Annotated in this window: 181 protein-coding genes, 2 pseudogenes and 2 riboswitches; of the genes and pseudogenes, 95 read left to right on the top strand and 88 right to left on the bottom strand. The window is 61.1% G+C overall.

Annotated features, from left to right (window positions below; translation table 11 throughout):
* From V6M90_RS17000 to V6M90_RS16990, 3 genes are all read left to right on the top strand, one after another.
* On the top strand, positions 1-2,009 hold a 2,009-nt coding region (locus V6M90_RS17000; protein WP_332846813.1), incomplete at its 5' end, for an RHS repeat domain-containing protein.
* A 1-nt stretch (position 2,010) separates the two neighbouring features.
* Positions 2,011-2,361 carry a hypothetical protein gene (locus V6M90_RS16995; protein ID WP_332846812.1) on the top strand — a complete coding sequence of 117 codons (351 nt, stop codon included), beginning with the start codon at positions 2,011-2,013 and terminating at the stop codon, positions 2,359-2,361.
* Between the two features lie 335 nt (positions 2,362-2,696).
* A complete protein-coding gene (locus tag V6M90_RS16990) occupies positions 2,697-3,113 on the top strand; it encodes a hypothetical protein (RefSeq protein WP_078824488.1) in 417 nt (138 codons plus the stop codon).
* A gap of 214 nt (positions 3,114-3,327) precedes the next feature.
* Here the strand turns inward: V6M90_RS16990 and V6M90_RS16985 are convergent, their stop codons facing one another.
* The 3 genes from V6M90_RS16985 to V6M90_RS16975 form a co-directional block, all read right to left on the bottom strand.
* Positions 3,328-4,557 (bottom strand): M20/M25/M40 family metallo-hydrolase, encoded by a 1,230-nt coding sequence (locus V6M90_RS16985; RefSeq protein WP_332846811.1) that lies wholly within the window; start codon positions 4,555-4,557, stop codon positions 3,328-3,330.
* Between the two features lie 44 nt (positions 4,558-4,601).
* On the bottom strand, positions 4,602-5,660 hold the full coding sequence (locus tag V6M90_RS16980; RefSeq protein ID WP_003173718.1) for a diguanylate cyclase: 1,059 nt from the start codon (positions 5,658-5,660) through the stop codon (positions 4,602-4,604).
* 90 nt (positions 5,661-5,750) lie between these two features.
* Positions 5,751-6,383 carry a LysE family translocator gene (locus tag V6M90_RS16975; protein ID WP_003173717.1) on the bottom strand — a complete coding sequence of 211 codons (633 nt, stop codon included), beginning with the start codon at positions 6,381-6,383 and terminating at the stop codon, positions 5,751-5,753.
* Positions 6,384-6,506: 123 nt separating this feature from the next.
* On the opposite strand from V6M90_RS16975, the gene V6M90_RS16970 reads away from it, so the two are divergent.
* Entirely contained in the window at positions 6,507-7,946 is a 1,440-nt protein-coding gene (locus V6M90_RS16970; protein WP_332846810.1) for an aminotransferase-like domain-containing protein, read from the top strand.
* Here V6M90_RS16970 and V6M90_RS16965 read toward each other — a convergent pair.
* The 4 genes from V6M90_RS16965 to V6M90_RS16950 are packed head-to-tail and all read right to left on the bottom strand — an operon-like array spanning position 7,926 to position 11,177.
* Positions 7,926-8,591 carry a methionine ABC transporter permease gene (locus tag V6M90_RS16965; protein WP_141063850.1) on the bottom strand — a complete coding sequence of 222 codons (666 nt, stop codon included), beginning with the start codon at positions 8,589-8,591 and terminating at the stop codon, positions 7,926-7,928. The two genes, V6M90_RS16970 and V6M90_RS16965, sit on opposite strands and share 21 nt — an antisense overlap.
* Positions 8,588-9,334, bottom strand: coding sequence for a methionine ABC transporter ATP-binding protein (locus V6M90_RS16960; protein ID WP_141063851.1), 747 nt, complete (start codon positions 9,332-9,334; stop codon positions 8,588-8,590). Before V6M90_RS16960 ends, V6M90_RS16965 begins: the two co-directional genes overlap by 4 nt.
* Positions 9,331-10,125: a MetQ/NlpA family ABC transporter substrate-binding protein gene (locus tag V6M90_RS16955; RefSeq protein ID WP_003173713.1), complete on the bottom strand. Its 795-nt coding sequence runs from the start codon at positions 10,123-10,125 to the stop codon at positions 9,331-9,333. Before V6M90_RS16955 ends, V6M90_RS16960 begins: the two co-directional genes overlap by 4 nt.
* Positions 10,126-10,139: 14 nt before the next feature.
* Positions 10,140-11,177: an isopenicillin N synthase family dioxygenase gene (locus V6M90_RS16950; RefSeq protein WP_305429477.1), complete on the bottom strand. Its 1,038-nt coding sequence runs from the start codon at positions 11,175-11,177 to the stop codon at positions 10,140-10,142.
* Positions 11,178-11,511: 334 nt separating this feature from the next.
* Here V6M90_RS16950 and V6M90_RS16945 point away from each other — a divergent pair, with 334 nt between their 5' ends.
* From V6M90_RS16945 to V6M90_RS16925, 5 genes are all read left to right on the top strand, one after another.
* The gene (locus V6M90_RS16945) at positions 11,512-12,762 is read left to right on the top strand and encodes a ribonucleotide-diphosphate reductase subunit beta (protein ID WP_003173711.1); all 1,251 of its coding nucleotides are present in this window, start codon (positions 11,512-11,514) and stop codon (positions 12,760-12,762) included.
* A 61-nt stretch (positions 12,763-12,823) separates the two neighbouring features.
* On the top strand, positions 12,824-13,312 hold the full coding sequence (locus tag V6M90_RS16940; protein ID WP_042944623.1) for a DUF1289 domain-containing protein: 489 nt from the start codon (positions 12,824-12,826) through the stop codon (positions 13,310-13,312).
* 59 nt (positions 13,313-13,371) lie between these two features.
* On the top strand, positions 13,372-14,292 hold the full coding sequence (locus V6M90_RS16935) for a class I SAM-dependent methyltransferase (RefSeq protein ID WP_141063853.1): 921 nt from the start codon (positions 13,372-13,374) through the stop codon (positions 14,290-14,292).
* A 148-nt stretch (positions 14,293-14,440) separates the two neighbouring features.
* Positions 14,441-15,157, top strand: coding sequence for a phosphatidylcholine synthase (gene pcsA, locus V6M90_RS16930; RefSeq protein ID WP_003173708.1), 717 nt, complete (start codon positions 14,441-14,443; stop codon positions 15,155-15,157).
* Between the two features lie 132 nt (positions 15,158-15,289).
* Positions 15,290-16,069 (top strand): TSUP family transporter, encoded by a 780-nt coding sequence (locus tag V6M90_RS16925; protein WP_003173707.1) that lies wholly within the window; start codon positions 15,290-15,292, stop codon positions 16,067-16,069.
* On the opposite strand, the gene nudC is transcribed toward V6M90_RS16925, so the two are convergent.
* On the bottom strand, positions 16,037-16,870 hold the full coding sequence (gene nudC / locus V6M90_RS16920; protein ID WP_042944619.1) for an NAD(+) diphosphatase: 834 nt from the start codon (positions 16,868-16,870) through the stop codon (positions 16,037-16,039). The genes V6M90_RS16925 and nudC overlap by 33 nt on opposite strands.
* Before the next feature lie 5 nt (positions 16,871-16,875).
* On the bottom strand, positions 16,876-17,688 hold the full coding sequence (locus V6M90_RS16915) for a crotonase/enoyl-CoA hydratase family protein (protein ID WP_003173706.1): 813 nt from the start codon (positions 17,686-17,688) through the stop codon (positions 16,876-16,878).
* 160 nt (positions 17,689-17,848) lie between these two features.
* Between V6M90_RS16915 and V6M90_RS16910 the strand changes: the two genes are divergently transcribed.
* The 3 genes from V6M90_RS16910 (at position 17,849) to V6M90_RS16900 (ending at position 20,172) form a co-directional block, all read left to right on the top strand.
* Complete coding sequence (locus V6M90_RS16910) at positions 17,849-18,403, top strand: UPF0149 family protein (protein ID WP_003173705.1); 555 nt, start codon at positions 17,849-17,851, stop codon at positions 18,401-18,403.
* A 90-nt stretch (positions 18,404-18,493) separates the two neighbouring features.
* Complete coding sequence (gene aroA / locus V6M90_RS16905) at positions 18,494-19,750, top strand: 3-phosphoshikimate 1-carboxyvinyltransferase (RefSeq protein ID WP_332846809.1); 1,257 nt, start codon at positions 18,494-18,496, stop codon at positions 19,748-19,750.
* A 32-nt stretch (positions 19,751-19,782) separates the two neighbouring features.
* Positions 19,783-20,172: a hypothetical protein gene (locus V6M90_RS16900; RefSeq protein ID WP_141063855.1), complete on the top strand. Its 390-nt coding sequence runs from the start codon at positions 19,783-19,785 to the stop codon at positions 20,170-20,172.
* 1 nt (position 20,173) lies between these two features.
* Here V6M90_RS16900 and V6M90_RS16895 read toward each other — a convergent pair whose 3' ends face one another.
* On the bottom strand, positions 20,174-20,773 hold the full coding sequence (locus V6M90_RS16895; RefSeq protein WP_003173702.1) for an NAD(P)H-dependent oxidoreductase: 600 nt from the start codon (positions 20,771-20,773) through the stop codon (positions 20,174-20,176).
* A 69-nt stretch (positions 20,774-20,842) separates the two neighbouring features.
* Here V6M90_RS16895 and V6M90_RS16890 point away from each other — a divergent pair, with 69 nt between their 5' ends.
* A complete protein-coding gene (locus V6M90_RS16890) occupies positions 20,843-21,454 on the top strand; it encodes a TetR/AcrR family transcriptional regulator (protein ID WP_141063857.1) in 612 nt (203 codons plus the stop codon).
* Positions 21,455-21,537: 83 nt separating this feature from the next.
* On the opposite strand, the gene V6M90_RS16885 is transcribed toward V6M90_RS16890, so the two are convergent.
* Both V6M90_RS16885 and V6M90_RS16880 read right to left on the bottom strand, forming a co-directional pair.
* A complete protein-coding gene (locus V6M90_RS16885) occupies positions 21,538-22,215 on the bottom strand; it encodes a GNAT family N-acetyltransferase (protein ID WP_305429468.1) in 678 nt (225 codons plus the stop codon).
* A 21-nt stretch (positions 22,216-22,236) separates the two neighbouring features.
* Positions 22,237-23,139: a LysR family transcriptional regulator gene (locus V6M90_RS16880; protein WP_305429466.1), complete on the bottom strand. Its 903-nt coding sequence runs from the start codon at positions 23,137-23,139 to the stop codon at positions 22,237-22,239.
* A 114-nt stretch (positions 23,140-23,253) separates the two neighbouring features.
* Between V6M90_RS16880 and V6M90_RS16875 the strand changes: the two genes are divergently transcribed.
* From V6M90_RS16875 to V6M90_RS16865, 3 genes are all read left to right on the top strand, one after another.
* Entirely contained in the window at positions 23,254-24,468 is a 1,215-nt protein-coding gene (locus tag V6M90_RS16875; protein WP_141063859.1) for an MFS transporter, read from the top strand.
* A gap of 81 nt (positions 24,469-24,549) precedes the next feature.
* Complete coding sequence (locus tag V6M90_RS16870) at positions 24,550-25,401, top strand: CAP domain-containing protein (protein WP_003173697.1); 852 nt, start codon at positions 24,550-24,552, stop codon at positions 25,399-25,401.
* Positions 25,402-25,570: 169 nt separating this feature from the next.
* Positions 25,571-27,757: a GAF domain-containing hybrid sensor histidine kinase/response regulator gene (locus V6M90_RS16865; protein ID WP_332846808.1), complete on the top strand. Its 2,187-nt coding sequence runs from the start codon at positions 25,571-25,573 to the stop codon at positions 27,755-27,757.
* A 94-nt stretch (positions 27,758-27,851) separates the two neighbouring features.
* On the opposite strand, the gene V6M90_RS16860 is transcribed toward V6M90_RS16865, so the two are convergent.
* From V6M90_RS16860 to V6M90_RS16845, 4 genes are all read right to left on the bottom strand, one after another.
* Positions 27,852-29,018, bottom strand: coding sequence for a GGDEF domain-containing protein (locus V6M90_RS16860; RefSeq protein ID WP_141063861.1), 1,167 nt, complete (start codon positions 29,016-29,018; stop codon positions 27,852-27,854).
* A gap of 51 nt (positions 29,019-29,069) precedes the next feature.
* Positions 29,070-31,307: a 1,4-alpha-glucan branching protein GlgB gene (glgB, locus tag V6M90_RS16855; RefSeq protein WP_003173693.1), complete on the bottom strand. Its 2,238-nt coding sequence runs from the start codon at positions 31,305-31,307 to the stop codon at positions 29,070-29,072.
* Entirely contained in the window at positions 31,304-34,651 is a 3,348-nt protein-coding gene (treS, locus tag V6M90_RS16850) for a maltose alpha-D-glucosyltransferase (protein ID WP_332846807.1), read from the bottom strand. The genes glgB and treS overlap by 4 nt, the downstream gene beginning before the upstream one ends.
* A 188-nt stretch (positions 34,652-34,839) precedes the next feature.
* Positions 34,840-36,828 carry an alpha-1,4-glucan--maltose-1-phosphate maltosyltransferase gene (locus V6M90_RS16845; protein WP_141063863.1) on the bottom strand — a complete coding sequence of 663 codons (1,989 nt, stop codon included), beginning with the start codon at positions 36,826-36,828 and terminating at the stop codon, positions 34,840-34,842.
* A gap of 203 nt (positions 36,829-37,031) precedes the next feature.
* Between V6M90_RS16845 and V6M90_RS16840 the strand changes: the two genes are divergently transcribed.
* On the top strand, positions 37,032-37,208 hold the full coding sequence (locus V6M90_RS16840) for a hypothetical protein (protein ID WP_003173690.1): 177 nt from the start codon (positions 37,032-37,034) through the stop codon (positions 37,206-37,208).
* On the opposite strand, the gene V6M90_RS16835 is transcribed toward V6M90_RS16840, so the two are convergent.
* On the bottom strand, positions 37,186-37,680 hold the full coding sequence (locus V6M90_RS16835; protein ID WP_332846806.1) for an MgtC/SapB family protein: 495 nt from the start codon (positions 37,678-37,680) through the stop codon (positions 37,186-37,188). The genes V6M90_RS16840 and V6M90_RS16835 overlap by 23 nt on opposite strands.
* Positions 37,681-37,799: 119 nt before the next feature.
* Here V6M90_RS16835 and V6M90_RS16830 point away from each other — a divergent pair, with 119 nt between their 5' ends.
* The 4 genes from V6M90_RS16830 to V6M90_RS16815 all read left to right on the top strand — a co-directional run bounded on the left by V6M90_RS16830 (position 37,800) and on the right by V6M90_RS16815 (position 41,656).
* Positions 37,800-38,039 (top strand): DUF3203 family protein, encoded by a 240-nt coding sequence (locus tag V6M90_RS16830; RefSeq protein ID WP_078824462.1) that lies wholly within the window; start codon positions 37,800-37,802, stop codon positions 38,037-38,039.
* A 184-nt stretch (positions 38,040-38,223) separates the two neighbouring features.
* On the top strand, positions 38,224-39,633 hold the full coding sequence (gene ccoG / locus V6M90_RS16825; protein WP_332846805.1) for a cytochrome c oxidase accessory protein CcoG: 1,410 nt from the start codon (positions 38,224-38,226) through the stop codon (positions 39,631-39,633).
* Between the two features lie 52 nt (positions 39,634-39,685).
* Entirely contained in the window at positions 39,686-41,095 is a 1,410-nt protein-coding gene (gene mapR, locus V6M90_RS16820) for a GntR family transcriptional regulator MpaR (protein ID WP_003173686.1), read from the top strand.
* Between the two features lie 255 nt (positions 41,096-41,350).
* On the top strand, positions 41,351-41,656 hold the full coding sequence (locus tag V6M90_RS16815; protein ID WP_003173685.1) for a hypothetical protein: 306 nt from the start codon (positions 41,351-41,353) through the stop codon (positions 41,654-41,656).
* Between the two features lie 11 nt (positions 41,657-41,667).
* Here V6M90_RS16815 and V6M90_RS16810 read toward each other — a convergent pair whose 3' ends face one another.
* The 7 genes from V6M90_RS16810 to tpx all read right to left on the bottom strand — a co-directional run bounded on the left by V6M90_RS16810 (position 41,668) and on the right by tpx (position 54,713).
* On the bottom strand, positions 41,668-42,414 hold the full coding sequence (locus tag V6M90_RS16810; protein WP_003173684.1) for an SDR family oxidoreductase: 747 nt from the start codon (positions 42,412-42,414) through the stop codon (positions 41,668-41,670).
* A 55-nt stretch (positions 42,415-42,469) separates the two neighbouring features.
* A complete protein-coding gene (locus V6M90_RS16805; RefSeq protein WP_305429453.1) occupies positions 42,470-44,566 on the bottom strand; it encodes a putative bifunctional diguanylate cyclase/phosphodiesterase in 2,097 nt (698 codons plus the stop codon).
* A 327-nt stretch (positions 44,567-44,893) separates the two neighbouring features.
* Positions 44,894-46,483, bottom strand: coding sequence for an efflux transporter outer membrane subunit (locus V6M90_RS16800; RefSeq protein WP_408637317.1), 1,590 nt, complete (start codon positions 46,481-46,483; stop codon positions 44,894-44,896).
* A complete protein-coding gene (locus V6M90_RS16795) occupies positions 46,480-49,587 on the bottom strand; it encodes an efflux RND transporter permease subunit (RefSeq protein ID WP_003173681.1) in 3,108 nt (1,035 codons plus the stop codon). The genes V6M90_RS16800 and V6M90_RS16795 overlap by 4 nt, the downstream gene beginning before the upstream one ends.
* Positions 49,584-52,685: an MdtB/MuxB family multidrug efflux RND transporter permease subunit gene (locus V6M90_RS16790; RefSeq protein ID WP_141063868.1), complete on the bottom strand. Its 3,102-nt coding sequence runs from the start codon at positions 52,683-52,685 to the stop codon at positions 49,584-49,586. The genes V6M90_RS16795 and V6M90_RS16790 overlap by 4 nt, the downstream gene beginning before the upstream one ends.
* Positions 52,682-53,980 (bottom strand): MdtA/MuxA family multidrug efflux RND transporter periplasmic adaptor subunit, encoded by a 1,299-nt coding sequence (locus tag V6M90_RS16785; protein WP_332846804.1) that lies wholly within the window; start codon positions 53,978-53,980, stop codon positions 52,682-52,684. Before V6M90_RS16785 ends, V6M90_RS16790 begins: the two co-directional genes overlap by 4 nt.
* 232 nt (positions 53,981-54,212) lie before the next feature.
* Positions 54,213-54,713, bottom strand: coding sequence for a thiol peroxidase (gene tpx / locus V6M90_RS16780; protein ID WP_332846803.1), 501 nt, complete (start codon positions 54,711-54,713; stop codon positions 54,213-54,215).
* Between the two features lie 160 nt (positions 54,714-54,873).
* Here tpx and V6M90_RS16775 point away from each other — a divergent pair, with 160 nt between their 5' ends.
* The 12 genes from V6M90_RS16775 (at position 54,874) to V6M90_RS16720 (ending at position 66,815) form a co-directional block, all read left to right on the top strand.
* Entirely contained in the window at positions 54,874-56,163 is a 1,290-nt protein-coding gene (locus V6M90_RS16775) for a glycosyltransferase (RefSeq protein WP_332846802.1), read from the top strand.
* A gap of 72 nt (positions 56,164-56,235) precedes the next feature.
* Positions 56,236-57,141: an AraC family transcriptional regulator gene (locus tag V6M90_RS16770; protein WP_003173676.1), complete on the top strand. Its 906-nt coding sequence runs from the start codon at positions 56,236-56,238 to the stop codon at positions 57,139-57,141.
* Between the two features lie 168 nt (positions 57,142-57,309).
* Positions 57,310-57,558, top strand: coding sequence for a DUF6124 family protein (locus V6M90_RS16765; protein WP_003173675.1), 249 nt, complete (start codon positions 57,310-57,312; stop codon positions 57,556-57,558).
* A gap of 240 nt (positions 57,559-57,798) precedes the next feature.
* Positions 57,799-59,082 carry an ABC transporter substrate-binding protein gene (locus V6M90_RS16760; protein WP_408637318.1) on the top strand — a complete coding sequence of 428 codons (1,284 nt, stop codon included), beginning with the start codon at positions 57,799-57,801 and terminating at the stop codon, positions 59,080-59,082.
* 91 nt (positions 59,083-59,173) lie between these two features.
* On the top strand, positions 59,174-60,064 hold the full coding sequence (locus V6M90_RS16755) for a carbohydrate ABC transporter permease (RefSeq protein ID WP_050784857.1): 891 nt from the start codon (positions 59,174-59,176) through the stop codon (positions 60,062-60,064).
* Positions 60,065-60,074: 10 nt separating this feature from the next.
* On the top strand, positions 60,075-60,905 hold the full coding sequence (locus V6M90_RS16750; RefSeq protein ID WP_003173672.1) for a carbohydrate ABC transporter permease: 831 nt from the start codon (positions 60,075-60,077) through the stop codon (positions 60,903-60,905).
* A gap of 23 nt (positions 60,906-60,928) precedes the next feature.
* The gene (locus V6M90_RS16745) at positions 60,929-62,032 is read left to right on the top strand and encodes an ABC transporter ATP-binding protein (RefSeq protein WP_003173671.1); all 1,104 of its coding nucleotides are present in this window, start codon (positions 60,929-60,931) and stop codon (positions 62,030-62,032) included.
* Positions 62,033-62,050: 18 nt separating this feature from the next.
* On the top strand, positions 62,051-63,526 hold the full coding sequence (locus V6M90_RS16740; protein WP_141063870.1) for a mannitol dehydrogenase family protein: 1,476 nt from the start codon (positions 62,051-62,053) through the stop codon (positions 63,524-63,526).
* Positions 63,527-63,545: 19 nt separating this feature from the next.
* Entirely contained in the window at positions 63,546-65,027 is a 1,482-nt protein-coding gene (gene xylB, locus V6M90_RS16735) for a xylulokinase (protein WP_332846801.1), read from the top strand.
* Between the two features lie 12 nt (positions 65,028-65,039).
* A complete protein-coding gene (locus V6M90_RS16730; protein ID WP_332846800.1) occupies positions 65,040-65,978 on the top strand; it encodes a carbohydrate kinase family protein in 939 nt (312 codons plus the stop codon).
* A gap of 103 nt (positions 65,979-66,081) precedes the next feature.
* Positions 66,082-66,339, top strand: a complete 258-nt coding sequence (locus V6M90_RS16725; RefSeq protein ID WP_042944607.1) for a DUF2790 domain-containing protein — start codon at positions 66,082-66,084, stop codon at positions 66,337-66,339.
* A gap of 77 nt (positions 66,340-66,416) precedes the next feature.
* Positions 66,417-66,815 (top strand): hypothetical protein, encoded by a 399-nt coding sequence (locus V6M90_RS16720; protein ID WP_003173666.1) that lies wholly within the window; start codon positions 66,417-66,419, stop codon positions 66,813-66,815.
* On the opposite strand, the gene V6M90_RS16715 is transcribed toward V6M90_RS16720, so the two are convergent.
* Positions 66,812-67,081: a DUF1652 domain-containing protein gene (locus V6M90_RS16715; protein WP_042945719.1), complete on the bottom strand. Its 270-nt coding sequence runs from the start codon at positions 67,079-67,081 to the stop codon at positions 66,812-66,814. The two genes, V6M90_RS16720 and V6M90_RS16715, sit on opposite strands and share 4 nt — an antisense overlap.
* A gap of 381 nt (positions 67,082-67,462) precedes the next feature.
* On the opposite strand from V6M90_RS16715, the gene V6M90_RS16710 reads away from it, so the two are divergent.
* Complete coding sequence (locus V6M90_RS16710) at positions 67,463-67,663, top strand: ParD-like family protein (RefSeq protein WP_078733055.1); 201 nt, start codon at positions 67,463-67,465, stop codon at positions 67,661-67,663.
* Positions 67,663-68,424 carry a type I methionyl aminopeptidase gene (gene map, locus V6M90_RS16705; RefSeq protein WP_003173663.1) on the top strand — a complete coding sequence of 254 codons (762 nt, stop codon included), beginning with the start codon at positions 67,663-67,665 and terminating at the stop codon, positions 68,422-68,424. Before V6M90_RS16710 ends, map begins: the two co-directional genes overlap by 1 nt.
* Before the next feature lie 105 nt (positions 68,425-68,529).
* On the opposite strand, the gene sfnG is transcribed toward map, so the two are convergent.
* Positions 68,530-69,615, bottom strand: a complete 1,086-nt coding sequence (sfnG, locus tag V6M90_RS16700; protein WP_332846799.1) for a dimethylsulfone monooxygenase SfnG — start codon at positions 69,613-69,615, stop codon at positions 68,530-68,532.
* A gap of 266 nt (positions 69,616-69,881) precedes the next feature.
* Between sfnG and V6M90_RS16695 the strand changes: the two genes are divergently transcribed.
* Positions 69,882-71,120, top strand: a complete 1,239-nt coding sequence (locus tag V6M90_RS16695; RefSeq protein ID WP_332846798.1) for an acyl-CoA dehydrogenase family protein — start codon at positions 69,882-69,884, stop codon at positions 71,118-71,120.
* A gap of 85 nt (positions 71,121-71,205) precedes the next feature.
* On the opposite strand, the gene V6M90_RS16690 is transcribed toward V6M90_RS16695, so the two are convergent.
* The 4 genes from V6M90_RS16690 to V6M90_RS16675 form a co-directional block, all read right to left on the bottom strand.
* Entirely contained in the window at positions 71,206-71,991 is a 786-nt protein-coding gene (locus V6M90_RS16690) for a sulfite exporter TauE/SafE family protein (protein ID WP_003173660.1), read from the bottom strand.
* 91 nt (positions 71,992-72,082) lie between these two features.
* Positions 72,083-72,853, bottom strand: coding sequence for a class I SAM-dependent methyltransferase (locus tag V6M90_RS16685; RefSeq protein WP_332846797.1), 771 nt, complete (start codon positions 72,851-72,853; stop codon positions 72,083-72,085).
* 57 nt (positions 72,854-72,910) lie between these two features.
* Entirely contained in the window at positions 72,911-74,215 is a 1,305-nt protein-coding gene (locus V6M90_RS16680; protein ID WP_003173658.1) for an ATP-binding protein, read from the bottom strand.
* Between the two features lie 3 nt (positions 74,216-74,218).
* Positions 74,219-74,920: a response regulator transcription factor gene (locus V6M90_RS16675; protein ID WP_003173657.1), complete on the bottom strand. Its 702-nt coding sequence runs from the start codon at positions 74,918-74,920 to the stop codon at positions 74,219-74,221.
* A 205-nt stretch (positions 74,921-75,125) separates the two neighbouring features.
* On the opposite strand from V6M90_RS16675, the gene V6M90_RS16670 reads away from it, so the two are divergent.
* The 6 genes from V6M90_RS16670 to V6M90_RS16645 all read left to right on the top strand — a co-directional run bounded on the left by V6M90_RS16670 (position 75,126) and on the right by V6M90_RS16645 (position 82,455).
* The gene (locus tag V6M90_RS16670; protein ID WP_003173656.1) at positions 75,126-76,280 is read left to right on the top strand and encodes an efflux RND transporter periplasmic adaptor subunit; all 1,155 of its coding nucleotides are present in this window, start codon (positions 75,126-75,128) and stop codon (positions 76,278-76,280) included.
* Between the two features lie 6 nt (positions 76,281-76,286).
* Entirely contained in the window at positions 76,287-79,385 is a 3,099-nt protein-coding gene (locus tag V6M90_RS16665) for an efflux RND transporter permease subunit (RefSeq protein ID WP_332846796.1), read from the top strand.
* A gap of 110 nt (positions 79,386-79,495) precedes the next feature.
* Positions 79,496-80,137, top strand: a complete 642-nt coding sequence (locus V6M90_RS16660; protein WP_141063874.1) for a DUF1345 domain-containing protein — start codon at positions 79,496-79,498, stop codon at positions 80,135-80,137.
* 74 nt (positions 80,138-80,211) lie between these two features.
* The gene (locus tag V6M90_RS16655) at positions 80,212-81,051 is read left to right on the top strand and encodes an AraC family transcriptional regulator (protein ID WP_332846795.1); all 840 of its coding nucleotides are present in this window, start codon (positions 80,212-80,214) and stop codon (positions 81,049-81,051) included.
* Positions 81,052-81,104: 53 nt separating this feature from the next.
* A complete protein-coding gene (locus V6M90_RS16650) occupies positions 81,105-81,704 on the top strand; it encodes a LysE family translocator (protein WP_332846794.1) in 600 nt (199 codons plus the stop codon).
* 277 nt (positions 81,705-81,981) lie between these two features.
* Positions 81,982-82,455, top strand: a complete 474-nt coding sequence (locus V6M90_RS16645; RefSeq protein ID WP_042944603.1) for a hypothetical protein — start codon at positions 81,982-81,984, stop codon at positions 82,453-82,455.
* Positions 82,456-82,508: 53 nt separating this feature from the next.
* Here the strand turns inward: V6M90_RS16645 and V6M90_RS16640 are convergent, their stop codons facing one another.
* From V6M90_RS16640 to V6M90_RS16630, 3 genes are all read right to left on the bottom strand, one after another.
* Positions 82,509-84,776: an autotransporter outer membrane beta-barrel domain-containing protein gene (locus V6M90_RS16640; RefSeq protein ID WP_003173651.1), complete on the bottom strand. Its 2,268-nt coding sequence runs from the start codon at positions 84,774-84,776 to the stop codon at positions 82,509-82,511.
* A 214-nt stretch (positions 84,777-84,990) separates the two neighbouring features.
* Positions 84,991-86,991 (bottom strand): hypothetical protein, encoded by a 2,001-nt coding sequence (locus V6M90_RS16635; protein WP_332846793.1) that lies wholly within the window; start codon positions 86,989-86,991, stop codon positions 84,991-84,993.
* Between the two features lie 194 nt (positions 86,992-87,185).
* The gene (locus V6M90_RS16630; protein ID WP_332846792.1) at positions 87,186-88,454 is read right to left on the bottom strand and encodes a hypothetical protein; all 1,269 of its coding nucleotides are present in this window, start codon (positions 88,452-88,454) and stop codon (positions 87,186-87,188) included.
* Between the two features lie 224 nt (positions 88,455-88,678).
* Between V6M90_RS16630 and V6M90_RS16625 the strand changes: the two genes are divergently transcribed.
* From V6M90_RS16625 to V6M90_RS16605, 5 genes are all read left to right on the top strand, one after another.
* Complete coding sequence (locus tag V6M90_RS16625; protein ID WP_332846791.1) at positions 88,679-89,713, top strand: LacI family DNA-binding transcriptional regulator; 1,035 nt, start codon at positions 88,679-88,681, stop codon at positions 89,711-89,713.
* A 161-nt stretch (positions 89,714-89,874) separates the two neighbouring features.
* Positions 89,875-90,657 (top strand): sugar phosphate isomerase/epimerase family protein, encoded by a 783-nt coding sequence (locus V6M90_RS16620; protein ID WP_003173647.1) that lies wholly within the window; start codon positions 89,875-89,877, stop codon positions 90,655-90,657.
* The gene (locus V6M90_RS16615) at positions 90,650-91,591 is read left to right on the top strand and encodes a sugar kinase (RefSeq protein WP_141063880.1); all 942 of its coding nucleotides are present in this window, start codon (positions 90,650-90,652) and stop codon (positions 91,589-91,591) included. Before V6M90_RS16620 ends, V6M90_RS16615 begins: the two co-directional genes overlap by 8 nt.
* A 46-nt stretch (positions 91,592-91,637) precedes the next feature.
* On the top strand, positions 91,638-92,930 hold the full coding sequence (locus V6M90_RS16610) for an MFS transporter (RefSeq protein ID WP_305429422.1): 1,293 nt from the start codon (positions 91,638-91,640) through the stop codon (positions 92,928-92,930).
* A complete protein-coding gene (locus V6M90_RS16605) occupies positions 92,927-93,904 on the top strand; it encodes a bifunctional glyoxylate/hydroxypyruvate reductase B (RefSeq protein WP_003173644.1) in 978 nt (325 codons plus the stop codon). Before V6M90_RS16610 ends, V6M90_RS16605 begins: the two co-directional genes overlap by 4 nt.
* A gap of 88 nt (positions 93,905-93,992) precedes the next feature.
* Here the strand turns inward: V6M90_RS16605 and V6M90_RS16600 are convergent, their stop codons facing one another.
* Entirely contained in the window at positions 93,993-95,618 is a 1,626-nt protein-coding gene (locus V6M90_RS16600) for a methyl-accepting chemotaxis protein (RefSeq protein ID WP_042944600.1), read from the bottom strand.
* Positions 95,619-95,851: 233 nt separating this feature from the next.
* Between V6M90_RS16600 and V6M90_RS16595 the strand changes: the two genes are divergently transcribed.
* The 3 genes from V6M90_RS16595 to V6M90_RS16585 are packed head-to-tail and all read left to right on the top strand — an operon-like array spanning position 95,852 to position 98,311.
* Entirely contained in the window at positions 95,852-97,279 is a 1,428-nt protein-coding gene (locus tag V6M90_RS16595; RefSeq protein ID WP_003173641.1) for a nucleobase:cation symporter-2 family protein, read from the top strand.
* Between the two features lie 13 nt (positions 97,280-97,292).
* Entirely contained in the window at positions 97,293-97,754 is a 462-nt protein-coding gene (locus V6M90_RS16590) for an LEA type 2 family protein (RefSeq protein WP_078732972.1), read from the top strand.
* A 5-nt stretch (positions 97,755-97,759) separates the two neighbouring features.
* Positions 97,760-98,311, top strand: a complete 552-nt coding sequence (locus V6M90_RS16585) for a GNAT family N-acetyltransferase (protein WP_332846790.1) — start codon at positions 97,760-97,762, stop codon at positions 98,309-98,311.
* A 169-nt stretch (positions 98,312-98,480) separates the two neighbouring features.
* On the opposite strand, the gene V6M90_RS16580 is transcribed toward V6M90_RS16585, so the two are convergent.
* Positions 98,481-99,428 (bottom strand): carbon-nitrogen hydrolase family protein, encoded by a 948-nt coding sequence (locus V6M90_RS16580; protein ID WP_141065041.1) that lies wholly within the window; start codon positions 99,426-99,428, stop codon positions 98,481-98,483.
* A 91-nt stretch (positions 99,429-99,519) separates the two neighbouring features.
* Between V6M90_RS16580 and V6M90_RS16575 the strand changes: the two genes are divergently transcribed.
* A complete protein-coding gene (locus tag V6M90_RS16575; protein ID WP_332846789.1) occupies positions 99,520-100,440 on the top strand; it encodes a LysR family transcriptional regulator in 921 nt (306 codons plus the stop codon).
* Here V6M90_RS16575 and V6M90_RS16570 read toward each other — a convergent pair.
* Positions 100,412-100,666, bottom strand: a complete 255-nt coding sequence (locus V6M90_RS16570) for a hypothetical protein (protein WP_003173636.1) — start codon at positions 100,664-100,666, stop codon at positions 100,412-100,414. The genes V6M90_RS16575 and V6M90_RS16570 overlap by 29 nt on opposite strands.
* Positions 100,667-100,829: 163 nt before the next feature.
* On the opposite strand from V6M90_RS16570, the gene V6M90_RS16565 reads away from it, so the two are divergent.
* A complete protein-coding gene (locus V6M90_RS16565) occupies positions 100,830-101,150 on the top strand; it encodes a DUF883 family protein (protein WP_305429416.1) in 321 nt (106 codons plus the stop codon).
* Between the two features lie 59 nt (positions 101,151-101,209).
* Here the strand turns inward: V6M90_RS16565 and V6M90_RS16560 are convergent, their stop codons facing one another.
* The gene (locus V6M90_RS16560; RefSeq protein WP_305429414.1) at positions 101,210-102,244 is read right to left on the bottom strand and encodes an Ldh family oxidoreductase; all 1,035 of its coding nucleotides are present in this window, start codon (positions 102,242-102,244) and stop codon (positions 101,210-101,212) included.
* A gap of 180 nt (positions 102,245-102,424) precedes the next feature.
* On the opposite strand from V6M90_RS16560, the gene V6M90_RS16555 reads away from it, so the two are divergent.
* The 8 genes from V6M90_RS16555 (at position 102,425) to V6M90_RS16520 (ending at position 113,729) form a co-directional block, all read left to right on the top strand.
* A complete protein-coding gene (locus tag V6M90_RS16555; protein WP_332846788.1) occupies positions 102,425-107,587 on the top strand; it encodes a dermonecrotic toxin domain-containing protein in 5,163 nt (1,720 codons plus the stop codon).
* A 115-nt stretch (positions 107,588-107,702) separates the two neighbouring features.
* On the top strand, positions 107,703-108,698 hold the full coding sequence (locus tag V6M90_RS16550; protein WP_332846787.1) for a FecR family protein: 996 nt from the start codon (positions 107,703-107,705) through the stop codon (positions 108,696-108,698).
* 351 nt (positions 108,699-109,049) lie between these two features.
* The gene (locus V6M90_RS16545) at positions 109,050-109,478 is read left to right on the top strand and encodes a hypothetical protein (RefSeq protein WP_042945716.1); all 429 of its coding nucleotides are present in this window, start codon (positions 109,050-109,052) and stop codon (positions 109,476-109,478) included.
* A complete protein-coding gene (locus tag V6M90_RS16540; RefSeq protein ID WP_003173629.1) occupies positions 109,475-110,023 on the top strand; it encodes a hypothetical protein in 549 nt (182 codons plus the stop codon). Before V6M90_RS16545 ends, V6M90_RS16540 begins: the two co-directional genes overlap by 4 nt.
* Before the next feature lie 67 nt (positions 110,024-110,090).
* Positions 110,091-110,837 (top strand): hypothetical protein, encoded by a 747-nt coding sequence (locus V6M90_RS16535; RefSeq protein WP_003173628.1) that lies wholly within the window; start codon positions 110,091-110,093, stop codon positions 110,835-110,837.
* 73 nt (positions 110,838-110,910) lie between these two features.
* Positions 110,911-111,591 carry a C39 family peptidase gene (locus V6M90_RS16530; protein WP_003173627.1) on the top strand — a complete coding sequence of 227 codons (681 nt, stop codon included), beginning with the start codon at positions 110,911-110,913 and terminating at the stop codon, positions 111,589-111,591.
* Positions 111,592-111,631: 40 nt separating this feature from the next.
* Positions 111,632-112,375, top strand: coding sequence for a hypothetical protein (locus tag V6M90_RS16525; protein ID WP_332846786.1), 744 nt, complete (start codon positions 111,632-111,634; stop codon positions 112,373-112,375).
* Positions 112,376-112,424: 49 nt separating this feature from the next.
* Positions 112,425-113,729: a hypothetical protein gene (locus tag V6M90_RS16520; protein ID WP_003173625.1), complete on the top strand. Its 1,305-nt coding sequence runs from the start codon at positions 112,425-112,427 to the stop codon at positions 113,727-113,729.
* A gap of 78 nt (positions 113,730-113,807) precedes the next feature.
* On the opposite strand, the gene V6M90_RS16515 is transcribed toward V6M90_RS16520, so the two are convergent.
* A complete protein-coding gene (locus V6M90_RS16515; RefSeq protein ID WP_003173624.1) occupies positions 113,808-115,127 on the bottom strand; it encodes a sigma-54 dependent transcriptional regulator in 1,320 nt (439 codons plus the stop codon).
* Between the two features lie 343 nt (positions 115,128-115,470).
* Here V6M90_RS16515 and V6M90_RS16510 point away from each other — a divergent pair, with 343 nt between their 5' ends.
* Positions 115,471-115,731, top strand: a complete 261-nt coding sequence (locus V6M90_RS16510; RefSeq protein WP_003173622.1) for a hypothetical protein — start codon at positions 115,471-115,473, stop codon at positions 115,729-115,731.
* A gap of 82 nt (positions 115,732-115,813) precedes the next feature.
* Here V6M90_RS16510 and V6M90_RS16505 read toward each other — a convergent pair whose 3' ends face one another.
* Genes V6M90_RS16505 through gnd form a run of 3 tightly spaced genes read right to left on the bottom strand, consistent with a single transcriptional unit; the run spans position 115,814 to position 119,138 of the window.
* Positions 115,814-116,638 carry an HAD family hydrolase gene (locus V6M90_RS16505; protein ID WP_332846785.1) on the bottom strand — a complete coding sequence of 275 codons (825 nt, stop codon included), beginning with the start codon at positions 116,636-116,638 and terminating at the stop codon, positions 115,814-115,816.
* Positions 116,635-118,158 (bottom strand): glucose-6-phosphate dehydrogenase, encoded by a 1,524-nt coding sequence (gene zwf, locus V6M90_RS16500; RefSeq protein WP_003173620.1) that lies wholly within the window; start codon positions 118,156-118,158, stop codon positions 116,635-116,637. Before zwf ends, V6M90_RS16505 begins: the two co-directional genes overlap by 4 nt.
* Complete coding sequence (gene gnd, locus V6M90_RS16495; RefSeq protein ID WP_003173619.1) at positions 118,155-119,138, bottom strand: phosphogluconate dehydrogenase (NAD(+)-dependent, decarboxylating); 984 nt, start codon at positions 119,136-119,138, stop codon at positions 118,155-118,157. Before gnd ends, zwf begins: the two co-directional genes overlap by 4 nt.
* A 270-nt stretch (positions 119,139-119,408) precedes the next feature.
* On the opposite strand from gnd, the gene V6M90_RS16490 reads away from it, so the two are divergent.
* From V6M90_RS16490 to V6M90_RS16480, 3 genes are all read left to right on the top strand, one after another.
* Positions 119,409-119,588, top strand: a complete 180-nt coding sequence (locus V6M90_RS16490) for a DUF6026 family protein (protein WP_003173618.1) — start codon at positions 119,409-119,411, stop codon at positions 119,586-119,588.
* A gap of 161 nt (positions 119,589-119,749) precedes the next feature.
* Positions 119,750-121,507, top strand: a complete 1,758-nt coding sequence (locus V6M90_RS16485) for a phosphoethanolamine transferase CptA (protein WP_305429407.1) — start codon at positions 119,750-119,752, stop codon at positions 121,505-121,507.
* A gap of 232 nt (positions 121,508-121,739) precedes the next feature.
* Positions 121,740-121,949: a hypothetical protein gene (locus V6M90_RS16480; RefSeq protein ID WP_003173616.1), complete on the top strand. Its 210-nt coding sequence runs from the start codon at positions 121,740-121,742 to the stop codon at positions 121,947-121,949.
* Positions 121,950-122,052: 103 nt separating this feature from the next.
* Here the strand turns inward: V6M90_RS16480 and V6M90_RS16475 are convergent, their stop codons facing one another.
* The 10 genes from V6M90_RS16475 to V6M90_RS16430 form a co-directional block, all read right to left on the bottom strand.
* Positions 122,053-122,550 (bottom strand): GNAT family N-acetyltransferase, encoded by a 498-nt coding sequence (locus V6M90_RS16475; RefSeq protein ID WP_003173615.1) that lies wholly within the window; start codon positions 122,548-122,550, stop codon positions 122,053-122,055.
* A gap of 174 nt (positions 122,551-122,724) precedes the next feature.
* A complete protein-coding gene (zapE, locus tag V6M90_RS16470) occupies positions 122,725-123,828 on the bottom strand; it encodes a cell division protein ZapE (RefSeq protein ID WP_141065049.1) in 1,104 nt (367 codons plus the stop codon).
* Between the two features lie 15 nt (positions 123,829-123,843).
* Entirely contained in the window at positions 123,844-124,179 is a 336-nt protein-coding gene (locus V6M90_RS16465; protein WP_003173613.1) for a nuclear transport factor 2 family protein, read from the bottom strand.
* 51 nt (positions 124,180-124,230) lie between these two features.
* Positions 124,231-124,947, bottom strand: a complete 717-nt coding sequence (locus tag V6M90_RS16460; RefSeq protein WP_003173612.1) for a helix-turn-helix transcriptional regulator — start codon at positions 124,945-124,947, stop codon at positions 124,231-124,233.
* 232 nt (positions 124,948-125,179) lie between these two features.
* Entirely contained in the window at positions 125,180-127,837 is a 2,658-nt protein-coding gene (gene pepN / locus V6M90_RS16455) for an aminopeptidase N (RefSeq protein ID WP_141065050.1), read from the bottom strand.
* A gap of 13 nt (positions 127,838-127,850) precedes the next feature.
* Positions 127,851-128,681: a DUF2797 domain-containing protein gene (locus V6M90_RS16450; RefSeq protein ID WP_332846784.1), complete on the bottom strand. Its 831-nt coding sequence runs from the start codon at positions 128,679-128,681 to the stop codon at positions 127,851-127,853.
* Complete coding sequence (locus tag V6M90_RS16445) at positions 128,678-128,938, bottom strand: YeaC family protein (RefSeq protein ID WP_003173608.1); 261 nt, start codon at positions 128,936-128,938, stop codon at positions 128,678-128,680. Before V6M90_RS16445 ends, V6M90_RS16450 begins: the two co-directional genes overlap by 4 nt.
* 11 nt (positions 128,939-128,949) lie before the next feature.
* Positions 128,950-129,822, bottom strand: coding sequence for a rhomboid family intramembrane serine protease (locus V6M90_RS16440; protein ID WP_003173607.1), 873 nt, complete (start codon positions 129,820-129,822; stop codon positions 128,950-128,952).
* The gene (locus V6M90_RS16435; RefSeq protein WP_370694852.1) at positions 129,819-130,793 is read right to left on the bottom strand and encodes a metallophosphoesterase; all 975 of its coding nucleotides are present in this window, start codon (positions 130,791-130,793) and stop codon (positions 129,819-129,821) included. The genes V6M90_RS16440 and V6M90_RS16435 overlap by 4 nt, the downstream gene beginning before the upstream one ends.
* Positions 130,790-131,680 carry an NAD(+) kinase gene (locus V6M90_RS16430; protein WP_003217892.1) on the bottom strand — a complete coding sequence of 297 codons (891 nt, stop codon included), beginning with the start codon at positions 131,678-131,680 and terminating at the stop codon, positions 130,790-130,792. The genes V6M90_RS16435 and V6M90_RS16430 overlap by 4 nt, the downstream gene beginning before the upstream one ends.
* A 157-nt stretch (positions 131,681-131,837) precedes the next feature.
* Between V6M90_RS16430 and V6M90_RS16425 the strand changes: the two genes are divergently transcribed.
* The gene (locus V6M90_RS16425; RefSeq protein WP_003173604.1) at positions 131,838-132,785 is read left to right on the top strand and encodes a DUF1853 family protein; all 948 of its coding nucleotides are present in this window, start codon (positions 131,838-131,840) and stop codon (positions 132,783-132,785) included.
* Positions 132,786-132,825: 40 nt separating this feature from the next.
* Here the strand turns inward: V6M90_RS16425 and V6M90_RS16420 are convergent, their stop codons facing one another.
* The 4 genes from V6M90_RS16420 to cobW are packed head-to-tail and all read right to left on the bottom strand — an operon-like array spanning position 132,826 to position 139,306.
* Entirely contained in the window at positions 132,826-133,428 is a 603-nt protein-coding gene (locus V6M90_RS16420) for a vWA domain-containing protein (RefSeq protein ID WP_003173603.1), read from the bottom strand.
* 53 nt (positions 133,429-133,481) lie between these two features.
* Positions 133,482-134,480: an ATP-binding protein gene (locus V6M90_RS16415; RefSeq protein WP_332846783.1), complete on the bottom strand. Its 999-nt coding sequence runs from the start codon at positions 134,478-134,480 to the stop codon at positions 133,482-133,484.
* The gene (gene cobN / locus V6M90_RS16410) at positions 134,480-138,241 is read right to left on the bottom strand and encodes a cobaltochelatase subunit CobN (protein WP_332846782.1); all 3,762 of its coding nucleotides are present in this window, start codon (positions 138,239-138,241) and stop codon (positions 134,480-134,482) included. The genes V6M90_RS16415 and cobN overlap by 1 nt, the downstream gene beginning before the upstream one ends.
* Positions 138,242-138,244: 3 nt before the next feature.
* Entirely contained in the window at positions 138,245-139,306 is a 1,062-nt protein-coding gene (cobW, locus tag V6M90_RS16405) for a cobalamin biosynthesis protein CobW (RefSeq protein ID WP_141065054.1), read from the bottom strand.
* A gap of 93 nt (positions 139,307-139,399) precedes the next feature.
* Positions 139,400-139,598, bottom strand: a riboswitch (cobalamin riboswitch).
* 42 nt (positions 139,599-139,640) lie between these two features.
* Positions 139,641-139,845, top strand: a riboswitch (cobalamin riboswitch).
* Positions 139,846-139,941: 96 nt separating this feature from the next.
* Here cobW and V6M90_RS16400 point away from each other — a divergent pair.
* The 4 genes from V6M90_RS16400 (at position 139,942) to cobM (ending at position 142,050) form a co-directional block, all read left to right on the top strand.
* A complete protein-coding gene (locus tag V6M90_RS16400; RefSeq protein ID WP_003173598.1) occupies positions 139,942-140,130 on the top strand; it encodes a CbtB domain-containing protein in 189 nt (62 codons plus the stop codon).
* An 11-nt stretch (positions 140,131-140,141) separates the two neighbouring features.
* Complete coding sequence (locus tag V6M90_RS16395) at positions 140,142-140,846, top strand: CbtA family protein (RefSeq protein WP_332846781.1); 705 nt, start codon at positions 140,142-140,144, stop codon at positions 140,844-140,846.
* Complete coding sequence (locus tag V6M90_RS16390; protein WP_003173596.1) at positions 140,843-141,235, top strand: cobalamin biosynthesis protein; 393 nt, start codon at positions 140,843-140,845, stop codon at positions 141,233-141,235. The genes V6M90_RS16395 and V6M90_RS16390 overlap by 4 nt, the downstream gene beginning before the upstream one ends.
* Positions 141,236-141,303: 68 nt before the next feature.
* Positions 141,304-142,050 (top strand): precorrin-4 C(11)-methyltransferase, encoded by a 747-nt coding sequence (gene cobM / locus V6M90_RS16385; protein ID WP_003173595.1) that lies wholly within the window; start codon positions 141,304-141,306, stop codon positions 142,048-142,050.
* 368 nt (positions 142,051-142,418) lie between these two features.
* Here the strand turns inward: cobM and nfuA are convergent, their stop codons facing one another.
* Entirely contained in the window at positions 142,419-143,003 is a 585-nt protein-coding gene (nfuA, locus tag V6M90_RS16380; RefSeq protein WP_003173594.1) for a Fe-S biogenesis protein NfuA, read from the bottom strand.
* A gap of 157 nt (positions 143,004-143,160) precedes the next feature.
* On the opposite strand from nfuA, the gene V6M90_RS16375 reads away from it, so the two are divergent.
* On the top strand, positions 143,161-147,012 hold the full coding sequence (locus V6M90_RS16375) for a membrane-targeted effector domain-containing toxin (protein WP_332846780.1): 3,852 nt from the start codon (positions 143,161-143,163) through the stop codon (positions 147,010-147,012).
* Here the strand turns inward: V6M90_RS16375 and V6M90_RS16370 are convergent.
* Positions 147,009-149,300, bottom strand: a complete 2,292-nt coding sequence (locus V6M90_RS16370; protein WP_003173592.1) for a fatty acid cis/trans isomerase — start codon at positions 149,298-149,300, stop codon at positions 147,009-147,011. The genes V6M90_RS16375 and V6M90_RS16370 overlap by 4 nt on opposite strands.
* A 164-nt stretch (positions 149,301-149,464) precedes the next feature.
* Between V6M90_RS16370 and metH the strand changes: the two genes are divergently transcribed.
* Positions 149,465-153,175, top strand: coding sequence for a methionine synthase (metH, locus tag V6M90_RS16365; RefSeq protein ID WP_141064433.1), 3,711 nt, complete (start codon positions 149,465-149,467; stop codon positions 153,173-153,175).
* 51 nt (positions 153,176-153,226) lie between these two features.
* Here the strand turns inward: metH and V6M90_RS16360 are convergent, their stop codons facing one another.
* The 3 genes from V6M90_RS16360 to V6M90_RS16350 form a co-directional block, all read right to left on the bottom strand.
* Positions 153,227-155,566: an NEL-type E3 ubiquitin ligase domain-containing protein gene (locus V6M90_RS16360; RefSeq protein WP_332846779.1), complete on the bottom strand. Its 2,340-nt coding sequence runs from the start codon at positions 155,564-155,566 to the stop codon at positions 153,227-153,229.
* Positions 155,563-160,242 carry a dermonecrotic toxin domain-containing protein gene (locus tag V6M90_RS16355; RefSeq protein WP_332846778.1) on the bottom strand — a complete coding sequence of 1,560 codons (4,680 nt, stop codon included), beginning with the start codon at positions 160,240-160,242 and terminating at the stop codon, positions 155,563-155,565. The genes V6M90_RS16360 and V6M90_RS16355 overlap by 4 nt, the downstream gene beginning before the upstream one ends.
* Positions 160,243-160,341: 99 nt before the next feature.
* The gene (locus V6M90_RS16350; RefSeq protein ID WP_332846777.1) at positions 160,342-167,361 is read right to left on the bottom strand and encodes an NEL-type E3 ubiquitin ligase domain-containing protein; all 7,020 of its coding nucleotides are present in this window, start codon (positions 167,359-167,361) and stop codon (positions 160,342-160,344) included.
* A gap of 147 nt (positions 167,362-167,508) precedes the next feature.
* Here V6M90_RS16350 and V6M90_RS16345 point away from each other — a divergent pair, with 147 nt between their 5' ends.
* Positions 167,509-167,724 (top strand): DUF2970 domain-containing protein, encoded by a 216-nt coding sequence (locus V6M90_RS16345; protein ID WP_003173587.1) that lies wholly within the window; start codon positions 167,509-167,511, stop codon positions 167,722-167,724.
* Between the two features lie 52 nt (positions 167,725-167,776).
* Here the strand turns inward: V6M90_RS16345 and V6M90_RS16340 are convergent, their stop codons facing one another.
* On the bottom strand, positions 167,777-170,179 hold the full coding sequence (locus tag V6M90_RS16340) for a S8 family peptidase (protein ID WP_332846776.1): 2,403 nt from the start codon (positions 170,177-170,179) through the stop codon (positions 167,777-167,779).
* A 659-nt stretch (positions 170,180-170,838) separates the two neighbouring features.
* On the opposite strand from V6M90_RS16340, the gene V6M90_RS16335 reads away from it, so the two are divergent.
* Together V6M90_RS16335 and V6M90_RS16330 are read left to right on the top strand one after the other, a co-directional pair.
* Positions 170,839-172,497, top strand: coding sequence for a nitrite/sulfite reductase (locus V6M90_RS16335; protein WP_027606484.1), 1,659 nt, complete (start codon positions 170,839-170,841; stop codon positions 172,495-172,497).
* The gene (locus V6M90_RS16330; protein WP_078732930.1) at positions 172,481-172,975 is read left to right on the top strand and encodes a DUF934 domain-containing protein; all 495 of its coding nucleotides are present in this window, start codon (positions 172,481-172,483) and stop codon (positions 172,973-172,975) included. Before V6M90_RS16335 ends, V6M90_RS16330 begins: the two co-directional genes overlap by 17 nt.
* Positions 172,976-173,103: 128 nt before the next feature.
* On the opposite strand, the gene V6M90_RS16325 is transcribed toward V6M90_RS16330, so the two are convergent.
* Positions 173,104-173,514: a MerR family transcriptional regulator gene (locus V6M90_RS16325; RefSeq protein ID WP_003173582.1), complete on the bottom strand. Its 411-nt coding sequence runs from the start codon at positions 173,512-173,514 to the stop codon at positions 173,104-173,106.
* Positions 173,515-173,585: 71 nt separating this feature from the next.
* On the opposite strand from V6M90_RS16325, the gene V6M90_RS16320 reads away from it, so the two are divergent.
* Both V6M90_RS16320 and poxB read left to right on the top strand, forming a co-directional pair.
* Entirely contained in the window at positions 173,586-174,818 is a 1,233-nt protein-coding gene (locus V6M90_RS16320; protein WP_332846775.1) for an NADH:flavin oxidoreductase/NADH oxidase family protein, read from the top strand.
* A 77-nt stretch (positions 174,819-174,895) separates the two neighbouring features.
* On the top strand, positions 174,896-176,620 hold the full coding sequence (gene poxB, locus V6M90_RS16315; RefSeq protein ID WP_141064438.1) for a ubiquinone-dependent pyruvate dehydrogenase: 1,725 nt from the start codon (positions 174,896-174,898) through the stop codon (positions 176,618-176,620).
* Between the two features lie 51 nt (positions 176,621-176,671).
* Here the strand turns inward: poxB and V6M90_RS16310 are convergent, their stop codons facing one another.
* On the bottom strand, positions 176,672-177,229 hold the full coding sequence (locus V6M90_RS16310) for an NADPH-dependent FMN reductase (RefSeq protein ID WP_003173579.1): 558 nt from the start codon (positions 177,227-177,229) through the stop codon (positions 176,672-176,674).
* Between the two features lie 229 nt (positions 177,230-177,458).
* On the opposite strand from V6M90_RS16310, the gene V6M90_RS16305 reads away from it, so the two are divergent.
* Entirely contained in the window at positions 177,459-177,695 is a 237-nt protein-coding gene (locus V6M90_RS16305) for a hypothetical protein (protein WP_042944582.1), read from the top strand.
* Positions 177,696-177,756: 61 nt separating this feature from the next.
* On the opposite strand, the gene V6M90_RS16300 is transcribed toward V6M90_RS16305, so the two are convergent.
* A complete protein-coding gene (locus tag V6M90_RS16300; protein WP_003173577.1) occupies positions 177,757-178,095 on the bottom strand; it encodes a hypothetical protein in 339 nt (112 codons plus the stop codon).
* 181 nt (positions 178,096-178,276) lie between these two features.
* Here V6M90_RS16300 and V6M90_RS16295 point away from each other — a divergent pair, with 181 nt between their 5' ends.
* Positions 178,277-179,170 carry a LysR substrate-binding domain-containing protein gene (locus V6M90_RS16295; RefSeq protein ID WP_332846774.1) on the top strand — a complete coding sequence of 298 codons (894 nt, stop codon included), beginning with the start codon at positions 178,277-178,279 and terminating at the stop codon, positions 179,168-179,170.
* On the opposite strand, the gene V6M90_RS16290 is transcribed toward V6M90_RS16295, so the two are convergent.
* The 5 genes from V6M90_RS16290 to V6M90_RS16270 all read right to left on the bottom strand — a co-directional run bounded on the left by V6M90_RS16290 (position 179,167) and on the right by V6M90_RS16270 (position 184,232).
* Positions 179,167-179,736, bottom strand: a complete 570-nt coding sequence (locus V6M90_RS16290; RefSeq protein ID WP_042944580.1) for a GNAT family N-acetyltransferase — start codon at positions 179,734-179,736, stop codon at positions 179,167-179,169. The two genes, V6M90_RS16295 and V6M90_RS16290, sit on opposite strands and share 4 nt — an antisense overlap.
* 20 nt (positions 179,737-179,756) lie before the next feature.
* Positions 179,757-182,012, bottom strand: coding sequence for an Orn/Lys/Arg family decarboxylase (locus tag V6M90_RS16285; protein WP_332846773.1), 2,256 nt, complete (start codon positions 182,010-182,012; stop codon positions 179,757-179,759).
* A 156-nt stretch (positions 182,013-182,168) separates the two neighbouring features.
* Positions 182,169-182,909 carry a DNA polymerase III subunit epsilon gene (dnaQ, locus tag V6M90_RS16280; RefSeq protein WP_176156633.1) on the bottom strand — a complete coding sequence of 247 codons (741 nt, stop codon included), beginning with the start codon at positions 182,907-182,909 and terminating at the stop codon, positions 182,169-182,171.
* A 65-nt stretch (positions 182,910-182,974) separates the two neighbouring features.
* On the bottom strand, positions 182,975-183,427 hold the full coding sequence (gene rnhA, locus V6M90_RS16275) for a ribonuclease HI (protein WP_003173571.1): 453 nt from the start codon (positions 183,425-183,427) through the stop codon (positions 182,975-182,977).
* A gap of 46 nt (positions 183,428-183,473) precedes the next feature.
* Positions 183,474-184,232, bottom strand: coding sequence for a class I SAM-dependent methyltransferase (locus tag V6M90_RS16270; RefSeq protein WP_003173570.1), 759 nt, complete (start codon positions 184,230-184,232; stop codon positions 183,474-183,476).
* Positions 184,233-184,297: 65 nt separating this feature from the next.
* On the opposite strand from V6M90_RS16270, the gene gloB reads away from it, so the two are divergent.
* From gloB to V6M90_RS16230, 8 genes are all read left to right on the top strand, one after another.
* Positions 184,298-185,065: a hydroxyacylglutathione hydrolase gene (gene gloB / locus V6M90_RS16265; protein ID WP_003173569.1), complete on the top strand. Its 768-nt coding sequence runs from the start codon at positions 184,298-184,300 to the stop codon at positions 185,063-185,065.
* 98 nt (positions 185,066-185,163) lie between these two features.
* Entirely contained in the window at positions 185,164-186,564 is a 1,401-nt protein-coding gene (locus tag V6M90_RS16260; protein WP_332846772.1) for a lytic transglycosylase domain-containing protein, read from the top strand.
* 268 nt (positions 186,565-186,832) lie between these two features.
* Complete coding sequence (locus tag V6M90_RS16255; RefSeq protein WP_332846771.1) at positions 186,833-188,662, top strand: extracellular solute-binding protein; 1,830 nt, start codon at positions 186,833-186,835, stop codon at positions 188,660-188,662.
* Positions 188,659-190,497 carry an extracellular solute-binding protein gene (locus V6M90_RS16250; RefSeq protein WP_305429386.1) on the top strand — a complete coding sequence of 613 codons (1,839 nt, stop codon included), beginning with the start codon at positions 188,659-188,661 and terminating at the stop codon, positions 190,495-190,497. The genes V6M90_RS16255 and V6M90_RS16250 overlap by 4 nt, the downstream gene beginning before the upstream one ends.
* Positions 190,498-191,571: a microcin C ABC transporter permease YejB gene (locus V6M90_RS16245; protein ID WP_078824380.1), complete on the top strand. Its 1,074-nt coding sequence runs from the start codon at positions 190,498-190,500 to the stop codon at positions 191,569-191,571.
* Position 191,572: 1 nt separating this feature from the next.
* A complete protein-coding gene (locus tag V6M90_RS16240; RefSeq protein WP_003173563.1) occupies positions 191,573-192,592 on the top strand; it encodes an ABC transporter permease in 1,020 nt (339 codons plus the stop codon).
* Between the two features lies 1 nt (position 192,593).
* On the top strand, positions 192,594-194,195 hold the full coding sequence (locus V6M90_RS16235; protein ID WP_078824379.1) for an ABC transporter ATP-binding protein: 1,602 nt from the start codon (positions 192,594-192,596) through the stop codon (positions 194,193-194,195).
* A gap of 120 nt (positions 194,196-194,315) precedes the next feature.
* Complete coding sequence (locus tag V6M90_RS16230; RefSeq protein WP_003173560.1) at positions 194,316-195,191, top strand: AraC family transcriptional regulator; 876 nt, start codon at positions 194,316-194,318, stop codon at positions 195,189-195,191.
* Here the strand turns inward: V6M90_RS16230 and V6M90_RS16225 are convergent.
* A complete protein-coding gene (locus V6M90_RS16225) occupies positions 195,133-195,720 on the bottom strand; it encodes a LysE family translocator (RefSeq protein WP_042944578.1) in 588 nt (195 codons plus the stop codon). The two genes, V6M90_RS16230 and V6M90_RS16225, sit on opposite strands and share 59 nt — an antisense overlap.
* Before the next feature lie 74 nt (positions 195,721-195,794).
* A pseudogene (locus V6M90_RS16220) lies at positions 195,795-196,684 on the bottom strand (NAD(P)/FAD-dependent oxidoreductase).
* Between the two features lie 145 nt (positions 196,685-196,829).
* Here V6M90_RS16220 and V6M90_RS16215 point away from each other — a divergent pair.
* Entirely contained in the window at positions 196,830-197,267 is a 438-nt protein-coding gene (locus tag V6M90_RS16215; protein WP_003173558.1) for an Rrf2 family transcriptional regulator, read from the top strand.
* 32 nt (positions 197,268-197,299) lie between these two features.
* Here V6M90_RS16215 and V6M90_RS16210 read toward each other — a convergent pair whose 3' ends face one another.
* Positions 197,300-198,280 carry a Gfo/Idh/MocA family protein gene (locus tag V6M90_RS16210; RefSeq protein WP_003173557.1) on the bottom strand — a complete coding sequence of 327 codons (981 nt, stop codon included), beginning with the start codon at positions 198,278-198,280 and terminating at the stop codon, positions 197,300-197,302.
* 127 nt (positions 198,281-198,407) lie between these two features.
* On the opposite strand from V6M90_RS16210, the gene V6M90_RS16205 reads away from it, so the two are divergent.
* On the top strand, positions 198,408-198,770 hold the full coding sequence (locus V6M90_RS16205; protein ID WP_003173556.1) for an NUDIX hydrolase: 363 nt from the start codon (positions 198,408-198,410) through the stop codon (positions 198,768-198,770).
* A 58-nt stretch (positions 198,771-198,828) separates the two neighbouring features.
* Here V6M90_RS16205 and V6M90_RS16200 read toward each other — a convergent pair whose 3' ends face one another.
* From V6M90_RS16200 to V6M90_RS16185, 4 genes are read right to left on the bottom strand one after another with little or no spacing between them, the layout of a single operon-like run.
* Positions 198,829-199,299 carry a periplasmic heavy metal sensor gene (locus tag V6M90_RS16200; RefSeq protein ID WP_078732908.1) on the bottom strand — a complete coding sequence of 157 codons (471 nt, stop codon included), beginning with the start codon at positions 199,297-199,299 and terminating at the stop codon, positions 198,829-198,831.
* Positions 199,296-199,724 carry a hypothetical protein gene (locus tag V6M90_RS16195; RefSeq protein WP_003173554.1) on the bottom strand — a complete coding sequence of 143 codons (429 nt, stop codon included), beginning with the start codon at positions 199,722-199,724 and terminating at the stop codon, positions 199,296-199,298. Before V6M90_RS16195 ends, V6M90_RS16200 begins: the two co-directional genes overlap by 4 nt.
* Positions 199,721-200,299, bottom strand: coding sequence for an RNA polymerase sigma factor (locus V6M90_RS16190; protein ID WP_003173553.1), 579 nt, complete (start codon positions 200,297-200,299; stop codon positions 199,721-199,723). Before V6M90_RS16190 ends, V6M90_RS16195 begins: the two co-directional genes overlap by 4 nt.
* 18 nt (positions 200,300-200,317) lie before the next feature.
* Positions 200,318-200,629 (bottom strand): YXWGXW repeat-containing protein, encoded by a 312-nt coding sequence (locus V6M90_RS16185; RefSeq protein WP_042944575.1) that lies wholly within the window; start codon positions 200,627-200,629, stop codon positions 200,318-200,320.
* Positions 200,630-200,850: 221 nt separating this feature from the next.
* On the opposite strand from V6M90_RS16185, the gene V6M90_RS16180 reads away from it, so the two are divergent.
* Entirely contained in the window at positions 200,851-200,997 is a 147-nt protein-coding gene (locus V6M90_RS16180) for a hypothetical protein (protein ID WP_003173551.1), read from the top strand.
* Positions 200,998-201,303: 306 nt separating this feature from the next.
* Here the strand turns inward: V6M90_RS16180 and V6M90_RS16175 are convergent, their stop codons facing one another.
* Positions 201,304-201,633 (bottom strand): hypothetical protein, encoded by a 330-nt coding sequence (locus V6M90_RS16175; RefSeq protein ID WP_026136677.1) that lies wholly within the window; start codon positions 201,631-201,633, stop codon positions 201,304-201,306.
* A 319-nt stretch (positions 201,634-201,952) separates the two neighbouring features.
* Here V6M90_RS16175 and V6M90_RS16170 point away from each other — a divergent pair, with 319 nt between their 5' ends.
* The 4 genes and pseudogenes from V6M90_RS16170 (at position 201,953) to V6M90_RS16155 (ending at position 203,762) form a co-directional block, all read left to right on the top strand.
* Positions 201,953-202,096 (top strand): hypothetical protein, encoded by a 144-nt coding sequence (locus V6M90_RS16170; RefSeq protein WP_332846770.1) that lies wholly within the window; start codon positions 201,953-201,955, stop codon positions 202,094-202,096.
* A gap of 168 nt (positions 202,097-202,264) precedes the next feature.
* A pseudogene (locus tag V6M90_RS16165) lies at positions 202,265-202,478 on the top strand (RHS repeat-associated core domain-containing protein); the annotation flags it as partial.
* 98 nt (positions 202,479-202,576) lie between these two features.
* Positions 202,577-203,086 carry a hypothetical protein gene (locus tag V6M90_RS16160; protein WP_332846769.1) on the top strand — a complete coding sequence of 170 codons (510 nt, stop codon included), beginning with the start codon at positions 202,577-202,579 and terminating at the stop codon, positions 203,084-203,086.
* 292 nt (positions 203,087-203,378) lie between these two features.
* Positions 203,379-203,762, top strand: a complete 384-nt coding sequence (locus tag V6M90_RS16155) for a hypothetical protein (RefSeq protein WP_332846768.1) — start codon at positions 203,379-203,381, stop codon at positions 203,760-203,762.
* 7 nt (positions 203,763-203,769) lie between these two features.
* Here the strand turns inward: V6M90_RS16155 and V6M90_RS16150 are convergent, their stop codons facing one another.
* The 3 genes from V6M90_RS16150 to V6M90_RS16140 all read right to left on the bottom strand — a co-directional run bounded on the left by V6M90_RS16150 (position 203,770) and on the right by V6M90_RS16140 (position 206,028).
* Positions 203,770-204,207, bottom strand: a complete 438-nt coding sequence (locus V6M90_RS16150) for a DUF3995 domain-containing protein (protein ID WP_003173547.1) — start codon at positions 204,205-204,207, stop codon at positions 203,770-203,772.
* 222 nt (positions 204,208-204,429) lie between these two features.
* Complete coding sequence (locus V6M90_RS16145) at positions 204,430-205,446, bottom strand: ABC transporter substrate-binding protein (protein ID WP_141064450.1); 1,017 nt, start codon at positions 205,444-205,446, stop codon at positions 204,430-204,432.
* A 132-nt stretch (positions 205,447-205,578) separates the two neighbouring features.
* Positions 205,579-206,028, bottom strand: coding sequence for a hypothetical protein (locus tag V6M90_RS16140; RefSeq protein ID WP_042944565.1), 450 nt, complete (start codon positions 206,026-206,028; stop codon positions 205,579-205,581).
* Positions 206,029-206,771: 743 nt separating this feature from the next.
* On the opposite strand from V6M90_RS16140, the gene V6M90_RS16130 reads away from it, so the two are divergent.
* Together V6M90_RS16130 and V6M90_RS16125 are read left to right on the top strand one after the other, a co-directional pair.
* Positions 206,772-207,002: a hypothetical protein gene (locus V6M90_RS16130; protein WP_332846767.1), complete on the top strand. Its 231-nt coding sequence runs from the start codon at positions 206,772-206,774 to the stop codon at positions 207,000-207,002.
* Positions 207,003-207,073: 71 nt separating this feature from the next.
* Positions 207,074-207,316, top strand: a complete 243-nt coding sequence (locus V6M90_RS16125) for a DUF2789 domain-containing protein (protein ID WP_332846766.1) — start codon at positions 207,074-207,076, stop codon at positions 207,314-207,316.
* Here the strand turns inward: V6M90_RS16125 and V6M90_RS16120 are convergent.
* The 8 genes from V6M90_RS16120 to V6M90_RS16085 form a co-directional block, all read right to left on the bottom strand.
* A complete protein-coding gene (locus V6M90_RS16120; protein ID WP_370694851.1) occupies positions 207,282-208,541 on the bottom strand; it encodes a methyl-accepting chemotaxis protein in 1,260 nt (419 codons plus the stop codon). The two genes, V6M90_RS16125 and V6M90_RS16120, sit on opposite strands and share 35 nt — an antisense overlap.
* Before the next feature lie 550 nt (positions 208,542-209,091).
* Entirely contained in the window at positions 209,092-209,496 is a 405-nt protein-coding gene (locus V6M90_RS16115; RefSeq protein WP_003191666.1) for a TraR/DksA family transcriptional regulator, read from the bottom strand.
* A gap of 325 nt (positions 209,497-209,821) precedes the next feature.
* Positions 209,822-210,844: an ABC transporter permease gene (locus V6M90_RS16110; protein ID WP_003173541.1), complete on the bottom strand. Its 1,023-nt coding sequence runs from the start codon at positions 210,842-210,844 to the stop codon at positions 209,822-209,824.
* Between the two features lie 58 nt (positions 210,845-210,902).
* On the bottom strand, positions 210,903-212,456 hold the full coding sequence (locus V6M90_RS16105) for a sugar ABC transporter ATP-binding protein (protein WP_003173540.1): 1,554 nt from the start codon (positions 212,454-212,456) through the stop codon (positions 210,903-210,905).
* A gap of 79 nt (positions 212,457-212,535) precedes the next feature.
* The gene (locus V6M90_RS16100) at positions 212,536-213,465 is read right to left on the bottom strand and encodes a sugar ABC transporter substrate-binding protein (RefSeq protein WP_003173539.1); all 930 of its coding nucleotides are present in this window, start codon (positions 213,463-213,465) and stop codon (positions 212,536-212,538) included.
* A gap of 64 nt (positions 213,466-213,529) precedes the next feature.
* A complete protein-coding gene (locus V6M90_RS16095; protein WP_176156632.1) occupies positions 213,530-213,706 on the bottom strand; it encodes a hypothetical protein in 177 nt (58 codons plus the stop codon).
* Positions 213,707-213,834: 128 nt separating this feature from the next.
* Positions 213,835-214,863, bottom strand: a complete 1,029-nt coding sequence (locus tag V6M90_RS16090) for a Gfo/Idh/MocA family protein (protein ID WP_078732889.1) — start codon at positions 214,861-214,863, stop codon at positions 213,835-213,837.
* A 158-nt stretch (positions 214,864-215,021) separates the two neighbouring features.
* The coding region (locus V6M90_RS16085) for a Gfo/Idh/MocA family oxidoreductase (protein ID WP_332846765.1) at positions 215,022-215,846 on the bottom strand (825 nt) is incomplete at its 5' end.

Below are 215,846 nucleotides of genomic sequence, written 5' to 3'. Positions count from 1 at the left end.
AAAACGAAATCGGCGAAACCTACCGACTGGACTACCACCCCAACGGCCTGATCCAGCAGGAAATCGGCTTCGACGGCCAACGCACCGCCTACGTTTACGACCTCAACGGCAACCTGCAGGAAAAAACCGAACACGGCGACGACGGCCGTCAGCTAATCACCCGTTACGAACGCGACCACGCCGGCCGCCTCGTACGAAAAAACCTGCCCGACGGCAACAAGGTCGATTACACCTACGACTGCCAAGGCAACCTCCTCAGCGTCGACGATGGCCACTGGGCGCTGGCCTACGAGTATGACGCTCAAAATCGTCTCATCGCCGAGCATCAAGGCTGGGGCACCTTGCGCTACGGCTATGACGCCTGCGGCCAGCTGAAAAATCTGCGCCTTCCGGACAACAACCGCCTCACCTTCAACCATGCCAAAGGCGGCCACCTCGCCACCGTCGAGTTAAACGGCACACTGCTCACCTCGCACCTCTTCAAAGCCGGCCAGGAACACCAACGCCAACAAGGCCAACTGCTCAGCCACTACCACTACGACGACCAGCACCGCCTGCACGCTCACACCATCACCCAGCAGGAAAACTACTTCTACCAACGCCACTACGACTACGACCCATCCGGCAACCTCACCCGCCTCAACGACACCCGCAAAGGCGAACACCACTACCGCTACGACCCACTCAACCGCCTGACCCACGCCAACCACTCGCAAGACCAGCAAGAACACTTCGCCCACACCCCGGCCGGCAACCTGCTCATGCAAGACCGCCCCGGCCCCGACATCGTCGCCGGCAACCGCCTTATGATCCAGGGCGACCGGCATTACGATTACGACGCCTTCGGTAACCTGATCCGCGAACGGCGTGGCAAGGGCCACGCCTTAGTGACCGAATACCGATACGACTGTCAGCATCGGTTGATCGGTATTACGCAGCCCAACGGCCAAACGGCGAGTTACCGTTATGACCCGTTCGGGCGGCGTATCAGCAAAACCGTGGACGGCATCACCACCGAGTTCTTTTGGCAGGGCGACAAACTCATCGCCGAACACCATGCGGACCGCCATCGCAGCTATCTCTATAAACCGGACAGTTTCCGGCCCTTGGCCCTGTTGGAAGGATTTGATCCACAGGAAACAAAACCCTACCACTACCAACTCGACCACCTCGGCACACCCCAGGAGCTGACCGCCCCAGACGGAGAAATGGTCTGGTCCGCCCACTACCGCGCCTACGGTCAAATCAGCCGCCTCGATATCGGAAAAGTCGACAACCCGCTGCGCTTCCAAGGCCAATACTTCGACCCGGAAAGCGGACTGCACTACAACCGCCATCGCTACTACAATCCAGACATTGGTCGTTACCTGACCCCGGACCCGGTGAAGCTGGCGGGTGGGATCAACACGTATCAATACGTGCCCAATCCTACTGGATGGGTAGATCCGCTAGGGTTAAATTCCTGTCCAGGTGGGGATGGGTGCAAACCTGGAAAAACCGCTCCCCCCACAACGCCAAGCGTTGATCATGGAGAACCCGCTTTACCGCAACTGACACGTGCGGAGCGACAGACAAGGATTGATGAGCTTGCAGAGGCAAACGCTTACAGACGCTTGGAAGAGATTGAACAGGTAATCCCAAGAGCACACTTTTTGGAAAAACACGGGGCACAGACAACTCGTCAATCCCAACTTGAGAGGGTGCAGACAGCCAAGAATCCAACCACTGGAGAAATTGAAAGATACGTTGGAGGGCGTAGAGCTGGACAGCTAAAGATACCTAGTGCGGCCACTCGATATCTAAGCCACAGGGACCAGCTAAACGCCATCTATCGTGCCAAGCTTATATTTCGACGCACCAACCTTGAAACATCTCGCGAACCGATGGATATGGGAAAAATAATCGGAGAAGGCTATAAAAAAGACACGCTGGTATATGGAAAACAAAGAAAAGCCATAGTAATACTAGATACAGACGGAAACCCGATTACCGCCTATACGGAATTTTGACATGAAATACCAACCTAAACTTTCAATCCTCCGCAGCCTATTATTCACCTATAGCATTGAAAATCTTGACGACCCCGAAAGAGAGATTTTCATCGCATCCAAAAATGTAAACAACGACAAAGAACTCGTCGAGTTATTTAACAAACTTACTAAGCCAGAATTTATCTCATACGGGCACGATGAGCGCCAGTGGCATATCGACACCATCCGTCATTTTCTAGAAACCGATGAAGATTTTGAATCTGTCTTCTATCTTTTCGACACTTACTTTGACGACGAAATCATTGACAAAAGACGCTTCATGAAAGTGCTTTTAGATTGTCTTAAGCTTTACGAAATTGAGGCGAATTAAGCCCAAAAATAAAACACCACAGCATTCAGAATCTCTATAAATAACATAGGAAAACCTATGCAGCTCAGCACAAAATTCAAATCCCATAGAGCGCAACTCGCCGTATTGAACGAGGTCACAACTAGAACCTCCCGCAACCTGCCCCCTTTCACCGGAGAGGATTACTATGGCAACCCCATAGTCAGAGTAGTAAAGCAAGGCTGTGGAGTAGGCTATATACCCAACCCGAAGGACCTGAACAATCCCATACTCGATGAGAACATGGACGCCGCAATCGCGAAATTTGATCGCGAAACTAAAAAACTCTATACCGTATTTCCAGTGAGCAACGACCAATGCTAAAGCACCCATTCCTAGACGTACCCTACGAACCCAAGCTTCGGTATTTTCTCGGCCCGTTCGACATCTATGACCGTGAAGAAACTTTGGGCGAAGAGTTTGCAGGCTACGACATCAACAATGATGCCGACAGAGAGCAGTTAATCAAGAAATATATAATTGATAAAAGCGCAGACTTAAATTATCGGCATCGAAAATCTCTATTCGATATTCTGGACGCCGCGCTTAATGACGAGAATTATGACTTCTCCCAAGTACTAGTCCAAGCTCCCGGCTATTACTGCACTCTGCCTTGGGGATGGGGTGATATGGATAATCCAAGAGGCTTTTTCGAAGAAATTTACAGACTGACACAGGCGGGCTGGAAAGAAGATTTCCAAAAAGCCAGCCTCGAAGATCCAGCAACGTGGTAGCAACACACCCACACCCACAACCCCCTGTAGTGAGCGAGCTTGCTCGCGCTGGGCCGAGAAGCGGCCCCCCGTCAGGGCGATACGGTGTATCGGTTCAATCAGCGATGTCAGGTTTGGGGCTGCTTCGCAGCCCAGCGCAGGGCAAGCCTGCTCACCACAGGGCCTGCTCACCACAAAGGCTCACCCATCAGCGTGAGCCCGGCGCAACTTCAAATCACCGCGTCGAAAGCTCCATGATCATCCGACTAAGCAGGTAAACCCGCGGCACCACGCTCTCCACCTCCGCATACTCTTCGGACGTGTGAATATTCCCGCCAACAATCCCAAATCCATCCAACGTCGGCGTTCCCACCCCGGCCGACAAGCTCGCGTCCGCCGCGCCGCCGCTGCCTTCAATGGTCAACGTCTTACCCAACTCCCCATAAATCCCTTGGGCAATCGCCACCAACTTGTCCGATTCCGGCGTTTGCGGCATCGGCGGCAGGCCGCGTTTGAGGCTGGTGGTCACTTCGGTGTCCGGGATCAGCTTGTTGGCTGACACGCGCACTAGGTCCTTCTCGATGCGATCGAACTCTTCGGGCAACGCCGCGCGTACATCCGCCTTGGCGGTGGCCTGGTCGGGGATGACGTTGGTGCGGTCGCCGGCCTTGATCACGGTGAAGTTGATGGTGGTTTTCTTCTCTTCATCGCCCAGCTTGCCCAGTTGCAGGATCTGGTGCGCGGCTTCCATGGCGGCGTTGCGCCCCAGTTCCGGGGCGACGCCGGCGTGGGCGGCCTTGCCTTTGACTTCGACCACCGCGGTGGCGCTGCCTTTGCGCCACACCACCAGGCCGTCGGCGGGGCGGCCGGGTTCGAGGTTGAGGGTGACGTCGTGGGCCTTGGCGGTGTTGCGGATCAGTTCGGAGGCAATGTCGGAGCCGGTTTCTTCGCTGGCGTCGAGCAGGAAGGTGATCTGCGCATAGTCCTTGAAACCCTGGTTTTTAAGGACTCTGAGCGCGTAGATGCCGGCCACGATGCCGCCCTTGTCATCCATCACGCCTGGGCCATAGGCGCGGCCATCCTTGATGTGGAACGGGCGCTCGGCGGCCGAGCCTTCCTTGAACACGGTGTCCATATGGGCCATCAGCAAAATCTTCGCTTTGCCGCTGCCCTTGAGGGTGGCGATCACATGGCTGCTGTTGGCGGCGGCATCCGGTACCCGTTCGATATTGAAGCCCAGCTGTTTCAGTTCCTCGATGGCGATGTCGCTGACCTGAGTCAGGCCCGGTCCGTAACCGGAGCCCGAATCGATATTCACCAGGCGTTCCAGCAGTTTCAGGGCCTCGGCCTTGTACTGCTCGGCGTCCGCCTGCACCTGTTTATGGGGTTCGGCGCTGTAGGCCGGGAGGGCGCAGGACAAGGCCAGGGTGGTGGCCAGAAGGGTACGCGGGAAGATAAAGCGCATAAACCGATCCTTGTTTTGTGTAGGGACCGCCACACCCTACCCCACTAGACCGACCGCAACCAACTGCCCTGCACCGCGCTGACCCGGTTGCGCCCGCTGCTTTTGGCTTCATACAACGCCAGGTCGGCATCGTTGAGCCAACTGGTGGAATCGGCATGCCCGGGTTGATACGGCGCCAGGCCGATGCTCAAGCTGGCGCGCAGCGCCGGGTCCTGGGCGTAGGCCAACGCGTTGAAGCGATCGCGCAACGCCTCCATCACGTCGGTGGCGTGGTTGAGCGGCATTCCCGGCAGGATCACGCAGAATTCATCGCCGCCGTAGCGCCCGGCCAGGTCGGTGGCGCGCAGGTTCTGGCGCAGTACTTTACCCAGTTGACGCAGGACGATGTCACCGGTGACGTGGCCGTAGGTGTCGTTGATCAACTTGAAATGGTCAATGTCGATCAGCGCAATCACCGCGCCCTGCTGATCGCGACGGCAGCGTTGGAATTCGATTTCCAGGTGATCTTTCCACGCGCCATGGTTGAGCAGGCCGGACAAACTGTCGGTGCGACTCAGGGTCATCAATTCGCGTTTGTGCCGGGCCAGGTTTACAGCCTGGCGATAGCAGATCCAACCGAGCGCCAACGGGTACAGCAGCAGAATCGGCAGGCAGGCATACAGCTGGGCCTGGGTGGTCACGGCCATGAACGCCGGGGCGAAGATCAGCAGCGCCGTGCCGATGCCCAGCGTCTGCGCCATTAAGCCGGCAAACATGAAGCGCGGTCCGCCGATGGCGACGTTGTTCATGGTCATCATCGACAAGGTGGTGACGCTCGGCAGCGGGTTGAAATGCATGGCGCCCACCCAGAACCCGCCGCAAAACGAATCGAACAACAGGTTGCGACGCTCACTGCGCAGTGCCTGGGTTGTGCGCAAAGACAGTTGGAAGGCCAGGTGAGGCCAGACAAAGGCGTTGATCAGCATCCAGCCCCATACCCACACGGGAGGGTCCAGCGGGTACATGCCGAACACCACGCACACAAAACCGAGCGTCAGCCCCAGGGTGCGGGATTTGTAGAGGCGCAAAGCGAGCGGAAGTCCTTTTCCTCCGGCGGCTGGCATGGTGGGGTGTCATCCAGGGAGAATGCCTGGAGTCTATCAGGGCACCGGCAAATAGCCACTATTCCTCATCCGGCCACCCGTCCAAAGCGCTTAGTGGGAAAACCCGCGCGCGAGCATCAATGCCACCCCCAACAGCAGCACCGCCGTGATCCGCTGCAACAGTACCCGGTGCCCGGGGTTTTCCAGCACATGCTTGATACGCTGGCCAAAGTAGCCATACAGGCAGCCGCTGGCAAACTGCAACAACAGAAAAGTCGCCCCGAGGATGGCGATATCCGCCGCCGAACTGTGCTCCCCTGCCCCGGCGAACTGTGGGAACACAGCGCTGAACATGATGAAGGTCTTGGGGTTGGAAAACCCGGTCAGCAAACCCTTGCCGAACAGGCTGCGCGACCCTTGCGCGGCAGCGGCGTTGTCGATCGACACGCCGCTGCCGGTCCATTGCTTGTAGGCCAGGTACAGGATGTAGGCCACGCCGACAAATTGGATGCCCTGGGTAATGGCAACGTTACCTTTGATCAATTCCGAAAAGCCCAGGGCAAAGATCAGGATTGAAATCAGGTACGACACACTGGCGCCGATCTGCGCCGGGATCGAACTGCGCAAGCCGTCCTTCAAACCCAGGCTCAACAGCAGCAGGGTCATGGGGCCGGGACTGAAGGTCATGGTCGCGCAAAACAGCAGGAAATAGAGAAACGAAGACAGCGTTAACGCACTGGTCATGGCCTGGAACCTGGGGAGCGGAGTACGCAGTCTAGGCAGGCGGCGTTGCACAAGGCAGGTAAAGTAATGCCTAATTCGGCCTGACTTTACCGGTAAAAACACCGGCAAACACAAGGAAGGTTTATGTTTGTACGTGCAATTGCCTTTGTGGAAGGCACGCCGAAAGTGCAGCAGATCGTCGAAGCGTTCAGCCAGGCCATCGAGCACGGCGAATGGGCACCCGGCAGCAAGTTGCCCTCGGTGCGTGAACTGACCCAGACCCTGGGCGTCAGCAAGTTCACCCTCAACGAAGCCCTGGACCGCCTGCGTGGGCGCAACCTGCTCACCTCAAGCCAGGGCCGTGGGCACTTTGTGACGATGGACAGCCCACGCCCGGCGTCGGTGGCGTGGGTCGACCTGCTGCCCCAAGACCTGCTCAGCGTCTTGCGCCGCCCATTGGTGACCGCCGACGGCGACCTGCGCCCCGGCGGCGGCCACTTGCCAGAAGCATGGCTGGACGCCGAGCCCCTGCGCCAAGCGATGCGCAGCGTGGTACGCGCGCCGGCGCTGCGCATCGCCGGGCTGGGCACGCCGGCCGGTTTCCTGCCGCTGCGCCAGGCCCTGCAACAGAAATTGCACAGTGAAGGTTTGTCGGTGCCGGTGGAGCAGATCATCACCACCCCCAACACCGTACAGGGCCTGGACATGCTCATGCGCCTGCTGACGCGGCCCGGCGATACGGTGCTGCTGGACGCGCCGTGCTATTTCAACTTCCACGCCAACCTGGCCCTGCATAGCGTCAAGGTGGTGACAATCGCGCGCCGCCCCGACAGCTTCGATTTCACCGTCCTGGAACAACTGCTGGCCGAGCATCGCCCCAGCTTCTACCTGACCACCAGCGTGCTGCACAACCCCACGGGCCACTCCTTCAGCCCCAGCCAGGCCTTTCGCCTGTTGCAACTGACCCAGCAGTACCAGTGCCATATTGTCGAGGATGACCTCTACGGCGACCTGCACCCCAACCCACCGCCACGCCTGGCCGCCATCGCAGGGCTGGAGCAGGTCACCTACCTGTCGGGCTTCTCGAAGATGCTCAGCGCCAATACCCGCGTCAGCTACGTGGTGGCCGCGCCGCAGTTGGCGGCCAACCTCACCAACATGAAACTGATGAGCGGTGGCGTGACCTCGGAGCTGTTCGAACAGATCGTGTACCGCATGCTCAGCGAAGGCAGCTACACCAAGCACCGCAAGCGTATGGTCCGGCGTTTGATCGAGGCCGGCGGGCGTGTCGAACACTGGCTCAGGCGCTGCGGCTGCGAACTGCCGATGGCCTACGAAGGCGGGATGTTTATCTGGGCGCGCCTGCCGACGGGAGTGGACGGCGAATGGCTGGCCCAGGAGGCATTGAAACGCGGCATGGTTCTGGCGCCGGGTGCGCTCTTCGGCTACGACCCGGCCCATCACGATTCGATGCGCTTCAATGTGGCCCACAGCGATGAGCCACGGGTGCAGCAGGTGTTTGAAGCGCTGTTGCTCAAGGCCTCACGCGCGCTGGGCGGCGCCTCAGCGGCGATGGGCCAATGAGCGCACACAACGATCGCCCAGGCTTTGCACGCCCTGCACCAGCAGCACCAGCACAATCACCGTGACCACCATGATCTGGTTATTGAAGCGCTGGTAACCGTAACGAATCGCCAGGTCGCCCAACCCACCACCGCCGATCACCCCGGCCATGGATGAAAAACCGATCAGCATCACCAGGGTCAAGGTTGTCCCGGCTACCAGGGCCGGCAAGGCCTCGGGCAATAACACCTTGAGAATCACATGGCGGATATCCCCGCCCATGGCCACGATGGCTTCGATGCGGCCCTTGTCGACTTCATCCAGCGCGGTTTCGACAATCCGCGCGAAGAACGGAAAGGCACCGATGGTGATCGGCACCACAGCGGCGGTGCTGCCCAGGGTGGTGCCGACGATCAAGCGGGTCAGCGGAATCAGTGCGATCAACATCACCACAAAGGGCAATGAACGTCCCAGGTTGATCACCGCGCCCAACCCTTGGTTCAGACGTGGCAAGGGGAACAGGCCGTCGGCTCGGCTGATAAACAGCAGCACGCCCAAGGGCAGGCCGATCAACAGGGTGAAGAGTCCGGCCAGCAGCACCATGTATAAGGTTTCGCCGGTGGCGTTGAGCAGCAATTGCAGGATGTCGCTCCAATCGGTGTTCATACGGCCCTCACCACTTGCAGGCTGGGGACCAGCGAGCGCCCGAGACGCGACGACGGGTCGGCCTGCAGCTGCAGCAACGTGCCGCTCTCCACCACGCGGCCATCGGCCAGGGACACCGCGCTGTCGCAGATCGCCTTGACCACCTCCAGCTCGTGGGTGATCAACACGATGGTCACGCCCAGCTGCCGGTTGATGTCGCGCAACAGTTCAAGGATCGACGCCGTCGTCTCCGGGTCCAGCGCGCTGGTGGCTTCGTCCGACAGCAGGTACGCCGGGCGCGCGGCCAAGGCGCGCGCGATGCCTACACGCTGCTTCTGCCCGCCGGACAACTGCGAGGGAAACGCCTGGGCCTTGTCGCTGAGCCCCACCAGTGCCAACAGCTCCGTCACCCGCGCCGCGCGCTCGGCCTTGGGCACATTGGCGATCTCCAGCGGCACCGCGACGTTATCCGCGACGTTGCGCGAATGCAGCAGGTTGAAGCCCTGGAAGATCATGCCGATGCGCTGGCGTTGCTGGCGCAGCTGTTTGTCGTTCAAGCGGGTCAGGTCCTGGCCATCCAGCAGGATGCGCCCGGACGTCGGCCGCTCCAGCAGGTTCAAGCAGCGCAGCAAGGTACTTTTACCCGCGCCGCTGCGCCCGACAATGCCGAAGATCGCGCCATCGGCGATCTGCAACGACACGTTATCCAACGCCGCCGGCTGGCCGTTGGCGTAGGTTTTGCTGACGCCCTCGACAACGATCATTCGACCACCACCGGAATCACCGAGCCGGCGTATTTCTCACTGATGAACTTGGCCAGTTCCGGCGAGCGCAAGTCGTTGGCCAACTGGCGGATGCGTGGGTCATCCGCCAGCTTGGGGGTGGTGACGAGGATATTCGCATAAGGGTTGCCCTTGGCCTGCTCCAGGCCCAACGCATCCTTAGCCGGTTCGAGCCCGGCTTCCAGGGCGAAGTTGCCGTTGATCACCGCAAGGTCCACATCGTCCAATGCGCGGGGAATTTGCGGGGATTCAATCTCCAGAATCTTCAAATGCCTGGGGTTTTCGGCGATGTCCTTGGGCGTGGCCTGATCCTTGGCGGCGTCATTGAAGCCCGGTTTGAGTTTGATCAGGCCGTTGGCTTGCAACAGGTACAGCGCGCGGCTGAGGTTGGTGACGTTATTCGGTACGGCGACGGTGCCCTTGTCCGGCACTTGAGCGAGGCTGGTATGCCGGCGCGAATAGATTCCCAACGGTTCGATATGCACCGTGGCAGCCACCACGAACGTCTGGCCGAGCGCCTGTTCCTGGGAATGGAGGTACGGCAGGTGCTGGAAGTAATTGGCGTCGACATCACCATGGGCCAGCAGCTCGTTGGAATTCACGCCGTTGGGGACTTCGATGATTTTCAGCTTCAGGCCAGGGTCGAGCTTCTGTACGTACTCAAGGATCTGCGCATGGGGGATCGGGTCGGCGGCCACGCGCAATGCGTCGGCGGCAGACACACTGAATGAGGCCAGCAAGGCCGCCAGGGTAAGGGTGGTGGTTTTCAACATCGGTGATCTCCTGATCAGGCGGACAGCGCTTGGGGCAGCGTGGCGTCGGCATAGAAACGTTGAGCGACATCGGGGTGGGAGCGCAGGCGCCCCTTGAGGTAGTTCCAGCCCACATCGCGCAGCAACGGATTGCGCGGATCGCTCTCGGGGCCGTGGGCATCGCGCAGCAGCTCGGGCGCCAGTTGATACACCGGCACCACTGCGTCCAGTTGCGCCCCGAGGAAAAACGCCAGGGACAAGCGCTCGCTGCCCACCGGCGGCGACACCACGCGATGGACGGTAGCGCGCAGGTAGCCATTACTGGCCAGTTCAAGCAGTTCGCCGATATTCACCACCAGCGTGTCGGGGCGCGGCTCTGCATCGATCCAACGGCCCTCCTCCACTTCCACCTGCAAACCGGCCTGCTCGTCTTGCAGCAGGAAACTGAGGAAACCGGAATCCTTGTGCGCGCCGACGCCTTGACGACTTTGCTGGGCATGGCGACCGGGGTAGCGGATCAGTTTGATATGTTCGTTGGGCTTGTCGCCATACAGCGCATCAAAAGCGTCTTCCGGCAGGGACAGGGCCTGGGCGAACGCGCGTAACAGGCGCAGGGCCATTTGCGTCATCGCATGCTGCCAGCCGAGCACCAGGGGTTTGAGTTGAGGCAGAGCCGTCGGCCATTGATTGGGCCCCTGCAAGCGCGCCCAGGCGGCCGGGTACTGCGCCGGGGGCAAGGGCTCGCGCTCGGCACCGACATCGAATTGTTCGCGCAGGTCCGGCTGGCCCCGGGTGATCTCGGAGGCGGCGCGGTTGTAACCGCGAAAATGCGGGGAGTTGAGCATGCCCACCGCCCGTTTGTCGGCCTCGGGCAAGGCAAAAAACGCCCGCGCCTGTTGCTGCACCTGGGCCAGCAAGTCGCGGTCGATACCATGCCCGGTGAGGTAGAAAAACCCGATATGCCGCGCCGCCAGACGCAGCTCATCGAGAAACTGCTGACGCTGCCGCGGGCTGCCATCGAGCTGGGACAGGTCCAGCAGCGGCAAAGCGGTGATTGACTGTACGTGGGCCATCGGCGGCTCGCTCCTTGAACAGAATCCTTGGAAGCGTCCAAGCTAAACGATCTTAAAAACCTCTAATAAATACCTTTTTAGAATTAGCTTAGGCGCGGGCAGCCAGGCCGCACGCGCTTGGCCTCCTGCGACAGTCGATCCACTCTTGTGCGTTGACCCGCTGTGTTACACACCATATAGTGTGCCCACCAACAAGACAGACCACTACATAGTGTGCAGCATCGGTATTTTCCGACCACACTATGCGCAGTATTTCAATGCCTAACAGCCTGCAAATCATCAATTTTTAGGCGGATTCACACGCCGTCAGAACAGACCAGGAAGGAGTATTTCGATGCTGAGTTGGGACGAAGTCGACAACGAGGACACCGGTGCAGCGGTGATCAAGGGCGCCAACGCCGGCCACGCCAGCGAAGCCAACATGGACCGCCTCGACGGTGCCGGCGCTGCCGCTGCCCTGGAAGCGCGCAACGTCACTGCCAATGACTCCGCTGCGATCATCCGCGCCAAAGCCGCCCTCGACAAACTCGACGTCGCCGAAGGCCTCGCCGAACTCGAAGGCGCCTCCGCCCGCGTCGCCGTTGATGAAAAACGCATGATCAACTGCCGCGCGGACCTGAACCAACTCGTGCCCTTCAAGTACGACTGGGCCTGGCAGAAGTACCTCGACGGCTGCGCCAACCACTGGATGCCGCAAGAGGTCAACATGACCGCCGACATCGCCCTGTGGAAAAACCCCGAAGGCCTCACCGACGACGAACGCCGCATCGTCATGCGCAACCTCGGCTTCTTCTCCACCGCCGACTCCCTGGTCGCCAACAACCTGGTCCTGGCCGTGTACCGCCTGATCACCAACCCGGAGTGCCGCCAGTACATCCTGCGCCAGGCCTTCGAAGAAGCGATCCACACCCACGCCTACCAGTACTGCATCGAATCGCTGGCCATGGATGAAGGCGAGATCTTCAACATGTACCACGAGATTCCATCGGTCGCTAAAAAAGCCGCCTGGGGCCTCAAGTACACCCGCTCGATCTCCGATCCGAAGTTCGAAACCGGCACCGTCGACACCGACAAGGAACTGCTGCGCAACCTGGTCGCCTACTACTGCGTGCTGGAAGGCATCTTCTTCTACTGCGGCTTCACCCAGATCCTCTCCATGGGCCGCCGCAACAAAATGACCGGCGTGGCCGAGCAGTTCCAGTACATCCTGCGTGACGAGTCGATGCACCTGAACTTCGGTATCGATGTGATCAACCAGATCAAAATCGAAAACCCACACTTGTGGGATGCCGAGATGAAGGAAGAAGCGACCCAGATGATTCTGCAGGGGACGCAGTTGGAGATTGAATACGCGCGGGATACCATGCCGCGTGGGGTGCTGGGCATGAATGCGGCGATGATGGAGGATTACCTCAAGTTCATTGCTAACCGTCGTCTGTCGCAGATTGGTCTTAAAGAAGAATATCCAGGCACGACGAACCCGTTCCCGTGGATGAGTGAGATTATGGATTTGAAGAAAGAGAAAAACTTCTTCGAAACCCGCGTGATCGAGTACCAGACCGGCGGCGCACTGAGCTGGGACTGATCAGCAACACACATCCCAATGTGGGAATGCGGTGTTCCATAAACTTTGCAAATTGCCCTTTATGCCCAACCAAACCATCAAGACGCCGTGCGTCGGCCTGTGTTCCACCGTTTACGGTGACCTGGTCTGCCGCGGCTGCAAGCGTTATCACCATGAAGTGATCCAGTGGAATGGCTACAACGCCGAAGAAAAACAGGCGGTGTGGCTGCGCCTTGAACAATTGCTGGTGCAGGTCATGGCCAGCAAGCTGGAAGTCTTCGACCCGCAACGCCTGCGTCAGCAACTGGAAGACCGCAAGATTCGCTTTGTGCCGCACCAGTCGCCGTATTGCTGGGCCTACCAGTTGATTGCCAGGGGCGCACGGGTGATTTCCAAGCTGGATGCCTATGGGTTGGCGCTGTTGCCGGAGTTTCGCGAACGCAACCTCACAGACCTGCGCGACGCGATTGATCGGGAGTTCTTCCTGCTCTCCGAAGCGCATTACGAGCGGTACATCGCACCTGGTTTTCTGCGTGAGTCCTTTGGGCCAGCCTTGATCGCCACGCTCTGAGCAACAACCGCGCTCGATTGTGTTTAAAATGCCGCCCGCTCAACGACTGACGCTCAACGATGAACCCAGACGCACTCGCTACCCTGCACACCCACCTGCTCAACGCCCTGACCAGCGCCCCGACTGAAACCCGGCGCCTGTTCCACGGCCGTGGTCGCTGCTGGCCAGGGCTGGAGCAGTTGACGGTGGACTGGCTGCAAGGCGTCGTGCTGGTGGCCGTGTTCAAGGAAACCGAACACCTGCAAGCCTTGAAGCAGCAATTGTTGCAGTTCGACTGGGCGCGCTTCGGCGCCCATACCGTGGCCCTGCAACACCGCTACCTGCCGCAAAGCACCACCGAGTGGCTGGTGGGAGACGCCATCGACGAGCTGACCATCACCGAAGGCGGCCTGCGCTATCTGATCGACCTGGGCAAAAAACAGAACAGCGGCCTGTTCCTCGACATGCGTTATGGACGCAATTGGGTGCGCGAGCAGGCCAAAGGTCAGCACGTACTCAACCTGTTTGCCTACACCTGCGGGTTCTCGGTGGCGGCCATCGAAGGCGGCGCCGAGCATGTGGTGAACCTGGACATGGCCCGTGGCGCCCTGAGCCGTGGTCGCGACAACCATCGCCTCAACGGTCACGACCTGAGCAAAGTGACGTTTCTGGGCCACGACCTGTTCAAGTCCTGGGCCAAGGTGACTCACGGCGGTCCGTATGACTTGGTGATCATCGACCCGCCCTCCTTCCAGAAAGGCAGTTTTTTGCTGACCAAGGACTACCAGCGCGTGCTGCGCCGCCTGCCGGATTTGTTGTCGCCCCAGGGCACGGTGCTGGCGTGCATGAACGACCCGGCCTATGGCGAAGACTTCCTGATCGACGGTGTGACCCGCGAAGCGCCGGGCCTGCGCTTTGTCGAGCGCCTGAAAAACCCGCCGGAATTTCCAGATATTGACGCGCAAAGTGGCTTGAAGGCGCTGGTATTCCGCCAAGGGTGATGCCGAAACGTCCTACGCTTGCTACGCTAAGCGATACGCCGGGCGGTGAACCTTATGCCCCCCTTCCCGGTCGATACCTGCATTCCCCGGCCAGACTCGACCGCGTTACGCTGTCGGCTGCCCCGTTTGACCTTTTGGAGAACCGCCCGTGATATCGACCCTGCATGTAGCCAGAATAAAAGCCTGGGGCGCCCACGGCTTTACCGCCACCGGCGTGGTCCTGGCTTTTTTGGCCACCCTGGCGTTGCTGGAGAACTCACCCAAGGCCTGCCTGCTCTGGCTGGGCCTGGCGCTGGTGGTGGACGGCGTCGACGGTTCCCTGGCGCGACGGGTGAATGTCAGCACGGTCTTGCCCAGCTTTGACGGCTCGGTGCTGGACCTGGTGATCGACTACCTCACCTATGTGTTCATTCCCGCACTGTTTATCTACCGCTACATCGACCTGCCGGAGTTCACCCACCTGTTCACCGTGTCGGTGATCCTGGTGTCGTCATTGTTCTGCTTCTGCAACGTGAACATGAAGAGCAAGGACAACTACTTCGTCGGCTTCCCCGCCGCCTGGAATGTGGTCGCCCTGTGCGTCTACATCATCCAGCCAGAGGCCTGGGTGACGCTGCTGACCGTGATCGGCCTGGCGCTGCTGACCGTGACGCCGATGAAGTTCCTGCACCCGTTTCGGGTCAAGCGCTTTATGCCGATCAATATCGCGGTGACCACGATCTGGCTGCTGTGCAGCTTTCTGATGGTGGTCGATTACCCGAATACCAACCCATGGACGTTCGGGTTGTGGTCGCTGATGTCGGCGTATTTTCTGGGGATTTGCGTGTGGCGCACGGCGCTGGAGTGGCTGGGCACCCACAAATAACCCAGTGAACACAGGTCCAATGTGGGAGCAAGCAAGTCGAATCGTCGCACCGCCCCTCCCACATTTGGATCTCTTACATTCGGAAGGTAAGATGGCGCCCCTCAGCAGCCCCGCCAACAATAAGCCCATCCCATGCCCTTCGAACTCAGCGTTGACCTCACCACCCTCGCCATTCTCGCCGTCGTGGCCTTTATTGCCGGTTTCATCGACGCCATCGCCGGCGGTGGCGGCCTGCTGACCACGCCTGCGCTGCTCACCGCCGGCATGCCGCCGCACCTGGTACTGGGTACCAACAAACTCAGCTCCACCTTCGGCTCGGCCACCGCCAGCTTTACCTTCTACCGCCGCAAGCTGTTCCACCCGCGCCAATGGGTGCATGCCATCGTCGGTACGCTGGTCGGCGCGCTCGTCGGTGCTGTGGTGGCGCATTACCTGCCCGCCGAAACCCTGAACAAGATGCTGCCGGTGATCGTCTTTGCCTGCGGCGTCTACCTGCTGTTTGGCGGCACGCCCAAGGCACCGTTGGATGCCGAAGCGCCGATCAAGAAGAAATGGCAAGCCACCCAGGGCTTCGGCCTGGGCTTCTATGATGGTGTGGCCGGCCCCGGCACCGGGGCGTTCTGGACGGTGAGCACGATGCTGCTCTACCCCATCGACCTGGTCAAAGCCAGCGGCGTGGCGCGCAGCATGAACTTCGTCAGTAACGCGGCGGCGCTGTCGGTGTTTATCTTCAACGGTTCGGTGGACTGGATCGTCGGTCTGGCCATGGGCGTTTCGGTAATGTGTGGCGCATTCTTTGGCGCACGCAGCGCGATCAGCGGCGGCGCCAAATTCATTCGCCCGGTGTTCATCACCGTGGTGCTGGGCCTGACGGTGCGCCTAGCCTGGCAGCACTGGTTCAGCGTGGCCTAAGCGGCGGGCCAGGTAGAGGTCGATCAGGTAACGCGCAATCGAACGTGACGCCGGCAACGGCGGCAGGTCATGGATGTTGAACCATTGCGCGTCCTCGATCTCATCGGCCTGAGGCACGATATCGCCACCGGCGTATTCGGCATGAAAGCCCAGCATCATCGAATGGGGGAACGGCCAGCATTGGCTGCCCATGTACTGGATGTTCTTGACCTCCACCTGCACTTCCTCGCGCACTTCGCGGATCAGGCAGTCCTCGGCCGACTCGCCCGGCTCGGCAAACCCCGCCAACGTGCTGTACACGCCGGTGACAAAACGCGGCGAACGCGCCAGCAGGATCTCATCGCCACGGGTCACCAGCACGATCATGCTCGGCGAAATCCGCGGGTAGCTGCGCAGGTCGCAGGGCGGGCAATGCATCGCGCGCTCGCGGGGCACCTGGACCATGGCCTGACCGCAACTGCCGCAGAACCGATGCTCACGCGCCCAGGTGCCGATCTGCGCCGCGTACCCCAACACTTTGTACAACGCGTGATCGCCCTGCAGCATGAAGCCACGCAGGCCCTGCCAACTGCACCCAGGCACCTCGCTGGACGAGTCGAGTTCCAACAGATACACCGGCTCACCGTCGAGGTAGCCGATGCCGTGTTCGGCGAACACCGGCAGGTCCTGGCGCTTGAGCCATTCCCGTGGGAACAGCGGGCCGTTGGTGTCATGTAAAAAGCCGTCGCGGCTGCGGGCGACGGCCCAGCCGCCGGGGGTGTCGTTGTCCAGCAGCGTTGTGGTAATCCAGCCTGGGGTCATGTCAGTCAATCCACGAAGTCGGGTTTCTGCTTGCTCATATGGGCCGCGATGGCCACGCGCAGGTCGTTGGATTGCAACATAGCCGAGTTCCAGGTGGCAACGTATTCCAGACCATCATTGACCGTATGGTCACGCATGTAGCTGAGCATGGCCTTGGTGCCGGTGACGGCAATCGGCGACTTGGCGGCGATTTCAGCGGCAATCTCCATGACCCCGGCCAACAGGCTTTCGTGATCGGCATAGACCCGATTGACCAGGCCGATGCTGCGGGCTTCTTCGGCGTCGAACTGGCGGCCGGTATAGGCCAGTTCGCGCAGCATGCCGTCGCCGACGATGCGCGGCAGCCGTTGCAGGGTGCCGACGTCAGCGGCCATGCCGATGTCGATTTCCTTGATAGAGAATTGCGCACCCTCGGCGGCGTAGCGCATGTCGCAGGCGCTGATCAGGTCGATGGCGCCACCGATGCAATAGCCGTGGATCGCCGCCAGCACCGGCTTGCGGCAGTTGTCGACAGCGTTGAACGAGGCTTGCAGCTGTAGAATCTTGCGTCGCAACAGGCGGGCATTGCGTCCTACATCCTTGCCGAACTCATTGGCCACCGACGCCAGCATCATCAAGTCAATGCCCGACGAGAAATGCTTGCCGGCACCGCTGAGCACCACCGCACGCACCGCGTCGGTGTCGTCGACCCATTGGAAAATGTCGATGATCTCGGTCCAGAACGCCGCGTTCATCGCGTTGATTTTTTCCGGGCGATTGATCTGCACATGGGCAACGTTGCCGGTGAGTTCGACGACGAAAGCTTGGTATTCGGACATGGCAGTGATCCCTGACTGGCGAGTGATAAGGCCCGAACTATAACAAGGGTGCAGGACGGCGCATCGGCCAAAAGCGGGACTGGCAAAAAATCCTGCCAGGCGCCATCCTTGGCGCTTTAAGCCGCCCCGCCCGCGGCGCTCGACGTTTTAAGGAAATGCCATGCACGCCCAACCCCTCACCCCCGCCGATTTCGAGTTTATCGAAGACACCCTGCTCAAGTACGGCGATGATCATTCGGTGCTGAACCTGGCCGAACTCGACGGTTACTTCACCGCGCTGGTGTCGAGCCCGACGCAAGTGGATATCGCCGAATGGTTCCCGGCCATCTGGGGCGGGCAGAACCCGGAATGGGAAAGCATGGATCAAGCACAGCGTTTCCTGGAGCTGTGCGTACGCCACATCAACACCCTGGCGGCACAATTGGCCAACAACGCCCAAGACTTCAAGGCACGCTTCGATGACACCGAACATCAAGGCCAAGCCGTAACCCTGGCTGAAGAGTGGTGCTTTGGCTACATCCGTGGCGCAGCGATCGGCAATTGGCCGCAACTGCCTGTCGAACTGGCCGCGCAGTTCGAGAAAATTTCCTGGTGCGCCGAACAGGACAACTTCGAGTTGCCCGCAGACCTGGACGTGCAGGCCCACCAGCAGCGCGTCAGCGAGATCGAACCGGCGGCGCGGGCGCTGCATGATTACTGGTTGAGCCAGCGCTAAACCTCGACAAGCACCGCACCTTTGGCCGATTATTCGGGTCCGCCCGCCGGCCACTCCGTATCACCTTGCCTTGACCAGGAGCCTTGTACCTTGAGTTCGCAGAAAACCGTGACCGTTACACCGCCCAATTTCCCCCTCAATGGCAAGGTCGCACCGCCCGGCTCCAAATCCATTACCAACCGCGCCCTGCTGCTGGCCGCCCTGGCCAAGGGCACCAGCCGCCTGAGCGGCGCGCTCAAGAGCGATGACACCCGGCACATGTCGGTGGCCCTGCGCCAAATGGGCGTGACCATCGATGAGCCGGACGACACCACCTTCGTCGTCACCGGTTCCGGCAAGCTGCAATTGCCGACGCAACCGCTGTTCCTCGGCAATGCCGGCACCGCCATGCGTTTTCTCACTGCGGCGGTAGCGACCGTCGATGGCACCGTAGTGCTCGATGGCGACGACTATATGCGCAAGCGTCCGATCGGCCCGCTGCTGGCTACCCTCAGCCAAAACGGTATCCAGGTCGACAGCCCGACCGGTTGCCCGCCGGTGACCGTGCACGGCGCGGGCAAGGTCCAGGCCACGCGCTTTGAAATCGACGGCGGCTTGTCCAGCCAGTACGTCTCGGCCTTGCTGATGCTGGCGGCGTGCGGTGAGGCGCCGATCGAAGTGGCGCTGACCGGCAAGGACATCGGTGCCCGTGGCTACGTGGACCTGACCCTCGATTGCATGCGTGCCTTCGGGGCGCAGGTTGACGAGGTAAACGACACCACCTGGCGCGTAGCCCCCACCGGCTACACCGCCCATGACTACCTGATCGAGCCGGACGCCTCCGCCGCCACCTACCTGTGGGCCGCCGAAGTGCTGACCGGTGGCCATATCGACATCGGTGTGGCCGCGCAGGATTTCACTCAGCCCGACGCCAAGGCGCAGGCCGTGATCGCGCAGTTCCCGAACATGCAGGCCACCGTGGTCGGCTCGCAAATGCAGGACGCCATTCCCACCCTGGCGGTGCTGGCCGCGTTCAACACTACGCCGGTGCGCTTCACCGAGCTGGCCAACCTGCGGGTCAAGGAGTGTGATCGCGTACAGGCCCTGCATGACGGCCTGAATGCGATCCGTCCGGGGTTGGCAACCATCGAAGGCGACGACCTGCTGGTGGCCGCCGACCCGGCGCTGGCCGGCACCTCGTGCAACGCACTGATCGACACCCACGCCGACCACCGCATCGCCATGTGCTTTGCCCTGGCCGGGCTGAAAGTGTCGGGCATTCGCATCCAGGACCCTGACTGCGTGGCCAAGACCTATCCTGGGTACTGGAAGACCCTGGGCAGTCTCGGGGTCGTGCTCAGCGACTGAATCAGCCGCGTCGGTTTGGGGAGGGCCTGCACATGACAATTCGCCAACCCTGCCCACCCGGCGCCTGCGTCTGCGAGCGCGAACAGTTACTTGAGGCCTCCGGCGCCGACCTGCGTATCCTCAGCCTCACCCGCCAGGAAGAAAAACGCCTGCTCGAGCGGCTTGAAGACCTCAAGAGCCTGCAAGACCTCGAACGCCTGCAACAACTGATGTACCAGCAATTGGGCATCCGTGTGCATATCGCCCCAGGCCACACAGAGGTCAAGAGCATGCGCGGGATTCAGATCGTCATCGACGACTTACCGGGCATGTGCCGCAAGACCCGGCAATCGATTCCGGCGGCGATTCGCCGAGGCCTGGAGAAACGCCCGGAAATTGCCTATCGCCTGCTGGATGCCCACGACCTGTTTCGCGACGGTTGAATCAACCGGCGACCGTTTCAGTCTCAAACAGACGTCGCCCCACGGCGTTTGCCGTCTGCAGATGCGCCTGTGCCGCGCCGCCTTCGGAGTCCAGCAACAGCTCGGACGTCACTACCCGCGCTCCGCAGTAATCAAAGATGCCGTAGTCGATCTGCGTACGCATTGCCTTGGCATAGCCGTGGCGGTCGAAGGCGCTGTGGTCCGCTGCGCCGAGGGCGAGCAGATGCACCTGCATGTGGTGTAGCTTTTTCACCACCGGGGTATCCGGGCCGTAATCGATCGCCCAGCCATTGACGAATACGCGGTCGATCCATCCCTTGAGCAGGCCCGGCAGTGACCACCAGTAGATGGGAAACGCCAGCACCAGGGCGTCGGCACGGTCGAGGCGCGCTTGTTCGGCCAGAACATCCGCAGGAGGCGTGGCGCGGCTGCGGTGCACCCGGTGGTCGGCAACGCTGTAGCGCGGGTCGAAGCCTTCGGCGGCAAGGTCGGCGATTTCATAAGTGTGGCCGGCCGCACCGAGGCCGGCAGCGACTTGCGCTGCGATGGCGTGAGTGAGGGATTGCGGGTCGTGGTGAGCAACAACAATGAGCGCGTGCATGACATGGACTCCCTTTCGGTTTAGGCTAGGACTAAGTTACGATTAGTAAGTTACTTTTGGTACATAAGCATGTCAAGCAACGAATCCCCTGCCCCGCGTCGTCGTTTGTCCCGTGAAGATCGGCTGCGCCAATTGTTGGAAGTCGCCTGCCAACTGGTGCGCGAGGAAGGCACGGACGCCCTGACCCTGGGCCGCCTGGCGGAACTGGCGGGCGTGACCAAGCCGGTGGTCTACGACCACTTCGTCACTCGTGCCGGGTTGCTGGCTGCGTTGTACGAAGATTTCGATGGGCGCCAGAACCAGGTGTTTGCCGAGGCTATCGATGCCAGCAGCGCGACATTGGAAGACCGCGCGTGGGTAATCGCCGCGTCCTATGTCGATTGCGTGTTGTTGCAGGGACGAGAGATTCCGGGGGTGACCGCAGCACTGAGCGGTTCGCCGGAACTGGAAATCCTCAAGCGCAAATACGAGGTGATCTTCCTCGACAAGTGCCGCGACGCGCTGGCGCCCTTCGCGCCCACGGGCACCGTCTCTCAAGCCGGCCTGCGCGCCATGCTGGGCGCGGCGCAAGCCTTGTCACACGCGGCGGCCAACGGCGAAATCAGCCGTGAAGAGGCGCAGCAGGAGCTATTGGCGACGATTCTGGCGATGGTCAATCGTGGGGCTGCGACAACTGCGTAGCCTGCCCCACCGCTATCGCAGCCTCGCTAAAGCTTGGCAGCTTCCACAGGGAGGCTGCAGTGGTTGGCTAGCAGCGCGACCACTCAGCCTTGAGACTGCACAAACAATCGAACCTTGTGCGTCAACTGATCCAAATGCCGGTCCCGCTGTTTCTCCGCGTCGATCATTGCGCGCTTGCCGTGCCTTTGCAGCAGGTAGGTATGGATCTGCCGCACTTCCAGGGAGCTGTAGATCGGCGCCACATCCAGCACGCCCATCAAGCCATCGGTGCCGTAGTCGCGGGTGTTCATCAGCACCTGGGTGCCGCGCGCGCCGCGCACCTGGAAGCCCACGGCCTCGAAAGCCGGAACCTTTTCCACGGCGCAGGCCAATTCGGCATGGGGATAGCGCGCCAGCACGTCCTGCATCATTGCACGCGCCACACCCTGGCGGCGGCGACCGGCTTGCACCGCCATGAACGCGATGCCGCACGCCTCGGGGTCATCCTTCACCGGCAGGCACAGCAAGAAGCCGATGAGCTGGTCGGCCTGCTGCGCATCGGTGGCGACAATCAGCTCGACTGCAATGCCTTTCTCGCCATTCAGCGCTTCCAGGTACAGGTGCACTTCAAAGCCAACCGCGTACTGGTAGATGCTGTAGAGCAGGTTGCTTGGCGGCAGCGCCACGCTGCTGATGTCGGTGAGGTTGTCCACCACCATTTGCAGGATCTGAGCATTAATGGGCTCGGGGCACGGCGTGGTGTAGCGGGTAAGGCTGAACATGCAAATTCCTGGGGTTTCGCGTCAAGGCAGCGGGGATTGTACCTGTTGCCCGCACACCTCACGCAAGCATCCACGCAGCCAGCGGTGCGCCTGGTCTGCGTCCAGCCGTGGATGCCAGAGCATCGCCACGGTGAAGCCGGGCAACATCAGCGGCAGGTCAAAGCAGTACAGGTCGCGTCGGTCGGCGATGTAGCGCTCGGGCACGCTGGCGATCAGGTCGGTGCCACGGGCCAGGGCAACGGCGGTGGAGAAGCCGGCGACGATGCTGGCTATCTGTCGCGTGAAGCCCAGGCACTCAAGCGCATCGTCGATCTGGCCACGCGCCTGGCCGCGCCGCGAAACGTAGACGTGCTGGCCCTCGGCGAAACGCTGGGCGCTGATCGCACCCTGGCTGAGGGGATGACCCTTGCGCACCACGCCGATCAGACGGTCGCGAAACAGCGCCTGGGTCAGGATTTCCGGGCTGGCGACGGGGTCGACCACGCCGGTTTCCAGGTCCACCCGGCCATCGCGCAGCCAGGCGCTGTCCGTGTCGGTCTTGTTGATGAAGCGCAAACGTACGCCGGGGGCCTCTCGGGCGATGCGCGCCAGCAGGGACGGGCCGACCTGTTCGACGAACTCTTCGCTGGTACGCAGAGTGAAGGTGCGCTCTACCCGCCCCATCTCCAGGGCTTGCGCCGGGCGCAGTACGCCGTGAGCGTCCTGCACCAGACGGCTGACCTGTTCGCGCAGTGCCACCGCCCGTGGGGTCGGTACCAGGCCGCGCCCGGCGCGTACCAGCAAGGGGTCGCCGGTGGTGTCGCGCAGGCGCGCCAGGGCTCGGCTCATGGCCGAAGGGCTCAGCCCCAGGCGTTTGGCCGCGCCGACGACGCTGCCTTCGGCGAGCAGAACGTCCAGGGTGATCAGCAGATTCAGATCAGGCATCGGTATCTCCTTGGCAGGCGTCTTATGCAGGTATTCAGTGCAACCCATGCGCCTTGCGCCATGTTAGGCCACGCCGTAGCGTTGTGACAGTCGCATTCACCCAAGGAATCCCCCATGCCCTCCTCCCCACGCGGCAGCCTCGTCTGCCTGTCGCTGTCCATGCTGCTGGCGTCCCTCGGCACCAGTATTGCCAATGTCGGCTTGCCCAGCCTGGCGCTGGCGTTCGCCGCGTCCTTTCAGGCGGTGCAGTGGGTGGTGCTGGCCTACCTGCTGGCGATCACGGCGGTGATCGTCAGCGCGGGTAATCTGGGTGATCGCCTGGGCCGTCGTCGGCTGTTGCTCGGCGGGTTGCTGCTGTTCACGCTGGCGTGCGGGCTGTGCGGCAGCGCGCCGTCACTCAATACGCTGATCGCCGCGCGCACCCTGCAAGGTTTGGGCGCTGCAATCATGATGGCCATGACCCTGGGCCTGGTCGCCGATACCGTGACCAAGGAACGCATCGGTCGGGTCATGGGCTTGCTCGGCACGATGTCGGCCGTCGGCACCGCCATGGGCCCCAGCGCGGGCGGCCTGTTGCTCAGCCTATGGGGCTGGCGCGCGTTATTCCTGGCGGGAGTGCCGCTGGGGCTGCTGGCGGTGGTGCTGGCCTGGCGCGCTTTGCCAGCGGATCGACAATACCTGCCGGCAGCCGGCATGGTGAGTCTTTGGTCGCCACTCAAGGACGCATCGCTACGCACAGGCCTGGCAATGAGCACGTTGGTCGCCGCCGTGATCATGGCCACCTTTGTGGTCGGGCCGTTTTATCTGTCACGCGGCCTGGGCTTGTCGCCTGAATGGATGGGCCTGGCCATGGCCGTCGGCCCGTGTGTCGCCGCACTCACCGGCGTGCCCGCCGGACGCCTCACCGACCGTCTTGGCAGCCAACGCATGACCCGCGCCGGACTGGGCATTCTGCTGTGTGGCGCCCTGCTGCTGTCGCTGGCCTCGGGGTTGATCGTCTATCTGGGCGCGCTGATGGTCCTGACGACGGGATACAGCCTGTTCCAGGCCGCCAATAACACAGCGGTGATGAGTGAGGTCGAGGCGAGCCGGCGCGGCACGGTTTCCGGCCTGCTGAACTTGTCACGCAACCTCGGTCTGATTCTCGGCGCCTCGGCCCTGGGCGCGGTGTTCGCCTGGGTAACCCCCGACGTCATCCACGCCGCGCCGCAATCCGTGGCAAATGGCCTGCACACAACCTTCGCCGCGGCGCTGTGCCTGATCATGCTCGCCAGTGCGCTGGCATGGGGCCATAACCGTGCCGTGAACGGCGCGCAGAACACCCGTTGAGGCAAAAAAACAAAAAAGGCGTTGCGCCAGACCGGGTTACATCGCGCATCATGAGCACTTTCAAGCTCAAGGGTAACGTCCATGCGCGTTCTGTCATTGATGATGGGTCTTACGACGCTGGCCGCCAGTACGGTGTTCTGCGCCAGCGCGATGGCGAATGAAGAAAGTCAGTTGGTACAACAGATCAACCAATACCGCAGCCAGGTGCAACGCTGCGGCGACCAGGGTTCCCAGGAACTGCCCCCCCTGGCCGCCGACACACGCCTGGTGCTGCCGGCCAATAACGTCGGCGATTTGCAGCAGGCCCTGGCCCGCGCGGCATACCCGATGGTGAATGTGCAGGCCATCAGCCTGTCCGGGCCCAGGGATGCCCAGGCGGCAATGAAGGCGGTGCGCGAGAGCTTCTGCCGGGTGGTGCTGGACCCGCAATTCGTCGACATCGGCGTGAGTAACAGCGGCCAGGACTGGCGCATCGTGCTGGCGCGCCCGCTGCTATCGAGCGGCCTGGGCGACTGGCAGACCGAAGGCCGTAAACTGCTCGACCTGATCAATTCCGCCCGCAGTCAACCCCGCCAATGCGGGCCCCAGCAGTTCACCGCGACCACCCCGCTGTCGTGGAACGACACCCTGGCCAGCGCCGCCAACAGCCACACGCGCAACATGGCCAACGGCAATTTCTTCGACCACCTGGACCACGACGGCCGTACCCCCGGCGACCGCGCCGAGTTGGCCGGGTACATCGCGAAGAACATCGGCGAGAACATCGCCGCCGGCCTGGATACCCCACGCAAGGTGGTCGACGGCTGGCTCGCCAGTCCCGGCCATTGCGCCAACCTGATGAGCCCGCAATTTCGCGAACTGGGCGCCGCCTATGCCATGGACCCGAAGAGTGACGCGGGCATCTACTGGACCGGTTTATTCGGCACGCAATGAGCATTGGCCAGGCGCCCGACCTCGCGGCGCCTGGCCTGTTCAATTCAAGCAAGCATCAAATTGCCATCTAGCCGATAATCGCGCTGAACTGGCAGCGTTCAGGCAGGTCTGTAGCTGTGCGCCAGACACAGAAGGCGCACAGTAGAGGCTGGTTAAAGGTGTTCTCCCAATGACGAATTGGCTGCAATGCAGCAGCGACATGGCTGAGCGTGTGCGTCAGCATGATTGGGCGAGTACGCCCCTGGGGCCGCTGGAGCAGTGGCCGGATGTGCTCAAGACCACCGTGGCACTGTGTTTTGCGTCGAGCTTCCCCCAGGCGATTGTCTGGGGCCCGCAGTTGATCACGCTGTACAACGACGCGTTTATCCCGATCCTGGGTAACAAACCCTATGCGCTGGGCCGTCCGTTCAGCGAAATATGGAGTGAGGTGTGGAACGACATCCGCCCCATTTCCGACGCTGCCTTCCAGGGTCACGCCACCTATATCGAAAACTTCCCGCTGGTGATCGAGCGCGGCCAGGCGCGTGAGCAGGCGTACTTCACCTTCTGCTACAGCCCGATCCGCGACCCCCAGGGCAACGTGGTCGGCCTGTTGGATACCGTCACCGAAACCACGGCCACGGTATTCCTCACGCGGCGCCTGGCGGTGCTGGATGCCATCGGTAGCGCAGTGATCAATGCCGCCGATGCCGAGGCGGTCATGACCAGCACGACCCGACTGCTGACCGAACACCTGCAAGTGAGCAATTGCGCCTACGCCGACATGGACGCCGACGAAGATGGCTTCACTATTCGCGGCAATTGGACCACGCCGGGGTCGCCGAGCATTATCGGGCGCTACAGCCTGGCCGCGTTTGGCGAGCGCGCCGTCACCTGCCTGCGGGCCGGCGAACCGCTGGTGATCCACGATAACCTGCGCGAACTGCCTGCCGCTGAGTCCGCCAGCTTCCAGGCCCTGGGCGTCAGCGCCACCCTCTGCATGCCGCTGATCAAGAACGGTCGCCTGACCGCCTTGATGGCCGTGCATGACAAATCACCCCGCACCTGGTCGCCCTACGACCTGGCCTTGTTGCGCGAGGTCACCGAGCGCTCCTGGGCGCATATCGAGCGGGTGCGCGCCGATGCCGACGTGCGCCAGGGCCTGGCCGCCTACGCCGAACTGAACAGGACCCTGGAACAGCGCGTGCAAGAGCGCACCGTGGCGCTGGCCCAGGCCGAAGCCGCGCTGCGCCAGTCGCAAAAGCTCGAAGCCATCGGCCAGTTGACCGGAGGCGTGGCCCACGACTTCAACAACCTGCTGACGATCATTCGCTCATCGGTGGATTTTCTGCGCCAGCCGGGTCTGCCGGAAGAACGCCGCCAGCGCTATATGAGCGCGGTGTCCGACACCGTGGAGCGGGCCAGCAAGTTGACCAGCCAACTGCTCGCCTTTGCCCGCCGCCAACCCCTGAACCCCGAAGTTTTCGATGTGGGCCAGCGTGTACAGAATATCGGCGAGATGCTCGAAAGCGTCACCGGGGCGCGTATTCGGGTACTGGTCGAGTTGTCGCCGCACGCCTGCTTCGCACGGGTCGACTCCAGCCAGTTTGAAACCGCACTGATCAACATCGCCCTCAATGCCCGCGACGCGATGGGTGGCCAGGGCACGCTGACGCTGCGGGTTGCCGGCGAGCAGCCGCTGCCCGGCATCCGTGGCGACGCCGGGTCACGCCAGCCGCATATCGCCATCTCCCTGGCCGATACCGGCCCGGGCATTACGCCCGAAACCGCCGAGCGGATTTTCGAGCCGTTCTTTACCACCAAGGCCGTGGGTAAAGGCACGGGCCTGGGCTTGTCTCAGGTGTTCGGGTTTGCCAAGCAATCCGGGGGCAACATCGACGTGGCCAGCACCCTCGGCCAGGGCAGCGTGTTCACCTTGTACCTGCCGCAGGTCGAGGCCCAGACCTGCGCGCAGCACAGCGCCCAGGAAAGCCCCGTCCCGACCCATGACGCTGCCCAGTGCCATGTATTGATCGTGGAAGACAACCTCGAAGTCGGACGGTTTGCCAGCCAGATCCTGCAAGACCTGGGCTACCAGACCACCTGGGCCACCGATGCCGAGCAGGCACTGACCCTCGCGGGCCAGGACGCCATGGCGTTCGATGTGATTTTCTCGGACGTGGTGATGCCAGGCATCACCGGCGTGGCCATGGCCAGGCAGCTGCGCCAGCGCCGCGCGGATTTACCCGTGGTGCTCACCTCGGGCTACAGTGATGAGCTGGCCGAGAGCGGCTACGAAGGGTTCGAGTTTCTCGCCAAGCCCTACTCTGCCGAGCAGGTCTCGCGGGTGTTGACCAGAGCCATGCTCAAGGACTGAGCGCTCCTCCATAGGTATCTAAATGTGGGAGGGGCTTGATCCAATGCCGACCAGTTAAATGCAGATCCCCTGTGGAAGAGCAGACAGTTTGCCTCTACTCCGCCACCGCAACCTGGTTGCGGCCCTGCGCCTTGGCCCGGTACAGCGCCTTGTCGGCCGTGTTCATCAAGCCGTGCAGGTCCTGATCCACCGCATCGGTGAAAGCCACGCCGAGGCTTGCGCTCAGCCCGTGCACCGGGTCGGAGACCAGGCCGGAGATGGCCTTGATCAGTTGTTCCGCAATTTCTCGCGCGGTTTCCAGCGTAGTGTTGGGCAACAGGACGGCAAACTCCTCGCCCCCCAATCGCCCATACACGTCAGCCTTACGAAACGATGCGCTGATCACCCCGCCAATCTGGCGCAACACTTGGTCGCCGGCCTGATGGCCGTAGGTGTCGTTGATCTGCTTGAAATGGTCCATGTCCATCATCAATGCACACAGCGGTTGCTGGTGATGGCGGCACTGTGCGTATAACAGCTGGGCATGTTCGAAAAACGCGCGGCGATTCATCAGGCCGGTCAGCTCGTCGGTTTGTGCGGCATGGGTCGAGATGTTGTGGGCATGTTCCATTTGCCGGGTCAGGCGAAAGGCTTTTTCCAGGGCATCGGACAATTTGCGGGTAGCGCTGACCACAAAGGTGCTGAACACCAATACCGCAATTGCCACCCCCACCTGCATCGGCGATGGCTGGAACAGCAACCATAGCGTACAGGGCAGCAATACCAGGGCGATGGACGCCAGCGTCATGCAGCGATAGGCCGAATAACACGAGACCGCGCTCACCGACATGCCCACGGTGAACAACATCACCAGTACCTGGGATAAACGGTCATCGGTGGGCATCACCGCAAACGCACCAAGGCCCCAGATACCCGCCGAGAGCGTCAGCGTGATCCAGTAGCGGCGCTCCCAGCGGTCGGGGGTACGTTCGCTGTTCGGGCAGCGAAACCAGTCCACGAACATCTTGATCCGCAGCAGCGAAGACGCCGCCAGCAGCACCAGCCAGACCAGCATGACGCTGTGGTCGAAGCGATCCCAGCACAGCCAACACAGCATGGCGGCGGCCATGTAACTGCCGAAAATGGCCGCAAACGACTGCCGGAACAGCTGGTGCAGACGGTCGGTCCGCACCTGCTCTTCTATAAAGCAATCCTGGTCCTGCTCACGCCCAAGGCCATTCATGAAATCCGCCTGATCCGACTGCCACGACAAAGGCGCCATTGTGGCACCCTGCCAGCACCGTGGACAACCGAATCCCTCATGGTAGAGCCGTTAACGCGCTTCGGGTCGCAGAATCAGCACCCCCAACGGCGGCAAATTCAGCGACAACGACACCGGCTGACCGTGGCGCGGCTCATCCTGGGTGAACACTTCACCACCGTTGCCGAAATTGGAGCCGGCATAGGTGTCTGCGTCACTGTTGATCACCTCGCTCCAGCGCCCGGCAAACGGCACCCCCACGGCGTAGGCTTCACGCGGTACCGGGGTGAAGTTGGCCACCACCAGCACCGGTTTGCCGTCCTTGCTCCAGCGCAGCCAGGCGTAGACGCTGTTGATCGCGTCATCGCCGATCAGCCACTGGAAGCCCTGGGGCGCGTCGTCCTGTTCGTGCAACGCGGGTTCTTCGCGGTAGAGCCGATTCAGGTCGCCCACCAGTTTTTGCACACCCTGGTGCTCCTGGTACTGCAACAGGTACCAGTCCAGTTGCTGGTCGTGATTCCATTCGCGCCACTGGCCGAACTCGCAGCCCATGAACAGCAGTTTTTTGCCGGGATGCATCCACATGAACGTCAGATAGGCACGCAGGTTGGCAAACTTCTGCCAACGGTCGCCGGGCATCTTGTCGATCAGCGAATGCTTGCCGTGCACCACTTCATCGTGGGAAATCGGCAGGATAAAACGCTCGGACCAGGCATACACCAGGCCGAAGCTCAGCTCGTTATGGTGATGGGCGCGGTAAACAGGGTCTTGCTGGATGTAGTGCAACGAATCGTGCATCCAGCCCATGTTCCATTTGTAGTTGAAACCCAGGCCGCCCTGTTGGGTGGGCTGGCTGACGCCCGGCCAGGCGGTGGACTCTTCGGCGATCACCAATGCACCCGGCGCTTCCAGGGCCACCACGTCATTGAGGTGGCGCAGGAAATCGATGGCTTCCAGGTTCTCGCGCCCGCCGTGGCGGTTGGGCACCCATTCGCCGGCCTTGCGCGAATAGTCGCGGTACAGCATCGAGGCCACTGCATCCACGCGCAGGCCGTCGACATGGAAATGCTTGAGCCAGTGCAACGCCGAGGCCAGCATGAAGCCGTGCACTTCGGTGCGGCCCAGGTTGTAGATCAGGGTGTCCCAGTCCTGATGGAAGCCTTCCAGCGGGTTGGCGTATTCGTACAGCGCAGTGCCGTCGAACTGCGCCAGGCCGTGGGTATCGGTGGGAAAATGCGCCGGCACCCAGTCAAGGATCACGCCGATATCGGCCTGATGGCAGGCGTTAACGAAGTAGGCGAAATCTTCCGGCGAGCCAAAGCGCGCGCTGGGAGCGAACTGCGACAAGGCTTGATAGCCCCACGAGCCACCAAACGGGTGCTCCATGATCGGCATCAATTCGATATGGGTGAAGCCCAATTGCTGCACATAGGGAATCAGCCGCTCGGCCAGTTCGCGCCAGCCATAGTGGCGAGCGACCTCGCCGGCCTCGTCCAGCTCGCATTGCCAGGAGCCGACGTGCAATTCATAGATCGACAGCGGTGCCGTCGATTTCTGCTTATCGCCGCGTGATTGCATCCATTCGTGGTCCTGCCAGTCGACCTGCAGCGGCGCGGCGACTTTCGAGGCGGTGTCCGGCGGCAGCTGGGTAGCCAGCGCCATCGGGTCGGCCTTGAGAGGCAGAATCCCGTGGGCGCCGAGTATTTCGTACTTGTACGCCGCGCCCGGTTGCAGGCGCGGGATAAAGATTTCCCACACCCCCGAAGGGTGGCGCAAGCGCATCGGATGTCGGCGACCGTCCCAGATATTGAAGTCGCCCACCACCGACACACGCCGCGCGTTCGGCGCCCATACCGCAAAACGTACGCCTTGCACGCCGTCGACGCTGGTCACCTGCGCGCCCAGGCAACTGCCCAAGTCGCGGTGATTGCCTTCGGCAAACAGGTACAGGTCCATCTCGCCCAGCAACAGCTGGCTGAAACTGTAGGGGTCTTCGGTGATTTGCTCGCCGCCGGCCCACTGGATCTTCAGCAAATACGCCTGACGCGTACTGAAATGCCCGACAAACAAGCCCGGTACCGGGGTCGCCTCCAGGCTGCCGAAAGGCTCGCCGCTGTCGCGCTCCAGTACCTGGACACTCAAGGCTTCCGGCAGGAACGCGCGGATGAACTGCCCGCCCTGCTCGTCGTCGTGCGGCCCGAGGATTGAAAACGGGTCGTGGTGCTCGGCGCGCACCAGCGCTTCGACGTCCTTGGACGCCGGCATTGCAGTCAACTTGGGCTGCAGCGGTTCTTTATGCGTAAAACTCATGACGTCTCCCCACCGCGTGCATGCTTGGATTTAGGTAACAGTTCGCTCAACAGGCCGTGCAAGCCCTGCAAAGGCACCGGCAACCAGGTCGGGCGGTTCTCCGCCTCGTAGGCCACTTCGTACGCGGCCTTCTCCAGGCTGAACAACGTCAGCGCAGCGTCCTGGCCCTTGGCATCCTGCCAGTCATGCGCCAGTGTAGACGCAGCGGCTTGATAAGCCTGGATAAATGCTCGGCGTGCTTCATTCAGGTAGCGATCGGTCACGCGCTTGCGCGCGGCATCCGCTTGCGGCGACTGATCCACTGCCTGCACATTCAGGGCCATGGCCGCTGCGTAATCAAATGAGCGCAATACGCCGCTCACGTCCTTATAGGGGCTGTGCTTGCCGCGCCGTTCATGCAGCGGCCGCGCGGGTTCGCCTTCAAAATCGATCAGGTAGGCATCGCCTTTCACCACCAGGACCTGGCCCAGGTGCAAGTCCCCATGAACGCGGATGCGCAAGCCGCCCAGCGTGGCCTTCGCCAACGCCTGGACGTGAGCACCGATGGCTTTTTTCTGCGCCAACAATTCACTGACCAGCGCCTGATCCGCCGGGTTCAATTGGTTTTGATGCTGCTTGAGCAATTGCAGTGCGCGGTCGATCTGCGCGCCCACATCCTTGGCCCAGGCCTGGGTGTCCTTGGTGGTGGTGACTTGCGGCTCAAAGGCTTTGTCGGTGGTAGGCGCGCCCAGCACACCGTGCATTTCACCCAGGCGCTGGCCGAGCAAACCGGCAAAGTCGGCCAGCTCGCCGAGGGCGTTGTAGTGCTGCTCCTGCTCGGAGATGGCTTCGACCAGTTCGTCGCGAATGGCGCGTTCGAGGTTGTTCTGGGTCCAGCTCCACGCGTCGCCCTGGTTGCTGAGGTAGCCCTGGGCAATCATCAGCAGGTTGTCCTCGCCCTTGCCGTCGCGGCGAATCACCGCGCCCATCAACGGCGAGATATTCGGGTAATCGGCGGCGGTCAGGTAGGCACTCATCTCAAGCTCCGGATGCACGCCGGCACTGACTTTGCGGATCAACTTGAGCACCAGGCTTTCGCCCACCACCACCGAACTGTTGGACTGCTCGGCCGACAAATAGCGCACGGGCGTCTCGTCGCTCAGTTGCAGCTTGGCCAGATGGGGCGTAGCTTCAAAACGCAGGTCGCCGTCGCTGGAGTTCAATACCGTGCCGGCTTGCAGGCCCTGGATCACTGCGCGAACGAAGTGCTCCAGGCTGAAGGCGTCGGTCACCAGCCCGACCTGGCGGGTACGCCGCACGCGGGCCAGGGCCAATTGCTGGGGCAAGGCGCTGGTGAACTGGTCTTCAGCCAGGAAGCCGAACGGCAACTGATAACGACTGACCTGCCCGGCGGCGCTCACCTCCAGCTCGCTGAGCAAGACCGGATGCTGCGGGTCGCCAAACCGTACGCCGTAGACAATCCGCACGCTGTCGATGGCCGTGTCCTTACCGGCAAACCAGCGCCGCTTGGGCAGCCAGGCCGGCAACGACGTGTGCTCCAGGGTGGTGCGGCAAGGTTCTTCGAGCAATTCTTCCATGCGTTTTTTCAATACCAATGTGGTGAAGTCGGGAATGCTTTGCGCCGGTTCCACATGCCAGCTGGGCATCTGGTTTTCCGCCGCCAACACAAACCAGTAGAAGCCGTACGGTGCCAGGGTCAGCAAAAAATTCAGCTGGCCAATGGGTGGGAAGGCATTGCCGCCGAGCATCTCCACCGGCACCATGCCGGCAAACGCCGACAGGTCCAGCTCGGCCGCCTGGGCACTGCGTGACACGTTGGCCACGCACAGGATGATCTCGGTGTGCCCGTCCTCGCCGGTGTACTCGCGGGTGTAGGCCAGGATGCGACGGTTGGTCGGCGAGAGCATCTTCAAGCTGCCCCTGCCGAATGCCTTGGATTGCTTGCGCACCGCGAGCATCCGCCGGTTCCAGTTGAGCAACGAGTGCGGGTCCTGGGTCTGGGTCTCGACGTTGACCGACTGGTAACCATAGAGCGGGTCCATGATCGGCGGCAGCACCAGGCTGGCCGGATCGGCACGGGAAAAGCCGCCGTTGCGGTCGATCGACCACTGCATCGGTGTGCGCACGCCGTCGCGGTCGCCCAGGTAGATGTTGTCGCCCATGCCGATCTCATCGCCGTAATACAGGGTCGGCGTGCCCGGCATCGACAGCAGCAAGCTATTGAGCAGTTCCACGCGGCGGCGGTCGCGCTCCAGCAACGGCGCCAGGCGTCGGCGAATCCCCAGGTTGATGCGCGCACGGCGGTCAGCGGCGTAGTAATTCCACAGGTAGTCGCGCTCTTTGTCGGTGACCATCTCCAGGGTCAGTTCATCGTGGTTGCGCAGGAAGATCGCCCACTGGCAGTTGGCGGGGATTTCCGGGGTCTGGCGCAAGATGTCGGTGATCGGGAAGCGATCTTCCTGAGCCAGCGCCATGTACATGCGCGGCATCAACGGGAAGTGGAAGGCCATGTGACATTCGTCACCGTCATCGCCCTTGCGGTCACCGAAGTACATTTGCGTGTCTTCCGGCCATTGGTTGGCCTCGGCGAGCAGCATGCGGTCCGGGTAGTTGGCGTCGATCTCGGCACGAATCTGTTTGAGCACATCGTGGGTTTCGGGGAGGTTTTCGTTGTGGGTGCCGTCGCGCTCGATCAGGTAAGGGATCGCGTCCAGGCGCAGGCCGTCAATGCCCATGTCCAACCAGTAGCGCATCACCGACAGCACGGCCTTCATGACTTGCGGGTTATCGAAATTGAGATCGGGCTGGTGGGAGTAGAAACGGTGCCAGAAGTATTGACCGGCGACCGGGTCCCAGGTCCAGTTGGATTTTTCGGTGTCGAGGAAAATGATGCGGGTGCCGTCGTATTTCTGGTCGTCATCGGACCACACATAGAAGTCCCGTGCCGCCGAACCGGGCTTGGCCTTGCGCGCACGCTGGAACCAGGGGTGTTGGTCGGAGGTGTGATTGATGACCAGCTCGGTGATCACCCGCAGCCCGCGCTTGTGGGCTTCGGCGATAAAGCGCTTGGCGTCGGCCAGGGTCCCATAGTCGCTATGTACGCCGCGGTATTCGGCGATGTCGTAGCCGTCATCGCGGCGTGGCGACGGGTAGAACGGCAACAGCCAGATGGTGTTCACACCCAGGTCGGCGATGTAGTCGAGCTTGGCGATCAACCCGGGAAAGTCGCCAATGCCGTCATTGTTGGAGTCGAAAAAGGATTTGACGTGAACCTGGTAGATCACCGCGTCCTTGTACCAGAGCGGATCTTTGATAAAGGTGGCAGCCTTGGGCTTCTTCGCCATTGGAAACTCCTGAAACACTCAAATTCTTACAGACTGAACTCGGTCAATATGGGAGGGGGCTTGCTGTGGTGAGTGGGGCTTGTCCCCCGACGGATTCACCACAAATCTGGTGGGGCGGCTTCGCAGCCCAGCGCGGGGCAAGCCCGCTCACCACAGTAAGCCCCTCCCACAGTTGATCTGCGCAAGACTCAGGAAACAGTGATGCGCCAAATCCCAAACGGCATCTGCGGCTCCAGCCGCGTCCACTGGGTCTTGCCGTACCAGGTCCAGCGGTGGCCGTTCATCAGGTCTTCACCCTGGGTCTGGGCATCGTCCGGCAGGCCCATCTCCCACAGCGGCAGTTCAAAGTGCGCTTCCTGGGCGTTGAACGGGTCGAGGTTGACCGCGACCAGGATGAAATTGCTGCCGTCCTCGCTGCGCTTGCCGAAATACAGGATGTTGTCGTTCCAGGCGTTGTAGAGCTTGAGCCCCAGGTGCGTCTGCAATGCCGGGTTCTGCCGGCGGATGCGGTTGAGCTGGGCGATCTCGGCAATGATGTTGCCCGGCGCCGTGAAGTCCCGAGGGCGGATCTCGTATTTCTCCGAATCCAGGTACTCCTCTTTGCCCGGCACCGGCGCGGCTTCGCACAACTCGAACCCTGAATACATGCCCCATAGGCCCGAGCCCATGGTGGCCAGCGCGGCGCGGATCAAAAATCCCGCGCGGCCGGATTGGTGCAGGAAGCCGGGATTGATGTCCGGCGTATTGACGAAAAAGTTCGGTCGGTAGCACTCCCGCCAAGGCGGCTGGTTCAACTGGGTGAAATATTCGCTCAGCTCGGCCTTGGTATTGCGCCAGGTGAAGTAGGTGTAGCTCTGCGAATAACCGACCTTGCCCAGGCGCGCCATCATCGCCGGCGTGGTGAAGGCCTCGGCGAGAAAGATCACCTCCGGGTACTTGGCACGCACATCGCTGATCAGCCATTGCCAGAACGGCAGCGGCTTGGTGTGGGGGTTGTCGACGCGAAAGGTCTTCACACCCTCTTCCACCCAGCCCACCACGACGTCGCGCAGTTCGGTCCACAGACTCGGAATGGCGTCAGCGGCATAAAAATCGACGTTGACGATGTCCTGATACTTCTTGGGCGGGTTCTCTGCGTACTTGATCGTGCCGTCCGGGCGCCAGTTGAACCAGCCGGGGTGCTGTTTGAGCCACGGATGGTCCTGGGAGCACTGGATGGCGAAATCCAGGGCGATTTCCAGGCCATGATCGGCGGCGGCCTTGACCAGCCGACGGAAGTCTTCGCGGCTGCCCAATTGCGGATGGATCGCCTCGTGACCGCCCTCCTCGCTGCCAATCGCGTAGGGGCTGCCGGGATCGTCGGGGCCAGCGGTCAGCGAGTTGTTCTTGCCCTTGCGGTGGCTGCGGCCGATGGGATGAATCGGCGGGAAGTACAACACGTCAAAGCCCATGTCATGGATCATCGGCAGGCGGGCATGCACATCGTTGAAGGTGCCATGGCGGGCGGGATCGTCGGTGATCGAGCGGGGAAACAGCTCGTACCAGCTGGCGAATTGGGCGCGCTCGCGTTCAACGTCAATCGGGTACACCGTGCTGACGCTCAAGTAGGCACGGTGGTCGGCCTGGGTCATCAAGTGTGCACTGTCTTCGTGCAGGAACAGCGCGACCTGCTCGGTTTCCAGCAGGCCGGAGAGTTCGTGGTGCAACAGCATCAGGCGGTCGCGCAGCTCGTTGTCACTGCGCTCGGCGGCCTGCAATACCAGGCTGCGCCCCTCCTGCAATTCCAGGCTGACCGGCACGCCGGCCTCGTGCTTCTTGCGCAGCTCGTAGCAGAAGCTGGCGAAGGTATCGATCCAGGCTTCGATGCAATATTCGTGAGGGCCCTGGACGGTGACGGTAAACGCTCCCTCCCAGCCGTTGTTGCCCACGTCGCTCATCACCACGCTGTGCCAGCTTTCGTCCTGCAGCGGGCGCCAGCGGATGAGCACGGCGAGCTTGTCATGACCATCGGCGAACACCTTGCTGGTGACGTTGACCCGCTGGCCAACCACGGCCTTGACGGCAAACTCACCGCCGTCGATCACCGGCATGGTGCTTTCGATCGCAATCCTGGGCAGCAACAGCGCCTGGGACAACGACAACAAGGAATCTTCTGGAACCTGTGTTTCAGCGGTCATCGAGCATCTTCCCCTTACGCCCCGTGGACGCTCTTTGCTTGATTCGAATTCATCAGCCAGCCGCGATCTCCCTGAACGGGCCGCTATAGGTCCGAGCCTGGGCCGTTGCCAAAAGTTCAGATGGATCTACCGCCATTGAGCGGGAATCAAATCTTCCCCACGGTTGTCCACCGCTAGAGCAAAGCACAAAGGAGGCCACACCGATGACTATCCCGATCCCGGCAGAAACGCCGGACCCGAATATCGACAACCCGACCCTGCCGCCGACCGAGCCTGAGCCGGTTCCGGAGAAAGAGCCGCCGGAAAACGTGCCGCCGCCGATGGAGGAGCCGCCAACGACCATGCCGCCAGTGATTGTCAGTCCTTCTCCAGCCGTTTGACGATCATTGGCATGACGCTGAACACCGCCAGCGCCAACAAGGTACTGAGCACCGCCGTCGATTCGCGCCCCAACCCCGCGGCTACGCCGATGGCGGCGGTCATCCATAGTCCGGCGGCGGTGGTCAGGCCTTTGACGTGCTGCCCCTCCTCGTCTTCCTTGCCTTTAAGAATGGTGCCGGCACCGAGAAAGCCGATCCCGGCGATCACTCCCTGTACGACCCGGCTCATGGCGTCGGCCTGGTTACCCGACATCTGCGGCACCATCACAAACAACGCGGCGCCCATGACGACCAGCATATGCGTGCGTACCCCCGCAGCCTTGCCCTTGTGCTCGCGCTCGAACCCAAGAATGCCACCCAGCATCGCGGCCATCAGCAGGCGTACGGTGATTTGCGTGAGCTGGCGGGCGTCGCCAAGGTCGGCGAATTCGGCCTGCAGGGTCAGCCACACTTCATGCCACCAAGCGTCCATCAGCATTGTCCTTTGTCATTGTGGTTAAAGCATGGACAACCGCGACCGCCAGTCAGTTGCCTGGAACCGCCACACATCGCTGACCCCTAAACCCTCATAGCCTAAAAAAGGAGAACGGCATGCCTATACGTATCGAAAACCAGCTGTGCTACTTCACGCTCGACGACAACGGCCAGGAACAGAGCGTGCCGGCGACCCGGGTCAATATCGCGACCGACACCGAAAAATCCATGTCCTACGTGGAATTGGCGGCCGAGCGGATCTATATCACTGAAGCCGAGGCCGACGCCCTGACGGTCGCAGGGGCCCACGATGGTCGCCAACATGTGAAGGCCGAAGAACCTGGTTCGTTGATTTAATTGATCTGTATCAGCACATCCGCGATAACGCTGCACCCCATTCGCCATGAGGTGCAGCACATTGTCGCAGCGTCCCGCCATCGCCCCATCTGATCCGCTTTTTATCGCCATGCCTGAGCCTGTTATGCAAACAGAGCCACGCGCATAGTTCATCTGCCTGATGGAGGCTGATGAGCGAACGACCATGAGCGAACGAATCCCAACCGTGGACACTTTTGAGCCCCTGCACCCAAAGAAGGTGAAGGCCAAATCCAGCGATAACCTGATCCATACCCGCAGCTTCACCGGCCTGTACCGCACCTTGCGCGTGGCCGGTGCCGCGCTGCTGTTCCTGCTGTTTTTCGGCACCGTGTGGCTGGACTGGGGCGGCCGTCAAGCCGTGCTGTGGGACCTGGCCGACAGCAAATTCCACATCTTTGGCGCGACCTTCTGGCCGCAGGATTTCATTCTGCTATCAGCGCTGCTGATCATCTGCGCCTTCGGCCTGTTTGCGATCACGGTGTTTGCCGGCCGAGTCTGGTGCGGCTACACCTGCCCGCAAAGCTCATTCACCTGGTTGTTCATGTGGTGCGAGAAAGTCACCGAAGGCGAGCGCAACCAGCGCATCAAGCTGCATGCGGCGCCCTGGAGCCTGAACAAGCTGGCAAGGCGCTCGGCCAAACACACCTTATGGCTGGGTATCAGCGTATTGACCGGGCTGACCTTTGTCGGTTACTTCACACCGATTCGCCCGCTGGCCGCTGAGTTGCTGACCTGGCAAATGGGCGGCGTCAGCCTGTTCTGGGTGCTGTTTTTCACGGCGGCCACCTATATCAACGCCGGCTGGCTGCGTGAAGCGGTGTGCATGCATATGTGCCCGTATGCACGCTTCCAAAGCGTGATGTTCGACAAAGACACCCTGACCATTTCCTACGACAGCGCCCGTGGCGAGCGCCGTGGCCCGCGCAAACGTGACGTCAGACCGGCCGAGGTCGGCCTGGGCGATTGCGTCGACTGCCAGCTGTGCGTGCAGGTGTGCCCCACCGGCATCGACATCCGCGACGGCCTGCAAATGGAATGCATCGGCTGCGCGGCGTGCATCGACGCCTGTGATTCGATCATGGACAAGATGGGCTACGCCCGTGGTCTGGTGAGCTATACCAGCGAGCATCAACTGCAAGGCGGCAAGACCCGCCTGCTACGACCCCGCCTGATCGGCTACAGTGCCGTGCTGCTGGTGATGATCGCCGCGCTGGTGGTGGCGCTGGTCGAGCGGCCAATGGTGTCGCTGGACGTGACCAAGGACCGGGGCATGTTCCGTGAGAACGCCCAGGGCCTGATCGAGAACATCTACAGCCTCAAGGTCATCAACAAGACCCAGCAACGCCAGGACTACCGGGTGCAACTGGTAGAAGGCACGGGCTTCCAGCTGCAAGGCAAGACCGAACTCAGCCTGGCGCCGGGGGAAATCGTGGATGTGCCGGTGTCGGTGGCGTTGCTGGCGGATACGCCGGCGAGCAGTTCGCAGACCCTGCGGTTCAAGGTGACGGATGTGGACGAACCATGGATCTACCAGGAAGCTGACAGCCGTTTTGTCGCCCCACTGAATCGCTGAAATCTATCTGGATAGGTAGAGATCCCACTATCGAAACTGTTCAAGGCCACCCATGAAACGCTACGAAAAATTCGCCGACGACATCGCGGAACTGATCCGCTCGGGCGTGCTCGGCCCCGGCCAGCGCGTGCCGTCGGTGCGCTATGCCAGCCAGACCTACGGCGTCAGCCCGTCCACGGTGTTCCAGGCCTATTACCTGCTGGAGCGGCGTGGCCTGATCCGTGCGCGGCCGCGTTCCGGCTACTTCGTCAACACCCATGCGCCCAGCCCGTTTTCCGAGCCGGTGGTGAGCGAGCAGGTGCATGAGTCCACCGAAGTGGATGTGAGCGAATTGGTGTTTTCGGTGCTCGATTCGATCAAAGACCCCAACACCGTGCCTTTTGGCTCGGCATTTCCCAGCCCCATGCTGTTTCCGTTGCCACGCCTGGCCCGCTCACTGGCCAGCGCCAGCCGCGAGATGGACCCGCGCCTGGTGGTCACCGACATGTCGCCGGGCAACCCGCAGCTGCGTCGGCAGATTGCCCTGCGGTATATGGTCGGTGGCCTGATGCTGCCGATGGAAGAACTGCTGATCACCAACGGCGCCCTCGAAGCGCTGAACCTGTGCCTGCAAGCCGTCACCGAACCCGGCGACCTGGTGGCCATTGAAGCCCCGGCGTTCTACGCCTGCCTGCAAGTGCTGGAACGCTTGAAGCTCAAGGCGGTGGAAATCCCGGTGCACCCGCGTGACGGCATCGACCTCAACGCCCTGGCGCAAACCCTGGAGCGCTACCCGATCAAAGCGTGCTGGACCATGACCAGTTTCCAGAACCCCATCGGCGCCACCTTGCCGGAGGCAAAGAAGCAGGCGTTGGTGGAACTGTTGCGCAGCCACCAGGTGCCGCTGATCGAGGATGATGTATACGCCGAGCTGTATTACGGGCAACACGCGCCCAAGCCGGCCAAGGCCTTCGACACCGAGGGCCTGGTGATGCACTGCGGCTCGTTTGCCAAGAGCCTCGCGCCCGGTTATCGGGTCGGCTGGGTAGCGGCCGGGCGTTATGCGCAGAAGGTCGAGCGCCTGAAATTGATGACCTCGCTGTGCCCATCGATGCCGGCCCAGGCGGCGATTGCCGATTACCTGCAACACGGCGGCTATGACCGGCACTTGCGCAAGTTGCGCTATGCCCTGGAAGAGCAGCAAAGCGCCATGCTGGCGGCCATCGCCCGTTATTTCCCGGCACAGACCCGCGTCAGCCAACCGGCCGGGGGTTACTTCCTGTGGCTGGAGTTGCCGGAGCAGACCGATTCGCTGAAGTTGTTCCAGATGGCCCTGGCCCAGGGCATCAGCATCGCGCCGGGACCGATCTTTTCGGCGACCCAGCGCTTCAGGAACTGTATCCGCTTGAACTATGGCAGCCCGTGGACCGAAGCGTCGGAGAAGGCGATGGAAACGTTAGGGCGGATTGTGCGCTCCTTTTAGAGGTATCAGGATATGGGCTTATAGAATTCGAACCAGCGTAAAACTACCGAGGAGATTCGATACGTCAACGAAGGTACTTTTATGAAAGCATGTCCACTTGCACCCCATGCACCCGCGCATCTTAAACCGCTTCCAGTGCCGGCCCATTACATGTGTTCCGCTGAGCGTCGACAAGTACGTGAGATGCTCCGCCCTACAGGCCGCCCCGCCGGCGATCATACGACGACAGAAACGATTATTGACCAGAGCACCGTGATGAGACGTTTCCTGGAAAGCCACGATCATTACGAAGTCGGCGATCATCTGAAGAGACAGACCGGTGACTGGACCGAGGCGAATCCCGATCCTGAGTCAAGAGCGGATGCGGCCTATGATCTGGACAAGGTGCTGCGGTTTATCGATAACGTGGACGACAGCACCTTGAATCACAGCGAAAACCGCAACGGGAAAATCGACGGGTTCTACAACTACGGCTACCGCACCCTGGATAACTCGGAAGCCAGCCTGCTCAAAGCGTTTTCCCACAACGGCTATGAGGTGCTGCGCTATCTACCGACCTGAGCGTGCGTGCCTTAACGCCCACCACCCAAATCCAAAAAAGTGCCTGTGGCATACGAAGCCTTGTCCGACAACAACCAGATAATCGCCTCCGCCACTTCATCCGGGCGCCCGCCACGGGCCATGGGGATACCGGACTCCAGCTTGCTGACCCGGTCCGGGTCGCCGCTCAGGGCATGGAAATCGGTGAAGATATAGCCGGGGCGCACGGCGTTCACACGAATGCCCTCGCCTGCCACCTCCTTGGACAGGCCGAGCGTGAACGTGTCGAGCGCCCCCTTGGAGGCCGCATAGTCGACATATTCACCCGGCGACCCCAGCCGCGCGGCCACCGATGACACGTTGACGATACTGCCGCCCTGCCCGCCGTGCCTGGGCGACATGCGCAGCACCGCGTGCTTGGCACACAGGATCGGCCCGAGCACGTTGGTCTTCATGATTTTCAGGATACGGAATTCGGACATTTCATCGACCCGTGACTTATGGCCCACGGTGCCTGCATTGTTGACCAGCGCCGTGACGCGTCCTAACTCCGCGTCGACCCGGTGGAACAGCGCAATCACTTCATCCTCGATGCTCACGTCCGCGCGCACGGCAATCGCCTGGGCACCCAGGGCGCGCACCTGATCGAGCACGCGTTGGGCCGCCGCTTCGTCCGACTGGTAGTTGATACAGATGCGGTAGCCCTCGCGGGCGGCCAGCAATGCCGTCTCGGCGCCGATCCCGCGGCTGCCGCCGGTGATGAGGAGGACTTTGTCCATGAGTGCGGTCTCCTGATTCAACCTGATGTTTAGGGTTGGAGCCCAAGAATAACCATCAAGCGCAACTTTTGTCAGGCATCACTGCGTTTTCGGCATGCTGGATATCGGCGATGAAACCCTCGGCGGGCAACGGATGACCCAGCAGGTAACCTTGCAATGCGTTGCACCCAAGGCGTGTGAGAAAACGTTGCTGGGCGTCGGTTTCCACGCCTTCAGCGACAATCCGCAAGCCCAGGGCCTGGCCGAGGGCGACGATGGCCGAGACAATGGCAGCATCGTCGCCATCGTGCTCCAGGTCGCGCACAAAGCCACGGTCGATCTTCAATTCGTTTGCAGGCAAACGCTTGAGGTACATCAGGCTCGAATAACCGGTGCCGAAGTCGTCGATGGACAGGTCGACGCCCATGTCCGAGAGCTGCTGCAACACCGTCATGCTCGCATCGGCATCGCTCATGGCGGTGCTTTCGGTGATTTCCAGGGTCAGGCTGTTGGCGGGTAACCGGTGGCGGTGCAGCGCAGCGGCCACACTCTTGACCAGCCCGGCGTGGCAGAACTGCAGCGCCGAGAGGTTTACGGCGATGCGCCAGCCTTGGTAACCCTGGGCGTACCACAGGCTCATCTGGCGACAGGCTTCATTGAGCACCCACTCGCCGATAGGGATGATCAGCCCGGTCTTCTCCGCCAGCTCGATAAACGCGGCGGGCAGCAGCAGGCCCTGTTGCGGATGCTCCCAGCGCAACAGCGCTTCGGCACCGACCGGGAGACCGCTGACCGCATCGAACTTGGGTTGGTAATACAGCCGCAACTGCTGCTGTTGCACCGCATTGCGCAGGTCCTGCAGCAGTTGCAGCTGCTTGCGCGCGTTGGTGTTCATCGATGCGTCGAAAAAACTGTAGCCATTCTTGCCCATGTTCTTGGCGTGATACATCGCGGCGTCGGCGTTCATCAACAATTCCTGGGGATTGCCGCCGTTGCCGGGGAACAGGGCGATGCCGACACTGGCAGAGATGTTCAGTTCATGCTCGGCCACCTGGAATGCACGGTTGATCATCACCACCTGGCGTTCGGCCAGGCCCAGGGCGTCATCAGGCTGGCTCAGTTGCACCAGCAGCACAAACTCGTCGCCGCCGATGCGCGCCAGGGTGTCATGGCTGCGCAAGTCTTCGCGCAGGCGCAGGCCGACTTCGCGCAGCAACTGGTCACCCATATGATGACCGAAGGCATCGTTGACCGGCTTGAAGCCATCCAGGTCGATAAACATCAGCGCGAAGCAGCCGCCCTCCTCCTTCACCGCCTGCATCGCCTGCTGAATCCGGTCGGCGAGCAAGGTGCGGTTGGGCAGGCCGGTGAGCATGTCGTGCAGCGCCAGGTGCGTCAGTTCCTGGTTGGCCTGGGTCAGCGAGTCGGCCAGCACGGCGGTGCGCGCTTCCAGGCGGGCGTCGAGCAGCGACGTCAACAGCGCAATGGCCAGCACCGCCAGGGTCGTCACCAGCACGAGGTTATCCAGGCCCTTGCCGGTCAAGCCATCCAGCGCGGCGGCGCAGTAGCTTTCATCGGCAAAGCGTGCCGCGGCCATGCCGGTGTAATGCATGCCGACGATGGCAAAGCCCATCACCACCGCCGCCCCGCCGCGTGCAAGACGCACGTAGGGCGTGTTACGGCGCAGGTTGAAGGCAATCAACAAGGCCGCACCCGAGGCCACCACGGCGATGAGCAACGAGGCGCCAAACAAGGTGGGGTCGTAGTCGATGCCTGGGGTCATGCGCATCGCGGCCATGCCGGTGTAGTGCATGCTGGCGATGCCTGTGCCCATGATCAATGCGCCAAGCGCCAACTGCCAGGCAGGCAAGCGTGGCTGGCTGACCAGCCAGAGTGCAAAGCCGCAGGAGATCACCGCGATCAACAACGACAGCGCGGTGATCTCGATGTCAAAGCCCAGCGCGAACGGCAGGCGCAGCGCCAGCATTCCGATGAAATGCATGGACCACACACCGACCCCCATCGCCAACGCTCCGCCGGCCATCCACAGATAAACGCCATGGCCTTTGGCGGTCGCGATGCGACCGGCGAGGTCCAGCGCGGTATAGGAGGCCAGGATCGCCACGCACAGGGAGATCACGACGAGGGAGGTTGAATAACTACCGATGAGCATGGGAATTCTCGAGGGCAACGGACTTGAAACGTCCGTACCAGATGGCGAAGCGGCGGATTGTAGCGAGAATATTTTGGTGCAGGCGATTAATTATCAAAAGGCCACCACCTGTTTTCTGGCGTCAATCCGACGCCTTGAAAACCTCACCTTTCAGGTCGCGAATGCTCGATCGTGGAAGGGGGTGGTGCGACGATTCGTTGGGCTCACGATTAGGTAATCCGTAGCAGCCGAGCCTTGGCCTGGCTCGGTATCTACACAAGGCCATCGAGAGCAAGCTCCCTCCCAGTTGGATCGCGGGCATCAGCCGGCTCGGATGTGCATACGAGACTAATCGTCTTTGGCGCTGATCGGGGTCTGCCCGTCCCAGCCACCGCCCAACGCGGCAATCAACTGCACGCTGGCCACCAACCGCGACTGCAGCAAGGTCAACACCGTGCGCTCGTTACTCAGCGCGGTGGCCTGCACCGTCACCACATCCAGATAGGCAATCAAGCCCGCCTTGTACTGGTTCTGGGTCAAGCGCAGCGACTCACGCGCCGCTTCCAGCGCTTCGTTGCTGACCACCGCTTCGTCTTCCAGCACCTTGAGTTGCACCATGTAGTTTTCCACTTCACGGAAACCGTCCAGCACGGTCTGGCGGTACTTGGCCACGGTTTCATCATAGGACGCCACGGTGCGGTCAACCTCCGCCGAACGCTGGCCGCCGTCGAACAACGTCATGGCCAGCTTCGGCCCCACCGACCAGAAGCGGTTCGGCAGGCTGATCCAGTCGGCGTAGGTGCTGCTGGAATAACCGCCGGCCAGGCTCAGCGTCAGGTCCGGGTAGTAGGCAGCCTTGGCCACGCCGATGTTGGCGTTGGCGGCGATCACCGAGCGTTCGGCCGAGGCGATGTCCGGACGACGCTCCAGCAGTTGCGAGGGCAGGCTCACCGGGATCTGCGGCAGTGCCGGAATATCTTTGCTGACCGCCAGGTTGAAGTTGGCCGGAGCCTCGCCGATCAGCACGGCGATAGCGTTTTCGAGCTGGGCCCGCTGCCAGATCAGGTCGATCAGGCTGGCCTGGGTGGTCTTGAGCTGGGTTTGCGCCTGGGCCACCGCATCCTTGCCGGAAACGCCGGCGCGGTATTGGTTTTCGGTCATTTGCAGAGAACGCTGGTAGGTGTCCAGCGTGGCTTGCAGCAGACGGGTCTGCTCGTCCATCACGCGCAGTTGCAGGTAGCTTTGCACCAGTTCCGACTGCTGGCTCAGACGCATCGCGGCGAGGTCCGCCGAGCTGGCTTCGGCGCTGGCCTCGTTGGCCTCCAGGCCACGGCGTAATTTGCCCCAGATGTCGGCTTCCCAGCTCACGCCCAACTGCGCGTTGAGGGTGTCGCGGATACCGCTGCTGGAGCTGCTCAGGCTGGCGCTGCTGCTGCCGGTACCCTGGCTGGCGCGGGTCTTGCCGGCGCTGAGGTCGACGGTGGGGTAGAACGCACCGCGGGAGCTGCGCACCAATGCCTGGGCCTGGCGAAAACGCGCTTCGGCCTGGGCCACGGTCTGGTTGGCGTTGTTCAGGCGCACCACCAGATCATTCAACTGTCGGTCGCCGTACAGCTCCCACCAGGCGCCACGGGCCAGGGAATCACTCGGCGTCGCCTGACGCCAGCCCTGGGCTTCCTTGAATTGCGCCGGTTCGACAACCTCGGGGCGCTTGTAGTCGGGGCCGACGGCGCAGGCACTGAGTAACGCGCCGAACATCACCATCACCAATACCTTCACACCGCTTGCAATGCCGGTGGTGTGGCGAGGGAGCTTGCTCCCGATGGAGGGTGAAGCACTCCCAGGCTTTTTGGGGGCCGCTTCGCAGCCCGGCGGGAGCAAGCTCCCTCGCCACAATAAGCCGGCGGCGCCTGCAAGGGCGTTGGTTGAATCGGTCATAGCGCAGTGTCCAGGGCAGCATCGGTACGCACGCCGCGCCAGGCATTGAAGCGGTGGCGCGCGCGGTCGAGGTAAAGGTAAACCACCGGGGTGGTGTAAAGGGTCAGGACCTGGCTGAACACCAGGCCGCCAATGATGGTCAGGCCCAGGGGGTGGCGCATTTCCGCGCCATCGCCAGCGCCGAGCAGCAAGGGCAAGGCGCCGAGGATAGCCGCCAGGGTGGTCATCAGAATCGGCCGCAACCGCAGCAGGCAGGCACTGCGAATCGACTCCAGCGGGCCGAGGCCGTCGTTGCGTTCGAGCTGCAACGCCAGGTCGATCATCAGGATCGCGTTCTTCTTCACCACGCCGATCAGCAGGAACAGGCCCAGCAACGAGATCAGGCTGAACTCGCCGCCGGTCAGGTAGATGGCGAGCATCGCGCCGACACCGGCCGATGGCAGGGTCGAGAGGATCGTCAGCGGGTGAATGTAGCTCTCATACAGAATACCCAGCACCAGGTACACCGCCACCAGGGCGCCGAGGATCATGAACGGCTGCCCCTTCTGCGTGGCGGCGAAGGCATCGGCGGTGCCGGCCATCTTGGCGATCACGTCCTCCGGCAGGCCGACCTTGGCAATCGCCCGCTCGATGGCGGCCGTGCCCTGCTCTACCGTGACCCCGGGCGCCATGTCGAACGCAATGTTTTCCGAGGCGAACTGGCCTTCATGGCTGACGCGGTCGTCGGCCAGGCTGTTCTCATAATGGGCAATGGTCGATAACGGCACCCGCGCGCCATCGGCGGTGATCACCTGCATCTGGTTGAGGGTGATCGGGTCCTGGGCATATTTGGGGTTGACCTCCATCACCACCTGATACTGGTTGAGGCTGTCGTAGATCGTCGAAATCTGCCGCTGGCTGTAGGCGTTGTTGAGCACCGCCGTGACCATATTCATGTCGATACCCAGGCGCTTGGCCTGGTCGCGGTCGACAATCAAGGTCACCTGGGCTGCGCCGCGACCTTCGCGGGCGTCGATGGCGGTCAGTTCCGGCAACTCACGCAAGGCAGCAACCACTTTCGGGTACCACAGGCGCAGCGCGGCCAGGTCGCCGCTTTGCAGGATGTAGGAGTATTGCGCGCTGGTCTGGTCGCGACTGCCACCAAATTGCAGGTCCTGGTCGGCCATCAGGAACAGGCGTCCGCCCGGCACCAGCGGCACGTCCTTGCGCAGCCGCTCGATCACCGCCTGGGCGGAGATCTTACGTTCGCTGATAGGCTTGAGGCGCACCAGCATCACCGCATTGTTGGTGCCGTTGTTGCCGCCGATAAAGCCGGCCACGCTGAGCACCGCCGGGTCCTTGAGCACGGCCTTGCGGAACGTCTCCATCTTCGGCTGCATCACGCTGAACGACAGACCGTCGTCACCGCGCACGAAGCCGATCAATTGGCCGGTGTCCTGCTGGGGCATGAAAGTCTTGGGCACCACCACGTATAACGCCACGTTCATGCCGATGGTCAGCAACAGGCTGAGCAAGGTCAGGCGCTTATGACGCAGCACCCAGTCCAGGCTGGTGGCGTAGCCGGCGACCATGCGGTCGTTGATCTTCTGGCTCCAGCGCTGCAATCCGCTCATGCGGTCTTTGACGTGGGGTTTGAGCCAACGCGCGCAGAGCATCGGGGTCAGGGTCAGCGAGACGATCAGCGACACAATGATCGCCGCCGACAAGGTGATGGAAAACTCGCGGAACAGGTTGGTGACGATCCCGCCCATAAACAGGATGGACAGGAACACGGCCACCAGCGATACGTTCATCGACAGCAAGGTAAAACCGACTTCCTGGGCTCCGAGGTAGGCAGCCTTCATCGGCGGCACGCCTTCGTCGATATGCCGTGAAATATTCTCCAGCACCACGATAGCGTCGTCCACCACCAGGCCGGTGGCCAGGATCAACGCCATCAGCGAGAAGTTATTCAACGAGAACCCGTACAGGTACATCACCGCAAAGGTGCCGACCAGCGACACCGGTACCGCCAGGGTCGGGATCAACGAGGCACGAAAGTTACCGAGGAACAGGTACACCACCAGGATCACCAGCCCCACCGCGATCAGCAGCGTCATCTCGGCTTCATGCAAGGTGGCGGTGATCACCGGCGAGCGGTCCATGGCCAGGCTCAGCTTGACGCTCGACGGCAGCACCGCCTGCAATGCCGGCAACTGCGCCTTGATCTGGCGCACGGTCTCGATGATGTTGGCGCCGGACTGGCGGTTGATCACCAGCAATACCGCCGAATCGTTGTTGAAGAAACCACTGTTGTAACGGTCTTCGACGCCATCGCTGATCTTCGCCACATCCGACAGGCGCAGGGCCGCGCCATTCTGATAGCGAATCAGCAGGGGCTCGTAGTCCTTGGCTTTCTCCAACTGGTCATTGGCCTGGATCTGCCAGTTGCGCTCGCTGTCTTCAAGGGAGCCCTTGGGCCGGCGCTGGTTGGCGTTGGCGATGGTGTTGCGCACGTCGTCCAGGGCTACGCCGTACTGGTCGAGGGCCTTGGGTTCCAGTTCGATACGCACCGCCGGCAGCGAGCTGCCGCCGATCTGCACTTCACCCACGCCCGGCACCTGGGACAGGCTTTGCGAAAGAATGGTCGAGGCCAGGTCGTAGAGCTGGCCCTTCTGCAACACGTCCGAGGTCAGCGACAGCACCATGATCGGTGCCTGGGACGGGTTGATCTTCTTGTAGGTGGGCATGCTGCGCATGCCGCTGGGCAGCAGGTTGCGCGAGGCGTTGATCGCCGCTTGCACTTCCCGCGCCGCGCCATTGATATCGCGGTCAGAGTCGAACGCCAGGATCACCCGGGTCGAGCCCTGGCTTGAGGAACTGCTCATGGTGGTAATACCGGCAATCGCGCCGAAGGAGCGTTCCAGCGGCGTCGCCACGGTGGAGGCCATGACCTCGGGACTCGCCCCCGGCAAACTGGCCGACACCACGATCACAGGGAAGTCGATCTGCGGCAACGGCGACACCGGCAGCAGGTTGAAGCTGACCCCGCCCAGCAACATGATCGCCAGGCTCAGCAGCATGGTCGCAACCGGCCGGCGAATGAAAGGTCCGGACAGGTTCATGACTCAACCGGCTCCAGGCGTTGCGGCTCTTTGCGCCAGCGACGGCCAAGGCGATCGAAGTACAGGTAGATCACCGGGGTGGTGAACAGCGTCAACACCTGGCTCACCAGCAGACCGCCGACCATCACCAGGCCCAGGGGCTGGCGCAATTCGGCACCGGAGCCGGTGGCCAGCATCAACGGTACCGCGCCGAACAGAGCCGCCAGGGTGGTCATCAGGATCGGCCGGAAGCGCAGCAGCGCCGCCTGGTAGATCGCGGTCTGCGGGTCGAGGCCCTGGTTGCGTTCGGCGTCGAGGGCAAAGTCGATCATCATGATCGCGTTCTTTTTCACGATGCCGATCAGCAGGATGATGCCAATGATCGCGATCATGCCCAAATCATTGCCGCTGAGCAGCAAGGCGAGCAAAGCCCCCACCGCCGCCGACGGCAAGGTCGAGAGAATGGTGATCGGGTGGATATAGCTCTCATAGAGCACGCCGAGCACGATGTACATGGTGACCACAGCGGCCAGGACCAACAACAAAGTGCTCGACAGCGAGGCTTCGAACGCCTGGGCCGCGCCCTGGAACTGCGTCTGTACGCCCACCGGCATGCCAATGTCTTTCTGGGTCTGGTTGATCAGCTCCACCCCCTTGCCCAGGGCGACGCCAGGGGCCAGGTTGAACGACATCATCACCGCCGGGAACTGGCCGATGTGCGCAATCGCCAACTGCGCCTGGCGTTGTTCCACGCGGGCCAGGCTCGACAACCGCACTTGGCCGCCATCGGTGGTTTTCACGTGGATCTGATTCAGCGCCTGGGGGCCAAGGGTTTCGCCGGACTGGGCCTGCAACACCACGCGGTACTGGCTGGCCTGGGTGTAGATCGTCGAGATCTGCCGCTGGCCGAAGGCGTCGTACAGCGCATCGGTGATGGTCGACACGCTGACGCCCAAGCGCGAGGCCGCGTCGCGGTCGATCACCAGGTACACCTGCAGGCCCTTGTCTTGCAGGTCGCTGGCGACGTCGGTGAGTTCCGGCAACTGGCTGAGAGCGTGCACCAGTTTGTCGCTCCACAGCGCCAGCAGCTCGGCGTCCGGCGACGACATGCTGAACTGGTACTGGGTACGGCTCACGCGGTCTTCGATGGTCAGGTCCTGCACCGGCTGCATGAACAGGCGAATGCCGACCAGCTTGTCGATCTCAGGCTGTAGCCGGGTAATCACCTGCGCCGCGCTCAAGTCGCGCTGGCCGTGGGGCTTGAGGTTGATCAGCAAGCGCCCGCTGTTGAGGGTAGCGTTGTCGCCGTCCACACCGATGTAGGACGACAGGCTCTCCACCGCCGGGTCGGCCAGGATGATTTTGGCCAGTTCCTGCTGGCGCTGGCTCATGGCGGCGAAGGAAATCGACTGCGGCGCTTCGGAAATGCCCTGGATCACGCCGGTGTCCTGCACCGGAAAGAACCCCTTGGGCACCACCAGGTACAACACCACCGTGAGGCCCAGGGTCGCGATGGCTACCAGCAGGGTCAGCGGCTGGTGCTTGAGCACCCACTGCAATTTGCGCCCGTAGGCTTCGATCATCCAGTCGATCCAGGCGCCGCTGGCCTTGTAAAAACGGCCCTGTTCTTCGTCCTTGGGTTCACGCTTGAGCAATCGCGCGCACATCATCGGTGTCAGCGTCAGGGACACCACCAGGGAAATCAGGATCGCCACCGCAAGGGTGATGGCAAATTCGCGGAACAGACGCCCGACCACATCGGCCATGAACAGCAGCGGGATCAACACCGCAATCAGCGACAGGGTCAGGGAAATCAGGGTAAAGCCAATCTGCTTGGCGCCCTTGAGCGCGGCAGCCAACGGCGTCTCGCCCTCTTCGATATAGCGGGAGATGTTCTCCAGCATCACGATGGCATCGTCGACCACGAAGCCGGTGGCGATGGTCAGCGCCATCAGCGTCAGGTTGTTGATGGAGAACCCGGCCAGGTACATCACGCCAAAGGTGCCCACCAGCGACAGCGGCACGGCAATCGACGGAATGATCGTGGCGCTGACCCGGCGCAGGAACAGGAAGGTCACCATCACCACCAGGGCGATGGCGATCAGCAATTCGTGTTGCACGTCCTTCACCGAGGCGCGGATGGTCTGGGTGCGGTCGGTGAGCACGGTGACGTCGAGGCCGGCCGGCAGGTTATCGGTGATGCTCGGCAGCAGCGCCTTGATGCGGTCCACCACCTCGATCACGTTGGCTCCCGGCTGGCGCTGGATATTGAGCAGCACGGCCTGGTTTTCATTGGCCCAGGCGGCAAGGCGTTCGTTTTCGGCGCCGTCGACGATTTGCGCGACATCCTTGAGGCGCAGCGGCGCACCGTTGTTGTAGGCCAGGATCAACTCGGCGTATTGCTGCGGCGAGACCAACTGGTCGTTGGCATCAAGCATCGACACCCGCGTGGGGCCGTCGAAATTGCCTTTGGGCTGGTTGACGTTGGACGCGGCGATCAGGGTGCGCACATCCGACAGGTTCAGGCCATTGGCTGCCAGGGCCTCGGGGTTGACCTTGATGCGCACCGCCTGGCGCTGGCCGCCGGCGATGCTGACCATACCGACGCCGCTGATCTGCGCAATTTTCTGCGCCATGCGCGTGTCGACCAAGTCATTGAGCTTGGGCAACAGCATGGTCTTGGAGGTGATGGCCAGGGTCAGTACCGGGGTGTCCGCCGGGTTGACCTTGTTGTACACCGGCGGTGCCGGCAGATCCTTGGGCAGCAGGTTGGTCGCGGCGTTGATCGCGGCCTGCACCTGTTGCTCGGCGACATCCATGTTGATGTCGAGGTTGAAGCGCAGGGTCAGCACCGAGGCGCCGCCGGAGCTGGTGGACGCCATCTGGGTCAGGCCTGGCATTTGCCCGAACTGGCGCTCCAGCGGCGCGGTGACCGCGCTGGTCATCACATCCGGGCTGGCGCCGGGATACAGGGTCATCACCCGAATAGTCGGGTAATCCACCTGGGGCAACGCCGATACCGGCAGCAAGCGGTAAGCGATGATGCCGGCCAGGACGATGGCCAGCATGCTCAGCGTGGTGGCGACCGGGCGAAGGATAAACAGCCGCGACAGGTTCATGAACCGACCTTTTGCGCCTTGCCGGCGTTGGTGCCGGTGTCTGTCTTGGCCGCGGGTTTGCCCTGCAAGTGTTCGGTCGGGGTGGTTGGCACTTCACTGCTGTCGTTGACCACTTCGATTTCACTGCCGTCTTTGAGGCGGTCGGTGCCCTCGAGTACGATACGGTCGCCAGCGGCCAGGCCTTCCTTGATCACCGTGTTGTCGCCGTCGGTATCACCGACGACCAACGGCTGGACCTTGACCTTCTTGTCACCCTCGAGCTTGTAGACAAAGGTGCCGTTGTTGCCGAACTGGATCGCAGCGGACGGCGCCAGCACCACATTGTGCAGCGTGTCGGCCAGCAGATGCACATTGACGAACTGGTTGGGGAACAGCGCCTGGTCCTTGTTATCGAAGCGCGCCTTGAATTTCAGGGTGCCGGTGGTCACGTCGATCTGGTTGTCGAGGCTTTGCAGTACGCCCACTGCCTGCTGTTTAGCGTCGCCACGGTCCCAGGCTTCCACGGGCAGTTTGTTGCCGGTGCGGTAACGGCTCAGCACGGTTTCCAGGGTATTTTCCGGCAGGGTGAAAGCCACGCTGATGGGCTGGGTCTGGGTGATCACGGCGAGGAACGTAGTGTCGTTGGCCGCCACCAGGTTGCCCACGTCGACCTGGCGCAGGCCTACGCGCCCGCTGATGGGCGCACGGATCTTGGTGAATTCAAGGTTGAGCTTGGCGTCATCCACCGCACCCTGGTTGGTCTTGACCGTACCCTGGTACTGCAACACCAGCGCTTCGGCGGTGTCCAGGGTTTGCTTGGCAATACTGTCCTGGGCGTAGAGGCCGCGGTAGCGCTCGACATCAACCTGGGCGTTTTTCAGCTGGGCCTGGTTCTGCAACAGCGTGCCCTGGGCCTGGAGCAAGGCATTCTGGTAACTGCGCGGGTCGATCTCCGCCAACAGGTCACCGGCCTTGACCATCTGCCCTTCCTCAAAGGCGATTTTCACCAACTCACCGCCCACCCGGCTGCGCACATTGATGGTGTTGAGCGCCGTCACCGTGCCCAACGCCTTGTAGTACACCGGAAACTCCCCCAGCACCGCCGGCGCCACGCGCACCGGCACCGGGCCGGTGGCGCCGCCGAAACCCGGGCGCGCCATGCCGGTTTTACCGGTATGCCCGGCCGGTGCGTCTTTGTGGGCCGCGCCGCCTGGCCAGAATTTCCAGCACAGGCCGGCGATAACCAGCAGCACAAGCAGGCCGAACAGCCAGCGACGGGAGTTGCGGGGGGAGGATTGCATGGAGTGATCAACCATTGGGCGCGAGAGCTTCTACTGGGGGAGGCTGAAAGATAAGCACTGGGGCGCATTAAGAAAAGCGCCTTTACCGGCTATTTACCTTGGGCTTACAACTTTTAACTGCTGCGGCTTAGTCCGTCGGCTATTTCGCTAAGCGTTTGAGCTGCAAATGAAAACGGCCTGGACTAGGCCAGGCCGCAATCATGTATCAAGCGTGTTACTGCATCACGACAGCAATGCGCGGAAACAGTTACTTCAACACAGCCAGGGCTGCTTCGTAGTTTGGCTCTTCGGCAATTTCCTTGACCAACTCGCTGTGCAGCACGTTGTCGTTTTCGTCCAGCACCACCACGGCACGGGCGGTCAGGCCCTTGAGCGGGCCATCGGCGATCGCCACACCGTAATCAACGGCGAAATCCGAATCACGGAAGTCCGACAAGTTCTTCACGTTTTCCAGGCCTTCGGAGCCGCAGAAACGCGCCTGGGCGAATGGCAGGTCAGTGGAAATGCACAGCACCACGGTGTTTTCCACATTGTTGGCCTGGGCGTTGAACTTGCGCACCGAGGTCGCGCAGGTTGGGGTGTCAACGCTTGGGAAGATGTTCAGCACTTTGCGCTTGCCGGTAAAAGTGGCCAGGGTGGCGTCGGACAGATCGCCGGCGGTCAGGGTGAAGTCTGCGGCTTTGGCGCCGACTTTCGGCAATTCGCCTTCAACCTGAACCGGGTTGCCTTTGAGGGTGACTTGAGCCATGAACGGAATCCTTATGCTGGGTTTTGGTTAAACGAATTCGAGAGGCCGAAGTTAACCACAAAGTGACGTGGCTACCTACCGCCAGACATAAATTGTCATGCCAGCCGGTTGTGGTTTAATTGCGCGCTTTTTGCCCGCCCGATCAAGGAACCCGCTGCCGATGAAAACGCCCATCACCAAAGTCCTGGTCATTGGTTATGTCTGGCCGGAGCCCCGTTCCTCGGCCGCCGGCGGGCATATGATGCAGATCCTCGAAACTTTTCTTACACAGAATTGGGATATTACCTTCAGCAGCCCGGCCGCTCTCGGCGAACACAAGGCCGACCTGCGCGCACTGGGCATCGCCGAATGCGCCATCGAACTCAATAACAGCAGTTTCGACGACTTTATCCGCGAACTGGCCCCGGACATCGTGCTGTTCGACCGTTTCATGATGGAAGAGCAATTCGGCTGGCGCGTGGAGAAGTACTGCCCCGACGCCCTGCGCGTGCTCGAGACCTCCGACTTGCAAAGCCTGCGCGACGCCCGTCACCAGCGCCTCAAGGACCATCTCAAGGCACATCCGGACAATGACGACTTCAGCGCCCTGTTCGCGCTCGCCCTGGAAGAAGAATTCCAACGCATGGCCGACACCGACCTGGCCAAGCGCGAGATCGCAGCCATTTACCGCTGTGACATCAGCCTGATGATCTCCGACGTGGAAATCCGCCTGCTCACCGAACAGTTCAAGGTGCCGGCCGCCCTGCTCCACTGGTGCCCCTTGATGATGGTGCCGCCGACCGCAGCGTTCGCGCCCTATGAAGACCGCGCGCACTTTCTCAGCATCGGCAACTTCCGCCACGCGCCCAACTGGGATGCGGTGCTGTGGATGAAGAACAGCCTGTGGCCGCTGATTCGTCAGCAACTACCGGGCGCGCAGCTGCATATCTATGGCGCCTACACGCCGCCCAAGGCCACGGCGCTGCACAACCCGGCCCAGGGCTTTCATGTGATGAACTGGGCCGAAGACGCGCTGCAGGTGATGACCGCCGCACGGATCTGCCTGGCACCGCTGCGCTTTGGTGCCGGCATCAAGGGCAAGCTGGCGGACGCGATGCTGTGCGGCACGCCAAATGTCACCACGCCGATCGGCGCCGAAGCCATGGGCGATGATCAGCCATGGCCCGGAGCAATCGAACAGAGTGCCCCTGCCCTGGCGGCGGCGGCCGTGGCCTTGTACCAGGACCGCGAACGCTGGAACCTGGCGCAGGAACAGGGGCGGCACTTGCTTGGCCGTCGCTACGACCAGGCAATCCACGGCCCGGCGCTGCTGGCCTGCCTGGAGCAATGCCGCCGTAACCTTGCCGCCCATCGGAGTACTAACTTCACTGGCAGCATGCTGCGCCATCACGCCCATAAAAGTACCCAGTACATGTCCCAGTGGATCGAGGCGAAAAACCGCAGCGTATAAACACCGGCGCTGGCGGGGTCGCGCGCGAGGGGGCATTATCCTGTGCAGCAACCACAATAAAGCGACGGCAGCATGACCCGAGCAACGCGCATCACCGACCCTTCCTACGAGCTGATGGACGATCACAACGGTCTGTCCATCATCTATCGCCAGCATGGTTTCCCGTGCCCGCTGGTGCGCTGGCATTTCCACAAGGAATACGAGCTGCACCTGATCGTCGCCAGTTCGGGCAAGGTGTTCATCGGCGACTACATCGGCAACTTCTACCCGGAAAGCCTGTTTCTCACCGGCCCTAACCTGCCCCACAACTGGATCAGCCAGATCGAGGAAGGCGAGGTGGTGCCCAAGCGCGACATGCTGGTCAATTTCACCGATGAGCTGCTGAGCGGCGCCAGCCAGATCTTCACTGAACTCAAAAGCTTGGCGCCCTTGCTGGAGCGTGCGCAGTACGGCATCGAATTTCGCTGCAAAAAGACCATTGCCCAGGCCATGGATTTGATGCAACGCATCGAGGACGCCCAGGGCATGGCGAGGCTGGGGCACTTCTTCATCCTGCTGGAAGTGCTCGGTGCCTGTGAGGACTACCACCTGCTGTCGGGCGTGACCACGCCACAGCAAGCCGATGAACACAGCATCGACCGCACCAACCGCGCGGTGGACTACATCTTTGCCCATTACGCACGGGAGTTGCCGCTGGAAGAAGTGGCCGAATACCTGGGGATGAAGCCGACGTATTTCTCGCGGGTGTTCAAGCAGGCAACCGGACGGACTTTTATTGAATTCGTCAATCGGCTGCGCATCAGCAAGTCATGCGAACTGCTGGCCGATGGCGACAAGGCTGTGACGGATGTGTGCTTTGAGTCGGGGTTCAACAACATTTCCAACTTCAATCGACGTTTTCAGCAGCTTAAGGGTATGACGCCGTCCCACTATCGGCGGTTGGCGGTGCAGCGGTTGACTGAGCAGAATTTGGCTTGATGTTGATCGTTCGGCTGGGTGTCGGGGGAAACAGAAACGTCTTACAAGCCTTTGAGGTTGCCCCTAGGACACTCCATCTCTAGTCTCCGTACACCGCTGCACACTCAGCGGTCGGGCGTCGCGGCCTGTATTTCTCCGGCTTCTTTAATACATCTGCGGAGCTTGACCATGATTAAACCCACCCCAAATCCCTCGCTCGATCCGGCGCCCAGCGTGCTATTCACCGTTAAAGACGGCATCTGCACCCAAGACCTGCTGGTCAACCTCAGCGAATCCCTCGCCTCTGCCCACGCCCTCACCTGCGATTTCGCCTTTGAACTCGACGGCTCGCGACGAGAAGGTGCGCTGGGTATTGCACAGTTGATTGAGGTATCCAGGTTGTTGGCTGAACGCGTATTGGCTGATATCGAGCGCTAAACCCTGCATCGGTCGCCCTCAAGCTTCGTTTGAGGGCGATCACTGAGTGCAAAAAAGTATCAATAATCGTGCTCCCAAGGATTTGTCATCGCGCCTTTAGAAGGCTGTAATCAACGCACACTCTTCCTGACTCCCTGTAGGAAGACACAACAACAATAACTGTCCTTCTGTAGCCCCCTGGGCGCGGAAATGGAGTGCGCGATGAAGTTCACAGCTAAAGCACTGCTTGTCTCCACCTGCATGACTACCTGCATGACCCTCAGCGCCGTCAGCTTTGGCGCGCAGACCCTGACCATTGCCACCGTCAACAACAGCGACATGATCCGCATGCAAAAGCTCTCGAAAACCTTCGAGACCGAGCATCCGGAGATCAAGCTGAACTGGGTGGTGCTCGAAGAAAACGTGCTGCGCCAGCGCCTGACCACCGACATCGCCACCCAGGGCGGACAGTTCGACGTGTTGACCATCGGCATGTACGAAGCCGCACTCTGGGGCGCCAAGGGTTGGCTGGAGCCGATGAAGGACCTGCCGGCGTCCTACGACCTCGACGATGTGTTCCCTTCGGTGCGTGACGGTTTGTCGGTCAAGGGTTCGTTGTACGCCCTGCCGTTCTACGCCGAAAGCTCGATTACCTATTACCGCACCGATCTGTTCAAGAACGCCGGGCTGAGCATGCCCGAGCACCCGACCTGGAGCCAGATCGGCGAATTCGCCGCCAAACTCACCGACAAGAGCAAAGAGCAATACGGCCTGTGCCTGCGCGGCAAAGCCGGTTGGGGCGAGAACATGGCGTTGATCACCACTCTGGCCAACGGCTACGGTGCGCGCTGGTTCGATGAAAAATGGCAACCCGAATTCAACGGCCCCGAGTGGAAGGATGCGCTGAACTTCTACGTCGACAACATGAAGAAATCCGGCCCGCCGGGTGCGTCCAGCAATGGTTTCAACGAAAACCTGGCGCTGTTCAACAGCGGCAAATGCGCGATCTGGGTCGATGCCAGCGTCGCCGGTTCGTTCGTCACCGACAAGTCCCAGAGCAAGGTGGCCGATAGCGTCGGCTTCACTTTCGCTCCGCACGAGAAGACCGACAAGGGCACGTCGTGGCTGTACTCCTGGAGCCTGGCGATTCCGACCAGTTCCAAGGCCAAGGACGCCGCCAAGGTGTTCACTACCTGGGCGACTTCCAAGGAATATGGCGCCCTGGTCGCCAAGACCGACGGTATCGCCAACGTGCCGCCGGGCACGCGCACCTCGACCTACAGCGACGACTACATGAAAGCCGCGCCGTTCGCCAAGGTGACGCTGGAATCGCTGAAAGTCGCCGACCCGACCAAGCCGACGCTCAAGCCGGTGCCGTATATCGGGATCCAGTTGGTGACCATTCCTGAATTCCAGGCGATCGGGACCCAGGTCGGCAAGTTCTTCTCCGGTGCGCTGACCGGTCAGCAGACGGTCGATGCGGCACTGACTGCGGCGCAGACCACCACCGAGCGGGAAATGAAGCGGGCCGGTTACCCCAAGTAACCCGGGCCTCACCACAGTCAAATGTGGGAGGGGGCTTGCCTCCACCCACACTGACCGCGCTCCGATTCGTATCCGACTGGTCTTGATCACCATGAATACACCCCGCAAAAACCGCCTGGCCAACCCCGGCTGGTTCCTCGTCACGCCCTCGGTCGCCATGCTGCTGGTCTGGATGATCGTGCCGCTGGGCATGACCCTGTACTTTTCACTGATCCGCTACAACCTGCTCTACCCCGGCGAGAACCAATTCGTGGGGCTGGAGAACTTCACCTACTTCATCACCGATTCAGGCTTCCTGCCCGGCGCCACCAATACGCTGTTGCTGGTGGGCAGTGTGCTGCTGATCAGCGTGGTGTTCGGCGTGTTGATCAGCGCTCTGCTGGAGGCCAGCGAGTTCTTCGGCCGCGGCGTGGTGCGGGTGTTGCTGATCTCGCCGTTCTTCATCATGCCCACCGTCGGTGCGCTGATCTGGAAGAACCTGATTTTCCACCCGGTGTCCGGGATTCTCGCCGCCGTGTGGAAGCTGTTCGGCGCCGAGCCGGTGGACTGGCTGGCGCACTATCCGCTGTTGTCGATCATCATCATTGTGTCGTGGCAATGGCTGCCGTTCGCGATCCTGCTGCTGATGACCGCCATGCAGTCCCTCGACCAGGAACAAAAGGAAGCCGCACGCCTGGACGGTGCCGGTGCCATCGCGATTTTCTGGCACCTGACGTTGCCGCACCTGGCCCGCCCGATTGCCGTGGTGGTAATGATCGAGACGATCTTTTTGCTCTCGGTGTTCGCCGAAATCTTCACCACCACCAACGGTGGCCCCGGCTACGCCTCGACCAACCTGGCCTACCTGATCTACAACCAGGCGCTGGTGCAGTTCGACGTGGGCATGGCCTCGGCCGGCGGCTTGATTGCCGTGGTCATCGCCAATATCGCGGCGATCATCCTGGTGCGGATGATCGGCAAAAACCTGACTGACAAGCCTTGAGGGCCGCGCCATGACGCTTCAACAATCCCGCCGCCTGCAAAGCCTGCTGCTTGGCACGCTGGCCTGGGCCATCGCGATTCTGATTTTCTTCCCGATCTTCTGGATGGTGCTGACCAGCTTCAAGACCGAAATCGACGCGTTCGCCACCCCGCCGCAGTTCATCTTCACGCCGACGCTGGAGAACTACCTGCACATCAACGAGCGCAGCAACTACTTCAGCTACGCGTGGAACTCGGTGCTGATTTCGTTCAGCGCCACCGCGCTGTGCCTGCTGATCTCGGTGCCGGCCGCCTACTCCATGGCGTTCTACGAAACCCAGCGCACCAAGGGTACGCTGCTGTGGATGCTGTCCACCAAGATGCTGCCGCCGGTGGGCGTGCTGATGCCGATCTACCTGCTGGCCAAGAGCTTCGGCCTGCTGGATACGCGCATTGCGCTAATCATCATCTACACCCTGATCAACCTGCCGATCGTGGTGTGGATGGTGTACACCTACTTCAAGGACATCCCCAAGGACATCCTCGAAGCCGCCCGTCTGGACGGCGCCACCCTGTGGCAGGAAATGGTCCGGGTGCTGCTGCCGATCGCCAAGGGCGGTCTCGCCTCCACTGTGCTGCTGTCGTTGATCCTGTGCTGGAACGAGGCGTTCTGGTCGTTGAACCTGACCTCGTCCGCCGCCGCGCCGCTCACCGCGCTGATCGCCTCTTACTCCAGCCCCGAAGGCTTGTTCTGGGCCAAATTGTCCGCCGTCTCGACCCTGGCTTGCGCACCGATCCTGATCTTCGGCTGGATCAGCCAGAAACAGCTGGTGCGTGGGCTGTCTTTCGGCGCGGTTAAATAATAATTCCCAGCGGAGGGCCCATCATGGCCAACCTGAAAATCAAGAATCTGCAAAAAGGCTTCGAAGGTTTCTCGATCATCAAAGGCATCGACCTGGAAGTGAACGACAAGGAATTCGTGGTCTTCGTCGGCCCGTCGGGCTGCGGTAAATCCACCCTGCTGCGCCTGATCGCCGGCCTGGAAGAAGTCAGCGACGGCACCATTGAACTCGATGGCCGCGACATCACCGAAGTGACCCCGGCCAAGCGTGACCTGGCGATGGTGTTCCAGACCTACGCGCTGTACCCGCACATGAGCGTGCGCAAGAACATGTCGTTCGCCCTGGACCTGGCCGGCGTCGACAAGAAACTGGTGGAGAGCAAGGTCAACGAAGCGGCGCGCATCCTCGAGCTGGGCCCGTTGCTGGAGCGCAAGCCCAAGCAACTCTCCGGCGGCCAACGCCAGCGCGTGGCGATTGGCCGGGCGATTGTGCGCAACCCGAAAATTTTCCTGTTCGACGAACCGCTGTCCAACCTCGACGCCGCCCTGCGCGTGCAGATGCGCCTGGAGCTGGCGCGCCTGCACAAGGAACTGCAGGCGACCATGATCTACGTCACCCACGACCAGGTCGAAGCCATGACCCTGGCCGACAAAGTCGTGGTGCTCAACAGCGGCCGTATCGAGCAGGTCGGTTCGCCGCTGGAGCTGTACCACCAGCCGGCCAACCTGTTTGTGGCGGGTTTCCTGGGGACACCGAAGATGGGCTTCCTCAAGGGCAAGGTCACGCGGGTCGAGGCGCAAAATTGCGAGGTACAGCTGGACGCCGGCACCTTGATCAGCCTGCCGCTCAGCGGCCCGACGCTGAGCGTGGGCAGCGCCGTGACCCTGGGCATTCGCCCGGAACACCTGGAAATCGCCGTACCTGGGCAAACCACCCTGACCGTCACCGCCGACGTCGGCGAGCGCCTGGGCAGCGACACCTTCTGCCACGTCAACACCGCCAACGGCGAGCCGTTGACCATGCGAATCCGTGGCGACATGGCCAGCCAATATGGCGAAACGCTGCACCTGCACCTGGACCCGGCGCACTGCCATCTGTTCGACACCGACGGCGTGGCCGTGACCCGCCCACTGCGCGCCGCCGCCTGATTTCGCGAGTACTCCGTTATGAAGCTGAATAAACAGAACCTGACCCAACTGGCGCCGCAGGTAAACATCCCGACCTATGCGCTTGCCGACACATCCCAAGGCATCGCCCATATCGGCGTCGGCGGGTTCCACCGCGCGCACCAGGCGTATTACACCGACGCTTTGATGAACACCGGCGAAGGCCTGGACTGGAGCATCTGCGGTGTCGGCCTGCGCGCCGAGGACCGCAAGGCCCGCGATGACCTGGCCGGCCAGGATTACCTGTTCACCCTGTATGAGCTGGGCGACACCGACGACACCGAAGTGCGCGTGATCGGCTCGATCAGTGACATGCTGCTCGCCGAAGACGGCGCCCAGGCGCTGATCGATAAGCTGGCGGACCCTGCGATTCGCATCGTCTCGCTGACCATCACCGAAGGCGGTTATTGCATTGACGACAGCAACGGCGAATTTATGGCCCACCTGCCGCAGATCCAGCATGACCTGGCGCACCCCGCTGCGCCGAAAACCGTATTCGGGTTTATCTGCGCCGCCCTCACCCAGCGCCGCGCCGCCGGGGTACCGGCGTTTACGGTGATGTCCTGCGATAACTTGCCGCACAACGGCGCCGTCACGCGCAAGGCCTTGCTGGCGTTCGCCGCGTTGCACGATACCCAGTTGCATGACTGGATAGACGCCAACGTCAGCTTCCCCAATGCCATGGTCGACCGCATCACGCCGATGACCAGCACCGCGCACCGCCTGCAACTGCACGACCAGCATGGCATCGACGATGCCTGGCCGGTGGTGTGCGAACCGTTTGTGCAGTGGGTGCTGGAAGACAAGTTCGTCAACGGCCGTCCGGCCTGGGAAAAGGTCGGCGTGCAGTTCACCGATGACGTAACGCCCTACGAAGAAATGAAGATCGGCCTGCTCAACGGCAGCCACCTGGCGCTGACCTACCTGGGGTTTCTCAAGGGTTATCGGTTTGTCCACGAAACCATGAACGATCCAGTATTCGTGGCCTACATGCGTGCCTACATGGACCTGGACGTCACGCCGAACCTGGCGCCGGTGCCCGGCATCGACCTGACGGCGTACAAGCAGACGCTGGTGGAGCGTTTTTCCAACCAGGCCATTGCCGATCAGTTGGAGCGCGTGTGTTCGGATGGGTCGTCGAAGTTTCCCAAGTTCACCGTGCCGACCATTAATCGCTTGATTGCGGATGGGCGTGAGACCGAGCGCGCGGCGCTTGTCGTTGCAGCCTGGGCCTTGTATCTGAAGGGGGTGGACGAAAACGGGGTGAGCTACAGAATCCCGGATCCACGGGCGGAGTTCTGCCAGGGGCTGGTGAGCGATGACGCACTGATCAGCCAACGGCTGCTCGGGGTTGAAGAGATTTTTGGCACGGCTATTCCCAACTCGCCTGAGTTTGTGGCAGCGTTCGAGCGGTGTTTTGTGAGTTTGCGTGATAACGGCGTCACCGAAACCCTGAAGCAACTCCTCAAAAAATAATACTGCTGAGCACACCCTCATGACCCAGCAAAACCTATTCCTCGGCATCGACTGCGGCACCCAGGGCACCAAAGCCATCGTCCTCGACGCTTCCAGCGGCAAGGTCCTGGGCCTGGGCGCCGCCGCGCATACTCTGATCAGTGGCGCCAATGGCCGCCGCGAGCAGCACACTCAGGAGTGGCTGGACGCTTTCACCGAAGCCACCCACCGCGCCCTGCAACAGGCCGGGGTGGATGGCCAGGACATCCTCGGTATCGGCGTTTCCGGTCAGCAGCACGGCCTGGTTTTGCTCGATGACCAGGGCCAGGTACTGCGCCCGGCCAAGCTGTGGTGCGACACCGAAACCACGCCCGAGAACGAGCGCCTGCTGCAACACCTTGGCGGTGAACGCGGTTCGCTGGAACGGCTGGGCGTGGCCATCGCGCCGGGCTACACCGTGTCCAAACTGCTCTGGACCCGCGAACAACACCCGGACCTGTTCGCGCGCATCGCCCATATCCTGTTGCCCCACGACTACCTCAACTACTGGCTCACCGGCCGCGCCGTCGCCGAGTACGGCGATGCGTCGGGCACCGGCTACTTCAACGTGCGCAGCCGCGAATGGGATGTAGCGCTGCTCCAGCACATCGACCCGAGCGGTCGCCTGGAAAAAGCCTTGCCACCACTGATCGAGGCGGACCAGGCGGTGGGCACGATCCTGCCGGCCATCGCCGAACGCCTGGGCATCAACCCGGCGGCCATCGTCGCCAGCGGCGGCGGCGACAACATGATGGGCGCCATCGGCACCGGCAATATCTCACCGGGCGTGATAACCATGAGCCTGGGGTCGTCGGGCACGGTCTACGCGTTCGCCGACCAGCCCAACGTCAGCTCCCAGGCGTCGGTGGCGACCTTCTGCTCATCCAGCGGCGGCTGGCTGCCGTTGATCTGCACCATGAACCTGACCAACGCCACCAGCGTGATTCGCGAATTGTTCGAGCTCGACCTGGGCGCCTTCAACGCGCTGGTCGAGCAAGCCCCGATTGGGGCCGACGGCGTGAGCCTGCTGCCGTTCCTCAACGGTGAACGCGTGCCCGCCCTGCCCCATGCCACCGGCAGCGTGCACGGCCTGACCATGACCAACCTGACCCGCGCCAACCTGTGCCGCGCCGTGGTCGAAGGCACCACCTTCGGCCTGCGTTACGGCCTCGACCTGCTGCGCCAGACCGGCCTGCAAAGCCAGCACATCCGTCTGATCGGCGGTGGCTCGAAAAGCCCGGTGTGGCGGCAGATGGTCGCCGATATCATGAACACCGAAGTGATCTGCACCGAACAAAGCGAAGCCGCCGCCCTGGGCGCGGCGATCCAGGCGGCGTGGAGCCAGTCCGGCGAATCCCTGGCCAGCCTGTGCGACAAATGTGTAAGCGTCGACCCGGCCAGCCGAACACTGCCGGTGGCGGCCAACGTCAGTGCCTATCAACACGCCTACGAACGCTATCAACAGCAAGTGGCAACCCTTTAAGAGCGAATAACTATGTATCTGGTGTGTGGTGAAGCGTTGTTCGATTTTTTCAGCGAGGAGGACGCCAGCGGGCTGGCGTCCAAGGTCAACTACAAGGCGATTGCCGGCGGCTCGCCGTTCAACGTGGCGGTGGGCCTGCGCCGCCTGGGCATCGAAGCGGGGTTTTTCGCCGGTATTTCCAACGATTACCTGGGCCGTCGCCTGTTGCAGGTGCTCAAGGATGAAGGCGTAAGCGAACAGTTCCTCGTGGAGTTCGCGGCGCCGACCACCCTGGCGATGGTCGCCGTGGGCGCCAATGGTTCGCCGCAATACAGCTTTCGCGGCGAAGGCTGCGCCGACCGGCAACTGCAGGTGGCGCATCTGCCGAGCCTGGGCGATGACGTTCGCGGCGTGCATATCGGCTCGTTCTCGCTGGTGGTGCAGCCGATCGGCGACACCCTGCTGGCCCTGGTCCAGCGCGAAAGCGGCAAGCGCCTGATCAGCCTCGACCCGAATGTGCGCCTCAACCCGCAACCGGACATCCAGCTGTGGCGCGACCGCGTCTCACAGCTGGCCAAGCATGCCGACCTGATCAAGGTCAGCGACGAAGACCTGCACCTGCTCTACCCCGACCAGACGCCCGAAAGCGTGCTGCAAGGCTGGTTGCAACACCGTTGCCAACTGGTGTTCCTGACCCGTGGTGGCGATGGCGCCAGTGTGTTCAGCCGCCAGCATGGCACGTGGTCACAACCGGCAGTCAAGGTGGTGATGGCCGATACGGTGGGCGCCGGCGATACCTTCCAGGCCGCGTTGATTGCCTGGCTGACCGAGCAGCAACTGGATTCGGTGCAGGGCCTGCAACAGCTCACACGCGAGCAGATCGACGCCATGCTCGGCTTCGCTATTCGCGCCGCCGCCCTGACCTGCACCAAGACCGGCCCGGACTTGCCGTACCGTCAGCAGTTGGGCTGAAAACGTGGGCGGTTCATGAAGGTTTTGTCAGCCAGGGTCACATTAATCGATGGTTAATCCCGCAGGTCGACAGTGAAGTCGAACCCACTTGCGGAGCACTATCATGAAACTGCGTACCTTAATGTTCGGCGGCCTGTTGACCCTGGCAGCCACCTCGGGCCTGGCCCAGGCCGACGACCAGAAGCCGGTGCCGTATCAGTACGGCATGCCGCTGAACATCAAGCATGTGATCGCCATGAACGAAACATCGACGGATGAATGCAAGGTCATCGACGCCGATATCAAGTTCGTGGACAAGGCCGGGAAAATCGAAGATGTGGGCTATCGCAAGTTGTCCGATGCGTGCAGCTTCCAGAATTGAGCCTTGAACGCCAGACAGCAAGCCCGCCTGAATAGGCGTATTCTCGCAGGCTTGTCTTAAGGCCGAAAGGAATCGTCATGCCGTTGAGTTTTCGCCCCCTCGCCACCTTCACTGCCCTGCTCTGCTTCGCGCTTGCGCTGATCTGGGGATTACGCCCCCAACTGCTGCTGGAGATGTGGAGCGTCGACTATGCGCAGGCCACGGGGCTGGTGGCCCGACGCAACGCTGCGTTGTTCCTGGCCATTGGCATCATGCTCTACCGCGCCCGCCATGCACCGCCCGGTGACACCCGGTCTGCCATCAGCACCGGCTTTATGATCGGCTGCCTGGTCTTGGCCATGCTCGGATTCAGCGAGTGGATCACGGGTAATGCCGGGGCGGGGATCCTCTTGGCCGTGGCAACAGAAACCGCATTGGGCCTGGCGTTCATCCAGGCCCACAGGTCTTCGGTGACTCACCCTCAGGCGTCTGCCTAGTAGTAGGCACGGCCTCCCGCTCTTTGCTGGGCGGGTGCCTGATTCTGTCTAAGGTCTTCACGCAACCCAGTGATCAGGTTGCAAATGGCTCGACTGCTGTTGAGTTGGTCAGCCTTGATACCTTTGACTTCCAAATCCACCCGGTCACGGTCGCGGTCGTCGTAGACTTTGATCGTCAGCGAAGCGTCTTCGGCTTTGGTGCATTCGCACCGTTTGGGCAGGAAACTTCCTTCAATAATGCTGCGTAGCTCTAGTTCCGAAAGCATGGTCAACCTCTCCTTTTTTTGAGACTGCCAACAGATTGTTATGGTCATGCAAGCGCTTTCCAGCCTTGGAAGGCACCTTCAAATACCAGCGTACTCGGCAAAATCCGCTGGCGTTGTAACCTTTCCTCATAAGGCTGCGGCAGTTTTTATATAACTAAACTTTGAACTTAAAAGAGACGGTTAAACAAGCGTCGAACGGCGGCGATTAAACGTTTAATCCTGTGTTTGAATTTAACCCGGGCTAAGCGCAACAACTTTTTCGCAACATATCGCAAACTATCAAGGTTGATATTGGCTGCGCAAATTCACCGCCGTCCGGGGTTTACGCGCGCCATACGAACCATATACGCTTCGTATATCAACCCTGCACAGTGAATCCCCATGGGCATCGTCAAGATCACCGACCAATTGCACGAACAATTGCGCCTGGCCAGCGCCGCGATGGATCGCTCCATCAACGCCCAGGCCGAGTTCTGGATCAAGATCGGCCTGCTCGCCGAACTCAACCCCAGCCTGCCCTACAACGAGCTGATCAACAGACTGCTGCTGGATAAGCCCGACCTGATCCGGGGGCGCAGTTGATGATCAAGACGCCCGCTCAACTGGCCGTCATGCGCGAATCGGGGCGCCTGCTGGCCCAGGTGTTCACGATGCTCGACGGTTTTGTCGCCGCCGGCCGTTCCACCCTGGAACTGGACGCCACCGTCGAAGCCTATATCCGCAACGAGTTGAAAGCCCGTCCGGCAAGCCTCGGGCAGTACGACTACCCGTTCTGCATCAATACTTCGATCAACGAAGTGGTGTGCCACGGCATGCCCAGCGCCAGGGAGCTGCTCAAGGACGGCGATATCATCAACATCGACATCACCCTGGAAAAAGGCGGCTACATCGCCGACGCCAGCAAGATGTACATGATCGGCGCCGTCGCCCCCAAAGCCAGGCGCCTGGTGGAGATGACATTTGAAGCGATGTGGGCCGGCATCCGCCAGGTCAGGCCCGGCGCTCGCCTGGGGGACATCGGCCATGCGATCCAGAGCCACGCGCAGGCCAACGGCTACAGCGTGGTGCGCGAATATTGCGGCCACGGCATCGGCAAGCAGATGCATGAAGAGCCGCAGATCCTGCACTTCGGTCGCCCCGGCACCGGGCTCGAACTGCGCGAAGGCATGGTGTTTACCATTGAACCCATGCTCAACCAAGGCAGCGCCAAAACACGCAGCCTCAAGGATGGCTGGACTGTGGTGACCAAGGACAACAGCCTGTCGGCGCAGTGGGAACATACCGTGGCGGTGACGGCGGATGGGTTTGAGGTGCTGACCCTGCAACAACAGCCTTGCGATTAACCTGTGGTGAGCGAGCTTGCTCGCGTCGGGTTGCGTAGCAGCCCCAAAAGCAAGGGAGCGCTGCGCACTCCAGCGCGAGCAAGCTCGCTCACCACAATGAATATCTCAGGCCACTTGCTTGATGCCGGCCTTGGCCTCCAGCTCACGCACCAGCGGCAACACGCGCTTGCCGAAGTACTCCACTTCTTCCTGGAAGTGCAGGAAACCCGCCAGCACCAGATCCACCCCCACAGCCTTGAGCGCAACGATACGCTCGGCAATCTGCTGCGGCGTGCCGATCAGGTTGGTCTTGAAGCCGTCGTTGTATTGCACCAGGTCTTCAAAGCTCGATTTGGCCCAGTTGCCCTCGCCTTCCGGGGACGCCTTGCCCGCTTGTCTGGCCGCGTCGCCGAATGCGTTGACTGCTTCCGGGTCGGCCTTGTCGATGATCTCGGCCAACACGGCGCGGGCTTCTTCTTCGGTATCGCGGGCTATGATAAAGGCATTCACACCGACTTTGACCGAATGGTTATTCGCCGCCGCCTTGGCGCGGATATCGTCGACCTGGGCCTTGATGCCTTCGGGGGTGTTGCCGTTGGTGAAGTACCAGTCCGACACCCGCGCCGCCATGTCGCGCGCGGCCCGTGAGCTGCCGCCCTGGAACACTTCCGGCCGGCCCAGGGGCTTGGGTTTGAGGGTGTAGTTGTTGAAGCGGTAGAAGTCGCCCTTGAAAGTAAAGTCGTCCTGGGTCCAGATGCCTTTGAGGGCGCGGATGAATTCCTCGGAACGCCGATAACGCTCGTCGTGCTCCAGCCAATGCTCGCCGATGGCCTGGAATTCGCCCTTGAACCAGCCGCTGACGATGTTCACTGCAATGCGGCCGTTGGTGAGCTGGTCGATGGTCGCCAGTTGCTTGGCCGCCAGCGCCGGTTGCCACGGGCCCGGCAGGATGGCGGCGATCACCTTGAGCTTGGTGGTCGCTGCCAGCAGCGCATGGCTGAACGCCACCGACTCATGCTGGTTGTCGGCACCGTAGCCGGCGGTGAAGCGGATCTGGGTCAGGCCATATTCAAAGCCGGCTTCTTCCGCCAACTGCGCCAGTTTACGGTTGTAGTCGATGCCCCAGTGGGTACGCTGCTCGATCTTGCTGACCACCAGCCCACCGCTGACGTTGGGCACCCAATAGGCAAATTTCACGGCTTGCTGACTCATCTAACGCTACCTCATGCACAGGGATGTACCGGTGACTTGAGCAGCAAGCGTGCCAGCCTGGGCAAACGCCCGCGCCAGGGGGGTTGCGGCAGAAAAACCAGGCGCCAATCGTGTGATCACAACTGTCAGGGATTACATCGGTTTGTCGCAATGCTGTTGCTGGAGCAACAGTCATTCGGCTGATTGCCCCGTAAACATTGGGCTTCGCACCCGGCACGGACTGTGCAATCACCTCTGACATTGTCCACTGCCCCGGAGCCTTGCCCATGACCGAACACCACGTCATCAACCCGCTGTCCATCGGCGTCGATTACCCCACGCTGGCCGCGCGTTTCCGGCCGATCTTCCAGCGTATCGCCGACGGCGCCGTGCAGCGCGAACTCAACCGCACCCTGCCCCACGAGCCGATCCAATGGCTGAAGGAGGCTGGTTTCGGCGCCGTGCGGGTGCCGGTGGAATACGGCGGCGGCGGCGCGTCCCTGCCGCAACTGTTCCAATTGCTGATCGAACTGGCCGAAGCCGACTCCAACGTACCCCAGGCCCTGCGCGGGCATTTCGCCTTTGCCGAAGACCGCCTCAACGCGCCACCGAACGCCGGGCGCGAGCTGTGGTTCAAGCGCTTTGTCGACGGCGATATCGTCGGCTGCGCCTGGACCGAAATCGGCAACGTGGCCATTGGCGACGTGGTCACCCAGGTCAGCCCCAACGGCGACCAATGGACACTCAACGGTGAAAAGTTCTACAGCACCGGCAGCATTTTCGCCGACTGGATCGACGTATACGCCCAACGCAGCGACACCGGCGGTGACGTGATCGCCGCCACCCGCGCGCGCCAGCCTGGGGTGGTGCACAGCGATGACTGGGACGGCTTTGGCCAGCGCACCACCGGCAGCGGCACGTCGCGGTTTACCGAGGCGGTGGTGGAGGCGGACAACGTCATCGACTTTGCCACCCGCTTCAAATACCAGACCGCGTTCTACCAGTTAGTGCTGCTGGCCAGCCTGGCCGGTATCGGCCGCGCGGCATTGCGCGATGTGGCCCATCAGGTGCGCAGCCGCAAGCGCATCTACAGCCATGGCAATGCGCCCCACGTGAGCCAGGATGCGCAGGTTCAACAGGTGGTGGGCGAAGTGGCGGCGCTGGTGTATGCCGCAGAGGCCAGCGCCTTGAGGGCGACGTTACCGGCACAACGGGCGTACGTGGCACGCTTTGGCGGCGATGAGGCTGCAGAGCGCGAAGCCAACGTGGAGGCCGAGATTGAATCGGCGACGGCGCAGGTGGTGGTGTCGGACTTGATCCAACGCGCCACCAGCCAGTTGTTCAATGCGCTGGGAGCGTCGGACGTACGCCAGGGCAAGGCGCTCGACCGGCACTGGCGCAATGCGCGGACCGTGTCGTCGCACAATCCGGTGATCTACAAGGCGCGCATCGCGGGTGATTGGGTGATCAATGGGACCGAGCCGCCGTTTGTGTGGCAGATCGGCAACGGCCCGGCGAAAGCCTGAATCAAGGTTTACCACAGTCAAAATGTGGGAGGGGGCAAGTCTCCTCCCACATTTGACCTCTGTGTATTGGGACCCTGTGTACGCCTCAGAAGGCCAATTTGTACCCGACCGCCATCAACATGACCGCCAGGCAGGGGCGCAATACACCGTCCGGAATCTTGCCGGTCATGTGGCTGCCGATGTAGATCCCCGGCAGCGAGCCCATCAACAGAAAACCCAACAGTTGCCAGTCCATATTGCCCATGCCCGCATGACCCAGGCCGGCCACCAGGGTCAGCGGCACGGCGTGGGCGATTTCGGTCCCCACCAGGCGGCGTGTGGCCAGGAACGGATACAGGATAAACAGCGCCACGGTACCGAGGGCGCCGGCGCCGATCGAGGTCAGGGCGACCATGGTGCCGAGGATGGCGCCGGTGAGCACCGTCAAGGCGTTCAGGTTGCGCGGGTTCAGGTGGTAGCTGTCGCCCGCATGCCGCTGGGCGAAGGTCAACAGGGTTTTCTTGAACAGGATCGCCAGCGCGGTCAACAGCAGTACCACGCCGAGGGCCTGCTTGATCACCGCGTTCATCACCGTGGGATCGGTATGCAGGCTGGCGAGGAACCACAGGGTCAACAGCACCGCCGGCACGCTGCCCAGGGTCAGCCAGCCGGTGATGGTCCAGTCGATGTTCTTGTTTTTGCCGTGCACCAGCACGCCACCAGACTTGGTGATCGCGGCGTACAACAGGTCGGTGCCCACGGCGGTCGCCGGGTTGATGCCGAACCACAACAGGATCGGGGTCATCAGCGAGCCTCCGCCGACCCCGGTCATGCCGACGATAAATCCAACGATCAGGCCGGCGATTACGAAACCAAAATTACCTACATCCATTCCAACTACCCGCGGCCTTATAAAATTCTGGCCGCAGGATAGCGATTTTTCTTATAACCACTTATACCAATATGATCTGACTTTATGCTTTTTAGGCCAGTCGACGGCAACAGTAGGCTTGGGTCTGGTAAGGAAAGGCCACAGTGTCGCGCCCGCGCAGGTCGGGATGGGTGTCGATCAGCGTCTGCAACTGTGCGGTGACCGTGGCTTTTTCCGCGTCCGGCAAGGCGGCAATGAAGCTCACCGACAGGAAGCGGTCCATGATCACCTCCCGAGGGCTGCCCACATGCTGATAAGCAAAGCAGGTCACTTCAGGGTCGGAAAAGTACTCGCCAGTGAAGGTTTCGCGCCAGCGCCCCGTATGAAAGCGCGGTGTGTCGCCCTCGTAGGGGGTAATGATCTCGGTAATCGCCGCGACCCACCCCACCGACTCATCACGCACGTTCCACACCAGCCCGAGGCGCCCCTGCGGTTTGAGCACCCGGTGAATTTCCGCCAACGCCGCCCGAGTGGAGAACCAGTGAAACGCTTGCGCACAGACCACCGCATCGGCGCTGGCGGTCGGCAATGGCATCGACTCTGCCGTGCCATCTACCAGGCGCACATCCGGTAACAGCCTGGTCAATTGCGCGCCCATTGCGGCCACCGGCTCCACGGCGATCAGCGTCGGTGCGAGGGTGCTGAGCAAGCGCGTGAATTTGCCGGTGCCGGCGCCCAGGTCGATCACCGTCGAATTTGCATCGACAGCCAGCGTCTGGGTCAGCCAACCCGAGAGCTGTCGAGGGTAATCCGGGCGGCCCTGGGCATAGGTGCCGGCCTGGGTAGAGAAACCTTGTTGAGCAGACGCGTGAACAGCGGTCATGGCCAATCTCTCTTCGCAAAAACGGGGTCACAGTGTGCGCCTTCCCGCAGCGGTTTTCTAATCGACCATCGTCGGTAACCACACCCTGAACCGTGCCCCACCCAACGGCGCCGCCAGCGCAGTCAATGTACCGCCCTGGGCTTGCAGCGCGCGGCGGCTGATCGCCAGGCCCAGGCCAAAGCCGCCGGTTGCACGGTCGCGGCTGCGGTCGAGGCGGTAAAACGGTTCGAAGATGCGCTCGCGCTGGTCCGGCGGGATGCCGATGCCGTCGTCATCGACGCAGATTTCACAGCCCTTGGGGCACACCTTGACCCCCACCCGGATGCGCTTGTCGCAGTAACGCGTGGCGTTGCGCAGCAGGTTCTGCAAAGCGCGCGCGGTCAGGCGCGGGTCGAGGCTGAAACGCTCGACGGCGCAGTCGAGCGCCACATCGATGACGATCTCGGGGTTTTCCAGTTCGTCATCGACGCTGCCCAGCACGCTGTCGATGAACTCATCGAGCGCCACTTCGACCCGCTCCGGCAGTTGCGCCGGGTTGTGCAGGCGGCTGTAGGACAGCAACTCCAGCACCAGCTCATCCAGCTCGCGAATATGCGCGACCAGGCCGTGCAAGCGCTCGCGACTGGCGACGGGCAGGTCTTCGGACAACGCCAGGGCCAAGCCGAAATCCAGGCGTGTCAGCGGCGTGCGCAGTTCGTGGGAGACCGCATTGAGCAGATCACGTTGCTGGTTGAGCAGGCGCTCGATGTCGTCGGCCATGGTGTCGAACACCGAGGCCAGGCTGCCGATGCTGGAGTGCGACGGGATGCCTGTGCGCTCGGCCAGGTTGCCCTGGCCGAGTTGCCCGGCGGTGCGTTTCAAGCGCTCCAGGTCTCGCCAGTGCGGGCGCAGCCAGACCAGCAGGCACACCAGCAACGCGGCGACGATCAGGACGTTGATCGCCCAATAGAGCAGGTTCATGTCCAGCGGGTCCGGCGGCACCTTGAGCTTGACCACGAACCGTTCGTTGATCGGCGAGCTGATCTCCTCCATCCAGCCCCAGTCGCCCAGGTGCACCACCGGCTTGCCTTGCGCCAGCAGTTGTTCTTCCTCGGGGGTGTAGCGGGCGTCCTCGCGCAGTAGCAATTGCACGCTCAGCGGCGCAAAGTCATGGCCCAGTTGTTCGGTGATCCGCGACCAATGCTCAACCGGTGCGCGCAGGTACTGCTTGACGATCAGCGCCTGCTGGCCACGGGTCTGCTCGATGTTGTAGTTGAGGTAGCGGTGTTCGAACAGCTGGATCACCAGTTTGGGAATCAGGTAGATCGCGGCGCTGTAGGTGACGATGGTGATCAGGAAGAGGCGGATCAGTACGCGCAGCATGGGTCAGCATTCCCACTCGGAACGGCTGAACAGGTAGCCCTTGCCCCACACCGTCTTGATCTTGCGCGCCTCACCGGCGTGGTCGTCGAACTTGCGGCGCAGCTTGGAGATGGCCACGTCGACCGAACGGTCGGTGCCGTTGAACTCGATACCGCGCAGGCGTTGCAGGATCTGGTCGCGGCTGAGCACTTCACCGGCGTGGCGGGCCAGTACCACCAGCAGGTTGTATTCGCCGCTGGACAACTCCACCGCCTGTTCGCGCCAGCTCACGCTGCGTTCCGACAGGTCGATGCACAGGTTGCCCATGATGATCTGATCGTTGGCCACCTGCGGCTCGGACAGACTGCTACGGCGCAGCAATGTGCGGACTCGGGCAAGCAGTACGCGGGGCTCGCAAGGTTTGGTCACGTAGTCGTCGGCGCCCATTTCCAGGCCCAGCACCTGGTCGTGGCTGTCGTCGCGGGCGGTGAGCATCAGGATCGGCAGGCCCGCCGAATCGTCGCGCAACAGGCGGCAGACTTGCAGGCCGTCAAGACCCGGCAGCATCAGGTCGAGGATCACCAGGTCCGGTGGGTTCAGGCGCGCACGTTCGCGTACGTGATCGCCACGGCTGAGCACGCTGACGTGGTAGCCATTGCGTTCCAGGTAGCTGGCAATCAGCTCGGAGAGCGCGGCGTCGTCTTCCACCAGGAGGATGTTGGGCATGAAGGTGTTCCATGAAATACAGTTATGGGTCGTACACAAATCCCGGGTGGGAGGGGGCTTTGGTGTTTGCGCGATTTTGTAAGGATATACGTCCCGGGTGGATGATGGGTGCCACCTTACATTTCTTCACACACCACCTACACAGCTTCACAGCACCACGGCGCAGGTGACCTTAGGATGCGCCAGTCAATATTGGGATAAGAGCATGTCGAAGAACCTGTTTACGCCGTTTTGCCTGCTGGCCCTCACCCTGGCGCTGAGCGCGTGCGGCCCGTCCGAGGACGAGGCGCCACAAACGCCCCTTGCCAAGGTGCGTATCGAAACCCTTGAAGCCAAGCCCCTGTCCATCACCAGCGAACTGAGCGGGCGCATTGCCGCGCCGCGTATCGCCGAAGTGCGCGCACGGGTGGCCGGCGTGGTGATGCAACGGGTGTTCAAGGAAGGCCACGACGTCAAACAGGGCGACGTGCTGTTTCGCATCGACCCGGCCCCGTTCAAGGCCGACCTCGACAGCGCCCAGGCCAATCTGAGCAAGGCCGAGGCCAATGCGTTCCAGGCGCGCCTGCAGGAGCAGCGCTACAGCCAGTTGGTGGAAGGCAACGCCATCAGCGCACAGGACTACGACAACGCCCGCGCCAACCTGCGCCAGACCAACGCTGAAGTCGCCGCCAACAAGGCCGCCGTCGAGCGCGCCCGGTTGAACCTGGGCTACGCCACCGTGACCGCACCGATTTCCGGACGCATCGGCCGGGCGCTGGTGACCGAAGGTGCCTTGGTCGGCCAGAACGAAGCCACACCCCTGGCGATCATCCAGCAACTGGACCCGATCCACGCCGACCTCACCCAATCCACCCGCGAACTGAACGACCTGCGCCGCGCCTTTCGCGCCGGCAGTTTGAAGCAGGTCGGCCAGGACCAGGCCAAGGCCACCCTGATCCAGGACGACGGCAGCCTGTACCCGCTGCCGGGTAAGTTGCTGTTCGCCGAGATCAGCGTCGACCCCGGCACCGGGCAAATCATCCTGCGCAGCGAGTTCCCCAACCCGGACCTCGACCTGCTGCCCGGCAGTTTCGTGCGGGTGCGCCTGGAACAGGCCGTCGACAGGCAAGGCATCAGCGTGCCGCAACGCGCGATCACTCGTGACAGCGCCGGCATCCCCATGGTGCTGCTGCTGGATGCCGAGCAGACCGTCAGCCTGCAGCCGGTGGAATTGGGCGCCGTGATCAATGATCGCTGGGTGGTCAGCCACGGCCTCAAGGCCGGTGACCGCATCGTTGTCGAGGGTCTGCAACACGCACGTCCCGGTGAAAAAGTCGAGGTGGATGACCGCCCCGCCTCTGGCCAGCCCGTTAAGGAATAACCCGCCATGCCGCATTTCTTTATTGACCGCCCGATCTTCGCCTGGGTGGTCGCCCTGTTTATCCTGCTGGCCGGCTTGCTGGCCATCCCGCAGTTGCCGGTGGCGCAGTACCCCAACGTCGCACCGCCGAAAGTGGAAATCTACGCGGTGTACCCGGGCGCTTCGGCGCAGACCCTGGACGAGAGCGTGGTGAGCCTGATCGAGCAAGAGCTTAACGGCGCCGATCACCTGCTGTATTTCGAATCCCAGAGCAGCCTCGGTTCGGCGACGATTACCGCCACCTTCCAGCCCGGCACCAACCCGGAAATGGCCCAGGTGGATGTGCAAAACCGCCTCAAGGCGGTAGAACCGCGCCTGCCCCAGGCGGTGACGCAGCAAGGCTTGCAGGTCGAGAAAGTCTCCGCCGGTTTCCTGTTGCTGGTGACCCTCACCTCCAACGACGGCAAGCTCGACGACGTGGCGCTCAGCGATTACCTGGCGCGCAACGTGATGAACGAACTCAAGCGCCTGGACGGCGTGGGCAAGGCGCAGTTGTACGGCGCCGAACGCGCCATGCGCATCTGGATCGATCCGCAGAAGCTGATCGGCTTCAACCTGACCCCGGCTGACGTCAACGCCGCGATCAGCGCGCAGAACGCCCAGGTCTCGGCGGGCAGCATCGGCGATTTGCCGGGCACCGCGACCCAGGAAATCACCGCGGCAATCCTGGTCAAGGGCCAGCTGTCGACCCCGGCCGAATTCGCCGACATCGTGCTCAAGGCCAACCCCGACGGTTCCACCGTGCGCATCGGCGACGTGGCGCGGGTGGAGATCGGCAGCCAGGAATACCAGTTCTCCACGCGCCTGAACGGCAAACCGTCCACCGCCGTCAGTGTGCAACTGGCGCCAGGCGCCAACGCGCTGAACACCGCCACCCTGGTGCGGGCGAAAATGGACGAACTGTCGCGCTACTTTCCGGCCAATGTGGAATACAAGATCCCATACGACACCTCGCCGTTCGTCAAAGTCTCGATCACCAAGGTGGTGTACACCCTGCTTGAGGCCATGGCGCTGGTGTTCGCGGTGATGTTCCTGTTTTTGCAGAACGTGCGCTACACGTTGATCCCGACGCTGGTGGTGCCGATCGCGCTGATGGGTACCTTCGCCACGCTGCTGTTGCTGGGTTTCTCGATCAACGTGCTGACCATGTTCGGCATGGTGCTGGCCATCGGCATCCTGGTGGACGATGCGATTGTGGTGGTGGAGAACGTCGAACGCATCATGGTCACCGAGGGGCTGTCGCCCAAGGAGGCCACGCGCAAGGCCATGGGCCAGATCACCGGCGCCATCGTCGGGATCACCCTGGTGCTGGTCGCGGTGTTCCTGCCGATGGCATTCATGCCCGGTTCCGTGGGGGTAATCTACCAGCAGTTCTCGCTGTCGATGGCCACCTCGATCCTGTTCTCGGCATTCCTCGCCCTGACCTTGACCCCCGCGCTGTGCGCCACGCTGCTCAAGCCGATCGCCCAGGGCGAGCACCATGCCAAGGGCGGCTTCTTCGGCTGGTTCAATAAACGTTTCGAGCAACTCACCGACCGCTATGAAGGCTGGGTGGCCTACGCGCTCAAGCGCAGCGGCCGTTACCTGTTGATCTACCTGGTGCTGCTGGTGGGCCTGGGCTGGATGTTCACGCGCCTGCCCTCCTCATTCCTGCCGGTGGAAGACCAGGGCTACACCATCACCGACATCCAACTGCCGCCGGGCGCGAGCAAGAATCGCACAGTGCAGGTCGCCGAGCAGATCGAAGCGCACAACGCGGGCGAGCCTGGGGTGGGCGATACCACCATGATCATGGGCTTCAGTTTCTCAGGCTCCGGGCAGAACGCGGCGCTGGCGTTTACCACGCTCAAGGATTGGTCGGAACGCAGCAGCGACGACTCGGCCACGTCGATTGCCGACCGCGCCAACATGGCCTTCAGCGAGCTCAAGGACGCGATTGCCTACGCAGTGCTGCCACCGCCGGTGGATGGCCTGGGCACTTCCAGCGGGTTTGAGTTCCGTTTGCAGGACCGCGGCGGCGTCGGCCATGCCGCATTGATGGCGGCGCGTACCGAGTTGCTGGCGGCGGCCGAGAAGAGCCCGATCCTGACCAATGTGCGCGAAAGCGCCCTGGCCGAAGCTCCGCAAGTACAACTGGAGGTGGACCGCAAGCAAGCCAACGCCCTGGGCGTGTCGTTCGCGGATGTGGGTAATGTGCTGTCCTCGGCCATCGGTTCGGCCTATATCAACGACTTCCCCAACCAGGGCCGCATGCAGCGCGTGGTGGTGCAGGCCGAAGGCGACCAGCGCAGCCAGGTGGCGGACCTGATGAAGATCAACGTGCGCAACAAGGCCGGTAACATGGTGCCGCTGTCGGCTTTCGTCGAAGCCAAATGGACCCAGGGCCCTGCGCAGTTGACCCGTTACAACGGCTACCCGGCCATCGCCATCAGCGGTGAAGCCGCGCCGGGGCACAGTACCGGCGAGGCGATGAACGAGATCCAGCGCCTGGTCAGCCAGTTGCCGGCCGGTCTTGGCCAGGAATGGACGGGGTTGTCGTTGCAGGAACGCTTGTCCGGCGCTCAGGCTCCGTTGTTGCTCGGGCTGTCGTTGCTGATCGTGTTCCTGTGCCTGGCGGCGCTGTATGAAAGCTGGTCGATTCCGACCTCGGTGCTGCTGGTGGTGCCGCTGGGCGTACTCGGCGCGGTAGTGGCGGTGAGCCTGCGCGGCATGCCCAACGATGTGTTCTTCAAGGTGGGCTTGATCACCATCATCGGGCTGTCGGCGAAGAACGCGATTCTGATCATCGAATTCGCCAAGGACCTGTATGACCAGGGCGAAGACCTGATCAGCGCCACCTTGAAGGCGGCGCGCTTGCGCCTGCGGCCGATCATCATGACCTCGCTGGCATTCATTCTCGGCGTGGTGCCGCTGGCGATCGCCACCGGCGCCAGTTCGGCGAGCCAGCAGGCGATCGGTACGGGCGTGATTGGCGGGATGATCACCGCGACATTGGCGGTGGTGTTTGTGCCGGTGTTTTTTGTGGTGGTGATGAAGTGGGTGCGTAAACGTAGCGACTCGCTCTAAGCTTCAAGCGACAAGTAAGAGCAGGTCTGCTTCTAACTTGCCGCTTGGTGCTTGAAGCTTGCAACGGCGCAACCTATGGTGCTCAGCACTTTTCTCAAATTGTGAGCGCCATGCCCTTCCTCGCCCGCACCCACCCTCGCCTCTCCGCCGCTGCCGTACTGGGCCTTGCGGTGGGCATCCTGGCGCCGGCCGATACGGTCGTGAGCAAAATACTGATCGGCTGGAACGCCGGGGTCTGGACCTACCTGGTGCTGATGCTGTGGTTGACCAGCCGCGCCAGGGCCGAAGACGTCAAGCGCATCGCCGAAGTCGAGGATGAAAATGCCGGGCTGGTGCTGTTTACGGTATCCATCGCCGCCATCGCCAGCCTGGCGACCATCACCTTCGAACTGGTGGGCAGCAAGGACCTGGCCGCCACCGAGCGCCTGCTGCACTACGGGTTCACCGGGCTGACGGTGATCGGTTCGTGGCTGCTGATCGGCGTGGTTTTCAGCGTGCATTACGCCCGCCTCTATTACACCTGGGAGGGCAAGGAGCCGGCGCTGCGTTTTGCCGAAGGGTTGCTCACGCCCAACTACTGGGACTTCCTGTATTTCTCCTTCACCATCGGTGTGGCGGTACAGACCTCGGATGTGGGCGTGGCCACCCGTGGCATGCGCAAGGTGGTGCTGGGGCAATCCTTGATCGGCTTTGTGTTCAATACCGCGATCCTCGGCTTCTCGATCAATATCGCCGCCGGGCTGTTTGGCTGAGGCTGCACAAACCTTCTAGACGTCCGGACGGCCCATGAGCCTTAATAGGCTCATGTTTTCCGTCTCGGTGTGTTATGGCCGCGCACAATTGGATCGACCTGTCCCAGGACGCCGACACCGGCATCGAGACCCTGCGCGCGCATTTCGAAGGCCACGCCTACGACCCCCATTGGCACGACAGCTACCTGATCGGCGTCACCGAACAAGGCGTGCAGCAATTCAATTGCCGCCGCGCCCGCCACCACAGCGTGCCCGGTCAGGTGTTCCTGGTGGAACCCGGCGAGCTGCATGATGGCGACGCACCCACGGCGGACGGCTTCACTTACCACATGCTCTACCTCGACCCGCAGTGGCTCGCGCGGGAAGTGAGCGCGGTATTCGAAGAGGCGCCGCTCAACAGCCAACTGAGTTTCGCCAGCACCTTGACCAGCGACCCGCGCCTGGCACTGGCCACCAGCCGGGCGTTCCAGACGCTGCACAGCGGCGAACTGCGCATCGTACGGCAACGGGCCATGGACCAATTGCTCGAACGCCTCACCGGCCAGCTCTATTGGCGTACCCGTTATCGCGAAGACCCGCGCCTGCCGTTGGTGGCGCACAAGGCCCGGGAATACCTGCATGCGCACCTGCATCATGACGTGGGCATGGATGAACTGGCGCTGGCCTGCGGCGTCGACCGCTTCCGCCTGAGCCGTGCATTCAAGAGCGCCTTCGGCCTGCCGCCCCACGCGTACCTGGTGCAACTGCGCCTGGCCCGCGCACGGCATTTACTGGCCAAGGGCGAGCAACCGGCCGATGTGGCGATTGCCCTGGGTTTTGCCGACCAGAGCCACCTGGGCCGCTGGTTCGTACGTGCCTATGGCCTGACGCCGGCGGCGTATCGCAAGCGCTGCTCAAATCTTCCAGACAGGTAGCGCAGAGGCTTGTGAAGATCGACTCCATCGTTTGGTTTATCGGAGTCACCGCCATGCTGTCTACCTTGCCGCCCTTCATGTTGTTTGCCTTTGTCGCCTCCATCACCCCAGGCCCGACCAATATCCTGGTGATGAGCAACAGCGCCCGCTACGGTTTCAAGGCGGCGTTGCCGATCATTCTAGGAGCTTGCGCGGGGGCGGCGGGGATTGTGCTGCTGGTGGGTTCGGGCGTGGGCCAGTCCCTGGTACACCTGCCTGGCATACAGACTGCGATGCGTTGCGCAGGATTGGCCTGGTTGAGCTACCTGTCCTGGCAGATTTTCACCGCGGCGCCGCAAACCATAGAGCCACAAGCGCTGCAAAAGCGACTCGGCCTGTTTGGCGGTGCAAGTTTGCAACTGATCAACCCCAAGACTTGGTTGATGGCATTCGCCGTGATCAGTGCGTTCGCGGGGGACGGCGCAGATCAGCAAAGCCGTATATTGCACCTGTCACTGATATTTTTCCTGATTTCCCTGCCATGCCTCAGCGCTTGGGCATTGCTGGGTACAGGTTATGGCCGGGTAAAGCGATCTCCCCGAGCGATAGTCAACTTCAATCGATGCATGGGAACCTTGTTGTTGTGCTCGGCAGGGTTCAGTGCTTTCACCTGAGACAGCTCGATACACTTAGTATAAAAAGACATTAAAAGAGCGCTTCAAACGCCCAAACATAAAATACAAACAAGATGCATGAGGTTTCTAAACGAGATGGCTCGCCTGCACAGCGTCAATACTGGCAGGTACCCTGCAGTCTCTTGGGTCAATCATGAATTGAGTACGCTGTACACTGTTAGTTCTGACAGTTTACAGCACGAGCGTACTGGCATCTTATAACTAAACCAGCGTATCCGGTACTTTCGCCTCATACCTCTATAATGGAGTCGCCATCATGTCAGCACAGCTCGCAATGTTAACGCCTCACCAAGCACAGATTTTGTTTCCCAAACCGCGCATCGGGCAAGGAAGTTTTACAACTTCGGTAGACTCGCACACCATTCCGATCCAGACAAAAGACGTCGTCCACGATACCGAAAAGCGCATCTTCGGGATTACTGGTCGCAATGCAGATGCACTGAGTAACACCGTAAGAACAGTTTATATTCAGTTTCCGGACGACACCCCGGCAGGTACGGTTTTCCATCTGGCGGAAGGTGAGTTCACCAATATCAGAGTTTGGTTTACCGTAGATACTGCTCTTAACAAATACGCCGTACGCGTTATCACAGGCACTTTGTCCATTCAGGAAATCTCTACTCGTGGTATTCATATTGCAGGGGCTTGCAGTGGCCGCACAGAGAGAAACCCCTCGGGAAAATCCCATGAAATGGTCATAAACTTCGACCTGAAAACCTCATACAGCTGAAAAACAAAAAAAAGCCCGTATCCTGCGATACGGGCTTTTTAATCAAGCGTTAGTTACCATGTGTAGCGAACACCCACATTGGCCCCCCACGGCTGTTCAACCTTGCCGCCACTGCTGTGCTCAAGGTCGGCATGCAATTGCAGATTTTTCGACAACTTCACCGCCATACCCGCTCCGAACTCAGCGCGGGAGCCGGACAGGTCGTTGTTGAACACATTATTGTTCACAGAAACCTTATTGTTATTGGCAAACTCGTGCACCATTGCCGCTCGCAGGTAAGGCTGCACCACGCTCCCACTGTCGAGTTGGATGTCACGTCCTACGGTCGCACCGGCCTTGGCCGTGATCGAGCGCGTACGTTCGCCTTTGGCTTGCAAGCCGTTATCCAGGTTGTAATTGGCCCCCTGGATAACCACAGTGGACATTTGGGCGTAAGGCTCGACAAAAAAGCCGTCATCCAACTTGATATTACGACCGAACTCAGCCGACAAGCCGCCACCGGTGTTGCTGTACTTGCCCTTGGACGAAGTGCCATCACTCAGACCGACCTTGGACTCATTCTGGAACCGGTTGACCTTGGCCACGGCATCGAAATACAAGCCGCTTTCCTCGTCCAGCCAGGTTGCGTAGGCCCCCAGGTAGTAGCTCTTCACATTGCCGGAAGTACCGCGCTTGAGGTTCAGGTCCGAGGTGCTGTGACCCGCCATCACACCCACCAGCCACTGGCTGTCGGCCAACGGAGTGTCGGCACCCAAGGTAAAGCCCTGCTGGTTCTGGCTGTAGCCAATCCCGGTGCTGTCGGACACTTTGTATTTGTTGCCATAACCACGGATCCATACACCCGCCTGACCAGGCTCGAAACGCAGCTCACCCATACGCGTACGCAGTGAAGTCGCCTCGCCGTACCACACGGTCGGCGCGGTATTGAACAGTGCCAGCACCGAACGGGTGCCTGGGCTGATCACGCGGTTATTCGGGTCAAGGAACCAGTCGGTGCCTTCCTTTTTCAGGCCATAGGAATAAGCGCCAACGTCCACCACATCGCCCAGCAGGGAGAACTGCGCATCACCGCCGCCAGTGTGCACGATGCGGATGTCTTCGGGGTTGACTGGCTCGGCACCGCTGGCAGCCAGCAACAGGCTGTGATTGCCGTTGGCCTCACCTTCAATGTTCAGGAAGTCCGTGATGCCACGAGCAAAATCGGTGCTCATCACAAACGTGCCGTTACCGTCGAGGCTATCCAGGTCGAGCTGATAAAACGCATCGCTATCACCGAACTTTACGGTCCCGCCTGCCAGGCTCAAGGCACCGACCTGACTGTCTGCGGTCAACTCCCAGAACGACTGATCGCCTATGTCCAGACGAGCTACATTCTGCAACTGGCCGGTCAGGCCTGCCTGGTTCTGCAGGTTCAAGTGCGCGGTGCTGCCATCCTCGACAATGACGTTGCCGTTCAAGCGGCTGTTGTCGATATTCATGTTCGCCGTAGCGCCGCCATTGACTTCCAGCAATGTGCCATTGCCACCGGTCAGGGTAGAGCCATTGCGTACATCGATATCAACCGTCGGGACTCGCCCCGGCCGCCCTTCGACAACAATTGCAGAGCCTGTGCGACCTTCCACCTGTGAGTTATCCAGGACCAGCTTGCCCATCTCGGCATTGTTCAACTGGTTGGTCACGACGACACCGTTCTTGCCGCCAATCAATGTACTTTGGCTGGCCGTCACCAACCCACCGCTGTCCAGAAGAACACCGAAACTGTCCGCTCCAGTGCCTTCCACCAGCGTGTTTTGTTTGAAATGCAATTCACTGTTGCGTTGAGCGGTGGCTCCTCCAACAGTACCCTTGATGACACTGTTGGATACTTCGGCAATCCCACCCTGAAGCGAGCCCAAGGTTTGAAAGGCTTGCAGTCCGACGTGAGTGTGACTGATCAACGTACTGTCGGTAATGGTCGCAGTACTGTCGGCCAGACGTACAGCCGCCCATGTCGGGCTCCTCGACTCTACACGAGCGCCCGTAAGACTGACGCTGGAACCCTGGGTAGCATGGATATCATTAACCCGGCTGCCGGCATTCACGATCAAGGCCGAATCATTGACCCTGATACTTTGCGCACGGGCCCCGTTGAGGGTCAGTTCGGATTTCAGATCGAGTTGCCAGTCATTGGAGGCTTCACTGGAATCGATGGTCTTGCTTTCGCCAATCAACTGACCTGCCTGGGCCGTTCCTTGAACGGCGGCAAACATAAGCAGGGTCATCGTTGGGACTTTCATCATCGCACTCAGGGGTTTGAGTTTGAAGTGGGTTAATCTGTGCATGATTGTTCACTCTCTGGAGTAGAGCCTTCGAAAACGGCATGGCTCGTTCCCGGGGAATGAAGCCTTGCCTGTGCGGCGCAGAGAGTACGGATTGAATATCCCAAGTACTGTAGGACTTATCTTATTGAGCAGACTGAATCGACAGCAGCGTGGTGCAGAAATAAAAAGGGGAGCAACGCTCCCCTTATCATATCAATGTCTATGTGCTCGAACCTCAGGGAGTCGTCGGTACCTCTGACCCGTCACAGAAGACATGAGTCCTCCCCATCGCAACACGTGTATTCGATTTTACACCGCGTCCGGTCACACCATTGTTCAACACAGTAAAGTAAGTAGCATCGCACTCGCCTAAAGGTGCTTTGTCCAAATACCCCTTGTAATCGATTTGGAATGTGATGCCCTTATCGATATCGTCCTGGGTAATAGGTGTATGAACAAGCGGCAATGTAAACGGTCCTGGTGGAAAAGGCGTGTGTGTATTGAAGAGGCTCAGTTCCAGCGTCAGCGACGCGCCCAGCACCATCCTTTCATCTCCTGGTACATAAACCTCGCCATAGAGTACAGGTGGCGTCCCCGGTGTTCGGATTTTCAACGAACTACAGTCCCAACGATTGGTGGCGGGATTGCGGGCGACGTACTGAGCCATCGGTAACATCACCGATACCGCATCCTGTACGTCGACTTCGGTATGTGGAGATTCATTTTCGTTGGTCGTGGCCGGGTCGATGACCAGATACTTGATGGTCTTCATGTCGTTACCGTGGCGGGCGACGACCTCCCAGCCAATGTTGAAAGAAAAAGTATCGCCGCCCGCTGTTGTACCGATAGAAAACGGCCCAACTCGCTCATCTTCCCAAAGCAGGATGATCGACAGCCCCGGATGGGGCTCCACTGCGACCGTCCACAACACGATGTCCACACGCACGAGCTGGTCGGCATGCTCGGGCAACAACACATCCGGCGTCGTCGAACCCTCGCCAAATACGTGGGCTTGATTCAGGTTGATATTGGGGTCGCCAGGTTCTCCTGGGTTAACCGGACCACCTACTGACAAATCGAGCTGAATGTTTTTATCCAAAGACGTAAACAGCGAGCCATTTCGCGAAATTCGGTATCGCACAGGCACCGACTGCGGCCCGACCGTGGTCCGTGTATAAGAAGCCTTGATCTGCGCTTGCATGCCATTGAACGTTTGCGGGAACGTATCGAAAACCGGGCCCAGACCACTCCACGACTGGGTGGTCCATTGCACTTCGAGCCGATCGAGCGTCGGGGCGTGATTGGTATAGGCGCAGACCCAAACTTCAGGGTCCCGCAGATAATCGGCGATATTGATCAAGTCGTCGGTACTTCCACCCTCCGGCGCGGGTGCCAGCGGCAAAAACAGCTCACCGGGTATGGGGTCGGGGATTAACCGGACTTCACGCTCCTCGATGTACGAGGGGCGGCTGGGGTTACCTGCCCTGTCTGTGATGGTGTAAAACGCCCGGTAAGTCCCACTCAGGTCAATCTTCGCGCGAGGCAGAAAAAAGCTATTACCGGTCTCAAGCATCGGAATACCGCCCGGGCGGGGACTTACGATGTCGACGTCGCGCGGAAACATCACAGGGCTCCAATAGAAAATAATGAAATCGCCAGCCTGCCATTTGCCAGACGGCTGAACGAAGGTATTGTCCGGAATAGCGAACTGTACTCCGCCATTCATCGTCAGATAGGTCTCGTCGATAACCGCACCGTCAGGCAGATTGCTTGGAAAAATGACGGCAGTGGGCTGAGCACTATAGATGGGATCGCTATACGGCGGAATCAGGTCAACGGTGAACGCGCCAGGATCGGAAATGTCTTCCGGGTCAGGTACGCCTGGAGCACCGAGAAAATCTCGAGATTGCAGGCTTCTGAGTTCATAGAAGCCGTGCCGAAATCCACCGCGCGGTGGCTCAATAGAAATATTAAATCTGTCAGGTATCGGAGTGGTGTTCAGTTGCGTCGGCCCGCCGACACTGACCCAGGTAGGTGGGCTTGCCTGAAGGTCCCGCATCTCGACTTCAAACCAGTCATCGAAATCCGTCAAGTCACCTGTTTTGCATTCAGCGGTGATTCCGACTGTCGCAAGATTGGCCGGAATCGTGCCGGTCGCATCGTCGAGGGCCTCGTCAATCGTGACGGCTGCCGGGTTAGCGGTGGTTTCAGAGGACGTTTTTGGATCGCTGCTCATTTGAAGATCTCCACTATTGATTGGTTAGGTTCCTTACACACATGGCTGTGTTCGCCAGGTTCATTTCGGCGGTCGAGCGTGACGACGTCCCGAATCTCGGCAACACCTTTCCCCGCCGACTGATTTTCGGCACAACTCGGGAGGTTGAAACTTGGATTTAAATCACTATGCGAAGGCCAATGTGGTCGCTCGCCTCAAGGCTCCGGTAGATTGCCGTCAATCCAGCAATAACGGGTTGGCGGCGCGGACGGAACGACACGGTCAAATCGCGCGAATCTGGAAAAAGAGCGGCCAATGATGGCGCCCCCTCGGGAAACCATGTAGCTCGCCTCCCCGCCTGCATACTCCTTGAGCGGGCGAATCAAGCGCTCGACATCAGTAATCGAAAAGGAATAGCCGTCGGCATCCGCGACGCCGTCCCAGACATGCGTCTGGGTTTCAACGATATCGGGAAGCGGATCCACATCGGGGGCCCCGCGGTATCCCTGAAACCGCATCGTGACAAGATCCCCATCCTGGATGACCGGAAACGACGAGGTGCCCTGATCGATGCGAATTTCAACGCCCTCCCAGAGGCGCGGTATGCAGGCACACGACATGTACTTGTTCGGGTTGTTGATCGGGTCCGATTCTGTCTGTGGAAACCTCGGTCTGAGGTACGTCGGGGACGGTATGGCAACGCTCAGTCCAGCTTGCGCCACCTCTGAAAACTGTGGGTTGAGGTTACCGGCGCGATCCCTCAGACGGTAGAAACAAAAGATAAACAACGCACCCGGGAAATTGCGAAAAACCGTATTGGGTACTTCAACGATCAGCGGGCCGGTAGCGCCGGGTTGCGGAGGTGAAATGAGGGTGGGTGCCCCCGTCGGCAACGCATTCATGGCAGAAAAATACAGCAGTATGGCATCACCCGCCTCACGGCCCCCGTAGCCACCCGGGATTTCCATCGGGACCAGGAGGGTGCTGTCCAAGTACCCATCCGTGATGGGATCGACAGGGAAAATTGCGGGAGCGAGCAACTCGCCAGCACCCGGCGCATCGCGATCGATCCGAATCGTCGTGACATCGGATCGATCGCAGACTGGGTTGTCCGGCGTATCGAGGTGGATGCGATACGTCAGATCCACGATTGCACTGTTCAGCAAAAATGCCTGAGGGATCGACGTTGTATAGGGAAAGTCATCATCGGGGTCCAATGGACCCGGCAGTTCCAGGAACGGCGTCACATCGACAGGCGCAGCGCTACGGTCACTCCATTCAAAAACGACCCAGTGGGTGTCGCCGTCGCCAGGTAAAACAGTCCAAGGCGTAACAAGCTGAACCTCTAAATCATTAAAATAGTACTGCGCAGGCACCAGCCCGTCAGCAAGGGCATTCACAACACTAGGTCGCGCCGGCTTTGGGCTTCTGCTCGTCCCAGAAGCCGCAGCCCCGTCTGGCTGACCCTTTTTTGGTGTGCTCATGCTCGTCTCCCGCTATGGCAGTAGCTGTGCTTACTTGAAGCCGATTGAACACCTCCAATAATCACTCCGATACTGTCAAACCTGACAGGTAGCCGCGCCGTTCATCGGTTTTTGACATGGCCGACGCCTAACTCATTAAAGATTTTCTTGACGGAGCTCATCGACCAATGCTCTTCTGAAACCGGTTTCAAGCTGATTTCAATTCCAATAAAAAAGGCACCACCGTGACCTCATTTTCCGCCGCCCAGCGCAGCCGCGTGACCATGCTTGATGTCGCCCAACACGCCGGCGTGTCCAAGGCCAGCGTCTCGCGGTTCATCGGCGACGACCGCGCCCTGCTCTCCGATGCCATCGCCTTGCGCATCGAACAAGCCATCGAACAACTCGGCTACCGCCCCAACCAGATGGCGCGTGGCCTCAAACGCGGCCGTACGCGCCTGATCGGCATGCTGGTGGCCGACATCCGCAACCCCTATTCCATTGCCGTGATGCACGGCGTCGAAACCGCCTGCCGCCGGCACGGCTACAGCCTGGTGGTGTGCAACACCGACCGCGACGACGAGCAGGAGCGCCAGCATCTGGCGGCGCTGCGCTCGTACAACATCGAAGGGCTGATCGTAAACACCCTCGGCCATCACCTCGACCAACTGCTGGAATTGCAACGGGAAATGCCGCTGGTGCTGGTGGACCGCAAGGTCGAGCCGCTGCACAGCGATCTGGTCGGCCTGGATAACCCGGCAGCAGTGCGCATGGCGGTGGAGCACCTGGAGCAACAGGGTTATCGCGAGGTTTTGCTGGTGAGCGAAGCCGCCGATGGCACCAGTTCACGGGTGGAACGCCTGGAGAGTTTCAAAGCCGAGATCGTCCGGCACCCGGTGCTGACCGGCGCGGTGCTGGAGCTGGATGGCAACCTCGAAAGCGGCCTGCAGGCGTTTCTCGCCAAACCGGGTCCCAAAGCGGTGTTCTGCGCCAACGGCGTCGCCGCGCTGGCCTGCACTCATGCACTCAAGGCACTGGGTTGCAACCTGTTTGACGACGTAGGCCTGATCGCCCTGGATGACCTGGACTGGTACCCCCTGGTGGGCACCGGCATCACCGCCCTCGCCCAACCCACCGAGGCGCTTGGCGCCAGTGCTTTTGACTGTCTGCTCAAGCGTTTGCGCGGTGATACCGGGCCAACACGTACCCTGGATTTTCTGCCACAACTCATCGTCCGAGGCTCCACCCGATCCGTTGTGGGAGCTGGCTTGCTGCAGTGAGGGGCGGTGCGACGATTCAACTTGTCCCCCGACAGGTTCACTGAAGATCCAGTGGGGCTGCTTCGCAGCCCAGCGCAGGGCAAGCCTGCTCACTACAACAAGCCAGCTTCCACAGTTTGTTTTACGTATAAAAATGAAACCGGTTTCAGAGGTAAATAACAATGCACAAATACCCCGTCTCCATCAGCCTTTCCAGCTACGGCGCCGACCTGGTTCGCCAGCAGGGCCAGTTGAGTTTTGTCGAGTTGCTCGCCAGCGCCGGTGCCCAGCGCATCGAATGGCGTGAAGAGTTACTGACCGTCGAACAGCCCGCCGAGCTGGCCCAGGCCGCCGCCGAACAGGGCCTGGAATCGGTATTCTCGTCACCGCTGGAACTGTGGGTCGCCGGCCGCGCCCAGCCGAATGCCGAACTCGGCGCAACCCTGGACCGCGCCCAAGCCTTCGGCGCACGTTGGCTCAAGGTCTCCCTCGGCTACTTCACCGACACCAATGACCTGCAAAGCCTGCACGCCCTGCTTAACCGCCACCCGGTCAAGCTGTTGGTGGAGAACGACCAGACCCTGCACGGCGGGCGCATCGAACCGATGCAACGCTTCTTCAGCGAGGTCGAGCGCCTGGGCCTGCCGGTAAAGATGACGTTCGACATCGGCAACTGGCAGTGGCAGGACCAATCCGCCCTCACCGCCGCACGCCTGTTGGGCCGGCATGTGGATTACCTGCACTGCAAGGCCGTGGCGCGCCGCGCGGACGGCAAGCTGGTGGCACTGCCGCCCGGCGCCACCGACCTGCATCTGTGGGAACAACTGCTCAAGCACATGACTCAAGGGATTACACGGGCGGTGGAATTTCCGCTGCAAGGCGACGACCTGATCGAAGTCACCGCGCAGCAGGTCGCCACCCTCGCCCGCCTTGGCCAACCCGTTGGGGAGAACGCCCATGTCTGAGATCGATATCCTCTCGTTTGGTGAAACCATGGCGATGTTCGTCGCCGAGCAGACCGGCGACCTGGCCCAGGTGACGCACTTTCATAAACGCATTGCCGGGGCCGACAGCAACGTCGCCATCGGCTTGTCGCGCCTGGGCTTCAAGGTGGCCTGGCTGAGCCGGGTGGGCAATGATTCCCTCGGGCGTTTTGTGGTCGATACGCTCAAACAGGAAGGGCTGGATTGCCGGCATGTGGCCGTCGATCCGCTGCACCCCACGGGTTTCCAGCTCAAGTCCCGTGAAGAAGGCGGTGCGGACCCGCAGGTGGAGTACTTTCGCAAAGGTTCCGCCGCCAGCCATTTGTCTGTCGCGGCCATCAGCCCTGCGCTGCTGCAAGCGCGCCATCTGCACGCCACCGGGATTGCGCCGGCATTGTCAGAGGCCACCCGGGCGCTGTCCCGCGAGCTGATGACACAGATGCGCAAGGCCGGGCGCAGTGTGTCGTTCGACCCCAATCTGCGCCCGTCGCTATGGGCCAGCGAGCAGCAGATGATCCGCGAGATCAACGCCCTCGCCGCGCTGGCCGACTGGGTCCTGCCGGGCCTGGGCGAAGGCCGTCTGCTGACCGGCTTCGATGACCCGGCCGACATCGCCGCGTTCTACCTCGACCAGGGCGCCGAAGCCGTGGCCATCAAGCTCGGCGCGGACGGCGCCTACTACCGCACCCACCTGGACCAGGGCTTCGTCGCCGCCGTGCGCGTGGACAACGTGGTGGACACCGTGGGCGCGGGCGATGGGTTTGCCGTGGGCATGATCAGCGCCCTGTTGGAAAACGCAAGCTTCCCCGAGGCGGTGCGGCGCGGCAACTGGATCGGCAGCCGCGCCGTGCAAAGCCGTGGCGACATGGAGGGCCTGCCGACCCGCGCCGAATTACCCGCTCGATCCGTTGCATAAACCCACTACCTGTTGCCACAACTACAACAAGCTCAGGAGCAACCTTATGGACACCGTGAAACTCGCCACCCGCCGTTGGTGGTACATCATGCCCATCGTCTTCATCACCTACAGCCTGGCCTACCTGGACCGCGCCAACTACGGCTTCGCCGCCGCTTCCGGAATGGCCGAAGACCTGATGATCACGCCGGGCATGTCCTCGCTGCTCGGCGCGCTGTTTTTCCTCGGCTACTTTTTCTTCCAGGTACCGGGGGCGATCTACGCGCAGAAACGTAGCGTCAAGAAGCTGATCTTCGTCAGCCTGATCCTCTGGGGCAGCCTCGCCACCCTGACCGGCGTGGTGTCCAACGCCTATATGCTGATCGCCATCCGCTTCATGCTCGGTGTGGTCGAAGCCGCGGTGATGCCGGCGATGCTGGTGTACCTGTGCCACTGGTTCACCCGCGCCGAACGTTCGCGCGCCAACACCTTCCTGATCCTCGGCAACCCGGTGACCATGCTCTGGATGTCGGTGGTCTCGGGTTATCTGGTGCAGCATTACAGCTGGCGCTGGATGTTTATCATCGAAGGCTTGCCGGCGGTGCTGTGGGCGTTTATCTGGTGGCGCCTGGCCGACGAGCGTCCCAAGGATGCCAAGTGGCTGAGCGACGGCGAAAAACACTCACTGGAAAGCGCCCTCGCCGCCGAACAGGTGGGGATCAAGGCGGTGAAAAACTACGGCGAAGCGTTTCGCTCGCCCAAGGTGATCATCCTGGCGCTGCAGTTCTTCTGCTGGAGCATCGGCGTGTACGGCTTTGTGCTGTGGCTGCCATCGATCCTCAAGGCCGGTTTGAAAATGGACATGGTCGAAGCCGGCTGGCTCTCGGCGCTGCCCTACCTGGCGGCGGTCATCGCCATGCTGGTGGTGAGTTGGGGGTCGGACAAGCTGCAAAAGCGTAAACGCTTTGTGTGGCCGCCGCTGCTGATCGCCTCGATAGCCTTCTATGCGTCCTACCTGCTCGGCGCCGAACACTTCTGGTGGTCCTACACCCTGTTGGTAATTGCCGGGGCATGCATGTACGCGCCGTACGGTCCGTTCTTTGCGATCGTGCCGGAAATCCTGCCGGCCAACGTCGCCGGTGGCGCCATGGCGCTGATCAACAGCATGGGCGCGCTCGGCTCGTTCGGCGGCTCGTACCTGGTGGGTTACCTCAATAGCAGCACCGGTTCGCCCGGCGCGTCGTACCTGCTGATGAGCGGCGCGTTGATGCTGTCGGTGGTGCTGACGATTTTCCTCAAGCCCGGCGCCAGCGACCGCTCGCCGGTGCCCACTCTGGCGTTGAAGGTAAAGACCTCATGAAAAAATCCGTCGTGTTGTACAAGAAACTCTCCGCGCCACTGATGGCTCGCCTGCATGAACACGCCGAGGTCACGCTGATCGACGCGCTGGATGACGCCGGCCTGGCCAAGCTGCGCGACGCCCTGCCCGGCGCCCATGGCCTGCTGGGCGCCAGCCTGCGCCTGGATGCCCGGTTGCTCGACCTGGCGCCCCACCTTGAAGCGGTAGCCAGCGTATCGGTGGGCGTCGACAACTACGACATCGATTACCTGACCGAGCGCCGCATCCTGCTCAGCAACACGCCCGATGTGCTCACCGAAACCACCGCCGACACCGGTTTTGCGCTGATCCTGGCCACCGCCCGGCGTGTGGTCGAGCTGGCCGACATGGTGCGCGCCGGCCAATGGCACAAGAACATCGGCCCGGCGCACTTCGGCAGCGACGTGCACGGCAAGACCCTGGGCATCATCGGCATGGGCCGCATCGGTGAAGCCCTGGCCCAGCGCGGGCACTTCGGTTTCGGCATGCCGGTGATCTACCACAGCCATTCGCCCAAGCCTCGGGTCCAAGAGCGCTTTGGCGCGCAGTACCGCAACCTGCAAGACTTGCTCAAGGAGGCCGATTTCGTCTGCCTGACCCTGCCGCTCACGGCTGAAACCGAAAAGCTGATTGGCGCTGAAGAATTCGCGCTGATGGGCCCCGAAACGATCTTTATCAATATCTCGCGGGGCAAGGTGGTGGATGAAGCGGCACTGGTCGAGGCGCTGCGCCAGCGCACGATTCGCGCGGCGGGTTTGGATGTGTTCGAGCGCGAACCGTTGAATCACGACTCGCCGTTGTTACGGTTGAACAATGTGGTGGCGACGCCGCATATCGGTTCGGCGACGCATGAGACACGGGAGGCGATGGCCCGGTGTGCGGTGGATAATCTGCTGGCGGCGTTGGCGGGGCAAAAGCCGAAAAACCTCGTGAATCCAGGGGCCTGGAAGCAATAACCCCTGACACACCACAAAACCCATGTGGGAGGGGCGGTGCGACGATTCGACTTGCCTCCTCCCACGGTTGGATTGCTTGCAAAGTGGATCAGATTACAAACTTGGCCACCATCGCATTCAAATCCACCGCCAAACGCGACAGCTCATGGCTGGCCGAACTGGTCTGGTTGGCACCCGCCGCCGACTGGGTGGCCAGGTCACGAATGTTGACCAGGTTGCGGTCCACTTCGCGGGACACCTGGGCCTGTTCCTCCGAAGCGCTGGCGATCACAAGGTTGCGCTCGTTGATCAGGCTGATCGACTGCGTGATCTGTTCCAGCGCCACACCCGCGGCACGCGCCATTTCCAGGGTGTTATGGGTGCGTTGGTTGCTCTGTTGCATGGATTGCACAGCCTCGCCGGTGCCGTTCTGAATGCCGGCGACCATTTTCTCGATCTCCTGGGTCGACTGGGCGGTACGGTGGGCCAGGGCGCGCACCTCGTCCGCCACCACCGCAAAACCGCGCCCGGCCTCACCGGCACGGGCGGCTTCGATGGCCGCGTTGAGCGCCAGCAGGTTGGTCTGCTCGGCGATCGCGCGGATCACGTCAAGCACCTTGCCGATGTCACGCCCTTGCGTGGCCAGGCCTTCGATCATCGCGGCGGTGTTCTGCACGTCCTGAGTCATGGTCTGGATCGCGCCGACAGTCTCCATCACCCGGTCACGCCCTTCGCGCGCCGCCTGGTTGGATTGTCCGGACGCCTCGGAGGTGGACACTGCGTTACGCGCCACTTCTTCCACCGCCGCCGTCATTTCGTTAACCGCCGTGGCGGCCTGGTCGATTTCATTGTTCTGTTGCTGCAAGCCTTTGGAGGCTTCTTCGGTGACCGCGCTCAGCTCTTCGGCGGCGGAGGCCAACTGCGTGGCCGAACCGGCAATGTGCCGGATGGTCTGGCGCAGGTTGGCTTGCATCGCGGCCAGGGCACCGATCAAGCGCGCGGGTTCATCCTTGCCATCGTCTTCAATGACTTTGCTGAGGTTGCCGCCGGCGATGGTTTCGGCCACTGCCACCGCTTTGCGTAACGGCGTGACGATGCTGCGCGTCAGCAACCAGGCCAGCAGTACGGTGAGCAACGCGGCGGCCACCGATACGATGATCACGCCGGTGATCGCGCTCTCGTAACCATGGCCAGCTTCGGCGTCCGACGACTTGGCGTCGGCCGCGTTGATGGCGATCAGCTTGTTCAACTGCTCGCCCATCTGATCGGTGCCTTCCTTGATGCGGCTGTTGATCAGCGCACGCATCTCATCGACCTTGCCTTGCCTGGACAGGGCGAGCATATCGGCCTGAGCCTTCAAGTAATTCTCCAGAGTGACGCCGAAGACCTTGAACAGCGCCGCTTCCTCCTGCCCGGCAGGCAGCTTGGCGTAAGCCGCCTGGGCGGTCTTCACCTTGTCGGTCAGCACACCAATGCGGGTTTCAGCCTCCTGCAGCCCGGCCGGTTCGCGGTTGACCAATACGCGAAACGACAGGATGCGCATGCGCAGCACGTTCTCCATCATGGTGCCCAGGTGCGTCACGCTGGGCAGTTGGTTGGCGCTCATCGCCACCGATGCCTCGCGAATCAGCGTCATGCGGTTGACCGCAAACACGCCCAGTACAACGACTAACAACGCAATAAATGCGAAGCCGAGAGAAGCGCGAGGGGCAATATTGAGATGGCGAAGTGACATAAGAGAGCTCTCAGAAGTAATGTTTGCGTGCATCCTTGCCGCGAAACGGCCAATCGGTGTCAACGCACCGCTCAGACCTTGGTCACCACTGTTGTAATTGATCGGTGGGCCTATAAGAGCTATCGGCGGGGTCATGGGTTTTATGCAGGCTATTCATAAATATTTTTTTACACTTTTGACGATAGACGGTTTCTGGCATCCTGCGGCTCCATTTTCCGACCCGAGCCCTTACTTTGTCTGACGCTCAAGCCCCCCGCCCGCGCTATAAATCCGACCTGATCTACGGCCTTGAAGACCGCCCGCACTTCAGCGCGGCGATGTTTGCCGCGTTACAGCATGTGCTGGCCAGTTTTGTCGGGATCATCACCCCCACGTTGATCGTCGGTGGCGTGCTCGGCCTGGAAAGCGAAGTGCCGTACCTGGTGAGCATGGCGCTGTTCGTGTCGGGGCTCGGCACCTTTGTGCAAGCGCGCACCTTCGGCCCGATCGGCTCAGGGTTGCTGTGCCTGCAAGGCACCAGTTTTTCGTTTATCAGCGTGATCCTCAGCGCGGGCTTCATGGTCAAGGCCCGGGGCGGTGGCACCGATGAGATCCTCTCGACGATATTCGGCGTGTGCTTTTTCGCGGCGTTTATCGAAGTCGTGCTCAGCCAGTTCATCGGCAAGCTGCGCAAACTGATCACCCCGGTAGTGACCGGCACCATCATCACCCTGATGGGCTTGTCGTTGATCAAAGTAGCGGTCACCGACATGGCCGGCGGCTTCGGCGCCAGCGACCTCGGCGCGGCCGGCAATATGGGCCTGGCAGGGCTGGTGCTGCTCACCATTGTGGTACTCAACCGCTTCAACAACGCGTTCCTGCGCCTGGGTTCGATCGTGATCGGCCTGACCCTGGGCTTTGTGGTGGCCTGGTGGCTGGGCCGCGTGGACATGACGGCATTGCCCCAGGTGCCGTTGATCAGTGTGCCGGTGCCGTTCAAGTACGGTTTCTCGTTCGACTGGGTGGCGTTTATCCCGGTGGCGGTGATCTTCCTGATTTCGCCGTTGGAAGCGGCCGGTGATCTGACCGCCAACTCGATGATTTCCCAACAGCCGGTCAAGGGCCCGCTGTACATCAAGCGCATCAAGTCCGGACTGCTGGCCGACGGTCTCAACTCGGCGATGGCGGCCACCTTCAACAGCCTGCCGATGGTGACCTTCGCCCAGAACAACGGCGTGATCCAACTGACCGGCGTGGCCAGCCGTTATGTGGCGTACTTTATTGCCGGGCTCTTGGTGCTGCTGGGCCTGTTCCCGATGATCGGCGCAGTGTTGCAACTGATGCCCAAGCCGGTGCTGGGCGGCGCAACCCTGATCATGTTCGGCACGGTGGCCGTGGCCGGCATCAAGATCCTCGCCGAAGCCGGGCTGCATCGGCGCAATGTGCTGATCGTGGCGATTTCCCTCGGCATGGGCCTGGGCGTGGCCGCCGTGCCCGAGGTGTTGCGCGACTTGCCCAAGGCGCTGCGCAACATCTTCGAGTCGCCGATCACCGTGGGTGCGTTCTGTGCAATCGTGCTGAACATTTTCCTGCCGGAAGCGTTCATAGAGCTGCAAGAAGATGAATTCGATCCGGAATCTTCTACCCTCAAAGTCATGCAGGACCCGGACGTCACCCAATAGGAGCACCTTGTATATGCGCAGGCTCATGGTTCTATCGCTGTTGCTGCTGACCTTGAGCGCCTGCGCGCTGTTCCCCAACCGCGACCCGGTCAACATCAACGTGGTGGGCATCGAGCCGCTGCAGAGCCAGGAGCTGGAAGTGCGCTTCGCGGTAAAACTGCGGGTACAAAACCCCAATGAAACCGCGATCGACTACAACGGCGTGGCCCTGGACTTGGAAGTCAACGGTCGGCCGCTGGCGTCGGGAGTGACTGATCAGAGCGGCTCCATCCCGCGTTTTTCCGAGACGGTGCTGATCGTGCCGGTGAGCGTTTCGGCGTTCTCGGTGTTGCGCCAGACCCTGGGCCTGAGCCAGACCCAGAGCTTGAACAACCTGCCCTACGTGCTGCGCGGCAAACTGGCGGGCGGTCTGTTTGGCACGATGCGCTTTGTCGACCGTGGCACGCTGGACTTGCCGAACACCGCGACCTGGTGAGCACCATGCAACCGACATTGTTAACTGAAAGACTGATCCTGCGCCCGCTGACCCTGGACGACACTGACGCAATTCAGCAGCAGTTTCCCCACTGGGAGGTGGTGCGTTACCTCAACGCGCTGGTGCCCTGGCCCTATCCGGCGGACGGCGCCCGAACTTATCTGGAACACACCGCCCTGCCCGCCATGGCGCGTGGCGAGGAATGGCATTGGTCGATCCGTCTGAAAACCGCGCCCGACCTGTTGATCGGCAATGTCAGCCTGATGGATGAGGTGGATAACAACCGAGGCTTCTGGCTCGCGCCGGCATGGCAGGGCCAAGGCTTGATGACCGAGGCCAGCGCGGCGGTGACCGACTATTGGTTCGGCGTGCTTGAACGCCCCTTGATGCGCGTGCCCAAGGCCGCGCCGAACCTGGGGTCACGGCGGATTTCCGAACGTACGGGCATGCGTTTGATCAAGACGGATGAAGGTGAGTTTGTCGAAGGCACGTTCCCCCGGGATATCTGGGAAATGACCCGTGAAGAGTGGCTGCAATCTCAATCGTCCAGACGCTGAAGAACCAATGTGGAAAGCGGGCTTTCTGTGGTGAGCGGGGCATGAGTATCTACACAATTTTTAAAAGCTGATAATTCACCCTGTGGTGAGCGGGCTTGCCCCCCCCCCCACAACAGCCCATTCGCCATAGTTTTTTTTCGCTCACCGGAAGTTGTGTAGATACCCATGCTCATCGGGGCAAGCCCCCTCCCACATCAGTGATAAATCGCACACCCGGCTTTTCGCGCTCATCCACCGTCAGCTCAAACACATCCGGCCGGGCGTAATGCCCTACCACGTCATAGTCATACCTCGCGCGGATCAGATCGTCGGTATCGATCCGCGCCGTCAACAACCCCGCTTCACCGACCAAAGGCCCGGCAAGGATGTCGCCCATGGGCCCGACAATCACGCTGCCGCCGGCAATCAACGGGCGGTCTGAAGGCCAATTGGCGATCTCCAACCCCAATGCCTCGGGCGAGTCCTGCACCTGGCAGGCACTCACCACGAAGCAACGCCCTTCATGGGCCACATGGCGCATGCTCACCTGCCACATCTCGCGCTCGTCCACGGTAGGCGCGCACCACACTTCGACGCCTTTGGCATACATCGCGGTGCGCAGCAGCGGCATCATGTTTTCCCAGCACACGGCCCCGCCGATACGCCCCACCGCCGCGTCGATCACCGGCAAGGTGGAACCGTCGCCCTTGCCCCAGATCAGCCGCTCGGTGCCGGTCGGCATCAGCTTGCGGTGCTTGGCCACCAGGCCGCCGGTGGGTTCGACATACAGCATCGTGCAGTACAAGGTGCTGCCACTGCGTTCGATCACACCGAGTACCAGGCTGGCGCCGGTGCGCGCCGACAGCCCGGCCAGCGCCTCGGTCTCGGCGCCCGGCACGTCGATGGCGTTGGCGAAATAACGGGCAAAGGCTTCGCGACCTTCCGGCAAGCGATAACCCAACTGCGTGCCGAAGCCTTCACCCTTGGGGTAGCCGCCCAGCAGGGCTTCGGGCATGACCACCAGTTGCGCACCGCTGCGTTTGATTGCGTCCTCGTAACTCAGGATCTGTTCGAGGGTTTCGGCCTTGCCGCCCGGCAATGCGCCGATTTGCAGGGCCGCCACAGTAGAAACAGGCATTACAGTCACTCCGAATAAGGGGGGTTGCCCATTCTCCCGTCAGTCGCGATCATGAATAAAGCCCACTTCAGTGCTGAATGATATAAACCAAATGAATATCGCCAACGTCGACCTGAACCTGCTGAAAACCTTCGAAGCCCTGCACGATGAGTCCAGCGCCAGCCGCGCAGCGTTGCGCCTGGGCGTCACGCAATCGGCCATCAGCGCGGGCCTGCGGCGTCTGCGCGAGGTGTATGGCGACCCCTTGTTCGTGCGTACCGGCCGTGGCCTGGCACCGACGTTGCGAGCCAATCAATTGAAACCCGTGATCAGCGAGGCGCTGGACCGTTGCCGCCAGAGCCTGGCCATGGTCGACCCAACCACCCCGCATTACCAGGGGCGTTCGGTGGTGCTGGGGTTGTCCGATGATTTCGAGATTGCCTATGGCCGCCGCTTGATGGAGGAAATTGCGCAACGCCTGCCGAAACTGCGCGTGATCTTCCGCCAGACCCACAGCCAGATCGTCGCCGGCGCCCTGCTGGACCGCACGCTGGACCTGGCGATTACCGCCGGCGGTTTCGCCCAGGGGCGCTTGAGCCGACAAGTGCTTGGCGAAGGTGATTACCGCTGCCTGGCGGACCCCGCCAGCCTGGCGCCGGATCAACACACCATCACCCTGGAGGCGTTTGTCGCCCGCGAACACGTGCTGGTGTCGTCAGGCGGGTTTATCGGGATCACCGACGAGGGCTTGGCGGCGCAAGGGCTGAGCCGTCAGGTGTGTGCGTCAACCAGCCACTTTGCCGCGCTGCCGTTTTTGCTCAAGGGCAGCCAGGCGGTGGCGACCATTCCCGGGCATGCGGCGCAGGCCATCGCCGGGATGACCGGCCTGCAGGTGTTGCCCTGTCCGCTGGCGCTGCCGCGCTACCCGGTGGAGTTGGGCTGGCGCACCCAGACTCAGCTTGACCCGATGTTGCTGAAAGTACGCGAGGCCATCGTGGCCGGGTTTACTTCGTCGCCGCCATCAGCTTGTTGACTTCACTGCGCACCATGTTGGAAAACTCCGGCGGCGACATGCCGTCGAGTTCCGCGCGGACCCACTCGGCCCATTTGCCCTTGCGCTTGGCACGCTCGCCGAACAACCGCGCGGCTTCGCCCTTGGCCTTGCCCAGGTTGGTCTGCCACAGGTCGTAGAGGCGGGACTTTTCATCTTCCAGCTCGGCGCGTTCGGCGAGGGTCTTGTTGGCGAGATTGAAGCTCATGTTGAATTACCTGCTGCACAAATAGGTGTCATCTTACACTGTAGGTCGAAAATTCCTGATTCGGATTTCGCCCACGAAAGCGCTTCGGCAAAAAAACTGCAACTTTTGCCACCGCCCGATACTCCATTGTTCACTGTCACATTCACCTGCAAGGAATCACACAATGGCCCGCAAAACCGCTGCCCAAGCCACCGTCGACCAGATCAAGGATCAAGCCTTCAGCGAACTCGCCGCGCTGATTGAAGAATCGGACAAACTGCTTAAAAGCAGCGCCAACCTCGTCGGCGAAGAAGGTGAAACCCTGCGTCAGCAAGTGGCGCTGAAGCTCAAGCAGGCCATGGACTCGGTGACCAGCGTGCGCGAACGCACCCAGCCGGTGGTTGACGCCACCGAAACCTACATCGGTGGCCACCCATGGCAAACCGTGGCGATTTCGGCGGGCTTCGGCTTGGTGGTGGGCCTGTTGCTGGGTCGCCGTAACTGACCCCCTTGCCGTTGTTGTCGTAGTCGTCGTAGGGAGTTGACGACTACGCCATTAAAACTTCAACCCGCCCAATCGTGTAACTGCGCCAACGCCTCAGCCTCGATCGCAATCCCCTTCTCCAGCGACGTCGCCCGTGTGCGATGGCGTCGATCCCCTGGTAACCGCCGCAACCCCGCCGCGTGCATCTGCCGCACCAGCTCCTGGCTGCGCTCGGCAAAGCTTTGCCCGGCCGTTTTACTCGGGTCGATCACGATCAACAACTGCCCGGTCCAGGGTGTACGCGCACCCGGATGGTCGGCCCAGTTGAACTCGAAAGAAAAATTGCCGCCGGTCAACGCCGCCGCGAGCAATTCGACCATCATCGATAACGCCGAGCCCTTGTGCCCACCGAATGGCAATAAAGCTCCACCTTCCAGCACGGCTTTCGGGTCCTGGGTGGGCTGGCCAAGGCTGTCCACGCCCATCCCCGGCGGCAAGCGCTCGCCCTGGCGCGCCGCGATCTGCACGTCCCCGTGGGCAATGGCGCTGGTGGCCAGGTCGAACACAATCGGCGCGCCATCGGCACGCGGCGCGGCGAAGGCAATCGGGTTGGTGCCGAACAATGGCCGATCCGCGCCGTGGGGCACCACGCAGGTCATGCTGTTGACCACGCTCAGTGCCACCAGGCCTTCTTCGGCAAAGGGTTCGACATCCGGCCACAGCGCGGCGAAGTGATGGGAGTTATGAATCGCCAACAAGGCGATGCCGGCGCTGCGGGCCTTGTCCACCAACAGCCCACGGGCCGCCGCCAGGGCCGGCTGGGCGAAACCGTTGGCGGCGTCCACCCGCACAAAGCCGGACGCTACATCCGTGACCACCGGCACAGCCTTGCCGTCGACCCAGCCGCTGGCCAGCGTGCTGAGGTAACCGGGCATGCGGAAGACACCGTGGCTATGGGCGCCGTCGCGTTCGGCACTGGCGCAGTTGTGCGCGAGGATAGCCGCCACGTCCGGCGAGGTGCCGTGCTTTACAAACACCGTGTGGAGCAATGCCACCAGCTCATTGAAACCAATGAGTGCGCGAGTACTGTCAACTATCGGGGACTGGGCAGACATCTGTAGCTCCGATTTTATAATTGGAAGAGGCAACAACAATCCAGACCTTCGATTAAACAACGCCGTACAGGCCTGCTGTCAACGGGCGCTTGAAGCCCACCGCAATTATGTACCGCTCCACATTCCACACCGGCACCTACCGTGAGGCTTCACAACCGCCGCATTGATGGAGCGTGCACCATGGCGAAAGTCTCCCCGCCGTATTTTTTCGATGAATTTCTGCGCCCGATCAAACGCAAAGAGCCGACGCCACGGGAGCGTGCGCTGGGGTTCACGCTCAAGGATCTGGACTGGCTGCACACGCTGTATTACGCCACCGATGCCGCACGCCAGAACCGCACACTGCACGGGTATTGCATGCGGGTCGAACGGCTGCTGATCAACCGCCCCGGCAAGCCCGTCATGCCACTGGCCGGCACCTTTATCATGAGCCCGACTCCCGATGCTGAAAAAGCCGTGCTCTACACCCCCTATGGCGGCCTGGAGCTGTTCGACAGCCGCACCGACCTGCTCAGTGAAATGGAGGCCCGCTTGCGGGACCCGGACCTGCGCCGCCAATTACTGCACTTTCTGTCCATCACAGAACGTGACGGACTGCCGGCGGATGAGCACCTGGGCCTCAGCACATCGGTCATCGAGGGTGCAGTGATGCTGGACCAGGAGCGCGCTATCCAGGCCGGACAATACAAAAATGTAACGATGATGCTCCAGGAACTGCGCAAACTACCCACCCTGGATGGCATGCTCCACATCTTGCTCGACATCATGGCCCGCTCCTACTTTCCGGGCCTAAAACAGGCCGACACCCGTGTTAACTTTTTCAGCCGTACGCCCACTGATGACGGGTCTCGCTGGGTCGCCTCGCTGCCGCTCAACGAGACGCTGCTGCAGTTTTACGTCAAGCATGCCTGGCCGACGGACCGGACCCACACCTTCGATAATATCGGCTACGACCCCAGCACCTTGACCCCGCAGCAACGGGCCGAGGACCAGCGACGCTGGGACAGCGTGGTGGAACAAACCAGCGCGATCCTCTCCCGGTTATTGAACAGCCTGCTGCAGACCTACTGGAACGAAGACATCAATGGGGGCGAGTCACGCGCGCAACTGTTCGCCAGGGTCATGAGCGACAAGTTCCGCGCCGACCTGTTGTTCAAGCACCAGGACGAAATCGTTTCCACCGACGAAAGCCTGACACTGCGCACGATGTTACTGCCCAACCAGGCGATGCGTGATACGACAGGCAGTCAGTTGAAACTGGAAAAGGTGCGGGTGCATGCGCCCTTTCAACATTACGTCGACCTCGCCGGCACACTGATGATGAGCAATTCCCACGCCTATCTCTATACCCAATCGCGCGGGTTGCAGGTACTCAAGGACCTCAAGGACCTCAACGCCACCTTGTTGAGCATGCTCAAAGCCGCGGGTCATGAAGATGAATTGCTCAATTTTCTGTCCGTGGACGAGCGCAGCGTATTTATCGGCATGGACCACATGCAGGTGCAGGGCCAGCCGGTCGCGGACGATGTGTTTCTGGAAATGGTCGAGGACATCGTCACCAAGCAGTCCGACAACCTGAACTTTGCACTGGGGCTGTTTCGCCGCAGTGCAGGCAGCATTGACCTGGCGGCACTGCTCGACAGTGCCCTGGACGTGCGCACGATGCTTGACAGTCGTTTGTTGGAGCAACCAAGCGGCGGGCGCTGGACGGTGCATCCCATCACCAGCGGCAATGGGCGCCCCAGCACCGTCCAGGCGGAAAAAGCCAAGCTGCACCTACAGCGGTTGGAAGCGATTGAAGCCGCGCTGGCCATGGAGCGCAGCCAACATCCCACCTTGCGCGAGCTGGTGGCCCATGCGCTGAACCTCGAGCTGGCCAAGAGAAATCTCAACCTGACAGCCGACAACATTCATATCAATACCTATGCCAGTCGAGCGCGAGAACAAGAAGGCCGTCCGCCCCAAAAGTCTTCAAGTATGGTCGAGCACTTTATCGCGCGCCTGGCGCGGCAAAGCGAAGCACTGAAAGACTCTCTACGCACCGGGCTCTACGGCAAACGCGACGCGGGCCTCGCTCACATGCTGCACAGTCTTTCAACCACGACGTTCAATGCGATCATCGAGCAGGTCATGCAATCCTTTGTTCAAAGCGACCTGCGCACGCTGCCGCACCTGCTGCTGGAAAACAACCAAACGCACCTGAGCCATGGCCTGTTGCAAGGACTGATCGGCGAAGTCAGATTGCGACAATTGTCCAGAAGCTTGCCGGGGCCAACGCTGGCGTTGCTGGACGCCTCTCTGGACGCCAACGGCCTGACGCGGCTGACCCGGCATGGCCTGAACGGTTTTATACCGGATGCCTTCGGCTTGACGTTGAACCTTGGCCTCGACGCCATCCCCCAAGCCCTGGCCAACTGTTTTGTGCTGACCGAACGCGGCGGCATCGACCCCAACAACTCAGGCACGGCGCTGTTATGGACACCGCGTTGCGGCTATGAAGCCTTTGCGTCAGTCAAGGTCCTGCTCGACGCCCTGGAACGACGGTTGCAAAATCCGCTGGAACGTCTGCCCCTGCTGGAGAACGTGCCGGTCTCGCGGCGTCTTCCTCATCAGTCATACTCGCTGGGTCCGCTGCAACGGATCGACGACGATCTGCTGAAAAACCGCCAACAGACCTACAGCTACTTCACACGTGACGAGATCGACCACGTGCTTTCCATGGGATTGAGCGCACAGCGTTTTCAAGACTGCATGGACCGCCTGATCCGCCGCGCGCCCCCGTCCAACCTGCCCAGGGCGATCGCAATCGCGCGCGCCATGATCCTCCAGCAGGCACTGCCGGTTTGGCTGGGCATGGCAACGCCTCGGGAGCAGATCCTGCAGGCCGAGCTGATCGAGCAGTACCGCGTCAGCGCAGCGGATGAACGTGACTACCTTCACGGCATCACATCCATTCGCGAGAGCGCTCAAAGCGCCCTCACGAGCTTGCTCAAAGCGCGTTTTCCTGAGCAGGACATTACGCCGGACAACGTACTGATCCCTGGAAATATCGATTTAGCGGGCAATATCCAGACGCTGACGGATTTCGCCCTGCGGCACTTGCCTGAGTTGAACGGCGACTCGATCCGGCCGCGCTCACGCACCGCTACGCCCTTGCCGGCCACACTGGACGGGAATGCCGTGGTGCAACTGGTTCGCCAACTGGACCTGAAAAAGCGCTTTGAGCAGCAGTTGACCACACATCTCAAAAGCCAGACCACAGCCACGCGGGAGCGCCGCGAGCTGTTCTGTCGGCAACTGCCCTGGCAAGTCCTGCAATACGCCCATCAACACATGCTTGACGAGCGGCTGTCGGCATCCGCCTGGGGGTTTATCCAGCAAGTCTTCGACATGCCTGATGCCTTGGCGCGCGCCACGGTACGTGGGGTCACAGCCTTCATTCGCCCGCTTGAGCTGATCGCAACCGAGGGATCCGCCAAAGTCAAGGCGTTGGGTTGTTATCTGATCGGGCCAACGTCCGGCGCTCCTGGCCCCCTGGTCTTGTATGCGCCCTACAGCCCCGCGCATTCATTGAAGGAATATCCGAACGAAGTCGCGTTGCTCAATGAGTTCATCACGCCCGGCGCACTGCAGGACTGGGTACTGGAACAGTTGGAAACCAAGCATCAGGCCACTTACCGTAATTTGCTGAATCAACGCTTTGGCAAAGGACCTTCTGATATACGTCTGGGTGTGTCACCCATCACCGGCAACCTGCTGACTCGCCTGTTCGAAGACAATGCCGAAATGCTCCTCAAGATGCTCGCCAGCCAGTTCTCCCGCTGGGGCAAGTCAGCCTGGGACGCGGTCACCAGCCTGTTGACTCAGGGCATTCCCAAAGGCTTGCAATTCATGGCCGGCAAACTGGCCTACCCGCTGGTGGTATGGCGCAGCTATAACCTGTTCAAGGCCTCCGCCGAGAACCTGCAGGAACACCACTGGCAACAGGCGCTGAAGATGTTCGCACTGGGTGTCGCCGAGATGGCCGCTCTGCGCGGGGCGCTGGAAGATCTGCTGCCCCAGACCGAGCCGCCCGCCGAGCCGGTGATCCAGGCGCCATGGCTGCAACCGTCGCAGCCGGCGGCCACCACGCTGGGCACGCTGGATGTGACGGACCCCGAACGTACTCGACTGCAAGTTTTTGAAAGTCACGATGTCGCCCTGGACGACCTTGAGAAGACCACGCAGCCGCACCTGTACCAAGACAAGCTCAATACCCGCAACTATGTGCCGTTGGCGGGCAAGGTGTACCCGATAAAAAAAACCGGTGATGGCTGGCGCCTGAACAAAGGTGAGCTGCGTGGCCCATACGTGCGGCAAAACGCCCAGGGCGAATGGACGCTCGACCTGGACCGGCATAACCCACGCTATGGCAAGACATTGAGCCGCTACGCGGGCAGGCGTCACACACGCTCGGTCGTACGGTCACTGATCAATATCGAGGCGGTGGGCATGCGGGAGATTGCTGCGCTCTCCAGCTGGAAGGCGCAATGCATCGATGAAGCACTCAACGTGGCGACGTATTACACGGTCACCTGCAAACGCAACCTTGTCCACTTCGCCGCACTGCGCGATGCCAACAGTCGGCTTGGGCGTTTTTTCAGCGAGCTCTTTGGCATCGTCACACTCACGGCCGACCAGGTGCAAAGGATCGAGCGGCGGGTCGACGAGGTGCTCGATGAGTTGATCAACCCCACCCTGGTCGGCCCCGACTCAAAACGTTTTGTCAGTGGCACCGATCGCTACAGGTCGCAGAACAGTTTCGCTTTCGTGCTACCCACCGATGAGGAGCACAAGATCTATTTGCTGGGCCGCTTCTTCGACCCGCCTATGGACATATACCAGAACCGCCTGACCGCCCCGTTCAACCTCTCGGCCCACGCGCGAGCGACCGTGTTGATTCATGAGATCACCCACATCCGGTCCTCGACCGAAGACCTGGCTTACCTGGACAGCATGCGGCCGTTCGCGGACCTGATCAACGTCGACATTCCCGGGGCCGCGTTGATGAAGACTGATCTGGAAGACGTACGTGAAACCGCGCTGTCACTGGCAACGCCGGTGACGATGCTGTTCAAGGTATGGGACGCGGTTTCCCAATTGTGGGAGGATTTTGGCGACAGCCCTTCAACACAATTGCAAATGAAGAAAGTCTTGAGTACCACCGGTGCCACCTCGCTTGACGACGCTCGCTCGATCTTCATGAGCAACGCCGACAAACGCATCGACACCATTCTGGCCAACGCCGACTCGGTGACCTACCTGATCAGTGAGCTGGGCCGCACGCTGGATGCGGGAGCGTGAGCAGCCTTCAGGTCCTGGTAAACGAGAATAAGTTCCGATTGATGTGCAATCGCCATGACGGCTGTTCTCGCCGTCCGCCTGTGGGAGTTAGAATGTGGGAAATCAGGATGCGTCAATGACCGAAAAGTCCGTCTCAGAAACCGAATACGACACCATCACAGACGCCGCCGCGCAGTGGTGCATGCGCCTGCACGCCAGTGATTGCACGACGCAGGAACGCAAGGCTTTTGAACAGTGGCACGATGCTCATCCGCTGCATGCCTTCGAATACGCTGCGATGCTGGAAATCTGGGACGTTGCAGATTATCTGCCACGCAGCGACCCGCCCCGCGTTGCGGTGCCGTTCAAACCGCATAGCCGGGGGCGAATGTATGTCATGGTCGCAGCCGTGGGCCTGCTCGCCTTGCCCGTGGCGGCCTTCACCGGCTGGGAAGCCGGTTGGCTGCCCAGTTCCTGCGAACAGTTCGAAGCCCCCCATGGCTTGCGCCTGGTGAGGCTGGGCGATGGCAGCCAGGTCGAACTCAATCTGGGCACCCGGTTGGTCTACAGCCACTACAAGGACCAGCGCCGGGTCACACTGAAAACAGGCGAGGCGTTTTTCAAGGTCAGCCATGACAGTGCCCATCCGTTCATCGTGCGGGCGGGTGAAGGCCAGGTGCGCGTGACCGGCACCCAGTTCAACGTTTGGACGTACGAGGACCAGGTCCGGGTGATGCTGTTCGAAGGCTCGGCACAGATTTCCAGCGACCCCGTGCACGGCAGCGTGCCGCTGACGCCTGGCATGCAGGCCAGCTATCAACCGGGAGAAGCCACGCCAAGCGTGAAGGCGATCAACCCCGACGACGGCGCGCTGGCCTGGCGCCAGGGCAAGCTGGTGCTCGACAACCTGACCCTGGCCGATGCCCTGCCGCTGATCAACCGCTACCTCGCCAAACCGGTGATGCTGGCTGACGCCAGCACCGGCGCGATTCGCATCGGCGGGATCTACAACCTCAACGAGGTCAACAACCTCGTCCCCTCCCTGCCCAAGGTACTGCCGGTCTACCTGACCCAGAACCAGGACGGCAACCCCGTACTCAATTCCATCCCGCGTAAAACCCCCAAGGGCTGACGTCGCCAGGCGTGCCCGTGCTTGCTCGCGCCTGTTGTGTCCATTTTTGAAACACTGCCCTGCCCTGAACCGCTTGTACGGCGCGGATTCATGGTTTTGTCACATACAGTGTTAAGCCATTGATACAACCCGATGAATCGCTTGCGGCGTGGCCGAACCTGCGTACTTGATTCAGGACTGTCTCATCCTTGAAACAGCAGTGACGGCACTTTGCCCTACAATTACTTCAACCAATTGAATAATAACGATAAATAAAAAGCGGCACGGCTCCTGCTCTATCCCTTTCAGCGCTGTTTAGGGTCAGCGCGGAGCATAAGGAACACCGCCGTGATCACATTCACTCAAGGCTTGATGAAGGGACTGCTGGCCAGCTGTGTACTCAGCCTTGGCATCAGTGCGCCGAGCTTTGCCGGTGACGGTGTGATCGTGACCGGGCGCAATGTGCAAGCGCACATGATCGGCCGCCCCGCCTACGGTAAAGACCCCTACCCCACCACGGCCAACGCCAATCCCAGCCAGGACGTCATGGCGGCCACCGGCGAACTCAGTGACCGCGATTTCGGCAACGTCAGCAGCGGTTCGAGCATCGTGCGCGTCATTCAGACCAACGACACCATGACCGGCCTGCATGCCACTCAAGGCAGCCTGTCGACCCTGGGGGCCGGCTCGGCCGGCGGTCATGGCAGTGGCAGCGGCATGGGCGGGCAGATCAGCGACTCGATCCAGCGCGGCATGGCGCCGCTCAATAACATCGGCAGCATGATGGGGGGCAAGCCATGAATCGTGCCCTGCTCGTCCTCGCCTTGCTGACCAGCGCCCCGGTCATGGCCGACGACACCGCCGTGATCAGCCACAGCGGTAAACAGTACGACGGCGTCCTGTCGATCAACCAGGCGGCCGGCACGCAGAACCAGACATCCAACAGCCGCGCCATCGCCATCGGTGGTCAAGCCACCAACGTGAATATTCAGCGTATGGACGGCAGCGTCGACCCGTCCCTGAACGCCAAGGCGGCGATCCAGGGCACCTCATTTACCAGCGGCAACGGCGTACTGGGCATCAACCAGTCCGCCGGGGCCAATAACCAATCTATCAACGCCGTGCGGATCAGCATCAACCCTGGACCGCAAAGCATCGATGACAGCGTCCTGTTGCAACAGAACACGACGCAATTGACCGACTCAGGGCTCACCCCCACCACTGGCAGCCGCCTTGTCGTGACCAGCGACCAGGCCTTCACAGGCAGCCGAGGAGTGATTCAGGTGAACCAGAGTGCCGGGGTGGGGAACCGAGTGGCTAACACCCTGGGCATCACTATCAAGTAAACGCTTGGTAGTACTCGCTGGACCGTACCAACACTTAACCAACTAATTAGAAGCAAGGAGAAACACCATGAAACCTCAAATGGCCCTGAAACCAATGGTTTTCGCGCTCGCCGCACTCATGGCTGCCGCAGCTCAAGCGGGTGGTGGCTGGCACCCTGCGCCTCAACCTACCGGCACCATCGCGGCCGTGGTGACGGATGTACAAAACAGCGCGGTCAACAAGTTCGACGACACCAAAACCGAAAACAACGCCTCGGCCGATGGCTCGGTGAACAGCAACAACGGTAACGTTGGGGTCAACGTTCAAGCCGGCAGTGGCAACCAGGCTGACAACTCTGCCGCCATCTCCAGCGCCAAAGGCGATGCCGCCACCGTATTCGGTGTGGTCGATGTGAATCAAAACAGCGTGCTGAGCAGCTTCAGCAACAAAGGCACGCAAAACAACGCTTCGCTGGATAACTCGGTTAACGGTAACTCCGGCAACGTGGGTTATAACGGCCAGGCCGGTCAAGGCAACCAGGGTAAAAACAACCTGGCGATCGTGACCGCAGACGGCAAAAACATCGCTGCGGCCGCCAACACCGAACAAAACTCCCTGGGCAACAGCTACCTCAGCACTGCAGCCAGCAGCCACGGTTATGGCCATGGCGGCAACGCTCAGTACGTGTCCAACAACGCCAGTCTCGACAACTCGGTCAACCGCAACTCCGGCAACGTGGGTGTGAACCTGCAGTCCGGCTCGGGCAACCAAGGCAGCAACAGCCTGGCGATCGGTCAAGGTTGCACCGTCTGCGCCAGCGGCGTGCGCTTCTGATCCAACGGGGCCTTGGCAACAAGGCCCTTTTTTATTCCCTTTTTTAAATCAGTGTCCAGCAGGTCATACGATCATGCGCCTCCCGACCCTCGCCCTCCTGATGTTGCTCACCGGCCCCGCGTGGGCAGGCACCATGGCGATCTCCGCCATGCCTGGCGGTGCGGTGATTTTCAAGAAGGTCGAGAGTATCCGCGAACGCCGCTTCGCCAACCTGGTGGAACAGAAAACCGATTTCAGCTGCGGTGCCGCGGCACTCGCCACAATCCTGCGCCAAGCCTACTGGCTGGACGTCGACGAAGATCACATCATCAAAGGCATGCTGGTCACCGCCGACCAGGACCTGGTGCGTACCCAGGGTTTTTCCATGCTGGACATGAAGCGCTACCTCGAAAGCATCGGCATGCGCGCCCGGGGCTACAAAATCGCGCCAGACACCCTGGTGACCGTGAAAATCCCCGTGGTGGTACTCCTGGAAATTCGTGGCTACAAGCACTTCGTGGTGCTACAGCGCGCCGACAAGGACTGGGTCTATATCGGCGACCCCGTGCTGGGCCACAAGCGCTATTCCCACGACGACTTCGTCAAGGGCTGGAATGGCATCGTCTTCGCCGTACTCGGTGAAGGTTACGACAAGGCCAATGTCTTGCTCGACCCACCCACGCCGCTGACCGCCAAGAACCAGTTGAATGAGTTCCGGCCCGTAGGCGATGCCGAGCTGATGGATTTCGGTTTCATCCAGAGCGACTTCTTTTAAAAGAAGCGCAATAAGGGGCAGGACGCTCCAGGAGCAGAAGATGAACACTTCCCGTTGGCTGACGGTCATGTGTCTGGCAGCCTCGATGCCCGCTTACGCTTCATCGGCATTCAAACCGATCGAACTCAAGGATGCGGAAATGGCCGACCTGCGCGGCCGTTATGTGATGCCGGGGCGGATCATCAGCTTCGGTATTGTGATGAGCAGTACCTGGACCAATGCCGTGGGTGACACCCTCACCGGCAAGGCCAGCATGCAGGTCGACGCGGCGACCATCACGCCGCAATTCTATGTGCAAACCACTGGTTCGACCGGCAATGGGACGAACCCGAACACCGGCACCGGCAACGTTACCGGCGGCGCTGGCCTGGGCAGTGGCCAGGGCGTGACACAAAGCGTGCGTGCCGCCGGTGACGGCAACACTGCCTACAACAACGTGGGGATCACCGTCGAGAACGGCCTGGCCCCCGCCAACCTGGTGCAATCGGGGCAAGTGCTGGTGGCCGGCGGCACAGTGACCGGCGACAGCGCGGCCGGCCGTGTCAGCGTGTCGGCCAATAACGGCGGCTTGCAGATGGCGATCCAGGCCAACCACAACCAGGGCAACAGCCTGCAACAGATCGGTGGCGGCAACGTGCTGCAAGGCACGGTGCTGACCGGCAACACCAACTTCGTCAACAACATGACCCAGCTCAACGTGGTAATGAACAATAACGGTTTGAACAACGGCGCATTGAACTGCAACCTCGATCAACTCAAAGCCCTACGCACCCTCGGTTATTGAACTACGCTGAGCCTCGACACTTACGCATTAGAAAAGGACGGCTTATTTCATGCATCGATCGTTATCGCTTCGCGCGGTGGTCTGTTTAAGTACGCTCTTGCCTGCATCCGTTCTGTATGCCGCGCCAGATACCGATATCGAAACACTCAAACAGGAACTCCTGGAACTCAAGCAGCGCTACGAAGTACAGCAAAAAGCCCTGGCGGTGCTGGAACAACGGGTGCGCCAGGTCGAGGACCAACCGGCGACACCGGCGCCCAAGCGCCTGGCCAAATCCCCGGCAGACTTTCAAAAAGCCAGCGGCACCACCGTCGCCGGTACGGGCGCGGCGGCTGCATCCGGTGGCGCGGGCGGTGGCGGCAGTTCCTACGGCCAGTCGCTCAAGGATGACTCGGCCCCCGCGCAAAGCGTGAGCAACCTCTATAACGAAGCCAGCGGCTTTTTCGGCAACGGCAGATTCAGCTTTGAAACCGGCGTGACTTATGCACGCTACGATGCTCGCCAGCTGACCCTCAACGGCTTCCTGGCACTGGACTCGATCTTCCTCGGCAACATCAACCTGGACCGGATCAAGTCCGACAACTGGACCCTCGACCTCACCGGCCGCTACAACCTCGATAACCGCTGGCAGTTCGACGTGAACGTGCCCGTGGTCTATCGCGAATCCACCTACCAGTCGGCCGGCGCCGGCAACAGCAGCGCCGCAACGTCGGAACAGTCGGTGACTCGCGACCCGACCATCGGCGACGTCAACTTCGGCGTGGCGTACAAGTTCCTCGACGAAACCCCATCCCTTCCGGATGCCGTGGTGTCGGTGCGGGTCAAGGCGCCAACCGGCAAAGAGCCTTTTGGTATCAAGCTGATCGGCTCGCCCACCAACGACAACCTGTTCGTGCCGGAAAGCCTGCCGACGGGCAACGGGGTCTGGTCGATCACACCCGGCATCTCGCTGGTCAAGACCTTCGACCCGGCAGTGCTGTTCGGTTCGTTGTCCTATACCCACAACTTCGAAGACTCGTTCAGCGACATCAGCAGCGACGTCAACCAGAAGGTCGGCGGCAAGGTCAGCCTGGGCGACAGCTTCCAGTTCGGCGTCGGGGTGGCCTTCGCCCTCAACGAAAAAATGAGCATGTCGTTCTCGGTGTCCGACCTGGTGCAACGCAAGAGCCGGCTCAAGCCTGACGGCGGGGACTGGCAATCGGTGGTCTCCAGCGATGCCAACGCCGGTTACTTCAACGTGGGGATGACCATTGCGGCCTCGGACAACCTCACCATCGTGCCGAACCTGGCGATCGGCATGACCGACGATGCGCCGGACTTTACGTTCAGCCTGAAATTCCCGTACTACTTCTGACCGAATCGCAGGCGATTACCACAACGCAAAAGCCCCGCAACGATAAGGGTCGTTGCGGGGCTTTTCGGTTTACCCGCCCTAGCGGATCTGGTGTTTGTGCAGCAACCGGTAGAACGTCGGCCGGGAAATGCCCAGCACACGGGCCGCGACACTCAGGTTGTCGCTGTGCCGGTTGAGCACATCGCACAACGCCTGGCGTTCGGCGCGGTGCTTGTAGTCTTCCAATGTCGCCATGGGCGGCGAACCTGCCTGTTCGGTCACCAATCCCAGATCAACGGCTTCGATCTGGCGCCCTTCGGCAAGCACCAGGCCCCGGCGTACGCGGTTGGCCAGCTCGCGCACATTGCCAGGCCACGGGTGCTGCCCCATGGCGACCAACGCGTTTTCACTGAAACTGCGGGGGCGACGACCGGTTTCCTGACTGTAGAACCGCGAAAAATGGTTGGCCAGCATGACCACGTCGCCATGCCGCTCGCGTAACGGCGCCGTGACGACTTGCAGCACATTGAGCCGGTAGTACAAATCTTCGCGAAAGCGCCCCTTGGCGACCGCGGCTTCGAGGTCGACGTGAGTGGCCGCCAGCACGCGCACATCCACCGGGATGGGCTGGGTGCCACCGACCCGTTCAATGTGCTTTTCCTGGAGAAAACGCAGCAGATTGGCCTGCAACTCCATCGGCAGATCGCCAATTTCATCGAGGAACAGGGTACCGCCATGGGCGGCTTCGATACGCCCGACCTTGCGCTGGTGGGCGCCGGTAAATGCACCCTTTTCATGGCCGAACAATTCGGACTGGATCAGATGTTCAGGGATCGCCCCGCAGTTGATCGCGACAAACGGTTTTGCATGACGCTGTGACTGACGATGCAAGGTCTTGGCGACCAGTTCCTTGCCGGTGCCGCTGTCGCCCCGGATCAATACCGGTGACTCCGTAGGCGCCAGCTTGGACAGCAACTTGCGCAGCTCACGGATCGGTCGACTGTCGCCCAGCAGTTCATGGCCTTCGTCCACCGGGGTATGGCCCTTGCCGCGCAGGCGCGCCATGCCGAAGGCGCGCCCCAGGGTGACCTGCACGCGGGCAACGTCAAACGGCAAGGTGTGGAAGTCGAAAAACCATTCGCAGACGAAGTCACCGACATTCTGCAAGCGCAGGACGTCTTGACTGAGCACGGCGATCCACTCGGTGCCGCTGCGGCCAATCAGTTCCTTGACGGCTTCGGGTCGTTCCAGGTGATAGGGCTGCAGGCGCAGCAGGCCGATATCACAGGAACGTTCACCCACCGCTTCCAATGCACAGCTGTCTACCTCCCACCCGGCGGTGCGCAAACCCGGCAATAACCCATGGCAATCGTCACAGGGGTCGACCACAAGCAAGCGACGCGCAGGTGTAGCAAGCATGATCATTCCTTGGCGCCAGAATTTTTAAAGTTATTAAGAAACAACGGTTTGTTACGCCTGGCGCTAACACTAGCAAGATCTTGACGCTCGCCTTGTACCGTTTTGCTATAAGTGCGGGCAAAAAGCCACTTTTGCGGGTTTGCGGCACGGAAGTGATGCATCGCGCCAATGTTCATCGCGCTTTCAAAACAGCCACTTACATGATGTCAGTCAGGGAAAGTTAAAAATATGTGTTCTAACATGTGACCCGTACCCAGCCATCGTGCATCAGTACAAGTAACCCACCGCACGGTCAGCCCAACCGCCGGTACTCACTTGAATGGGCATTTAGAGAGAGACCCACATGAACGCCCCGCTCCGCATCAACGAAGCCCTTTTGATCGCAGACCGTGCTTTCCAACCCTTTCAGTGCGTGGCCTGGCACGATGGCAACGGCGCCCTCAGCCTGAGCGTCATCGACCGGACCAATAACCGTATCGGCAGTAAACAACTGTCATCGAACACTTATACCGACCCGGCGCAGTTGGAAAACTTGCTGTTGCAGGCCCGCGCCGAACTCGGCAAAGATGGCTACCGTTTACAGTCCTGGGCTATGCCGAAGTAAGCCGATGCCAACTTGCGATGACTGCACAACAGTCATCGCACGTTAAGCCGTATAACGTTAAGGCGCTTATCGGTTCAGGTACTTATCGCGCCGCGAGAATAAACCGCTCGAGCGCTTCGGCCGCGCCATCCTCGACATTGCTGCCGGTGACCACATTGGCCTGGCGCTTGACGGTTTCTTCGGCCTGGCCCATGGCAATCGATAAGCCGGCCACGTGAAACATCGCCGGGTCATTGCCACCATCGCCCATGGCAGCCGTCTGCTCCAGCGGCACGCCGAGGTGCGCTGCCAGGGTTTTCAGGGCCTCGCCTTTATTGGCCAGCATCGCGGTCACATCCAGATAAACCGGTTGCGAACGCGACACCTGGGCCAGCCCCTGCACCTTGGGCTGCAATTGCGCTTCCAGCTCTACCAGCAATTGCGTGTTGTTGCTGGCGGCGACGATCTTGTCGACCCGGTCCAGGTAAGGCTCGAAACTCTCCACCACCACCGGCCCATACCCCAGGCCGTCGGCTTCGCGCTGAACCATCGGGCCAGGCGGATCGCGCCGCAGCCAGTCGCCGTCGGCGAATACCCACACCTCCACGTCCGGCTCGGCCGAAAACAGCGCCAGGGTTATCAGCGCCGCCTCCGCCGGCAGGTGATGGGCAACCAGGATGCTGCCATCGGGGTTGATCAGCGTGCCGCCGTTGAAACCCGCCACCGGCACGTCGATGCCGAATGTCTCGATCAAATGCAACATCGCCTTGGGCGGGCGCCCGCTGGCCAGGCTGAAAAACACCCCGGCCTCGCGCAGAGCGCGAACTGCGTCCACCGTACGCTGGCTGAAGCTGTGATCGGAATGCAGCAAGGTGCCGTCAACGTCACTCAAGATAAAACGGATGGGATGGATCGTGGCATCACTCATCCGAGGCTGTGCCAGGTGCGGCCATCACGGGCAAGCAACGCATCGGCCGCCGCCGGGCCATCTTCACCGGCCTTATAGGTCTGAATGCCATCGTCTTCCTTCCACGCGTCAAGGAATGGCTGCACCGCACGCCAGCCATTCTCGATGTTGTCGGCACGCTGGAACAAGGTCTGGTCGCCGGTCATGCAGTCGTAGATCAGGGTTTCGTACCCGGTCGATGGCTGCATTTCGAAAAAGTCCTTGTAGGCAAACCCCAACTGGATGTTGGCCATGTCCAGGGTCGGCCCGGGCTTTTTCGCCAGCAGGTCGAACCACATGCCTTCATTGGGCTGGATCTGGATCTTCAGGTAGGTGGGCTTGAGTTCGTCCACCTCGGTGTCGCGAAACTGTGCGTAAGGCGCCGGTTTGAAGCAAATCACGATTTCGGTGTCGCGCACGCTCATGCGCTTGCCGGTGCGCAGGTAAAACGGCACGCCGACCCAGCGCCAGTTGTCGATCATCACCTTGAGGGCGACGAACGTCTCGGTGCTGCTGTCGGGCGCAACGTTGGCTTCTTGGCGATAGCCCGGCATCGGCTTGCCCCCGATTTCGCCGGCGGTGTACTGGCCACGTACCGAGTTGGCCCGCGCATCTTCCAAGGACCAGGGGCGTACCGCGCCGATCACCTTGGCCTTTTCGCCACGCACTGCATCGGCACCGAATGCCGCCGGCGGCTCCATGGCCACCATGGCAAGCAACTGGAACAGGTGGTTGGGCACCATGTCGCGCAGAGTGCCGGTTTTTTCGAAGAAATTGCCCCGGGTTTCCACGCCGACGGTTTCGGCGGCGGTGATCTGCACATGGTCGATGTAGTGGTTGTTCCAGAACGCCTCGAACAGCACGTTGGAGAAACGGCTGATGAGGATGTTCTGCACCGTTTCCTTGCCCAGGTAATGGTCGATGCGATAGATCTGCTTCTCGCTCATCACCTTGAGCAGGCAGGCGTTCAACGCTTCGGCGGTGGCCAGGTCGGAACCGAACGGCTTTTCGATCACCACACGGCGGAAAGCGTCGTCGGTTTCCGTCAATAGACCGGCACTGCCCAGGCGCTGCACCACATCACTGAAGAAGCGCGGCGCGGTGGCGAGGTAGAACACCGCGTTACCGGTGCCGCTGTCGGCGATCTTCTTGCCGATGTCGGCGTAGGTGCTGTCGTCGAGAAAGTCGCCCTCGACATAGCTGATGCCCTTGGCCAGCTGTGCCCACAATGCCGGGTCCAGCGCGTTGTCCGCACTGCCCCTGACCTTGCTCGCCGCCTCGGTGCGGATGAAATCCTCGAGCTTCTTGGCGAAGTCGGCATCGCTGATGGCGTTGTGATCCACGCCGACAATGCGCAGGCCGTCACCCAGCAGCCCGTCGCGGCTGAGGTTGTACAGCGCCGGCATCAGCAGGCGCTTGACCAGGTCACCATGGGCACCAAACAGAAACAGTGTGGTGGGTGGAGCCGGTTCGGCCTGGGTTTTCTTGCCGTTGGCGGTCATTTTTTGGAAGTCTCCACATGTCCGCCAAAGCCGAAGCGCATGGCAGACAGCATTTTGTCACCGTAGGTGCTCTGCTGGCGCGAGCGGAAACGGGCGAACAACGACGTGGACAGCACCGGCACCGGCACCGCCTGTTCCATGGCGGCCTCGATGGTCCAGCGGCCTTCGCCACTGTCGGCCACGGAACCGGAGTAACCGTCGAGTTTCGGGTCGGTGGCCAGCGCATCGGCGGTGAGGTCCAACAGCCAGGACGAGACCACGCTGCCACGGCGCCATACTTCGGCAATGTCGGCGACGTTCAAGTCGAAGCGCTGATCTTCAGGCAGGTTTTCCGAGTTCTTGGTCTTGAGGATGTCAAACCCTTCGGCAAACGCCTGCATCATCCCGTACTCGATGCCGTTGTGGATCATCTTGACGAAATGCCCGGCACCCGCGGGGCCGGCGTGGATGTAGCCCTGCTCGGCACGCGGGTCGGCGCTGGCGGAACGGTCCTTGGTGCGCGGAATGCTGCCCAGTCCCGGGGCCAGGCTTTTGAAGATCGGGTCAAGGCGCTGTACGGTTTCGGTGTCGCCACCGATCATCATGCAATAGCCACGTTCCAGGCCCCAGACGCCGCCGGAGGTACCGACATCAACATAGTGCAGGCCCTTCTCGGCCAGTGCCTTGCCGCGCCGCACATCGTCCTTGTAGTTGGTGTTACCGCCGTCGATGATCACATCACCGTCTTCCAGCAGTTCACTCAACTCATTAATGGTGTTTTCGGTCGGGTCGCCAGCGGGCAGCATGACCCACACGGCACGTGGCTGTTGCAGTCCGGCAACGAGCGCCTTCAAGTCTGCAACACCGGTGGCGCCCTCCTCGCTGAGGTTTTTGACAAATGCTTCGTTACGGTCGTAAACAACGGTGGTATGCCCATTGAGCATCAGGCGCCGTGCAATATTCCCGCCCATGCGGCCTAGTCCGATAATCCCCAGTTGCATGTGCTGATGCTCCTAACTGCTAAAAAATGTGTGACGTAGTTTATAGCGCAATGAGGCTAATGAGGGTTAGTCAGGGGCAGAACCTTGTAGTTTCATGACAAAAAAGTTGCCATCGTTTCACCATCACCGCACCGAAAGTCACACGACCACCAAAAATAAAAAAGTTCCATTGGAGTGAAAAAGAATTCAGAATCGCCCTGACTGCTGCCGAGAACCTCGACTCAAGCGTTCTGGCACACCGCGACACACCGCCTATTTGCGAGGCAAGCAATGAATACAGCACAGATGACCCGTCCTCCACAGACCCTCTACGTCTCTATCCGTCGCGATGAGTTGCGCCAGTTGAAAGACGAACGCGATCAACTGCAGCAGGAGGTCATGCGCCTGCGTGCCCATATCATTCAAGCCCAACTCGATCAGCCCGCTGGCGCCCAGCCTGCGCTCTGCTGAGCCCGGTCATCGCTTTGTAAGATAAAGGCTACAAAAATCTCACAAAGTTTTCACACGCCATTCTCGATACTCCCGCCCCCAAGGGCCATCCCATGCAAGGGTGGCCTCTGTTGCGTGCAGCCCTGCGCGTCGACTGAAAAATTATCGGGTTGGAGCGCTGGATGGCGATGTTCGAACGCAGCACTAAGTCTGCGAAAGGCTTTGATTGGGCCGGTCTTGGCTGGCTATTCGTGTTTTTCTGGTACTTCTCGGGTATTACCCAACTGCTGATCCAACTCAGCGGCACGTCCGGCTTCAGCGGTTTTCGCCAAGCCTTCTTCATGAGCGCACTGTGGCTCGCCCCCCTGCTGATATTCCCACGCCGTACGCGCCTGCTGTCCGCCTTGATCGGCGTGGTGTTGTGGGCCTGTTCCATGGCCAGCCTGGGTTATTTCTTTATCTACCAGCAGGAATTTTCCCAAAGCGTCATCTTCATCATGTTCGAGTCGAACATTTCCGAGGCCGGCGAATATGCCACCCAGTACTTCGCCTGGTGGATCGTGCTGGCGTTCATCGCCCACACCGCCGTAGCGATTTTCCTGTGGACCCGCGTGCGCCCGGTGTACCTGCCGCGCGGACAGGCACTCGTGGCCGCGACCGTGATCGTGGTGGCGATCGTCGGCTACCCGCTGGTCAAGCAGATCGCCCGCAGCGACACCCTGGACGACGCAATTGACCGCTTCGAATCGCGCATCGAGCCAGCCGTGCCGTGGCAGATGATCGTCGCCTACCACCGCTACACTGAACAACTGGACAACATGCAAGGCATGCTCGACAGCGCCAGCCAGATCCCACCCTTGACCAACCTCAAGGACACCACGGCCGGCCAGCCTTCGACCCTGGTGCTGGTGATCGGCGAGTCCACCAACCGCCAACGCATGAGCCTCTACGGTTACCCGCGCAACACCACGCCTGAACTGGATAAGCTGCGCGACCAATTGGCGGTATTCGATAACGTCATCACGCCCCGCCCCTACACCATCGAAGCATTGCAACAGGTGCTGACGTTCGCCGACGAGGAGAACCCCGACCTGTACCTCAAGACGCCGTCGATTGTCAGCGTGATGAAGCAAGCCGGGTACAAGACCTACTGGATCACCAACCAGCAGACCATGACCAAGCGCAACACCATGCTCACGACTTTTTCCGAACAGGCCGACGAGCAGGTGTACCTGAACAACAACCGCAACCAGAACGCCCGTCAATACGACGGCGACGTGCTGGCGCCGTTCTCCAAGGCCCTGGCCGACCCGGCCGAACGCAAGTTCATCGTGGTGCACCTGCTCGGCACGCACATGAGTTACCAGTACCGCTACCCACCGAGCTTTGACAAATTTACCGACCGCCAGGGCGTGCCCGACGGCGTCAGCGATGATCAACTGCCCACCTACAACAGCTACGACAATGCCGTGCTGTACAACGATTTCGTGGTGTCCAGCCTGATCAAGGACTACGCCAAGACCGACCCCAACGGTTTCCTGCTGTACCTCTCGGACCACGGCGAAGACGTCTACGACTCGGCCGGCCACGCCACCCTGGGGCGTAACGAAGGCAAACCGACGGCGCCGATGTACACGATCCCGTTCATGGCCTATGCCTCGCCGAAATGGCGCGAAAACCACGACTGGAGTTTTGCCGGTGACCTGCAACGACCCTACAGTAGCTCGCAGTTGATCCACACCTGGGCCGATCTGGCCGGGCTGAGTTTCAACGAGCTGGACCGCAGCAAAAGCCTGGTCAGCGACAGTTTCCAGGCACGACCGCTGCTGATCGGCAACCCTTATTTGCGCCAGCAGAAAGCCTTGATTGACTTCAGCCTGATCAAGCCGAAGAAGGCCAGCCCGGCAGATGTGGTGCTCCAGGAAAAACCAGCCCAGTAACACAACGACGACAAGGTGTCCTGGGTTTGAACCTCAGCGTGTATTAAAGCGTCCCGGGTTCTGTCCCCTCTCTCCCACTGGAAGTTATAAAAGCGAAGAGTCCAACGTTAACGAAATTGTTAACGTTGGAAGTTTCTCGGGTTAATTCCCACTTAATAAGATCGCGCCACTATGGCCCACAAATCTGCTCAAGGACCGAACGGACGACGATCACACTTAATGAGAAACCTCGATGAAACTCTCGACTTTAATGCTTGCCAGCCTGATGACCCTGACCTCCGCCGCCGCGTTTGCAGAAGGCGGCTCGGAGCGTTCCAAGCAGTTCTACAATGACTTCGCCTTCTCGCAACAACAAATCCACGGCTCGGAACAACAGACCGCGTTGGCCGACGGCAAGAACCCGAAAACCGAAACGGCCGATCAGCAACAACCCAAGAGTTAATTTAACGCTGAGTTAATACTTGTTTAATCCGCAACACCCTCACGCCATTCCGCTCCTTTGGCCAAGGTTTACGGGCGCCATTTAATGGCGCCCTTTTTAATTGTTATTTATCCAGCGGTTTATGCCAGAACAACATGCGTCCATAGGCCGGATCAAACTTCGAATCATCAAACCCAAACTTGCGATAGGCTGACTGCGCCACGGCATTACCTTCGAGCACCTCCAGGGTAATTTTGCAGCAGCCGCGCTGCCGGGCAATTTCCTCGACCTTGTGCAGCATTTTCTGGCTCAGCCCCAGGCCACGGAACGGCGCCATCACCGCCACGTCATGGATATTGACCAAGGGGCGACAGGCAAAAGTGGAAAACCCTTCAAAGCAATTCACCAGCCCCGCCGGTTCACCGCCGACAAACGCCAGCACACTGAACGCATGAGGTCGCTTGGCCAGTTCGGCCGGCAGTTGCGCCAACAGATCGGCGGACAGGCTGTGACCGCCGCCCATCGGGTCTTCGGCGTAATGGTTGAGCACACGACTAATCGCCTGGGCGTGTACCGGGTTGGTGTAGCTGGCTTGCAGCACCAGGATATCTGGGGTTTCCATTGCCTTCCTCAATCACGACAACAAGGGAATCGGCTCCCTTTGAGGGGCTTGATTGTAAGCGTGTGGACGGCGCCAGTTGAAGGAGATTAACGACAAATATCTGCGTGAACACGGGAAGGTTCTGCCGATAAAAAAGCCCAGGCCGCCCATCTCGGTGTTTTTTTCGTACAGCAATCAACCGAAACGCTGCAATTGCATTTCCTGCAGGCGGCTGAGGGTGCGGCGAAAGGGAAACGCCAGGTAGCCCTCGGTATAAAGGTTTTCCAACGCGACCTGCGCCTCGATGAACAAGGGCACCTTGCGGTCATAGCACTCGTCCACCAAGGCAATGAACCGACGCACACTGTCGTCGTGCACCGACAATTGCGGCAGTTCACGATCACCGGCCGCCACACGCTGCACCGCATCTTCAGTGCCACGGGCAATCCGACCGGGACGCTGTTGCGCGCTCAAGTTGGGCACTTCACCCAGCGCAATCGCCTTGAAGCGATCACACAGCAGCATGAAATCCATCGCCGCCAAGGGTTGCTCGCACAAGTCGGCGTAACGGCACCAGAGCACAGTGTCGCTGGACTGCACGGCGTCGATGCGACGATGACCCACGACGATCGGGCCGCTGTTTATGCCCTGCCCTTGAGCCAGTTGTGCGAAGACCCTGGCCAGCGCGTCGGGCTGGTTCACCCAATAGCGCTGCAGGCCAACGCCTGGGTGCAAGCGATGGTCCTCGCCACCGTCCACCGCCACCACCTGCATATGCTGCTTGATGGCGGCGATACCGGGCAAAAATCGCTCACGGTTGAAACCCTCGGCATACAACTGGTCCGGCGGCTGGTTGGAGGTGCAGACCATTACCACGCCTTCCGCGAACATCACCTGGAACAGGCGGCCGAGAATGATCGCATCGCCGATGTCATTGACGAACAATTCGTCGAAACACAGCACCCGCACTTGCTGGCTCAGTTCCCGTGCCAGGGCCTGCAAAGGGTCGGGGGTGCCGGTCAATTGGAACAAGCGCTGATGCACCCAGCCCATGAAGTGATGAAAATGCTGGCGCCGCGCAGGCACCCGCAGGCTTTGGTGGAACTGGTCCATCAACCAGGTTTTGCCACGGCCCACCGGGCCCCACAGGTAAACCCCGGTGAGCGGCGCATGCCCTTGATGCAAGGCCTGATGACAGGCTTGCAGAGCATCCACCGCCCGGCGCTGGGCATCGTCGGCGACGAAACCCTGTTGAGCGATAGCGTGTTGATAGGCAGCGAGGGGCGAGTCGAAAGTCATGCCCGCGATTATGACCTACAGCGAGATATCCAGCCGTGAAATCTTACCCTGTTCGTTGAGGCGGAACGTGTAGCGCAGCTCCAGCGGGCTACCGGGGAAATTGCCGGAGACCACGTTGCTGACCAACACCTTGCCGGTACGATGCTGCACGTTGAGCACCTCGACCCGCGGCTGGTAGCGCCGCGCGGTGTCTTCCATCCAGCGCGCGATGGCGGCGGTGCCGACCTGATGCTCGCCTTCATCGAACACATTGGCGTCATCGGCAAAACACTGGGCGACCGCCGAGGTGTCGCGGGTATTGGTCGCCGCGAGATAGGCCGCGATGGCGGGAGCCAATTCGGGAAGGGACATGGCACAACTCCTTGTTGGTGATCTGTGATGCCATGCTAAGCCAAGGGTGTGTCAGTTTTTGTCAGGAGTGAACGGCACGGATTCGTTGCGCTCCATCAGCTTGCGCCAGGCCCGCAGCCAGTCGCTGCGTCGCCCCGGATACCGCTCGCCCCGGACTTGCGCGCTCGCCACACGGTCGGTGCGAAAGGTGCGATAGGCGCCGCGTAGCTCACACCACGCCACGATCACCCGCACTTCATTGAGAAAGCCCAGGGCCAGCGGCCAGATCAGGCGCTGGCTCTGGACCTGGCTGGCATCCGCGTAATCGATATGCAGCTTGGCCTGATTGCGAATAGCCTCGCGAAACACATTGAGCGGCACGCGGTTTTCCGGATAGCCGAAACCGGGCGGGCCGGGCAGTAACGTCGGGTTGCGCAAGGCCTCCTGGGCGGCTGGGTCAAGGACGTCGGCAATCTTGGCCAACGCATTGGCCGCCGCGCGACTGAGCACCTCGTCCCCACGCTGGTCCACATACCGCAAGCCCAGCACCACGGCCTCGGTTTCCTCGGCGTTGAGCATCAAGGGTGGCAAAAACAGGCCATTGCGCAACACGTAGCCGACTCCGGCCTCCCCGAAAATCGGCGCCCCCAGGGCGGTCAACTCGGCAATGTCCCGGTACAGCGTACGCTCGGACACCTCCAACTGCGCCGCCAGCACGGCAGCCGTAACAGGCCGTTTTTTACCCCGCAGGGCCTGCAACAAGGTCAGTAGACGAGTAGTACGCGACACGTTGATCCCGCCGAAAAACGAAAAGTGCCGCAGTTTAGCAAAGGACCCTGTCAGGAAATGTCAGTAGCAAGGTGGGCCTTTCGGTTATTCAAAGCTCTTGCGCCGTTGTTCTGGTTCTGGCTTTTGATCTTGATCTCAGGCGCCCCGTCAAACACGCTGGCCGAACGCAGGCTTGAATCCGTGGTGAGGAAGCAAGCTCCCTCGCCACAGGTTCAAGTGCGTTTACCCATGCTTACGCCAGGCTCTTGCTGACCACCTCGAACACATCGCTCGACAGCCCACCGGAGGCCAGGATGCGCTCCAGCTCGGCCTTCATCAGCGCCTGCCGTGCGCTGTCGTATTTACGCCAGCGCGTCAGCGGCGCCAATTGGCGCGACGCGATCTGCGGGTTGAAGCCATTGAGCTGGATCACCAGGTCGGCCAGGAAGCGATAGCCCGAGCCGTCGGCCGCATGGAAGTTGATCAGGTTCTGCCCGGCAAACGCGCCGATCAGGGCACGCACCTTGTTCGGGTTCTTGAGGTTGAACGCCGGGTGCTCCATCAACGCCTGCACACGCGCCAGGCCACCCGGCAAGGTGCTGGCGGCCTGCACGCTGAACCACTGGTCCATGACCAGCGGGTTGTCCTTGAAGTTCTCGGCGAACACCGCCAGGGCCTTGGCCTTTTCCGCTTCGAACGGCGAGTTCACCAGCACGGCCAGCGCGGTCAGGCGTTCGGTCATGTTGTCGCTGGTGTCGAACTGGTCCAGCGTCGCCGCCAACACTTCTGGCTTGCCGCTGAGCATCAGGTACGACAGCGCAATGTTCTGCAACGCACGCCGGGCAAAATGCTCCGCAGCAGCGACATACGGCGTCTGCCTGGACAGCTCACGATTGGCTTGATAACGCAGCCACAGGCCTTCGAAGAGCTGGTCGGCCAGCTGCATGCGGGCAAATTCGCGAGCGGCGTGGATGGCGTCAACGTCAGCCACGTCGCTGATTTCCGTCAGGTAGGCTTCACCAGGCAGCGAGAGCATTTCGGCGACCATGGCCTGATCCAGGCTTTCGTCGCTCAACACCGTGCGCAGCGCCTCGACCAGGCGCTGGTCCAGCTTCAGCGGTTGACCCGCCTGATGCTGGCCAATGAGTTCCTGCAACACTTGCACCGACAGTTGCTGGCCGGCATCCCAGCGGTTAAAGCCATCGCTGTCGTGCTGCATCAGGAACATCAGCTGATCGCGGCTGTAGGGGAAGCTCAGTTTCACCGGTGCCGAGAAGCCGCGCAGCAGCGAAGGCAGCGGCTGTTCAGCGATATCGACAAAAGTGAAGGTCTGCTCGGCCTCGGTCACCGAAATCACCCGCGAGGTAGCGCCCGCCGCTGCCTCACCGGCCAGGCGCAGCGCAATGCCCGCGCCTTTGCCGTCCAGCAGGCCCAGTTCGACCGGAATCACGAACGGCAGCTTTTCCACCTTGTCAGGGGTTTCGGGGCAGCTCTGGCGGAAGGTCAGGCTGTAGGTTTTTGCCGTGGCGTCGTAGGACTCGCTCACTGCCAGACGTGGGGTACCGGCCTGGCTGTACCAGCGTTTGAACTGGCTGAGGTCAGCCCCATTGGCGTCTTCCATGGCCTTGATGAAATCGTCGCAGGTCACGGCCTGGCCGTCATGGCGTTCGAAGTACAGGTCGCTGCCTTTACGGAAGCCTTCGGCGCCGAGCAAGGTGTGGATCATGCCGACCACTTCCGAGCCCTTTTCGTACACGGTCAGGGTGTAGAAGTTGGAGATTTCGATAAAGCTGTCCGGGCGCACGGCGTGGGCCATGGGGCCGGCGTCTTCGGCGAACTGGTGGGTACGCAGATAAGCCACGTCCTGGATACGCTTGACCGTGGCCGAGTTCATGTCGGCCGAGAAGCCCGAATCACGGAACACGGTAAAGCCTTCCTTGAGCGACAGCTGGAACCAGTCGCGGCAGGTCACGCGGTTGCCCGACCAGTTGTGGAAGTATTCGTGAGCCACAATCGCCTCGACGCGCTGGTGCGCGGCGTCGGTAGCGGTTTCGGCGCGGGCCAGCACGGCGCTGGAGTTGAAGATATTGAGGCCCTTGTTCTCCATGGCACCCATGTTGAAGTCGTTGACCGCGACGATCATGAAGATGTCCAGGTCGTACTCGCGGCCATAGGTTTCTTCGTCCCAGCGCATGGACTTCTTCAGGCTGGTCATGGCGTGCTGGCACTTGTCGATGTTTTCCGGCTCGACGTAGATGCGCAGCGCCACTTCACGCTGGGTCATGGTGGTGAAACTGTCTTCGACGCACCACAGATCACCGGCTACCAACGCAAACAGGTAGGCCGGCTTCTTGAACGGGTCTTCCCAGGTCGCCCAGTGGCGGCCGTCTTCGCCGGGGCCGCTGGCGATCGGGTTGCCGTTGGACAGCAGCACCGGGTAGCGGTGCTGCTCGGCGATCACCGTGGTGGTGAAGGTGCTCATGACGTCCGGGCGGTCGAGGTAATAGGTGATCTTGCGAAAGCCCTCGGCCTCGCACTGGGTGCAGAACATGCTGCCGGACTTATACAGGCCTTCCAGCGCGGTGTTGCTTTCCGGGTGGATCTTGACCGTGGTGTCGAGGGTAAACGTGGCACTGTTTGGGTGCACGGTCAGGTGGCTGTCGGTCAACTGATAGTCAGCGTCGGTCAATTGCTGATCGGCCAGGTTCACGCTCAACAGTTCCAGTTGCTGGCCATCGAGCACCAGCGGCGGCAAACCGGCGCCACGCTCGGGGTTACGGCGCATCACCAGCTGCGCGTGGACCAGGCTGTGGTCCTCGAACAACTCGAAGGTCAGGTGCGTCTCGTCGATCAGGTAGTCCGGCGCCTGATAGTCCTTCAGGTAAATCATCTTCGGTTGTTCGGTGCGCATGCTTGCAATCCTTCTACTGATGCACGGCGAGCTGGTAGGCCGTGTATTTGCGAATATTGATAACGCCGGTGTCGAAGATCAGGTATTGGCCCTTGATCCCCAGCAGCGTGCCTTCGGCAATCGGGTTCTTGTCCAGGTTGAAGCTGACGATTTTGGTCGGATACTGCTCCACCGGGTAGCGAATCTCAATCGGCTCGATGTCGGTTACCGGTTGGATGGCCTGCAGGCCAAAGCGTTCCTGCAAGCTCAACAGCCCGTCGGCGCAGGCTGCGAACAGCTCATCACGGACCTGCTGGAGGTCCACCGATTGCGCATCGCCCTTGAGCAGCGCACGCCAGTTGGTCTTGTCGGCCACCTGGCTGCGGAACAGGTCTTCGACGAACCCGGACTGCTGGCGCGTGGCGACACGCATGATCGGCAATGCCTGGCTCGCGCCCTGGTCCAGCCAGCGCGTCGGCAACTGGGTGGCGCGGGTGATACCGACCTTGATCCCCGACGAATTGGCCAGGTAGACCACGTGGTCGGTCATGCAGAACTGTTCGCCCCAGCCTGGATCACGGCAGGTGCCGGCGTCGTAATGGCAACGCTCGGGGCTCATGATGCACAGGTCGCACTGAGCCAGTTTGGTCATGCACGGGTAGCAATAACCCTGGCTGAAGCTGGTCTTGGTCTTGCGGCCGCAATGGCTGCAATGGATGGCACCGAGGTACTCCAGGCGCACATGGGTACCGATCAACGGATTGACCGGCACCTCGCTATCGCCCAGACGAAACGCGTATTGAACGGTCGGCTCACCGAGTTGCGCCGACATTTTGCTGACTGCACCGCGACCGATTTCAATCAATGGATCGCATCCGACTTGAACAGGATGTTCGGCACGGTGGTCGACTTGGACTGGCATTCCTGCGGGCCCATGTAGCCGGTGCGCTGGTCTTCCGGCAGGTTCTGGATCTCCCAGGCGATCATGGCTTGCAGGGACAGTTCGCGCTGCTCGGCGGTGAGTTTGCGGCCATCGGACCACTTGCCGATTTCCACGGCGAGCTTGAGGCTCTCGTAGATGTCCGGGGTGATGTTTTCGATCATTTCAACAAAAGAGGACATGAGGCTCTTCCTTATCCAATAGAGGATTTGCGGCGGCTGTACAGCCCGCCCAGCAAACCGGTGAGGCAACCGATAACCAGGCCGCCCACATGGGCCGCGTTGGCGATTTGGCCGAAACCGATCATCGAGACCAGCCCCGACAGGCACAGCACCAGCCACACCAGCATCATCACCAGCACCCCACGGGGCAGGCGATAGGCCGGGTTGGGCGAGAGCAATTGATAGATCCAGCAATGCCCGAGCAGGCCATACAACACGCCGGACAAGCCGCCGAACAGGCCAGGACCGCCATAGGCGTATTGCGCGTAATTGGAGACCAGGCTGAACAACAGGGTCAGGCCCAGCAGATTGATACTGCCTTGGCGGCTTTCGATACGCCGGCCCAGCTCCCAGTACCACATGCCGTTCATGGCCAGGTGCAGGATGCCGAAGTGAATCAGCATCGGCGTGAACAACCGCCACCACTGTCCCGACGCCAACGTTTCGGCAAATGGCGTGAACTGGATGTATTCGCCCATCACCCGGAACGGCAGGAAGGTCAGCCAGCTCATGGCTTGCAGGTTTTCCCCGAGCAGGGTCAGCGCACCGACGATCAGGCTCGCCAGCAGCACCAGGGCGGTCACCGGACTCTGGCGCAGCTGCGCTAAAAAGCCTGGGCGGGCGGGCGGCGCCTGCTCGGGAATATCCAGTTGGCGGTCGGGGTCGCCGGCGGGAAAGCGCTGGTACAGCACGCGCACGTCGTCGCTGATCGCCTCCGGCACCCACAATACCTGCTCCCCCGCTTCCTCACTGACGTGATGGGGCACTTGCATGCGTTGCAGCAATTTGACGAAACCACCCAAGTCGACGCTCAGTGGCAAGCGCAATACGGCCACGGTACTCATGCAATCACCTCGGGCCGCTCAACGTCGACCCATACGAATTTGCGCGGATCCAGTTGGGTTTCCTGATCCAACCGATACGCCACCAGCTTGCCGTACAGCACCGCGCTGTAATCCAGGCAGGCCAGGTTCGGGCGGATCGGTGCGGGTGTGCCGCTGCGCCAGTAGTGGCCGACGAACAACAGGGGCTCGTCGACGCCGTAGCGCAGCAGGGAATTTTTTTGCGTCGACGACAGTGGCGTACGGGCCACCGGCTCCGGCAAAGCGTCCGGCTGGAACACGATGTCGCCATAGGTTTTCGGGTCGTCTTCCCAGAACTTGGTACGAAAGAACGAACGCGTCAGGCCATCGCCACCGGTGAGCGTCAGGCCATCCGGCAGGCGCATGTCGGTGCCGCGCAGCAGGCGGTCGAACGCGTTGCAGGCAAAGCTGCCCGGTACGGCGGCGGCCTGCAGGAAGTGCTGGTCGATACACCCCTCGGGGAACGTGGCGCGCAGTGGCTGGATAAAGCCTTCATCCCAGCAGGCATGCACCACACGGAACCGCCCGGCGTCGACAAACAGCGGCATGTCGTAGAACCACGTGAGGAAGTCGTGCCAATCGGCCGGGTGTTGTTCGAACTGGGTCAGGGTTTCGTGGATCAAGCGTTCATGGCGTGGCGTGTGCTCGCGCACGAACTGGCGGCCACTGCCTGGCGGTGCCGGCGTGACCCAGCCCAGGGCGTTGAATTCGTGGTTACCCATGATGCACAGCGCCTGGCCGGCCTCGGCCATGTCGTGGACGATATGCAGCGCCTCGCGAATGCGCGGGCCGCGGTCGATGATATCGCCAAGGAACACCGCCATGCGCGACGGATGACGCCAGGTGCCGCCCTGCTTGTGGTAACCCATCTGATCGAGCAGGTGCTCAAGGGTATGAGCGCAGCCGTGCACGTCACCAATCAGGTCGTAGCTACGCGCGGGATCGAGCATCAGTCGCCTCCACCCCCCAAGCGGCTGCCCCAGCCCAGCTTGGTGCGGCACACTTCGTAGTAGTTGTGATCCAGCGGGTGGATCAGCCGCAACTTCTGCGCCTTTTTGCTCACGGTGATGGTGTCACCGGGTGCGCAGGTGAAATGGTTCTGCCCGTCGCAGGAGACTTGTGGGTAGATCTGCATGTCTTTGGACACCACGATTTTCAGCTCACTGTTGCCATCGACCACAATCGGCCGGCTGGACAACATATGGGGGTACATCGGCACGATCACAATGGCATCGAGCTTGGGGTGCATGATCGGGCCACCGGCCGACAGCGCGTAGGCCGTCGACCCGGTCGGCGTGGCGACGATCAGGCCGTCGGCCTTCTGGCTGCACACGAACTGGCCGTCGATGTACAGCTCGAACTCGATCATGCGCGTGGATTTACCCGGGTGCAGCACCACGTCATTGAGCGCATCGCCCTGGCCGATGGCTTCACCGTGGCGACGCACTTCGGCTTGCAGCAGGAAGCGGTTTTCCACCAGGTAGTGGCCGTCGAGCACCTTGGCCACTTCCACTTCCAGCTCATCGGGGCGGATATCGGTCAGAAACCCCAGGCTGCCCCGGTTGATCCCCAGCACCGGCACGTTATGCCGCGCCAATGCCCGGGCCGCGCCGAGCAGGCTGCCGTCACCGCCAACCACAATGACCATGTCGCACACTTCACCGAGCATCTTGCGCGATGAGGTTTGCAGGCCATGACCGGGGAGAATCTCGGCGATGGTGTCTTCGAGGATCACATGCAGGTGGCGTTCCAGCAGGAATTTTTTCAGCCGGCGGACGGTGTCCAACACCTGGGTACTGCCCAGGCGACCGATGATGCCGATATTGCGAAATTGCTCCATGGGGCTCCTGCGGGGCGTGGGGTGTGGCAAAAAAGAAACGATTATGGGCGAAAGGCCGCGTGAGGCAAAATCCTTTGTCGCCGTGAAGCCTTGATGACAATGGTTCTCAGGGTTTTTTCAGGCATCCGCTCCCGGCTTAAAAGGCTATGCTCGGACCATGACTGTATTCCCCGACTTGCACACCCTGCCCCGCCAACTGCGCCACCCCGAGGTGCGCGACCTGGCGTGGGTGATACTCGCCCCGCCGATGCTTGCCCAGGCGCCCTGGCCGCAACGCCACCCACTGGCCGGCAGCGACTGGGTGCAAGCCCCCGACCGGCTCGAACACTGGCTGCGACAACTGGACCAGGACAGCAGCGCCTTGCAGCACTGGCTGAGCCTGTCGCGCACGCGGCGCCTGGGCCTGTATTACGAACGCCTGTGGCAGTTCGCCGTGCAGCATGCGCCGGGCGTGGAGCTGCTGGCCGCCAACCTGCCGATCCGCCGCGCCGGGCATACCCTGGGCGAGCTGGACATGCTGCTGCGCGACCGCGATGGCGTGCACCACCTGGAACTGGCGATCAAGCTCTACCTGGGCCCGCAGGCCGGCGATGGCGAGGACACGGCGCAGTGGCTGGGCCCGGGTTGTCATGACCGGCTCGACCGCAAGCTGGCGCACCTGGCCCAGCACCAATTGCCGATTTCGGCGCGGGCGGAGAGCCGTGAGGTGCTGGCGGCGCTGGATATCCAGCATTTCGATGCACATTTGTGGCTGGGTGGGTATTTGTTGTATCCCTGGCCAGGGTTGGCCGCCGCCCCTCGCGGTGCCCATCCGCAGCATTTGCGTGGGCGCTGGTTGCATCAGCGCGACTGGCAGCAGTTTGTCAGCGCCAGCGCGCCAGGCCGGTGGCAACCGTTGCCCCGGCATGCCTGGCTGGCGCCGGCCCATTACCCGCCCGCAGAGGTGTGGAGCGAAGCACAGATGCAGCGTTGGCTGACTGATCTTGATCCGATGGCGCCGGCGCAGTTGTTGGTGCGCATGGTCCAGAACGGTGAGGATTGGGAGGAAGCGGAGCGTTTGTTCCTGGTGGCGGATCTTTGGCCGAATGTGCCGGGGGCGGGCTGATGGTCTTGAAGTGCTTGTCCGGGCCTCATCGGTACAGGCACTACACCTCATCGATATGCCGATACTCCAACTGCAACCCCGCCGCCAACGCCTGGGCCCGGCCCAACCTGATCGGGCCACGCTCGATATCCACCAGCACCCCCGGACACACCAATAACGGCAACCCACGGATGTCCTTGAGTCGCCCATCGGTAATCACCAACAACTTTTGTTGCTCGGCGGGATAGCGCTTGCGCCGCGTCACCAACCACTGCCCCGCTTCGGTCAACGCCGCCAGCAACGGCGTACCGCCGCCGGCACCCAGCTGATCCAGCCAGCCGGTCAAGCCTTTCGCGGCTTTGAGCCCTTGCACCTGCCACTTGGGTGCCTGCCCACTCGCCGTCAACAACGCCATGCGCGCGCGTTGCCGATAGGCATCGTCAAACAGTTGGGCCAGCAAGCCCTTGGCATCGGTCAAGGCACGGTGCCGCCGGGTCGACGCCGAAGCGTCGACAATCACCAGCCACAACTCGTGGGCCGAGCGGCTGCGTAGATGAAACCGCAGGTCCTCGCGCGATTGCGGCCGACCGCCCAGCAAGGTACCCGGCCAGTCAACCGCCCCCTGCTGTGCGCTGCGCGCCTTGCCTTGCCTGCCGGTATTCAATCGCCCCGCCTGGGGACGGGCATCCGCCCCCATGTCAGGCCGGGGGCGAATGCCTAGGGCTTTTTTGGCCAGGCGGGCACTTCGCGGCGAGCGCCGGTGGGCAAGGCCGGTGCGGGCATGTCGCCCCACTGGCCTTGGCCTGGGGAGGTGTCCGAGGGTTTGGGCGCCGGCCCTTGATCAGGTGGACTGGCCGGCGGCGACTGCTTCTGGCGCCGATGGCGCAGGGCAAATTCGGCCACGGCCTCGATATCCTCTTCGCCAATCGCATTGGCGCCCCGCCACGCCGCGTGGGCCCTGGCGCCGCGCAGCCAGACCAGGTCGGCGCGCATCCCATCGACACCGGCGGCAAAGCAGCGCTCGGTAATCTGCGCCAGGGCCTGGTCATCCAGGGCGATACTGTGCAACCGCGCTCGCGCGGCCGTGCAGCGTTCACGCAAGGCTGCCTGCGGTGCGGCCCACTGCGCGCAGAACGCCGCCGGGTCGCTGTCGAAATCCAGGCGTCGACGGATGATCTGCCCGCGCTCGGCCGGCAAGGTCTGCCCGCTCAACGCCACATTGAAGCCAAAACGGTCGAGCAACTGCGGACGCAGCTCGCCCTCCTCCGGGTTCATGGTGCCGATCAGCACGAAGCGCGCCGAATGCCGATGGGAGATGCCGTCACGCTCGATCAGGTTGGTGCCGCTGGCGGCGACATCAAGCAGCAGGTCGACCAGGTGATCGGCGAGCAAGTTGACCTCATCGACATACAGCACCCCGCCATCGGCCTTGGCCAGCACACCGGGGGAAAATTGTGCGCGGCCTTCGCCGAGTGCCGCGTCGAGATCGAGGGTGCCCACCAGTCGTTCTTCAGTGGCGCCCAGGGGCAACGTCACGAACTGCCCGCTGGCCAGCAGGTCGGCCAGGCCGCGCGCCAGGGTGGACTTGGCCATGCCGCGCGGGCCTTCGATCAGCACACCGCCGATCTTCGGGTCGATGGCGGTCAGGCACAGCGCCAGCTTCAAATCATCGGCACCGACCACGGCGGACAGCGGAAAATGGGGAATATCAGTCATTAGCTGTCTTCTTCTATATCCAGCAACAGGTTTTCCAACGCCTCGCGGTACGCCCCCGGCTCCTGCCACAGGCCGCGCTGTTGCGCCTCGAGCATGCGCTCGGTCATGTCGCGCAGCGCAGCGGGGTTGTGCCGCTGCACAAAATCGCGGGTGTCAGGGTCGAGCAGGTAGGCGTCGGCAAGCAAGGCATATTGATGATCGTCGATCAGCGCCGTGGTGGCGTCGAAGGCGAACAGGTTGTCCACCGTCGCGGCCATCTCGAACGCGCCTTTATAGCCATGGCGCTTCACGCCGTCGATCCACTTGGGGTTGGCGGCGCGGGAACGGATCACCCGGTTCAGCTCTTCCTTCAAGGTACGGATCTTCGGCAGGTCCGGCTGGCTGTGGTCGCCATGGTAGCTGGCGGCCTTGTCGCCGCTCAGGGTTTCCACGGCGGCGAGCATGCCGCCCTGGAACTGGTAGTAGTCGTTGGAGTCGAGCAGGTCATGCTCGCGGTTGTCCTGGTTTTGCAGCACGGCCTGCACCTGGCTCAGGCGATGGGCGAACTGCTCGCGGGCGGCGGTGCCCTCGTCGGAGCCGCCATAAGCATAGCCACCCCAATTCAAGTAGACCTCAGCCAGATCCTCGCGACTTTGCCACAGGCGGCCGTCAATCGCGCCTTGCACGCCGGCGCCGTAGGCACCGGGCTTGGCGCCGAAAATACGCCAGCCGGCCTGTTTCGCGGCGGCATCTTCATCCAGCCCCGACAAACGCAGTGCCTCGCGCTCGCTGCGCACCTTGGCGGCCAGCGGGTTCAGGTCATCCGGCTCGTCCAGGGCCGCCACCGCCTGCACCGCCGCATCGAACAGGCGGATCAGGTTGGCGAAGGCATCGCGGAAGAACCCGGACACCCGCAACGTCACGTCCACACGCGGGCGGTCGAGCAGGCTGACCGGCAGGATTTCAAAGTCGTCCACCCGCTGGCTGCCGGTGGCCCAGACCGGGCGCACACCCATCAGCGCCATGGCCTGGGCGATATCGTCACCGCCGGTCCGCATGGTCGCCGTGCCCCACACCGACAGGCCGAGCTGACGCAGGTGGTCGCCGTGGTCCTGCAAATGCCGCTCAAGGATCAGATTCGCGGACTGGAAACCAATGCGCCAGGCCGTGGTGGTGGGCAGGTTGCGTACATCGACGCTGAAGAAGTTGCGGCCGGTGGGCAGCACATCCAGGCGCCCACGGCTGGGCGCACCGCTCGGCCCGGCTGGCACGAAACGACCGCTCAGGGCATCGAGCAAACCACGCATTTCCGCCGGGCCGCAGGCATCCAGGCGTGGCGCGACGAGGCTACGCAGGTGCTCGATCACCGCGTTCACGTCTTCCCAACCGGGCGCTTGCAACTGCTCCAGCGGCCCGTCCAAGGCCTGTTCGATCAAGCGCGCGGCGTACACTTCCAGGCGCTCGCGGGTATCGCCGGCGGTGCGCCACAGCTGTTCATCCATCTGCTGCAACGCCGCTGGGCGACGTCCGGTCCAGGGCTCGGCCAGGGCGCAATCCAGCGGATCGAAACCCAGCTCGAATGCCTTGGCCAACACCCGCAGCAGGCTCGATTGCGGGCCACGGCCATCGCCACGCGGAATACGCAGCAAGGCCAGCAGCGTATCAATGCGCAGGCGGCCTTGCGGCGACTCGCCAAAGATATGCAGGCCGTCGCGGATCTGCGATTCCTTCAAGTCACACAGGTAGGTGTCCAGGCGCGGCAGCCAAATGGCGGCATCCGCGTCGCCGTCCAGTTCAAGTTCCTGGTCGATATGGGTTTCGCGCACCAGCTTGAGAATGTCTTTTTGCAGTTCGCGGGCACGGCGCGGATCGAGCAGTTGAGCTTCGTAATACTCGTCCGCCAACAGCTCCAGGTCACGCAGCGGGCCATAGGTTTCGGCGCGGGTCAGCGGCGGCATCAGGTGGTCGATGATCACCGCTTGGGCACGCCGCTTGGCTTGGGCGCCCTCACCCGGATCATTGACGATAAACGGGTAGATATTCGGCAATGGCCCGAGCAGCGCGTCGGGCCAGCAGTTTTCCGACAAGCCCACGCCTTTGCCCGGCAGCCATTCCAGGTTGCCGTGCTTGCCCACGTGGATCACGCCATGGGCGCCGTAGGTGTGGCGCAACCAGAAATAGAACGCCAGATAGCCGTGGGGCGGCACCAGGTCCGGGTCGTGATACACCGCGCTGGCATCCACTTGGTAACCGCGCGCCGGCTGGATGCCGACAAACGTCTGGCCCAGGCGCAGGCCGGCGATCATCAGGCGGCCGTCGCGGAACATCGGGTCGGTATGCGGCGCGCCCCAGCGCTCCAGCACGGCCTGGCGATTGGCCTGCGGCAAGCGCTGGAACATCGCCTCATAGTCATCCAGGCCCAGGCTTTGATGGCAGGGGCGCAGGTCCAGGCTGTCGAGGTCGTTGGTGACGCCGCCGAGCAGTTCATGGATCAATGCCGTGCCGCTGTCCGGCAAAGTATCCGGCAGCGGATAGCCTTCAGCCTGCAGCGCCCGCAGGATATTCAGTGCCGCCGCCGGCGTGTCCAGGCCCACGCCATTACCGATGCGACCATCGCGGGTCGGGTAGTTGGCGAGGATCAGCGCGATGCGCTTATGCGCATTCGGCACCCGCGCCAGCTCGACCCAGCGCCGTGCGAGCGAGGCGACAAAGTCCATGCGCTCGGGCGCTGCGCGGTAGCACACCACATCCGACTGGCTGCGCTCGCTGCGCCAGGCCAGGTCCTTGAAACTGATGGGCCGGCTGATGATGCGCCCGTCCAGTTCCGGCAAGGCAATGTGCATCGCCAGGTCGCGCGGGCCCAGGCCCTGCTCGCTGGCCTGCCAACCGGGCTGGTTGTCCTGGGCGCAAATGGCCTGGATCACTGGGATATTGCGACGAAACGGGCGCACATGCGGCGCTTCGGGGCTGGACTGGGCAAAACCGGTGGTGTTGAGGATCACCGCGGCGTCGACCTCATCCAGCAGGTCCTCGACCACCGCCAGACAGCCGGGCTCTTTCAGGCTGGCCACCGCCATCGGCAGCGGGTTGAGGCCCGCCGCCTGCAAGCGTTGACAGAACTCGTCGATAAAACCGGTATTGGCCGCCTGCAAATGCGAACGGTAGAACAGCACCGCCGCTACGGGCCAGTCCGGGTTCCACGCCAACTGCCAGTCTTCAAGACGGGCATTGGCGGTGTGCGGGTGATAGATCGCGGTCCGCGCCAGGGTTTGCGGCTCGGCCCAAGGGTAATCACGGCCCAGGTAACCGCTGGCCAGGCAGCGATAGAAATCCAGCGCATTGCCCAAGCCGCCCTGGCGCAGGAAGTGCCACAGGCGGTCGCGTTGTTCGGCGTTTACCGTGCTCAGGCCACTGAGTTCCGGGTCCGGGCGATCATCGCCCGGCACGAGGATCAGCGTGACGCCGCGTTCGGCCAGCTCCACCAGGCGCTCGATGCCATAGCGCCAATAACCGATACCGCCATGCAGCGAAAGCAGGATGACCTTGGCATGGCGCAGCACTTCGTCGACGTACAGGTCGACCGACGCGTGGTTCTGCACCTGCATCGGGTTGGCCAGGCGCAGGCTGGGGTAATCGTCGGGTAACTGTTGCGCCGCTTCGGCCAGCAGCGCCAGGCTCGAATCGCCGCTGCACAGGATCACCAGTTCGGCGGGGGTCTGGCCAAGGTCGGCGATATTGTCGTCCGCGACGAAACCACCGGGCTGAGTCCTGAGCAGGTGCATGGGTTAAACGCTGAGCGCTGCGCGCAACTGCGCTTCAAGGCCGGCGGCATCCAGGTCCTGGCCGATCAGCACCAGGCGCGTGATGCGCGCCTCGTCAGCGCCCCAGGCACGGTCGAAGTGCTTGTCGAAACGCGTGCCCACGCCCTGGACCAGCAGACGCATCGGCTTGTTCGGGATCGCGGCGAAGCCTTTGACGCGCAGGATGCCGTGCTGCACCACCAGTTGGGTCAGCGCGTCGAGCAGCAAGGCTTCGTCGGCCTGCGGCAGGTCGATGGAGATCGAGTCAAAAGCGTCATGGTCGTGATCGTCTTCACCGTCGTGATGATGATCGTGATGGCTGTGGCGACCGTCGATGTGCTCTTCGGAGCCGGCACCCAGGCCGATCAGCACGTCCAGCGGAACGCGGCCACTGCTGGCTTCGATAACTTTCACCGCCGGCGGCAGCTCTTGGGCGACTTCCAGGCGCACGCGGGCCAGGTCTTCGCGGCTGATCAGGTCGGATTTATTGAGGATCACCAGGTCGGCGCTGGCCAACTGGTCGGCGAACAGCTCGTGCAAGGGCGACTCGTGATCCAGATTCGGGTCGAGCTTGCGCTGGGCGTCGACCTGGTCGGGGAACGCGGCGAAGGTACCGGCGGCCACGGCGGGGCTGTCGACCACGGTGATCACCGCGTCAACCGTGCAGGCGCTGCGGATTTCCGGCCACTGGAAGGCTTGCACCAACGGTTTTGGCAGCGCCAGGCCCGAGGTTTCGATGAGGATATGGTCGAGGTCGCCGCGACGGGCCACCAGCTCACGCATCACCGGGAAGAATTCTTCCTGCACGGTGCAGCACAGGCAGCCGTTGGCCAGTTCGTAGACACGACCGTTGGCTTCTTCCTCGGTGCAACCGATAGAGCACTGCTTGAGGATTTCACCGTCGATGCCCAGCTCGCCGAACTCGTTGACGATCACGGCGATGCGACGGCCCTGGGCATTGTCGAGCATATGGCGCAGCAAGGTGGTTTTGCCCGACCCGAGGAAGCCGGTAACGATGGTGACGGGAAGTTTGGCCAGTGTTTTCATCGGATGCCCTTGAGGGCGGGCATACGGGACGATAAGCCCTGCGACGGCGCGCAGCAGCGGATTTCGTCACCGGATCACCCCGCCCGGTTGAAGTGGAAAATCGGTTGCGAGGCAGGTCTCCTGGCTAGGGGCATGCGGGCCATCAGGCCGGCGCCGGCTGCGCCTTCCCGCCTGATGGGCAGTGGCATGGCAGTCGGTAAACCCTTCACAGTTGCGGGGGCAGCCACGGATTGAACCGTGTTCCCTTCTTAGCTTCGGCCTGGGCCGAAGAACCTCGCAGGATGCAAGGCTACAGGTGCTCGGTCAATTTGACTACCGTCGCTCTGCATGCTTTCCTACAGGCCTTGTTTCGGGTGCCCTTCACAGGGTGAAACGGGAAACCGGTGCGTCATCGACAGATGGCCAGTCCGGTGCTGCCCCCGCAACGGTAAGCGAGCGAAGCGTCAGATCCACTGTGCCGGTATGGCATGGGAAGGCGATGCTTTATAGACCCAGAGTCCCTCGCGAGCCCGGAGACCGGCCCGAAAAATCAGATAACAAACCCGCGGTGGGCGGGCGCTGTTCAAAACCCTGCGTGCCCGGCTCGCGGGGTTTTCATGCGCTCGTTTCACCCTGACACCTGAAAGGGACGCGCCATGTCGATCATCAGCAGCACCTCAGCTACCGCCAGCAGTACCACTACCCTCAGCCAACGTCTGACCGCCGCCATCGGCGCGTCGATCCTCGGCGCGTGCCTGGTGTATTTCGCCGGCTTCTCGCACATCGAGGCGGTGCACAACGCCGCCCACGATACCCGCCACAGCGCCGCGTTCCCGTGCCACTGAGGCCTGCCGAGATGATCAAGCGTATTGCGCAAACCGCAGGATTCACTGGCCTTTTGGCCGCCCTGCTGCTGACCCTGCTGCAAAGTTTCTGGGTCGCCCCGCTGATTCTGCAGGCGGAAACCTTTGAGCACGCCCCGGCAACCGCCGAAGTAACCCACGAACACGGCACCGGCGCCGCTGCCCACAGCCACGACGCCGAAGCCTGGTCGCCGGAAGACGGCTGGCAGCGCGTGCTGTCCACCACCGGCGGCAATCTGGTGGTCGCCGTCGGTTTTGCGCTGATGCTGGCAGGCTTGTACACCCTGCGCGCACCCACCCGCACCGCCCAGGGCCTGCTCTGGGGCCTGGCCGGTTATGCGACCTTTGTGCTGGCGCCCACCCTCGGCCTGCCGCCGGAATTGCCGGGCACTGCCGCCGCCGAGCTGGCGCTGCGCCAGACCTGGTGGATCGGCACCGCCGCATCTACCGCTGTCGGTATTGCACTGATCGTGTTCGGCCGCCATTGGCTGCTCAAAGTGCTGGGCGCGGCCATCCTGGCAGTGCCGCACGTGATCGGCGCGCCACAACCGCAAGTGCACTCGATGCTGGCGCCAGAAGCGCTGGAGGCTCAATTCAAGATCGCTTCGCAGTTGACCAACATGGCGTTCTGGCTGGCACTGGGCCTGATCAGCGCCTGGCTGTTCCGGCGCAACCGCGATGATCACTACTCGGCATGACCTGCGTCGTCGGCCTGGGCTGCCAGCGCGGTTGTGAGGTTTACACCCTGCTGGCGCTGTTTGATGCCGCCCTCGCCGAGGGCGGCATCGATCGCCAGCGCATCACCGCACTGGCCAGCCTCGATCGCAAACAGGATGAGCCCGGTTTGCTCGACCTGGCGCGGTTGCTCAAGCTGCCCTTGCAGTGTTTCAGTGCCACGCAGTTGGCTGTTTATGAAGATCGTCTCAGCCACAAATCGGCGGTCGCATTTGCCCATACGGGCTGCTACGGCATCGCCGAAAGTGCCGCGCTGGCGCTTGCCGAACAGCTCACCAATGCCCCGGCCCGCCTGTTGATCACCCGCAAAAAAAACGCCCAGGCCACCTTTGCATTGGCCTGCGGCGACTAAACGCTCGATAATCGCCCTTCCCGATCATGAACAACCTTCATGCTCGCCGCTTGTCACAGGATTTGCGTATGACCGTCTACTTCATCGGCGCCGGCCCCGGCGACCCGGAATTGATCACCGTCAAAGGCCAGCGCCTGATTCGCCAGTGCCCGGTGATCATTTATGCCGGCTCGTTGGTGCCTGCGGCGGTGCTGGTAGGCCATCAGGCGCAGCAAGTGGTCAACAGCGCCGAATTGCACCTGGAACAGATCATCGACCTGATCAAGGCTGCCCACGCCAAAGGCCTGGACGTGGCCCGCGTACATTCCGGCGATCCCAGCCTGTATGGAGCGATTGGCGAGCAGATCCGGTATTTGCGCGAAGCGGGCATCCCGTTCCAGATCATCCCCGGCGTCACAGCGGTAGCCGCCTGCGCCGCCTTGCTGGAGACCGAACTGACCCTGCCGGATATCGCCCAAAGCGTGATCCTCACGCGCTACGCCGATAAAACCAGCATGCCGGCAGGCGAGGATTTCGACAGCCTGGCGCGTCACGGCACGACCATGGCGATTCACCTGGGGGTCAATCATCTGGAAAGGATCGTCGCCGATCTGCTGCCGCACTATGGCGCGGACTGCCCGATTGCAGTGGTGCACCGAGCGACGTGGCCGGATCAGGATTGGGTGGTGGGAAGACTCAGTGATATTGCCGAGAAGGTGGCGGCCAAGGGGTTCAGGCGTACGGCGCTGATCGTGGTGGGACGGGTGCTGGCAAACGACGGTTTCAGTGAATCGTCGCTGTATCGGGCCGGGCATGCGCACCTCTATCGGCCTTGATATCTCACCTTACAAATTAACAGCAACACACTGATTTAACTGAACAAACACAAAAAAATGCGGGAAGGGCTTGCCCGCAATGGCCATAGGTATCTACACAATTTTTAAAAGCTCAAAATCCTCCCTGTGGTGAGCGGGACAAGCCCGCTCACCACAACAGCCCATTCGCCCTAGTTTTTTTCGCTCACCGGAAGTTGTGTAGATACCTATGCCCTGATGGCGGTGCATCAGCCTACTCATAAGCCGACTGCAAGCCCCCTCCCACACTTAATCTTCTTTGTTAGAGATACTTCGCAACACCCTGAATTTAAAGCATAAAAAAACGGCGCTCACGGGGCGCCGTTTTTTATATGCAGTGAACACCTTACTCAGTAGTAGGCGTTTTCTTTCTGCGTGTGGTCGGTCACGTCACGTACGCCCTTGAGCTCCGGAATACGCTCCAGCAGGGTGCGCTCGATGCCTTCGCGCAGGGTCACGTCCGCCTGGCCGCAGCCCTGGCAGCCGCCGCCGAACTTGAGCACGGCGATACCGTCCTCGACTACGTCGATCAGGCTCACCTGGCCGCCATGGCTGGCCAGACCCGGGTTGATCTCGGTTTGCAGGTAGTAGTTGATGCGCTCGTTGACCGGGCTGTCGGCGTTGACATTCGGCACCTTGGCGTTCGGCGCCTTGATGGTCAACTGGCCGCCCATACGATCGGTGGCGTAGTCGACCACGGCATCGTCAAGGAAGGCTTCGCTGAAGGCATCGATATAGGCGGTGAAGCTTTTCAACCCCAGCGCGGTGTCTTCAGGTTTTTCTTCGCCGGGCTTGCAGTAGGCAATGCAAGTCTCGGCATATTGGGTGCCGGGCTGGGTGATAAAGACGCGGATACCGATGCCTGGCGTGTTCTGCTTGGACAGCAGGTCAGCCAGGTAATCGTGGGCGGCGTCGGTAATGGTTATGGCAGTCATGGAAACTCCTCGCAGGCTTGCGCGCAGTTTACGCCAATCATGGCGCAGGCACAAAGTCCCAGTAATTTTGTCGGAAAAGCGCGGCATTTATGTACGGCCGCCCTCAACCGTCGGTTGATTAGCCTCGTGTCCTGGCATTCCAACTTCAGGAAACCCGATGGCCCCGCCCACAACGCCCCTACCGCCAACCGAAGCCCGCCAATTGGCGCAGCTCGAAAAGTTGCTTGAGTGCCAACGGTCTCTCAAGCAACTGCTCGACGCCCAGCCCGAGGCCGCCGCGACCTTGATGAAGCAGCTGTACACACAGGTGCAGGACGGCTTTCCCGGCGTCCCCCGCCCCGTTGCCGTGGAGAGCGTGTTGTACGAGCAATACTTGCAACTGACCACCCCGACCGGCGTGACGCTGCATGTGCTGCCTCACCCACAGCCCCGGCATCTGGCCAGTCTGTACAGCGATAAACCATGGGGAGGAAGCGACTTCGACGCACCCAACCGACTTTACCGTTACCACCTCAAAACCACGCAAAGCCGCAAGGACGACACGACTGGTATCTCCCGCACCCAAACCGGCACTACCGGCAGCACACCCACTTTCGAGTGTTTTATTGACGGGTTGATCCGCCGGCCCGACCGCTGCTATCAGCAAGCACTGGACGCGTTCTGGAGCGCATCCGCCGTCGAGGGCGATCCACTGACACGGCACCAATGGCTGGCCGGCCACCTGGCAAACGTGGTCGCGGCCGAAGCCGCATTGCGTGTCGAAGACCAGACGCTCGACCTGTCCGACAAGGTCCTGATCGGTCAGTTGGTGGCTCACCCCACGCCACGAACGCGCCAACACCTGCCCGCCCCACAGAGGCCCGCCGCCTTTGCGCCCAGCCTCGCCGGCCAGGGCGCAGACATCCCTTTGGCCGGGTTATTCATCGTGGCCCGACAAACCCCGCCGGGCGATATCGACAGCCGCAGCGACATCGGGCCCGTGGTGCTGTTCACCCTGGACAGAGGCATTGATGCATTTGTGTCGCTGCACGCCCTGGACCAGGCGCTGCGTGCTCGCTTGGCCGATGACAGCCTGTTGGCCTCGATCGCCTGGCAGGACCAGGCCCGTGCGCAGGAATACAAGGCGAACCCTCGCTTGGAATACCGCTCTATCAGTGACCACCTCTTCGAACACCGCGCCCGTTCGCTGCTGACTTTGCAGCAACAGGATATCGCCCATGGCTGGCGTCAACTGCCCCGGCATACGGCCAACGGCCCACAGGTCCATGCGCTGTTCAATCGCCTGGCCCAATTGGGCGAGTTGCTGGATATCGGTAGCCTTTTAATGGAACGCAGCCGACGCTACCTCCAGGCGAACCTGCCCCGCTGGTATCGACAGGCCGGTACCGAAGACCGGCAAACGCTGGATCGCTTGATTACCGCCGAATGGGTACGTAACACCGTGCTGGCCGCGGCGTGGCAACGGGCGGCCGTTCCCACGCTCGCGGCATTCGCCCGCAGCGAACTGATCAAACAACTGGTCATCGATTACCCGGGCAGGCGCATCGACCCGGATCACCTCAGCGTCACGCTGACGAGCAGCCTCAACCCCGCCAGCCTCGGTGGCGGCATCGGACCAGACCGCGTACCCAGCCCTGCCGATGCGGGCAGCCGCGCACAGTACCGTACCCACCTGTCACTGACGGCGTTATCGCTGCGCAACAATGACCCCTGGAATTTCAGCTTTTACCAACTGATCAACGGCGAACGTACCTCGATGTCGGCATCAGGGCTGGATCAATCGCAAACCCCCATCAGCCTCGACGATGCCTATCTGAGAGGCCTCATACACATGCTGGATATCGGCAAACGCTACGATCAGCTGTTACACCGCCAGCTGATCGACAACGGCATGCCCCTGCGCGCCGCCTGGATTGACGCCCAGCGCGCCAGCCTGGCCAGCGCGGCGCTGATGGCCAAGCTCGATTCCGACGCCCTGCTCGAAGACCGTGAACACCGTGGGTACCAATGGATACGGGCCCTTGTCGACGGGAGTGACCCGGCTCAACGCCCCACCGTGGGCGGCCACAAGATTGTGGCGAACGCACTGCTGATCGCCAATTCCGACGACACGCGAAACGGCTTCGTGCTCAATGATGTGCTGATCATCGGCGTGGAAAAACGCACAGCGCTGCCCAACCTGATTTTGTACACCCCAGGCGCGCCCACCGGGCAGGCGTTCAAAGAGTTTACCGACCGGCAAGCGCTGCAAGCCTTCCTCAGGCAGCAGTGGAACACCTCGACCGACTGGCAGCGCTATGTCCTGCAACGCTTGTCTACCGCCGGACAGGCTGCGCTCACCGAAAGCCCGCAAAGCCTCACACGCCGGCTGAGCGAGTTAGTCCTCAACGCCCGCCGTAGAATCGGTAATCCGTTTGAAACGCTGCACCTGCGCCCTATAACCACCGCACTTCATGACGCGCTTTATGCGCAACGGGTCTACACGCTGCGGCGCAATGCCGACCATGAATCGACCCACAATGACGAGGTCGAGCAGCAGTCGCTCTGGAACAGAATCACCTTGGGCGTGGACCTGGCCCTGAACCTGGTCGGCTTCATACCCGCCGCCGTCGACACCGCCCGTAGCGTCACTCGAATATTCTTACTGCTCAAGCAAGCAAGCGCGTCCAAATCCGCAGCCAGGGCAATCTGGTCCATCATCGGCAGTCAAGGCCGTCCAAGATGGACCTCGAGGGTGGGCGCCCTTGCCGCCCTCCAGCCAGCGCCCGAGCCGGCCAAACCCATGGCTCGGTTACGAGGGGGCATGGACCCGATCGAAAAAAGCGCCTTCGAAACCACCTACCAGGATTACGAATTGCCACCGGCTGATCGTACATCGCTGCCGGCGCTGCATCGAGCCGGCCCCGGCGCGTTCAACCTGGACAGGCTGAACCCGATGCCACCACCGACGGGCTCGACGGTCGCCCTGCACATATTTGGCATTCAGGCCAGACTGCGCCGCCACGCCAGAACCTTCTTCAACAGCCTCACCCCGCCCACCCAATCGTTGTCGATACCGGCACGGAACGCGTCCCCCGAAACGCTGTTCAGTCATCTGTTCAACCAACGCAGCGGCCTGGTGATCGGCGAAGAACATGACTTTGACCTGGCACGGCGCTTTCTGACCGATAACCTGGCAGCGCTCAAGCGTCAGGGGGTCACGCACCTTTATCTCGAGGGGCTCACGACCGAGCTCCACCAGGCGCCCCTGGACGTCTATAACGGATCGCCATCAGGGGCCGCGCTGCCCACTTTGCTCAGCGAGCGCCTTCAGTTGCTCGACAGCGTGAACGCCCAAACAGCGCTGTACGGCTACACCAGACTGGTCACCGAAGCCCACGCTCAAGGCATCCAGGTGATGGCCATTGAAGCCACCGCCGCTCTGCTGTTCAAACCGGGCGACCTCAGCCCTTCGGGGTCTGCAATCACGCTGGCCGACAGGCTTGACCGGAACGGCATGTTCAATTACTTCGCCTATAAAAAGCTCCTCGCCGATCAATTGGCGCTGGGCTCATACCGTTGGGTGTTGCTTGTCGGGGAGTGGCACTGCAATCTCAGTCAGGGCACGCCCGGCTTGGTCGACTTGACGAATAGCATCAGCCTGCGCTTGAGCGGGCAGTTGCCGACACTGCCCATTCGCGTCCAACGTGATCCGGGTTTACTGCTTGGAACACCGCCCATCCCTATCAAGAGTGATCTGCTGCTGGGCATCAGCAACGCGACAAACCGATGGCCCGTGGACCAACGCGTCCACAGTCCCAACCTGTTTGCACTCAGCGACATCAATGGCGACGTTTATGTGCACTACATGAACCCGCAGCGCCAGCGGGTCGAAGTGCCGGTGTTTGAAGACAGTGCCGATGTCTACCTGCACCACGCCGCCTTCGGCAGCCTCAGCGAGCGACGCTTCACCGACCTGGGCGCACTGGCCGACGCCCTGGTCGACGAGCTGGGCATGATCCAGGTCTAGAGGTTCTGGTAGCGGTTCATGTCCAGCACGCCCTCTTCCACCGGCGTGGTTTCACGGATGTACTGCGACAAATCGTGGAAGTACTGCCAGAACAACGGATGACTGCGACGCACGCCCCAACGGTCGACGATTTTCTCGAACTGCCCGGCATCCTTGGCCTGTTCCATCTGGGCGACGAACTGCGGCACTTCCCTGGCCGGAATATTGAACATGAAGTTCGGGTAGCTGCTGAGCACACCGGGGTAAACGGTCAGCGTGTCCAGCCCCGGCTGATAGCGATACGCCTCGCCCAGCAGAAACGCCACGTTGCTGTGGGCGCGGTTGCGCAGCAGGCTGTAGACCTCGCGCTGGCCGCCGGCCGTTTCGATACGCAGCAGGGTGGCCTCGGGCAATTGATCGATGACTTTTAGTCCCGCGGCCGGACGCGACGTGAGTCGGCTGAGGGCCTGCTCGGCGTCCTGCAGCGCCGGGTCGATGCCATCGCGCGAGCAAAATGCGCCGCCGCAGCGGTTGATTGGGTCGGGGCTGGCATTCAGGTGAGCGTAGCGGGCCAGCAATTGGTTGGCAAAATCGCGTTTCGGGTCCTTTTCGCTCAGGTGCAGCCCGCTGGGCTTGTCGTCATCAATGGCCTCGTAGTCCAGCCACAGCTTGAGCTTGCCACTGTTCTGGTACCAGTCGTCCATGAAGTCATCGCGGGTGTCGGCCGGCATCAGGCGCAGGAAGTTCTGCTCGGCGCCATTGCGGATCAGGTCGAAGTACAGCCGCGTCTGCGCCTGGTGCGACACGTTGCCGAACACATCGAAGTTCACCGCCAGCTGATAATAGGTGCGCTCCAGCAGCGGGAAGTCGAACAGCCACATCGTCTGTGGCACCTCGCCGATCAGGCCCTTGGTCACCGAAGCGCTGTCAAAATGCCGGAAAATGCTCAGCAACGCATTGTCGTTACCGGCCCACAGGGTCGACCAGCTGGGCGGCGGCAAATCGGCATAACTGTCACGGCGCAGCGCTTCGTACTGATTGCGCTTATCGCGGTAAGCCAGCCACAGGCCGAGGACGCTGCCCACGTCATCGTTCTGCCCCGGCATCGCCAGCAGCGGCGTGGCCTGGCCGCGATAACGCGCATCGGTGATATACAAATCGTGATCGGGGTCCTGGAACAGGGTCCAGAAATTATCGCGGATCACGTCCGTGGCGATCTGCCCACGGCACACCGGCCCGCGAATAAAGGTGCGCACGAAGTATTCGGCGTTATCCAGCATGAACTGGTAACGCGCCTTGGCCGGGATGGCTTCGAAGGTTTCGAAGGGGTTGGCGCGACGCCCCGGACCATAGCCCGGCAAGGCGTTGACCTGCCAGTTGCCTTCGTAGAAAAGCGCCTTGATGCGCGCCATTTTCGCGGCGCTGAATGGGTAAGTGATGTGGGTTTTATGCACGATCACACCCTGCACCGGCCACAGGCGGTAATACACCCGCGTGCCGGGGTCGTCGTTTGGACGCCGGGTGTTGATCAGGTCGATCGGCTGCCCGCTCGGCGTGCGCGAACGCACCCACTGGAAGAAATGCCCAGGCTCGCCGTTCTCGAAATAGATATGCGCCAGGAACAAATGCTCGAACAACCAGCGCGCCACCAGGCTCTCGCGGGCGCCGGGTTGATTGAGCAGCCCCTCCCACTGCTGCACCTGCAAGGCTTCCCTGGCACTTGGCGCCAGGCCCTGCTCATCGATCGGCGCGCCGGAGGCCAGCCAACGCTGCAAGGTCTGGTATTGCTGGTCGGTCAGGCCGGTGACCGCCAATGGCATGCCTTCCTTGGGATGGCTGCCTGCGTAGGCGTTGAACTCGCCGGGCATGGCGCAGCTGTTTTCGCGGTTCAGGCCCAACACGATCTCTTCGGGGAGCTTGGCATTGGGTTGCAGCGGCGCGTTATGCCCCAGCTCCAGCATGCGCGCCATCAACGCGGCCTGGCTGCCCTGCGCGTCCAGCACCGAATAAAAGCCCTTCTGCCGCCAGGCCTGCTGACCGAACGCGTCAAAGAACAATCGGGTGGTGGGCGCGGCCTGGCTGCGCTCGCCGTCGTACACTGGCATTTTACTCGCCCCCCGCGTCGCCCCCTCGGCACTGCCGAGGTTGAGCTGGCAGGCGGAGTCGTAGCAGGCGTGGCAGGCCACGCACTTCTCGGTAAAGATCGGTTGGATATCACGCGTGTAGGAGATCGCCGTAACGGGACCTTGCGCCTGGGCGGTACTGGCGATCAATGCCAGGACGGCGCTGACGATAAGACGAAGTGACATGTATCCGGTCCCGATTCAATGCGTGCGCTGAAATTGCCGGCGATTCTACCGGGCCATGACGCCTGCCAACATGAGCGATATTCATGCAAACCCCCAACATGCACCAACCGCTCGCAGGTTTGTTATGATCCATGCCCTCCGTAATGCCTGACCAGAGTAGTCCCATGTCCGATCGTAGCGCTCGTCTGCACGCCCTTCACCACGCCCTCAAGGACCGTATCCTGATCCTCGACGGCGGCATGGGCACGATGATCCAGAGCTATAAACTGGAAGAGCACGACTACCGTGGCAAACGCTTCGCCGACTGGCCGAGCGACGTCAAGGGTAACAACGACCTGCTGGTGCTCACCCGCCCGGACGTGATCGGCGGGATCGAGAAGGCGTACCTGGATGCCGGCGCCGACATCCTCGAAACCAACACTTTCAACGCCACGCGCATTTCCATGGCCGACTACGGCATGGAAGAACTGGCTTACGAATTGAACGTCGAAGGCGCACGCCTGGCGCGCAAGATTGCCGATGCCAAGACTGCCGAAAACCCGGCCAAGCCACGTTTTGTCGCTGGCGTACTGGGCCCGACCAGCCGTACCTGCTCGCTGTCGCCCGACGTGAACAACCCCGGCTACCGCAATGTGACCTTCGACGAGCTGGTGGAGAACTACACCGAGGCCACCCAGGGCCTGATCGAAGGCGGCGCCGACCTGATCCTGATCGAAACCATCTTCGACACCCTGAACGCCAAGGCCGCGATCTTCGCCGTGCAAGGTGTATTCGAAGCGCTCGGTATCGAATTGCCGATCATGATCTCCGGCACCATCACCGATGCCTCCGGCCGCACGCTGTCGGGCCAGACCACCGAAGCGTTCTGGAACTCCGTGGCTCACGCCAAGCCGATCTCGGTCGGTTTGAACTGCGCCCTGGGCGCCAGCGAGCTGCGCCCCTACCTGGAAGAGCTGTCCAACAAGGCCAACACCCACGTCTCGGCGCACCCCAACGCCGGCCTGCCCAACGAATTCGGCGAGTACGACGAACTACCGTCAGAAACCGCCAAGGTCATCGAAGAATTCGCCCAAAGCGGCTTCCTCAACATTGTCGGCGGCTGCTGCGGCACCACGCCCGGCCACATCGAAGCCATCGCCAAGGCCGTGGCCGGTTATGCGCCACGCCCGATCCCGGACATTCCCAAGGCCTGCCGCCTGTCGGGCCTGGAGCCGTTCACCATTGATCGCAGCTCGCTGTTCGTCAACGTCGGCGAACGCACCAACATCACCGGCTCCGCCAGGTTCGCCCGCCTGATCCGCGAAGACAACTACACCGAAGCCCTGGAAGTCGCCCTGCAACAGGTCGAAGCCGGCGCCCAGGTGATCGACATCAACATGGACGAGGGCATGCTCGATTCGAAGAAGGCCATGGTGACCTTCCTCAATCTGATCGCCGGCGAGCCGGACATCTCCCGCGTGCCGATCATGATCGACTCCTCCAAGTGGGAAGTGATCGAAGCCGGCCTCAAGTGCATCCAGGGCAAGGGCATCGTCAACTCCATCAGCATGAAGGAAGGCGTCGAGCAGTTCATTCATCACGCCAGGCTGTGCAAGCGCTATGGCGCCGCGGTGGTGGTGATGGCTTTCGACGAAGCCGGCCAGGCCGACACCGAAGCGCGCAAGAAAGAGATCTGCAAACGCTCCTACGACATCCTGGTGAACGAAGTCGGCTTCCCGCCGGAAGACATCATCTTCGACCCGAACATCTTTGCGGTCGCCACCGGCATCGAAGAGCACAACAACTATGCTGTCGACTTCATCAACGCCTGCGCCTATATCCGTGACGAGCTGCCCTACGCGCTGACCTCGGGCGGCGTGTCCAACGTGTCGTTCTCGTTCCGCGGCAACAACCCGGTGCGCGAGGCGATCCACTCGGTGTTCCTGCTGTATGCGATCCGCAACGGCCTGACCATGGGTATCGTCAACGCCGGCCAGCTGGAGATCTACGACCAGATCCCGGCCGAGCTGCGTGATGCGGTGGAAGACGTGGTGCTCAACCGCACCCCGGACGGCACCGATGCCCTGCTCGCCATCGCCGACAAGTACAAAGGCGACGGCAGCGTCAAGGAAGCCGAGACCGAAGAATGGCGTGGCTGGCCGGTGAACAAGCGCCTGGAACACGCGCTGGTCAAGGGCATCACCACACACATCGTCGAAGACACCGAAGAATCCCGGCTATCGTTCGCGCGCCCGATCGAAGTGATCGAAGGTCCGTTGATGTCCGGCATGAACATCGTCGGCGACCTGTTCGGCGCCGGCAAAATGTTCCTGCCCCAGGTGGTCAAATCAGCCCGCGTGATGAAACAGGCCGTGGCCCACCTGATCCCGTTCATCGAGCTGGAAAAAGGCGACAAACCGGAAGCCAAGGGCAAGATCCTGATGGCCACGGTGAAGGGCGACGTACACGACATCGGCAAGAACATCGTCGGCGTAGTGCTCGGTTGCAACGGCTATGACATCGTCGATCTGGGCGTGATGGTGCCGGCGGAAAAAATCCTGCAGGTGGCCAGGGAGCAGAAGTGCGACATCATCGGCCTGTCTGGCCTGATCACCCCGTCCCTGGACGAGATGGTGCATGTGGCGCGCGAGATGCAGCGCCAGGACTTCCACCTGCCATTGATGATCGGCGGCGCGACCACCTCCAAGGCGCACACGGCGGTGAAGATCGAGCCCAAGTACAGCAACGATGCGGTGATCTACGTCACTGACGCCTCGCGGGCGGTGGGTGTGGCCACGCAGTTGCTGTCCAAGGAGTTGAAGGCCGGTTTCGTCGAGAAAACCCGCCTGGAATACATCGACGTGCGCGAGCGCACCTCCAACCGCAGCGCCCGCACCGAACGCCTGAGCTACCCGGCGGCCATCGCCAAGAAGCCGCAGTTCGACTGGAGCAGCTACACCCCGGTGGTGCCGACCTTTACCGGCGCCAAGGTGCTGGACAATATCGACCTCAACGTCCTGGCCGAATACATCGACTGGACGCCGTTCTTTATCTCCTGGGACCTGGCCGGTAAATTCCCGCGCATCCTCACCGATGAAGTGGTCGGTGAAGCCGCCACCGCGCTGTACGCCGATGCTCGGGAAATGCTGCGCAAGCTGATCGACGAAAAGCTGATCAGCGCCCGCGCGGTGTTCGGTTTCTGGCCGACCAATCAGGTACAGGACGATGACCTGGAAGTCTACGGTGCCGACGGCCAGCCGATTGCCAGGCTGCACCACCTGCGCCAGCAGATCATCAAGACCGACGGCAAGCCGAACTTCTCCCTGGCCGACTTCGTCGCGCCCAAGGACAGCGGCGTCACCGACTACATCGGGGGGTTCATCACCACCGCCGGCATCGGTGCCGAAGAAGTCGCCAAGGCCTACCAGGATGCGGGCGACGACTACAACTCGATCATGGTCAAGGCCCTGGCCGACCGCCTGGCCGAAGCCTGCGCCGAATGGCTGCACCAGCAAGTGCGTAAAGACTACTGGGGTTATGCCAAAGACGAGCAACTGGACAACGAAGCGCTGATCAAGGAGCAGTACAGCGGCATCCGCCCTGCCCCCGGCTACCCGGCGTGTCCGGACCACACCGAGAAAGCCCAGTTGTTCCAACTGCTCGACCCCGAAGCCCGTGAAATGCAGGCCGGTCGCAGCGGTGTGTTCCTCACCGAGCACTACGCGATGTTCCCGGCGGCGGCGGTCAGCGGCTGGTACTTTGCGCACCCGCAGGCGCAGTACTTTGCGGTGGGCAAGGTCGACAAGGACCAGGTGACGAGCTACACCGCGCGCAAAGGCCAGGACCTGGCGGTGACCGAGCGCTGGCTGGCGCCGAACCTGGGTTACGACAATTGAGATAAAGGGGCCTGTGTGGCGAGCGGGGTTGCCGCTCGCCACCGGTTTACTTTATTGACGCCAGGACGGTCCCGGCTGTGGTTCGACGCCGGTGCGCGTCGACAGCGCCGTCACTGCATCCCGCGACAGTTCAAGCAACTTGCCGGCCCGTTCGCTGCCCAGTTCGATTTCCAGCTCGTTCAGTGCCTGCCGATAGCGCTCCAGGCCTTCGCTGTTGTCTTGTCGATCAGGGTGCTTATCCTCCACCGCCTCATGCCTGGCATCGGCGTGTTCATCAAGCGCGGTGAACGCTTGCCGATAGCGTTCTTGCAAATAGCGGACCCAGTAGTCGCGGGTGATCAGCTCTTCAAAAAAATCATCACTCGCTTCGGCGTCGAGAACCGACGTGCGCGCCTGCTCTACCACCCGTCCACTGATCGGCTGGGCGAAGGCCATGTGTTCCGGTTGTCCCGGCAACTCCAACCCATCTGGCCAGCCTCGGGTCATGCCGATGCGATATTGCAAACGCACCTCAGCCCTGTCGCTGTGAAGCGCCGCCGCTTCCGCCAGGCGTTCCACACGGCCCAGTCGAAACAGTTGCCGGGACAGGTTCAGCAGCGCACGGCCTTTGTCTTCCAACTGCCCCGCGCTGACATCGCGCAAGGCATTGGCCTCGTACACCCGCACCTCCAGTTCACTGAAGGTGAGAATTCGACCGTCAATGCAGGTGCCGTGGGTTTCGGCGCTCTGGAACAACAACTGGCGCAGCTCGCGATTTTCCGAGGCCGCCTGCATGACTGTCCAGACCCGCTGCGTCAGGTCCGACCGGGACAGGCGAAACTCGTCGGTAAGGCGCAGCTGTGCAATCAGGTGGAAGAAACGTTCATGGTCATCGGTTTGAGCCAACTGGTTCCAGACCTGCGTCCTCGCCGCTTTCAGCTCGGCATCGCCGACCGCCAGCCAGGGCGCCAATGCCGATGCGCCCACCTCGCCAGCCGGATCCTCGAGCGGTTCGGCGGGCTCGACAATGGCGCCATTGTCGGTACCGGACTCAGCGCCGGATTCGGTTTCAGAACCCCGTTCAAGAAGGTCAATTCTCACATGGATGTCATGTTGCGACAGTCCCATCACGGGCACCCCGGCATGTGCATCACTGTAATCTCTGATTCGTTCAAGACTGTCGAGCGACAGCAGTAGGTTGTCGGAAAGGTCGATGCCGCCGACCAAGTCATCGTGGGTGCCATCGAGCAAGGCGACTGGAAAGCTCATGAGCTCGTTGCCGCTGAGGTTCAGCGTACGCAAATGCCCAGCTTCCAATGCCCCTTCGGGCCACTCCTCAATCCTGTTGTGACTGAGGTTCAAATCCTGCAGTCGAGGAAAGACTCGGGTGTTGAACCGATACAGACCATTGTGACTCAGGTCCAGCCAACGCAGGCGTTCGCCGCCCAATTGACGGTACAGCGGCTCGGGGTCATAGAGATTGTTGTAGTCGAAATCCAGGCGTTCGAGCCGCTCCATTTGCCCGACCGCCTCGGGCAACGCTGACAACGCGTTGCCACTCAACATAAGCCTGGTCAGTTGCGGGAAGGCGCGCAGGAAGCCATTGGAGCCTTGCACCGACAGCCTGACCCCGGTCAGGTCCAGGCTGCGTACATGCGCAAACGACACCGTCAGCGCCGGCAAGTCACCGGTCTGCAGCCCCAGCAGGCTCAATTGTGGATTGACGCTGCCTGGCGCCCCGCGCCAGTTCGCATGGATACGTTGCGCAGCTAAACCACGACTTTCGGCCGACACGGTCACACCCTGTCGCGGGGACTGACGGGTGAAAATCCAGCCATTCAATTGGCGAGCCAGGGTTTCGCCATCAACGCCAGCCGCGCCTTCCACGACCTCGGGCAACGGCAACAAATAACGAGCAATCGACCATGCAGTCTCCTCAGGCGGGAAATCAGATGATACGAACTGAACGGCAAACCGCTCCAACGCCCCTTCAGGCAGGCCTATGGCCACCTCGATGCGCTGCTGCGCCAGTATCCGGTCTATGTTGTTTTGCGCGATCCAGGGATTACCCACCAGATTGACCTTCAGCAGCAGCTCGTCGCTGCTCAATACATCCGGGGGCAACGCCGACAATTGGTTGTCACGCACGTCGAGCCAGGCCAATTGCGTCAGGTTCTCCGCGCCCGCGGGCCAGACCTTTAATTGCGTGCTCCTCAGGTTAAGCGCCTTGAGGTGCTGCAGGGCACTGACCTCCAGGCGGCTCAGCGGGTTGTTGTGTAAATCCAGGTATTGGAGATGGCTCAAATCATCGAACTGCGCCTGCAGTTGCGGTGAGAAGACCAACCTGTTGTTGGCCAGTTCAAGCCGGGTCAACCGAGGAAGTTCGCCGGCGCCAATGGGCAGCTTGGTCAAGTCGCTGGCGTTGAGTTCAAGGCGCTGGCGTTGAGTTCAAGGCGCTGCACGGCACTGAACGCCTTGATAAAACCGCGTGCCTGCTCGACCGAGGCGCGCAGCCCATTCAGACGCAACGTCTGCACATGAGCGAAGCTGCCGGCCGGCAGTTGCGGCAGCTCGAACGATTGATCCGCGGGTGACAACGACCATTCAAAGGTCGAGACATTCGCCGACAAACCATCACGCTGAGCCACGGCCCCGCGCCAGCTGGTTTCAAGGAGATCGATAAGTCGCGCATTTTCACCGCTTTTCCACTGACTCAAACGCAGCCTGACGCGGCCAGCGACGGGGCGCGGCTCGTAGAACGGATCAAAAATTCGGCGGCGCTCCTGGCTCAACTGTTCGACTGCCGCAAACCTTTCTTCGGGCGTCTCCAGCCTGACGTTCATCGCCTCCTGCAGCGACGTGGCCATTTGCGAGTTGCCCATCAAATATTCCAACTCGCCTCGACAGAACCCGTTCACCATTTGGTGCACATCAACCAGGTGCCCCATCGGACCGTTGTATGCCCTTACATAGTCATAGGCAGGTTTGAATGCCTCATAAGGGAATTTCGCCCAATCCAGTGACAAACCAGCCCAAAGGGCTTCGTGTCCGCTATAGAGGGTGTCCGGGAGTGTGCTTATGGCCGTATTGGTCAGATCCAGACGCTCCAGCAGCGCAAGGTTCTCAACCGACGTCGGCCACTGCCACAAGGCATAAGGGGCATCGATCTTGAGCTTTTTCAGTTGCGTAAGTGCGGACAGTTCAAGCACCTTGAGCGCGTCCAGGGAAACACCGCTGCAGTCGATATAAAGCTCTTCCAGCCCCGTCAATGCATTGAGCGCGGATGAAAAATGCGCCGAGACGGACCCCGCATTGACCTTGATACGCAAGCTTCGCAGGCTGGTCATTGTCTGCACCGCGTGCGGTACGGTCGTCAGCGACGGCTTGGGATCGTAGAAAGCGCCACTTTCGCCGATCGACAACTGTTCCAGATTGGGAAAGCGCGCCAGGAAGCTGTCCGCATTCCCATCGTTCATGGCGCGCCCGCCTACCGTCAGTTCGCGAATACCCAAAAAATCGACCGTCAGCGGCGGCAACGTGTCGTTGATGATGATGCTCAGTCGCGCGTCTCCAGGCTGCTTACTTTCCTCGGCCACACGTGAACGCGTCCAGGCTGTCTTGAGCGTTTCAGCGACGTGGCGTCGGTGCATATACTCGGCGTCGTAGGCAACGCCCTCTCGCCGGGCACCGACCCACACGTCGAGATCAGCCCCCATCCCGGCTTGGGTACGTGCGCGATTTTCCAGCAGCGTGAAGATGCCCGCGTCCGAATAACCCTGCTGTCGTAACATGCGGATCATTTCGCCGGCGTGAGCATCATTCATTGAGGGGTACACACTGCGTACCCGTGCCACCAGGTTTGCACTCAATCCCCGGCCGCGACCGCTGGCGTAATACCCCAGCCTCTTGTCATTGATCCTGACGGGCGGTTTGTACCACTTGCCTTGCGGCTCCAGCGCACGTATCGCCTGAGCGCGGTTGCGATCGGCGAACTCGATGATTTTATTTTGCAGCTGCACGTTCTGGCTGACTTCAGGCACGCCCAGACTGGCGCGAGCGCTATCCGGCAATGCGTGCATGATCGAGGCGTAAAAATTGTCCCCGGCCCTGGGCACACTGTTGAGCGCCTCGCCGCGCTCATTGAACGCCTGAAAACTCGGGCCGTGTTTGACCAGGAACTTCTTTTCTGGCGCAGCCTGGCTGCCGACGCTGTCGAGTAACGTGCCGTCAATACTGCCTGCACGCACTTCCAGACGCAGCGTGTCCGGCCATCCCGGCAGGCTTTCAAGGCTGTGCAACGCCAGGCGTCGACTGTCCGCCGACGCCATGCTCTGACTGCGCAGCCCCGCATAAGCACGGGTCTGGCGCCCTTGTCGCGCGTACCAGCGTGCCTCTTCGAGCAGGCTTAAGGGCACGTGGCGCGAGGTTTGCAGCTGTTTGAGGTGATCGGGACGGGCATTGGCCAGCACTTCCAGGGCTGCGGCCTCGCTGAGCCCGGGGCATGCACGCTGCAAGCGCGTGACGCGTGCATCCACCGATTCCGTGCCCGCATAGAGGCTGTCGAATATTGCCGGTTTGCGTGTGCGGGCGTAGTCCGCCAACTGTTTGCCCAGCTCCCCGACGCGCTTGTCGATTACACGGGCTGGCTGTTCCCCCAGCACAGAGGTGATTTGCGTCTCGTCCAACGCAGCGAGAATGCGCTCTGGCAACTTGCCGGCCAACACATCATGTCGAGTGACGCTGATCGTCGGCGGGTGGCGCGTGCCGGCCGGCACGCGCTCGCTGCCGTATCTCACCGACACGCCCGCCACCCCGGCGCCGTTGGAAACCTCCAGCACATACCCGGCCGGCCAACGTGGCATTTCAGTCACCAGCGGCAGTGCATAGAGGTACAGCGGGTCAATCGGCCGGGCGCCATTGAGTTGTTCAATCAGCTTCTCGGCGCTCGCGTCGGCGCGAAACAGGCGCATGGCGTCCGTCAGTGCAGGCGGCGGCGCGGCGTAATCCATATGCATCTTGCGCAAGGCGTTATCGCTCACCCCGCTGACATCCGCCACCTTGAGCAAATCCGCATCCGAAAATGCCTCGACGGCGTGGCCGATGCGCCGCAGCAGGGTCAGGCGGTCCCAGGCCAGCGGACGTTCCAACGTGTGTCGCCAGGCGCCCTGACCGTTGCTGTGAAGGATCGGCTGATAGGCCGTCGCATCGCTCGGATGCTGGATGCGCCAACGTTTGATCTTATCGTCGTAGACCTGCTCGTAGACCTTGCCGCCCACACGCACATAGGTGCCGCCATTGACCTTGTGCTGTCCAAGCGCATTCGGGCCGGGGCTGTTATCCAGTGAAGCGGCACTCTCATAGGGGCTCAGGTCGGGTTTCCACAAGCGGCTCTGGCCGTTCGGCAACGTGACGGGGTCCAGCGATTCGATCAGCGGCTCAGCACGGGCCGCCTTGAATCTGCGCACACTGGCGCCCACACCCGCCATTACGGCGATCTGCGCAAGATTTTCCGCCACGTCGACCAAATGCGCCTTGGCCGCGCGCTTGTCACCCTCGCTCCACTCGATGGCACCCTCGAAGGTTTCATACAACAGCTGCCCCGCCATCACCGTCATCATGATTTCGCCCAACACCGGCACGAACATTGACACCAGGTTCAACCCCAGCAAACCGAATTCCAGCAGGTGCGCCAACTTGGCTTCGCGGGCCTTGACGTCGACATCGGCGCTGGGTACCGCATGGCTGCGGGCATCGGCCAGCACCTTGTCGCGGCTCTGCTCGTAGAGGTAGGCCCACAGGTCAAGGTTGTCGTCCCAGGGGCCCTGGCCTTTGTGAGTCAGGTACGCAGGCGCGATGTAGGGGTCCGGCTCCGGCCGGCGGTTTGCCGGACGTTCAGGTGGCAGCTCCTTGATACGCCAGAGCGGATTCAGCGCCCCCGCAACCTTGACGAAGGTTCGCCAGGGTGAGTTGAAGAGGCCTCCTGACGAATCGCCGGCCTCTTGCGTGAACTGGCTGAAATAATACGGACGCTGTTCATACGCTATGAACTGGCTGAAAAACTGCTGGTACGCCGTCGGGGTGGCGTCCTCGGACGACATGCCCTCGCGGTCGGTGAACAGGCGCCGAAACTCGCGACGCATCTGCTCGGCGGTGTAGCGCTTGAGGGGATGTGCCGGGTCGTGCGGGACATACAGGATCACTTCGTCGCTGTAACGATGCTTTTCGCCAATGACGAACACCACGCAACCGGTCAGTCGCTGCTTCATCAGGCCCATATCGTTGAACCAGATCTGCTTGTTGCCGATCCGTGGATTGGCATTGCCCTCGATCACCGACAGGATCATCGTGTGATCCTGCGGTTCGATGTCGCCGGTCAAGAGTGCCTGCTCGGCCGCCGCCCGCATCGCGGCCTTCTGGCTGGCGATAAACGCTGGACGTAAGGTGGCGTCGGCCGCGAAGAACGCCTTCAAGTAGGCCTGGTACTTCGCCCCGACATCAAGGCTGCGACACAGCGTCAAAAACTCGTTCACCTTCAGGTTGACAGGCACCGGCTCAAACGTGCCGGGCGTGGCGGTCTCCACCATAAAGCCGGAGCTGGCATGGTAGGCTCCTGCCCTGCACTCCCAGGTCTCAAAGTTATGCAGGGCCGCCTGCAGCAACGAGAAATTCAGAAACTCGAATGAGCCTATCTCAAGGTTGACCACACTGACCTGCAACGGGCGGCGCAGGCATAACAAGGTCAGGTTGAGATCCACGTCAACCTGAAACTGATCCTGCAGTGCCTTGCGTAGCAGCGGTTCGGCAAAAGTTTCGACGTCTTGGAAGGTCGACATCACGCTGTCCAGTCGGACCTGAGCGGCGGCAGCCGTTTTGACACTGGCGTCAACACGCTCGCGTTGGACGGGCGAGGCCTTCCGGTACCAGGGCGGCGTCACTGCGGCGACCTCCTTGAGGGCAGTCTTGCGTTGGGGCGTGGCATCGACCAGCCACTGGGGCACGGCCTGTTCAAGAAAATCACCGTGAATACTGGTGGTCGCAGCGGGTTTGGCGCGCGCGCTATCCAGGGTGCGATAACGTGGGTTGGGCATAAGGTCACTCCTGTGAATGGGAGTGACAGAACATCATGGGGCGCCGCTTGGCCGGTGGTGCATAGTGCTTGTCGCACCAGCGTCCAACGCGGCGTTCGGTCAAGACAGAGGTTGGTCCAGCTCGGTCATCTCCCGTCGCGACAGGTCGCGCGCCAACTGCTGGCGCTCGGCTTTGCCTTGATTGCCCAAGGTTTGTATTTCATCAAAATACGCCTCGCCAAAATCCGGATAGCGAAGCTCCAGCGCCTCGGATTGCTCCGTCAGCCGCGCTTGCAAATTGGAGAAGTCATCCGCGTAGCGTTCCTCCAGGTACTTCATCCAGTAAGGGCGCGTCACCAGTTGCTCAATAAACGCCGACGTTCCTTGCGCCTGGACAACGGTGGTATAGGCGCGCTCAAGATCACTCGGCGAGATCTGCGCCAGGTTCTGGTACAGCATGCTCTTGGGCTGGCCGGGCAAGTCCAGGCGCCGGGCCAGACCGATGCGGTACGCCAGCCGGATCTCGGCCGGGTCGATGCGCGGTTTTTCGGCGATGGCCTGGCGCGCCAAGGCCTCGACCTGGTCCAGATTGAACAGTCCCCTGGAAAGTTTCAGCAGCTCACGGCCCTTGTGCGCGGGGTCGATGGCTTTCAATGCCGTGAACTCATACGCCTTGATCTCAAGGTCACTGAACAACAGGATTCTGCCGTCACCACAGGTGGCGTTGTTTCGCATCGCACGGGAGCGTTCAAACAGCTCATCACGCAGCGCATCATTGCTGTGGGCTGCGTCGAGCACGCGCCAGACCCGCTGCGTGAGATCAACCGGGTCCTGGCTGAAGTCCTTGGTATGGCGCAGATTGGAAAGGATAAAGAAAAAATCCTCGCCGCCCTCATCAGCCTTGAGGCTGTCCCATACCTGGTGTTTTTCCGAGTCGCGGGGTACCTGGGCGAACCAGCGGTCTTTTTGGACATCATCGGGTTCTGAATCGGGATGGCCGGCGTCCGACGCACTGTCCGAGTCGGATGGGTGAGCATACCCCTCCACGATGCGGTCGATTTCATCCAGCGTCATGCCCAGCCCCTGGCCGGTTTCCAGCAGATGGTCACGCACACGCACGGCTTCCTCTTCGAAGAGAAGGTTGTCGGAGATATCGGTGCCCGCCGCCAACACGGCATGCGTCGACATCAGTAACTCGGCCGGAACCTCGCCGATCTGGTTGTTGCTCAGGTTCAGGGTTCTGAGTGCAGGTGCACTCATCGCGCCATGGGGCCAATCGGCCATGACGTTGCCATGCAGGTCCAGCGTGTGCAGGCGACCCATCTGGGTCATGTCAAATTCAACCAGAGCGTTTTCTCCCAGGTCCAGCCATTCCAGGTTTGTCAGACCGCGCAATTGCTGCTCCAGGGCCCTGGCATCCTGCAAACCGTTTCGGCGCGCTTCAAGACGCGTGAGCTGTGCCATCGTTTGAACGGCCTCAGGTAAAGCGCCCAGGCGGTTATCGCTGAGATTCAGGTGGCGCACATGAGTAAAGCTGCGCAAAAAACCATTCGAACCTTGAGCCGTCAGATGCACGTTGCCGAGGTCAAGCGTCGCGACATGGTTGAAGCTGACCGGCAATTCGGGCAGGTCGCCCAGGCTCAGCGAGGCCAGGTTCAATCGCGAATCGGCCGCCAATTCGGACGGCGTTGACAATGTGAGGCGCCAGCTATCCATCAGGGCTTGGGCAGCCCGCCTGCGGTCGACCGCGTTGACCCAGATATTGCGCACGCGATAGCCCGGTGTGTCGATCCAGGCATTGAGGCGCGTGATCATCTGCACATGCTGGCGCTCCCATTCTTTCAAACGGGCTTCAAGCTGTATCGCGCCGAATTCGGCGCTCAAGGCGTCGATACGTTCTACGGCTTGCGCAGTGCTCAGTTTGGGAGACAGTTGTTGCAGGCGTTCAGCCGCCGTCAGACGAGTACTGGTGTCGCCTGGGCTTTTAGGAAGGGGCAGGAGCAGGTCCGGTTGTTCCGAGACTTGCACAGGATAGAACTCGGGATCGCCGCCGGTCCTGCCCGCAAGCAAGGCGGGCCGGGCGATACCCAGGGGTCTGGCGACAACGTTGTCGGCGGCGTAGCGCTGTATCCTGGCCAGCGTCGGTGCATCGAGCCTGCAACCCTGCAGTTGCACCCCGTCCAGCAACGGCTCGTGGCCGGCAAAGAGCGCCTCCGGAACGCTGGTAATCGCGCTGTGGCTCAGATCGAGCCTGCGCAACGATGGCAACTGCAATGCGCCGGTCGGCCATGTGCGAAGGGCGGTATGGGCCAGGTCGAGGTGAGTGAGGGCCGTCAACGCACGCACATCCAGTCTCTGCACGCGATTGAAGCGCAAGTTGAGCGTTTCCAGGGACGGCAACCGGTTCAGTCGGTTCTGGATCGCCGTGGTCATGGTGAGATCGTTGTAAGACACGTCCAGGTACGTCAACCGCGGCAGACGCTCCAGTACCGGCGGCAGCTCCGCCAATTGATTACCGCTCAGCTCGAGCCTGCGCAACTCGGCAAAGTGACCCACAAAGCTGTCCAACTGCTCCAACGAGGCGCTTGCGCCTGGCAGACACAAGCGACGCACGTGGCTGAAGTCCGCGCCCGTGAGCGTGGGCAGGTCCCCCAGGCGCCATCCCGGCAGATCCAGTGTGTCGCTCAAGCGCTGGACACGCCATGAAGGCCCGGCCACCGGTTCATGTGCGCCTAATCTCGCCTGGATCCCTTCTTGCCAGCACTCAAGGATCTGTGCAGCGACATGACGACGGTTCTGAGCGCTGTTCAACTCATTGGCGATAGCCGGCCGCGTCTGCCAGGCGTGCAGATTGTTGACCAGGCTCGTGTGTTCCTGGTCCAACGCGTTGATCCTTCCCAACAGGGCCTCATCGGACAGCCCCTGTCGCTGCAACCCGTTCAAGGCGACCTCGGCAAACCGCGGTAGATCCGGCACCAGTTGCTTCAAGCGGCCACGCGCATACTGCGTCAGCACCGTATGTGCATCCAGCACGTGCGCCGGATTCTCTCGCACATACCGATAGGCCACCTCGAACGACTCACGGCCCAGGTTCGACCAATTGACGCTCAGCCCGCGCCATACGCGCTCATGGCCGGAAAAAAGCTCGGTCGGCAGCGCTGTGATCGACAAATCGCGCAGATCCAACCGTTCGAGGTGTGGCAGCTGCAAAACCCCTTTGGGCCATGCATCGGCAGACCCCGCCACGACCAGCGACCGCAGCTGGTTCAAGTGGCTGACATCGACCTCGCGCGTTATGCCCCTCAGAGACAGTTGTTCAAGCCCCGGCTGGTGATTCACCACCGCCTGAGCCACTTGCGTAAACCCTTCCCCCCCACCATTGAGAATCAACTCCTTGAGGGCTGGCATCTGCCCCAATGCCGTCACCATCCGATCCCCGACGGGGGCAACCGACGTCTGTGCGCCAAAGTCATGCATGTCGACCTCCACTGATCGGACCCCGGAAAACGGTCGCATCGATGTTTCCACCGAGGGTCCAAGCAGCGCTTCGTAGCTCAGGCGCAGAACCCCAACATTGGGTAGATCGACGCTCAGCTCGGGCACATGAGGAGTGGCGCGCAGATCCAAGTAGACGGAGACCTGATCACCGAGAATGACCCGTGATCGCCAGGCATCCCTGATGCGGCCGGCGGTCCCATGGCGCCCGTCGTCGTTCGAATCGGCGCCGACCCAAGCATCGAGTTGCGTCGTCAGCGCATCCTGTTCCCGCGCATAGAGGCTCAGCGCATGACCCACCTGTGATTCTGTCCTGCCTTCGCCCAGCAGACGTAAAACCATGCGTTCGGCGTCCTCGTCGGAAATGTTCGCAAGCACATCGCGCACCCGTGACACCAGGGCTGGATTGGTCTGCGCCCCGGCGCCACGACCACTGAGCGGGTACCCTGCTTGCCCCGTGTCCAAACGCACCGGCGACTTGAAGCGTGACCGTGGGCTGTGCGGCAGCAACACCTCGAGCATTTGTTCACGGTGGGCCATGGCGTAGTCCGTGATGATCTTTTGCAGTTGGCCGCCCTGCCCCACCTGCGGTAACCCAAGGGATACCCGCGCGCTGTCGGGCAATGCGTGCATGATCGAGGCGAAAAAATTGTCGCCATGGCTCGGCACACTGTTAAGGGTATTGCCCTGTACATCGAATGCCTGAAACTGGCTCGCCTGGGGGTGTTGCGCATGCCCCTTGACCAGGTACTTGATCTGCTTGGCCGTGGGGCTGCCGACGCTGTCCAGCACTTTGCCGGCGATATGGCCCTGACGCACTTCCAGGCGCACCGTGGCCGACCACCCAGGCAGTTTTTCCAGGGTATGCAACGCCAGGCGTTGGCTATCGGGCGTGGCCATGCTGTCCAGATGCAGCCCGGCCATCGCCGTGTTCAAGCGCGCCAACCGCGCACGTGCGCGGGCTTTGAGCATCAGGCTGCCAGGCAGCCGGCCGGTGCGACGAATGTACAATTGCTCGTCGACACTGGCAGCGGCCCGCACTTCGCGTGCGGCGTCCGTCGACAGGCCGGGAAACGTGCGCCGCAGCGCCTCGGTTTGCGGCGTGCGTGGCGTCATGGCCTCGCTGCCCTTGAGTAGGTTGTCGAACACCGTGGTCTTGTTGGCTCTCAGGTGTTGGGCCAGTTGCGCGCACAGCACCTGTTCTCGCTCAGATTCAACCCGCGCGCCCTCGGGTCCGAGCAGGCTGACGATCTCGTCTTCGTCCAATGCCTCCAGAATACGGTTCGGTAATTTCGCGGCCGACACCTGTGCACGGGAGATACTGATCACCGGCTTGGGCGGGTGCGATGCCCGGCCATATCGGAACGATGGCCCGGCAGGATCGCCATTATCGAAGACTTCGATCACCCTGCCGCGCGGCCAGCGCGGCATATTGACCACTTGCGGCAATGCGTAGTTGTAGCGATTGTCCGGCACCGGCAGACCCAGGCGGGTCTGCTCGATCATTTCGTTGAGCAATCGATCGACTTGAAACTGGCGCAGCGTGTCGGACAACGCCGAGGGCATGGGCAGGTTATCCATGTACATCTTGCGCAGCGCGGCATCGTCGGTGCCGCTGATGTGTGCAATCTTCCTCAGCGTCGCCGGGTCCAGGCCATCGGTGGCGTGGCCCAACCGCCGTAACAGCGTGTCGCGGTTCCACTCCAAAGGCCGCTCGAAGCGATGACGCCAGGCGCCCTGGCCGTTGTGTTCAAGAATCGGCTGGTAGGCCTTGGGGTTGGTCGGATGCCGGAGCCGCCACTGCTGAATGTCGGGGTCAAAGGTACTCTCGTAGACTTGGCCATCCAGCCGAAGATAGGTCTTGCCGCCCACCTCGTACTGCCCCAACGCATTCGGCTTGAGCCCGGCGGGCAGGCGTGTGGGGCTTTGGTAAGGTTCAAGTCCGGGGCGCCATAGCTGTTCATCACCAAACGGCAAACGGACCTGCACCAGGCCGTCGACCAGAGCGCCGGGCTTGATGCGTGGCGCCTTGCTGACCGCCGCCCCGACCACGGTCATGAACGCCAGGTTGGACGCCACCGAACTCAGGTAATCCCAAGCTTTATCGGCATCGCCCACGCTCCAGCGCTCGACGCCGTGATAGATGTCCTGCGTCAGTTGCACGGCCGTCACGGCGAGCATCACCTCTCCCAGCCCCGGCACGAAAAAGGCCGCCACGTTCAAGATATCGAGGCCCCATTCGAGGTATCCGTACAGCCTTTTAGTCCAGGCATCGTGGTCGACCCTGGACGTCGGTACCGCCAGTTGCTGACTGGTCTCTTTCAGGCGCTGTTGGTGCCGTGTGTAGAGTGCGCTGAACAGAGGGCCTTCAAAGAAGGACTCACTGAGATTCAGCTCGGGTACTTCGCGGTAGACCCACTCGTAAGCGCCGTGCATCCGGCCGATCAGGTTCCTGCCGACGTAAGGGATATCGGCGTTCCATTTCAGTGTTTGCAGCGCAGGCTTGATGCTGCCGAGAAATTTCCCGGCTTCGTCGTAGGGAATCAACTTGAGGAAGAACCGCTGATAGGTCTCGTCGCGCAGACGGGTCCCCAAGTCCGTGGCGAATGCCTTGAGCGACGCGTATTCCTTGATCGGCGCCACCGGGTCGCCAGGGATGCACACAACGATGCGTGAATCGTTGTAACTGAGCACCTCCAGCAGATTGTCGCCGGGGTTCGACCAGCGCAAATCGATTTTCTTGCTTTTGCGTCGGCGCGCGCCCAGCACGAACAGCTCGCTGACAGGCGAGCCCAGCACATGCAGCTGGCTGAAAATCACCGGTTCGCCGTCGAGCGTCGCCACGCCCTCGCCCTTGAACAGCGCGTACAGCATCGTATGCGCGGTTGCGCAAATATCCGAGCGGAGCAAGGCCACATGGGCATGAGCCAGGAGGCTGTCCTTCCAGGCTTGAATCGTCTGCGAGCGCACAGCGGCGGCTGTGGCCGGGGCATCGAAAAAGGCCGTGAGATGGTCCTGGTACTGCTTGCCGATATCCAGCGTTCGGCAGAGCGTGGCGAACTCGGTGGGCGTTATCGCCAGCTTATCGATACGGTTACGCGCCGAATCACCTCGGGCCGGGTCACTCCAGGCGTACAGCCCGTTTGGCTCTAAGTCGTTGCTCACAGGGCGGCCCTGCTCGGCAAGCACGGTCTCGACGGGGAATGTCTGGTCGCGCTCGAAGTTGCGCAATGCGTATTCGAGCAGACTCTTTTGTTTGAACAACCCCAACTGAGGCAGCGGTTCGAAGTCGTGATAGAAGAACGCGCGCGACACATCCACGTTCAAGCCGAATTTATCCTGCAAGGCTTGCTCAAGCAGCGGTTTGGCGAGCGCCGTGACGCCCATCAAGCCTTTGAGGGTTGCCGCCAAACGTTGATTGGACGCTCGACTGCGCTGCTGCGCCTGGCGGATAACCTGGCGCTGCGCCTCGTCGGCGGCCTCGAACCACGCGGGGCCCGTTCCCTCGGCAACCGCGCCGGGTACTCTGGCCCGGCTCAACTCGTTGAAATCAGCCTGGGTAAGGTGTTGGACCCAGCCGGGCAGTTTATTTCTGATGAAAGCGTTGTGCAGGCCTTTTCCGAGGGGTGATTGCGTGCTGTCCATAGATCGCTACCTGATGCTGTTGCCTAAAAGCGGCAGTACATCACCACGGTGGCCGCGAGCCGCGACACATAGTTAAAGCACGTAGATTCCCCGCGCCCCTGCGCAGATTGACTATGCTGCGTAGAGGTTCCCCCGCGAGAGGCAATCATGAGCGATCCAGCCCCCAAGCCCCCCACCTTCTGGCAAATGCTGCACAGCGTGGTTGCCGCCGCCTTCGGCGTACAAAGCGGCAAGAACCGCGCCCGCGACTTTACCCACGGCAAGCCCAGCCACTTTGTCATCCTGGGCATCCTGTTCACGGTGGTGTTCGCGTTGACGTTGTTCGGCATCGTCAAGCTGGTGTTGCACCTGGCCGGGGTGTGAGGGTTCCAGGGCCCCGCTCACGGCTTGCGCCGTGAACGGGTTCCTCGCTGAATCACTCGGTACAGGCCCCCAAACGCCGCCATGGTTTGGCGCTGCCTTGGAGCACATAGTTCACGTCAGGTTGATTCGCCTGTGTCCAATGAGCAACCTCATAGTTGAAACCTTTGTAGGACACCCGCGTTCCCGGCGTCGAATAGGCGGTGGTTCCGCTCCAGGGGGTTGCACACGCCTGCTCATCGCCAACAGGCAAACCTGGGGCCGACGCGGCGGCCTTGATGGTGACCTGTTTGGTCAACAGCATGCCGTACTGGGATTGAGCTACCTGGGTAGGCGGCAGCAACTCACCCTGTGTGCCAAGTAATTGCACCGTTACCTGCGTGCCTGGCGCGAGCGTTGCCGGAACGGTAAACGTGATGGCATGCACCAGCGGTGTGAGCGCGGTGCCTTGCTTGATACCACTGAAAAGAGCAGGCGCTTTCCAGTAATAGAAATGTTTTTCGCCATTGGCAAAGGCCCCCGTTGTCCTGCCGCTCAACGTGACGACCTGACCAGCCTTCAACTCATCAGGCACATTCCATTCGCCACTCAAACGCCACACCATCGGCGGTACAGACACGCGTCGGGACCAGGTATCGGTTGCCCCCTGGCTGTTACGCGCAGTCAGTGTGATCGTACTTTCGCGGTGTTTAAGCCCATCACTCCAGTCAACAGACAGCTGCATGGGGTTGGTATTGTCCGAGCCTTGAATCTGCAACGGTTCGTCTACAGCCCCCCATTGATATGTCACATCCGTCGCATCCGCAGGGCGAATGATGGCTCGGTAAGCCCAAGGACGCCCGTAGTACGGCGCATCAAAACCGACCACCCGCTTGATGCCGAATGCGGGAGCCGGCTCAGGTGGAAAGCCGCGGGCGTAGTCAGCCAACAACTTGTCCACGGCCGCTTTCACATCCGGCTGCTTGCCCATCGGCCGATTGGCATCATGGCCCGGCAACTCATGCCCGGTCTGCGTCAGCAACTGGCGCATGATCCGCGGCGGCACGGCGCCCAAACCGTTGGCAAAGGCAATACTCTGGATCTGTGCGACGGCGCCGGCAACGATGTAACTGGAAAACCGATAACCTAAGGTTTCATCGTTGTCATAGCGAGAATAAGTGTTGTGCGCGCCGCTTGTCGCATAACTGGCATAGGCGATACGCGAGCCCCAGGTCGAGACGTCGATCCTGCTTCCATAGTTGGCCGCGAGGCGGGAGCCCGTCTTCGGATTGATACTGCCGACATAGATGGCGCCATCATCATTGCGAGTGCGGTCAAACAACCCATTGAAGTCCGGATGATCGAGGTTCATGGGTGTCGCGGGATCATTGCCATACTTGATACCGCCAGACGCATTGACAATTACATGGACTTTAAACTCGTGTGTAAGTATCTCGATTCTTCGCTGCGTACTTTCATACCCCGCCGAGGGCAATTGGCAGGTACTGGCCCACTTGGCGGACGCACTGGCCTTGGGACAAACAGAGCCCGGATAAGGTGAAAAGTCCGCATAGCGAGTCGTGGTAGAACTGAAACTCGGGTCAAGGACCACCACATCACCGGGTTTCAGGTTGAGCTTATAAATATCGTCATAAATAGACGCGAATGTCGCGGGTACAGCGGCCAGTTGAGCGTGCGGCACAATACCCTCGACACCGGCGCCATTATCTTTTGCGGCAATAATACCGGCAGCCGCAGTGGCATAATTACCGACCGCATAACGTGTACTGCAACTCAGCGTGCGTGGCCCATCGATCGGTGAAAACGCCAACGAGGGTAAATCCATATGACTACGGTTCCAGTAATTATCACTGGCGATCACCACACGTGCATTCTCGCCTTTGCCCCCAGGCATGCTGCTGGCGGCCACGGAGTTGATGCCTCCCATGACATAGCCGGGGCCCGGTGTCGGGCCTTGCCTGTACAGCGCCTCGAGACCCGCCTGGGAGCGAGCGCCAAACGCCGGTTTGAAGGGTGCGCCGATGTCGCCTACCGCCTCGACCTGGACCGATTGCAACTCGGCAGACGCCACCAACGGGTTTTTTCGGTAACGGGCGAGAACAGCCGCTTGTCGCGCTCGCGTGTCTTCGCTGACATTAACCGTAAACGTCTGCTCAGCGGCATAATTCGCTTCGACCGCCTGTTGCCTTGCCGAATTTTTTGCCTGCTGCAGTAACAATGAGTCCATATCGGGAATAGACTTGCGCAACATATCCAGCGATCGCTTGATACTGCCATCCGTCATCGCTTGCTGTTGTAACGTTGATAAATCACTGTTGAGCTGAACAACGATCACTGAGCGCTCAGGTGCTGCTTCAACAGTGCCTGCACACATTATCATTGCAGTAACTAGACATGGGCAGATGAAAGCAACGCCTGTGCGCGCCTTCTGCCATGCAGAGTGCATGAACGTGAACATAATGATTTTCCTGTGTAGATAGACTGTTTGTATGGAGAATTTGGACTTCCCTGTTCAACAGTACCTACGATGTACCACTGGCCAAACGCATCCAACGCGTGGCACGACCAGCAATCACACATTCAAAAAGAAGAGAACAGCATTTGATACGACGCGCAATTTCGTAGTGTTATTGAGCATAGGACAGACTTTGCCGAAGTGCCCGACGGTACCTTGCCCATGGATGAACTCGCGAGGGCGCACGCTTATCCAGGGCGCAGGCCGCGATATCATCGCGACCTGCACTCGAGACTCGACCCCACGCGTTTTTTTCTATTGGTGGCTGACCCAGAACACTGCGGTGCCCACCACCAGGATGATCAGGAACAGAATGGCCCAGGCGTCCACGGTACTGTCGGGTTTACGGGCTTTTGTCGGATGGCTCATCGCATCGCCTCTTGTCGGTTTTATAGGTGATTGCAGTCAGACTCGCTCACAGTAAAGTCGATGATTGCCCGCATGACAAATGTGGGTATCGCGATAACCCTTCTCATTAGTCATTTTGGTTATGTGCATATACTCAAACATCACTTTTGCGCATAAACGCAAACTGGTATCGTGCGCCGGCTCCGTTGGGAGTGCGCGGCCGTGCGCGCAGATTTGCCGAGAACAGGACCTATATGTACGTATACGACGAATACGATCAGCGCATCATCGAGGACCGCGTCAAGCAGTTCCGTGATCAGACCCGACGCTATCTGGCAGGTGAACTGAGCGAAGAAGAGTTCCGCCCTCTGCGCCTGCAAAATGGCCTTTATGTTCAGCGCTTTGCGCCGATGCTGCGGGTGGCCGTGCCCTATGGCCAACTGACTTCGCGCCAGACACGCATGATGGCCAAAATTGCCCGCGACTTCGACAAAGGCTACGCCCACATCAGTACCCGCCAGAACGTGCAGTTCAACTGGCCGGCGCTGGAAGATGTGCCGGACATCCTGGCTGAACTGGCTACCGTGCAGATGCACGCTATTCAGACCAGCGGTAACTGCCTGCGCAACGTGACCACCGACCAATTCGCCGGTGTCGCCGCCGACGAACTGATCGACCCACGCCCCTGGTGTGAAATCGTGCGTCAATGGACCACCTTCCACCCGGAATTCGCCTACCTGCCGCGCAAGTTCAAGATCGCCATCAACGGCTCGACCTCGGACCGTGCGGCCATCGAAGTCCACGACATCGGCCTGGAGCCGGTGTACAACGCCGCAGGCGAGCTGGGCTTCCGTGTGCTGGTGGGTGGCGGCCTGGGCCGTACGCCGGTGGTGGGCGCGTTTATCAACGAGTTCCTGCCGTGGCAGGACCTGTTGAGCTATCTCGACGCAATCCTGCGGGTCTACAACCGCTACGGCCGTCGTGACAACAAATACAAGGCCCGGATCAAGATCCTGGTCAAGGCGCTGACGCCCGAGGTGTTCGCCCAGAAAGTCGACGCCGAGATGGAACACCTGCGCGGTGGCCAGACCACCCTGACCGAAGCCGAAGTGCATCGCGTCGCCAAGCATTTTGTCGACCCCGAGTACAAGGCCCTGGGCAACCAGGACGCCGAACTCGCCGCGCTTGACCAGCAGCACCCTGGCTTTGCCCGTTGGCGCACGCGCAATACCCTGGCGCACAAAAAGCCGGGTTATGTGGCGGTGACCCTATCGCTCAAGCCCACCGGTGTCGCCCCTGGCGATATCACCGACAAGCAGCTGGACGCCGTCGCCGACCTGGCCGAGCGCTACAGCTTCGGCCAACTGCGCACCTCCCACGAGCAGAACATCATTCTCGCGGACGTGGAGCAGAGCCAACTGTTCACCCTGTGGGGCGAGCTGCGCGAAGGCGGTTTCGCCACGCCGAACATCGGCCTGTTGACCGACATCATCTGCTGCCCGGGTGGCGATTTCTGCTCCCTGGCCAACGCCAAGTCGATCCCGATCGCCGAATCGATCCAGCGCCGTTTCGACGACCTGGACTACCTGTTCGACATCGGCGAGCTGGACCTGAACATCTCCGGGTGCATGAACGCCTGTGGTCACCACCATGTCGGCCACATCGGCATCCTGGGCGTGGACAAGAAAGGCGAAGAATTCTACCAAGTGTCCCTGGGTGGCAGCGCCAGCCGCGACGCGAGCCTGGGCAAGATCCTCGGCCCGTCCTTCGCCCAGGAAGCCATGCCGGAGGTGATCGGCAAACTGATCGATGTGTACATCGAACAGCGCACCGAAGATGAGCGTTTCATCGACACCTACCAGCGCATCGGCATTGACCTGTTCAAGGAGCGCGTCTATGCAGCGAATCATTAAGAACAACGAAGTCGTCGACGAAACCTGGCACCTGCTGCCCAAGGACGCGAGCTTCGACGGTATCTCCAACTGCGACGACCTGATCGTGCCGTTGGCGCTGTGGCGCGAACATGGCCACGCCCTCAAGGCCCGCGACGGCGGCCTGGGCGTGTGGCTGGATGCAGATGAAGAAGCCGAAGAAATCGGTGAAGACGTGGAACATTTCCAAGTCATCGCCCTGAACTTTCCGGCCTTCACCGACGGGCGCAACTACTCCAACGCACGCCTGCTGCGCGACCGTTACGGTTACAAAGGCGAGCTGCGCGCGATTGGCGACGTGCTGCGCGACCAACTGTTCTACCTGCGCCGCTGCGGGTTCGATGCCTTCGCGTTGCGCGCCGACAAAGACCCGTACGAAGCGCTGGAAAGCTTAAAGGACTTTTCGGTGACCTATCAGGCAGCCACCGATGAGCCGTTGCCGCTTTTTCGGCGCCGCTGAGTAACAAATGTGGGAGGGGCTTGCTCCCGATACCGGTGGTTCAGCTACTTATTAGGTAACTGAAACTCCGTCATCGGGAGCAAGTCGAACCGTCGCATCGCCCCTCCCACATTGGAATATCAGCACGTTCAGGATTGCGGGTTGAGTTTGATCGACGCCAACACCTGTTTCTGCCCCATGGTGCACGGCACGCCTTGCGGCTGTGCCCTCACCGCTTCGATCACGCCCATCAGTTGCGCCTTGTTATGGGCCAACTGCGCCTGCATGTCCTCGATCTGCGTCACCTTGCGCTCCAATGCCTCGATCAATTCCTCGCGCTTGTGCTCGCCGGGCGCCGGCATCAACGCCTTGAGTTCCTGCAAGGTAAACCCGGCCTGTTGCGCGCTCTGGATCAACTGCAAAGTCTGTAACGCCTCGGGCGCATAGCGCCGATAGCCGTTGGTCTGGCGCCCCACCTGACTGATCAGACCTTCGGCTTCATAAAAGCGGATACGCGACGCCGCCAACCCGCTCTGTTTTGCCAGCTCACCGATATTCATCACAACGCCTGCTTGACATTAAAGTTAACTTTAAGCTTAGCCTGAGGCCTCCCCCGCTCAGGAGTCAACCCATGTCACCCTTTGAAGCCCTGCAATTGCCCAACGGCCAAGTCATCTCCAACCGCATCGCCAAGGCCGCGATGGAAGAGAATATGGCGGATATCAATCAGGCGCCGTCGCGCGAACTGATGCAGCTTTACCAAACCTGGGCGGATGGTGAACCCGGCTTGCTGATCACCGGCAACGTGATGATCGACCGTCGCGCGATGACCGGCCCCGGCGGCGTTGCGCTGGAAAATGAGCAGCACCTGGACCGCTTTCGCGAATGGGCCGACGTGGCCCGGGCCAAGGGCGTGCACTTCTGGGTGCAGCTTAGCCATCCCGGACGCCAGACCATGGCCAATCTGGGTCAGCAAGCCCTGGCACCGTCGGCCATTGCCCTCGACCTCGGCAGTTTTTCCAAAATGTTCGCCAAACCCAAGGCCATGACCGAAAGCGAGATCCAGGACGTGATCCAGCGCTTCGCCACCAGTGCGCGCCTGGCCGAGAACGCCGGGTTTACCGGGGTGCAGATCCACGGCGCCCACGGCTATTTGCTGAGCCAGTTCCTCTCACCCTTGAGCAACCACCGTACCGACCGCTGGGGTGGCTCGCTGGAAAACCGTGCGCGGCTGCTGCTGGAAGTGATCCACGCCGTGCGCGCCAACGTCAGCCCGTCGTTTTGCGTGGGGCTCAAACTCAATTCGGCGGATTTCCAGCGCGGCGGTTTCGATGAAGCCGATGCGCGCGCGGTGGTGGAAATGCTCAATCCTTTGCCCATCGATTTGCTCGAATTGTCCGGCGGCAGCTATGAAGCCCCGGCCATGCAAGGTGAGGCGCGGGACGGTCGCACCCTGGCGCGTGAAGCGTACTTCCTCGAATTTGCCGCCCAAATGGCCGGTGTCGCCCGCATGCCCCTGATGGTGACCGGTGGCATTCGTCGCCTGCCCATCGTGCAGCAAGTGCTCGACAGCGGTATCGCCATGGCCGGTATCGCCACAGCCCTGACCCTGGAACCGCAACTGATCAGGCACTGGCGCGAAGGCCGCGACCCCGATCCGCAACTCAAACCGATCGACTGGAAACGCAAGCCCCTGGCCTCACTCGCCACCCTGGCCGTGGTGCGTGATCAGATGCGCCGTCTGAGCCGTGGCCGCCAACCCAATGCCAAGGTTGCCCCCTGGCTGGCCCTGGCGTGTGACCAGTGGTTTACCGCTCGGCGCACCCGCCAATATCGGGCGGCCATGACACAAACTTCACATTAACAACGGAGCATTCGCCGTGATCGAACTGTCCCCTATTGATCAGCAGCCTTTAACCTCACTGACGATTGGAGTGCTTCATGGCGAAAATCAACTTGGCCCAGCAATTGGCAACCACCCTTGAACAGGCGGGCATCAAGCGCATCTGGGGCCTGACCGGCGACAGCCTCAACGGCCTCACCGATGCCCTGCGCAGCATGGACAGCATCGAGTGGATGCACGTGCGCCACGAAGAAGTCGCCGCCTTCGCCGCCGGTGCCGAAGCGGCCGCCACGGGCGAACTGACGGTGTGCGCCGGCAGTTGCGGGCCGGGTAACCTGCATTTGATCAATGGTTTGTTCGACTGCCATCGCAATCATGTGCCGGTGCTGGCGATTGCCGCGCAAATCCCGTCCTCGGAGATTGGCCTCAACTATTTCCAGGAGACCCATCCCCAGGAGTTGTTCAAGGAGTGCAGCCACTTTATCGAACTGGTGAGCAACCCCGAGCAAATGCCCCAGGTGCTGCACCGCGCCATGCGCTCGGCGATCCTGAATCGCGGCGTGGCGGTAGTGGTGATCCCTGGGGATGTGTCGCTGCTGGAAGTGGAAGACACGCTCAAGCCCTGGCCTACCCTGCATGCGCCGCGCACCTTGCCGGCAGAGGCGGACCTGGTGCAACTGAGTGAGATCCTCAGCAGCAGTGAGAAAGTCACCCTGTTGTGCGGCAGCGGCTGTGCCGGTGCCCACGCGCAAGTGGTGGCCCTGGCCGACACACTCGGCGCGCCGGTGGTGCATGCCCTGCGCGGCAAGGAACATGTGGAATGGGACAACCCGTTCGACGTAGGCATGACTGGCCTGATCGGCTTCAGCTCCGGCTACCACGCCATGCTCAATTGCGACACGCTGATCATGCTCGGCACCGATTTTCCCTATCGCCAGTTCTACCCCACCGACGCAAAGATCATCCAGATCGACCGCGACCCTCAGGCGCTCGGCCGTCGCGCCACACTGGACCTGGGCATTGCCGCCGACGTGAGTGAAACCCTAGACGCCCTGTTGCCGCGCCTGACCCGCAAGACCGATCGAAGCTTTCTCGACACCTCTCTGAAGCATTATGAAAAAGCCCGCCAGGGCCTGGATGACCTGGCGCAACCGTCCAAGGCCAACCGGCCGATTCATCCGCAATATGTGGCGCGATTGCTCAGCGAACTGGCGGACGATGACGCGATTTTCACCGCCGATGTGGGTTCACCCACCGTCTGGGCCGCACGCTATCTGAAGATGAACGGCAAGCGCCGCCTGATCGGTTCGTTCAACCATGGCTCCATGGCGAACGCCATGCCCCAGGCCATCGGCGCACAGGCCGCGTTCCCTGGACGGCAGGTGATTTCCATGTCCGGCGACGGCGGTTTCGCCATGTTAATGGGGGACTTCATCTCACTGGCGCAGCTGAAATTGCCAGTAAAGGTCATCGTGTTCGATAACTCATCCCTGGGCTTTGTCGCCATGGAAATGAAAGCCGCCGGCTATCTGGACACCGGCACCGAGCTGAAAAACCCGGACTTTGCGGCGATGTCCAACGCCATGGGCATCCTCGGTATTCGCGTGGAGCAATCCGAAGACCTGGAGCCGGCCTTGCGCCGCGCCCTGGCCCATGACGGTCCGGTATTGGTGGACGTGGTGACGGCCACCCAGGAACTGGTGATGCCGCCGAGCATCAAGCTGGAACAGGCCAAGGGCTTCAGCCTGTATATGCTCAAGGCGGTGATGAGTGGGCGCGGGGATGAGGTGATTGAGTTGGCTCGGACCAACTGGTTGCGCTGAACCAAACATGTGGGAGGAGGCTTGCTCCCTCCCACATTGGCCCTCCCCCCTTCAGCCCTTGTGTTTTTCCACCCATTGGCCGTAGGCATCGATAAATGCCTGCAAGAATGGCTTGGTCTTTTCCGACACCTTGCCGGACTCATCAAACACATTGCCCGCGCCGCCCAGGTAGGCTTCCGGCTGCTGCATGCACCACACGTCCAGGAACACCAGGGACTGGCGCAGGTGGTGGTTGGCGCCAAACCCGCCAATCGCACCCGGCGACACGCTGATGATCGCTCCCGGCTTGCCGCTCCAGGCACTTTGCCCGTAAGGGCGCGAACCCACGTCAATCGCATTCTTCAACGGGGCCGGCACCGAACGGTTGTATTCCGGGGTCACGAACAGCACCGCGTCGGATGAGCTCACCTGCTTACGGAAAGTACTGTAGGCTGCCGGCGGTGAATCACCGTCGATGTCCTCGTTGTAGAGTGGCAAATCGCCGATTTCCACAATGTTCAACTGCAGATTGGCAGGGGCCAGTTCGGCCAATGCCAGGGCGACCTTGCGGTTGATCGACTGTTTTCTCAGGCTGCCAACCAGGACGGCAATCGTGTAGACCTTGCTCATTGAGGTTTCCCCGATGTCTGACTAAATGAGCTTGTAGTTATAGAGACTTCGCGGCGGCTTCACCAGAGGGCTTCGAGATTCTCCCCAAGTGTTTGCCTTACAGCACGCCGCGTAAGAAACGTCTTAACAAACCAACGAATAGTATTTTTTTTCCGTAGGCAAACTACCTCTCTTTATGACGGTCTACACCACCGTATATCGAGTGTTTATCTCCAGAGGTTCTAAACAGATGGCAGCAGTACTTGTCGGACAGTTCCATGCCAGAGACGCGGAAGGCCGTGTTTATTCAGTGCATGAGTTCCAGGAATCCAACCCGGCGCACGGCGACCTGGCTGGCTCGGCGCCCACCGTTACCTACAAGCTGGCCATTGGCGACCGTGTAGAAAAACTGGAAGGCGATGAGTTCAAACTGATTCAGTCGGGCACTATTCTTGTCCGCGAGTCGCAAACCACCCGCGCGTCATAAGTACCCGCCTTAACGACCTGCTCAGTCCTGGCCATTGATGGCATTGACTGGGCCGGCGGGATCAGGGGCGGCGGATCTCCGTCACTTCCATGCCCTGCTCGCCCTGCTTGAGCGTGACCATCAAGTGCCCCCGCTCGCCTTCCACGGCGTACATCGAGCGCGTATAGCCCGATTTGTCATAGGCGGGATACGCCTGCACCTGCCTGACCAGCGTGATATCCAGCACCGCCCCCACCTGCTCGGCGACCTCTTCCTGGGAACGGATGAACGCTTCAAGCGCCTGGGTCTGCGGCGTGGTTTCGTCTTGATTGCGCAAGAGATAAGCAGCCACGCAGCCGACGGTCACCAGGACCACCAGTTGCTTGACCGTTACCCCGAAAAATATCGAGGGTAGACGCATGTGAGACCAGACCTGTTTTTGTTGTAAGTGCCGGGGAACCGGCATTGGTCGTTGATGATCGATGCGTCATTCTAGTGGGGTCGTGGCCGAACGCCAGAGCTCCAGGCGACCTGCGCAGTCTTTTTTGCGCACACGACCCTGGACCATTGAATCCCCACCGCACTGCACATAGACTCCGGCCATGCGTTTACGTCATATCGAAGTGATTCAGGCCATCTTGCAGACCGGACACCTCGGCACGGCCGCCGAATGGTTGCAACTTCCCGTGGGCGATGTGGACGCGGCGCTCCAGGAGGCGGAGTTGCAATTGGGCTTCATGCTGTTTGCCAGCGTTCGCGGGCGCTTGCAGGCGACGCGGGAAACCCTGGAGTTGCAGGCGGCAATCGCCCATGTGTATGAAGCACTGGAGCCGGCGCAACGCCTGGCCAGCCGCCTGAAACACCATCATGCGCCGACCTTGCGCGCCCTGTGCACCCCGCCCCTTGCCAATCAACTGTTGCCGCAGAGCATTGCCGTTCTGCGCCGACGCTTCCAGGACACGCCGTGCAACCTGTCGAGCCAGCCAACCCGAGAGATCGTCAGGAGCCTGCTGCTGCATGAAGCGGATGTCGGCTTGAGCCTGCATGACCCGGAGCACCCGCAGATCCAAAGCCGCGTGCTGGCCCAAGGCAAACTCCAATTGCTCGCTCCCCACGGCTGGCTGAAACCCAGGCAGAAGTACATCGCCTTGCAGGACTTGGCCGGGCAGTCGATGATCGGGCTGGAAGGCCAGGACCCGCTGAGCCGCGCGCTGGATGCCAAACTGCAAGCCTTGCGCCCGCTGCCGGTGGTACAGACGCGGGTGCAGACCTACCAGATGATGCGCAGCATGGTCGAAGCGGGAGAAGGCCTGGCGATTGTCGACCCGTTTACCGCGTTCGGTGCGCGCGAGGCCGGGCTGGACGCCTGCCCGGTGTCACCGCCGTTGACGATCAGCCTGTATGCGCTGACGCTCAACGAAGGCATAGCCTCGCCGGCGTTGAATGCACTGATGGACATCGTCACGCAAAAGGCTGAAAGCCTGTTGGCCGGTTAAGTCTTGTCGACGTCGGTCTTGAACAGCCGATACCAGAAAATCGCCACTTCGCGGGTCTGCGGGTCGATGCCGCGATAGCGCAGATGGTCAATGCCGCCCATCACATAGCCGCAACGCTCATATAAACGACAGGCCCCCAGGTTATTGTTCTGGGTTTCGAGCATCATGCCCGGCAGGTTTTTCTTGCGACTCCAGAACTGCGCCACGTCCAGCAACGCCTTGGCCACACCGTGCCGGCGTGCGGGCAACGCCACGGCCAACTCATCGACGTGGGCAAAACCGTTCCAATTGGTGCTCACCACGACATGCCCCACCGGACGGTCGTCCAGGTAGGCCATGAAGATTGCACTGTCTGGCGCATCGCGAAAACTGGCGAACTCCTCGGGATCGATACCGTAGCACTTGCGGTACGGCAAGATGCGTTCCACAGGCCATTGATCGACCCGCTTCCCCATCTGCGGCTCACTGTAGGCGCTGACCTCGAAGCTGAAGTCATTGCCCCACACATAGGCGTCAAAGCCTTCGTCGGCGACCCGAACACTGAGCCCTGGGTACTTCGGGTTCATTACAGCGTGCATAAACATCCTTAACCTTTAATGCAATCGACGGTGTAACAACGACCACTGCCGTCGTCTTCGTGTTGCAATCCGTGAACATCGGCGACAAATCCGGGGAAACTGCTATCGAACGTGCGGGCAAATGCCAGGTAATCGATGATCGACCGCGTCGACTCCGTAAAGCGCTCGCCCGGCATGATCAACGGAATACCCGGCGGATAAGGCACCAGCATCACGGCTGCAATGCGTCCTGGCAAGGCGTCAATGCAAACCGCTTCCACTTCACCCCGTACCAACTGGTCGTACGCGTCGGCCGGTTTCATCGCAATTTCGGGCAGTACCGTGTACATGCGCTTGAGGTGCCTGGCCGTGGCGTTACTGCGATAGCAACTGTGCAACTGGTCGCACAGATCGCGCAGGCCCAGGCCCTGATAGCGCACCGGACCTTGGGCAAACACCGACGGCAAACAACTGGCCAGGCCGGCATTAGCGTCATAGTTGCGCTTGATCTCCAGCAATTCGGTGAGCAAGGTACTCCATTTGCCTTTGGTGATGCCCATGGAAAACAGCACCAGGAAGGAATAGAGACCGGTCTTTTCCACCACCAGCCCACGTTCCCAAAGGAATTTGCTCACCACCGCGGCAGGTATCCCGCGCTCGCTCAAGGCACCACCGGCGTTCAGACCGGGCATCACCAGCGTCACTTTGATCGGGTCCAGCAGTACGTAATCTTCAGCAACATCACCAAAGCCGTGCCAGTCGTCCTGGGGATGCAACAGCCAATCCGCGGTGGCGACGCGGTCAATGCCAGCCACCGACGGCGGCTGCCAGATGGAAAACCACCAGTCCTCGGCGTCGATATGCTGGCGCAGGTTGGCCAGGGCGCGGCGAAAGCTCAGGGCCTCGTCGAACATTTCCTGCAGCAACGAGCGCCCGGCCGGGCCTTCCATCATGGCCGAGGCCACGTCCAGCGAGGCGATGATGCTGTATTGCGGCGAGGTGGAGATATGCATCATGAACGCTTCGTTGAAACGGTCACGGTCCAGCTGGCGGGCGCCGCCGTCCTGCACATGGATCATCGACGCCTGGCTGAACGCCGCCAGCAGCTTGTGGGTGGAATGGGTGGTGAATACCAGCGGGCTGTCCGGGGTACGCGAGGTGCCCATGCCGTAGCGCCCGGCGAAAAATTCGTGGAACGCCGCATAGGCATACCAGGCTTCGTCGAAGTGCAACACCTCTACACTGTTGCCCAATTGCTGCTTGATCAGCTCGGCGTTGTAGCACAGGCCGTCGTAGGTGGAGTTGGTGACCACCGCCAGCTTCACTTTCGGCGCACGGCCACGGGTCAGGGGGCTCGAATCGATCTTGGCGCGGATCGACTCGGGGCTGAACTCACTCAGGGGTATCGGGCCGATGATGCCCAGCTCGTTGCGTTCCGGGCACAGGTACAACGGGATGGCGCCAGTCATGATGATCGAGTGCAACACCGACTTGTGGCAGTTGCGGTCCACCAGCACCAGGTCATCGCGGCCGACCATCGAGTGCCAGACGATCTTGTTGGCGGTGGACGTACCATTGATCACGAAGAAGGTGTGGTCGGCGCCGAAGTTGCGCGCGGCGCGGGCTTCGGCTTCGGCCAGAGGCCCGGTGTGGTCCAACAGCGACCCCAGCTCAGGCACTGATACGGATAAATCCGAACGCAGGGTGTTTTCCCCGAAGAACTGGTGAAACGCCTGCCCCACCGGGCTTTTGCGATACGCCACGCCGCCGCCATGGCCTGGGGTGTGCCAGGAATAATTGGAATCGGCGGTGTGCTGCACCAGGGCCTTGAAGAAGGGTGGCAGCAGGCCGTCAAGGTAGGTGCGTGCGGCGCGGGCCACTTGCCGGGCCAGAAACGGCACGGTGTCTTCGAACAGGTAAAGAATGCCGCGCAGTTGGTTGAGTTCGCTCATGGCATCGGCCGGCGCGTTCTCCAGGGTGACTTGCTCGCCCAGGGCAAAGATCGGCAGGTTGGGCGCCCGCACCCGTGCCAGGCGGATCAACTCGACCATGTTTTGCAGCAGGTGGGTATTTTCGCCTGCACCTTCGGCGGCGATCAGCATGCAGGCCAGGCCGTGATGGGTAGAAGCGACCAACCGGCCTTCGGCGTAGTCCATCGCAGAAAAGATACTGAAGCCCTCTTGCTCCAGCTCCCGGGCGATACCCCGGACCCGGTCGCCGGCCACCGTGTCGGCCTTGATGTCGCGATGTACTATAAGAACAGGAAACTTCAGGTCTTTGTACATGAGGGCAGGTAGTCCTTGGGGCTATGCACTCAAGGGTAGAAGCTGGGAGCGGATGTGGCGAATGAAGATTTCATCGGCAATGGAGATCGACTGTGGGGGGAGCAAGTCGAATCGTCGCACCGCCCCTCCCACATTTTGATTGGATCCCAACCAGGGTTACTGCTGGGTCAGTTGGGTCCACAACGCCGGCGCGCCCGCCGATTTGGCAATCGCTTCCAGCCGTGCCGCATGCTCGGCCATATCCTGCTCGCTGGCGCGAATGATGGTGGTCGGCTTGCGATCAGCCGGCAGGCGGCGGATTTCCGAAGGGCGGTTGCCCGAACCTTCCGCCGAACCGCTGCCGTCGGACGCATTACCGGCCAGGGACAGGCTGGTCTGCCCGCCGGTCATGGTCAGGTAAACGTCGGCGAGAATCTCGGAATCGAGCAAGGCGCCGTGGAGTTCACGGCCGGAGTTATCGACGCCATACCGCTTGCATAAGGCATCGAGGCTGTTGCGCTGGCCCGGGTGACGCTCACGCGCCATCATCAAGGTATCGAGGATCGAGCAGTGCCTGGAGATGTCCGCGCGATCGGTCTGCCCCATCAGGGCAAATTCGTTATTGATGAAACCGACGTCGAACGCCGCGTTATGAATGATCAGCTGGGCGCCGTTGATGAATTCGAAAAACTCATCAGCCACTTCGGCGAAACGCGGCTTGCCCTTGAGGAATTCGTCGGTGATGCCGTGGACGCCGATCGCACCTTCGTCACTGTCGCGGTCCGGTTGCAGGTAGACGTGGAAGTGACGCCCGGTAAGACGGCGACCCATGAGTTCGACACAGCCGATTTCAATGATCCGGTGGCCGTCGGTCACCGGCATGCCGGTGGTTTCGGTATCGAGTACAACAGATCGGATGGCCATCAGGGTTCAGCTCTCAACGGTGTCTTTCAAAGGGCGCGATATTACCACGTGATTCGGCATCAGCTCTGCTTGTAGCCCCGCACTTCATCCACACCACGGTTGGCGAGCTGGTCGGCGCGCTCGTTGCCGGGATGGCCGATGTGGCCGCGCACCCATTTCCAGGTGATGTCGTGGCGATTGCATTGCTCATCGAGCAATTGCCACAGGTCGGCATTCTTGACCGGTTCCTTGGCCGCGGTTTTCCAGCCGCGCTTCTTCCAGTTGACCATCCACTCATTGATGCCCTTCATCACGTATTGCGAGTCGGTTACCAGCAGCACGTTGCAGCGGCGCTTGAGTTCTTCCAGGCCGCGAATGGCGCCCATCAGTTCCATGCGGTTGTTGGTGGTGTTGGCTTCGCCGCCCCACAGTTCCTTCTCGACGCCCTTGCACACCAGCAAGGCGCCCCAGCCGCCGGGGCCCGGGTTGCCCTTGCAGGCGCCATCGGTGAAGAGTTCAACGCTATCGGTCATCGGTTACATCCATCAAAACAGGCGGGTCTGAAAATAAAAAGAGCTATTACGGCTGGCTTTGCTTGCGGTTGACCTTGGCCATCGGCATCGGCACCAGCTTGCCCATGGGTTGGCGCGCGACCTGGCGCACCGGCCGCAGCCCGACCACGATCTTGCGCGCCACCAATAGATAGAAGCCGCCGCCCGACAACTGCCAGGCGCCTGCACGGCGTTCCCAGCCGGCCAGGCGGCCCTGCCACGTGATCGAGGCAAGCGGCGGACGATAGCACCCGAAGCGGCGTTTCTCCAGCGCGAAGCCCAGCAGGTTCAGCCAGTCCGCTACCCGCGACGGCGCGATGCAGCGCGCCTGGCGCAGGCCATCATGGGCGAACACATGGCGTAGGCCCCACGTGCTCCAGGGGTTGATGCCGACAATCAGCAAATGGCCACCCGGACGGACGCTGCTCGCCGCTTCGCGCAGCAAACCGTGGGGCGACAGGCAGAAATCCAGGCCATGTTGCAACACCACCACATCGGCGGCGTGCTCGCTCAAGGGCCAGGCCTGCTCTTCGCAGACAATCTCCACCCCCGGCAACGGTGCGCCCAGGCGCACATTGCGTTGCACCTGGGGCGCAGGCGGCGGCGTCTGCGCGGAGGGGCCGTAATGCACCAGGTAACCACCAAAGAACCGACCCAGCTCGTCTTCGAGCATGTGCCGTTCCTCTTCCAGCAAAAATTGCCCGATCGGCCCGGACAACCATTCACGGGCTGCGCCGATCAGCGCCAGCCACTCGGGATCGGCCTGGGCGAACGCTTTATCAGTCATTGCATTCTCCAACTCGCCTAGACGTTCTAAGATGCACCAATGTGTTCAGCTTGGCGAATCGAAGAATGATACAGATCAGTGCCCTGCCCGCCTTCACCGATAACTACATCTGGTTGTTACAGGACCCGAAGACCCACCGCTGCGCCGTGGTCGACCCCGGCGATGCCGCACCGGTACAGGCCTGGCTCGAGCAAAACCCTGGATGGACCCTCAGCGACATCCTGGTCACTCACCATCACCACGACCATGTGGGCGGCGTCGAACAGCTGAAAAACATCACCGGCGCCAAGGTCTACGGCCCGGCCAATGAAAAAATTCCCGCGCGGGACATCGCCCTGCACGACCATGATCGCATCACGGTGCTGGGCTGGGATTTCGACGTGCATAGCGTACCCGGCCACACCCTGGGACATATCGCCTTCTATCACCCGGGCGTGCTGTTCTGCGGCGATACCCTGTTCGCCGCCGGCTGCGGTCGCCTGTTCGAAGGCACACCGGAACAGATGCATGCCTCGCTGACGCGCCTGGCTGCCTTGCCCGCCGACACCTTGGTGTACTGCACCCACGAATACACGCAAAGCAACCTCAAATTTGCCCAGGCGGTGGAGCCGCACAATGCCGATATTGCCGAACGGATGGAAGCCGTCCGCCAACTCAGGGCCCGAGACGAGATGACGTTACCGTCCGACCTGGCCCTGGAATTGCGCACCAACCCCTTTTTACGCACCGCTGAAACATCCGTTAAACAAAAAGCGGACGAACGGAATGGCCACGATAACCGCGCTGGGGCCGAGGTGTTTGCTAGCTTGAGGGCCTGGAAAGATAAGTTCTAACGGGATGCAATCTGATACGTAATTTCTGAATGGTTGACCGGAACCGAAGCGCTTTCTAGAATCGCCCGACATTTTTGCCCGGAACTTACTTCCAGCCAATGTCGTCACCTATTCGTAAATCCAACCATTCAGACGCATTGACCCGCCTGGCTCAAGCCGTGGCGGTGGGTGTCTGCGCAACGCTGGCGGGCTGCCAATCGACAAATTTCGCTGCACAATCCACCGTGCAACCCAAACCGAATCTTGCCGCCAAGATCAAGCAAAAACCCATCTGGCTCTCAGAGAAGCCCAGCCCCGAAGTGCCCCAGGATGTCTGGGAACGCATGCGCCGGGGCTTTCAATTGCAGGACAATCTCGGCGTCAACCCGCGCATCGAGCAACAGCGCCTGTGGTTCGCCAGCAACCCGTCGTTCCTGGAGAACGCCGGGGAACGCGGCAGCCTCTATATTCATTACATCGTCGAACGCCTTGAAGAACGCAACATGCCCCTGGAGCTGGCGCTGCTGCCAGTGATTGAAAGTGCCTACAACCCCATGGCCTATTCGCGCAGCGATGCGGTCGGCCTGTGGCAATTCATCCCCTCCACCGGGCGCTACTTCAACCTGCGCCAGACCCGCGCCTATGACGGCCGTCGCGACATCACCGCCTCCACCACCGCCGCCCTGGACTACCTGACCCGTCTGCACGATATGTTCAACGGCGACTGGCTGCTGGCGCTGGCCGCCTATAACGCGGGCGAAGGCACCGTGAGCCGGGCCATCGAGCGCAACGAAAAGCTCGGCCTGCCCACCGACTACTGGAACCTGCCGCTGCCGCAGGAAACCAAGGACTACGTGCCCAAGTTCCTGGCGCTGTCCCAGGTAGTGCTGGCTCCCGAGGCCTACGGTGTCAACCTGAACCCGATTGCCAACACACCCTATTTCGAAGTGGTGGAAGTCAAGCAAAGCATGGACCTGTCACGGGTCGCCGCGCTGGCGGAAATCGACGAAGACGAACTGTTCCAGCTCAACCCGGCCCTGAAGCAACGTACCACCCTGGATGGCCCCCAGCATCTGTTGGTACCGAGTTCCAAGGCGCAATTGCTCACCAGCACCCTTTCGACGATGAAGCCTGAAGAATTGCTGGCAATGCGCCCGAAAAAACAGGTGTTCGACGAAGTCGAGACTCCACGGGTGGCCGGGCGCACCCGCAGCTACAAGGTGCGCAACGGCGACAACCTCACGCTGATCGCCAAGGCCAACAAGGTCGACGTGCACGACCTGCAGCGCTGGAACCAGCTCAACGGCCAGGCACTCAAGGTCGGCCAGACCCTGGTGATGCAGGACACGCGCAAGGTAGCCACTTCCAAGCCCATGCAATACAAGGTCAAGAAAGGCGATTCGCTGTACATCGTCGCCAAGCGTTTCAACGTGGAGATGCAACATCTCAAGCGTTGGAACCCGCGTACCGGCCAGGCGTTGAAGCCGGGGCAGATGCTGGTGGTTTCCGGGCCGCGCTAAGACTTCAAACATAAAGGCAAAGCTTGCATGTGGCGAGGGAGCTTGCTCCCGCTGGGCTGCGCGGCAGCCCCAAAACGGGCACCCAGGAGGTAACTGGCTTACCTCATGATATTGGCAGCGCTCCGCGCTCCAGCGGGAGCAAGCTCCCTCGCCACCGCAAGCTCCCTCCCACATTGGATCTACATCATCCCAACTGGCTTTTTCCAACCGGAACAAGCTGTTACTGTACCGATCATAAAGCCCAAGCCGCCTGGATCGGATCTCTGACTTGAAGCGTCCCCTCCTTCTACTAATAAGTCTGGCCTTGAGCTTTTGCGCGAATGCGACGATAACCGAGAGCCATGGTTATACGCAGTTCGGCGTGCTCAAGTACCCGGCCAAATTCACCCATTTCGATTGGGTCAACCCTGCAGCGCCGAAAGGCGGCACGTTGCGGGTCATGGCATTTGGCACCTTCGATACGCTCAACCCCTACACCTTCAAGGGCTCGAGCCCGGTTTCCACCCCCAATTTCCTGCAGTACGGCGTCAATGAGCTGAACGAACCGTTGATGGTCGGCACCGGCCAGTACGCGCCGTCCGGCGATGAGCCAACCTCCAGCTATGGGCTGATAGCGCAGTCGGTGGAATACAGCGAGGACCGCAGCTGGGTGGTGTTCAACCTGCGTCCGCAGGCACGCTTCCACGATGGCAAGCCGATCACCGCCGAAGACGTGGCGTTTTCCTACCGCACCCTGCTGACTGAAGGCCACCCGCAGTACCGCACCAACCTGCAGGAAGTCGCGCGGGTGGATGTGCTTGACCCTCACCGCATCCGCTTTGTGTTCAAGCGCGCCGGCAACCCGCTACTGATCCTGCGCCTGGGCGAGTTGCCGGTGTTGCCCCAGCACTATTGGAAGCACCGCGATTTCAAGGCCACCACCTTCGAACCACCGCTGGGCAGCGGGCCGTACCGCGTCAGCAAGGTCACCCCAGGCCGGCAACTGGTGTTCGAACGGGTCAAGGATTACTGGGGCAAGGACCTGCCGGTCAACCAGGGTTTCTATAACTACGACAAGGTCGAAGTGGAGTTCTATCGCGACAGCGACGTGGCGTTCGAAGCCTTCAAGGCCGGCGAATTCGACATCTACATCGAGCACCAGGCCAAGAACTGGGCCAATGGCTACAATTTCCCGGCGGTGAACCGCGGCGAAGTGATCAAGGCGCAGATCGCGCACCAGATCCCGACTCAGAGCCAAGGCCTGTTCATGAACACGCGGCGGCCGACGTTCAGCCAGACCAAGGTGCGCGAAGCCCTGGGGCTGATGTTCGACTTCGAGTGGACCAACCGCACCCTGTTCAGCAACGCCTATAAACGTACCTTGAGCTACTACCCCAACAGCGAATTCTCGGCGACCGGCCTGCCGGTGGGCCACGAATGGCTGATGCTCTCGCCCTACCGTGAGCAGTTGCCGGCCAACCTGTTCACCCAGCCGTTCAGCCTGCCGCAGACCGACGGACGCGGCATCCCCCGCGATACCATGCGTCGCGCGCTGGCGCTGCTCGGCGATGCCGGCTGGAAGCTGTCCGGCCAACGCCTGCTCAACAAGGACGGCCAACCGCTGCGCCTGGAGATATTGCTGGTCAACCCGAACCTGGAGCGCATCCTGCAGCCCTATGTCGAGAACCTGATCAGTATCGGCATCGACGCACGCCTGCGCACCGTCGACCGCGCCCAGTACAAGCAACGCCTGGATCAGTTCGACTTCGACATGATCCTGATTACCCTCAACCAGACCTTGAGCCCCGGCCTTGAGCAGTGGCAGTACTTTCATTCCAGCCAGGCCGCGATCAAGGGCAGCAAGAACTACGCAGGCATCGCCAACCCCATCGTCGACCACCTGCTGGAACAACTGCTGGCGGCGCAGACCCGCGAAGAACAACTGGCCGCCGGGCGCGCCCTGGACCGGGTGCTGCTGTGGCAGCACTACAGCATTCCCAACTGGTACCTCAACTATCATCGCTTGGCGTACCGCAACCGGTTCGCCTTTGTCGCCACGCCGCCCTACAGCCTGGGCCTGAGCGCATGGTGGCTGAAAGCTTCGGAGAAAGCCCAATGATGTATTTGCGCAACGCTCTGATCAGCACCTTTTTACTCTGCAGCGCCGCCCAAGCGGCGCCGCAACACGCGCTGACGCTGTATAACGAACCGCCCAAATACCCGGCCAATTTCAAGCACACCGATTACGTCAACCCGGACGCCCCCAAGGGCGGGACGTTTCGCGAATCGAGCCTGGCCGGTTTCGACAGCTTCAACCCGTTTATCAGCAAAGGTGTCCCCGCCGACAATATCGGCCTGATCTACGACACCCTGGCGACCCAAAGCCTGGACGAGCCGTTCACCGAATACGGCTTGGTGGCCGGCAAGATCGAAAAAGCCCCGGACAACAGCTGGGTACGCTTTTACCTGCGCCCCGAGGCGCGCTTCCACGACGGCCATCCCATGCGCGCCGACGACGTGGTGTTCAGCTTCCAGACCTTGATCAAGGACGGCACCCCGCTCTACCGCACCTATTACGCGGATGTCGACGAAGTGATCGCCGAAGACCCGTTGCGGGTGCTGTTCAAGTTCAAGCGCACCAATAACCGCGAACTGCCGCTGATCCTCGGCCAGTTGCCGGTGCTGCCCAAACATTGGTGGGCCACGCGCGACTTCACCAAGGGCAACCTGGAATTCCCCCTCGGCAGCGGCCCCTACAAAGTGGCGCAGGTCAACGCCGGACGCTCGGTGCGCTACGAGCGAGTCAAAGACTATTGGGGCAAAGACCTGCCGATCAACAAGGGCCTGTACAATTTCGACCAGCGCATCACTGACTACTATCGCGATGCGACGGTGGCCCTGGAAGCGCTCAAGGCCGGGCAGTTCGATTACTGGGCCGAATTCAGTGCTAAGAACTGGGCCAACGCCTACAACGTTCCCGCCGTAGCGCAAGGCCGTCTGATCAAAGAAGAGATCCCCAACGGCAACCCCACCGGCATGCAGGGCTTCGTGTTCAACACGCGCAAGCCCATGTTCCAGGACGTGCGTGTGCGCAAGGCCATCAGCCTGTTGCTGGATTTCGAGTGGAGTAACAAGCAACTGTTCAACGGTGCCTACACCCGCACCCGCAGCTACTTCGAAAACTCCGACATGGCCGCCACCGGCTTGCCTGGCCCCGACGAGCTGAAAATTCTCGAACCGCTGCGCGACAAGATCCCGCCCCAGGTGTTTACCGAAGCCTTCGAGCCGGCCAAGACCGACGGCAGCGGCATGATCCGCGCCCAGCAGCGCGAGGCGTACCAGTTGTTGCAGGAAGCCGGCTGGAAAATCGTCGACGACAAAATGGTCGACACCACCGGCAAACCGGTGACCATCGAGTTCCTGCTGGCCCAGACCGAGTTCGAGCGCATCCTGCTGCCGTTCAAACGCAACCTCGCCGACCTGGGCATCGACCTGGTGATTCGCCGGGTAGACGTCTCGCAATTCGTCACCCGCCTACGGTCGCGGGATTTCGACATGCTCGTGGGCAGCTTTCCACAATCTTCGTCGCCGGGTAACGAACAGCGCGAATTCTGGAAATCCACCAGCGCCGACAAACCCGGCAGCCGCAATTACATGGGCCTCAAAGACCCGGCCGTCGATCAGTTGGTGGAACAGTTGATCGATTCAGACACCCGCGCCAGCCTGATCGCCCATGCCAGGGCCCTGGACCGCGTGCTGCAATTTGGCTACTACGTGATCCCCAACTGGCATATCAAGACTTTCCGCGTGGCTTACTGGAACAACCTCGGTCATCCAAAGGTGTCACCGCTGTATGACGTCGGCATCTCCACCTGGTGGAGCAAGCCCAACGTGCCGCCGGCAATGGCCCCAGAACCCCAAACGAGCGCCGACACGGCGAGCGGAGGCGATTAAATGCTGGCTTATATTCTTCGCCGCCTGTTATTGATCATCCCCACGCTGTTCGGGATTTTGCTGATCAACTTCGTCATCATCCAGGCCGCCCCCGGTGGCCCGGTGGAGCAAATGATCGCCAAGCTCGAAGGCTTTGACGGCGCCACCAGCCGCATCGCCGGTGGCGGTGCCGAAGTGGCGGTGGCCGGCTCCAGCTACCGTGGCGCCCAGGGCCTGGACCCGGCGCTGATCAAGGAAATCGAGAAGATGTACGGCTTCGACAAGTCGGCGCCGGAACGTTTGTGGATCATGGTCAAGAACTACGCCCGCCTGGATTTCGGCGACAGTTTCTTCCGCGACGCCAAGGTCATCGACCTGATCAAGGAAAAGATGCCGGTGTCCATCTCCCTGGGGTTATGGAGCACGCTGATCATGTACTTGGTGTCGATCCCGCTCGGGATCGCCAAAGCCACGCGACACGGCAGCCATTTCGATGTGTGGACCAGTTCGGCGATCATCGTCGGCTATGCGATCCCGGCGTTCCTGTTCGCCATCCTGCTGATCGTGGTGTTTGCCGGCGGCAGTTATTTCGATTGGTTCCCACTGCGCGGGCTCACCTCGAATAACTTCGACGAACTGAGCTGGGGCGGCAAGATTCTCGATTACTTCTGGCACCTGGCGTTGCCCATCACCGCGCTGGTGATCGGTAACTTCGCGACCATGACGCTGCTGACCAAAAACAGCTTTCTCGACGAGATCAACAAGCAGTACGTGGTCACCGCCAGGGCCAAGGGCCTGACCAACCACCGCGTGCTGTACGGGCATGTGTTCCGCAACGCCATGCTGTTGGTGATCGCCGGTTTCCCCTCGGCCTTTATCGGTATCTTCTTCACCGGCTCCTTGCTGGTGGAAGTGATCTTCTCTCTCGACGGCCTGGGCCTGATGAGCTTTGAAGCGGCGATCAACCGCGATTACCCGGTGGTGTTCGGCACGCTGTTCATCTTCACCCTGCTGGGGTTGATCGTGAAACTGATCGGCGACCTCACCTATACCCTGGTCGATCCGCGCATCGACTTCGCCAGCCGGGAGCATTGAGATGAACCTGTCCCCCCTCAATCGCCGCCGGTTCGAGCGGTTCAAGACCAACAAGCGCGGCTGGTGGTCGCTGTGGCTGTTCCTGATCCTGTTCGTGCTCAGCCTGGGCGCGGAGCTGATCGCCAACGACAAACCGCTGGCCGTGCACTATGACGGCGGCTGGTATTTCCCGGCGCTCAAGCGCTACCCGGAAACCACCTTTGGCGGCGAATTCCCGTTGGAGGCCAACTACAAGAGCCCGTATATCCGCGAACTGCTCAAGGCCAAGGACGCCTGGACTCTGTGGGCGCCGATCCCGTTCAGCTACCAGAGCATCAACTACGACCTGAGAGTACCGGCCCCTGCGCCGCCTTCGAGCGTCAACCTGCTGGGCACCGATGACCAGGGCCGCGATGTGCTGGCGCGGGTGATCTACGGTTTTCGCGTGTCGGTACTGTTTGCCCTGACCTTGACCGTGCTCAGCTCGATCATCGGCGTGATCGCCGGAGCCTTGCAGGGCTTTTATGGCGGGTGGGTCGACCTCGCCGGGCAGCGCTTCCTGGAGATCTGGTCCGGGCTGCCGGTGCTGTACCTGCTGATCATCCTCGCCAGTTTTGTGCAGCCCAACTTCTGGTGGCTGCTGGGGATCATGCTGTTGTTCTCGTGGATGAGCCTGGTGGATGTGGTGCGCGCCGAGTTCCTGCGTGGGCGCAACCTTGAATACGTGCGCGCGGCCAGGGCCCTGGGGATGCGGAACGGCGCGATCATGTTCCGCCATATACTGCCCAACGCCATGGTCTCGACCATGACCTTCATGCCGTTCATTCTCACCGGCGCCATCGGCACCCTCACCGCCCTGGACTTCCTCGGCTTCGGCTTGCCCGCCGGTTCACCGTCGCTGGGCGAACTGGTGGCCCAAGGCAAATCCAACCTGCAGGCGCCCTGGCTGGGCATGAGCGCGTTTGCCGTGCTGGCGATCATGTTGAGTTTGCTGGTGTTTATCGGCGAGTCCGCTCGCGATGCCTTCGACCCGAGGAAATGAGATGAATCAGGACAATCTGATCGAAATCCGCGACCTCAGCGTCGAGTTCGTCACCGGCGAGCATCACCACCGCGTGGTCAATAACGTCAGCTTTGATATCAAGCGTGGCGAAACCCTGGCCCTGGTCGGCGAAAGCGGATCGGGCAAGTCGGTGACCGCGCACTCGATCCTGCGCCTGCTGCCCTACCCGCTGGCGCGCCACCCCAGCGGCACCATCAACTACGCCGAGCGAGACCTGCTGACCCTCAAGGAAAAGCCCCTGCGGCACATTCGTGGCAACCGCATCGCGATGATCTTTCAGGAGCCGATGACCTCGCTGAACCCGCTGCACTGCATCGAGAAACAGATCAACGAAGTGCTTGGCCTGCACAAGGGACTTACCGGCAAGGTCGCCACCCGGCGTACCCTGGAGTTGCTGGAACTGGTGGGCATCCCCGAACCGCACAAGCGCCTCAAGGCCTTGCCCCACGAACTGTCCGGCGGCCAGCGCCAGCGCGTGATGATCGCCATGGCGTTGGCCAATGAACCGGAGCTGTTGATCGCCGACGAACCGACCACCGCCCTCGACGTGACCGTGCAGTTGAAGATCCTGGAATTGCTCAAAGAGCTGCAGGCACGGCTGGGCATGGCGTTGCTGCTGATCAGTCATGACCTGAACCTGGTGCGGCGCATCGCCCATCGCGTGTGCGTGATGCAGCAAGGATGCATCGTTGAACAGGCCGACTGCGAGACGTTGTTCCAGTCGCCGCAACACCCCTACACCCAGGAACTGCTGGGGGCTGAACCCAGCGGTGGGCCGGCCGGTAACACCGTTGGCCCGCCCTTGCTGGAAGTCGAGGACCTTAAGGTGTGGTTCCCGATCAAGAAGGGCTTTTTGCGCCACACCGTCGATTACGTCAAGGCGGTGGATGGCATCAACTTCAGCCTGCCCCAGGGGCAAACCCTGGGCATCGTTGGCGAAAGCGGCTCGGGCAAATCCACCCTGGGCCTGGCGATTCTGCGTCTGATCGGCAGCCAGGGCGGCATTCGCTTCGAAGGCCAGCAACTGGACAAGCTGACCCAGCAGCAGGTGCGCCCTCTGCGCCGGGAAATGCAGGTGGTGTTCCAGGACCCGTTCGGCAGTTTGAGCCCACGCATGTGCGTCAGCGAGATCGTCGGCGAAGGCTTGCGCATCCATAAGATGGGCACGCCCGCCGAGCAGGAAGCGGCGATTATTGCAGCGCTCAAGGAAGTCGGCCTCGACCCGCAGTCGCGACACCGCTACCCCCACGAGTTTTCCGGCGGCCAGCGCCAGCGCATCGCCATCGCCCGTGCCCTGGTCGTCAAGCCGCGCCTGATCCTGCTGGACGAACCCACCTCGGCGCTGGACCGCACGGTCCAACGCCAAGTGGTGGAGCTGCTGCGCAGCCTGCAGGCCAAGTACAACCTGACGTACCTGTTTATCAGCCATGACCTGGCGGTGGTGAAGGCGTTAAGTCACCAGTTGATGGTGGTCAAGCATGGGCAGGTCGTGGAACAAGGTGATGCGCGGGCGATTTTTGCTGACCCGCAGCATGCGTATACGCGGCAATTGTTGGAGGCGGCGTTCCTCGTCCCGGCCTGATGCATGGCCCCGCTAAATCGCCTACGCGGCGTAGCACACCGCGCTGAAACTTGAACAATCGCCGGTTTTGTATAAGGCTGCTCCCCGACGTATTCAATCACCGCCTGGGAGCGCCCGCCCATGACCGCCGCTACCGCACCGCTTTTCTGGCGAGACCCCGCGTTGCCCTTTATCGAAGCGCGGACCATCGCCGACGGGCGCAAGGTCACTTACACTCGGCACGCCCATGAGCACTTTTCCCTCGGTGCGATCACGGCCGGGCGCAGTTATTACCACTACGGCGACAAGACCTTCCAGATCAGCGCCGGCACCGTGGTATTGATGAACCCTGGCGATGTGCACGCCTGCAATCCCATCGAAAACGAGCCGTGGTCCTACCACATGCTCTACCTCGACACGCACTGGCTGACCGACTTGCAGCACCAGTTGGGCTTGCGCACCGATCAGGGTTATCGCCCGTTCAATACGCCGTACACCCGCGATACGGTGCTGTACAGCGGCCTGCTGGCGTTGTACCGATTGCTGCTCGACGAACACGCCGAACTGCTGCAAAAACAAAGCGCGCTGGTGAGTTATTTCAGTGACGTCCAGCAACGCCTCAACCCCGTCAACACCCCTGTGCGCGAGGTCAACCACAAGCTGGAACGGGCGGCGGACTACATCCGCGAACACTGCACCCAGGCGCTGAAACTGGAAGACATCTGCCTGGCGGCCGAGCTGTCGCCGTCCTATCTGATCCGCGCGTTCAAGCAGTATTACGGGCTCACGCCCCATGCCTTTCTGGTCAACCAGCGTATCCAGTTCGCCCGCACGCAATTGCGCAATGGCGAGTTGATCGCCGACGTCGCCCTCGCCGCCGGCTTTGCCGACCAGGCGCATTTCCAGCGGGCGTTCAAACTGCATTTTGCCGCCACGCCAGGGCAGTACCGCGACCGGCTCAAGCCATCAGCAAATAACCCACACTGGCCACCAGCAACGCGGCCATTGAGCGGTTGAACACGCGCACGCCCTGGGGGTTGCCCAAGTAGCGGCGCAAAAAGGTGCCGGCATAGGCCCAGCACGCCACCGACAGGTAGCAGATCACCAGGTAGAGGCTCGCAAACAGCCACACCTGCCGGGCATCGCCATCGGCCACAAACAAGCCCATCCCCGCCACACACGCCAGCCATGCCTTGGGGTTGAGCCACTGCATGATCGCCCCGTAGAGCATCGACGGCGCGCTGGCGCTGCCCTCGGCGTCCAGCCGGCCGTCATCCGTCGCCAGTTTCCAGGCCATGTACAGCAAAAAAGCCACCCCGCCCCATTGGATCAACTGGGTCAGTACCGGCCACCGCAGCAGCACCTCATGCAACCCCAGGCCGATCAGCACCAGCAACGCCGTGAAGCCAACCGCCGCGCCGAACACATGCTTCTGGCTGGCGACAAAACCGAAGCGCGCCCCAGAACTCAATGCCACCACATTGACCGGTCCCGGGGTAATGGAGGTGGCCAGGGCGAAGGCGGCCATGGAAAGGATCAAGCTCATTGCGGTTACCTTTTATGAGAATGCATATAGAGGCACCACGGTATAAGGCCCGGCCAATGGGGTATTGAACAAAATCACCCTGGGCCGTTGATCAACGCAAAGTGCGCACCCACCCCGGCGCGCACCCCCTCGGCTACGGCCAGCGCCACGGAACCACCGGCCAGCGAGGTGTCCCCACAGGCGAACACGCCGGGCACTGAGGTCTGGCGGGTTTCAGTGGTATGCAGGTACGGCCCGGTGGGACCGTCGATCAGCTCACAACCCAGTTGCCCTGCCAATGGGCTGATCCGGGTGCGCGGCACGGTGAAAATGCCATCCAGCGCAATGACCCGGCCGTCGATCAGCTCCAGGTCCGCACGCTCGCCACTGATGCTGCGTACACCCGTGCGTTCCACGCGGACCCCACGCCGGTCCAACTGTGCTTGTTGGCCGGCATCCGGGGTGAACATGCCGTTGGTGAACAAGGTGGTAGGGCCCAATCCGGAAGCATCAACGCGTGATGCATCGCCAGGGATGAGGTGGCCAGTACACCGATGCGGCCCAGGTCCAACTCATAACCGTGGCAGTAAGGGCAATGGAACACGCGCTGGCCCCAACGCTCTTGCAAGCCCGGGATGGCGGGTAGTTCGTCGACCACACCCGTGGCAAGGATCAGGCAGGTGGCCTGGAATTCGCCGTTGCACTGGGTACGCACACTGAACCCGCCCGGCTGTTGGCTCGCCTGGACCACGCTGTCCTGCACCCAGGTGACCGTCGGATATTCCATCAACTGGCTGCGCCCTTCGGCGGCAATCACCTGCGGCGGCTGCCCATCCTGGCCGAGAAAGCCGTGGGAGGTAGTGGCAAACCGGTTGCGTCGCAGCCCCGAATCAATCACCAGCACCGTGCGCCGCGCTCGCGCCAGTTGCAGGCCCGCAGACAGGCCGGCGTAGCTGCCACCCACGATAATCACGTCATGTCGCATAAAAATGGTCCCGTATCAGGCGCGTCCGGTCATCCGCACGCTTTCACGACACACCATAAGTTACATAAAAATATCGCGTCAAGTATCTCGTAACTTTTCAGATTACAAACGATACTTTTCGTGAGCTTAAACACGAGGTTTATAGATGAGAAACGACACCCGCCTTTCGCGCATGCTGCATGTGCTGATCCACATGGGCCGCCATGAGGAGCGCGCCACCTCGGAGACCATCGCCCAGATGCTCGGCACCAACCCGGTGGTGGTGCGGCGCACGCTCGGGCTGCTCAAGGAAAAAGGCTACGTACGGTCGGAAAAAGGCCATCAGGGCGGCTGGAGCCTGGGTAAGCCCCTGAGTGAAATTACCTTGCTGGACATTCACAACGCCCTGGGGACGCCATCGATATTTGCCATCGGCCTGTCCACCGACCATCCGCAATGCCTGGTGGAGCAAGCCGTGAATGCCGCGCTCACGGACGCTTTCGAACAGGCCCAGGCGCTGCTGTTGAAGCGCCTGGGCAAGGTGACCCTGGCGCAATTGGCCGAAAATTTTGACGAGCGCTACCGTGTCGCGATGCTGCCTTGACGCTGCGCGGGCAACTGCCCAATCCGACAGGACTACCCAGGATGATTAGGGTTACGTTGCAGCACCTTGTCCAGGATCCGGTCGGTCTTCAACGCCTCGATCGCCAACGAAGGATGCTCGGATTCGCCACGAATATGTGCGTTCATCGCCACCACGTGGTGCCACTGGATATGCGCGTGACACGGCACTTCCAGCACTTCGCTGACCTCGCCTTCAAGGCGCAGGGGCTGGTCTTCGAAGACTGCAAACGTTATGCGACCCGTGCTGCCGATCAGCTCGACCTTGTCCTCGCGCCGGTCCGCGACAAAGTTCCAGCAGCCCATGCCCAAGGCCCCCGAACTGAAGGTCCAGCACGCCGTCACTGCGTCTTCAGCCGCATAACGCCCGGCCTGGTGCGCAGTGAAACCTGAGACTTCGATGATATCCCCGGCCAGGTACTGGAACAGGTCAAAGCCATGGCTGGCCAGGTCGGCAAAGTAGCCACCGCCGGCGACCAGCGGGTCGGTGCGCCAGTTGGCCGCGCTGGCGTCCTCGGCACCCGGCGGCTTGCAGAAGGCCCAGGTAAGGTGACGCAACTCGCCGATGCGCCCGTCCCTCAGCCAATCGCGCACCTGTTGGAAGCGCGGCAACGAACGCCGGTAGTAGGAAACAAACAGGTGTAACCCGGCGCGCTCAAAGGTGCGCTGCATCAACGCACTCTGCTCGGCATTCAACGCCATGGGCTTCTCGACACAGCAATGTTTGCCCGCCGCCGCCACCATCAGGCTGTATTCCAGGTGACTGTCGGGTGGTGTGGCGATGTACACCGCGTCCACTTCGGGGTCGTTGATCAACGCCTGGGCGTCGGTGTAGAAACGCGCGATGCCATGCCGTGTCGCATAATCGCGCACCGCCGCCTCGCGACGCCCCATCACCGCCACCAGCGCCGAACCTGGCGCTTTATAGAAAGCGGGTCCACTCTTCAACTCAGTGACACTGCCACAGCCGATCATGCCCCAGCGTATGGTGTTCATCCTTTGTCCTCGTGCTTTTTCATCAGTCGGGCAGTATCCACGTACCCACGGCCACGCGCCATAACCACTTAGCATGACAATTGCATTACACTTTTGTGACATTCATCCCGCTGCGGGAGCACAAACGATGAAAATCAGAGCAACGGTCATTTGCGAACACGAGGGGCACATCCTTTTCGTGCGCAAGGCCCGGTCAAAATGGGCTTTGCCGGGCGGCAAGGTCGAACGCGACGAACGCCCGGTGGGCGCCGCCGAACGCGAGCTGGAAGAAGAAACCGGGTTGAACGTGGACGGGTTGCTCTATCTGCAGGAACTCAAGGCGCGCGACACGCTGCACCATGTATTCGAAGCGTCGGTCGTGAATATCGACGAGGCGCGCCCTTGCAATGAGATCGTCGATTGCCAGTGGTACGCCTATGAGGCCCTGGACCAATTGGACACCACCGACGCCACCCGGCATATCGTCAGGTCTTTTCTACGGCGCCTTTAGCTCTGCCCTCGCCCGTCCCTCTGGTTTCGCCCCTTCGTTTTCTGCCGTTCGTCACGGCTTATTCATCGCCAACGCGATGAGCACGTTCCGCACCCCGTAAATACAAGGCCTCCACCAGCTTTTGCCGCTCATCTCGTGGTAACTCACTGGCAAACTGCGCCAACGTCGTGTCCACCAGCGCCCTGAGCGCCGTGTCGGCTTCCCGCGCCTTGGCCAGTTCGGCCACCAGTACATCGCGATCCAGCGTGGGCGCTTGCAGTTGCTTGATCACCCCCATGCGTGCCTCGCGGCCAGCCAACACCAGTGGCTGGCTGTCGGCGCGATTGTGGCGCAGCAGTTGACGTAACTCCTTGCGCCGTTCCGGCGACAACTTGACCATGGCCTGGCGCAGGCCGTGCTGGTTGACCATGGCTTCAGCCGGTGTGGCCCGGGCCATCCAGTGATAAAGCCCACCGCCTACCCCGCCGATCAAAAACACGTTGAGCAGTACCGAAACAAGCAACCACGGTTTTAGGGATCTGGGGGTCATTGCTCGGTTTCCTCGGCGTTGACGCTGAAGATGACCTGCGCGTCGCCTTGATCGAAGACGCTGGGCAACACCTCGGACGACACCATCGGCAGCGGCACGCTCATGGACGCCACCAGCATGCCCGTGACGATACCGGCAACGCCCACGCCCACCAGCCCCGCGGGCGACAGCCAATTGGCGTAGCGCGACCAGAAAGATGCCGGTCTGGGTGCTGACTGACGTATCTGCCGAACCAGCGCCGGGTCGGTGAATATTTGATGGCTGTCCAGTTGCGTATCAAGCCAACCGGCCGCGGCCAACGCATTGCGCGCCTGCACGTTACCCGCGTCCAACAGCGCTTGAGCCGAGCGCTGTTCTGCGGCAGGCCAACGCCGCAGGTCAGCGCCGTAGGCATCGGCCAGATAAGCAAATCGTTCAGAAGTCATGGTTTTCCCCTTCCTGGGCGGGCAAGCCCGGGTGTGTCGGCAAGTTGGCTGCGCAACTGGCGCCGGGCCCGCGACAGCAGGCTCTCCAGCGCTTCGACGCTGATGTTCATCAGGGCCGCGGCGTCGATGTTCGACAGCTCCTGGTAGTACTGCAACACAATGGCTTCGCGCTGACGCTCGGGCAACGCCGCCAACGCGGCGGCCACGCGTGCATTGCGCTGGGCGGTGTCGAGTTGCTCATCGGCGGACGGCGCACTGTCCGCCAGCTCAAGCAGGTCGTACTCATCCAAAGGGCGTTCCTTGCGCCGACGCAAGCGGTCATGACACAAGTTGAGCGCCACGCGGTGCAACCAGGTATCGAACCGCGCTTCGCCACTGCGCCAACGGGCGGCGTGACGCCAGATACGCAAAAAGCTCTCCTGAGCGACATCCCTGGCCTCGTCGGCATCGCCCAACAAGCGGCTGGCGAGCGCCAGCAAACGCGGAAGCTTGCGCCTCACCATTTCGTTGACGGCGGCAGGTTCGTTATTGCCGATACGCGCCAGCAATTCAACGTCCGGATCAGTGTCTTTCAATCGGGCGATTCCAGAAAATCAGCGGATCCAGTGCCCTTCACGCCAGTACCAATTGGGGCCGTGGGCTTCCCAATGGCCGGGTTCCCAGCGCGCATTACGCATCACTGGCTGCCAGTGACCCGGCACCCACGCGTAGCCGCGTCCTTCCCAACGCCAGTGCCCGCGGTCCCAGGCGTAGCCTGGCCGCTCGACCGGAACCATCTCCACGCGCTGCGGCGGCGGTGCCTCACGGATGATGACTTCGGTCTGGGCAAAGGCCGGCGTGCTGACGAACGCGGCAAACGCCAACGGGGCAAACAAGGCACAGCGCAATTTGGCCAGTGGGCTCATGGCAACTCCTTCATCGGCGTGCGAATACACGCTGCTGATGGGTTGAACGGCGGGTGTCGAAAAATCCGTCGCGAGTCGCGCCGATTTTTTCAGACTCGGGTCGAAGGGCAGTATCGCGCGGGGTTTGGCGAGACTTGATGAAATGTTTGAAAGGATCGCGACGGATTTGCGCGTGTGGCGGCGTTCAAGGTTTAACGCCGCACACACCATGAGGAAACATCATGTCCCGTCGCATATCCATGCTGGTCGCCGCCCTGTTGATTGTCAGCCTCAGTGGCTGCGTAATCGTGCCCGAGCATCGGCATTGCTGCTGGCGCTATTACGGCGCAACCGACACCCTCTCGCCCGCCGCCACGGCCCACGTTTGATGGCGTGTATCCACAGTAACATTTGAAGTCGAGGCCAAATCGCAGGCAAAAAAAATCCCAAGTAGCTGATGGAAACTTGGGATTTAAAAATGCATAAACCGTGGGAGGTGAACGCCCGGCTATAGTAACGACTGTAAAAACGTGTAACAAGATTATTTTAATCCTTTCGTCGGATTGATAGTGTCGTAAGCCCTTCAATAACCACATGTTTTTTAAGGTGGCAATGAATAAAAGTGCCACTTTTTGGTGCGACTTCCATGGCTAATTCCTTTTATAAAAAAGGGTTATTGAAATAAGTGCCAAGGATTATTTACGCGCCACTTTGTAGCGCACGCAGTCCTGATAGAAGCTCTGGCGAATCGCCTCGGGTTTAAGGCGTGAGCGACTGTCATAGGTCTGCTCGGTGATGCCCATCGCCATCATGCGCATCCACGATTTGTTGAACTTGATGGTCTGGATCTTCTGCCGCGCGGCGTACAGCGACACCCCCGACAACTTGAGTTCCTGCGCCCTGGCGGCGGTGCCAGCGCCCCAACTGCACATGTACTTGTCACCCTCGCGCAGCTCCCGTGCCTGCACGGCCGCCGCGCCACCGGCCAGAGAACAGGCGATCAGCATGATTCCAACAGTGCGCATTTGCATCCCTACCTAACCACCTGAAAATAAACGCGATTCTGGCGAGGTTTTTGTTACAAAGGGGCCATTAAATTGCCTTATCAGCATAGCTGAACCGGTGGCGAGCGAACTGGCTCACACTGGGGCCGGCGCTATCCAGAATTGCTCTTTCACGTCTTGCTGCAATCAGTTGAGTCGCTTTTTTGCGTAGCCCTTTGAACTGGGTTTGCGCGCTTTTTCTCTGACTCTGGTCAGCCCATTCTGATTTTCCCAACCGTTCATCCAGCCGCTTTTTGCTGCGGCAGACTCCGACGCCTTGCCCCCTGCCGAGACGTCACGGATGACCCACGCCGCCCACATTGCCTCTATCGAACATGAGTTGAATGGCTTTCATCAGAGCCTGACGGGCAGTTGGGCCGCGATCATGGACGTGTGGGACAGCATCAAGCTGGTGCAGGCGATCCTTGAAAACCCGCTGAAGTAAGTCGAACAGCTCGGCGATCAGACAGCCAAGTTGGCGCAAATCGCCACCGATGCGCCAAGGTCATGGAACAGGCGATGTTGCTGACCAGTGACGAGGCGGCGTTGTTCCTGCTGGCGCGCACGGCAATGCTGTGGCTGGATGCACTGCCGCCCGGCCAGATAAAAAGCCGACAACCCGCTGCGCTTCCAAGCGCCAATACTTCGACCCGGAAAGTGGACTGCACTACAACCGCCATCGCTACTACGTTCCGGATATTGGTCGTTACCTGACGCCGGACCCGGTGAAGCTGGCGGGTGGGATTAATACATACCAATACGCGCCCAATCCTACGGGATGTATAGATCCGCTGGGATTAACTTGCGTATCTGGGAGGTGCCCCGGACAACCAGACAAAGCGCTAGCGAAAAAGCATGAGCAAAAAGCACCAGAAACTAGCGACTCTATTCGTCGTCAACATATGAACAGGCAGTAAATAAAGCATTGGATTGGCTGCTTGAAAATAACTTTCGTGCAGAAAAGCCAACACCGGGAAGATTCGGCCCACGCAAAGGGGAACCAGTTGGGATGCAGACCGCTGATGGTAAAACCGGATACCGCATTGAACATGATAGAAGTGGCGCCCATATAAATGTACGGTGCGCAAAGAAAAAAGGACCACACTATATCTTTGATGCCAGCCCGAAAACCGTATTTCAACCGACTAAAAGGTTCGCAAAAAAAATGAGCTATTTCGATGAAAAACTAACTACGGAGCTTAGATTCCACGGCATTCAGTTTACTACTCTACATCCAAGCGATCACACATCCATAGTCAGAGAAATCAATGAAAAGATACCATCTTCAGGAAGCAAAATTTCTTGGACAAAATTAAAAAAATCCATTAACTTCGGACACGAACTTCAAGATTTGGCATTTTCACGACTGTCCAATGAAATCCAAAAAGTAGCCGACGACACGATAATTATTTTGAGTGACTCGTTCTGTGACTAGGCTTACTGCACGAATACAGAACACCTAGAAAAAACACTCAGGATTTTCTCAGAAATACCGCAACACACCTATATAACTTCCAAATCATTGACATGGATTGCATGCATTTCATTTGAAGGCCAATTGGATTTCGCAAAACTTTTATCAGAATGAAAACTTGACCCATATTCACTTCGCACTTGAGAATGCGGCTTGAGTCATATAGAGCGTTCCCGTACCGCCACCAAGAACACACTAACTTCTGGATCTACTGCCGGTCTTTGCCGAGACCATACGCCACACCAGCCCGCCTATGAAAATACAAATAACCCATATACATGAACACCAGAACGCATTACACGTAACGTTTCATTCATTACTTGGCGATGGAATAGCTCAATGGGACGGTTTGGCTCCGAACATCGGAGAGGACCTGGATGTCGAACTGGATATGGATGAAGTTTTTTCCTGGCAAACAAACATCATGCTTTCATCAGACAGAACGCCTTCTATTTCCACACTAGACAGTGTCACTCGAATAATAGCCGAGCTCATTGAGAGCACAGACGATGAGTTCAAAGCGCTACGCCTCGGCAACTCAATAATCCTCATTGAACTTGATAAGCCGTTACCCAACAAATCCGGCTTTGTCGAAGTCAGCACAACAAAAATTCGGCTCTACCCTACAGCTATCTAAACGCAGCTCAACTCCACGCCACCACCAACAACCCCGCCCCCAACACCAGGCACAAAGGCGAATAAAACCACGTATCCAGCCGCGCAAACCGCGAGCCGCCGACCTTTTTGAAGAAACCCACCAACTCCGAATCCCCAATTGCCCTGGCAAACATCACCACGGCAATCGCGCTGATCCCCCACTGCAATGCCCGATGGGACACCGGCGGGAAGTACAGCCCGGCACGCAGGCACACCAGCAGCGCTATCGTCACCAGCCCCATCGCCACTAAAAAAGTGCCCAGAGCCGAAGGTTTGAACGCCGGGCGTGGCCCGCTGGCGAACTCACCGGGTAGTTGGGGGATGGCGGCGAGGCTGCCGAGTTTGCCGCCGGCGGCCCAGTACAGGTGGACCATGCTGATGCCGGTAAAAATGCCGACGATCCATCGTGCGATGACAAAGCTCATGGCAGGCTCTCCCTGGAAAAGTCCGAAATAGGATAGTCGCCAGGGGATTTTTTGCAGGCATTTCGTCGGCACACGGTGTATCACCCGCAGTTCCTAGCCTGAAAATGCGAACCACCTGTGGGAGATTGCTCACGCTAAAGGTAATCCGTAGCAATGCGTTCGAGCGCAAATCGAATCGTCGCGCCACTGCTCCCACAATTCGACCTGAGAGTAAGCCTGAGGTTACTTCAGACTCGCTTCAACCTTCACTGCCACATCCTCGGTTAACCACGCTTTCCACACCTCGGGATGCTCTTTCATGAACGCCTGGGCCACCTCTCGAGCCGGGGTATGGTTCTCGCTCATGGTCGCCAGGGCTTTGTTCAACGGTTCGATCGGAAACTCGACCTTTTCAAAGAATGCCGCGATCTGCGGGTGTTCTTTCTGGAACGGCGTGGACACGCCGATACTCAACTTGGACGCCAACGACCTTGTCGGCTTGGGATCAGGATTATCCGCATCCGTCAGGGTTTTCCAGGCTTCGGCATCAAAGGGTGGCTCTTGCAGTTGGATCAACTTGTAGCGTCCCATCAAGGGCGTTGGCGACCAATAGTAAAACAACACCGGCTTGCCGCGACGGATCGACGAGGCGATTTCGGCATCCAGCGCCGCCCCCGAACCGCTGCGGAAGTTCACGTAGCTGTCCTCCAGGCCATACGCCTTGAGTTTCTGTTTGTTGACCACTTCCGAGGTCCAGCCGATGGGGCTGTTGAGAAAGCGCCCTTTGCCCGGGGATTCAGGGTCCTTGAACACATCCTTGTAACGCGCCAGGTCTTTCACGCTCGCAAGGTCCGGCGCCAGCGGCTTGATGCCTTTGGCGGCATCGCCCTTGACCACGTACTCCGGCACCCACCAGCCTTCGGTTGCGCCTTTGACCGTATCGCCCAACCCCACCACCTTGCCTTCGGCCTCGGCCTTGACCCATACCGGGCTGCGGCCGGCCCATTCTTCGCCGATCACCTGGATGTCGTTCTTGGCCAGGGCGGTTTCCAGGGTGATGGTGGTGCCGGGCAAGGTGTCGGTGGGCAGGTCGTAGCCTTTCTCGACAATCACCCGCAGTATTTCAGTGATCAGGCTGCCGCTTTCCCAGTTCAAGTCGGCAAAATGCACCGGCGCTTGCGCCGCTGAAACCGGCAGTGAGGCGATTGACAGACTCAAAGCCGTCAAAGACGCAGCCAACAGCGTTTTCAATCCTTTCATGTCCCAGGCACCTCGCAGTATCGCAGCAAACAACGGACGGCTTTGCCGACAATGCGAAGCCTCTGAATAGTTAAGTCAACTCAACTGTAGTAGAGGTTCCGGGAGATAACGGATGTTCTGGGTATGGGTTGCTTATTCGCTGGCCTTGAACGTTACCAGCTCGCCCTTGCGCCACTTGGCGGCCTTGCCGGTCACAGCCTTGAGCGTCTTGGTCAGGCCTTCCTGCAACTGTTCGTTGGCGGCAAACACCAGCATCACACTGTGGCCTTCCTTGAACACGATGCCCTGGCCTTCGGCAGAAGAAACGAAGGCATAGTCGCCCAAGCCGTACACCGTCAACTTGATCTCGCGAAACTTGAGTTCGAACTTGCCACCTTCGCGACTGGGCAACACGGCCGCGCGAAAATGATCGCCCACCTTGAGTTCCAAGCGCGGTTTGTCATCCACCACCATCGCCGCTTCGGTATCGATTTCAGCGATGTAGATGCCTTCCGGCGTCTGCTCAGTGATGTAAACGAAACGGGACTGAAACTGCTTGACCAACTTTGCGCGCAAATCACCCAGCACGAACAATGCGTGCATATCCAGATTACTGACTGCCAAGGAAACGCCCCCACTTCTAAAAAAGCGCCGTCCGCCGGAGCGGGCAGCACAAAAAAACGGCCATCGCGGCACGCTTACGCAACACACATTGAAAAAACCGAAGAAGATTGCGCTGTTGCGCACTGCAGCCGGCACCGGCATTCAGGATAGGCCGCGTACCGGGTCATCAGGCGTCACAGGAAATCACAGGTTCACTAACCAGAGAATACCGGTCGACCCGCTTCAGAGAATAACCCCATTAAAAACGCAGTTTCCGACAGCCCGTACAAACGAAAACACCTTGGTGTGGAACCAGATGCCGGCCGCCGACGACCATACTAAAACAGCAACACGGGTTAAAACCACCTGTAACGCTGCTGGCGGTCAACAGGATCGATCAACAGGAGCTGACCATGCAACACGCCCAATACTACTGCTTGCACAGTCCCGACGGGTACTCCCCTGCCATTCTTTACCAAGTTGTACCTGCCGGCAGGAATTTTTTTCACATCCGTGAAGTGACCAGCGGGAGAATCAGAGGCTTTCGCAGCGACCATAGCCAAGCCTGCGAATTGGCCAAGCGACTGGAAGCCTCCCTGCACGACGGGATCGTTTCGTCACCTGGATAAGTTAACTGCGCCGCCACCCGTCAACAACTGCCATACTGGCCCGTCCATTGAAGTTTGCCCCGTGCGGGTCAGGTTTCATCAGTGCAGTTGGTTACCTCGAAGGGAAGGCGATACGTGACGGAATTTGATATTGGCGAATTTTTCATCCATGGCGACGCAAGGGAAGTAGACGGAGAGTTTCAAGCGGTGATCGTAATGCGCGCCAAGCCACCGCTGACAACTGTCACGACGCACCAGGTGGAAAAAGACCGTTGGTTCAAGACCCTGGACACCGCCGCTATCGCCGGAAGAGAATCCGCCCTTGCCCTCAAGACCGCCGTGGACGCGGGCGCGCTGACCTCCTGAGAATCCGATCGAACTCCCGCGTGCCAGAAGCCTCCCATGCATAACGATGAGCCGCCCGCATGGAGAAACCGATGGACACCACGACCCCAACACTGGAAACCCTCTTCGATCAACTGGGCCTGGATTCGAGCCAGGAAGGGATCGAACGCTTCACCGCAGAGCACCGTCTACCCGACGATATAAAGCTGAGCGACGCGCCATTCTGGAGTGAACAGCAGGCGAGTTTCCTCAGGGAGCAATTGCATGTTGATGCAGAATGGGCGCCGGCGGTCGACGACCTCAACGCCCTGCTGCACGAGCCTGCTCAGGCCTGACGCCCTTGGCGGCTTGCGGCTTGTACCCGAGGCGCAAACCGCCCCAGTGCCGGCCATTTACCATGATCGGCACCGACAAATCGTGCATCAACTCGCCCGTATCGCGGGTGTAGGTTTGTAACAAAACCGCTTGTTGATGGCTGCCGCAGCGAATCCCTGTACGGTCGTCGAACTTGCGTTTGGTACGGTTCTGTACGGCATCGACCTGGGCATCGCCGGTCAGCGCTTGGGAGAACGCCTGGTTGTGCGTCGGCACGTACCCTTGCGGCGTACAGGCAATGGCAAACACCAGGCCCTCGTGACGCGGTAGCAGCGCCTCCTGGATCGCCGGCAACACCTGGTCGGTGTAACCGTCAAAGCGCGTGTGGTATTTACTCGGGCTGGTATTGGGAATCGGCGTGTAGCTGCGGTCGAACAAGTCATCCAGGCTGATGCGGTTGTGCTGCACATCGGTTTCGAACTGTACGGCAATACGCTGCGCGCCCTCGCGCGCCAGGTCGTAGACCCGTTGGTGATAGTCATCCAGCCCAACCTGCGCCAGGCGTTCGCTGATGGTTTCGGCCTGGCCTTCCATTTGCACCGCGGCGTCGGCCAACTGCCGGGTTTGCTGGTCGCTCACGTCCAGGTCGCTGCGCATCTGTTCCACCGCATGGAACAGGCTGTCGAGTTGGGCGCGGTTGGTATCGGTGCCCTGGGCGATCTCGTTGACCTGCCCTTCCACATCCGCCGCCAGGCTGGCGATGCTGTGCAACTGCTCGCCGGCGTGCTCCACTTGTTCGACGCCGGTGTGCAAGTCCGCCGACAGCTGGCGAATCTGCTCTACCACCTGAGCCGTGCGTTGCTGGATATCCGCCACCATCACGCCGACTTCATCGGTGGCCGTGGCCGTACGACCGGCCAACCCGCGCACCTCGTCGGCGACCACCGCGAACCCTCGTCCATGCTCACCGGCGCGCGCCGCCTCGATCGCCGCGTTAAGCGCCAGCAGATTGGTCTGGCTGGCAATGGACTGGATAACCAGGGTCACGCGCTGGATTTCTTCACTGCGCAGGCTCAAGGCCTCGATCAGCTCACGGCTGGCATTCGCGCGCTGGCTGAGCTGGTGCATGCGTATGATGGATTGGGCCAACACTTCACGGCCTTCGGTGCTGCGCTGATTGGCCTGGCTGGCGGCGCCCAGGGCCTGGCGGCTCAACTGCGAAGTGACTTGCTCGGTGCTGATCATCACCTCGGCGCTGCTGACAATCTGCTTGGCCGCGCCCAATTGCGACTGCACACGGGCGGCCAGTTGCTTGACCGAATAGGCCACGCCAGCGGCAGAGAGCGCATTATGGCTGGTGGTATAGGACAGGTCGCGGGTCAGCTCGCCAATCGCATCGCTCGCCACCGACTCGGCTATCACCGGCCTGGACGTTTTCAGGCGAGGCAGCCAGATGACCAGCACAGCCAGTGGCAGGCAGAGGTAGAGCGGCAGGTTGGCGAATGCCAGGCCCAGAAGTACCAGCACCAGGGCGATGCTTTGCAAGAGTGGCACCCACCAGCCAGACATTGCGCGCGTCACCGTTCGCGGCGGCACGGCTGCGCCCATCAGCGTTGCGTCTCCAGCCATCGTCGTTACTCCGCTGTTTGTGATTATTGTCTCTGCATTAAACGCCACTATCAGGCCATTATCTATGGGCCTTTAGTGGGGTAGCGTGCGGCAGATCAATAATAGACGCAGGGTGTAACGCGTGCCTCTGCGGGGGATCGCATGGCAATCCCCCGGCTTCAGCGCATCAGGCTTGGCGCTGGTGCTTGTCGATCTGCTCGTGGCGCTCTTGCGCCTCGATGCAGTACTTGGTGGTAGGGCTGATCAGCAGGCGCTTGAGGCCGATAGGCTCGCCGCTGTCATCACACCAGCCAAAGGAATCTTCCTTGATGCGCTCCAGGGCGCGCTCAAGCTGCGGCAGCATGCGCTGGTCGCGATCGATAGCGTTTACCAGCCAGGTGCGCTCTTCTTCCACGGAAGCGGCGTCAGCCGGGTCAGCCGGGGTGTCCAGGCTTTCAATGGCGATACGGTTCTGTTCAATGCGCTCGTGGTGTTCCACTTTCATGTCTTGCAGCAACTTCTCGAAAAAAGCGTGCTGTTCGGCATTCATGTAGTCATCCGCCGGCATGGCCAGCAACTTTTCCTTTGTCATTGATTTCTCTATAAAAAATACGTGCATTAAGGCGAATAAGGGAGCGTTCCGGCCGACCTCTGCAGGTCTCGGAAGGGCGCCATCCATTCCAAGCGCCACCCGGCACTCAATTTACGAGGGGCGGCAGTCTAAGGCCGACTTGAGGGCGCAGCAACTGAAAAGACAGGCATTTTTTCCGATATAACCCCCAAAGGCACCAGGACGGGCTTGGCGAATGGCTATCGGAGTGCGTTTATAGCAGGAAAGTTCGTAGAGCAGCTATAAGCCGCAAGCTGCAAGCGACAAGCTGTAGAGCTAATCGGACTTGCAGCTTGCAGTTTGAGGTTCAGCGCTTGAGCTTGCGCTTGTTGCGGTATTGGTCGATCACCACCGCCACCACAATGATCAAACCCTTGATGATGTCCTGGATATACGCATCCACCCCGACAAAGGTAAACCCGCTGGCCATCACGCCCAGGATCAACGCACCGATCACGGTGCCGGTGATGCGCCCTACCCCGCCTGCCAGGCTGGTGCCGCCGATCACCGCCGCCGCAATCGCATCCAGCTCGTACGACATGCCCATGCCGGCCTGGCCGGTCGCAGCGCGTGCCGAGGCCACCACACCGGCCAGGCCGGCCAGAAGACCCGCGATGCTGTAGACGATGATCAGGTGGCGCTTGACGTTGATCCCCGACGTGCGCGCGGCCTGCATATTGCCGCCGATGGCATAGGTGTACTTGCCATACTTGGTGTAGCGCAGGGCGATATGGAAGATCACCGCCACTACCAGGAAGATGATCACCGGCATCGCACCATGGCCGATGGCGGTGTACGAATCCGAAAGCATGCTCACCGGCTGGCCTTCGGTGTAATAACGCGCCAGGCCACGGGCCGAGACCATCATGCCTAAGGTGGCAATAAAGGGCGGAATACCGGTGACGGCAATGATACTGCCATTGATCGCCCCCGCCAGCAGTCCCACACCCAGGCCCATGGCCACCGGAATCCACACAGGCAAGTCCGTCAGGCTGGGGAATACCGCCCGGGAAAAATCGGACGTCTGCGCCAGACTCGCAGCAATCATCGCCGACAGCGCCAGTACCGAGCCGGACGACAAGTCGATACCGGTGGTAATGATCACCTGGGTCACGCCAATCGCCAGCAGGCCGATGATCGACACTTGCAGGATCATCAGCACCAGGCGCTGGGAGTTCATCAAGAAGCTCTGGTCCCGCACGATCCAGCCGAACACCTCAAACACCAGGCCGATGCCGATCAGCACCAGGAAGATGCTCAGTTCGGTCGGCAGTCGCCGCCGGTGCTTGACCGGTGCCGTGGCAGGCTTGTTGTCTGTTATTGCGTTCATAGCCAATCACCTTCTTATTCTGTGGCACGGACCAACCGCAGGCCCGCGCGGCTGTTCGTCAGTGGACCGCGGTCATACCGGAGGCCAGTTGCATGACTTTTTCCTGGGTCGCATCCGCACGGTCCAGGGTGCCCATCAGTTCGCCTTCGTGCATCACCATCACTCGGTCGCTCATGCCCAGCACTTCAGGCAGCTCCGAGGAAATCATGATCACCGCCATGCCTTCGCTGGCGAGGAAGGAGATCAAGCGATAGATCTCGGCCTTGGCGCCCACATCGATGCCGCGAGTGGGCTCGTCCAGGATCAACAAGCGTGGGTTGGTCATCAACCAGCGGGCCAGCAAGGCTTTCTGCTGGTTCCCGCCGGACAAGGTGTCGATGCACTGCTCCAGGGACGGCGTTTTCACTCGCAGCTTCTTGCACATGTCTTCACACAGTGCGCGCAGGGCTTTCTGCTGGATGAAACCATTGCCCGAATAGTGCGGCAGTACGGCCATTTCCATGTTTTCCAGCACCGACAGGCACGGGAACAGGCCGCTGAGCTTGCGGTCCTCGGTCAATAGCGCGAAACCTTTCTCGATGGCCATGTGCGGGTCGCTGATGCGCACCGCCTCGCCATCCAGGATGATCTGCCCGCCGTCGCTTGGGGTGATGCCAAAAATGGTTTCCGCCACGTTGGTGCGGCCCGAGCCCATCAACCCGGCGATACCGAGGATCTCGCCGGCGTGCAGGTCGAACGACACGTCTTTGAACACCCCGTCCAGGCGCAGGTCGCGCACCGACAGCAACAGCTCGCCAATCGGCGTCTCGCGCACCGGAAACAGCTGGCTCAGCTCACGGCCCACCATCATCGAGATCAGGCTGTCACTGTTCATGCTGTCGGCGCGTTGCAGGCCGATGTAGTGACCGTCACGGAACACCGCCACTTCATCGGCGATGGCGAACACTTCGTTCATTTTGTGGGTGATGTAGACAATGCCTTTGCCCTGGGACTTGAGGTCGGCAATGATCGAAAACAGGTGGGCGACTTCCTTCTCGGTAATCGCCGACGTGGGTTCATCCATGATCAGGATGTCGGAGTCGTAGGACACCGCCTTGGCAATCTCGACCATCTGCCGCTCGGCGATGCTCAGGTTGCCAACCTGTTCTTCCGGGTCGAGGTTGATGCGCAGGCGCGCCAGCAACTCGGCGGTGCAGCGGTGCATTTCACGGTGGTTGACCATGTGCAGGCTGTTGAGCTGCTCGCGGCCGATCCAGATATTCTCGGCGATGCTCATGTGCGGCATCAGGTTGAGCTCCTGATGGATCATCGCGATCCCGGCCTTTTGCGCCGCCAGCGGCGTTTCAAACACGATGGGCTTGCCACGCAGGCGTATTTCGCCGGCGTCGGGCTGGTAGATGCCGGCGATGATTTTCATCAAGGTCGACTTGCCCGCACCGTTCTCGCCCATCAGTGCCAGCACGGTGCCGGGGCGCACGCGCAGTTGCACGTCGGCCAGGGCCACGACGCCCGGAAAGCCTTTGCTGATGTTGACGATTTCCAACAGGTAGGGTTCGTCCAGCGGCAACGGCTGGCTACCGGGAGGCGGTGAAACAGCGGCTTGAGCGAGCATAGAGAGGTACTCCATCGGCAGGGCGGGCACGACCGCCCTGCCGCTTATTGTTGTTATGTCGGGGCTATTTATGCCGGGACTATTTGAAATCTTTGACGTTGTCCGGCGTGATCAGTTGGAACGGGATCACCACGTTCTGCTCGACCGGTTCGTTCCTGGCCATCTTGCGCGCGGCGTCGACCGACTTGTCCGCCTGGCCCTTGGCATCCTGGAAAGCCGACACCGTCATATCGCCCTTGGTGATCGCGTTCAAGCCGTCCGGCGTACCATCGACACCGGCGATCAGTACGTCTTTCTTACCGGCCGATTTCAGCGCCATGGCCGCGCCGATCGCCATCTCATCGTTGTTGGCCAACACTGCGTTGAAGTCGCGGCCCTGGGTCAGCCAGTCGTTGACCAAGGTCATGCCCCTGTCGCGCAGCCAGATACCGGTCTGCTCCTGCTCGATCTTGATGTCGGGGTATTTGGCCAGGACTTCCTTGACGCCTTTGGTGCGGTTGGTGGTGGAGTTGTTCGCCAAGTCACCCAGCAGGATCACGATCTTGCCCTTGCCGCCGAGTTTTTCGGCGATGTACTGCATCTGCAGCTTGCCGGCCTCAACGTCATCGGAGACTACAGCGACAACGTCCTTGGGCAAGTCTTTCTGGTCAGGGCGACGGTTGACGAACACCAACGGGATTTTCGCCGCGGTGGCTGCCTTGATGATGTTCGCGGTCGACGCAGTGTCCACCGGGTTGACGATGATGGCGTCGACTTTCTGGCTGATAAAGTTCTCGACCTGGCTCAATTGCTTGACCACATCGGCGCGGGCGTCTTCGAACTGCAGCTGCACGCCGTCACCCTTGGGGTAGGACTTGGCTTGCCTGTCCATATCCTCGCGCAGGTAGGTGAGGAAGGTGTCATCGAAGGCGGACATGCTCACGCCTATCTTGAGGTCGGCCGCCGAGGCAACGCCGCTGGCCAGGAACATGGACAGGGCCAGCGCGGTAAAACGGATCGGGGTCTTCATGAACGGTCTGTCTCCACTTTCTTGTTGGTTTTTTGGACGTTGCGTTTATCAGAGGCTGCGTTTATCAGAGCTCAGCAGGCAGTCGGACGAGCGGTGCGCCGGGAATGCAGCAGACCAGCGCGCCCTGGTTTTCGACGCACAGCACATTAAGGAAGGAGAAGTAGAACGGCCGGGCGCGGGGCAGATCGCGGGGCGTGTGGGCGGGGCGTAAAACTCGCAGTACAGCGTTGAAGATTTTCATCTGACGGTACCTGGTTGTTTTTGATCTTGTTTTTGTTGAGTCGTCCGGATCGAGCCCGAGACGTACTTTATGCAACCTGGAAAAGACTTTATTGGAAAATAATTTCCATATCAACTTGTTTTAGAATTTTATTCTATTTTTGTTGAAACCACCTGCTGACGCTCGGCGCTAAGGCGTGCGGCGTCCAATATCCGCGTGGTTTCCAGCGCGTCATAGGCACTGACCGGCAATGCGCCCTGCCCCTGCACGGCGGCCTGCAACTGCTGATAGAACTGCATCCAGCAGCCTTTTTCCGACGGCACCCGTTCGCGCTCCGAACCTTGCTCGAACCAGCCCCAGCGGCGGTGTTCCTCGGCGCCCCAATGATCGCCTTCGGTCTTCGGCGACTTACCGGCCAGCAGCGCTTCCTCCTGGCCGTCGAGTCCCTCCACCGTGTAACAACCAGCGCTGCCACTGACACGAAACCGTGGCGCCTGGCTGTTTTGCAGGGCATTGCCCCAGAGATGAGAGATCACTCCGTTGGCGTGGGTCAGCGACACGAAAAAACCATGGTCGACGCTGGGATGTTCGGCCGTGTAATGCAATTGCGCAAACACCCGGTCCACCGGGCCGAACAACTGCAGCGCCTGGTCCACCAAGTGGCTGCCCAGGTCGCGCAACCAGCCGCCCCCGCTGGCATTGCCCACGGCTTGCGGGCTGTAGCGTTCCACACGGGATTCGAAGCGGGTGACAACGCCCAGTGCGCCCGCGTCGATCAGCTTGCGCAGGGTCAGGTAATCCGAATCCCAGCGCCGGTTCTGATAGACGCTCAGCAATACTTCATAGCGCTCGGCGGCGGTGATCAGCGCCTGGGCCTGTTCGGCGTTGGCGGCGAACGGTTTGTCGCTGACCACCGCCAGGCCATGTTCGATGGCTTCCAGCACCAGCGCCGGGCGACCCTTGAGGGTGGTGGAGATGACCAGGGCGTCGACCCCGGCTTCGACGATCTGGCCGATGCTGTCAAAAGCCTGGAGACCCGGATGATCGGTTGCCAGTTGCTGGCGACGTTCGGGTGATCGTGTGACGACCCCGACAAACGTCGCGCCCGGCAATGTGGCAATCAGCGGCGCATGAAAGAAGCGCCCTCCATGGCCGTAGCCGACTAGTCCGATTCGCATGAACTCACTCCTTCTTAGAAGTGGAAACCGAGTCAAATGTGGGAGAGGGCTTGCCCCCCGATGCCAGTGTGTCAGTCAAAAAAACTTTATCTGACCCACCGCCATCGGGATGCAAGCCCCCTCCCCACACCGACTGCATTCCACCTGTGGATTTGCGATCAGCCGTAGAAGTGCGGGCGATCCGGCAGGCTGACCTTGACGATCTGCTCACTGCCCTGCGCTTCAATACACGCATCCGCCGCCACCGCCGCCGCAAACCCATCCCATGCCGACGGCCCACCGACCTGGCCGGCCCGCACGCTGTCGATGAACGCCTGCAGCTCCACGTCATAGGCGCCGATAAACCGATCCTTCCAGTCCATCAGAATCGCATTCGACAACTTCGCGCCGCTGCGCAGTTGCACCTGCGAAGGCTCCGGCAGTTTGGCGATACCGGTCTCCCCCACCACTTCGCACTGGATGTCGTAGCCATACTGGCAGTTCACAAACACTTCCACGTCGATGCGCGTGCCCTTGGCGGTTTCCAGCAGCACGATCTGCGGGTCGCGCAGATGAGCCAGGGCCTTGCTGGTCTTGCGCGGGAACACTACCTGCACCGACACGTAGTCGTCATTGAGCAACCAGCGCAGCACGTCCAGCTCGTGGATCAGGGTGTCGGTGATCGCCATGTCGGTCTTGTAGTTCTCGCCCACCGTCGGGTTGCGGTGCGCGCAGTGCAGCATCAATGGCTCGCCGATCTGGCCACTGTCGATCACCGCCTTGAGGGCGCGATAGCCTTCGTCGTATGGGCGCATGAAGCCCACTTGCACCAGGCGCTTGCCATAAGCCACTTCGGCTTCGACGATGCGGCGGCAGCCTTCGGCAGTCACGGCCAGGGGTTTTTCACAGAACACCGGTTTGCCGGCGGCGATGGCGGCGAGCACGAACTCTTCGTGGCTCGGGCCCCAGGAGGTCACCAGGATGGCTTGCACCTGCGGCGAGTT

It is taken from the genome of Pseudomonas lactucae (assembly GCF_036688725.1).
Taxonomy (GTDB): Bacteria; Pseudomonadota; Gammaproteobacteria; order Pseudomonadales; family Pseudomonadaceae; genus Aquipseudomonas; species Aquipseudomonas lactucae.
This window is presented reverse-complemented; position numbering and strand designations above follow the sequence as displayed.

Excerpts from the sequence above, each read along its gene's own strand:
- V6M90_RS16350 (WP_332846777.1), bottom strand. The coding sequence starts at position 167,361 with ATGGACAGCACGCAATCACCCCTCGGAAAAGGCCTGCACAACGCTTTC.
- V6M90_RS16635 (WP_332846793.1), bottom strand. The coding sequence starts at position 86,991 with ATGAGCAGCGATCCAAAAACGTCCTCTGAAACCACCGCTAACCCGGCA.
- zapE (WP_141065049.1), bottom strand. The coding sequence starts at position 123,828 with ATGACTTTCGACTCGCCCCTCGCTGCCTATCAACACGCTATCGCTCAA.
- V6M90_RS16890 (WP_141063857.1), top strand. The coding sequence starts at position 20,843 with ATGTCAAGCAACGAATCCCCTGCCCCGCGTCGTCGTTTGTCCCGTGAA.
- V6M90_RS16665 (WP_332846796.1), top strand. The coding sequence starts at position 76,287 with ATGCCGCATTTCTTTATTGACCGCCCGATCTTCGCCTGGGTGGTCGCC.
- V6M90_RS16805 (WP_305429453.1), bottom strand. The coding sequence starts at position 44,566 with ATGCTCATCGGTAGTTATTCAACCTCCCTCGTCGTGATCTCCCTGTGC.
- V6M90_RS16575 (WP_332846789.1), top strand. The coding sequence starts at position 99,520 with ATGAATATCGCCAACGTCGACCTGAACCTGCTGAAAACCTTCGAAGCC.
- V6M90_RS16875 (WP_141063859.1), top strand. The coding sequence starts at position 23,254 with ATGCCCTCCTCCCCACGCGGCAGCCTCGTCTGCCTGTCGCTGTCCATG.
- V6M90_RS16555 (WP_332846788.1), top strand. The coding sequence starts at position 102,425 with ATGGCGAAAGTCTCCCCGCCGTATTTTTTCGATGAATTTCTGCGCCCG.
- treS (WP_332846807.1), bottom strand. The coding sequence starts at position 34,651 with ATGGCGAAGAAGCCCAAGGCTGCCACCTTTATCAAAGATCCGCTCTGG.
- V6M90_RS16340 (WP_332846776.1), bottom strand. The coding sequence starts at position 170,179 with ATGTTCACGTTCATGCACTCTGCATGGCAGAAGGCGCGCACAGGCGTT.
- V6M90_RS16310 (WP_003173579.1), bottom strand. The coding sequence starts at position 177,229 with ATGAGCAAGGTCTACACGATTGCCGTCCTGGTTGGCAGCCTGAGAAAA.
- V6M90_RS16105 (WP_003173540.1), bottom strand. The coding sequence starts at position 212,456 with ATGCTCGCTCAAGCCGCTGTTTCACCGCCTCCCGGTAGCCAGCCGTTG.
- V6M90_RS16475 (WP_003173615.1), bottom strand. The coding sequence starts at position 122,550 with ATGGAAACCCCAGATATCCTGGTGCTGCAAGCCAGCTACACCAACCCG.
- V6M90_RS16695 (WP_332846798.1), top strand. The coding sequence starts at position 69,882 with ATGACCGAACACCACGTCATCAACCCGCTGTCCATCGGCGTCGATTAC.
- V6M90_RS16865 (WP_332846808.1), top strand. The coding sequence starts at position 25,571 with ATGACGAATTGGCTGCAATGCAGCAGCGACATGGCTGAGCGTGTGCGT.
- V6M90_RS16145 (WP_141064450.1), bottom strand. The coding sequence starts at position 205,446 with ATGAAAGGATTGAAAACGCTGTTGGCTGCGTCTTTGACGGCTTTGAGT.
- V6M90_RS16690 (WP_003173660.1), bottom strand. The coding sequence starts at position 71,991 with ATGGATGTAGGTAATTTTGGTTTCGTAATCGCCGGCCTGATCGTTGGA.
- V6M90_RS16680 (WP_003173658.1), bottom strand. The coding sequence starts at position 74,215 with ATGCTGCGCGTACTGATCCGCCTCTTCCTGATCACCATCGTCACCTAC.
- V6M90_RS16980 (WP_003173718.1), bottom strand. The coding sequence starts at position 5,660 with ATGCCAGCCGCCGGAGGAAAAGGACTTCCGCTCGCTTTGCGCCTCTAC.
- V6M90_RS16395 (WP_332846781.1), top strand. The coding sequence starts at position 140,142 with ATGATCAAGCGTATTGCGCAAACCGCAGGATTCACTGGCCTTTTGGCC.
- V6M90_RS16745 (WP_003173671.1), top strand. The coding sequence starts at position 60,929 with ATGGCCAACCTGAAAATCAAGAATCTGCAAAAAGGCTTCGAAGGTTTC.
- V6M90_RS16505 (WP_332846785.1), bottom strand. The coding sequence starts at position 116,638 with ATGAGTGATGCCACGATCCATCCCATCCGTTTTATCTTGAGTGACGTT.
- V6M90_RS16550 (WP_332846787.1), top strand. The coding sequence starts at position 107,703 with ATGACCGAAAAGTCCGTCTCAGAAACCGAATACGACACCATCACAGAC.
- V6M90_RS16580 (WP_141065041.1), bottom strand. The coding sequence starts at position 99,428 with ATGCCTGTTTCTACTGTGGCGGCCCTGCAAATCGGCGCATTGCCGGGC.
- V6M90_RS16150 (WP_003173547.1), bottom strand. The coding sequence starts at position 204,207 with ATGAGCTTTGTCATCGCACGATGGATCGTCGGCATTTTTACCGGCATC.
- pepN (WP_141065050.1), bottom strand. The coding sequence starts at position 127,837 with ATGCGCACCGAACAACCGAAGATGATTTACCTGAAGGACTATCAGGCG.
- V6M90_RS16520 (WP_003173625.1), top strand. The coding sequence starts at position 112,425 with ATGCATCGATCGTTATCGCTTCGCGCGGTGGTCTGTTTAAGTACGCTC.
- V6M90_RS16815 (WP_003173685.1), top strand. The coding sequence starts at position 41,351 with ATGAGACGTTTCCTGGAAAGCCACGATCATTACGAAGTCGGCGATCAT.
- V6M90_RS16770 (WP_003173676.1), top strand. The coding sequence starts at position 56,236 with ATGACCCGAGCAACGCGCATCACCGACCCTTCCTACGAGCTGATGGAC.
- V6M90_RS16600 (WP_042944600.1), bottom strand. The coding sequence starts at position 95,618 with ATGTCACTTCGCCATCTCAATATTGCCCCTCGCGCTTCTCTCGGCTTC.
- V6M90_RS16860 (WP_141063861.1), bottom strand. The coding sequence starts at position 29,018 with ATGGCGCCTTTGTCGTGGCAGTCGGATCAGGCGGATTTCATGAATGGC.
- V6M90_RS16960 (WP_141063851.1), bottom strand. The coding sequence starts at position 9,334 with ATGATCGTTGTCGAGGGCGTCAGCAAAACCTACGCCAACGGCCAGCCG.
- V6M90_RS16755 (WP_050784857.1), top strand. The coding sequence starts at position 59,174 with ATGAATACACCCCGCAAAAACCGCCTGGCCAACCCCGGCTGGTTCCTC.
- V6M90_RS16335 (WP_027606484.1), top strand. The coding sequence starts at position 170,839 with ATGTACGTATACGACGAATACGATCAGCGCATCATCGAGGACCGCGTC.
- V6M90_RS16285 (WP_332846773.1), bottom strand. The coding sequence starts at position 182,012 with ATGTACAAAGACCTGAAGTTTCCTGTTCTTATAGTACATCGCGACATC.
- V6M90_RS16730 (WP_332846800.1), top strand. The coding sequence starts at position 65,040 with ATGTATCTGGTGTGTGGTGAAGCGTTGTTCGATTTTTTCAGCGAGGAG.
- V6M90_RS16570 (WP_003173636.1), bottom strand. The coding sequence starts at position 100,666 with ATGAGCTTCAATCTCGCCAACAAGACCCTCGCCGAACGCGCCGAGCTG.
- metH (WP_141064433.1), top strand. The coding sequence starts at position 149,465 with ATGTCCGATCGTAGCGCTCGTCTGCACGCCCTTCACCACGCCCTCAAG.
- V6M90_RS16935 (WP_141063853.1), top strand. The coding sequence starts at position 13,372 with ATGAACCCAGACGCACTCGCTACCCTGCACACCCACCTGCTCAACGCC.
- V6M90_RS16180 (WP_003173551.1), top strand. The coding sequence starts at position 200,851 with ATGTCCCGTCGCATATCCATGCTGGTCGCCGCCCTGTTGATTGTCAGC.
- V6M90_RS16185 (WP_042944575.1), bottom strand. The coding sequence starts at position 200,629 with ATGAGCCCACTGGCCAAATTGCGCTGTGCCTTGTTTGCCCCGTTGGCG.
- V6M90_RS16940 (WP_042944623.1), top strand. The coding sequence starts at position 12,824 with ATGCCCAACCAAACCATCAAGACGCCGTGCGTCGGCCTGTGTTCCACC.
- V6M90_RS16440 (WP_003173607.1), bottom strand. The coding sequence starts at position 129,822 with ATGAGTACCGTGGCCGTATTGCGCTTGCCACTGAGCGTCGACTTGGGT.
- V6M90_RS16640 (WP_003173651.1), bottom strand. The coding sequence starts at position 84,776 with ATGCACAGATTAACCCACTTCAAACTCAAACCCCTGAGTGCGATGATG.
- V6M90_RS16950 (WP_305429477.1), bottom strand. The coding sequence starts at position 11,177 with ATGGCCCACGTACAGTCAATCACCGCTTTGCCGCTGCTGGACCTGTCC.
- V6M90_RS16325 (WP_003173582.1), bottom strand. The coding sequence starts at position 173,514 with ATGAATATCGGTGAGCTGGCAAAACAGAGCGGGTTGGCGGCGTCGCGT.
- ccoG (WP_332846805.1), top strand. The coding sequence starts at position 38,224 with ATGAGCGAACGAATCCCAACCGTGGACACTTTTGAGCCCCTGCACCCA.
- map (WP_003173663.1), top strand. The coding sequence starts at position 67,663 with ATGATCAAGACGCCCGCTCAACTGGCCGTCATGCGCGAATCGGGGCGC.
- cobW (WP_141065054.1), bottom strand. The coding sequence starts at position 139,306 with ATGAAAACACTGGCCAAACTTCCCGTCACCATCGTTACCGGCTTCCTC.
- V6M90_RS16320 (WP_332846775.1), top strand. The coding sequence starts at position 173,586 with ATGTCACCCTTTGAAGCCCTGCAATTGCCCAACGGCCAAGTCATCTCC.
- cobM (WP_003173595.1), top strand. The coding sequence starts at position 141,304 with ATGACCGTCTACTTCATCGGCGCCGGCCCCGGCGACCCGGAATTGATC.
- V6M90_RS16590 (WP_078732972.1), top strand. The coding sequence starts at position 97,293 with ATGCGCAGGCTCATGGTTCTATCGCTGTTGCTGCTGACCTTGAGCGCC.
- V6M90_RS16670 (WP_003173656.1), top strand. The coding sequence starts at position 75,126 with ATGTCGAAGAACCTGTTTACGCCGTTTTGCCTGCTGGCCCTCACCCTG.
- V6M90_RS16510 (WP_003173622.1), top strand. The coding sequence starts at position 115,471 with ATGAACGCCCCGCTCCGCATCAACGAAGCCCTTTTGATCGCAGACCGT.
- V6M90_RS16645 (WP_042944603.1), top strand. The coding sequence starts at position 81,982 with ATGTCAGCACAGCTCGCAATGTTAACGCCTCACCAAGCACAGATTTTG.
- V6M90_RS16840 (WP_003173690.1), top strand. The coding sequence starts at position 37,032 with ATGACTATCCCGATCCCGGCAGAAACGCCGGACCCGAATATCGACAAC.
- V6M90_RS16355 (WP_332846778.1), bottom strand. The coding sequence starts at position 160,242 with ATGCCCAACCCACGTTATCGCACCCTGGATAGCGCGCGCGCCAAACCC.
- V6M90_RS16725 (WP_042944607.1), top strand. The coding sequence starts at position 66,082 with ATGAAACTGCGTACCTTAATGTTCGGCGGCCTGTTGACCCTGGCAGCC.
- V6M90_RS16800 (WP_408637317.1), bottom strand. The coding sequence starts at position 46,483 with ATGACCGATTCAACCAACGCCCTTGCAGGCGCCGCCGGCTTATTGTGG.
- V6M90_RS16660 (WP_141063874.1), top strand. The coding sequence starts at position 79,496 with ATGCCCTTCCTCGCCCGCACCCACCCTCGCCTCTCCGCCGCTGCCGTA.
- V6M90_RS16110 (WP_003173541.1), bottom strand. The coding sequence starts at position 210,844 with ATGAACGCAATAACAGACAACAAGCCTGCCACGGCACCGGTCAAGCAC.
- V6M90_RS16115 (WP_003191666.1), bottom strand. The coding sequence starts at position 209,496 with ATGACAAAGGAAAAGTTGCTGGCCATGCCGGCGGATGACTACATGAAT.
- V6M90_RS16630 (WP_332846792.1), bottom strand. The coding sequence starts at position 88,454 with ATGAGCACACCAAAAAAGGGTCAGCCAGACGGGGCTGCGGCTTCTGGG.
- V6M90_RS16620 (WP_003173647.1), top strand. The coding sequence starts at position 89,875 with ATGCACAAATACCCCGTCTCCATCAGCCTTTCCAGCTACGGCGCCGAC.
- V6M90_RS16870 (WP_003173697.1), top strand. The coding sequence starts at position 24,550 with ATGCGCGTTCTGTCATTGATGATGGGTCTTACGACGCTGGCCGCCAGT.
- V6M90_RS16225 (WP_042944578.1), bottom strand. The coding sequence starts at position 195,720 with ATGAGCTTGATCCTTTCCATGGCCGCCTTCGCCCTGGCCACCTCCATT.
- gloB (WP_003173569.1), top strand. The coding sequence starts at position 184,298 with ATGATACAGATCAGTGCCCTGCCCGCCTTCACCGATAACTACATCTGG.
- V6M90_RS16585 (WP_332846790.1), top strand. The coding sequence starts at position 97,760 with ATGCAACCGACATTGTTAACTGAAAGACTGATCCTGCGCCCGCTGACC.
- V6M90_RS16390 (WP_003173596.1), top strand. The coding sequence starts at position 140,843 with ATGACCTGCGTCGTCGGCCTGGGCTGCCAGCGCGGTTGTGAGGTTTAC.
- V6M90_RS16090 (WP_078732889.1), bottom strand. The coding sequence starts at position 214,863 with ATGCGAATCGGACTAGTCGGCTACGGCCATGGAGGGCGCTTCTTTCAT.
- V6M90_RS16345 (WP_003173587.1), top strand. The coding sequence starts at position 167,509 with ATGAGCGATCCAGCCCCCAAGCCCCCCACCTTCTGGCAAATGCTGCAC.
- V6M90_RS16965 (WP_141063850.1), bottom strand. The coding sequence starts at position 8,591 with ATGAACACCGATTGGAGCGACATCCTGCAATTGCTGCTCAACGCCACC.
- V6M90_RS16530 (WP_003173627.1), top strand. The coding sequence starts at position 110,911 with ATGCGCCTCCCGACCCTCGCCCTCCTGATGTTGCTCACCGGCCCCGCG.
- V6M90_RS16975 (WP_003173717.1), bottom strand. The coding sequence starts at position 6,383 with ATGACCAGTGCGTTAACGCTGTCTTCGTTTCTCTATTTCCTGCTGTTT.
- V6M90_RS16845 (WP_141063863.1), bottom strand. The coding sequence starts at position 36,828 with ATGACCGCTGAAACACAGGTTCCAGAAGATTCCTTGTTGTCGTTGTCC.
- nfuA (WP_003173594.1), bottom strand. The coding sequence starts at position 143,003 with ATGACTGCCATAACCATTACCGACGCCGCCCACGATTACCTGGCTGAC.
- V6M90_RS16895 (WP_003173702.1), bottom strand. The coding sequence starts at position 20,773 with ATGCACGCGCTCATTGTTGTTGCTCACCACGACCCGCAATCCCTCACT.
- V6M90_RS16485 (WP_305429407.1), top strand. The coding sequence starts at position 119,750 with ATGGCGATGTTCGAACGCAGCACTAAGTCTGCGAAAGGCTTTGATTGG.
- V6M90_RS16900 (WP_141063855.1), top strand. The coding sequence starts at position 19,783 with ATGACAATTCGCCAACCCTGCCCACCCGGCGCCTGCGTCTGCGAGCGC.
- V6M90_RS16795 (WP_003173681.1), bottom strand. The coding sequence starts at position 49,587 with ATGAACCTGTCCGGACCTTTCATTCGCCGGCCGGTTGCGACCATGCTG.
- V6M90_RS16465 (WP_003173613.1), bottom strand. The coding sequence starts at position 124,179 with ATGTCCCTTCCCGAATTGGCTCCCGCCATCGCGGCCTATCTCGCGGCG.
- V6M90_RS16290 (WP_042944580.1), bottom strand. The coding sequence starts at position 179,736 with ATGAACCCGAAGTACCCAGGGCTCAGTGTTCGGGTCGCCGACGAAGGC.
- V6M90_RS16710 (WP_078733055.1), top strand. The coding sequence starts at position 67,463 with ATGGGCATCGTCAAGATCACCGACCAATTGCACGAACAATTGCGCCTG.
- rnhA (WP_003173571.1), bottom strand. The coding sequence starts at position 183,427 with ATGACCGATAGCGTTGAACTCTTCACCGATGGCGCCTGCAAGGGCAAC.
- V6M90_RS16445 (WP_003173608.1), bottom strand. The coding sequence starts at position 128,938 with ATGTCCTCTTTTGTTGAAATGATCGAAAACATCACCCCGGACATCTAC.
- V6M90_RS16330 (WP_078732930.1), top strand. The coding sequence starts at position 172,481 with ATGCAGCGAATCATTAAGAACAACGAAGTCGTCGACGAAACCTGGCAC.
- V6M90_RS16205 (WP_003173556.1), top strand. The coding sequence starts at position 198,408 with ATGAAAATCAGAGCAACGGTCATTTGCGAACACGAGGGGCACATCCTT.
- V6M90_RS16260 (WP_332846772.1), top strand. The coding sequence starts at position 185,164 with ATGTCGTCACCTATTCGTAAATCCAACCATTCAGACGCATTGACCCGC.
- V6M90_RS16560 (WP_305429414.1), bottom strand. The coding sequence starts at position 102,244 with ATGTCTGCCCAGTCCCCGATAGTTGACAGTACTCGCGCACTCATTGGT.
- V6M90_RS16945 (WP_003173711.1), top strand. The coding sequence starts at position 11,512 with ATGCTGAGTTGGGACGAAGTCGACAACGAGGACACCGGTGCAGCGGTG.
- V6M90_RS16785 (WP_332846804.1), bottom strand. The coding sequence starts at position 53,980 with ATGGTTGATCACTCCATGCAATCCTCCCCCCGCAACTCCCGTCGCTGG.
- V6M90_RS16525 (WP_332846786.1), top strand. The coding sequence starts at position 111,632 with ATGAACACTTCCCGTTGGCTGACGGTCATGTGTCTGGCAGCCTCGATG.
- V6M90_RS16830 (WP_078824462.1), top strand. The coding sequence starts at position 37,800 with ATGCCTATACGTATCGAAAACCAGCTGTGCTACTTCACGCTCGACGAC.
- gnd (WP_003173619.1), bottom strand. The coding sequence starts at position 119,138 with ATGCAACTGGGGATTATCGGACTAGGCCGCATGGGCGGGAATATTGCA.
- V6M90_RS16810 (WP_003173684.1), bottom strand. The coding sequence starts at position 42,414 with ATGGACAAAGTCCTCCTCATCACCGGCGGCAGCCGCGGGATCGGCGCC.
- V6M90_RS16270 (WP_003173570.1), bottom strand. The coding sequence starts at position 184,232 with ATGACTGATAAAGCGTTCGCCCAGGCCGATCCCGAGTGGCTGGCGCTG.
- V6M90_RS16790 (WP_141063868.1), bottom strand. The coding sequence starts at position 52,685 with ATGAACCTGTCGCGGCTGTTTATCCTTCGCCCGGTCGCCACCACGCTG.
- V6M90_RS16155 (WP_332846768.1), top strand. The coding sequence starts at position 203,379 with ATGAAAATACAAATAACCCATATACATGAACACCAGAACGCATTACAC.
- mapR (WP_003173686.1), top strand. The coding sequence starts at position 39,686 with ATGAAACGCTACGAAAAATTCGCCGACGACATCGCGGAACTGATCCGC.
- V6M90_RS16245 (WP_078824380.1), top strand. The coding sequence starts at position 190,498 with ATGCTGGCTTATATTCTTCGCCGCCTGTTATTGATCATCCCCACGCTG.
- V6M90_RS16910 (WP_003173705.1), top strand. The coding sequence starts at position 17,849 with ATGCACGCCCAACCCCTCACCCCCGCCGATTTCGAGTTTATCGAAGAC.
- V6M90_RS16970 (WP_332846810.1), top strand. The coding sequence starts at position 6,507 with ATGTTTGTACGTGCAATTGCCTTTGTGGAAGGCACGCCGAAAGTGCAG.
- V6M90_RS16125 (WP_332846766.1), top strand. The coding sequence starts at position 207,074 with ATGGACACCACGACCCCAACACTGGAAACCCTCTTCGATCAACTGGGC.
- V6M90_RS16655 (WP_332846795.1), top strand. The coding sequence starts at position 80,212 with ATGGCCGCGCACAATTGGATCGACCTGTCCCAGGACGCCGACACCGGC.
- V6M90_RS16210 (WP_003173557.1), bottom strand. The coding sequence starts at position 198,280 with ATGAACACCATACGCTGGGGCATGATCGGCTGTGGCAGTGTCACTGAG.
- V6M90_RS16095 (WP_176156632.1), bottom strand. The coding sequence starts at position 213,706 with ATGAAAATCTTCAACGCTGTACTGCGAGTTTTACGCCCCGCCCACACG.
- V6M90_RS16835 (WP_332846806.1), bottom strand. The coding sequence starts at position 37,680 with ATGGACGCTTGGTGGCATGAAGTGTGGCTGACCCTGCAGGCCGAATTC.
- V6M90_RS16430 (WP_003217892.1), bottom strand. The coding sequence starts at position 131,680 with ATGGAGCAATTTCGCAATATCGGCATCATCGGTCGCCTGGGCAGTACC.
- V6M90_RS16760 (WP_408637318.1), top strand. The coding sequence starts at position 57,799 with ATGACTACCTGCATGACCCTCAGCGCCGTCAGCTTTGGCGCGCAGACC.
- V6M90_RS16990 (WP_078824488.1), top strand. The coding sequence starts at position 2,697 with ATGCTAAAGCACCCATTCCTAGACGTACCCTACGAACCCAAGCTTCGG.
- V6M90_RS16370 (WP_003173592.1), bottom strand. The coding sequence starts at position 149,300 with ATGTCACTTCGTCTTATCGTCAGCGCCGTCCTGGCATTGATCGCCAGT.
- V6M90_RS16200 (WP_078732908.1), bottom strand. The coding sequence starts at position 199,299 with ATGACCCCCAGATCCCTAAAACCGTGGTTGCTTGTTTCGGTACTGCTC.
- V6M90_RS16880 (WP_305429466.1), bottom strand. The coding sequence starts at position 23,139 with ATGCCTGATCTGAATCTGCTGATCACCCTGGACGTTCTGCTCGCCGAA.
- V6M90_RS16955 (WP_003173713.1), bottom strand. The coding sequence starts at position 10,125 with ATGTTGAAAACCACCACCCTTACCCTGGCGGCCTTGCTGGCCTCATTC.
- V6M90_RS16740 (WP_141063870.1), top strand. The coding sequence starts at position 62,051 with ATGAAGCTGAATAAACAGAACCTGACCCAACTGGCGCCGCAGGTAAAC.
- V6M90_RS16885 (WP_305429468.1), bottom strand. The coding sequence starts at position 22,215 with ATGTTCAGCCTTACCCGCTACACCACGCCGTGCCCCGAGCCCATTAAT.
- V6M90_RS16540 (WP_003173629.1), top strand. The coding sequence starts at position 109,475 with ATGAATCGTGCCCTGCTCGTCCTCGCCTTGCTGACCAGCGCCCCGGTC.
- V6M90_RS16545 (WP_042945716.1), top strand. The coding sequence starts at position 109,050 with ATGAAGGGACTGCTGGCCAGCTGTGTACTCAGCCTTGGCATCAGTGCG.
- V6M90_RS16715 (WP_042945719.1), bottom strand. The coding sequence starts at position 67,081 with ATGCTTTCGGAACTAGAGCTACGCAGCATTATTGAAGGAAGTTTCCTG.
- zwf (WP_003173620.1), bottom strand. The coding sequence starts at position 118,158 with ATGACCGCCAACGGCAAGAAAACCCAGGCCGAACCGGCTCCACCCACC.
- V6M90_RS16195 (WP_003173554.1), bottom strand. The coding sequence starts at position 199,724 with ATGACTTCTGAACGATTTGCTTATCTGGCCGATGCCTACGGCGCTGAC.
- V6M90_RS16610 (WP_305429422.1), top strand. The coding sequence starts at position 91,638 with ATGGACACCGTGAAACTCGCCACCCGCCGTTGGTGGTACATCATGCCC.
- V6M90_RS16400 (WP_003173598.1), top strand. The coding sequence starts at position 139,942 with ATGTCGATCATCAGCAGCACCTCAGCTACCGCCAGCAGTACCACTACC.
- xylB (WP_332846801.1), top strand. The coding sequence starts at position 63,546 with ATGACCCAGCAAAACCTATTCCTCGGCATCGACTGCGGCACCCAGGGC.
- cobN (WP_332846782.1), bottom strand. The coding sequence starts at position 138,241 with ATGCACCTGCTCAGGACTCAGCCCGGTGGTTTCGTCGCGGACGACAAT.
- V6M90_RS16985 (WP_332846811.1), bottom strand. The coding sequence starts at position 4,557 with ATGCGCTTTATCTTCCCGCGTACCCTTCTGGCCACCACCCTGGCCTTG.
- V6M90_RS16140 (WP_042944565.1), bottom strand. The coding sequence starts at position 206,028 with ATGCACGCATTGTTCGTGCTGGGTGATTTGCGCGCAAAGTTGGTCAAG.
- tpx (WP_332846803.1), bottom strand. The coding sequence starts at position 54,713 with ATGGCTCAAGTCACCCTCAAAGGCAACCCGGTTCAGGTTGAAGGCGAA.
- V6M90_RS16120 (WP_370694851.1), bottom strand. The coding sequence starts at position 208,541 with ATGATCAGCACCGAGCAAGTCACTTCGCAGTTGAGCCGCCAGGCCCTG.
- V6M90_RS16375 (WP_332846780.1), top strand. The coding sequence starts at position 143,161 with ATGGCCCCGCCCACAACGCCCCTACCGCCAACCGAAGCCCGCCAATTG.
- V6M90_RS16415 (WP_332846783.1), bottom strand. The coding sequence starts at position 134,480 with ATGACTGATATTCCCCATTTTCCGCTGTCCGCCGTGGTCGGTGCCGAT.
- V6M90_RS16750 (WP_003173672.1), top strand. The coding sequence starts at position 60,075 with ATGACGCTTCAACAATCCCGCCGCCTGCAAAGCCTGCTGCTTGGCACG.
- V6M90_RS16685 (WP_332846797.1), bottom strand. The coding sequence starts at position 72,853 with ATGACCGCTGTTCACGCGTCTGCTCAACAAGGTTTCTCTACCCAGGCC.
- V6M90_RS16915 (WP_003173706.1), bottom strand. The coding sequence starts at position 17,688 with ATGTCCGAATACCAAGCTTTCGTCGTCGAACTCACCGGCAACGTTGCC.
- V6M90_RS16995 (WP_332846812.1), top strand. The coding sequence starts at position 2,011 with ATGAAATACCAACCTAAACTTTCAATCCTCCGCAGCCTATTATTCACC.
- V6M90_RS16650 (WP_332846794.1), top strand. The coding sequence starts at position 81,105 with ATGCTGTCTACCTTGCCGCCCTTCATGTTGTTTGCCTTTGTCGCCTCC.
- V6M90_RS16250 (WP_305429386.1), top strand. The coding sequence starts at position 188,659 with ATGATGTATTTGCGCAACGCTCTGATCAGCACCTTTTTACTCTGCAGC.
- V6M90_RS16490 (WP_003173618.1), top strand. The coding sequence starts at position 119,409 with ATGAATACAGCACAGATGACCCGTCCTCCACAGACCCTCTACGTCTCT.
- V6M90_RS16765 (WP_003173675.1), top strand. The coding sequence starts at position 57,310 with ATGATTAAACCCACCCCAAATCCCTCGCTCGATCCGGCGCCCAGCGTG.
- V6M90_RS16230 (WP_003173560.1), top strand. The coding sequence starts at position 194,316 with ATGACCGCCGCTACCGCACCGCTTTTCTGGCGAGACCCCGCGTTGCCC.
- poxB (WP_141064438.1), top strand. The coding sequence starts at position 174,896 with ATGGCGAAAATCAACTTGGCCCAGCAATTGGCAACCACCCTTGAACAG.
- V6M90_RS16605 (WP_003173644.1), top strand. The coding sequence starts at position 92,927 with ATGAAAAAATCCGTCGTGTTGTACAAGAAACTCTCCGCGCCACTGATG.
- V6M90_RS16515 (WP_003173624.1), bottom strand. The coding sequence starts at position 115,127 with ATGCTTGCTACACCTGCGCGTCGCTTGCTTGTGGTCGACCCCTGTGAC.
- V6M90_RS16240 (WP_003173563.1), top strand. The coding sequence starts at position 191,573 with ATGAACCTGTCCCCCCTCAATCGCCGCCGGTTCGAGCGGTTCAAGACC.
- V6M90_RS16300 (WP_003173577.1), bottom strand. The coding sequence starts at position 178,095 with ATGCGTCTACCCTCGATATTTTTCGGGGTAACGGTCAAGCAACTGGTG.
- V6M90_RS16425 (WP_003173604.1), top strand. The coding sequence starts at position 131,838 with ATGACTGTATTCCCCGACTTGCACACCCTGCCCCGCCAACTGCGCCAC.
- V6M90_RS16675 (WP_003173657.1), bottom strand. The coding sequence starts at position 74,920 with ATGCCCAACATCCTCCTGGTGGAAGACGACGCCGCGCTCTCCGAGCTG.
- V6M90_RS16565 (WP_305429416.1), top strand. The coding sequence starts at position 100,830 with ATGGCCCGCAAAACCGCTGCCCAAGCCACCGTCGACCAGATCAAGGAT.
- V6M90_RS16775 (WP_332846802.1), top strand. The coding sequence starts at position 54,874 with ATGAAAACGCCCATCACCAAAGTCCTGGTCATTGGTTATGTCTGGCCG.
- V6M90_RS16235 (WP_078824379.1), top strand. The coding sequence starts at position 192,594 with ATGAATCAGGACAATCTGATCGAAATCCGCGACCTCAGCGTCGAGTTC.
- V6M90_RS16175 (WP_026136677.1), bottom strand. The coding sequence starts at position 201,633 with ATGCGCACTGTTGGAATCATGCTGATCGCCTGTTCTCTGGCCGGTGGC.
- sfnG (WP_332846799.1), bottom strand. The coding sequence starts at position 69,615 with ATGAGTCAGCAAGCCGTGAAATTTGCCTATTGGGTGCCCAACGTCAGC.
- V6M90_RS16535 (WP_003173628.1), top strand. The coding sequence starts at position 110,091 with ATGAAACCTCAAATGGCCCTGAAACCAATGGTTTTCGCGCTCGCCGCA.
- glgB (WP_003173693.1), bottom strand. The coding sequence starts at position 31,307 with ATGAGTTTTACGCATAAAGAACCGCTGCAGCCCAAGTTGACTGCAATG.
- V6M90_RS16215 (WP_003173558.1), top strand. The coding sequence starts at position 196,830 with ATGAGAAACGACACCCGCCTTTCGCGCATGCTGCATGTGCTGATCCAC.
- V6M90_RS16100 (WP_003173539.1), bottom strand. The coding sequence starts at position 213,465 with ATGAAGACCCCGATCCGTTTTACCGCGCTGGCCCTGTCCATGTTCCTG.
- V6M90_RS16480 (WP_003173616.1), top strand. The coding sequence starts at position 121,740 with ATGAAACTCTCGACTTTAATGCTTGCCAGCCTGATGACCCTGACCTCC.
- V6M90_RS16720 (WP_003173666.1), top strand. The coding sequence starts at position 66,417 with ATGCCGTTGAGTTTTCGCCCCCTCGCCACCTTCACTGCCCTGCTCTGC.
- V6M90_RS16615 (WP_141063880.1), top strand. The coding sequence starts at position 90,650 with ATGTCTGAGATCGATATCCTCTCGTTTGGTGAAACCATGGCGATGTTC.
- V6M90_RS16305 (WP_042944582.1), top strand. The coding sequence starts at position 177,459 with ATGGCAGCAGTACTTGTCGGACAGTTCCATGCCAGAGACGCGGAAGGC.
- nudC (WP_042944619.1), bottom strand. The coding sequence starts at position 16,870 with ATGACCCCAGGCTGGATTACCACAACGCTGCTGGACAACGACACCCCC.
- V6M90_RS16170 (WP_332846770.1), top strand. The coding sequence starts at position 201,953 with ATGACCCACGCCGCCCACATTGCCTCTATCGAACATGAGTTGAATGGC.
- V6M90_RS16295 (WP_332846774.1), top strand. The coding sequence starts at position 178,277 with ATGCGTTTACGTCATATCGAAGTGATTCAGGCCATCTTGCAGACCGGA.
- V6M90_RS16925 (WP_003173707.1), top strand. The coding sequence starts at position 15,290 with ATGCCCTTCGAACTCAGCGTTGACCTCACCACCCTCGCCATTCTCGCC.